This is a genomic window from Mycobacterium intracellulare ATCC 13950 (assembly GCF_000277125.1).
Lineage (GTDB): Bacteria > Actinomycetota > Actinomycetes > Mycobacteriales > Mycobacteriaceae > Mycobacterium > Mycobacterium intracellulare.
This window is the reverse complement of sequence record NC_016946.1, coordinates 509,262-732,742: the sequence shown is the minus strand read 5'-3', so window position 1 is coordinate 732,742 and position 223,481 is coordinate 509,262. Positions and strand designations below refer to the sequence as shown.

General features: G+C 67.1%; 229 protein-coding genes and 6 tRNA genes (2 of these 235 cut by a window edge). 113 read left to right on the top strand and 122 right to left on the bottom strand.

Going from position 1 to position 223,481, the window contains the following annotated elements; all coding sequences use genetic code 11:
• The 3 genes from OCU_RS28665 to OCU_RS28655 all read left to right on the top strand — a co-directional run.
• On the top strand, window positions 1-732 hold the 3' portion of the coding sequence (locus tag OCU_RS28665; protein WP_026071471.1) for an SDR family oxidoreductase. The gene continues 36 nt to the left of window position 1, outside the view; 732 of the gene's 768 nt are visible here — the last part of the coding sequence; its start codon lies beyond the left edge, outside the window; the stop codon is at window positions 730-732.
• Between the two features lie 20 nt (window positions 733-752).
• On the top strand, window positions 753-1,475 hold the full coding sequence (locus OCU_RS28660; protein ID WP_008253618.1) for an SDR family NAD(P)-dependent oxidoreductase: 723 nt from the start codon (window positions 753-755) through the stop codon (window positions 1,473-1,475).
• 152 nt (window positions 1,476-1,627) lie between these two features.
• Window positions 1,628-3,169, top strand: coding sequence for a multicopper oxidase family protein (locus tag OCU_RS28655; RefSeq protein WP_225331929.1), 1,542 nt, complete (start codon window positions 1,628-1,630; stop codon window positions 3,167-3,169).
• Between the two features lie 4 nt (window positions 3,170-3,173).
• On the opposite strand, the gene OCU_RS28650 is transcribed toward OCU_RS28655, so the two are convergent.
• Genes OCU_RS28650 through OCU_RS28615 form a run of 8 tightly spaced genes read right to left on the bottom strand, consistent with a single transcriptional unit; the run spans window position 3,174 to window position 12,331 of the window.
• Window positions 3,174-3,995: an alpha/beta fold hydrolase gene (locus OCU_RS28650; protein WP_014379149.1), complete on the bottom strand. Its 822-nt coding sequence runs from the start codon at window positions 3,993-3,995 to the stop codon at window positions 3,174-3,176.
• The gene (locus tag OCU_RS28645; RefSeq protein WP_038535020.1) at window positions 3,995-4,987 is read right to left on the bottom strand and encodes a cyclase family protein; all 993 of its coding nucleotides are present in this window, start codon (window positions 4,985-4,987) and stop codon (window positions 3,995-3,997) included. The genes OCU_RS28650 and OCU_RS28645 overlap by 1 nt, the downstream gene beginning before the upstream one ends.
• Window positions 4,975-5,802, bottom strand: coding sequence for a coniferyl-alcohol dehydrogenase (locus tag OCU_RS28640; protein ID WP_041787020.1), 828 nt, complete (start codon window positions 5,800-5,802; stop codon window positions 4,975-4,977). The genes OCU_RS28645 and OCU_RS28640 overlap by 13 nt, the downstream gene beginning before the upstream one ends.
• Before the next feature lie 33 nt (window positions 5,803-5,835).
• Entirely contained in the window at window positions 5,836-7,140 is a 1,305-nt protein-coding gene (locus OCU_RS28635; RefSeq protein WP_008253613.1) for an LLM class flavin-dependent oxidoreductase, read from the bottom strand.
• Between the two features lie 2 nt (window positions 7,141-7,142).
• Window positions 7,143-8,870, bottom strand: coding sequence for an FAD-binding protein (locus tag OCU_RS28630; protein WP_014379146.1), 1,728 nt, complete (start codon window positions 8,868-8,870; stop codon window positions 7,143-7,145).
• 8 nt (window positions 8,871-8,878) lie between these two features.
• A complete protein-coding gene (locus OCU_RS28625; protein ID WP_036458220.1) occupies window positions 8,879-9,796 on the bottom strand; it encodes a 3-carboxyethylcatechol 2,3-dioxygenase in 918 nt (305 codons plus the stop codon).
• Window positions 9,744-11,468, bottom strand: a complete 1,725-nt coding sequence (locus OCU_RS28620) for a bifunctional 3-(3-hydroxy-phenyl)propionate/3-hydroxycinnamic acid hydroxylase (RefSeq protein WP_008253610.1) — start codon at window positions 11,466-11,468, stop codon at window positions 9,744-9,746. Before OCU_RS28620 ends, OCU_RS28625 begins: the two co-directional genes overlap by 53 nt.
• Window positions 11,468-12,331, bottom strand: coding sequence for an alpha/beta fold hydrolase (locus tag OCU_RS28615; RefSeq protein ID WP_009954391.1), 864 nt, complete (start codon window positions 12,329-12,331; stop codon window positions 11,468-11,470). The genes OCU_RS28620 and OCU_RS28615 overlap by 1 nt, the downstream gene beginning before the upstream one ends.
• A gap of 126 nt (window positions 12,332-12,457) precedes the next feature.
• Between OCU_RS28615 and OCU_RS28610 the strand changes: the two genes are divergently transcribed.
• Together OCU_RS28610 and OCU_RS28605 are read left to right on the top strand one after the other, a co-directional pair.
• Entirely contained in the window at window positions 12,458-13,135 is a 678-nt protein-coding gene (locus tag OCU_RS28610) for an IclR family transcriptional regulator (protein WP_036458218.1), read from the top strand.
• Between the two features lie 26 nt (window positions 13,136-13,161).
• A complete protein-coding gene (locus OCU_RS28605; RefSeq protein ID WP_009954395.1) occupies window positions 13,162-14,778 on the top strand; it encodes an FAD-dependent oxidoreductase in 1,617 nt (538 codons plus the stop codon).
• Between the two features lie 72 nt (window positions 14,779-14,850).
• On the opposite strand, the gene OCU_RS50130 is transcribed toward OCU_RS28605, so the two are convergent.
• A complete protein-coding gene (locus OCU_RS50130) occupies window positions 14,851-15,606 on the bottom strand; it encodes a CTP synthase C-terminal region-related (seleno)protein (protein ID WP_014710968.1) in 756 nt (251 codons plus the stop codon).
• A 135-nt stretch (window positions 15,607-15,741) separates the two neighbouring features.
• Between OCU_RS50130 and OCU_RS28600 the strand changes: the two genes are divergently transcribed.
• Window positions 15,742-16,485: a class I SAM-dependent methyltransferase gene (locus tag OCU_RS28600; RefSeq protein ID WP_014379143.1), complete on the top strand. Its 744-nt coding sequence runs from the start codon at window positions 15,742-15,744 to the stop codon at window positions 16,483-16,485.
• Window positions 16,486-16,618: 133 nt separating this feature from the next.
• Here the strand turns inward: OCU_RS28600 and OCU_RS28595 are convergent, their stop codons facing one another.
• Complete coding sequence (locus OCU_RS28595) at window positions 16,619-17,839, bottom strand: sensor histidine kinase (protein ID WP_014379142.1); 1,221 nt, start codon at window positions 17,837-17,839, stop codon at window positions 16,619-16,621.
• 113 nt (window positions 17,840-17,952) lie between these two features.
• Between OCU_RS28595 and OCU_RS28590 the strand changes: the two genes are divergently transcribed.
• Window positions 17,953-18,606, top strand: a complete 654-nt coding sequence (locus OCU_RS28590) for a response regulator (protein WP_041787019.1) — start codon at window positions 17,953-17,955, stop codon at window positions 18,604-18,606.
• Here the strand turns inward: OCU_RS28590 and OCU_RS28585 are convergent.
• The 4 genes from OCU_RS28585 to OCU_RS28570 form a co-directional block, all read right to left on the bottom strand.
• Entirely contained in the window at window positions 18,599-19,495 is an 897-nt protein-coding gene (locus OCU_RS28585; protein WP_044059197.1) for a thiamine pyrophosphate-dependent enzyme, read from the bottom strand. The two genes, OCU_RS28590 and OCU_RS28585, sit on opposite strands and share 8 nt — an antisense overlap.
• A gap of 132 nt (window positions 19,496-19,627) precedes the next feature.
• Entirely contained in the window at window positions 19,628-20,515 is an 888-nt protein-coding gene (gene meaB, locus OCU_RS28580) for a methylmalonyl Co-A mutase-associated GTPase MeaB (RefSeq protein WP_008253597.1), read from the bottom strand.
• Window positions 20,516-20,522: 7 nt separating this feature from the next.
• Window positions 20,523-21,662 carry a thiolase family protein gene (locus OCU_RS28575; RefSeq protein ID WP_008253595.1) on the bottom strand — a complete coding sequence of 380 codons (1,140 nt, stop codon included), beginning with the start codon at window positions 21,660-21,662 and terminating at the stop codon, window positions 20,523-20,525.
• A 115-nt stretch (window positions 21,663-21,777) separates the two neighbouring features.
• Window positions 21,778-22,296: a phenolic acid decarboxylase gene (locus tag OCU_RS28570; RefSeq protein ID WP_008253587.1), complete on the bottom strand. Its 519-nt coding sequence runs from the start codon at window positions 22,294-22,296 to the stop codon at window positions 21,778-21,780.
• A 159-nt stretch (window positions 22,297-22,455) separates the two neighbouring features.
• On the opposite strand from OCU_RS28570, the gene OCU_RS28565 reads away from it, so the two are divergent.
• The gene (locus tag OCU_RS28565; protein WP_041787018.1) at window positions 22,456-23,322 is read left to right on the top strand and encodes a proline iminopeptidase-family hydrolase; all 867 of its coding nucleotides are present in this window, start codon (window positions 22,456-22,458) and stop codon (window positions 23,320-23,322) included.
• Between the two features lie 21 nt (window positions 23,323-23,343).
• Here OCU_RS28565 and OCU_RS28560 read toward each other — a convergent pair whose 3' ends face one another.
• From OCU_RS28560 to OCU_RS28545, 4 genes are all read right to left on the bottom strand, one after another.
• Window positions 23,344-24,114, bottom strand: coding sequence for an enoyl-CoA hydratase/isomerase family protein (locus OCU_RS28560; protein ID WP_008253578.1), 771 nt, complete (start codon window positions 24,112-24,114; stop codon window positions 23,344-23,346).
• A gap of 120 nt (window positions 24,115-24,234) precedes the next feature.
• Window positions 24,235-25,317 (bottom strand): acyl-CoA dehydrogenase family protein, encoded by a 1,083-nt coding sequence (locus OCU_RS28555; protein WP_009954403.1) that lies wholly within the window; start codon window positions 25,315-25,317, stop codon window positions 24,235-24,237.
• Window positions 25,304-26,209 (bottom strand): acyl-CoA dehydrogenase family protein, encoded by a 906-nt coding sequence (locus tag OCU_RS28550; protein ID WP_009954405.1) that lies wholly within the window; start codon window positions 26,207-26,209, stop codon window positions 25,304-25,306. The genes OCU_RS28555 and OCU_RS28550 overlap by 14 nt, the downstream gene beginning before the upstream one ends.
• Window positions 26,187-27,593: a class I adenylate-forming enzyme family protein gene (locus tag OCU_RS28545; protein WP_009954406.1), complete on the bottom strand. Its 1,407-nt coding sequence runs from the start codon at window positions 27,591-27,593 to the stop codon at window positions 26,187-26,189. Before OCU_RS28545 ends, OCU_RS28550 begins: the two co-directional genes overlap by 23 nt.
• 125 nt (window positions 27,594-27,718) lie before the next feature.
• Here OCU_RS28545 and OCU_RS28540 point away from each other — a divergent pair, with 125 nt between their 5' ends.
• From OCU_RS28540 to OCU_RS28530, 3 genes are read left to right on the top strand one after another with little or no spacing between them, the layout of a single operon-like run.
• Entirely contained in the window at window positions 27,719-28,057 is a 339-nt protein-coding gene (locus OCU_RS28540) for a 2Fe-2S iron-sulfur cluster-binding protein (protein WP_014379137.1), read from the top strand.
• Between the two features lie 18 nt (window positions 28,058-28,075).
• Window positions 28,076-28,390, top strand: a complete 315-nt coding sequence (locus tag OCU_RS28535; protein ID WP_009954407.1) for a DUF4286 family protein — start codon at window positions 28,076-28,078, stop codon at window positions 28,388-28,390.
• Window positions 28,391-28,426: 36 nt separating this feature from the next.
• Window positions 28,427-29,689 carry an amidohydrolase family protein gene (locus tag OCU_RS28530; RefSeq protein WP_009954408.1) on the top strand — a complete coding sequence of 421 codons (1,263 nt, stop codon included), beginning with the start codon at window positions 28,427-28,429 and terminating at the stop codon, window positions 29,687-29,689.
• Window positions 29,690-29,756: 67 nt separating this feature from the next.
• Here the strand turns inward: OCU_RS28530 and OCU_RS28525 are convergent, their stop codons facing one another.
• The 6 genes from OCU_RS28525 to OCU_RS28500 all read right to left on the bottom strand — a co-directional run bounded on the left by OCU_RS28525 (window position 29,757) and on the right by OCU_RS28500 (window position 34,884).
• On the bottom strand, window positions 29,757-30,182 hold the full coding sequence (locus OCU_RS28525; RefSeq protein WP_009954409.1) for a nuclear transport factor 2 family protein: 426 nt from the start codon (window positions 30,180-30,182) through the stop codon (window positions 29,757-29,759).
• Window positions 30,183-30,272: 90 nt separating this feature from the next.
• The gene (locus OCU_RS28520) at window positions 30,273-30,749 is read right to left on the bottom strand and encodes a hypothetical protein (protein WP_014379135.1); all 477 of its coding nucleotides are present in this window, start codon (window positions 30,747-30,749) and stop codon (window positions 30,273-30,275) included.
• A 141-nt stretch (window positions 30,750-30,890) separates the two neighbouring features.
• A complete protein-coding gene (locus tag OCU_RS28515; RefSeq protein ID WP_014379134.1) occupies window positions 30,891-31,934 on the bottom strand; it encodes a CaiB/BaiF CoA transferase family protein in 1,044 nt (347 codons plus the stop codon).
• Window positions 31,931-32,887: an LLM class F420-dependent oxidoreductase gene (locus OCU_RS28510; protein ID WP_041787017.1), complete on the bottom strand. Its 957-nt coding sequence runs from the start codon at window positions 32,885-32,887 to the stop codon at window positions 31,931-31,933. The genes OCU_RS28515 and OCU_RS28510 overlap by 4 nt, the downstream gene beginning before the upstream one ends.
• Window positions 32,872-33,306 carry a cobalamin B12-binding domain-containing protein gene (locus tag OCU_RS28505; protein WP_008253559.1) on the bottom strand — a complete coding sequence of 145 codons (435 nt, stop codon included), beginning with the start codon at window positions 33,304-33,306 and terminating at the stop codon, window positions 32,872-32,874. The genes OCU_RS28510 and OCU_RS28505 overlap by 16 nt, the downstream gene beginning before the upstream one ends.
• Entirely contained in the window at window positions 33,307-34,884 is a 1,578-nt protein-coding gene (locus tag OCU_RS28500) for a methylmalonyl-CoA mutase family protein (RefSeq protein ID WP_009954414.1), read from the bottom strand. It abuts the gene before it with no gap.
• A 69-nt stretch (window positions 34,885-34,953) separates the two neighbouring features.
• Here OCU_RS28500 and OCU_RS28495 point away from each other — a divergent pair, with 69 nt between their 5' ends.
• Window positions 34,954-35,778 (top strand): SDR family oxidoreductase, encoded by an 825-nt coding sequence (locus OCU_RS28495; RefSeq protein ID WP_014379132.1) that lies wholly within the window; start codon window positions 34,954-34,956, stop codon window positions 35,776-35,778.
• Window positions 35,779-35,782: 4 nt separating this feature from the next.
• On the opposite strand, the gene OCU_RS28490 is transcribed toward OCU_RS28495, so the two are convergent.
• Genes OCU_RS28490 through OCU_RS28480 form a run of 3 tightly spaced genes read right to left on the bottom strand, consistent with a single transcriptional unit; the run spans window position 35,783 to window position 38,302 of the window.
• A complete protein-coding gene (locus tag OCU_RS28490) occupies window positions 35,783-36,589 on the bottom strand; it encodes a methyltransferase domain-containing protein (RefSeq protein ID WP_014379131.1) in 807 nt (268 codons plus the stop codon).
• Between the two features lie 59 nt (window positions 36,590-36,648).
• Entirely contained in the window at window positions 36,649-37,356 is a 708-nt protein-coding gene (locus OCU_RS28485) for a M15 family metallopeptidase (protein ID WP_026071469.1), read from the bottom strand.
• 58 nt (window positions 37,357-37,414) lie between these two features.
• Window positions 37,415-38,302, bottom strand: a complete 888-nt coding sequence (locus tag OCU_RS28480) for a class I SAM-dependent methyltransferase (RefSeq protein WP_020188701.1) — start codon at window positions 38,300-38,302, stop codon at window positions 37,415-37,417.
• Window positions 38,303-38,417: 115 nt separating this feature from the next.
• Here OCU_RS28480 and pdxR point away from each other — a divergent pair, with 115 nt between their 5' ends.
• A complete protein-coding gene (gene pdxR / locus OCU_RS28475) occupies window positions 38,418-39,803 on the top strand; it encodes a MocR-like pyridoxine biosynthesis transcription factor PdxR (protein ID WP_014379128.1) in 1,386 nt (461 codons plus the stop codon).
• Here the strand turns inward: pdxR and OCU_RS28470 are convergent.
• Window positions 39,787-41,067, bottom strand: a complete 1,281-nt coding sequence (locus OCU_RS28470; RefSeq protein ID WP_008253531.1) for a cytochrome P450 — start codon at window positions 41,065-41,067, stop codon at window positions 39,787-39,789. The two genes, pdxR and OCU_RS28470, sit on opposite strands and share 17 nt — an antisense overlap.
• A gap of 40 nt (window positions 41,068-41,107) precedes the next feature.
• Window positions 41,108-41,308, bottom strand: a complete 201-nt coding sequence (locus OCU_RS28465; RefSeq protein WP_008253529.1) for a ferredoxin — start codon at window positions 41,306-41,308, stop codon at window positions 41,108-41,110.
• 186 nt (window positions 41,309-41,494) lie between these two features.
• On the opposite strand from OCU_RS28465, the gene OCU_RS28460 reads away from it, so the two are divergent.
• Window positions 41,495-42,049, top strand: coding sequence for a TetR/AcrR family transcriptional regulator (locus OCU_RS28460; protein ID WP_085976839.1), 555 nt, complete (start codon window positions 41,495-41,497; stop codon window positions 42,047-42,049).
• A gap of 160 nt (window positions 42,050-42,209) precedes the next feature.
• Window positions 42,210-43,049, top strand: a complete 840-nt coding sequence (locus tag OCU_RS28455) for a mycofactocin-coupled SDR family oxidoreductase (RefSeq protein ID WP_008253525.1) — start codon at window positions 42,210-42,212, stop codon at window positions 43,047-43,049.
• Window positions 43,050-43,184: 135 nt separating this feature from the next.
• On the opposite strand, the gene OCU_RS28450 is transcribed toward OCU_RS28455, so the two are convergent.
• Window positions 43,185-43,252: transfer RNA gene (locus OCU_RS28450), tRNA-Phe, on the bottom strand.
• Between the two features lie 173 nt (window positions 43,253-43,425).
• On the opposite strand from OCU_RS28450, the gene OCU_RS51860 reads away from it, so the two are divergent.
• Entirely contained in the window at window positions 43,426-44,895 is a 1,470-nt protein-coding gene (locus tag OCU_RS51860) for a rolling circle replication-associated protein (protein ID WP_014379125.1), read from the top strand.
• A 107-nt stretch (window positions 44,896-45,002) separates the two neighbouring features.
• Window positions 45,003-45,374 (top strand): hypothetical protein, encoded by a 372-nt coding sequence (locus OCU_RS51580; protein ID WP_044059196.1) that lies wholly within the window; start codon window positions 45,003-45,005, stop codon window positions 45,372-45,374.
• A 433-nt stretch (window positions 45,375-45,807) separates the two neighbouring features.
• On the opposite strand, the gene OCU_RS28440 is transcribed toward OCU_RS51580, so the two are convergent.
• Window positions 45,808-46,503, bottom strand: a complete 696-nt coding sequence (locus OCU_RS28440) for a TetR/AcrR family transcriptional regulator (RefSeq protein ID WP_014379124.1) — start codon at window positions 46,501-46,503, stop codon at window positions 45,808-45,810.
• Between the two features lie 790 nt (window positions 46,504-47,293).
• Between OCU_RS28440 and OCU_RS28435 the strand changes: the two genes are divergently transcribed.
• The 3 genes from OCU_RS28435 to OCU_RS28425 all read left to right on the top strand — a co-directional run bounded on the left by OCU_RS28435 (window position 47,294) and on the right by OCU_RS28425 (window position 52,090).
• On the top strand, window positions 47,294-50,371 hold the full coding sequence (locus OCU_RS28435) for an MMPL/RND family transporter (protein WP_014379122.1): 3,078 nt from the start codon (window positions 47,294-47,296) through the stop codon (window positions 50,369-50,371).
• A 72-nt stretch (window positions 50,372-50,443) separates the two neighbouring features.
• A complete protein-coding gene (locus tag OCU_RS28430; protein WP_041787016.1) occupies window positions 50,444-51,334 on the top strand; it encodes an alpha/beta fold hydrolase in 891 nt (296 codons plus the stop codon).
• 156 nt (window positions 51,335-51,490) lie between these two features.
• Window positions 51,491-52,090 (top strand): TetR family transcriptional regulator, encoded by a 600-nt coding sequence (locus tag OCU_RS28425; RefSeq protein WP_041787015.1) that lies wholly within the window; start codon window positions 51,491-51,493, stop codon window positions 52,088-52,090.
• A 68-nt stretch (window positions 52,091-52,158) separates the two neighbouring features.
• Here the strand turns inward: OCU_RS28425 and OCU_RS50120 are convergent, their stop codons facing one another.
• Window positions 52,159-52,587: an NUDIX hydrolase gene (locus tag OCU_RS50120; RefSeq protein WP_041787014.1), complete on the bottom strand. Its 429-nt coding sequence runs from the start codon at window positions 52,585-52,587 to the stop codon at window positions 52,159-52,161.
• A 78-nt stretch (window positions 52,588-52,665) separates the two neighbouring features.
• Here OCU_RS50120 and OCU_RS28415 point away from each other — a divergent pair, with 78 nt between their 5' ends.
• The 5 genes from OCU_RS28415 to OCU_RS28395 all read left to right on the top strand — a co-directional run bounded on the left by OCU_RS28415 (window position 52,666) and on the right by OCU_RS28395 (window position 56,724).
• Entirely contained in the window at window positions 52,666-53,460 is a 795-nt protein-coding gene (locus OCU_RS28415) for a GntR family transcriptional regulator (RefSeq protein ID WP_014379118.1), read from the top strand.
• A gap of 99 nt (window positions 53,461-53,559) precedes the next feature.
• Window positions 53,560-53,982, top strand: a complete 423-nt coding sequence (locus OCU_RS28410; protein ID WP_041787013.1) for a hypothetical protein — start codon at window positions 53,560-53,562, stop codon at window positions 53,980-53,982.
• Window positions 53,979-55,325, top strand: coding sequence for a hypothetical protein (locus OCU_RS28405; RefSeq protein WP_014379116.1), 1,347 nt, complete (start codon window positions 53,979-53,981; stop codon window positions 55,323-55,325). The genes OCU_RS28410 and OCU_RS28405 overlap by 4 nt, the downstream gene beginning before the upstream one ends.
• 10 nt (window positions 55,326-55,335) lie before the next feature.
• Window positions 55,336-55,566, top strand: a complete 231-nt coding sequence (locus OCU_RS51575; protein WP_041787012.1) for a helix-turn-helix transcriptional regulator — start codon at window positions 55,336-55,338, stop codon at window positions 55,564-55,566.
• Complete coding sequence (locus OCU_RS28395; protein ID WP_041787011.1) at window positions 55,567-56,724, top strand: tyrosine-type recombinase/integrase; 1,158 nt, start codon at window positions 55,567-55,569, stop codon at window positions 56,722-56,724. It begins immediately after the preceding gene.
• 32 nt (window positions 56,725-56,756) lie between these two features.
• On the opposite strand, the gene OCU_RS28390 is transcribed toward OCU_RS28395, so the two are convergent.
• The 3 genes from OCU_RS28390 to OCU_RS28380 form a co-directional block, all read right to left on the bottom strand.
• Window positions 56,757-56,833: transfer RNA gene (locus OCU_RS28390), tRNA-Phe, on the bottom strand.
• A 27-nt stretch (window positions 56,834-56,860) separates the two neighbouring features.
• A tRNA-Asp gene (locus OCU_RS28385) sits at window positions 56,861-56,937 on the bottom strand.
• 29 nt (window positions 56,938-56,966) lie between these two features.
• Window positions 56,967-57,039: transfer RNA gene (locus OCU_RS28380), tRNA-Glu, on the bottom strand.
• 124 nt (window positions 57,040-57,163) lie between these two features.
• Here OCU_RS28380 and OCU_RS28375 point away from each other — a divergent pair.
• Window positions 57,164-57,239: transfer RNA gene (locus OCU_RS28375), tRNA-Lys, on the top strand.
• A 39-nt stretch (window positions 57,240-57,278) separates the two neighbouring features.
• Here the strand turns inward: OCU_RS28375 and OCU_RS28370 are convergent.
• Window positions 57,279-58,178: a class I SAM-dependent methyltransferase gene (locus tag OCU_RS28370; protein WP_014379114.1), complete on the bottom strand. Its 900-nt coding sequence runs from the start codon at window positions 58,176-58,178 to the stop codon at window positions 57,279-57,281.
• 119 nt (window positions 58,179-58,297) lie between these two features.
• Here OCU_RS28370 and OCU_RS28365 point away from each other — a divergent pair, with 119 nt between their 5' ends.
• From OCU_RS28365 to OCU_RS50110, 3 genes are read left to right on the top strand one after another with little or no spacing between them, the layout of a single operon-like run.
• Window positions 58,298-58,798, top strand: a complete 501-nt coding sequence (locus tag OCU_RS28365) for a nucleoside deaminase (protein ID WP_014379113.1) — start codon at window positions 58,298-58,300, stop codon at window positions 58,796-58,798.
• Window positions 58,799-58,843: 45 nt separating this feature from the next.
• Entirely contained in the window at window positions 58,844-59,242 is a 399-nt protein-coding gene (locus OCU_RS28360) for an ArsR/SmtB family transcription factor (RefSeq protein ID WP_014379112.1), read from the top strand.
• A gap of 44 nt (window positions 59,243-59,286) precedes the next feature.
• Entirely contained in the window at window positions 59,287-59,490 is a 204-nt protein-coding gene (locus tag OCU_RS50110) for a hypothetical protein (protein ID WP_014379111.1), read from the top strand.
• A 79-nt stretch (window positions 59,491-59,569) separates the two neighbouring features.
• Here the strand turns inward: OCU_RS50110 and OCU_RS28350 are convergent, their stop codons facing one another.
• Window positions 59,570-60,622, bottom strand: coding sequence for an oxygenase MpaB family protein (locus tag OCU_RS28350; protein ID WP_036458188.1), 1,053 nt, complete (start codon window positions 60,620-60,622; stop codon window positions 59,570-59,572).
• Window positions 60,623-60,688: 66 nt separating this feature from the next.
• Here OCU_RS28350 and OCU_RS28345 point away from each other — a divergent pair, with 66 nt between their 5' ends.
• From OCU_RS28345 to phoU, 5 genes are all read left to right on the top strand, one after another.
• Window positions 60,689-61,303, top strand: coding sequence for a TetR/AcrR family transcriptional regulator (locus OCU_RS28345; protein WP_029384628.1), 615 nt, complete (start codon window positions 60,689-60,691; stop codon window positions 61,301-61,303).
• A gap of 154 nt (window positions 61,304-61,457) precedes the next feature.
• On the top strand, window positions 61,458-62,480 hold the full coding sequence (locus OCU_RS28340; protein ID WP_009954448.1) for an acyl-ACP desaturase: 1,023 nt from the start codon (window positions 61,458-61,460) through the stop codon (window positions 62,478-62,480).
• Between the two features lie 55 nt (window positions 62,481-62,535).
• On the top strand, window positions 62,536-63,621 hold the full coding sequence (gene dusB / locus OCU_RS28335; protein ID WP_231119628.1) for a tRNA dihydrouridine synthase DusB: 1,086 nt from the start codon (window positions 62,536-62,538) through the stop codon (window positions 63,619-63,621).
• A 209-nt stretch (window positions 63,622-63,830) separates the two neighbouring features.
• Window positions 63,831-65,966, top strand: coding sequence for an LCP family protein (locus OCU_RS28330; protein ID WP_014379106.1), 2,136 nt, complete (start codon window positions 63,831-63,833; stop codon window positions 65,964-65,966).
• 58 nt (window positions 65,967-66,024) lie between these two features.
• Window positions 66,025-66,693, top strand: a complete 669-nt coding sequence (gene phoU, locus OCU_RS28325) for a phosphate signaling complex protein PhoU (RefSeq protein WP_008263921.1) — start codon at window positions 66,025-66,027, stop codon at window positions 66,691-66,693.
• Here phoU and pstB read toward each other — a convergent pair.
• From pstB to OCU_RS28295, 6 genes are all read right to left on the bottom strand, one after another.
• Window positions 66,690-67,466: a phosphate ABC transporter ATP-binding protein PstB gene (gene pstB / locus OCU_RS28320; protein ID WP_008263919.1), complete on the bottom strand. Its 777-nt coding sequence runs from the start codon at window positions 67,464-67,466 to the stop codon at window positions 66,690-66,692. The two genes, phoU and pstB, sit on opposite strands and share 4 nt — an antisense overlap.
• A 12-nt stretch (window positions 67,467-67,478) precedes the next feature.
• Window positions 67,479-68,393, bottom strand: a complete 915-nt coding sequence (gene pstA / locus OCU_RS28315) for a phosphate ABC transporter permease PstA (protein ID WP_014379105.1) — start codon at window positions 68,391-68,393, stop codon at window positions 67,479-67,481.
• Window positions 68,390-69,433 (bottom strand): phosphate ABC transporter permease subunit PstC, encoded by a 1,044-nt coding sequence (gene pstC / locus OCU_RS28310; RefSeq protein ID WP_041784786.1) that lies wholly within the window; start codon window positions 69,431-69,433, stop codon window positions 68,390-68,392. The genes pstA and pstC overlap by 4 nt, the downstream gene beginning before the upstream one ends.
• Window positions 69,434-69,448: 15 nt before the next feature.
• Complete coding sequence (gene pstS / locus OCU_RS28305) at window positions 69,449-70,573, bottom strand: phosphate ABC transporter substrate-binding protein PstS (RefSeq protein ID WP_014383806.1); 1,125 nt, start codon at window positions 70,571-70,573, stop codon at window positions 69,449-69,451.
• Window positions 70,574-70,737: 164 nt separating this feature from the next.
• Window positions 70,738-71,667 carry a mycothiol synthase gene (gene mshD / locus OCU_RS28300; RefSeq protein WP_009955014.1) on the bottom strand — a complete coding sequence of 310 codons (930 nt, stop codon included), beginning with the start codon at window positions 71,665-71,667 and terminating at the stop codon, window positions 70,738-70,740.
• The gene (locus OCU_RS28295) at window positions 71,664-72,452 is read right to left on the bottom strand and encodes a winged helix-turn-helix transcriptional regulator (RefSeq protein WP_014379102.1); all 789 of its coding nucleotides are present in this window, start codon (window positions 72,450-72,452) and stop codon (window positions 71,664-71,666) included. The genes mshD and OCU_RS28295 overlap by 4 nt, the downstream gene beginning before the upstream one ends.
• A 169-nt stretch (window positions 72,453-72,621) precedes the next feature.
• On the opposite strand from OCU_RS28295, the gene lmeA reads away from it, so the two are divergent.
• From lmeA to OCU_RS28260, 6 genes are all read left to right on the top strand, one after another.
• Window positions 72,622-73,434 carry a mannan chain length control protein LmeA gene (lmeA, locus tag OCU_RS28290; protein WP_009955016.1) on the top strand — a complete coding sequence of 271 codons (813 nt, stop codon included), beginning with the start codon at window positions 72,622-72,624 and terminating at the stop codon, window positions 73,432-73,434.
• Window positions 73,435-73,483: 49 nt separating this feature from the next.
• Window positions 73,484-73,918 carry a thioredoxin family protein gene (locus tag OCU_RS28285; RefSeq protein WP_009955017.1) on the top strand — a complete coding sequence of 145 codons (435 nt, stop codon included), beginning with the start codon at window positions 73,484-73,486 and terminating at the stop codon, window positions 73,916-73,918.
• A gap of 224 nt (window positions 73,919-74,142) precedes the next feature.
• Complete coding sequence (locus OCU_RS28280; protein ID WP_009955018.1) at window positions 74,143-74,613, top strand: DUF4395 domain-containing protein; 471 nt, start codon at window positions 74,143-74,145, stop codon at window positions 74,611-74,613.
• Between the two features lie 37 nt (window positions 74,614-74,650).
• Window positions 74,651-75,484 (top strand): sulfurtransferase, encoded by an 834-nt coding sequence (locus OCU_RS28275; protein ID WP_008263910.1) that lies wholly within the window; start codon window positions 74,651-74,653, stop codon window positions 75,482-75,484.
• Between the two features lies 1 nt (window position 75,485).
• Window positions 75,486-75,788: a DUF1416 domain-containing protein gene (locus tag OCU_RS28270; RefSeq protein WP_008263909.1), complete on the top strand. Its 303-nt coding sequence runs from the start codon at window positions 75,486-75,488 to the stop codon at window positions 75,786-75,788.
• 355 nt (window positions 75,789-76,143) lie between these two features.
• Entirely contained in the window at window positions 76,144-76,800 is a 657-nt protein-coding gene (locus OCU_RS28260) for a heme-binding beta-barrel domain-containing protein (protein ID WP_008263908.1), read from the top strand.
• A 253-nt stretch (window positions 76,801-77,053) separates the two neighbouring features.
• Here the strand turns inward: OCU_RS28260 and OCU_RS28255 are convergent, their stop codons facing one another.
• The gene (locus OCU_RS28255; protein ID WP_014379101.1) at window positions 77,054-77,923 is read right to left on the bottom strand and encodes an aminodeoxychorismate lyase; all 870 of its coding nucleotides are present in this window, start codon (window positions 77,921-77,923) and stop codon (window positions 77,054-77,056) included.
• A gap of 142 nt (window positions 77,924-78,065) precedes the next feature.
• Between OCU_RS28255 and ygfZ the strand changes: the two genes are divergently transcribed.
• A complete protein-coding gene (gene ygfZ / locus OCU_RS28250) occupies window positions 78,066-79,160 on the top strand; it encodes a CAF17-like 4Fe-4S cluster assembly/insertion protein YgfZ (RefSeq protein WP_009955024.1) in 1,095 nt (364 codons plus the stop codon).
• Between the two features lie 146 nt (window positions 79,161-79,306).
• Window positions 79,307-79,492 carry a DUF3073 domain-containing protein gene (locus OCU_RS28245; protein WP_008263905.1) on the top strand — a complete coding sequence of 62 codons (186 nt, stop codon included), beginning with the start codon at window positions 79,307-79,309 and terminating at the stop codon, window positions 79,490-79,492.
• 67 nt (window positions 79,493-79,559) lie between these two features.
• Here OCU_RS28245 and purM read toward each other — a convergent pair whose 3' ends face one another.
• From purM to OCU_RS28230, 3 genes are all read right to left on the bottom strand, one after another.
• Window positions 79,560-80,654 carry a phosphoribosylformylglycinamidine cyclo-ligase gene (purM, locus tag OCU_RS28240; protein WP_009955025.1) on the bottom strand — a complete coding sequence of 365 codons (1,095 nt, stop codon included), beginning with the start codon at window positions 80,652-80,654 and terminating at the stop codon, window positions 79,560-79,562.
• 66 nt (window positions 80,655-80,720) lie between these two features.
• Complete coding sequence (purF, locus tag OCU_RS28235; RefSeq protein ID WP_008263903.1) at window positions 80,721-82,247, bottom strand: amidophosphoribosyltransferase; 1,527 nt, start codon at window positions 82,245-82,247, stop codon at window positions 80,721-80,723.
• 137 nt (window positions 82,248-82,384) lie between these two features.
• Window positions 82,385-82,774 carry a sterol carrier family protein gene (locus OCU_RS28230; protein WP_009955028.1) on the bottom strand — a complete coding sequence of 130 codons (390 nt, stop codon included), beginning with the start codon at window positions 82,772-82,774 and terminating at the stop codon, window positions 82,385-82,387.
• Between the two features lie 19 nt (window positions 82,775-82,793).
• Between OCU_RS28230 and OCU_RS28225 the strand changes: the two genes are divergently transcribed.
• Window positions 82,794-84,008 carry an MCE family protein gene (locus OCU_RS28225; protein ID WP_014379100.1) on the top strand — a complete coding sequence of 405 codons (1,215 nt, stop codon included), beginning with the start codon at window positions 82,794-82,796 and terminating at the stop codon, window positions 84,006-84,008.
• On the opposite strand, the gene OCU_RS28220 is transcribed toward OCU_RS28225, so the two are convergent.
• Both OCU_RS28220 and purL read right to left on the bottom strand, forming a co-directional pair.
• Entirely contained in the window at window positions 83,998-84,636 is a 639-nt protein-coding gene (locus OCU_RS28220) for an Rv0804 family intramembrane glutamic endopeptidase (protein ID WP_193375131.1), read from the bottom strand. The two genes, OCU_RS28225 and OCU_RS28220, sit on opposite strands and share 11 nt — an antisense overlap.
• Window positions 84,637-84,655: 19 nt before the next feature.
• On the bottom strand, window positions 84,656-86,977 hold the full coding sequence (purL, locus tag OCU_RS28215; protein ID WP_085977660.1) for a phosphoribosylformylglycinamidine synthase subunit PurL: 2,322 nt from the start codon (window positions 86,975-86,977) through the stop codon (window positions 84,656-84,658).
• Window positions 86,978-87,078: 101 nt separating this feature from the next.
• Between purL and OCU_RS28210 the strand changes: the two genes are divergently transcribed.
• Window positions 87,079-87,300 carry a hypothetical protein gene (locus OCU_RS28210; protein WP_008263898.1) on the top strand — a complete coding sequence of 74 codons (222 nt, stop codon included), beginning with the start codon at window positions 87,079-87,081 and terminating at the stop codon, window positions 87,298-87,300.
• On the opposite strand, the gene OCU_RS28205 is transcribed toward OCU_RS28210, so the two are convergent.
• Complete coding sequence (locus OCU_RS28205; protein ID WP_009951917.1) at window positions 87,297-88,370, bottom strand: phosphotransferase; 1,074 nt, start codon at window positions 88,368-88,370, stop codon at window positions 87,297-87,299. The genes OCU_RS28210 and OCU_RS28205 overlap by 4 nt on opposite strands.
• Window positions 88,371-88,520: 150 nt before the next feature.
• Here OCU_RS28205 and OCU_RS28200 point away from each other — a divergent pair, with 150 nt between their 5' ends.
• Window positions 88,521-89,135 carry a TetR/AcrR family transcriptional regulator gene (locus tag OCU_RS28200; RefSeq protein WP_009951918.1) on the top strand — a complete coding sequence of 205 codons (615 nt, stop codon included), beginning with the start codon at window positions 88,521-88,523 and terminating at the stop codon, window positions 89,133-89,135.
• Between the two features lie 4 nt (window positions 89,136-89,139).
• Here the strand turns inward: OCU_RS28200 and OCU_RS28195 are convergent, their stop codons facing one another.
• The gene (locus OCU_RS28195) at window positions 89,140-90,450 is read right to left on the bottom strand and encodes a M18 family aminopeptidase (RefSeq protein WP_029383871.1); all 1,311 of its coding nucleotides are present in this window, start codon (window positions 90,448-90,450) and stop codon (window positions 89,140-89,142) included.
• Between the two features lie 165 nt (window positions 90,451-90,615).
• Between OCU_RS28195 and OCU_RS28190 the strand changes: the two genes are divergently transcribed.
• Window positions 90,616-91,629: a Dyp-type peroxidase gene (locus OCU_RS28190; RefSeq protein WP_009951920.1), complete on the top strand. Its 1,014-nt coding sequence runs from the start codon at window positions 90,616-90,618 to the stop codon at window positions 91,627-91,629.
• Window positions 91,626-92,423 carry a family 1 encapsulin nanocompartment shell protein gene (locus OCU_RS28185; RefSeq protein WP_009951922.1) on the top strand — a complete coding sequence of 266 codons (798 nt, stop codon included), beginning with the start codon at window positions 91,626-91,628 and terminating at the stop codon, window positions 92,421-92,423. Before OCU_RS28190 ends, OCU_RS28185 begins: the two co-directional genes overlap by 4 nt.
• A 22-nt stretch (window positions 92,424-92,445) precedes the next feature.
• Here the strand turns inward: OCU_RS28185 and OCU_RS28180 are convergent, their stop codons facing one another.
• The gene (locus tag OCU_RS28180) at window positions 92,446-94,152 is read right to left on the bottom strand and encodes an MOSC and FAD-binding oxidoreductase domain-containing protein (RefSeq protein WP_014379097.1); all 1,707 of its coding nucleotides are present in this window, start codon (window positions 94,150-94,152) and stop codon (window positions 92,446-92,448) included.
• Window positions 94,153-94,389: 237 nt separating this feature from the next.
• Between OCU_RS28180 and OCU_RS28175 the strand changes: the two genes are divergently transcribed.
• The 10 genes from OCU_RS28175 (at window position 94,390) to OCU_RS28130 (ending at window position 103,058) form a co-directional block, all read left to right on the top strand.
• Window positions 94,390-95,259, top strand: a complete 870-nt coding sequence (locus tag OCU_RS28175; protein WP_014379096.1) for an alpha/beta fold hydrolase — start codon at window positions 94,390-94,392, stop codon at window positions 95,257-95,259.
• Between the two features lie 97 nt (window positions 95,260-95,356).
• Window positions 95,357-96,742, top strand: a complete 1,386-nt coding sequence (locus OCU_RS28170; protein WP_014379094.1) for a TetR/AcrR family transcriptional regulator — start codon at window positions 95,357-95,359, stop codon at window positions 96,740-96,742.
• Window positions 96,743-96,857: 115 nt separating this feature from the next.
• Window positions 96,858-97,904 (top strand): zinc-binding dehydrogenase, encoded by a 1,047-nt coding sequence (locus OCU_RS28165; protein WP_009951925.1) that lies wholly within the window; start codon window positions 96,858-96,860, stop codon window positions 97,902-97,904.
• Between the two features lie 54 nt (window positions 97,905-97,958).
• Window positions 97,959-98,840, top strand: coding sequence for a DUF427 domain-containing protein (locus OCU_RS28160; RefSeq protein ID WP_014379093.1), 882 nt, complete (start codon window positions 97,959-97,961; stop codon window positions 98,838-98,840).
• A 2-nt stretch (window positions 98,841-98,842) separates the two neighbouring features.
• Window positions 98,843-99,268, top strand: coding sequence for a VOC family protein (locus OCU_RS28155; RefSeq protein ID WP_009951927.1), 426 nt, complete (start codon window positions 98,843-98,845; stop codon window positions 99,266-99,268).
• Between the two features lie 60 nt (window positions 99,269-99,328).
• A complete protein-coding gene (locus OCU_RS28150) occupies window positions 99,329-99,871 on the top strand; it encodes a TMEM175 family protein (protein ID WP_009951929.1) in 543 nt (180 codons plus the stop codon).
• A 1-nt stretch (window position 99,872) separates the two neighbouring features.
• The gene (locus OCU_RS28145; protein WP_014379092.1) at window positions 99,873-100,580 is read left to right on the top strand and encodes a haloacid dehalogenase type II; all 708 of its coding nucleotides are present in this window, start codon (window positions 99,873-99,875) and stop codon (window positions 100,578-100,580) included.
• On the top strand, window positions 100,567-102,021 hold the full coding sequence (locus tag OCU_RS28140) for a dihydrolipoyl dehydrogenase family protein (protein ID WP_014379091.1): 1,455 nt from the start codon (window positions 100,567-100,569) through the stop codon (window positions 102,019-102,021). Before OCU_RS28145 ends, OCU_RS28140 begins: the two co-directional genes overlap by 14 nt.
• A 3-nt stretch (window positions 102,022-102,024) precedes the next feature.
• Window positions 102,025-102,492, top strand: coding sequence for a cupin domain-containing protein (locus OCU_RS28135; RefSeq protein ID WP_014379090.1), 468 nt, complete (start codon window positions 102,025-102,027; stop codon window positions 102,490-102,492).
• 98 nt (window positions 102,493-102,590) lie between these two features.
• A complete protein-coding gene (locus tag OCU_RS28130; protein WP_014379089.1) occupies window positions 102,591-103,058 on the top strand; it encodes a YbjN domain-containing protein in 468 nt (155 codons plus the stop codon).
• Window positions 103,059-103,070: 12 nt separating this feature from the next.
• On the opposite strand, the gene OCU_RS28125 is transcribed toward OCU_RS28130, so the two are convergent.
• Window positions 103,071-104,153 (bottom strand): NAD-dependent epimerase/dehydratase family protein, encoded by a 1,083-nt coding sequence (locus OCU_RS28125; RefSeq protein ID WP_014379088.1) that lies wholly within the window; start codon window positions 104,151-104,153, stop codon window positions 103,071-103,073.
• Window positions 104,154-104,300: 147 nt separating this feature from the next.
• Here OCU_RS28125 and OCU_RS28120 point away from each other — a divergent pair, with 147 nt between their 5' ends.
• Window positions 104,301-105,116: a lysophospholipid acyltransferase family protein gene (locus OCU_RS28120; RefSeq protein WP_009951935.1), complete on the top strand. Its 816-nt coding sequence runs from the start codon at window positions 104,301-104,303 to the stop codon at window positions 105,114-105,116.
• An 81-nt stretch (window positions 105,117-105,197) separates the two neighbouring features.
• Complete coding sequence (locus tag OCU_RS28115) at window positions 105,198-106,613, top strand: wax ester/triacylglycerol synthase family O-acyltransferase (RefSeq protein WP_014379087.1); 1,416 nt, start codon at window positions 105,198-105,200, stop codon at window positions 106,611-106,613.
• On the opposite strand, the gene purQ is transcribed toward OCU_RS28115, so the two are convergent.
• From purQ to OCU_RS28100, 3 genes are all read right to left on the bottom strand, one after another.
• Window positions 106,580-107,254, bottom strand: a complete 675-nt coding sequence (purQ, locus tag OCU_RS28110) for a phosphoribosylformylglycinamidine synthase subunit PurQ (RefSeq protein ID WP_009951937.1) — start codon at window positions 107,252-107,254, stop codon at window positions 106,580-106,582. The genes OCU_RS28115 and purQ overlap by 34 nt on opposite strands.
• Window positions 107,251-107,490: a phosphoribosylformylglycinamidine synthase subunit PurS gene (gene purS / locus OCU_RS28105; RefSeq protein WP_008263864.1), complete on the bottom strand. Its 240-nt coding sequence runs from the start codon at window positions 107,488-107,490 to the stop codon at window positions 107,251-107,253. Before purS ends, purQ begins: the two co-directional genes overlap by 4 nt.
• A gap of 61 nt (window positions 107,491-107,551) precedes the next feature.
• The gene (locus OCU_RS28100; RefSeq protein WP_193375130.1) at window positions 107,552-108,286 is read right to left on the bottom strand and encodes an ATPase; all 735 of its coding nucleotides are present in this window, start codon (window positions 108,284-108,286) and stop codon (window positions 107,552-107,554) included.
• Here OCU_RS28100 and OCU_RS28095 point away from each other — a divergent pair.
• On the top strand, window positions 108,263-108,901 hold the full coding sequence (locus OCU_RS28095) for an MBL fold metallo-hydrolase (protein ID WP_009951939.1): 639 nt from the start codon (window positions 108,263-108,265) through the stop codon (window positions 108,899-108,901). The two genes, OCU_RS28100 and OCU_RS28095, sit on opposite strands and share 24 nt — an antisense overlap.
• A gap of 9 nt (window positions 108,902-108,910) precedes the next feature.
• Here the strand turns inward: OCU_RS28095 and OCU_RS28090 are convergent, their stop codons facing one another.
• Window positions 108,911-110,578 (bottom strand): FAD-binding dehydrogenase, encoded by a 1,668-nt coding sequence (locus tag OCU_RS28090; protein ID WP_009951940.1) that lies wholly within the window; start codon window positions 110,576-110,578, stop codon window positions 108,911-108,913.
• A 47-nt stretch (window positions 110,579-110,625) separates the two neighbouring features.
• On the bottom strand, window positions 110,626-111,330 hold the full coding sequence (locus OCU_RS28085) for a DUF2334 domain-containing protein (RefSeq protein ID WP_008263856.1): 705 nt from the start codon (window positions 111,328-111,330) through the stop codon (window positions 110,626-110,628).
• 159 nt (window positions 111,331-111,489) lie between these two features.
• Between OCU_RS28085 and OCU_RS28080 the strand changes: the two genes are divergently transcribed.
• Together OCU_RS28080 and OCU_RS28075 are read left to right on the top strand one after the other, a co-directional pair.
• A complete protein-coding gene (locus tag OCU_RS28080; protein ID WP_225330805.1) occupies window positions 111,490-113,127 on the top strand; it encodes a DHA2 family efflux MFS transporter permease subunit in 1,638 nt (545 codons plus the stop codon).
• Between the two features lie 126 nt (window positions 113,128-113,253).
• Window positions 113,254-114,864 (top strand): DHA2 family efflux MFS transporter permease subunit, encoded by a 1,611-nt coding sequence (locus tag OCU_RS28075; protein ID WP_009951943.1) that lies wholly within the window; start codon window positions 113,254-113,256, stop codon window positions 114,862-114,864.
• A 24-nt stretch (window positions 114,865-114,888) separates the two neighbouring features.
• Here the strand turns inward: OCU_RS28075 and OCU_RS28070 are convergent, their stop codons facing one another.
• Together OCU_RS28070 and OCU_RS28065 are read right to left on the bottom strand one after the other, a co-directional pair.
• Window positions 114,889-117,027 (bottom strand): S9 family peptidase, encoded by a 2,139-nt coding sequence (locus OCU_RS28070; protein ID WP_009951944.1) that lies wholly within the window; start codon window positions 117,025-117,027, stop codon window positions 114,889-114,891.
• Entirely contained in the window at window positions 117,024-117,914 is an 891-nt protein-coding gene (locus OCU_RS28065) for a phosphoribosylaminoimidazolesuccinocarboxamide synthase (protein ID WP_014379083.1), read from the bottom strand. The genes OCU_RS28070 and OCU_RS28065 overlap by 4 nt, the downstream gene beginning before the upstream one ends.
• A 51-nt stretch (window positions 117,915-117,965) precedes the next feature.
• Between OCU_RS28065 and OCU_RS28060 the strand changes: the two genes are divergently transcribed.
• The gene (locus tag OCU_RS28060) at window positions 117,966-118,586 is read left to right on the top strand and encodes a hypothetical protein (protein WP_009951947.1); all 621 of its coding nucleotides are present in this window, start codon (window positions 117,966-117,968) and stop codon (window positions 118,584-118,586) included.
• Here the strand turns inward: OCU_RS28060 and OCU_RS28055 are convergent.
• From OCU_RS28055 to purB, 3 genes are read right to left on the bottom strand one after another with little or no spacing between them, the layout of a single operon-like run.
• The gene (locus tag OCU_RS28055; RefSeq protein ID WP_008263842.1) at window positions 118,551-119,573 is read right to left on the bottom strand and encodes a tellurite resistance/C4-dicarboxylate transporter family protein; all 1,023 of its coding nucleotides are present in this window, start codon (window positions 119,571-119,573) and stop codon (window positions 118,551-118,553) included. The genes OCU_RS28060 and OCU_RS28055 overlap by 36 nt on opposite strands.
• A complete protein-coding gene (locus OCU_RS28050; RefSeq protein ID WP_014379082.1) occupies window positions 119,570-120,817 on the bottom strand; it encodes a cytochrome P450 in 1,248 nt (415 codons plus the stop codon). The genes OCU_RS28055 and OCU_RS28050 overlap by 4 nt, the downstream gene beginning before the upstream one ends.
• Window positions 120,814-122,232 carry an adenylosuccinate lyase gene (gene purB, locus OCU_RS28045; protein WP_026071461.1) on the bottom strand — a complete coding sequence of 473 codons (1,419 nt, stop codon included), beginning with the start codon at window positions 122,230-122,232 and terminating at the stop codon, window positions 120,814-120,816. The genes OCU_RS28050 and purB overlap by 4 nt, the downstream gene beginning before the upstream one ends.
• Before the next feature lie 152 nt (window positions 122,233-122,384).
• Between purB and OCU_RS28040 the strand changes: the two genes are divergently transcribed.
• A complete protein-coding gene (locus tag OCU_RS28040; protein ID WP_014379080.1) occupies window positions 122,385-123,134 on the top strand; it encodes a DUF429 domain-containing protein in 750 nt (249 codons plus the stop codon).
• On the opposite strand, the gene OCU_RS28035 is transcribed toward OCU_RS28040, so the two are convergent.
• A complete protein-coding gene (locus OCU_RS28035) occupies window positions 123,113-123,730 on the bottom strand; it encodes a TetR/AcrR family transcriptional regulator (protein WP_008263833.1) in 618 nt (205 codons plus the stop codon). The two genes, OCU_RS28040 and OCU_RS28035, sit on opposite strands and share 22 nt — an antisense overlap.
• A gap of 73 nt (window positions 123,731-123,803) precedes the next feature.
• On the opposite strand from OCU_RS28035, the gene OCU_RS28030 reads away from it, so the two are divergent.
• Together OCU_RS28030 and OCU_RS28025 are read left to right on the top strand one after the other, a co-directional pair.
• Window positions 123,804-124,715, top strand: a complete 912-nt coding sequence (locus OCU_RS28030) for an alpha/beta hydrolase-fold protein (protein ID WP_014379079.1) — start codon at window positions 123,804-123,806, stop codon at window positions 124,713-124,715.
• Window positions 124,716-124,797: 82 nt separating this feature from the next.
• The gene (locus tag OCU_RS28025; RefSeq protein ID WP_014379078.1) at window positions 124,798-126,381 is read left to right on the top strand and encodes a gamma-glutamyltransferase family protein; all 1,584 of its coding nucleotides are present in this window, start codon (window positions 124,798-124,800) and stop codon (window positions 126,379-126,381) included.
• 6 nt (window positions 126,382-126,387) lie between these two features.
• Here the strand turns inward: OCU_RS28025 and purD are convergent, their stop codons facing one another.
• Both purD and OCU_RS28015 read right to left on the bottom strand, forming a co-directional pair.
• Window positions 126,388-127,656 (bottom strand): phosphoribosylamine--glycine ligase, encoded by a 1,269-nt coding sequence (purD, locus tag OCU_RS28020; RefSeq protein WP_014379077.1) that lies wholly within the window; start codon window positions 127,654-127,656, stop codon window positions 126,388-126,390.
• A gap of 50 nt (window positions 127,657-127,706) precedes the next feature.
• The gene (locus OCU_RS28015) at window positions 127,707-128,135 is read right to left on the bottom strand and encodes a MarR family winged helix-turn-helix transcriptional regulator (RefSeq protein ID WP_225331791.1); all 429 of its coding nucleotides are present in this window, start codon (window positions 128,133-128,135) and stop codon (window positions 127,707-127,709) included.
• A gap of 49 nt (window positions 128,136-128,184) precedes the next feature.
• Between OCU_RS28015 and OCU_RS28010 the strand changes: the two genes are divergently transcribed.
• A complete protein-coding gene (locus OCU_RS28010) occupies window positions 128,185-129,279 on the top strand; it encodes an aldo/keto reductase (protein ID WP_014379075.1) in 1,095 nt (364 codons plus the stop codon).
• Between the two features lie 10 nt (window positions 129,280-129,289).
• Here OCU_RS28010 and OCU_RS28005 read toward each other — a convergent pair whose 3' ends face one another.
• Genes OCU_RS28005 through OCU_RS27990 form a run of 4 tightly spaced genes read right to left on the bottom strand, consistent with a single transcriptional unit; the run spans window position 129,290 to window position 132,854 of the window.
• Entirely contained in the window at window positions 129,290-129,718 is a 429-nt protein-coding gene (locus tag OCU_RS28005) for a carboxymuconolactone decarboxylase family protein (protein WP_009951960.1), read from the bottom strand.
• Window positions 129,718-130,575, bottom strand: a complete 858-nt coding sequence (locus OCU_RS28000; protein WP_014379074.1) for an NAD(P)-dependent oxidoreductase — start codon at window positions 130,573-130,575, stop codon at window positions 129,718-129,720. Before OCU_RS28000 ends, OCU_RS28005 begins: the two co-directional genes overlap by 1 nt.
• A 44-nt stretch (window positions 130,576-130,619) precedes the next feature.
• On the bottom strand, window positions 130,620-131,369 hold the full coding sequence (locus tag OCU_RS27995) for an SDR family oxidoreductase (protein WP_009951963.1): 750 nt from the start codon (window positions 131,367-131,369) through the stop codon (window positions 130,620-130,622).
• 15 nt (window positions 131,370-131,384) lie between these two features.
• Complete coding sequence (locus OCU_RS27990) at window positions 131,385-132,854, bottom strand: aldehyde dehydrogenase (RefSeq protein WP_014379073.1); 1,470 nt, start codon at window positions 132,852-132,854, stop codon at window positions 131,385-131,387.
• 210 nt (window positions 132,855-133,064) lie between these two features.
• On the opposite strand from OCU_RS27990, the gene OCU_RS27985 reads away from it, so the two are divergent.
• The 9 genes from OCU_RS27985 to OCU_RS50870 all read left to right on the top strand — a co-directional run bounded on the left by OCU_RS27985 (window position 133,065) and on the right by OCU_RS50870 (window position 140,292).
• Window positions 133,065-133,703 (top strand): TetR/AcrR family transcriptional regulator, encoded by a 639-nt coding sequence (locus OCU_RS27985; RefSeq protein WP_009951967.1) that lies wholly within the window; start codon window positions 133,065-133,067, stop codon window positions 133,701-133,703.
• Between the two features lie 3 nt (window positions 133,704-133,706).
• Window positions 133,707-134,924 carry a cytochrome P450 gene (locus OCU_RS27980; protein WP_014379072.1) on the top strand — a complete coding sequence of 406 codons (1,218 nt, stop codon included), beginning with the start codon at window positions 133,707-133,709 and terminating at the stop codon, window positions 134,922-134,924.
• Window positions 134,925-135,752, top strand: a complete 828-nt coding sequence (locus OCU_RS27975; RefSeq protein ID WP_014379071.1) for an SDR family oxidoreductase — start codon at window positions 134,925-134,927, stop codon at window positions 135,750-135,752.
• 58 nt (window positions 135,753-135,810) lie between these two features.
• The gene (locus OCU_RS27970; protein ID WP_014379070.1) at window positions 135,811-137,163 is read left to right on the top strand and encodes a cytochrome P450; all 1,353 of its coding nucleotides are present in this window, start codon (window positions 135,811-135,813) and stop codon (window positions 137,161-137,163) included.
• Window positions 137,164-137,175: 12 nt separating this feature from the next.
• Complete coding sequence (locus OCU_RS27965; protein ID WP_008263814.1) at window positions 137,176-137,385, top strand: ferredoxin; 210 nt, start codon at window positions 137,176-137,178, stop codon at window positions 137,383-137,385.
• 2 nt (window positions 137,386-137,387) lie between these two features.
• Complete coding sequence (locus OCU_RS27960) at window positions 137,388-137,927, top strand: nuclear transport factor 2-like protein (RefSeq protein WP_008263812.1); 540 nt, start codon at window positions 137,388-137,390, stop codon at window positions 137,925-137,927.
• 200 nt (window positions 137,928-138,127) lie between these two features.
• Window positions 138,128-139,255 (top strand): NDMA-dependent alcohol dehydrogenase, encoded by a 1,128-nt coding sequence (locus OCU_RS27955; RefSeq protein WP_008263811.1) that lies wholly within the window; start codon window positions 138,128-138,130, stop codon window positions 139,253-139,255.
• Window positions 139,256-139,443: 188 nt separating this feature from the next.
• Window positions 139,444-139,881, top strand: a complete 438-nt coding sequence (locus OCU_RS50875; RefSeq protein ID WP_009951973.1) for a ketosteroid isomerase family protein — start codon at window positions 139,444-139,446, stop codon at window positions 139,879-139,881.
• Window positions 139,882-139,887: 6 nt separating this feature from the next.
• Window positions 139,888-140,292 carry an HIT family protein gene (locus OCU_RS50870; protein ID WP_009951974.1) on the top strand — a complete coding sequence of 135 codons (405 nt, stop codon included), beginning with the start codon at window positions 139,888-139,890 and terminating at the stop codon, window positions 140,290-140,292.
• Here OCU_RS50870 and OCU_RS27940 read toward each other — a convergent pair.
• Together OCU_RS27940 and phoP are read right to left on the bottom strand one after the other, a co-directional pair.
• Entirely contained in the window at window positions 140,280-141,722 is a 1,443-nt protein-coding gene (locus tag OCU_RS27940; RefSeq protein WP_014381773.1) for a sensor histidine kinase, read from the bottom strand. The genes OCU_RS50870 and OCU_RS27940 overlap by 13 nt on opposite strands.
• Window positions 141,723-141,762: 40 nt before the next feature.
• Window positions 141,763-142,482 carry a two-component system response regulator PhoP gene (gene phoP, locus OCU_RS27935; RefSeq protein ID WP_014379067.1) on the bottom strand — a complete coding sequence of 240 codons (720 nt, stop codon included), beginning with the start codon at window positions 142,480-142,482 and terminating at the stop codon, window positions 141,763-141,765.
• 158 nt (window positions 142,483-142,640) lie between these two features.
• On the opposite strand from phoP, the gene OCU_RS27930 reads away from it, so the two are divergent.
• Complete coding sequence (locus OCU_RS27930; RefSeq protein ID WP_008263798.1) at window positions 142,641-143,357, top strand: hypothetical protein; 717 nt, start codon at window positions 142,641-142,643, stop codon at window positions 143,355-143,357.
• 151 nt (window positions 143,358-143,508) lie between these two features.
• Here the strand turns inward: OCU_RS27930 and OCU_RS27925 are convergent.
• From OCU_RS27925 to OCU_RS27915, 3 genes are all read right to left on the bottom strand, one after another.
• Window positions 143,509-143,584 (bottom strand) — tRNA-Thr (locus tag OCU_RS27925).
• Between the two features lie 149 nt (window positions 143,585-143,733).
• The gene (locus OCU_RS27920; protein WP_009951978.1) at window positions 143,734-143,982 is read right to left on the bottom strand and encodes a hypothetical protein; all 249 of its coding nucleotides are present in this window, start codon (window positions 143,980-143,982) and stop codon (window positions 143,734-143,736) included.
• Between the two features lie 85 nt (window positions 143,983-144,067).
• A complete protein-coding gene (locus tag OCU_RS27915) occupies window positions 144,068-144,850 on the bottom strand; it encodes a DUF732 domain-containing protein (protein ID WP_014379066.1) in 783 nt (260 codons plus the stop codon).
• A 112-nt stretch (window positions 144,851-144,962) separates the two neighbouring features.
• Between OCU_RS27915 and OCU_RS27910 the strand changes: the two genes are divergently transcribed.
• Complete coding sequence (locus OCU_RS27910; RefSeq protein ID WP_193375129.1) at window positions 144,963-145,907, top strand: lytic transglycosylase domain-containing protein; 945 nt, start codon at window positions 144,963-144,965, stop codon at window positions 145,905-145,907.
• 7 nt (window positions 145,908-145,914) lie between these two features.
• Here the strand turns inward: OCU_RS27910 and OCU_RS27905 are convergent, their stop codons facing one another.
• The 4 genes from OCU_RS27905 to OCU_RS27890 form a co-directional block, all read right to left on the bottom strand.
• Window positions 145,915-146,955: an MAP_0585 family protein gene (locus tag OCU_RS27905; RefSeq protein WP_014379064.1), complete on the bottom strand. Its 1,041-nt coding sequence runs from the start codon at window positions 146,953-146,955 to the stop codon at window positions 145,915-145,917.
• Window positions 146,956-146,994: 39 nt separating this feature from the next.
• Window positions 146,995-147,465 carry a lipoprotein LpqH gene (locus OCU_RS27900; RefSeq protein ID WP_014379063.1) on the bottom strand — a complete coding sequence of 157 codons (471 nt, stop codon included), beginning with the start codon at window positions 147,463-147,465 and terminating at the stop codon, window positions 146,995-146,997.
• An 85-nt stretch (window positions 147,466-147,550) separates the two neighbouring features.
• A complete protein-coding gene (locus OCU_RS27895; protein ID WP_008263784.1) occupies window positions 147,551-148,219 on the bottom strand; it encodes a S1 family peptidase in 669 nt (222 codons plus the stop codon).
• 88 nt (window positions 148,220-148,307) lie between these two features.
• Window positions 148,308-149,183, bottom strand: coding sequence for an alpha/beta fold hydrolase (locus OCU_RS27890; protein ID WP_029385077.1), 876 nt, complete (start codon window positions 149,181-149,183; stop codon window positions 148,308-148,310).
• Between the two features lie 120 nt (window positions 149,184-149,303).
• Between OCU_RS27890 and OCU_RS27885 the strand changes: the two genes are divergently transcribed.
• Window positions 149,304-150,794, top strand: coding sequence for an amidase (locus OCU_RS27885; RefSeq protein WP_014379062.1), 1,491 nt, complete (start codon window positions 149,304-149,306; stop codon window positions 150,792-150,794).
• Here OCU_RS27885 and OCU_RS27880 read toward each other — a convergent pair.
• A complete protein-coding gene (locus OCU_RS27880) occupies window positions 150,791-150,988 on the bottom strand; it encodes a hypothetical protein (protein ID WP_014379061.1) in 198 nt (65 codons plus the stop codon). The two genes, OCU_RS27885 and OCU_RS27880, sit on opposite strands and share 4 nt — an antisense overlap.
• Window positions 150,989-151,367: 379 nt before the next feature.
• Between OCU_RS27880 and OCU_RS27875 the strand changes: the two genes are divergently transcribed.
• The 3 genes from OCU_RS27875 to OCU_RS27865 all read left to right on the top strand — a co-directional run bounded on the left by OCU_RS27875 (window position 151,368) and on the right by OCU_RS27865 (window position 153,908).
• Window positions 151,368-151,610 (top strand): hypothetical protein, encoded by a 243-nt coding sequence (locus tag OCU_RS27875; protein ID WP_009955870.1) that lies wholly within the window; start codon window positions 151,368-151,370, stop codon window positions 151,608-151,610.
• A gap of 17 nt (window positions 151,611-151,627) precedes the next feature.
• Window positions 151,628-152,008, top strand: coding sequence for a hypothetical protein (locus tag OCU_RS27870; RefSeq protein ID WP_014379060.1), 381 nt, complete (start codon window positions 151,628-151,630; stop codon window positions 152,006-152,008).
• 340 nt (window positions 152,009-152,348) lie between these two features.
• Complete coding sequence (locus OCU_RS27865) at window positions 152,349-153,908, top strand: LCP family protein (RefSeq protein WP_026071455.1); 1,560 nt, start codon at window positions 152,349-152,351, stop codon at window positions 153,906-153,908.
• A 4-nt stretch (window positions 153,909-153,912) separates the two neighbouring features.
• On the opposite strand, the gene OCU_RS27860 is transcribed toward OCU_RS27865, so the two are convergent.
• From OCU_RS27860 to OCU_RS27850, 3 genes are all read right to left on the bottom strand, one after another.
• A complete protein-coding gene (locus tag OCU_RS27860) occupies window positions 153,913-154,704 on the bottom strand; it encodes an SDR family NAD(P)-dependent oxidoreductase (protein WP_014379058.1) in 792 nt (263 codons plus the stop codon).
• Window positions 154,705-154,736: 32 nt separating this feature from the next.
• Window positions 154,737-155,576, bottom strand: a complete 840-nt coding sequence (locus tag OCU_RS27855) for an SDR family oxidoreductase (RefSeq protein WP_009955875.1) — start codon at window positions 155,574-155,576, stop codon at window positions 154,737-154,739.
• A gap of 102 nt (window positions 155,577-155,678) precedes the next feature.
• A complete protein-coding gene (locus OCU_RS27850; RefSeq protein ID WP_009955876.1) occupies window positions 155,679-156,614 on the bottom strand; it encodes an enoyl-CoA hydratase in 936 nt (311 codons plus the stop codon).
• A 233-nt stretch (window positions 156,615-156,847) separates the two neighbouring features.
• Here OCU_RS27850 and OCU_RS50865 point away from each other — a divergent pair, with 233 nt between their 5' ends.
• From OCU_RS50865 to OCU_RS27840, 3 genes are all read left to right on the top strand, one after another.
• Window positions 156,848-157,012, top strand: coding sequence for a hypothetical protein (locus OCU_RS50865; protein WP_008263763.1), 165 nt, complete (start codon window positions 156,848-156,850; stop codon window positions 157,010-157,012).
• On the top strand, window positions 157,013-158,494 hold the full coding sequence (locus OCU_RS27845) for an alpha,alpha-trehalose-phosphate synthase (UDP-forming) (protein ID WP_009955879.1): 1,482 nt from the start codon (window positions 157,013-157,015) through the stop codon (window positions 158,492-158,494).
• 86 nt (window positions 158,495-158,580) lie between these two features.
• On the top strand, window positions 158,581-159,159 hold the full coding sequence (locus OCU_RS27840) for a hypothetical protein (protein WP_008263759.1): 579 nt from the start codon (window positions 158,581-158,583) through the stop codon (window positions 159,157-159,159).
• Between the two features lies 1 nt (window position 159,160).
• On the opposite strand, the gene OCU_RS27835 is transcribed toward OCU_RS27840, so the two are convergent.
• From OCU_RS27835 to OCU_RS27780, 12 genes are all read right to left on the bottom strand, one after another.
• Window positions 159,161-159,652 (bottom strand): mammalian cell entry protein, encoded by a 492-nt coding sequence (locus OCU_RS27835; RefSeq protein ID WP_008263757.1) that lies wholly within the window; start codon window positions 159,650-159,652, stop codon window positions 159,161-159,163.
• On the bottom strand, window positions 159,652-160,359 hold the full coding sequence (locus OCU_RS27830; protein WP_026071454.1) for a hypothetical protein: 708 nt from the start codon (window positions 160,357-160,359) through the stop codon (window positions 159,652-159,654). Before OCU_RS27830 ends, OCU_RS27835 begins: the two co-directional genes overlap by 1 nt.
• Entirely contained in the window at window positions 160,359-162,080 is a 1,722-nt protein-coding gene (locus OCU_RS27825) for a virulence factor Mce family protein (protein WP_014379055.1), read from the bottom strand. Before OCU_RS27825 ends, OCU_RS27830 begins: the two co-directional genes overlap by 1 nt.
• Before the next feature lie 11 nt (window positions 162,081-162,091).
• Window positions 162,092-163,246, bottom strand: coding sequence for a virulence factor Mce family protein (locus OCU_RS27820; protein ID WP_009955884.1), 1,155 nt, complete (start codon window positions 163,244-163,246; stop codon window positions 162,092-162,094).
• A complete protein-coding gene (locus OCU_RS27815; protein WP_014379054.1) occupies window positions 163,243-164,682 on the bottom strand; it encodes a virulence factor Mce family protein in 1,440 nt (479 codons plus the stop codon). Before OCU_RS27815 ends, OCU_RS27820 begins: the two co-directional genes overlap by 4 nt.
• Window positions 164,679-165,743: a virulence factor Mce family protein gene (locus tag OCU_RS27810; RefSeq protein WP_014381763.1), complete on the bottom strand. Its 1,065-nt coding sequence runs from the start codon at window positions 165,741-165,743 to the stop codon at window positions 164,679-164,681. The genes OCU_RS27815 and OCU_RS27810 overlap by 4 nt, the downstream gene beginning before the upstream one ends.
• Window positions 165,733-166,788, bottom strand: coding sequence for a virulence factor Mce family protein (locus tag OCU_RS27805; RefSeq protein ID WP_008263746.1), 1,056 nt, complete (start codon window positions 166,786-166,788; stop codon window positions 165,733-165,735). The genes OCU_RS27810 and OCU_RS27805 overlap by 11 nt, the downstream gene beginning before the upstream one ends.
• A complete protein-coding gene (locus OCU_RS27800) occupies window positions 166,788-167,990 on the bottom strand; it encodes a virulence factor Mce family protein (RefSeq protein WP_008263744.1) in 1,203 nt (400 codons plus the stop codon). Before OCU_RS27800 ends, OCU_RS27805 begins: the two co-directional genes overlap by 1 nt.
• Window positions 167,991-168,009: 19 nt before the next feature.
• Window positions 168,010-168,852: an MlaE family ABC transporter permease gene (locus OCU_RS27795; RefSeq protein ID WP_014379051.1), complete on the bottom strand. Its 843-nt coding sequence runs from the start codon at window positions 168,850-168,852 to the stop codon at window positions 168,010-168,012.
• Window positions 168,853-168,871: 19 nt separating this feature from the next.
• Entirely contained in the window at window positions 168,872-169,636 is a 765-nt protein-coding gene (locus OCU_RS27790; protein WP_014379050.1) for an MlaE family ABC transporter permease, read from the bottom strand.
• A gap of 235 nt (window positions 169,637-169,871) precedes the next feature.
• Entirely contained in the window at window positions 169,872-170,786 is a 915-nt protein-coding gene (locus OCU_RS27785) for a 3-oxoacyl-ACP reductase (protein WP_009957037.1), read from the bottom strand.
• 44 nt (window positions 170,787-170,830) lie between these two features.
• Complete coding sequence (locus OCU_RS27780; RefSeq protein ID WP_003877155.1) at window positions 170,831-171,022, bottom strand: ferredoxin; 192 nt, start codon at window positions 171,020-171,022, stop codon at window positions 170,831-170,833.
• Between the two features lie 212 nt (window positions 171,023-171,234).
• Between OCU_RS27780 and OCU_RS27775 the strand changes: the two genes are divergently transcribed.
• From OCU_RS27775 to OCU_RS27760, 5 genes are all read left to right on the top strand, one after another.
• Entirely contained in the window at window positions 171,235-172,416 is a 1,182-nt protein-coding gene (locus OCU_RS27775) for an acyl-CoA dehydrogenase (RefSeq protein WP_008263734.1), read from the top strand.
• Window positions 172,417-172,445: 29 nt separating this feature from the next.
• Complete coding sequence (locus OCU_RS27770; protein ID WP_008263732.1) at window positions 172,446-173,543, top strand: acyl-CoA dehydrogenase family protein; 1,098 nt, start codon at window positions 172,446-172,448, stop codon at window positions 173,541-173,543.
• 5 nt (window positions 173,544-173,548) lie between these two features.
• Window positions 173,549-175,060, top strand: a complete 1,512-nt coding sequence (gene fadD17, locus OCU_RS27765; RefSeq protein WP_009957036.1) for a long-chain-fatty-acid--CoA ligase FadD17 — start codon at window positions 173,549-173,551, stop codon at window positions 175,058-175,060.
• 59 nt (window positions 175,061-175,119) lie between these two features.
• On the top strand, window positions 175,120-175,338 hold the full coding sequence (locus OCU_RS50085) for a hypothetical protein (protein ID WP_014379048.1): 219 nt from the start codon (window positions 175,120-175,122) through the stop codon (window positions 175,336-175,338).
• Window positions 175,339-175,429: 91 nt separating this feature from the next.
• On the top strand, window positions 175,430-176,143 hold the full coding sequence (locus OCU_RS27760) for a serine hydrolase (RefSeq protein ID WP_014379047.1): 714 nt from the start codon (window positions 175,430-175,432) through the stop codon (window positions 176,141-176,143).
• Here OCU_RS27760 and OCU_RS27755 read toward each other — a convergent pair.
• Genes OCU_RS27755 through OCU_RS27740 form a run of 4 tightly spaced genes read right to left on the bottom strand, consistent with a single transcriptional unit; the run spans window position 176,129 to window position 180,987 of the window.
• Window positions 176,129-177,679 carry an acetolactate synthase large subunit gene (locus tag OCU_RS27755; protein ID WP_014379046.1) on the bottom strand — a complete coding sequence of 517 codons (1,551 nt, stop codon included), beginning with the start codon at window positions 177,677-177,679 and terminating at the stop codon, window positions 176,129-176,131. The genes OCU_RS27760 and OCU_RS27755 overlap by 15 nt on opposite strands.
• Entirely contained in the window at window positions 177,676-178,500 is an 825-nt protein-coding gene (locus OCU_RS27750; RefSeq protein ID WP_014379045.1) for an amidohydrolase family protein, read from the bottom strand. Before OCU_RS27750 ends, OCU_RS27755 begins: the two co-directional genes overlap by 4 nt.
• Before the next feature lie 36 nt (window positions 178,501-178,536).
• A complete protein-coding gene (locus tag OCU_RS27745; RefSeq protein ID WP_014379044.1) occupies window positions 178,537-179,304 on the bottom strand; it encodes a fructosamine kinase family protein in 768 nt (255 codons plus the stop codon).
• A 30-nt stretch (window positions 179,305-179,334) separates the two neighbouring features.
• Window positions 179,335-180,987 carry an acyl-CoA synthetase gene (locus OCU_RS27740; RefSeq protein ID WP_008263720.1) on the bottom strand — a complete coding sequence of 551 codons (1,653 nt, stop codon included), beginning with the start codon at window positions 180,985-180,987 and terminating at the stop codon, window positions 179,335-179,337.
• A 142-nt stretch (window positions 180,988-181,129) separates the two neighbouring features.
• Here OCU_RS27740 and OCU_RS27735 point away from each other — a divergent pair, with 142 nt between their 5' ends.
• Both OCU_RS27735 and OCU_RS27730 read left to right on the top strand, forming a co-directional pair.
• Window positions 181,130-181,864, top strand: coding sequence for a crotonase/enoyl-CoA hydratase family protein (locus tag OCU_RS27735; protein ID WP_230493367.1), 735 nt, complete (start codon window positions 181,130-181,132; stop codon window positions 181,862-181,864).
• Between the two features lie 104 nt (window positions 181,865-181,968).
• Window positions 181,969-182,805, top strand: a complete 837-nt coding sequence (locus OCU_RS27730) for a DUF559 domain-containing protein (protein WP_014379042.1) — start codon at window positions 181,969-181,971, stop codon at window positions 182,803-182,805.
• Window positions 182,806-182,874: 69 nt separating this feature from the next.
• Here OCU_RS27730 and OCU_RS27725 read toward each other — a convergent pair whose 3' ends face one another.
• Window positions 182,875-184,098: a cytochrome P450 gene (locus OCU_RS27725; RefSeq protein ID WP_008263713.1), complete on the bottom strand. Its 1,224-nt coding sequence runs from the start codon at window positions 184,096-184,098 to the stop codon at window positions 182,875-182,877.
• Between the two features lie 42 nt (window positions 184,099-184,140).
• On the opposite strand from OCU_RS27725, the gene OCU_RS27720 reads away from it, so the two are divergent.
• Window positions 184,141-184,863 carry an acetoacetate decarboxylase family protein gene (locus tag OCU_RS27720; RefSeq protein ID WP_009956895.1) on the top strand — a complete coding sequence of 241 codons (723 nt, stop codon included), beginning with the start codon at window positions 184,141-184,143 and terminating at the stop codon, window positions 184,861-184,863.
• A 149-nt stretch (window positions 184,864-185,012) separates the two neighbouring features.
• On the opposite strand, the gene OCU_RS27715 is transcribed toward OCU_RS27720, so the two are convergent.
• A complete protein-coding gene (locus OCU_RS27715; protein ID WP_008263710.1) occupies window positions 185,013-186,044 on the bottom strand; it encodes an LLM class F420-dependent oxidoreductase in 1,032 nt (343 codons plus the stop codon).
• Between the two features lie 63 nt (window positions 186,045-186,107).
• Here OCU_RS27715 and OCU_RS27710 point away from each other — a divergent pair, with 63 nt between their 5' ends.
• The 4 genes from OCU_RS27710 to OCU_RS27695 are packed head-to-tail and all read left to right on the top strand — an operon-like array spanning window position 186,108 to window position 189,797.
• On the top strand, window positions 186,108-187,103 hold the full coding sequence (locus OCU_RS27710; RefSeq protein WP_008263702.1) for a Zn-ribbon domain-containing OB-fold protein: 996 nt from the start codon (window positions 186,108-186,110) through the stop codon (window positions 187,101-187,103).
• Window positions 187,104-187,118: 15 nt separating this feature from the next.
• Window positions 187,119-188,183 carry a thiolase domain-containing protein gene (locus OCU_RS27705; protein ID WP_008263700.1) on the top strand — a complete coding sequence of 355 codons (1,065 nt, stop codon included), beginning with the start codon at window positions 187,119-187,121 and terminating at the stop codon, window positions 188,181-188,183.
• The gene (locus OCU_RS27700; RefSeq protein ID WP_008263698.1) at window positions 188,183-189,382 is read left to right on the top strand and encodes a thiolase domain-containing protein; all 1,200 of its coding nucleotides are present in this window, start codon (window positions 188,183-188,185) and stop codon (window positions 189,380-189,382) included. The genes OCU_RS27705 and OCU_RS27700 overlap by 1 nt, the downstream gene beginning before the upstream one ends.
• 7 nt (window positions 189,383-189,389) lie before the next feature.
• A complete protein-coding gene (locus tag OCU_RS27695; protein WP_014379038.1) occupies window positions 189,390-189,797 on the top strand; it encodes a nuclear transport factor 2 family protein in 408 nt (135 codons plus the stop codon).
• Here OCU_RS27695 and OCU_RS27690 read toward each other — a convergent pair.
• Window positions 189,794-190,318 (bottom strand): gamma carbonic anhydrase family protein, encoded by a 525-nt coding sequence (locus tag OCU_RS27690; protein ID WP_014379037.1) that lies wholly within the window; start codon window positions 190,316-190,318, stop codon window positions 189,794-189,796. The genes OCU_RS27695 and OCU_RS27690 overlap by 4 nt on opposite strands.
• 115 nt (window positions 190,319-190,433) lie before the next feature.
• Between OCU_RS27690 and OCU_RS27685 the strand changes: the two genes are divergently transcribed.
• Together OCU_RS27685 and OCU_RS27680 are read left to right on the top strand one after the other, a co-directional pair.
• Window positions 190,434-191,591: a Rieske 2Fe-2S domain-containing protein gene (locus tag OCU_RS27685; RefSeq protein ID WP_008263691.1), complete on the top strand. Its 1,158-nt coding sequence runs from the start codon at window positions 190,434-190,436 to the stop codon at window positions 191,589-191,591.
• A 5-nt stretch (window positions 191,592-191,596) separates the two neighbouring features.
• Window positions 191,597-192,049, top strand: coding sequence for a hypothetical protein (locus tag OCU_RS27680; protein ID WP_014379036.1), 453 nt, complete (start codon window positions 191,597-191,599; stop codon window positions 192,047-192,049).
• Between the two features lie 194 nt (window positions 192,050-192,243).
• On the opposite strand, the gene OCU_RS27675 is transcribed toward OCU_RS27680, so the two are convergent.
• The 7 genes from OCU_RS27675 to OCU_RS27645 all read right to left on the bottom strand — a co-directional run bounded on the left by OCU_RS27675 (window position 192,244) and on the right by OCU_RS27645 (window position 198,585).
• Entirely contained in the window at window positions 192,244-193,389 is a 1,146-nt protein-coding gene (locus tag OCU_RS27675; RefSeq protein ID WP_014379035.1) for a sulfotransferase family protein, read from the bottom strand.
• A complete protein-coding gene (locus OCU_RS27670) occupies window positions 193,389-194,171 on the bottom strand; it encodes an SDR family oxidoreductase (protein ID WP_014379034.1) in 783 nt (260 codons plus the stop codon). Before OCU_RS27670 ends, OCU_RS27675 begins: the two co-directional genes overlap by 1 nt.
• Window positions 194,168-195,307 (bottom strand): hypothetical protein, encoded by a 1,140-nt coding sequence (locus tag OCU_RS27665; protein WP_009956901.1) that lies wholly within the window; start codon window positions 195,305-195,307, stop codon window positions 194,168-194,170. Before OCU_RS27665 ends, OCU_RS27670 begins: the two co-directional genes overlap by 4 nt.
• Window positions 195,308-195,395: 88 nt before the next feature.
• The gene (locus OCU_RS27660; protein ID WP_008263682.1) at window positions 195,396-195,698 is read right to left on the bottom strand and encodes a hypothetical protein; all 303 of its coding nucleotides are present in this window, start codon (window positions 195,696-195,698) and stop codon (window positions 195,396-195,398) included.
• Between the two features lie 62 nt (window positions 195,699-195,760).
• On the bottom strand, window positions 195,761-196,819 hold the full coding sequence (dmpG, locus tag OCU_RS27655) for a 4-hydroxy-2-oxovalerate aldolase (protein ID WP_014379032.1): 1,059 nt from the start codon (window positions 196,817-196,819) through the stop codon (window positions 195,761-195,763).
• Complete coding sequence (locus tag OCU_RS27650) at window positions 196,816-197,748, bottom strand: acetaldehyde dehydrogenase (acetylating) (RefSeq protein ID WP_014710858.1); 933 nt, start codon at window positions 197,746-197,748, stop codon at window positions 196,816-196,818. The genes dmpG and OCU_RS27650 overlap by 4 nt, the downstream gene beginning before the upstream one ends.
• Window positions 197,749-197,799: 51 nt before the next feature.
• The gene (locus OCU_RS27645; RefSeq protein WP_008263676.1) at window positions 197,800-198,585 is read right to left on the bottom strand and encodes a 2-keto-4-pentenoate hydratase; all 786 of its coding nucleotides are present in this window, start codon (window positions 198,583-198,585) and stop codon (window positions 197,800-197,802) included.
• Window positions 198,586-198,658: 73 nt separating this feature from the next.
• Here OCU_RS27645 and kstD point away from each other — a divergent pair, with 73 nt between their 5' ends.
• Window positions 198,659-200,350 (top strand): 3-oxosteroid 1-dehydrogenase, encoded by a 1,692-nt coding sequence (gene kstD, locus OCU_RS27640; protein ID WP_036390347.1) that lies wholly within the window; start codon window positions 198,659-198,661, stop codon window positions 200,348-200,350.
• Window positions 200,351-200,355: 5 nt separating this feature from the next.
• Entirely contained in the window at window positions 200,356-201,216 is an 861-nt protein-coding gene (locus tag OCU_RS27635) for a MaoC/PaaZ C-terminal domain-containing protein (protein WP_014379029.1), read from the top strand.
• Window positions 201,217-201,319: 103 nt separating this feature from the next.
• On the opposite strand, the gene OCU_RS27630 is transcribed toward OCU_RS27635, so the two are convergent.
• From OCU_RS27630 to OCU_RS27600, 7 genes are all read right to left on the bottom strand, one after another.
• Complete coding sequence (locus OCU_RS27630; RefSeq protein WP_014379028.1) at window positions 201,320-202,159, bottom strand: hypothetical protein; 840 nt, start codon at window positions 202,157-202,159, stop codon at window positions 201,320-201,322.
• A gap of 114 nt (window positions 202,160-202,273) precedes the next feature.
• Window positions 202,274-203,455, bottom strand: a complete 1,182-nt coding sequence (locus OCU_RS27625) for a lipid-transfer protein (protein WP_020188688.1) — start codon at window positions 203,453-203,455, stop codon at window positions 202,274-202,276.
• Complete coding sequence (locus tag OCU_RS27620; RefSeq protein ID WP_008263666.1) at window positions 203,456-203,857, bottom strand: MaoC family dehydratase; 402 nt, start codon at window positions 203,855-203,857, stop codon at window positions 203,456-203,458.
• On the bottom strand, window positions 203,854-204,816 hold the full coding sequence (locus OCU_RS27615) for a bifunctional MaoC family dehydratase N-terminal/OB-fold nucleic acid binding domain-containing protein (protein WP_014379025.1): 963 nt from the start codon (window positions 204,814-204,816) through the stop codon (window positions 203,854-203,856). The genes OCU_RS27620 and OCU_RS27615 overlap by 4 nt, the downstream gene beginning before the upstream one ends.
• On the bottom strand, window positions 204,813-205,976 hold the full coding sequence (gene fadE29 / locus OCU_RS27610) for an acyl-CoA dehydrogenase FadE29 (protein ID WP_009956911.1): 1,164 nt from the start codon (window positions 205,974-205,976) through the stop codon (window positions 204,813-204,815). The genes OCU_RS27615 and fadE29 overlap by 4 nt, the downstream gene beginning before the upstream one ends.
• Window positions 205,967-206,980, bottom strand: coding sequence for an acyl-CoA dehydrogenase family protein (locus OCU_RS27605; protein ID WP_026071452.1), 1,014 nt, complete (start codon window positions 206,978-206,980; stop codon window positions 205,967-205,969). The genes fadE29 and OCU_RS27605 overlap by 10 nt, the downstream gene beginning before the upstream one ends.
• Window positions 206,981-206,999: 19 nt before the next feature.
• A complete protein-coding gene (locus OCU_RS27600; protein WP_014379023.1) occupies window positions 207,000-208,250 on the bottom strand; it encodes a cytochrome P450 in 1,251 nt (416 codons plus the stop codon).
• Window positions 208,251-208,409: 159 nt separating this feature from the next.
• Between OCU_RS27600 and OCU_RS27595 the strand changes: the two genes are divergently transcribed.
• The 4 genes from OCU_RS27595 (at window position 208,410) to OCU_RS27580 (ending at window position 210,966) form a co-directional block, all read left to right on the top strand.
• Entirely contained in the window at window positions 208,410-209,573 is a 1,164-nt protein-coding gene (locus tag OCU_RS27595) for a steroid 3-ketoacyl-CoA thiolase (protein WP_014379022.1), read from the top strand.
• A 7-nt stretch (window positions 209,574-209,580) separates the two neighbouring features.
• Complete coding sequence (locus OCU_RS27590) at window positions 209,581-209,967, top strand: hypothetical protein (protein WP_009956914.1); 387 nt, start codon at window positions 209,581-209,583, stop codon at window positions 209,965-209,967.
• A gap of 76 nt (window positions 209,968-210,043) precedes the next feature.
• The gene (locus tag OCU_RS27585; RefSeq protein WP_014379021.1) at window positions 210,044-210,436 is read left to right on the top strand and encodes a nitroreductase family deazaflavin-dependent oxidoreductase; all 393 of its coding nucleotides are present in this window, start codon (window positions 210,044-210,046) and stop codon (window positions 210,434-210,436) included.
• A gap of 17 nt (window positions 210,437-210,453) precedes the next feature.
• Window positions 210,454-210,966: a nitroreductase family deazaflavin-dependent oxidoreductase gene (locus OCU_RS27580; protein WP_014379020.1), complete on the top strand. Its 513-nt coding sequence runs from the start codon at window positions 210,454-210,456 to the stop codon at window positions 210,964-210,966.
• Window positions 210,967-210,991: 25 nt separating this feature from the next.
• Here OCU_RS27580 and OCU_RS27575 read toward each other — a convergent pair whose 3' ends face one another.
• Window positions 210,992-211,897 (bottom strand): SDR family oxidoreductase, encoded by a 906-nt coding sequence (locus OCU_RS27575; RefSeq protein ID WP_008263643.1) that lies wholly within the window; start codon window positions 211,895-211,897, stop codon window positions 210,992-210,994.
• 14 nt (window positions 211,898-211,911) lie between these two features.
• A complete protein-coding gene (locus OCU_RS27570; RefSeq protein ID WP_162832313.1) occupies window positions 211,912-212,709 on the bottom strand; it encodes an SDR family oxidoreductase in 798 nt (265 codons plus the stop codon).
• A gap of 59 nt (window positions 212,710-212,768) precedes the next feature.
• Here OCU_RS27570 and echA20 point away from each other — a divergent pair, with 59 nt between their 5' ends.
• The 6 genes from echA20 (at window position 212,769) to OCU_RS27540 (ending at window position 217,728) form a co-directional block, all read left to right on the top strand.
• Window positions 212,769-213,527 carry a (7aS)-7a-methyl-1,5-dioxo-2,3,5,6,7,7a-hexahydro-1H-indene-carboxyl-CoA hydrolase gene (echA20, locus tag OCU_RS27565; RefSeq protein WP_014379018.1) on the top strand — a complete coding sequence of 253 codons (759 nt, stop codon included), beginning with the start codon at window positions 212,769-212,771 and terminating at the stop codon, window positions 213,525-213,527.
• Window positions 213,524-214,399: a cholesterol ring-cleaving hydrolase subunit IpdA gene (gene ipdA / locus OCU_RS27560; RefSeq protein WP_014379017.1), complete on the top strand. Its 876-nt coding sequence runs from the start codon at window positions 213,524-213,526 to the stop codon at window positions 214,397-214,399. The genes echA20 and ipdA overlap by 4 nt, the downstream gene beginning before the upstream one ends.
• 2 nt (window positions 214,400-214,401) lie before the next feature.
• Window positions 214,402-215,145, top strand: a complete 744-nt coding sequence (gene ipdB, locus OCU_RS27555; RefSeq protein ID WP_014379016.1) for a cholesterol ring-cleaving hydrolase subunit IpdB — start codon at window positions 214,402-214,404, stop codon at window positions 215,143-215,145.
• Window positions 215,146-215,209: 64 nt separating this feature from the next.
• On the top strand, window positions 215,210-216,283 hold the full coding sequence (gene ipdC, locus OCU_RS27550) for a (3aS,4S,5R,7aS)-5-hydroxy-7a-methyl-1-oxo-octahydro-1H-indene-4-carboxyl-CoA dehydrogenase (protein WP_008263630.1): 1,074 nt from the start codon (window positions 215,210-215,212) through the stop codon (window positions 216,281-216,283).
• A 60-nt stretch (window positions 216,284-216,343) separates the two neighbouring features.
• On the top strand, window positions 216,344-216,991 hold the full coding sequence (locus OCU_RS27545) for a SatD family protein (protein WP_014379015.1): 648 nt from the start codon (window positions 216,344-216,346) through the stop codon (window positions 216,989-216,991).
• The gene (locus tag OCU_RS27540; RefSeq protein WP_014379014.1) at window positions 216,988-217,728 is read left to right on the top strand and encodes a hypothetical protein; all 741 of its coding nucleotides are present in this window, start codon (window positions 216,988-216,990) and stop codon (window positions 217,726-217,728) included. The genes OCU_RS27545 and OCU_RS27540 overlap by 4 nt, the downstream gene beginning before the upstream one ends.
• 25 nt (window positions 217,729-217,753) lie before the next feature.
• On the opposite strand, the gene fadA6 is transcribed toward OCU_RS27540, so the two are convergent.
• Genes fadA6 through ipdE1 form a run of 4 tightly spaced genes read right to left on the bottom strand, consistent with a single transcriptional unit; the run spans window position 217,754 to window position 221,499 of the window.
• On the bottom strand, window positions 217,754-218,914 hold the full coding sequence (gene fadA6 / locus OCU_RS27535) for a steroid 3-ketoacyl-CoA thiolase FadA6 (RefSeq protein ID WP_009956925.1): 1,161 nt from the start codon (window positions 218,912-218,914) through the stop codon (window positions 217,754-217,756).
• A 1-nt stretch (window position 218,915) separates the two neighbouring features.
• Window positions 218,916-219,518 carry a TetR family transcriptional regulator KstR2 gene (kstR2, locus tag OCU_RS27530; RefSeq protein WP_008263620.1) on the bottom strand — a complete coding sequence of 201 codons (603 nt, stop codon included), beginning with the start codon at window positions 219,516-219,518 and terminating at the stop codon, window positions 218,916-218,918.
• Window positions 219,519-219,565: 47 nt separating this feature from the next.
• Window positions 219,566-220,354 (bottom strand): (5R,7aS)-5-hydroxy-7a-methyl-1-oxo-2,3,5,6,7,7a-hexahydro-1H-indene-carboxyl-CoA reductase, encoded by a 789-nt coding sequence (ipdF, locus tag OCU_RS27525; RefSeq protein ID WP_009956926.1) that lies wholly within the window; start codon window positions 220,352-220,354, stop codon window positions 219,566-219,568.
• Window positions 220,351-221,499, bottom strand: coding sequence for an acyl-CoA dehydrogenase IpdE1 (ipdE1, locus tag OCU_RS27520; RefSeq protein WP_008263616.1), 1,149 nt, complete (start codon window positions 221,497-221,499; stop codon window positions 220,351-220,353). The genes ipdF and ipdE1 overlap by 4 nt, the downstream gene beginning before the upstream one ends.
• Window positions 221,500-221,558: 59 nt before the next feature.
• On the opposite strand from ipdE1, the gene fadD3 reads away from it, so the two are divergent.
• Window positions 221,559-223,094, top strand: coding sequence for a 3-((3aS,4S,7aS)-7a-methyl-1,5-dioxo-octahydro-1H-inden-4-yl)propanoate--CoA ligase FadD3 (gene fadD3, locus OCU_RS27515; RefSeq protein ID WP_014379012.1), 1,536 nt, complete (start codon window positions 221,559-221,561; stop codon window positions 223,092-223,094).
• On the top strand, window positions 223,094-223,481 hold the 5' end (the start) of the coding sequence (locus tag OCU_RS27510; RefSeq protein ID WP_014379011.1) for an acyl-CoA dehydrogenase family protein. The gene runs 758 nt beyond the window's last position; only the first 388 of its 1,146 coding nucleotides appear in the window; its start codon is at window positions 223,094-223,096; its stop codon lies beyond the right edge, outside the window. The genes fadD3 and OCU_RS27510 overlap by 1 nt, the downstream gene beginning before the upstream one ends.

Genomic DNA, 223,481 nt, shown 5'->3' with positions numbered 1-223,481 from the left:
GGATCACAGGTTGTCACCCTGCTCACCGAGCAGGGACACGAAGCCGTCCCGGCGTCACCGAGCACGGGCGTCAACACCGTGACCGGTGAGGGGGTCGCCGAGGCCGTCGCCGGTGTCCAGGCGGTGGTGGACGTCTCCAACTCGCCGTCGTGGGCAGATGACGACGTGCTGAACTTCTTCACCACCTCCACCCGCAACCTCCTCGAGGCGGAGCGGGCCGCGGGCGTGCAGCACCACGTCGCGCTCTCGATCGTGGGAGCCGACCGCGCGGCCGCAAGCGGCTACATGCGGGCCAAGATCGCTCAGGAAAAGGTGATCGTGGAATCCGGAGCCCCCTACACCATCGTGCGGGCCACTCAGTTCTTCGAATTCGTTGCGGGCATTGCGGATTCGATGACCGAGGGTGACACGGTCCGGGCGCCGCATGGGGCGTTCCAGCCGATCGCCGCCGCGGATGTGGCCACGGCCGTCGCCCGCGCCGCGATCGGTGAGCCGGTCAACGGGGTGATCAACATCGCCGGACCCGAAAAGCAGGGCATGGACGACTTCATCCGGACCCGGTTCGCCGCGACCGGCGATGCCCGCCGCGTGGTGACCGACCCGGATGCGCAGTATTACGGCGCGGTCCTCGACGAGCGCATGATCGTTCCCGTCGAGGGCGAAGAAGTGACCATCTACCCCACCCGGTTCGGCGACTGGCTGGCCTCGCAGGCGCCCAGCAACGCCGAGTAACGGCTGGAGGAGGCGGTCCGATGGAGCTGATGGACCACACCGCGGTGATCACCGGCGGGACGGCGGGCATTGGACTGGAATCGGCTCGGCTGTTCGCCAGCGAAGGCGCCACCGTCATCGTCTCGGGCCGCGATCCGGCCAGGGGAGCGCACGCGGTGGAGGTCATCGGCCCGAAGGCACGGTTCATCCAGACCGACATGGCCGATATCGATTCGGTGAATTCGCTTGTGCAGCAGTGCGGTGAGGTCGACATCATCGTCAACAACGCCGGCAGCTTTCCGTCGGCATTGACGGTGGAGCAGGGGATGTCGGCGTTCGAGACGATGTTCGACACCAACGTGCGCGGCGCGTACTTCCTGGTTGCCGGCCTGGTCCCGGGAATGCTCAACCGCGGCCGCGGCAGCATCGTCAACATCACGACCATGGCCGCCTTCAAGGGAATTCCCGGTGCGTCGGGCTACAGCGCCTCCAAGGCCGCGGTGGAATCGCTCACCCGCACCTGGGCCGCCGAATTCGGAGGGGCCGGGGTGCGGGTGAACAGCGTGGCGCCGGGGCCCACCCGCACCCCCGGGGTGGCGGCGGAATGGGGCGACGTCAACGAGGAGCTCGGGCGGGCCCTGCCACTGGGGCGCACCGCCTTCCCGTCCGAGATCGCCGAAGCGGTGCTCTTCCTGAGCTCCCCTCGCTCCAGCTTCATCACCGGCTCGACCCTGCACGTCGACGGCGGCGGCGCCGCGGTTTGACCGCCGCGGCGGTCAACGTCGAGTTGTTGCGGACTTTTCGCCGGCGTTCGCTCTACGGTGGGTAGTTGCGCAACGACGAGGAGCATTCATTGCCCGGGCAACCCACCAGCGACGTAACCTTCGACCGAACCCGGCTCACCAGGCGCGGTTTCATGGCCGCGGGCATCGCCGGCGGGTTGGCGCTGACGGCGTGCAGCCAAACCAAACCCGAGCCGTCGGGCAGTGCCAGGATGGCCGCCGCCGTCGATGCGGCCGAGGCCGCCCGGCCGCACAGCGGCCGGACCGTCACCGCCACCCTGACGTCCCAGCCGGTGCAGATCGACCTGGGCGGACCGGTCGTCCGCACGCTGGCCTTCGGCGATTCCATCCCCGGTCCGGTGCTCCGCGCCAGCATCGGTGACCAAGTCGTGGTGACGGTGAAAAACCGGCTCGATCATCCGACGTCGGTGCATTGGCACGGTATCGCCGTGCGCAACGACATGGACGGCGCCGAGCCCGCCACGCCCAACATCGCGGCCGGCCACGACTTCACTTACCGGTTCTCCGTGCCCAACTCGGGCACCTACTGGGCACATCCGCACACCGGCCTGGACGAGGACACCGGGCTGTACCTGCCGGTCATCGTCGACGACCCGACCGAGGGCAATTACGACGCCGAATGGATTGTCGTCCTCGACGATTGGACCGACGGCGTCGGCAAGAGCCCCCAGCAGCTCTACGGCGATCTGAGCAACCCGAACAAGTCGCCCATGCCCGCCACATCCGAGACGACCCCGACCACCACGCCGGCGAGCGAAGCGAGTACGAGCGAGACCAGCCCGACGACTTCGACGAGCCCGGCGCCCGGCGGGCCCGGGCCCACGGCGGGAAGTGCCGGCAGCAGCGACCTCCTCGGTGGCGACGCCGGAGACATCACCTACCCCCACTACCTGATCAACGGCCGAATTCCCGCCTCCCCCATGACGTTCAACGCGAAGCCTGGCCAGCGGATTCGGATCCGCTTCATCAACGCCGCCTCCGACACCACCTTCCGGGTCGCGCTGGCCGGCCATTCGATGACGGTGACCCACACCGACGGCTACCCCGTGGTGCCCGCTGCGGTCGACGCCCTGCTCATCGGCATGGCCGAACGCTACGACGTCCTGGTGAGCGCCGCGGACGGTGTCTTCCCACTGGTCGCCGTCGCGGAGGGCAAAAACGCTCTGGCGCGGGCATTGCTGGCCACGGGGGCGGGCAGCGCGCCCGACCCGCAACTGCAGCCCGGCGAACTCACCAAGCGCGTGGGCACCGTCGAAATGTTCACCGCCACGACACCGGTCAACCTTGGGCGCCCCGACCCGAACCTCAATCTCCCGGTCGTGCTGGGCGGCAACATGATGCAGTACAACTGGACGATCAACGGGCAGCCCTTCGGCAAGACGAGCCCGCTGCGCGTGCAACAGGGCCAGCGGCCCACCATCACCTTCGACAACACCACGACGATGTATCACCCGATTCACCTGCACGGGCACACGTTCCAGGTGATCAAGCCCGACGGCAGCCCGGGCGCCCGCAAGGACACCGTCATCGTGCTGCCCAAACAGAAGCTCGCCGCCGTTCTCGTTGCCGATAACCCCGGCACGTGGCTGATGCACTGCCACAACACCTATCACCAGGTCGCCGGGATGGAGACGCGCCTGGACTACGTCTTCTGACGATTCAGAGGCTGCCCAAGAATTCGGTCAGCAACCGGTTGACCACCGACGATTGCTCGATCTGCGGGCAGTGCCCGGCGTCGTCGACCACCACCGAACGGGCTCCGTCGATCTGCTTGGCGATCTGGGCCGCCCAGCCGCTGGGCAGGAGCTTGTCGTCGCCGCCCTCGACGACAAGCGTTGGCACGCCGATGCGTTCGTAGGCCCGCGCGCTGGACGGGGCGGAGGACGGCGTGGCGCCGGGGCGGCGGAACCTGGCCGCGGCGATGGCCTCCCATGCCCCCGGCGCGGTGCTCGACTCGTGACGGCGCCGCACGTAGTCCTCGTCGTCGGCATAGGCGGGGTCGGAAAACAGGGCTTCGACGATGCGGCGCATGGCCGGCAACGTGGCGTCATAGTTCTGCAGCGCCTCGAAATGCTGGTTCTGCTGGATTTCGCCGCCGCCGCAGATGATCACCAGGCTCCGGACCGGCAACAGCGGCGTCTCCGACGTGCTGTCGGTGAGCAGATTGATGGCGCCCATCGAATTGCCGACGAAGTGCGCCGAGCCGACGCCGAGCAATTCGCAAAACCGGGCGACGTGCCGGATCCGCATGCCGCGCCCGTCGACGAAGTCGATCACCTTGGCCGAACTTCCGTACCCCAGCATGTCCGGGGCCAGCACGCAGTAGTGTGCGGCGAGCGCGGAAATGTTGCGTTCCCAACCGAGTTCGGCACTCGCGCCGAACTCACCGCCGTGCAGGAGCACCACCGGCTCGCCCTCGCCGGCTTCCAGGTAACCGGTGGAAAGGCCGTCCACCGACAAGGTTTTGCGCTGAACGTCCATCATTTGATCGCGATCGGGTTGACCGGCGATCCGACTGCCCCAACGACTCTCAGCGGCGGGGCGATGAGCTGGAATTCGTAGACGCCATCGGCTGCGCAGTCCTCGGCCAGCGCGGTGAGATCCCAGTACTCGCCGAACATCATTCCCATGTCGCGCAGGCAGAGCAGATGCAGGGGCAGGAACACGCCCTCTACTCCCGAGACCAGGTCCTCGACCTGGAGGTTGTCGGCCGCGACCGCGGCGACCTCGTAGTCGTGCAGCCACGAGGCGCAACTCCAGTCCAGTCCGGAGAAGGGTTCGGTCTTGTCCCCGGTCTGCGCGAACCTCGTCCACCAGCCGGTCCGGATCAGCACGATGTCACCGCGTTCGATCCGCACGCCCTGCGCGCGAGCGGCATCGTCTAATTCTTCGGGTGTGATCGGATTCCCCTGCTCGAGAAAGACTTCCGCATTCCGGTGGCGGACCATATCCAGCAGCACGCCTCGCGAAGTAATACCCTTGCCGTCGACCTTGTCGATTCCGCAATGCACGGCGCCCATGCTGGTCACCGAATCCGCTCGGAAGCCGTTGTAGAGCTGCTCGTCGTAGTAGACGTGCGACAGCGCGTCCCACTGACTTGCCGCCTGTAGCGGCATGATGATCAGGTCGTCGTTGAAGCGGAACGGATTGTCATCACCCAGGTAACTGCTGAGCTGTTGGGCTATTGGGTTGCTCGCCCACCCCGGTCCGTACCGGGCCAGCGTCTTCGCGTCTCCGCCATCGATGGTCATGATATGGACCGGGTTGTGCCGATATTCGAAGGCGCCCTGCGGTCCTGACGCACCGAAGTCCACGCCGAGTGGAAAGACCCTGCCGCGCCGGACCAGGCTTGCGGCCTGGGCGATCTTTTCCTCGGTGATGAAGTTCAGCGTGCCGAGCTCGTCATCGTCACCCCAGCGGCCCCAGTTGCTGACATCGCGCGCAGCCCGGCGAAAGTCGGTCACACTGGCCACGAAGCACGCCCTTCCTCGAGTTCACGAGCTATCGCGGCGCCCACGTTTCCGCCGTCTACCCACACAACCTGACCCGAAATATAACTGGCCGCACGGCTATTGAGGAAGAGCAGCACCGCCGCCTGCTCCGCCGGTTCGGACACGCGTCCCAGCGGCTTGGGGATGTCGTCGAGGAAGCCCTGCCCGTATGCCGTACGAAGCTGGTCCAGGATCGGTGTCTCGGTGACCCCCGGCCCGGTGCAGTTGATACGGATCCCCCTGCCGCCCAGCGGCGTGGCGCTGCGCATGGTGTACAGGATGATGGCTTCCTTGGACAGTTGGTAGCCGTTGCCCAGCGCTTCGCGATGTCGATCGCACCAGTCGATCCCCTCCTGCATGGTCGCCGTGTCGAGCAACGGCGCCACCTCGCGCAGGTGCTCACGATAGGCGGCCGCCGCGAGCGAGGACACGCTGACGATGGACGATCCCGCGGTCATCTTCGGGATGAGCGCCTCGGTGAGATGGCGTAACCCCAAGAAGTTGATCGTGACGATCAACGGCGGGTTGCCCACACCCGAGGAGACCCCGGCGATGTTGAACAGCGCGTCGACCGGCCCGTCGATGGATGCCACCGCGCGATCGATCGACGCGGGATCGGCCAGGTCGATCTCGTGGAAACCGCGGATCCCGAAGTCGGGCCGGCGCTTATCCAGCCCGACGACGTCGGCCCCCAGATCGGTGAGCTGACGCACCACGTATTCCCCGATGCCCGAGGCGCATCCGGTCACCACCGCCCGGCGGCCGTCGTAGCGCCACAGCTCGTCGATTGCTGCCAAGGCTCGCCCCGACATCCTGGTATTGCTCAGGCTCTACTTCTTCTGCTGGTCCTTCGCCCGCTGCGCCGCCTGCACCCGGCCTTCGTTGATCTCCGCCATGGCTTCGGGGATCTCGCTGGCGGTGAACTTACCGCCGCGGCCGGTGGGCAGTCCACCAAACGAGTAATCCTCATCAAACTGCGGTGCGGTCGATTTCGGCCGACGCGCCTCCACCTTTTCGATGACGGGCTCGAGCCGCTTCGCCTTTTCCGCCACGGCCTTCGCGTCGCGCTCGATGAATTCCGGGAGCACCTCCTTGCCCATCAACTCGATGGATTCCATGGTGCCCTCGTGGCTGCGCGGGTTCAGCAGCAGGATGATTTCGTCGACGCCGCTTTCTTCGTAGCCGCGCAGGAATTCGCGCACCGTGGCGGGGGACCCGATCGCGCCGCGGCCCGGCCCGTACGCCAGCGTCGGATCCTTGTCGACCTCTTCGAGATACCGCTGCCACACTCCGGTCCGCCCGGGTGTGTGCACCCCGGTCATGTAGTAGTGCATGATGCCGAACGAGAAGAACCCGCCGCCCTGCCCGAGCCGCTGCAGCGCCTGCTCGTCGGTCTTGGCCACCATCATCGACAGGTCACCGCCGATGGCGAGGATGTTCGGGTTGATCCGCGGGGTGACCGGGACGCCGTTCTCTTCGAACTCCTTGTAGTAGCCGTTGACCCGCTCGGTCAGCGGGCCGGGCCCGGTGTAGGCGAAACTCAAGGCGCCGATGGCCTTTTGGGCCGCCATCTGCACGCTGGCGGGGCGTGTGCAGGCGACCCAGACCGGCGGATGCGGCTTTTGCAGCGGCTTGGGCACGACGTTGCGCGCCGGCATCTGGACGTGCTCGCCGTGGAAGCCGGTGAACGGCTCCTCGATCATGCACCGGATCGAGACCTCGAGGGCCTCCTCCCACTGAGCGCGCTTGTCGGCGGGGTCGATGTTGAATCCGCCGAGTTCGCCGACCGACGACGATTCCCCGGTGCCGAACTCGACGCGGCCGTTGGAGAGCAGGTCGAGGGTGGCGATGCGTTCGGCGACCCGGGCGGGGTGGTTGACCACGGGCGGCAGGTGCATGATGCCGAAGCCGAGGCGAATGTTCTTGGTGCGCTGGCTGGCCGCGGCCAAGAAGATCTCCGGTGCCGTCGAGTGGCAGTACTCCTCGAGGAAGTGGTGTTCGGTGAGCCACACGGTGGAGAAGCCCGCCTTGTCGGCGGCCTCGACCTCGTCGAGGCAGTCCTGCATCATGATGTGCTCGTCGTCGGGCGCCCACGGCCGCGGCAGGGCGAATTCGTAGAACAGCGAGATTTTCATTGCTACCTCCTATGAGTATTAACGGCTCGATTGGCTGCTTGTGCCGCAACGTGTTTCGCCGCGACATAGCCGAAGGTCATCGCTGGGCCGATGGTCGCGCCAGCGCCGGCATAGCTGCGGCCCATCACCGGCGCAGAGGTGTTGCCCACCGCGTAGAGCCCGGGCACCACGCTGTCATCGGCCCGCAGGACGCGGGCGTGCTCGTCGGTGCGCAGGCCGCCGGAAGTCCCTAGGTCCCCGAGTACGATCCGGAACGCGTAGTACGGCGGATCGCCCAGCGGATGCAAGTTCGGGTTGGGCAACGTGTGATCGCCGTAGTAGTTGTCGTACACGCTGTCGCCGCGGTTGAAGTCGTCGTCGTGGCCGTTGCGTGCGAGTTCGTTGAAGCGCCCGGCGGTTTCGGCGAGCTGGACCGCGGGCACGCCGATCTTGGCCGCCATTTCTTCCCACGTCATGGCCTGCTTCACCACACCCGATTCCAGCCAGGCCGGAGGAATCTTGCGCCCGGTCGGTACGGGGGCGAATGGGATCTTCGGTATCGGCAGGTGTCCGCCGACGACGTAGCGGTTGAACGACCGGTGGTCGGTGATGAGCCAGCACGGGATGTGGGTGACGCCGGATCTCTGCCCCTCGATCATGGCGTGGCCGAAATCCATGTACGGGGCCGCTTCGTTGATGAACCGTTTGCCGGCGCCGTTGACGATGAACTGCGCGGGCATCATCCGTTCGTTGAGCATGAATTGCATGCGGCCGTCCGGCCATTGGATCGCAGGGAACCACCAGGCTTCGTCGAGCAGGTCCGTGGCGGCGCCGACCTTTTGCGCCGCGCGGATACCGTCGCCCATCGCCGCCGGGTTGCCGAAGCTCCAGTCCTGGTCCACCTCGGGCAGCAGCTCCTTGCGCCAGCCGAGGTCGTGGTCGAACCCACCCGACGCCAGGATCACACCCAGCCGCGCGCCGATCCGCTTTGACTTGCCGCCGGTTTCCACCACCGCGCCGGTCACCGCTCCGTCGGCGTCGGTGAGCAGCTCGACCATCGGGGAGTCCAGCCACAGCGGGATGCCGCGTTCCCTCAGCGCCAGCCGGAGCCGGGCCGCCAGTGACTGCCCGATCGCGGCCATCCGCTCGCCGAACACCCTGGCCCTCACCATCCTCGCGATCAGCTTGAGCAACACGGCTTTGCCGGCCCAGGATTGGCGGATCCTGTAAAAGGTGCGCAACTCCTTGGGGCCCAACCAGATTCCTCTGGGCGCCAGCGCCAGCGGCTGGAGCAGCCGCTGCTCGTCGTCGCCCAGCTTGCGCAGGTCGATGGGCGGCACGTTGATGGTGCTGCCGAGTTCGGAGCCGCCGGGGAGCTCGGGGTAGTAGTCGGCATACCCGGGCTTCCAGACGAATTCGAACCAGCCGGACAGCCGCTCCAGGAATTGGAGCATCTGCGGTGCCGTCTCGACGTATTGGCGAATGCGCGCCTCGCTGACCAGGCCGTCGGTGATCAGCTTGAGATACCCCACCACGCCCTCGGGCTCGGGCGCGTAGCCCTCCCGGCGCTGGGCGGGCGCGCCCGGAACCCAGATGCCGCCGCCGGACAACGCGGTCGAACCCCCGAAGTGCGAGGACTTTTCGACCACCAGGGTGTCGAGTCCGGAGGCCTCGGCGGTCAGGGCGGCCGTCATGCCTCCCCCGCCCGACCCGACGATGAGTACGTCGACAACGTGATCGAAATCGTCCACTGCGTCCGTCATTTCGGAAGTGCCGTTCTGATGGCGAAACCGGCGATCAGCTCGGGGGCGGGCTTGTAAAAGCGTCCCGTGGTTACGTAGGGTCCCGCGGCCTCCAGCGCCGCGAAAGCCGCTACCCAGGTGCGGATTTCCTGCGCGGAGCTGCCGCCCTCATGGGCCACGAACGCGTTCGACCACTGATCCAGTTCGCTGAGCCATCCGCCGTCGATGATCTCCAGGAATCGGTGGTCCCACGCCGGGTTGAGGGGTTGCAGGTCACTGTCGCCGGCGGCGAAGCTCTTGGCCGCATCGACGACGGCCGCCTGCCGGGCCTGGCGCTGCTCGGAGGTCATCGGTCGCCCGTGCACGATGCGCTCCAGCACGGGTGGGCCCGCGGTGGCCAGCGTCGGCACGGGCGGACTGTGGGAGAGCCCACCCGAGCCCAGCACCAGGACGCGCTTGTCCAGGGTGGCGAGATAGCCACCGACGGCGGCGCCGAGCGCTCGGCAACGGTGCATCGGGCCCAGCGGCACCCCGATCGCGTTGACGAAGATCGGGATCACGGGACGCGAGATGGCGTCGCCGAACAGCTTTTCGAGCGGCTGGACCGTGCCGTGATCCACGTCCATGCTGGCCGACACCGCGATGTCGACACCCGCGTCGAGGATGGCCCGTGCGCAGTCGCCGGCGAGGTCCTCCGGCACGTCCAGTGGGCCGGCGTGGGTGCCGTAGTCCCCGACTCCGGTGGCGCTCATGCCAATACAGAACGGCGGCATCACCTTGTAGAAGAACCCGTTGTAGTGATCCGGCGAAAAGGTGACGACGAGTTCGGGATCGAAATCCTCGACAAATCCTCGCGCCTCGGCGATCGCGCCCTCGATGTCGTCAAGCAGGTCCCGCGACGGCCCCGGAAGACTCAGGAGCGGGCTGTGCGACATACAGCACAGAGCCAGTGCCACTTTGCAAATCACCCCCTTGCGGCGTCAGGGTCAGCGCGTCAAGGAGCGCGGCGCTCAGGTCGGGAGTGCGCTGAGCGATGCAGGCGCCCGCGATGCATCGGTCGGGGCGCAGGAACAACACCGAATCGGAATGGGTGTCGAACCACGCTTTGAGGTCACCACGCCGATCGCCGACGATCACGACGTCGGGGTCATCGTGCCCGGTCCAGTGCAACTGCGTCACCGGCCGCAGCGCAAAGAAGCGCGCGCCCAGCGCTTTCCAGCTTGCGAAGGCGGCTTCGCCGAGGAGTGTGCGGGGGTTGTTGTTCCAGCACAGCACCGCGAACCAGGTGCCCAGCACGTCGTCGAGCAGCACGTCCTGCCGGTCTCGGGTGTCGACTCGCGGCTGGATGAACAGCGTCCCGACCGGCGAATCACTGCGGCCGGACTCGGCGTGCACGACGGCGCCGTGCTCGTAGCGCGGCATGGGCTTGAACCGCATTTCCAGCACATATCGCTTGAGCGACGGCACGATTGACGCCGACCGCACGAGCAGGTCGCGCGCGCCGGCCACCCGTCGGTTGGTCGGCGAGATCACGCGGCCCACCATGGTGGACAGGTCGATCATCGCGCGCGCATGCTTGCGGCGCTCCACGTCGTAGGTGTCCAGCAGCTTGTCGTCAGCGCGGCCGCTCACCACCGCCGCGAGCTTCCAGCCCAGGTTGGCGGCGTCGCGAATCCCGCTGTTGTAGCCCTGCCCCTGCCACACCGGCATCAAGTGCGCGGCGTCGCCGGCCAGCAGCAGCCGGCCCCGGCGGAAAGCGCCGGCGATCCGCGAGTGGTGCGTGTAGACGCGGCGCCGGATCACGTCGACCCGGTCGGGGTGGGGCACCATCCGGGCCAGCATCTGTTGCAGGAAGGCCGGGTCTTCCGCCTGTTCGTCGGTCTCGTCGGCGTGAATCATGAACTCGAAGCGGCGAATACCGTGGGCGATCGAGATCGAGGCGTACGGGCGCTCGGGGTCGGCGCCGACCTCGCTGTTGGGGTGCCCGAGCGGGTCGTTGGCGATGTCGACCACCAGCCACCGCGTCGAGGACGTCGTCCCGTCGAACGACACCCCCATCACGCGGCGGGTCATGCTGCGACCGCCGTCGCACCCGACGACGTACCGTGCCCGCAGTCTCGTTGTGTCGCCGTTGTTCTCGACGCCGCCGCCGAGCTCGACGGTGACCCCGTCGGCGTCTTCCCGGCAGCCCGCCATCGGGCTGCCCCACCGGACCTGGACGTGGTCGAATCGGTCCAGGCCGGCCAGCAGCTCGGCATCGACGAGCGGTTGCACGAACCCATTTCGCTTCGGCCAACCGAAACGCGCGTCGGGCGGGGCCATTTCGGCAAGCACGCGGCGCTTGGCGTCCATGAAGCGCAGGATCTGGTTGGGCACCGTGTGCGGCAGCACCCGGTCGGCAAGGCCGATCGACTGGAAGGTGCGCAGCGCCTCGTCGTCGAGACCGACCCCGCGCGGGTAGTCGATGAGGGTGTCCCGCTCTTCGACCACCACCGCGCGGATCCCTTGCAGGCCAAGGATGTTGGCCAGAGTCAGCCCGACCGGGCCCGCCCCGACGACGAGGACGTCGGTCTCGGTGTCAGGTGTCTCTTGCCCCGGAGTCGCCATCAGCGACCCAGCAGGAAATCGAGATGCAGGCGGTTGAAGGTCTTGGCGTCCTCGTACTGCGGCCAGTGACCGCATCCGGGCATCACCTCGAAGCGCGCGCCGGGGATCATCGACGCGATGCGCCGGCCTTCGCTGACGTCGGCGGTAGGGTCGTCGCTGGTCCACAGCACCAGCGTCGGGGCGATGATCGAGCCGTACTCGGCCGGACCGAGGATGTTGCGTGCCCGAATCTCGGGATCCTGCAACGCCATGATGTCGCGCATGGCGGAGACGAATCCCGGTTGGCGATAGACGCGTTGGCGGCTGGCGACCAGGTCGTCGTAGTCCTGGGACTTGTCGGCCATCAACCATTTGATCCGCGCCTGCACCGTTTCCCAGGTGGGGTCCTCGGCCGCCGCCATGGACAGGGTGATGATCCGCTGCATCACGGCGGGGTCGGCCTGCGAGCCGCCGGCGGTGTTGAGCACCAGGCGGTCGACCACGTCGGGGTGGTCGACGGCGGCGCGCGCGGCCACCCAGCCGCCCAGGGATTCGCCGCTGATGCACGCCCGATCGACACCGATGGTGCGCAGCACGGCCATCAGGTGCTCGACGTAGTGGTGGACCTCCAGTGGGTGGCCCGGCTTGTCGGTGTAACCGTGACCCAGCATGTCGATCGACCAGGTCCAGAAATGATCCGCATGGGCGGCCAGGTTGCGCACGTAGGCCTCGGCGTGACCGCCGGATCCGTGCAGCAGAACCAGCACCGGCTTGCCGGGGTCCCCGGCCCGCAGGTAGCGGGTCCGTATTCCTCCGGCGTCGAGGTAGCCCTGCTCAAACGCGACGCCCTGGAGATCGCTCCAGATGCTCTCGAACTCCGCCACGGTCCTGTCCGACCTCCAGATCGGGGAAATCTCGTTCTCGTTTTCGACGTACTTCGTGTGCTAATATCGCACACTAATGTGCGTTATATATAGAGCTTCGCTCTCGCTGGAAGGTCTGTCAAGGCTGTGACTGGTTCCGGTACCGGGTCGCAAACCCTGGCCAGGGGCCTCACCGCCCTGCAGATGGTGGCCGATTCCCCCGCCGGGCTCACCGTGCAGCAGCTCGCCGATCAGGTCGGGGTGCACCGCACGATCGCCTACCGGTTGCTGACGACGCTGGCGGAGTTTCGGCTGGTGGCCAAAGGTGAGGACGGGCGTTACCGCCCCGCGGCCGGTCTCGCCGTGCTGGGCGCGTCGTTCGACCGCAACGTGCGCCAGCTGAGTCTGCCGACGTTGCGCGCGCTGGCCGACGACCTCGGCACGACGGTGTCGTTGCTCATCGCCGAGGGCGACCAGCAGGTGGCGATCGCGGTCATCGTGCCCAGCCACGTCGCCTACCAGCTCTCCTTTCACGAGGGCAGTCGGTACCCGCTCGACCGCGGCGCCGCCGGGATCGCCTTGCTCGCGAGCATGCCACCGCGCCCGGGCGAGCGGGAGCTGGTGGCGCGGGCGCGCGAGCGCGGATGGGTGACGACCTACGGCGAGATCGAACCGAATACCTACGGGCTGGCCGTGGGGGTGCGCCGCCCGGCGCCGTCCCCACCGACGTGCATCAACCTCATCTCGCACCGAGAAGACGTGGTGATGCGCGGGAAAGACGCGGTCGTCAAAGCCGCCAAGGAGTTGTCGGAGCTACTGAGCTAGCCGTTGAGCTGAAGGGATAGCAGTCCATGTCATGGGACCACGAGGTCGACGTCGTCGTGCTCGGCAGTGGCGGCGCGGGGCTCACCGCCGCACTGACCGCGGTCGTGGCGGGCGCGTCGGTGGAGGTTTACGAAAAGGCCGCGACGGTCGGCGGGACCACCGCCGTGTCGGGCGGCATCGTGTGGATCCCCGCCCATAACCGTTCTCCCGACGGCGAATTGACGCCCGCCGACGCGTTGCAATACCTGCGCGCCCAGTCGCTCGGCTCGATGGACGACGAGCTGGTCGAGACGTTCGTGCGCACGGGTCCGGCGATGCTCGACTTCATCGAGGCGCACAGCGGCCTGCAGTTCGAGATCGCGACCGGCTTCCCCGACTATCGGCCGGAGTTGCCGGGCGGACGACCGACGGGCGGCCGATCGCTGAGCGCGGCCCCGTTCGATCTCGCGCAGCTGGGCGAATGGGCAACGCGGATCACGTCTTTCCCGGCCGACTGGTCCAACGTGGGTTTCGATGCCGAGACCAGGGCACGCCTGCACGCGGCGATCGACGAACGGACCGGCCACCTGTGTGTCGCCGGCACGGCGCTGATCGCGGGTCTGCTGAAGGGCCTGCTGGATGCCGGGGTGACCCCCCATACCAATGCGCGGGCCGAGGAACTCATTGCCGACGGTTCAGAGGTGACCGGGGTGCGCGTCGCCCTGCCGGAACGGACGATCAGAGTTCGCGCGCGACGCGGGGTCATCCTGGGCACCGGCGGCTTCGAGTGGGATCCGGCTCTGACACAAGCCTTTCTGCGCGGCCCCATGCACGGCGCGGTCTCTCCACCCAACGACACCGGCGACGGGCTGCGCATGGCCATGGCCCACGGGGCCGACCTGGCCAACATGGGCGAGGCGTGGTGGGTGCCGATCGTCCAGATCCCGGGCGACACCATCGAAGGCAAGCCACGCAGCCGCAGCGTGCGTCTGGAAAGAACGCGACCGCGCAGCATCATCGTCAATTCCGCGGGGCAGCGCTTCGTCAACGAAGCGTGCGACTACAACTCGATGGCCGGCGCGTTCCATTATCTGGATCCTCGCGGCGGGTACGTCAACGATCGCGGATGGATGGTGTTCGACTCGGTTCATCTGCAGCGCTACGGATTTCTTGGTGTGGAGCCGGGACAGCCCGTCCCGGATTGGTTCTGCGAGTCGGCGGACCTGGCCGAGTTGGCCGCCAAGACCGGCATCGACCCCGGCGGTTTGGCTCGCACCGTCGAGAGCTGGAACCGTCACGTGGCCGACGGGGAAGACCCCGACTTCGGGCGTGGTTCCAGCGCCTACGACGGCTACTGGGGTGACGACAGCGCGACGACGCAGGCCGGCAAGACGCTGGGACCGATCGACACCGCCCCGTACTACGCGGTGCCGGTGAGCATCGGTGCGATGGGCACCAAGGGTGGCCCGCGCACCGATCACGACGCCCGCGTCCTGCACGTCGGTGGCGAGCCGATACCGGGGCTTTTCGCCGCCGGCAACGCGATGGGCGGAGTGACCGGGCGAGCCTACGGGGGCGCGGGCGGAACACTGGGTCCGGCAATGGTTTTCGGCTACCGTGCGGGTCACGCGGCCGCGACCGGAAAGTCCGTCGACCTTAAATAGCGTTTTGGCGCCGAAAGTGGGCTCTAGGTACGAAAGCCGCCGCGGGTTCGTTCACAAGCCCCACGCTCGGCGTTACTGGGGGATCGCTCGTCGTAGCCCAGCTCGTCGCTGACCATGCTGCGCGGCGCGTTTACGGGCGGCCGCGGACAACAGTTGTGTCACGAGCGGATGAGGTTCCTCGACGGTGGAGCGACTCTGCGGAACGAACAACGTGGCGATGTAGTACGGGTGGTCCGCTAACTCCAGGACGCGAGCTTCCTCGTGGTCGTCGACTCCGGTGACGCGCAATCCGGCTGCTTCCAGCGCTGGTCGATAGGTTTCATTCAATCCGAAGTTGCAATAGTAATTTTCATAAATCCGTCGCTTCCCATAGCACTGCGCAGCCAGTGATCCAGGCTGGAGGTTGACCGGCATGGTTCGGCCCGCCAGGGAACACGTCAATGAAGAGATGAACAACACCGATCCGTACGGATCGTATTCGGCGTGCTCCGCATCTTTGAAGCCGAGGACATTGCGGGCAAATTCAAGAACGATGTGCTGGTATCCGCCACAGGTACCCAACGTTGGCACATGGTTTTCGCGCCCAAAACGTAAAGCAGCAAGGGCTCCGCGCAAACTGCGGTATGGACTACCGGGAGCACACCACAGCGCATCGGCGGCAACGATCGGCCGGAGGTCGGCTTCCAGCGATTCGGTTGCCAGCCATGTAATCGAGGCGTGCAGACCCAGCAATGTCGCTGAGTGGCTTATCGCCCTGTTGGTCGCGATATGAGGACCATAGGAACTGTCGAAGTCGCCAACCACCGTAATGCTTAACGGCTCGGTCATTGGGGCTCTTTCGTTCGAAGGCCCTCCCAGCGTGGCAGCTTGCCTCGCTACACACCAATCCTTTTTGGTACGAGATTCGAACGTAACTCACAATGATGCTGGCACAATTGGTCCGACCTGCGTCATTCTGAGCTGATGGTGGCCTACGACCGGATCGGTGCTACCTATCGCAGCACCCGCCGGCCCGACCCGCGGATCGCTTCGCAGGTGCGCGACGCGCTCGCCACGATGGGCACCGTCGTCAACGTCGGGGCGGGAACCGGTTCATACGAGCCGGGCCAGACCGTCGCCGCGATCGAGCCCAGCATGGTGATGATCGCCCAGCGCCCTCCCGGCTCGGCGCAGTGTGTCCAGGCCGTGGCGGAGGCATTGCCCCTGCGGGACAAGTGCGTTGACGCCGCAATGGCGTTGTTGACCGTGCATCATTGGGGCGATCTCTCCGCCGGGATCGCCGAGCTGCGCCGGGTCAGCCGCCACCGAATCGTGATATTCACCTGGGATCAAGCAGTGATCGACGACTTCTGGTTGCTGCGTGAGTATCTGCCCGACGCCGCTCGCATCAATAAGGCGCTGTACGTACCGATTGAACGACTGGTGGAGCTGCTGGGCGGCGCGCAGGTGCACACCGTACCGATACCGCATGACTGCACCGACGGATTCGGCGCCGCCTTTTGGCGCCGGCCCGAGGCCTACCTCGACGCCACCGTCCGCGCCGGCATCTCGATGCTGGCCTACGCCGATGAAGGCGCCTTGGCCGACGGGCTGGGCCGGCTCGCAGCCGACCTGCGCTCGAGACGATGGCAACGACGACACGCGGAACTCCTTGAACAACAACAGCTCGACGCCGGCTACCGCCTGCTCATCAGCGATTGCGGCTAAGGATCAATAGGGGAGCCTCGTCGGTGCTAGCGCCGGCGATAGCGCAAGCCAAACACACTTCATGCCAACCAAACTGGTGCCCGGGTGACTGGTGTGACCGACGAAGCGGGTCCACCGGACGGTGCGAGCGCCGTCAGTCCTTCAGCGGCACTTCGACGCAGACGTGCGTGCCCACCGGGACATCGAAAAAGACCGTTGCTCCCCCGGCGGCCTCCACCCTGGCGCGGTGTGACGCCAGGCCGATGTGCCCCTCCCCCAGGCGATGCGTGACGGTCTCGGGGCTGAACCCGACGCCGTCGTCGACCACATGCAAAACGCAGGTCCCATCGGTGATCCCGAGCCTGACCGACGCGTTGCGCGCCGCGGAATGTCGCACGACGTTGGACAGCAACTCACGCACCATCGCGAACACCACGGGATCGATGGCATTGCGCGCCGAATAGTCGATGTCCGTGGCGATCTCGATGCCCGAGCGCTCGGCGGTGAACTCCGCAAGCTGCTGGACCGCGGCGCCGAGCCCGACCTGCTCGAGAACCGCCGGATGGAGCTCAAACGTGGCCTGCCGCAGTCGTTCCGAGGCCTGCTGCAGTCCGGCCGATGCCCGCACGATGCGCTCATCGCCCGGGAATGCGGTATCCAGTTCGTCCAGCTCTTGGCGCACCGCCAGGATGTCTTGCAGCGGTCCGTCGTGAATGAACTCCGAGATCCGGCGCGCCGCCTCGTCCGAGGCGGTCATCGTCTGGGCAAGCAGTTCCTCCCGTAAGGCGCTCAGCCCGGCCACCGAGCGCGTATGCCGCTCCTCGATCCGCACCACCAGGAAGGCCGCGCAGCACAGGAACGCATAGAGCAGGAACCGAAATCCCGCCTCCGGCAATCGGACCGCGCTCGTCATCACCGGGTCTTGCAGCACGGCGATCGCGAACCCGAGCATGGAGAAGATGAGCACCACCGCCGCGCGGCGCGAAGAGACATCGAGCCCCAGCAGGACCGGCAACATGGCCATGATCAGCAGCGGGTAGACCCCGTCGGTGGACAGCAGCTGAAAGACCGTCAGTGCGACGATGTCGATGACGGTGAACGCGAACGGCTCCAGTCGCCCAATCGCGACCAATCGGCCCATCCCGATCCATCGCCGGAAAGGCGCGAAGGCCAACGCCGCGGCGCAGGCCGCGACGCAGGCGTACAGGACGATCAGCACGCTTTCTTGCGGCCACTCGTGCCGGTCGGTGCCGATGATCATGGCCGCGACCATCAGTCCCACGACACCGATCCGAAGCACCGAGCCGATTCGATACGAGCGCAATTGATGAATCGTGCGCACCCGTTCCAGTTCCGCGTCACCGGCCCCTGCCACCCGATCACCGTACTCATCGAGGCACGCCGCCTCGGGGCAAACTGAAAAATGACTCATCGGCCGACACAGAAAAGGCGAACGCCGTTGCTTGGCAAACCGCTACACTGTCGGCCATGGTTGGCGCGACTGCCCCCGAAACGGTGCGGGTGGTCGTCGCCGATGACCATCCGCTCTTTCGTGAGGGCGTGGTGCGCGCACTGTCGTCGAGCGGCTCGGTCAACGTCGTCGCCGAGGCGGAAGACGGCTCTGCGGCACTGGAATTGATCAAGGTGCACGAACCCGACGTCGCGCTGCTCGACTACCGGATGCCGGGCATGGACGGCGCGCAAGTGGCGGCGGCAGTGCGAACCCAGGGTTTGGCCACCCGAGTGTTGCTGATCTCGGCGCACGACGAGTCGGCGATCGTGTATCAGGCGCTGCAGCAGGGGGCCGCCGGGTTCGTGCTGAAGGACTCGACGCGCGGCGAGATCGTCAAAGCCGTCCTCGACTGCGCGCTGGGCCGCGACGTCGTGGCCCCCGCACTCGTCGGCGGCCTCGCCGCAGAAATCCGCCAGCGCGCGGAACCGTCGGCGCCCGTGCTGAGTGCGCGAGAGCGCGAGGTGCTCAACCGAATCGCGCGCGGTCAAAGCATCCCGACGATCGCGGGCGAGCTCTACGTGGCCCCGTCGACGGTCAAAACGCATGTGCAGCGCCTCTACGAGAAGCTCGGCGTCAGCGATCGCGCGGCCGCGGTCGCCGAGGCGATGCGACAAGGTCTGCTCAACTAGCCGCCGACCAGGGGTTTGGCGCCCGCTCAGCCTCGGCCCCCACCAACGCTTTTGCGGACGCGATCGCCTCGGCCACCAGGTGGCGGGCGCCGCGTTCCACCTCGTAGAGCCGGTCGGCGTCGACGCCCTCGGCAATCAGCTGCCGTCGCGCAAACACCAGCGGATCCATCGCCACGGGGTGATTGGTCCGGTAGGTGATCGCCTCGACGAGGGTGGGCCCACCGCCGGCACTCGCCCGTTGCACCGCTTCGGCGACCGAGGCGCTCACGGCGGCGACGTCCCTCCCGTCGACCGACAGCATGGGCATCCCGTCGGTCTCATAGGCGCGGCGGCGCGCATCGGGCCCGCCACGGATGTTCTCCACGACGAACACCACCGGCAGCCGCCAGGTCACGGCGATCTTTGCGGCCGTGGTGAATTCGACGGAGTGCGCGTCACGACCGCCGACGACACACAGCGTGACCTTGCCTTCGCCGGTCATCCGCTGCGCGTTGGCGTCGCCGAGGGCGAACAGGGTCGACTGCCCCAGAACGCTTTCGTTGGCCAGCGCTTGCTTCCAATCGGCAGCGCCGGTTTTGCGCGACGCGCCGCGGGCTTTGCCGATCGTCTCGGCGATGACCGGACCCAGTGGCAGGGCCAGGCCGACGTGCTGGGCGTGCCGGATATGCGGCGCGGTGGCATTGACGATGTCACCGGGGCGAAGCGCCGCAGCCGTGCCGACGGCCACCGCCTCTTGCCCGAATTCCATCCGCACGGCCTCGTCGACCAGGCCGTCGCCGCGTGCCTCTTCCAGCGCCATGTCGAGCAGCCGCAAGACCCACATCCGGCGATACGGCTCCAGCCGGTCGTCGTGCCCAGACACTGTCGGCAGCGCAGGTGTGTGAGTCATGTGCCGGACCTCCTCCGTCTCAAGCGATCTGCTCGACGCTCAACGTAGGACGGTCGCGCGCGGCATACCTCCGCCGATCGGTCCGCAAAGGTGATGAATGCCCGTTCCCCCGATTGGGGGACAAACGGGTCGTCAGTCCGCCTGAGGTGTGCGCGGCGCGAGCAGCCGGTCGGCCGCCGTGTAGGGGTCCTGATCGCCGTCGACGACGGCCTCGGCGAGCCGGTCGAGGTCAGGTTGGGTCCGCAGCCGGGTCTGGGCCAGCGACAGGATCTGTGCACGGGCGCGGGCCAGCCGGCGGGCGCGGCTGTCGGTGCGGCGGTGGTCCTCGATGACGCCCATGAGCTCGTCGATGCCCTCGCCCTTGGCGGCGATCAACGACACGATCGGGGCGCTGGTCTCGGCCCGAAGGTCTCGGACCGTCTGCTTGGCGCCGTCCCGGTCCGCCTTGTTGACCGCCACGATGTCGGCGACCTCCAGCACCCCGGCCTTGGCGGCCTGGACGGCGTCGCCCGCACCGGGATTGAGAATGACGACGGTCGGGTCGGCGACGGCGGCGATCTCGATCTCGGACTGCCCCACCCCGACGGTCTCGAGCAGGACGACGTCGTAGCCGATCGCCCCCACCAGGCGGATGGCCGCCGGAACCGCGGCCGCCAGCCCGCCGAGATGGCCCCGGGTCGCCACCGAGCGGATGAGGACGTCGGAGTCGTTGATATGCGCGGCCATTCGAATGCGATCCCCCAGGAGCGCGCCGCCGCTGAACGGGGACGACGGGTCCACGGCCAGCACCGCCACCCGGCAACCCCGCGCGCGGTAGGCGCCGACCAGGGCGGCGACCGTCGTCGACTTGCCCGCGCCCGGCGGCCCGGTGATGCCGATGACGGGCCCCACGCGCTCGGGCGCGGGGCCGATCGCCGCCAGGACCTCGTCGCGCTGCTCCCCCTCGACGAGGCTGAGCAGCCGTCCCGCCGCGCGGGGAGATCCGTTGCGCGCGCGGTCGATCAGCTCAGCGATGATCATGTACGCATTATGGAGCCGCGACCTCGATCACCGTCGCCGAGCCCATCCCGCCGCCGGCGCACATCGCCGCGACGCCGATCCCGCCGCCGCGGCGGCGCAATTCGTGCACCAGTGTGACGAGCATCCGGGCTCCGGTCGCCGCGACGGGATGCCCCAGCGAGCAGCCACTGCCGCTGACGTTGACCTTTTCGGGGTCAAGGTCGAGGAGCTTGATGGTGGCCACGCACATCGCCGCGAAGGCCTCGTTGATTTCAAACAGGTTCACGTCTGCGACCGAAAGGCCAGCGCGGCCAAGAGCTTTCGGGATCGCCTCGACCGGCGCCAAACCGGTGATCGCCGGGTCGACGCCGACCGACGCCCAGGACCGGATGGTGGCCAGCGCCGGCAGCCCGAGTCGGTCGCTGGCGATCGTCAACGCCGCGGCTCCGTCGTTGGCGCCGCAGGCGTTGCCCGCGGTGATGGAAAAGCCCTCGATTTCGGGGTGCAGCGGCTTGAGCGCGGCCAGCTTCTCCATGCTGGTGTCGCGTCGCGGGTGTTCGTCGACCGAGAACAACCCGTGTGGGGTGTCGATGGGGACGATCTCCTCTTTGAAGCGGCCTTCGTCGATGGCGGCGATGGCGTTGCGGTGCGAGCGCAGCGCCCAGGCGTCCATCTCCTCGCGGGTCACGCCGGCCTTGACGGCGGCGTTCCAGCCGACGGTGATCGACATGTCCATGTTGGGCGCGTCGGGGCGGTCCGGGTGGGTCGGCGGGAACCAGTCGACCCAGTCGCCGTCCACCTGCATCCGGGACCGCGGCGACGTGGATGCCGAGTTCACGCCGCCGGCGATGACGAGTTGGTCCATTCCCGCGCGCACGCTCGCCGCCGCGCTCTGCACGGCCGCCTGGCCCGCCGCGCAGTGGCGATTGTTGGCCAAGCCGGGCACCTGGGTCAGGCCCGCGGTGAGGGCCGCGTGGCGCGCCAGCACACCGCCGCCGTAGAGGCCTTCGCCCAGGATCACGTCGTCGACCTGCGCCGGGTCGAGATCCGCTGCCGCTTCGGTGACGACGTGGTGCGCCAGATCGAACGCGCTGGTGTCGCGCAGGGTCCCCTTGCGGGCCGTGCCGATGGGGGTGCGCAGGGCGGACACGATGACGGCTTCAGGCACGGGTCTTCTCCAGTTCGGCCGGTGGGTGCGCGGCGGTGAAAGCCACGCGCGCAATCACGAGAATACTATTCTCTCAACACGAGAGTACGCGTTGCAACAAGCGGCCGAAGACCGATCAGTTGGTGCGGTCGGACCATCCCGGCGGGAGGCGGTCGGGGCCGGTGTCGATGACGCTCTCGTCGTCGGTTCCGACGTATTCGAACAGGGTGATGTAGGCGAATTCGGGGACTTCGTAGATCGGGTAGGTCGGGCCTTGATCTCGGTAGGCCCGCATCTCATCAAGGTGTTCATTCTGGTAACAGACAGTGCGCTCGCCGTGCACGCGGATCCACTGGGGGAAGAAGATGACGCCGTGGATGCGCCGCTTGGACGGCAGAACGTTGACCGCCACACAGGTTCCGGTGGGTTCGGTCCAGGAGATCTTGAAACTGTCGTCGTCGAGCTGGACGAGGTTGACCTCCTGGCCCTTGACCCAGCGGCCACCGACATGCCCGGAGTGAATGCGGTAGTCGATTGTGGTGGCGTTCTTGACGTACATCTCGTACTGCCATCCGTTGGCGTAGGTGTAGATAAAGCGGTGCCCGACGATTCCCGAAAAGTCTTGCGGTGGAATCGGGTTTGCGACGCTGGTCATTGCCGTTCCTCCTGTGGGTCTCGGCCGTGCTGGCTGCCACGGTGATGATCCTGCCAGGGACGCCGCGCCGCTCATACAGCACAGCAGGCTTACACCGATGCGCCCGCCGGCGTGAGCGGTGGCCCTGCGGAAAGCGCGCAGGTCTGCGATGGTGGATAAATGGCTGAGGGAAGGATCACGGTCCCGGGCGGCGAAGTGTGGTTCGAACGGACCGGAGGCGGCACGGGTCTGCCGCTGCTCGTCATACACGGCGGCCCCGGCCTACCGCACGGCTACCTGCGGTCGCTGGGGCGCTTGGCCACGCAGCGCGAAGTCATCTTCTGGGATCAGCTGGGTTGCGGGAAATCCAAATGCCCGCCAAACCACAAGCTTTGGACGATGGATCGCTCGGTGGCCGAGGTGGACGCCGTGGTGCGGGCCCTGGGGCTGGATCGTTTCCATCTTTTCGGCAATTCCTGGGGTGGGATGTTGGCCCAGCAATACATGCTCGACGCGACCCCCTCGGGCGTCGCCAGCCTCACCATCTCGAACAGCATCGCGTCCATTCCGGAGTTCGCGAAGATGGTGGCGCGCTTGAAGTCCGAGCTGGATCCGGCCACCCAGGCGGCCATCGACCGGCATGAAGCCGCCGGCACCACCTATGCGCCCGAATACCAGGCCGCGATACGCACCTGGAACGAAACCTACCTGTGCCGGGTGCGACCCTGGCCACGTGAGCTCGAGGACGCGTTCAGAGGCATGGGTGCGGAAATCTTCGAGACGATGTTCGGCCCCAGCGATTTTCACATCGTCGGGACGATCCGGGATTGGGACGTGTTCGAGCGCCTGCCCGAAATCTCCTCGCCCACAATGCTGCTCGCGGGCCGCTACGACGAATGCGTGCCGGAACACATGTTTGCGATGCACCAGCGCATAGCGGGCTCCCGGTTCGAGCTGTTCGAGTCCAGCGCCCACATGCCGTTCATCGAAGAGCCGGACAAGTTCGACGCGGTGATGCGTGACTTCCTGCACCGCCACGACGCCTGAGGCCACCGCGGGCCGACAGCCTCAGTTTTTCTTGGCCGCGTTGAATTTCGCGACGTTGGCCCGGAAGTCCTCGGTGACAAAGGACTGGCTCTCGGCCGACAGCGCGTAGTCCAGGCTGGCCAGCACGGCGCGCTCCAGGTGGATGTTGAGCACCCGCTTGGTGCTCTCCACCGCCTGCTGGGGCAGTTCCAGAATCTTTTTCGCACAGGCGATCGCCTCCGAGACCGGGTCGGCCACCACGTGGTTGGCCAGTCCGAGTTCGACGGCGCGCGGCGCCTTGATGCGGGTTCCGGTCAGCGCGAACTCCTTGGCCAGCAGCAGGCTGATGTGCAGCGGCCAGGTCAGCGGGCCGCCGTCGGCGGCCACCAGGCCCACCTGCACGTGCGGGTCGGCCAGATAGGCGTCCTCGGCGATGTACACGATGTCGCTGAGCGCGACCAGGCTGCAGCCCAGCCCGACGGCGGGGCCATTGACGGCCGCCACCACGGGAATTCGGCACCGTGCCATGCCCAGCACGATCTCGCGCCCGTCCCGGATGGTTTTCGCGCGCAGCTCGGCGTCGTTCGCCAGCTCTTCCAGGTAGGTGAAATCGCCGCCGGCCGAGAATGCCCTGCCGGCGCCGGTGATGACCGCGGCGCGGGCGGTGGGGTCGTCGGTCAACCGCTGCCACAGCCGCGCGAGCCCGACGTGCAGGTTGTCGTTGACCGAGTTGAGCGACTCCGGCCGGTTGAGGGTGATGATGCGCAGCGCGCCGTCGGCCTGGACATCGATTTCGGTAGGCATGTCGTACACGTCAGACTCCTTCGATGATCGTGACCCGCTTCACCCGGGCTTCGCCCGCGTTCGCGATCACTCCTACTTCAACGGTCGTGACCCGCTTCACCCGGGCTTCGCCCGCGTTCGCGATCACTCCTACAATCCCAAGATTCGTGAGGCGATGATGTTCTTCTGTATTTGTGATGTCCCGCCCATGACGCTCTGCGCCCGGCTGTACAGGTAGGCGCTGAGCAGATCGGGATCACGCGTGCCCGCGACGGCCAGGGCGGCGTGCCCGACGGATTGTTCCACCCAGGTCATCAGCAGCTTGTCCAGCGAGCCTTCCGAGCCGTGCGAAACCCCGTCGAGCTGTTCGGACAACCGCCGCCGCACGTGATGGGTCAGCATGTCCGACTGGACCGCGGCCCACGCCAGCTCCTCGGGCACGTCACCGTCGTTCCGCGACAACAACTCTCGGACGAGCTTGCCGTAGCGGGCGGCGTATCCCAGTGTGGAGGGCTCGCGTTCGTGCCCGACGACGGTCATGGCCACCGCCCAGCCGTCCCCGGGAGCACCGACCATCCGGTCCGCCGGGACCGTGGCATCGTCGAAGAACACCTGGCCGAATTCGTTGGTCACGCCGTTGATCATCTGCAGCGGGCGCTGTTGCACGCCAGGCTGTTTCATCTCCAGGACGAACGCCGACAGGCCGCGGTGACGCTTGGCCGCGGGATCGGTGCGCGCGAGCAGCAGGCACCAGTCGGCCACGTCGGAATAGCTGGTCCAGATCTTGTGCCCGTTCACCACGTACTTGTCGCCCTCGAGGCGGGCGGTGGTGGTCAGCGAGGCCAGATCCGAACCGGCGCCCGGCTCGCTGAAGCCCTGGCACCACCGCTCGCTGCCGTTGATGATGCCGGGCAGGAAGCGCTTGCGCACCTCGTCGTTGGCGTGCTCGCCGATGCCGTACACCAGATAGCCGACGCTGGGTCGCGGCGGTGCGCCCGCGCGCACCAGCTCCTCGTCGACGATGACGTCGTAGACCGGCGCCAGGTCCTGCCCGCCCCACTCGCGGGGCCAGGACAGGCCGAAAAAGCCGTTGTCGTACAGGGCGCGATGCCAGTCGGCCATGCGCGCCCAATACTCGTCCCCGGTGTCGGAGAACTCCTTGGCGTGCGCCGAAAGCCAGGTGCGCAGCCGCTCCCGGAAGGCGGCCTCGTCGGGTGAGTCACGAAAGTCCAAGATCGATCTCCTTCAACGCGACCGGCCACAGCTCGGTCGAGGTCAGGGCGCGGCGCAGGTAGACGTGCGCCACGCATTCCCAGGTGTTGCCGATGCCGCCGTGCACCTGAATGGCCGTCTCACAGACGGTTCGGGTGGCGCGCGCGCAATAGACCTTGGCGATCTGGGCGGCCCGAATGGCTTCGGCGGGTGCCAACTCGTCGACGGCCCACGCGGCGTGGCGCAACACGCTGACCGAACCTTCAATCAGCGCAAGGCTTTCGGCCAGCAGATGCGCGATGGCTTGATACGACCCGATCTGCTTGCCGTATTGTTCGCGGATCTTGGCGTAGTCGCAGGCGACGGCGTGCGCGCCGCGCGCGACGCCGACCAGGTCTGCCGTCGTCGTGACCAGAGCCAGTGCCCGCCACTGCTCGGCAGCCTCAGGGGACACCTCGCCCAGCGCCACCGGCGAACCCACGATCGTCGCCTCGGCCCGCGTGAGGTCGACGCCATCGGTCAACGCCTTGACATCGACGGCCGAGACCGACCCGCCCGAGAGCGCTAACGCACGCCGCGCGCCGCGAGCGTCGATCACCCGATCGTCGACCGCGACCGTTGTCCCCGAGGCGTCTTCGCCGATGTGACGGGCGAGATCGTCGGCAAGCACCGGGCCGAGAAACGGCGTGTCAACCAGACGACGCCCCAATTCCTCTGCCACGATGGCCACTTCGACGCCGGAGGCCCCATCGGAGCGCAACGAGCGCCAGCCCGTGGACTCGATCTGCTTGTCCAGGCGCGTGATTCGGTTCTGGTCGTCGAGATCCTGGACCGTTGCCGGTCCCAGATCGTCGGCCAGCTTGGCGGCGGCGTCGCGTAATTGCTGTTGTTCAGTTGTCAGACGTACATCCATGGCGCTCCTTCAGCACTCGGCGCAGCACCTTGCCCGAGGGCAGGCGGGGAATTTCAGGCACAAACACCACTCGGCTCAGGTGTTTATAGGACGCCAACTTCTCGTCCACCAGGGCGGTCAGCTGGGACGCGTCGACGGGCGCGGACGTCGCGACCGCGGCGACGATCGCCTCGCCGTTGGTTCCGTCGGGAATCCCGAACACCGCACAGTCTTTCACCGCCGGATGATCGTGCAACACCGTCTCGATCTCGGCGGGGGCGACCTGGAAGCCGCGGACTTTGATCATCTCCTTGAGGCGGTCGGTGATCCGCAGCCAGCCGCCGGTGTCCAGCCACCCGACGTCTCCGGTCCGATACCAGCCATCCCGGATCGCCTCGCCGGTCGCTTCTGCCGGCAGGTAGCCGGCCATGAGCGACGCCGACCGGGCCTGAATCTCACCGACCTCACCGGGGCCGACCGGCTCGCCCGTCTCCAGCGAGACGACCCGCAGGTCCACACCGGGTACCGCGCGACCGACGGTGTCGAGTCGCGCGTCCTCGATCGGATTACAGGCGATGACAGGCAATTCCGTGGTCCCGTAGGCCGGAAGCCAGCTCACGCCGGTGCGCCGGGTCACGGTCTGCGCGACGTTGGCGTTGACCGGTGTGGCTCCCCACATGATGTAGCGCAGCGACGACAGGTCATAGGATTCCAGGCCAGGGTGCGAGGCGATGGCGAGCGCGATCGGCGCGACCGCCATTTCCACTGTGATGCGGTCACTTTCGATGTGGTGCAGCACCCGGTCGATGTCGAACCGGCGGTGCAGCCGCACGCAGGCGCCCGTCTCCCACGCGGTCAGCAGGTTCAGCAGCCCGAGGATGTGTGACGGTGGCGTGGCAACTTGGATCCGGTCATGGTGCGTCAGTTGCAGCGCGTGGCGCCAGTGCCGCACGGCCTCGTCCAGCGAGGCGTGGGTGTGGCGGACGGCCTTGGGCAGGCCGGTGGTGCCGGAGCTGAACACCAGCACCGCGTCGGCCTCAGCCGGCGGCGCAGGACCGGTGGCCGGGTCGGCCGGTGGGACGGGCTCGTCCAGGTGCAGCATCGGCATCAGGCCGGACAGCACGGGGTGGTCGCCGACGGCGTGCGCGGGACCCGTCAGCGCGAGCGCGTGGTCGACCTCGTCGCGTTTCCAGGCCGGGCTGATGAGGACGGCCGTGGCGGCCAGCCGCCAGATCGCGAGCACCACGGCCAGGAACTCCGGCCGGTTGGACGCCATGACCGCGACCCGCTGACCTGCTGTGACGCCGTCTTTGGCCAGGGCCGCGGACCATCCGTCGGCCAACGCGTGGAGTTCGGGCGCGCTGAATCGCCGTTCCTCGAACACGAGCGCCGCCGGCTCGGTCACGTCCCGTCCTTCCCTGACAGACCGGGCTGACCCGACATCCATACAAGTCTTGAGAAGATGCTATCGCTTCGTGAGAATAGTATTCTCTATACTGAAGAATGCAAGTACGGAAGGGGGCGGTCTACGTGACGGTCACCCGGATCATCGAGGAGACCCCACGGGTGACAGATCCGGCCACAAACGGCTCCGGCGCCGGAACCGTGACGATTCATCTCGACCGCAAAAAGGTCTCGGTGCCCAGGGTGCCGGGCGAGACGCTCCTGGAGACCGCGCGGCGCGCCGGGCTGGAGCCGCCGTTCAGTTGCGAGGCCGGCAACTGTGGGACGTGCATGGCCAAGCTCGAAGAGGGGCACGCCACCATGCGGGTCAACGACGCTCTCGAACCCGACGAGGTCGAAGAGGGCTACATTCTGACGTGCCAGGGCGTTCCGGATACGGACTCGATCACGGTGCGCTACGAGTAGCAGCCAGGAGAGATTGCGATGGCCAAGGGCATCATCCTCGTGGAAAGTCGGCCCAGCTCGCCCGAACGGGAAGACGAGTACAACACCTGGTACGACGAAGTGCACCTGGGTGAGCTGGTGGCGCTGGACGGATTCGTCTCGGCACGTCGACTGCGACCCGTCGACGGCGACGGCCCCTACATGGCCATCTACGAGATCGAAGGCGACGATCTGCAGGCAATCCTGGACAACATGATCGCCAACGGGCCGCAGCTGCACATGTCCGACGCCCTGCAGCTGGACCCGCCGCCGATTCCACGACTGCTCGAAACCACCACCGAGTGCAGCGGCTGACCGAGCTCGCGTCGCGCACACATGAGGAGCCCATTGATGAAGGCCGATGACCTGATCCTGGTGAGCATTGACGACCACGTGGTCGAACCGCCGGACATGTTCCTGCGCCACGTGCCCGCCAAGTACCGGGACGAGGCACCGATCGTCGTGACCGATGACAAGGGCGTCGACCAGTGGATGTACCAGGGCCGGCCACAGGGCGTGAGCGGACTCAACGCCGTGGTGTCGTGGCCTGCCGAGGAGTGGGGCCGCGACCCCGCCGGCTTCGCCGAGATGCGTCCGGGCGTCTACGACGTCCACGAGCGCGTCCGTGACATGAACCGCAACGGCATCCTCGCGTCGATGTGCTTCCCGACGTTCACCGGCTTTTCGGCCCGGCACCTCAACATGACGCGCGAGGACGTCACCTTAGTGATGGTGTCGGCCTACAACGACTGGCACATCGACGAATGGGCCGGCTCCTACCCGGACCGGTTCATCCCCATCGCGATCCTGCCGACCTGGACTCCGGAGGGCATGTGCGCCGAGATCCGTAGGGTCGCCGCGAAGGGATGCCGGGCGGTCACCATGCCGGAATTGCCGCATCTGGAAGGACTTCCGAGCTACCACGACGAGGACTACTGGGGGCCGGTGTTTCGCACGTTGTCCGAGGAGAACGTGGTGATGTGTCTGCACATCGGCACCGGCTTCGGGGCGATCAGCATGGCGCCCGACGCCCCGATCGACAACATGATCATTCTGGCCACCCAGGTCTCGGCGATGTGCGCCCAGGACCTGCTGTGGGGCCCGGCGATGCGCAACTACCCCGACCTGAAATTCGCCTTCTCCGAAGGCGGTATCGGCTGGATCCCCTTCTACCTCGACCGCAGCGACCGCCACTACACCAACCAGAAGTGGCTACGCCGCGACTTCGGCGACAAGCTGCCCAGCGACGTCTTCCGCGAGCATTCGCTGGCCTGCTATGTCACCGACAAGACGTCGCTGAAGCTGCGCCACGAAATCGGCATCGACATCATCGCCTGGGAGTGCGACTACCCGCACTCGGACTGCTTCTGGCCCGACGCGCCCGAACAGGTGCTGGCCGAACTGAACGCCGCCGGCGCCGACGACTCCGACATCAACAAGATCACCTGGGCCAACGCCTGCCGGTTCTTCGGCTGGGACCCGTTCGCCCGCACGCCCCGCGAGCAGGCGACCGTCAAGGCCCTGCGCGCCAAGGCAACCGACGTGGATGTGTCGATCCGGTCGCGCGCCGAATGGGCGCGGCGCTATCAGGAAAAGCAGCTGGCCACGTCCTGACGCCGAACGTCGACTTGTTGGGCGAAATCGGCGATTTTTGCGCCACAACTCGACGCTCGGGGCATCGTCAGCCCGTTGGCGGGTTGACGAACCACACGTTCTCCTCGCGCAGGCTGCGGCTGCGCCAACCGTCGTCGGTGCGCGTCAGCTCGTGGTGGTAGTAGCCGCCGCAGTAACTCAACTCCGCCATGCCCGGCAACTGCATGGGGTTGTAGAACATGGCGCGCACCGTCGCGGAATCGCCGTGCAGCGCCAGGATTTCCACGTTGGTGATGTAGTGCATCGACATCGGGATCGCGCCGAAGCCCTGCTCCAGCCATGCGGCCACCTCGTCGCGAGGGCCCGCCGCCGCGCCCGCCGACGAGTAGTCGATATGCGCGTCGTCGGTGAAGACCGAGCGGTACAGCTGCCAATCCTTGGCATCAACGGCCCGGGCGTATCTGTTGAGTAGCGCGGTGATTTCGAGTTCGTCGGCGACCCGCTGCAGATCCATCGTTGCACCTCATATCCCTTGGCGTCGAACGTCGACTTGTTGCGCGAAATCGGCGATTCTGGCGCCATAACTCGACGTTCGGCGGACGGACTAGCCTTGCGGCAGTTCCACTCCCTCAAAACTTTTGAGCATCTCGGCCGGCGGCGGCGTCATCTGGAGATAAACGTCTATGTGCCGGATCCGGTCATCATCGGTGAACTCATAGACGGTCAGCGAATTGACCACGCTACGGAATTCGCCCACCTCGCTCCGTTCCTCGAGTTCGAGAAACACGCGGCCGCCGGACTCGGTGATGTGCTTGAAAGAACACTCCCACTCCGACGATGTCGCCCAATTGGTGAGGAATTCGACATAGTCCGGCCACTTCATCACCTCTTTGAACGCACCGATTCGCTCGAATTCGCCCACGGCGACCAGCTCGGCCAGCGGTCTCCAACTGTCCGCCGAGAAGCCCGGTTTCTTCGCTTGGTCGACGAGGCGCTTCGTGGTGGCGCCGTATTGCAGCACCACGTGCGATCGGCCGGTGTACGAGTCGATAACATCCTCGACCGTTGGCAAGGCATTCACGCCCGCACCCCGGCCTTTCGCAGGTAACGTCGCAGGATCCCGATGCGCCCCATGAGAATTCCCCTTTCACCAGCGAGACGTAGCCAGCGCCTTTGCGTCCAACGTCGACTTGTTGCGCGAAAATGGCCGATCCTGGCGCAACTACTCGACGCTCGGCAGTTCCGGCGGTGGACGGTACTCGGGTTCGTAGCCGGAGACGTGAATCGGGCTGCCCACCAGACGGAAATCACCCGCTGTCACAATCACTTCCGGGGTGGCCTCGAGGGCCTCGGGGAGGGTCCTGACGGCCGCGGCCGGAACCCCGAGCGGGCGCAGCCGGCGTTCCCACCCGGCCGCGCTGTCGGTCGCCAGCATCGCCGTGACGACGGCGAGCACTTCGTCGCGGCGGGCTACCCGCTCGGCCATCGTCTCGAAACCACCGATGCCTGCCTCCGCGGCGAACGACTTCCAGAACCCGTCATGGGTGATGAACAGCGCCAGATGGCCATCCGCGGTCGGAAACAGCTGAGCCGGAACGTAATACGAGTGCGCCCCGTGGGGGCGCCGCTGCGGCTCCACCCCACTGTTGAGGTAGGCGGAGGCGTGGTAGTTGAGCTGCGACAGCATGACGTCGCGCAGCGACACGTCCACCTGCCCGCCGGTGCCGGAGATGATCTTGGCCAACAGCCCCAACGCCGCCGACATTCCGGTGGAGTTGTCGGCCGACGAGTAGCCGGGCAGCGCCGGCGGACCGTCGGGGTCACCGGTCAGCGCCGCGGTGCCGACGCCGGCCTGCACCACGTAGTCGAACGCGGGGTCGTCGCCGCCGTACAGGCCGAAGCCGGTGATCGCCACGCAGACGATCCGCTCGTTGTGCCCTCGCAGCTGCTCGTAGGTGAGCCCCAACCGGCGGATGGCCGACGGCTTCAAGTTCACCAGCAGCGCGTGGGATTCGCCGACCAGGTCGCCCAGGCGCTGTTGTCCCGCATCCGAATTCAAATCCAGGCAGATGCTGGACTTGTTCCGATTGAGGCTGGCGAAGTACGTGGCGCCGACGCTGCGGGAGATCTCGCCGCCGGCGGGCTCGATCTTGGTGACCTCGGCGCCGAGGTCGGCGAGCAGCATGGTGGCATACGGGCCGGCCAGCATGGTGCCGACCTCGAGGATGCGGATCCCCGCCAGTGGCCCGGTGTTGCTGGGAGTCAACGCAATTCCGCGGCGAGCGAGGCGATCATTTCGCGGGTACGACGCTTGGACGCGACCAGCTCGTCCCGGTTGTCACCGATGGGCAGCAGCCGCACCGAAAGATCGGTCACGCCGGCATCGGCGAATCGGCGCATCCTGGCCAGAATCTGTTCGGAGTCGCCGGCCGCGCACAGGTCGCCGACGTCGCGGGCATCGCCGCGGTCGAGCAGGCGCTGGTAGTTGGGCGACACCTCGGCCTCCCCCAGGATGCGGTTGGCCCGCTCCTTGGCCTCCTCGACTTGCGAAGGCGCACACAGGCATACCGGGATGCCCGCGACGATCCGCGGCGGGGGTCGCCCGGCATCGGCGGCGGCCTTGGTGATCTTCGGCGCGATGTGGTCACCGATCGCGCGCTCGTCGGCCATCCACAACACGGTGCCGTCGGCGAGTTCACCGGCGAGCTGCAGCATCACCGGTCCCAGCGCGGCGACCAGCACCGGCATCGGGGTATCGGCCCCGATCGCCAGCGGGTTGTGCACGGTGAACGAATCGTTCTCGACATCCACCGGCCCCGGCCCGGCGACGGCGGCGTTGAGCACCTGCAGGTAATCGCGGGTGTAGGCGGCCGGCTTCTCGTACGGCAGGCCGAGCATGTCCCGGATGATCCAGTGGTGCGACGGCCCGACACCGAGAGCCAGCCGTCCGCCTGCCACCGCGTGCGTCGAAAGCGCGTGGCGGGCAAGCGCGATCGGATGCTGGGCCTGCAGCGGCACCACCGCGGTGCCCAGTTCGATGCGCGAGCTGTGCGCGGCCATCAACGACACCATGGTCAGGCAGTCGAAGTCGTTGGGCACCTGCGGCATCCACGCGGTGTCCAGCCCCGCGGATTCAGCCCATTCGATATCGGAGGCCAGCTTGTGCACCTTGCGGGCCATGTCGCCACGCTCGGCACCGATCATTACTCCGACGCGCACTGTTCCTCTTTTTCTTCCGAAGCGGGCTCGGGGGTCCCGGTCAGCGCGCGGATGTCGCGCACCAGGTTGTCCAGCGGTGTCCCGGTGGGGAATACGGCCGCGGCCCCGGCGGAGAGCAGTTTGGGGACGTCGGCGTGCGGGATGGTCCCGCCGACGACGACCGAGATGTCGGCGGCGTCGGCGGCGCGCAGCGCCTCGACGGTGCGCGCGGTGAGCGCCAGGTGCGCACCGGACAGGATGCTCAGGCCGACCACGGCGACGTCTTCCTGCACCGCGATCGAGGCGATGTCCTCGATACGCTGGCGGATGCCGGTGTAGATGACCTCGAATCCGGCGTCACGCAGGGTGCGGGCGACGATCTTGGCGCCGCGGTCGTGCCCGTCCAGGCCGGGTTTGGCAACGAGAACGCGAACGGCCACTTAGAACACCACCGGCTGCTGGAACTCGCCCCACACTGCTTTGAGCGCGGAGACCATCTCCCCGACCGTGCAGTAGGCGTTGGCACAGTCGATCAACTTGTGCATCAGGTTGTCGTCTCCTTCGGCGGAACGCGACAGGGCGGCGAGGCTGGATTTCACTGCGGCCGAATCCCTTTCGGATTTTACCTTGGAGAGCCGCTTGAGCTGAAGATCACGCCCTTCGGCGTCGAGCTCATAGGTGACGACATCGTGTTCGGGTTCCTCGGTCACGAAGCGGTTGACGCCGACGACCGGGCGGTCGCCGGACTCGATGTCCTGGTGGATCTTGAATGCCTCGTCGGCGATCAGGCCCTGTAGGTAACCGTCCTCGATGGCATGGACCATTCCTCCGTGCCGCTCGAGGTCGGACATGATCTCGATGATGCGCTCCTCGGTCGCGTCGGTCAGCGCCTCCACGAAGTACGAGCCGCCCAGCGGGTCGGCCACACTGGCCACGCCGGTTTCGTGCGCGAGGATCTGCTGGGTGCGCAACGCCAGCGTGGTGGTCTCCTCGGTGGGCAGCGCGAATGGTTCGTCCCAGGCCGCCGTGAACATCGACTGGACGCCGCCCAATACGGCGGCCATGGCTTCGTAGGCCACCCGGACGATGTTGTTGTGGGCCTGCGGGGCATACAGCGACGCCCCGCCGCAGACGCAGCCGAAGCGGAACATCGCCGCCTTGTCCTTCGTCGCCCCGTAGCGCTCCCGCACGATCGTCGCCCAACGCCGCCGTCCCGCACGGTATTTGGCGATCTCTTCGAAGAAGTCCCCGTGGGTGTAGAAGAAGAACGAGATCTGTGGCGCGAACTGGTCGATCGTCATGCGGCCGCGTTCCACCACAGTGTCGCAGTAGGTGACGCCGTCGGCGAGGGTGAACGCCATCTCCTGCACGGCGTTGGCCCCGGCGTCGCGGAAATGCGCACCGGCGACCGAGATTGCGTTGAACCTGGGCACCTCGGCGGCGCAGAACTCGATGGTGTCCGCGATCAACCGCAAAGACGGCTCCGGCGGCCAGATCCAGGTCCCGCGCGAGGCGTACTCCTTGAGGATGTCGTTCTGGATGGTCCCGGTGAGCTTCGAGCGCGGGATGCCCTTTTTCTCGGCCGCGGCGACGTAGAAGGCCAGCAGGATCGCCGCCGTGCCGTTGATGGTCATGCTGGTGCTGAGCTTGTCCAGCGGGATGCCATCGAAGAGGATCTCGAAGTCGGCCAGGGTATCCACCGCGACGCCGACCCGGCCGACCTCCTCACCGAACTCGGGGTCGTCGGAGTCGTATCCGCACTGCGTCGGCAGGTCGAGCGCCACCGACAACCCGGTCCCGCCCTGATCCAGCAGGTAGCGGTACCGGCGATTGGACTCCTCGGCGGTGCCGAACCCCGAATATTGGCGGAAGGTCCACAGCTTGCCGCGGTAGCCCGACGCGAAGTTGCCGCGAGTGAAGGGAAACTCCCCGGGCTGGGGAGGCTCAGCGCCTCTATCCGCCGGCCCATATACGGGCTGCAGCGGGATGCCGGAGGGAGTGTGGGCCGTATTATCCATCGGTGAATAACGTACTTGCAAAAAAAGAGAATGCCAATACCACATGCTTGACCTGGTCAAAGGAGACGAATGGCTGACAACGTGCTCACCGATCGCACGGTGGTGATCTCCGGCGGGAGCCGCGGGATCGGACTCGCGATTGGCATCGCCGCCGCCAGGCAGGGCGCCAACGTGGTGCTGCTGGCCAAGACCGACACACCCCATCCGCGCCTGCCCGGGACGGTGCACACCGCGGCGGCCGACGTCGAGTCCGCCGGCGGCAAGGCGCTGGCCGTCGTGGGCGACGTGCGCCGCGAAGAGGACGTGCAGCGCGTGGTCGACGCGGCCGTGCAGCGGTTCGGCGGCATCGACATCTGCGTCAACAACGCCAGCGCCATCGCCACCGACCCGACGGCCGTGCTGTCGGCCAAGAAATACGACCTCATGCAGGAGATCAACCTGCGCGGCACGTTCCTGCTGACCAAGGCGTGCGTGCCCCACCTCCAGAAGTCGGCCAACCCGCACGTGCTGACCATCTCGCCACCGCTCAACATGAACCCCCGCTGGCTGGGCGCCCACCCGGCCTACACGCTGTCCAAGTACGGGATGACGCTGCTGTCGCTGGGCTGGGCGGCCGAGTTCGCGGACGACGGGATCGGCGTGAACTGCCTTTGGCCGGAGACCTACATCGCCACCGCGGCGGTCACCAACATGGCCGATGGCGACCGGCTGGCCGCGTCGTCGCGCAGCCCGGAGATCATGGGCGACGCCGCCGTCGAGATCGTCTCTCGACCCGCCCGGGAAGCCACGGGCCAGTGCCACATCGACGCCGAGGTGCTGCGATCGGCCGGGGTCGCGGATCTGTCCCGATACGGCGGCGGCGAGCAGCCGATCCCGGACCTATTCCTGGACTGAATACCTAAGCACGGCAGAGGATTTCGCCGTGCGGGATGGCAATCCAGCCGTCTTCCGCGCCGGCCCATTCTCGCCAGGCGGCGGAGATCTCCTCGAGCTGCGCCGGGGTGGCCAGCTCAAGGGTCACCAGGTCACTGGCCACGGTCGAATGAAGGATCCGCTCGGCCCACATGCCGCCCCACCATTCGCGCGTCTCGGGTGTGGCGTAGCACCACAGGCTGCCGGTGGGCGTGATGTCGTCGAATCCCGCCTGCTGTGCCCAGGACAGCAGCCGCCGGCCCGCGTCCGGCTCGCCCCGGTTGGCGCGGGCGACGCGTTGGTAGAGCTCGCGCCACAACTCGAGGGCGGGTAGCTGCGGGTACCAGATGAACCCCGCATAGTCGGCGTCGCGGACCGCCACGATGCCGCCCGGCGCGCACACTCGCCGCATCTCACGCAGGGCGCGCACCGGGTCGGCGACGTGCTGTAGCACCTGATGGGCGTGGACGACATCGAATGTGCCGTCGGCAAAGTCGAGGTCGTGCACGTCGGCGGTGCCGAAAGAGACGTTGGACAGGTTGCGTTGTCGGGCTTCGGTGCGGGCCACGCCCAGGACGTCGGCGACTTGGTCGACGGCGGTGACGGGTCCGGGTGCGACGCGCGCGGCGAGGTCAGCGGTGATGGTGCCGGGACCGCAGCCGACGTCCAGCACCGACTGGCCCGGTTTCAGGTGGGGCAGCAGGTAGGCCGCCGAGTCTTCGGCGGTGCGGCGGCGGTGGCTGCGCAGCACCGACTCGTGGTGGCCGTGCGTGTAACTGGCCCGGTCGTTCATCTCGCCAGCCTACGGCGATCAGCCACATGATGAAACAAGTGTCTCGGTATATGAGACCGCTAGTCGACGGGGACGTTGAGAATCGGGAGGTCGAGACCCGCGCCCGGACCGTCGAAATGCCACCATTCGCCCGAATACACCTTCAGGCCGCCATAGTTCATGGCGTTGCGCAGCGCGGCCCGATTCGCCGTCGCGTCGGCGCTGATGCCCTGCGTGTTGAACGCCGTTGCCCGAGAGGTGAAGTCGTCGAAGTCGGTGCCCATGTCGGCCAGGCACAGCCCACCCGCGTGTAGTCCCGACGTGCAGGGCTGTTGCGGCGTCGTGAACGTCACGTCGACCGAGCGTCCCGACTCATGGCTGCGCGCATATTGGCCAGGTCGTGCCACCCAGGCGGGGTTGGGGACCAGGCTGAACATCTTGACCTGGACGTCATGCGGCCGATAGCAGTCCCAGAAGACCAGGAGGTGGCCCTGCGGTCGCAGCGCGCCGGCCGCGGCGGCGAGCCCGGGGGCCATCGATTGGTGCACAAGGCATCTGGCGTCGGACGGATACAGCTGCGTGTGGGTGAAGTTGTTGGTCGTCGCGTAGCGCAGATCGAGCACGGCGTCGGGAACGACGGTGCGGACGTCGACGAAGCCGGCCGCCCGCGCGGCGTCGCTGACCGGCGGCACGTCGGGGCCCGCCGAGGCGCGAGGGGTGCCCCAGGCCTGGCCGCACCCCAGGATGAGTGCGAAAGCGGCCAGCCTGAGCACCCCTGCGCGACGCATTGGGCCATTGTCCCGGTTGATCGGTCCGCGTCGGGTTATCTGGCCCTCGGGGCGCGCCTCATTCGCGTTCTGCCGTCGCGACGGCGAGCCAGTCGTCGTCCGCGAGCCGGCTTGCGCGCGACGGGTCGTAGCGGCGCAACAGCGCGGGCACGGTCGCGTGGTCGCGCAGCTCGAATCCGTGCGCTGCCAATGTGGCGGTCAGGTCGGCCTCGGTGAAGTCGCTGCGATACGGTTCGCCGCGCCGGGCCACCATCCGGGTGATCCGGCCCGCGCTCTTCCACGGGGTGTCGGCGGTGACGACGCCCGCGGCGATGTGGTCCAGGACGAGGCGACTCCCCGGGGTGCAGAGGCCGGCGAGGTCGGCGAGGGTCGCGTCGATGGCGCCGCGGGTCAGGTAGGGAGTGACGCCGAGCCACACCACGAGGGCGGGCTGGTTGGGGTCGAAGCCGGCGGCCAGTAGTGCTTCGCGCAGCGCGTCCCGTTCCAAATCGCAGGCGACCCAATGGATTCGGCAGCTGTGCCGCGGCGCCAACAGCCGCTCGACGACCGGGCGCTTGTGCGCTTGAGTGGTTGGCGCGTCGACCTCGAAGATCGTCACCGGGGTCCCCGCGCGGCGAAGGCTGGTGGTGTCGAAGCCCGCGCCCAGCAGCACGAGTTGGCCGATCCCCGCGGCGATCGCAGCCTCACATGCGTCGTCGACGTAGCGCACCCGAAGCGCGATGTGGGCGTGCAGGCCTCCCCACAGGTGGTCAAATATCCGAAGAGCGGCGTCGGCGGCGCACCGATGAACCAACATGGCGCGCAATGCGGGGTGTTTGACGAAATGTCGGGAGTACGTGTCCTCCACGAGCCGCCGCCCCGGTGGCCGCAGCGTTTCCGCAGCGCGTTGAAACGCATTGACTTCGGCGGTCCAACTCGCCGCGCGATCGAGGCGCCGAGCGCCCACATCAACCATCGTCTCCCCTTTGCACCAAACACCCGGTGTTGACGCTATCCACCCCACCGGCCCATCGGTAAGGTCCAATTCGATGCCGAATTCGTGGACCAGTCGCGATACCGGAGTGGACCTGCACCTCGAACTTCCCCCGGGTCGGGGCCGGCGTGCGGCGCTCGAAGCCGCTCTGCGACAAGCCATCCGGGGTGGACGCCTCGCCGCGGGCGAGGCGCTGCCGTCCTCGCGTGCCCTCGCCACACAGCTCGGGCTTGCCCGCGGCACCGTCGTCGAGGTCTACACGCAACTGGCGGCCGAGGGATACCTCCGGACCCGTCCAGGCGCGGCCACCCAGGTGGCGGGCGGACCGCACGTTCAGGCACCGATCGAATCGATGCGGGTTACCCAGCGCTACGCGGCCGATTTTCGCCTCGGCCGCCCGGACCTCAGCATGTTCCCGCGCGCCGAATGGTTACGCGCGTTGCGCCGAGTCCTCGAGGCCACCCCCCACGCCGAACTGGGGCCGGCGGACCCGCGCGGGTCACCACGCTTGCGCGCGGCGCTGGCCAACTACCTGGGTCGAGTGCGGGGGGTGCTCACCACCGGCGAGCACATCGTCGTCTGCAGCGGGTTCACCCAGGGGCTCCGCCTGGTGTGCGAGGCGCTGGCCAACGGCGGAGCCCGGTCGATCGCGCTCGAGAATCCCTGCCTGCCCGACCATCGCGCGACGGTGGCGGCGAGCGGGCTCACCGTCGAGCCCCTCGACGTCGACCACGGGGGTGCGCGGCCCGAGGGATTCAATACGGCCGTCGCCGCGGCGGTGCTCACCCCGGCACACCAGGCTCCGCTCGGGGCGACGCTCGACGCCAACCGGCGCACCGAGTTCGCGCACATCGCCGCGACCCGGGGCGCGTATCTGATCGAGGACGACTACGACGGGGAATTTCGTTACGACCGGCACCCCGTGGGCGCGCTGCAGGGCCTGGCGCCCGAACACGTCGTCTACGCCGGCAGCGCCAGCAAGAGCCTGGCGCCCGGCCTCCGCCTCGGCTGGCTCGCGTTACCCGCCGCGTTGGTCGACGGGGTGGTCGAAGCCAAGCGCCGCGCCGATCGCGGAACCGACGTGCTCGCGCAGCTGACATTCGCGGAGTTGATCGAATCCGGAGCGCTCGACCGGCACATCCGGCGGATGCGGCGGCGTTACCGCAACCGCCGCGACGCCCTCGTCGTTACCCTCGGCCGCTGCGCCCCCGGGATGCCGGTGTTGGGCATCTCGGCCGGCCTGCACGCCGTTGTCGGGCTGCCCGAGGGCATTTCGGAGGCCGAGGTGTTGAGCGCGGCGCGCGGACGCGACATCGCCCTCACCGGGCTGACCCGGTTCTGGCACGGCACGGGCCGCCGCAGAGACGGAATCATCATCGGGTACGGGACACCGCCCGAACACGAATACACCACCGCCCTGGCCCGTTTGGGAGAGTTGATGTCCGCCGTCTCGGGCGTCAGTCGGCCGGGATGAAGTCGATGTGCAACTCCGTCAGGCCGCGCAGCAGGAACGTCGGCTCGTAGTGGTACTGACGGCCACTGGGCGATCCGTGCTTGGCCTCGCTGATCCTGAATTTGCGCGTGCGGTCCAGGAGGCGGTTGATGGTGATCTGTCCCTCCACCCGCGCCAGCGGCGCGCCCGCGCACGTGTGAATGCCGCGACCGAATGCGATGTGCTCGCGCACGTTCTTCCGATCGGGCCGGAACTCGTTGGGATTGTCGAACTTTCGCGGATCGCGGTTGGCCGCACCCAGACAGAGCATGAGGACGGTGCCAGCCGGGATGTGCACCCCGCCCAGGGTGGTGGTCTTCCGTGCCAGCCGGAAGTCCACCTTGGTGGGGCTCTGCATGCGCAGTGCCTCCTCGATGAACGTGCCGATCAAGCTTCGATCTGAACGCAGCCGCTCTTGCAGCTCGGGGTCGTCGCCGAGGACCTGCACCGCCGAGCTGAGCAGTTTGGTCACGGTCTCCTGCCCGGCCGCGAACAGGAACGTCGCCGGCCGGACGACCTCCAACAGCGGCGGGACCGAGCCGTCGGGGTACGTGGCGGTGGCCAGGCCGGTCAGCACGTCTTCGCGGGGTTGCCGTCGCCGGTCGGTGATGTAGGCGCTGAACAGGTCGTCGAGGTACTGCAATGGGTTGCTGCCCACCGGTTCGTGATCCAGCGCGCCCACTCGGGCGCCCGGCGCGTTGCCGGCCCCGAGATTGCGGCGGATCTCCGGGCGGTCCTCGTCGGGAACCCCGAGCAGATCGGCGATCGCCAGGGTGGCGAACGGCTTCGCGTACTCGCTGAGGAACTCGCAGTGGCCGTTGGCGATGAACTCGTCGAATTGCCGGTCGGCCAATTGCCAGATGTAGTCCTTGTTTTCCTGCAGACGGCGCGGGGTCAGCAGCCGGCCGAGTAGTGAGCGCGCCTTGTCGTGCTCGGGCGGGTCCATGACGACCATGTGCTCGAAGATCGGGAACTCGTGGCGATGCGCCTCGATCTGCTCACTGATGTCGTCGCCTTCCGGGGTGAACGGCAACGGCGGGAACGGACCACCGATCGCGTTGACCGCGGAAAACGAATCGACGTCTTTGAAGGCCGCCTGCACCTCCTGGTAGCCGGTGACGGCCACGACCCCGTAGTGCGGTTCGCGGAACACCGGTCCCTGGTTGCGCAGGTAATCCCAGTAGTCATAGGGGTCTTGCGCGACGTCGGCGTCGGTGAAGTAGTCGACGTTGGCGAGATCGGTCATGAGTCCAATTCCTTTTCCTGGCACCGGAAAGCGCAGTGCATCACGCTGATGTGTCGCCGGCGACGGCGCTGATGGCCTGGCGCGGACAGGCGGCCACGGCCGCCTCCACGCTGTGGCGCAACGCTTCAGCCGGTTGCTCGTCGCAGGTCGCGACGTCGTCACCCAGCTCGAAAACCTCGGGGGCAATCTCCACGCAGAGGGCATGCGCCTCACACAGGCGCGGATCCACCCGCACATGCATGCGAGCCGTCGTCACCGGCCCTCCAATCCCTTGTTTGCCGCTCCACAAACTGATCGATCGACCAAATTGTTAGGATGCGGTATGCCTACCACGGATCGCGCGGGCCGGTCAAGCAAAGCCGGCGCACCCAACCGCGCGGCGGCGCGCCAACCCAAGCGGAACCCCGACGCCGGCGCGCGCAGCAAGCTGATCGAGGCCACCGCCCGCATCATGCGCGAGGAAGGCTATGCCGCGGCCACCTCCCGGCGGGTCGCCGCCGAGGCCGGCGTCAAGCAGGCACTGGTCTATTACTACTTCCCCACGATGGACGACCTGTTCGTCGAGGTGCTGCGCGCCGGTGCCGAGACCGCGCTGACGCGCATGCGCGCCCTGCTATCCGAGGACGACCCGCTGCGAGCGCTGTGGGCGATGAACAGCGACACGGCGGTGACCGCACTCAACGCCGAGTTCATGGCATTGGCCAACCACCGCAAGGCAATTGGCGCCGAACTCAAGGCCTACGCCGAGCGCGTTCGTGACATCGAGACCGCGGCCGTCACCATGGTGCTACGCGCCAACGGAGTCGATCTCGAGGAATATCCCCCGGTCGCGATCTCGATGCTGATCGCGCAGGTGGCCCGCAGCCTGTGCAACGAGAGCGCCGTCGGCGTCACCCAGGGACACGACGAGCTGCGCGCGTTCGCCGAACGCCAGATGAGCCTGCTGACGGCGCCCGCGGCCGCGTCCACGCCCGGCCGCTAGCACCGGCCGGCGCCACCGCAGCGGCGACAGGACCGTTTCCGCATCCCGGCCACCGAGCGGGCGGTCGGGCACACGTCTGTTGACACTGCGCACGAATGATGCCAACCTTCCTGATCGATCGACAAAGAATTGTCGGGCCACGTCTAGGTGAGGTGCAGTCATGGGTGGAAGAGTTGAGGGCAAGGTCGCGTTCATCACCGGGGCGGCTCGCGGCCAGGGCCGCAGCCACGCGGTGCGCCTGGCGCAGGAAGGTGCCGACATCATCGCGGTCGACATCTGCACGCCGATCAGTAGCAGCAGCGAGATCCCGCCGTCGACGCCCGATGACCTGGCCGAGACGGCCGACCTCATCAAGGGCCTGAACCGCCGCATCGTGACCGCCGAGGTCGACGTTCGCGATTACGACGCGCTGAAAGCGGCGGTGGACAGCGGCGTCGAGCAGCTGGGCCGGTTGGACATCATCTGCGCCAACGCCGGAATCGGCAACGGCGGCCAGACTTTGGACAAAACCAGCGAAGATGACTGGCGCGACATGATCGACGTCAACCTTTCCGGCGTCTGGAAAACCGTCAAAGCCGGTGTGCCGCACCTGATTTCCCAGGGCCAGGGCGGCTCGATCATTCTGACCAGCTCGGTCGGCGGCCTCAAGGCCTACCCGCACACCGGTCACTACATCGCCGCCAAGCACGGCGTAGTCGGCCTGATGCGCACCTTCGCCGTCGAACTCGGCGAGCACTTCATTCGGGTGAACTCGGTGCACCCCACCAACGTGAACACGCCCATGTTCATGAACGAGGGGACGATGAAGCTGTTCCGGCCCGACCTGAAGAATCCCGGCCCGGATGACCTCAAGGTGGCCGCGCAGTTCATGCACGTGCTGCCGGTCGGCTGGGTCGAGCCGGTGGACATCAGCAACGCGGTGCTGTTCCTGGCTTCCGACGAATCGCGTTACATCACAGGTCTTCCGGTCACCGTCGATGCCGGGAGCATGCTCAAGTAAGGGCTTCGCCCATCAATGGCGGCCCAGCCCGCCGTGGTCGTCGACCGCCCGCCAGCAGCGCCCACGGGGCCTGCTGGCACTTGGCGACCGTCCATGCAGCCGACGGGTCAAACGATCGATTGGTGATCACCATCGTGGTGGCCAGGGGCGGGATCGAACCGCCGACCTTCCGCTTTTCAGGCGGACGGAATGGCCACTGGCCTGCGGTTTAACGTCGTTCATGCGTCAAATGCGGCGCGCTGAGCGCGTCTGACGCAGGCTGCCCGTCCGACGATCGGACACAAACCGGACACGGTGACAGCACTCCCGACAGGGACCCCTTCATCGCCCTTCACTCAGTGATGCGCGCCGAGGGCTCCCGGGGAGCAGATGCGCGATGCCCAGCATCACGAGGTCGACCGCCCGTCCAACGAGCACGACCGCGGAGCGACCCACTCTTCGGCCGGACACAAGCCGAACGGCCAGCCGGAACACGGACGGAGCCGCGGACGCCGGGAGGCCGCGAGTGCCCGAGGCCGCCAGGGCCGCAGGGCGCGAGAGCGGTAGCGGTCGGTCGGACGGCGGGAGCGGCGTAGGCCGTGTTCCGGCTGGGACCAACGGGCTTGTTATATGTGCCAAAAGTGTCCGCGATGCCGCCGAGGGCGGTGTTGATGCGCAGTTATCGGCGGCAGATGCCCTCGGACTGCGGTTCCCAAGGCCCGAGCTGGTGGCCTCGGCGGCAGCACTCTTTGAACCGGCGGGGCCGTGGGCGCGAGGGCGGGGCCGGCTGGGCGTAGAACCTGAGTCCGGCCGATTTCGGATCACGATCGGCCCCGGTGTAGTCCGACTCGGCTGGACCAACCCGGTGCGTCCGGAAAAGGCATCTGAGCGTGCAGTCAAACGACACCGCCTCGATGTGACGGCAGAGGTTGATCGCATTGAGGCCGGTCGCAACATTCCCGACTCGGCAGCCCGTGCGATCACCGAATGGTCTCGCAAGTCGCGCGCGGCAATGTGTCGCACCTTCGCCGAGCTCGACTACACGCCACTGGTGGAGTGCGACCGTGTCCCTGCAATGGTCACCTTGACCTACCCCGGCGACTGGGAATCTGTAGCACCTGATGGGGCTAGCGTAAAGCGGCATATGATGCTGTGGCGCAAACGTTTTCAACGGGAATGGGGTGAACCGGCCCGCTACATCTGGAAGCTGGAATTTCAACGCCGCGGCGCTCCGCACATTCACCTCTGGATGGCTCCGCCGCATGCGGTAGGCCGATCCGGCGTCAAATTCCGCGACTGGCTCTCGCGCGAATGGGCGGAGATCGTCGGCCATCCGGATCCCGAGCAGCGCGAGCGCCATTTGCTCGCTGGCACGGCCATCGATGTTCGCAACGGATTACGTGCGTGTGACCCGAAACGCCTGGCTATCTACTTCACCAAACACTCATCGCCAAACATCAACGGCGACAAGGAATATCAGCATATCGTGCCCAATTTGTGGCAGCAACCTGGGCGCGGACCCGGCCGATTCTGGGGTGTCTGCGGACTCAAGAAGGCCATTGCGGTTGTAGAGGTAGCTCAGGACGCATACCTGGCTGCGCGCCGGATCGTGCGACGCTGGTCACGTAGCCAAGCGATATACGGCAATCCCGGCAGCAGCTTCCCCACCGCCGTCGTGCCGCGCACGGCCACTCGCCTGGTCCCCCGCGTTGGTCAGTACACGGGCGTCGTGACCTTCCGGAGGGTGCGCCGACGACGAGCCTTCTGCAGCCAAGGAGGCCTCGCGGGCGGATACGCACTAGTGAATGACGGTCCGGCTTTTGCGTCCAACCTAGCTGCCGCAGTGTCGGGGGCGTCACCTAGATAAAGCAGCCGAACTCATCCATTGCCACAATGCGCACTCGGGTTCGTCACGTCATACATTCTTTATTCTGACCGTCGAAAACGCCGGTTTCGCGCCCTAAAATTTCGATCATGGTTACTCCTCCGGTCCTGCTCCGGACGTCATCACAACGCCCACCGGCCTGGCAACGCTGGGTGCTCAACGCGATGTACAACTTCGATCGATACACGATCGATGATTGGCTAGGTCTCATGAGAGATCATCTCCAGCGAACCGAGGGTGCCACCGCGATGCGGACCGCTCGCTACACCATTGATGTCATGCGCCACGTTAGGGCGCTCACGTCGGCGACCGCGAGCCTTGCTTCACACGGCGACCCGGCGGCCCGCTCTGAATTGGCCGACGCCGCTCTCGACTTGAAGAGCGCCCTCGATAGGCTTCATGAAGCGCGCGACCAGCTGCTAAAAGCCGCTGGCGCCGAACGTGTTACTGATGCTGACTGAGGCAATGAGTCTGCTCTTAAGCTGGCCACGAAAGACACGTGGGTCGCTGAGGGTGGATGTCCCCCAACGCCGGTGTGATGCGATGTGCATGACAGCATGATGTATCCCGGTGATTCGGTGCTGCTGCCTTCCGGCTTGTCCGATCGTGGCGAACGCGTGTTCCCGGTCCTGTGGTTGACATCGGGGTGAACACCTACCGTCACGCCGCACTTCGATCGGGTCGTTCACTTCTGTCTCGATGCGTCGCTGGCGCGGATAGCGTTTCGTGCCCTGCGGGCCCGCATACCGACTGGGAATCGACTTTTTGTCGGCGGCAACTGAATACTGACCACTGCGCGGCAAGCTGATCAGTTTTCGCTTGCCGTTGACACTTTTTAGTTGCGCAGTGTGCGCGAGCCCGATCCGGGCTATGCATCGTCGACCGTCTGCCGAGCTAGTTGCCGCCTTGATCGGAATGGCTTATGCCGGACGAGGATTTCCGGGCCGAGGGCCGCGAAGGGGGTGTGTCTGCCGGGCGGCGGTGCGCGGTGAGGAAATCGTCGACTATACGTTCACAATCTCGGCGATCGACTGCGCGCAGCCCGGTGAGTCGAGCGAACGCCACCGGGCCGACGAGTTGGCACAGGATCAGTTCTAGATCGAAGTCGTCGAGGCCGGCTCGGGCTTCAGGGCCTTCTAGGAGGCTGTTGAACGGTTGGCGGTAGTGGTCGATGATCCGTGTTCGGAGCGCGTTGCGATCGTAGGTTTCCTCTGTGCCGTCCGGTGTTGGCCCGAGCGCGACCCAGGCCAGCGTGGTGACGTGCAGCGGCGCTTCTTGAAAGAGGGTCGCCTGTCGGCTCAACAGCTCGATCAGTTGGTCGCGTAATGATCCCGTAGCAGGTGGTGGGGTGACCTGCGGTAGCAGCCGTTCAAATGTGGCGGCCAGCAGTTGGGTGGAGCTGGTGAAGTGCCGATACAGCGTGGTGCGTGCGACCTTGGAGGCTTTGGTGACCGCGTCGATGGTGACGGCTTCGATGCCACCGGCATTGAGGAGTTTAGTCGCCGCATCCAGCAATCGGGTCCGTGACCGAAGGCGGCGTGGGTCGACGTCGTCGTCTTCATCTACCGAGGTTTCGGCGTCACGCTCCACGTAGTCACCGTAAACCCCCCACGAACCTGGCCCGCAGCGAATTGCACCGGGGAAGCCATTCAATCCGTCGAACGATACTAGTAGTATCGTAGCGATACTATGAGTACACTTTGGCGGTGTAGGCCAAGCACCGAAGGAGGATTGGTGATCAGGCAACCGGTCGAGCGGTTCGGGACCCGGGGGAGTCGACGGTGCTGCCCCCAGTCGGCCGGCCGCGTGGCTATCGAAGGATCCAGCTTCTGCCTCGGCGCGGCGACCTCACGGACGAAAGACGTCAAATCCTGATGAATGTGCCGATTTCGCTGACGAAAACCCACCTCTGGAGGCGTGCGGTTCGGGATATCCGGCTGGCCAGTCGCGGTATTGCCAAGCGCACACACCAAGGACGCCCGGTCGACCAGGGCCGCGTTCGTCCACGTCACTATCCCCCTCGCACTTGCTCGTACCTGGACGACGATCTGATGAGTCGGGAAATGCACGATCATGTTCGCGATGAGCCGATCAGGCTGAGTTCCCGGCTGGCATTTCGCCTACGGCGTTCGTGAGCTTGTCAGCAGCCAGCGATGACCCATGCCCAACGTCAAATGATCTGCATACCAATGGATTACGTACTGACGTATCCGAGGTACGGAACCGGCGACAGGACATCGAGGTCGAGCGCCAGGGCCGATCGGTGCCGCCGCAGTGGAATGGGCACGCCTGTCGGTAGCAGTTTCACCGACACCATGAAAGGGTACCGGTAGTACTGTTGCGATACCGTTAGTTTCTTTCAACGTAGCGGAGACGGGGGATGGTAGATACCGGGTGGGTTTCGTCGGGCGTGGCGACCTTGAGTCGGCCGGTCCGGGAACAACTCCGCAAGGTCACCGCTGGTGAGGGCGTTTACAGCGACCGGCTTGCCCGCTTAGCGCGGTTCAGTATCCGGCACAAGGTTCTGGTCATCGCCGCGTGGGTGGTGGCTGCCGGCGTCTTAGCCGTGCTGTTCCCGCAATTGGAGATCGTCGTAAAGCAGCAGTCGGTGAATCTCATCCCTCCTGATGCGCCCTCGCTGCAAACCGTGGACCGGATGGGGATCGCATTCGGCGAGCAGGGATCCAAGACAACCGTCTTCGTCGCGGTAGAGGACCCGACGGGCCTGACTGCGCCGGTGCGTCAGCGTTACAACGCGATGGTTTCGCGGTTGCGTGCCGATTCCAAGCATGTGCGACTGGTTCAGGATCTGTTGGCCGACCCGGTTACTGCCGGTCAGGCGGTGAGCCAGGACGGCAAGGCATGGTATCTGCCGGTCGGGGTGGCGGGCACACTCGGCGATCCGAAGGCGGCAGAATCCGTCCAGGTGGTGCGCGCTATCGCCGCCCAGTCGTTTAACGGTACGTCCACGACGGTTCGCGTAACCGGCCCTCCCGCGACGTTCAGCGATCAAATTGATTCGGCTGAGCAGGATTTGATTGTCATTTCTGTGGTGACCGCGGGGCTGATTGCGCTGATTTTGCTGGTCATCTATAGGTCATTGTTTACCGCGTTGCTGCCACTGGTGGTTATCGGCGTCAGTCTTGGGGTAGGGCGCGGAGTGCTCTCGGGGCTGGGCGAAGCGGGGATGCCGGTGTCGCAATTCACCATCGCGTTCATGACGGCGATTCTGTTGGGCGCCGGCACCGATTATTCGGTGTTTTTGATCAGCCGGTATCACGAGCAACGCCGCCAGGGGGTCTCGCCCGACCTCGCGGTGATCAATGCGACCGCCACCATCGGGCGCGTAATCCTGGCCTCCGCGGCGACTGTGGCGTTTGCATTTTTGGCCATGGTGTTTGCAAAGCTGAGCGTTTTTGGCGCGCTGGGCCCAGCGTGTGCGATAGCCGTCTTCGTCGGAGTCGCGGCCACCGTGACGTTGTTCCCACCGGTGTTGGCGCTGGCCGCTAAACGCGGCATCGGCGAGCCCAAAGCCGACCGCACACGCCGCTACTGGAACTGGATCGCGGTGGCCGTAGTCCGCCGGCCCGGCCCATTGCTGGCCGCCAGCCTGGCTCTCGTGTTAGGGCTAGCTGCTGTGGCGCTGACCATGCGCATGAGCTATGACGACCGTCAAGGCCAGCCGGAAACGACCGCCAGCAACGAGGGTTATCATCTGCTGGACAGGCACTTTCGCAAAGATATCGTTATCACGCAGTTCATGGTCGTCGAATCACCGACCGATATGCGCACCGGTAAAAGCCTGGCCGACCTGGACGAAATGGCGTCTCGCGTGTCGCAATTGCCAGGTGTCACCAAAGTTTCCGGCGTCACCCGGCCTACCGGGGCGCGACTGGACCAGGCACAGCTTTCTTGGCAGAACGGCCAGATCGGCACCAAGATGGCCGATGCCGTCGCCAAAGGAGACGCCCACAAGACCGATCTCACCAAACTCACCGGTGGCGCCGACCAACTCGCGGGCGGCCTGGCGCAACTTGACACCACCCTGCGCACGGCGCTGACTCCGCTGACCGGGATCCTTACCCAAGCCCAGTCCAGCGGGCCACAATTTCAGCGCTTTCGCCAGCTGCTGCAGCAGCTTTCGGCTACCACACCGACCGTCGACCAAGCTATTCGAACCGGGCCCGGGCTACGCCAAGAAGCTCAACAAGCCCAACAAGCGATCGCCACCATCGACCCGCTGGTCGGTGCGCTCAACACCTCCCCCTGGTGTGCCACCACCCCCGAGTGTGCCCAGATCCGCGACCAGGTACGGATCTTGGTGACTTTGCGCGATGGCGGCTTTTTCAGCCAGCTCGCCGACCTCGGCGATTTGTACCAGCCCGATGCCAATAATGCAGGCGGCACCGTGGCAGACCTGCAGCGCACAGTCACTTCGCTGGACAAGGCCTTCGGAGCGCTTGGCGATCCCGCCGACATGGCCGGCAACATCGGCCGCCTTCAAAACGGCATCAGCCAGCTCGCGTCGGGAGCACAAGCCCTAGCCACCGGTGTGCACACCCTCGCCGACAGCAACATCGAAATGTTGTCCGGCATGAGTCAGATCGCCACCCAGCTACAGAATTCCGCGCGATCCAGCGCCGGTTCGGACAACTCCAGCGGCTTCTACCTTCCCGCTAACGCCTTCGAGAATCGCCAGTTCTCCGATGTGGCAAAGCACTTTCTATCCGCTGACGGCAAGACCGCGCGCTTCGCCATCGAATCTAGCTACAACCCCTACAGCAGCGAAGCGATGGATCTCGCGCAGAAGATCACGCACGTTGCCGATGCCGCACGCCCCAACACCTCGCTGGCTCACGCCCGGATATCGATGGCCGGCTTCCCCGCCGTCAATTCCGATATCCAGCGCCTCCTGTCGGCCGACTTTCACCTACTGGCCATCGCCACACTCGTCATCGTCGGGTTGACCCTCGTCGTTCTGCTACGTGCCGTGGTGGCCCCGCTCTACCTGCTCGGTACGGTCGTACTCAACTACGCAGCCGCACTGGGCATCGGCACACTGGTCTTCCAATACGGCCTGGGCAAGCAAATCGCTTGGCCCGTTCCGCTTTTGGCGTTCATCATCCTGGTCGCGGTGGGCGCCGACTACAACATGCTGCTGATCTCGCGGCTACGCGAGGAATCCGCTCACAACATTCGCGTCGGCGTGCTGCGCACGGTCGCGAACACCGGCTCAGTCATCACCTCGGCCGGGCTCATCTTCGCGGCCAGCATGTTCGGCCTTATGGTCGGGTCCGTCGCGATCATGCTCCAAGCCGGACTCATCATCGGCTGCGGCCTACTCCTGGACACCTTCGTGGTCCGCACCCTCACGGTTCCCGCGATCGCCACATTGCTCGGTGAGGCCAGCTGGTGGCCTCAACGGAAGCCCTTGGCCCCGCGCGCCAGAGCACGCTGACGATGACATGTCACCTGAGGGACAACGCAGCGTGACGGGCGTGGACCTTGCGCCCAAAGGGGCGCGGATTACATGACACTTACTCAGGAGCGCATCCACACGCGCGACGGCATCACTCTCGTGGCGGATTGCTACCGGCACCCCACGACTGGTCCCGTGGTGTTGCTCCTCCATGGCGGCGGCCAAAACCGCCACGCCTGGGCCACCACAGCTCGTCGCCTCCACGCCCATGGCTACACCGTCATCGCGTACGACACCCGCGGCCACGGCGACAGCGACTGGGACCCGAGCGGACAATACGACGTCGAAAAGTTCGTCGCCGATCTGCTCTCGGTTCGAGAACACGTCGGCACCGAGAGTCCCCCTGCCCTCGTTGGCGCGTCGCTGGGTGGGCTAACCATCCTGGCAACCCACCTGCTGGCCCCAGCCGGGCTGTGGGCAGCCGTTATTCTCGTCGACATCACCCCGAGGATGGAGTTCCACGGGGCCCGTCGCATCGTGTCGTTCATGGCCGCCCACCCCGACGGCTTCGGCACACTCACCGATGCCGCCGACATCATCGCCGAATACAACCCGCGCCGACCGCGACCCGAAAATCTCGACGGTCTGCACAAAGTTCTGCGCCAACGTAGCGACGGTCGATGGGTCTGGCGCTGGGACCCAGCCTTCATCAGCTCCAACTTCGATGTCCTGCAAGGCGAACTCATGACCGACACCGAGGAGTTCGAGGCGATCAGCGGGTTTCTCGCCGAAGGAGCACGTCGAATCACGGCCCCGACGCTGTTAGTGCGGGGCGCGCTTTCAGACGTCGTCTCCGAGGAAACGGTCAACGAATTCCTCGAACTCGTCCCGCACGCCGAAACAACTGACGTGACGGGCACAGGTCATATGGTTGCCGGCGACGACAACGACGCCTTCACCAGCGCTGTCACCGACTTCCTCGACCGCCGCGTATTTTTGTGAGACGGTCTTTTCCCGTGAAACCCGCGTCGCCTGCTGGGCCCCCAACACTGCGAGACCAGCAAGTGAACCCCCCTAGTACTGTTGGTTTCGCTACGCTACTGTTCGTACCATAACTCAGGAAGCATCTGGGAATGTCGGATTGACGAAGGCGATGTCATGCCCTCCGCAAATACTGGCTCGTTAAGGGACCGACGCCGTGCCGAGTTGCTCTCGCAGATCCAGGGCACCGCGCACCAACTTTTTGCCGAACGTGGATTTGCTGCTGTGACCACTGAGGACATCGCTGCCAGTGCCGGGATATCCATCAGTACTTACTTCCGTTACGCGCCTACGAAGGACGACCTTCTTGTCGCGCCGTTGCGGCAGGCGGTCGCCGAAATCGTTGGTGCCTACGGCGCTCAGCCGTCGGACCAATCGGCAGCCGAGGCGCTGATCGCGTTGTTTGCCGAAACCGCCTGGGACAAAACCAATCCGAACCCGCACTACTGGCAACGAGCCATACTGACCGCCCCCCACCTACTGAGCGAATCGGTACTGATCAGCGACAACGATGACCGCAAGCTCGTCGAACTCGTCGCCACAAGGATGGGCGTCGATGCGGCATCCGACATCCGTCCCTCGCTGCTGGTCCACACGGGTTTGGCCACCGCACAATTCATACTTCGGCGCTGGCTGAGCTCAGACACTGAAACGAAGCCACCGCTGCACGTTCAGTTGAAAGAAGCTTTGAGAGTCACGTTGGCTGGATTCGATTGAAAGTAGACCGCTTTGAACTCGGGGCATACGGTTGGCCGGCTAAACGCAATGTGGCCCCGTCACAGTCTCTACTCTGAAAGAACGTTGGCTCCATCGTGGGCACGCGAGTGCGGATATTCGTCGAATGCGTCCAGAACGCGCACGGCGAAAGCAGGGCTCATCTCAGACTGAACTTCTTCTTTCGCCATCCAACGGACTTCCCGGGCTTCGGCAGTCGGGTGCGTGTCGCCAGCGGCAGGACTGCAGCGGTAGACCAACGCGACAATCCCCTGCTTGAGGTTCTTGTAGACGCCGGTAAGACGTTGCACCGTGACCTTCAATCCAGTTTCCTCGAGGACTTCCCGCCGCACACCATCCTCGAAGGATTCGTCCAGTTCGAGTACGCCACCGGGGGCTTCCCAGTGGCCGTTGTCATCTCGCCGGATCACGAGAATGCGATCATCGCCACGTACGACGATGCCGGCGACACTGACTGAGTGTTTAGGAGTGGTTCCCATCGTTCGGTCTCCATTGTTCGATGCCGTCGGAGGTGACACGGGTTGACTGGCTTCCTAGACTAGTCGTCTAGACATGTAATGGAAGGCTCGCGGGTGCTGCAACTTGGACAAATCGATCGAGGCGATGACAAACCGCCATATCGGCAAATCGCGGGCATACTGCGAGAGGCGATCAGTTCCAATCGGCTCGCACCCGGGGAGCGACTGCCGTCCGAGGCGGAACTGATCGAACATTTCGGTGTAGCGCGCATGACTGTAAGACAAGCGGTGCAGGAGCTTCGTTCCGACGGATTGGTCATCTCACAACACGGCCGCGGGGTGTTCGTCCGCCCGGAACCTCGAATCCGCAGACTAGCGTCTGATCGATTCGCACGACAGCACCGCGCCGAGGGCAAGGCTGCATTTACCGTCGAGGCGGAGAAATCCGATTTCGCGCCGCAGGTGGACAACATCGTTGTGAGCCGAGAGAGGCCGAATTCGTTTGTGGCTGAGCGCCTTCGAGTTTCAGACGGCGATGACATTGTCGTGAGATCGAGGCGTTACCTGGCGAATGGGCGACCCGTCGAGACGGCCGTCTCGTACATTCCGGCGGCATTTGCCGAAGGCACGAGGATCGAGCAGCTGGATACCGGACCCGGTGGTATCTACGCGCGCTTAGAAGAGCACGGTCATGTGCTTGCTCGCTTCACTGAAGAAGTCGCCGCTCGGATGCCCACTCCTGAAGAACGGCGGCAGCTGGAGCTTGACTCAGGAGTTCCGGTGCTTACGGTGTTGCGAACCGCTTACGACACCGATGACGTGGCGGTGGAGGTCTGCGACACCGTGAAGGTGGCCTCCGCCTACCTGCTCGAATACGAGTTCCCGGCCCGCTGAGCGCAAAGTCTCACACGAATCACGCGTCGCCCGTTGCACTCCTCTAGACGACTATGTACCCTCAACTTGTCTAGAGCAGTTCTACGAAAGGTCGACAAAGTGTCTGTGCCGAAGTGGCTCAAGCTGTCCCACCAGCAGGTTTTCCCACACAAAGCGTTCGTGGTGTCAGATGTGACGCCGGTGATCGATTACGAGCGGTCAACGAAAGACAACAAGGTTCAGGCGACTGATCGAGAATCAGGCCTGCCGTTGTGGCAGGTGGAAGTCCTCGACGGTGATCCGGCCGCGAGCAAGCGGGCACGCACCCTGACCGTCAAGTTCGCAACGCCCAAGCAGCCTGTGTGCCCACAGAACACTGCCGGAATGCCTTTTACACCAGTGATTTTCGAAGAGTTGTGCGTGTTGCCGTACGTGGACCGTTCGAGCGAATCCGGCCGCATTGCGTGGTCGTTTCGGGCCTCGAGCATGACCGCGGACACTGGCAAGGCGGGGTCCTCAGCGGCAGACCGGGCGTCAGCATGAGTCCGTACGACCCCGTAGTACCTAGCGATCCGTATTCGATTCCAGATCCCGACGCCGGGACGGACCTCTTTGACCTCACGCACCTACTGACGGTCGGCGCCACATGGCTCACCGCGGTGACCGGCGTGGTCACCCTTTCGCTCGTCGTTTGGAGACTGCGTTCGCCCGCCACATTTGGGCGCTATGTCGCAACCCCTGCGCGGCGGATCCGATGGCTGCTATGGGCGTTGACCTCTTGGCCGCGAGTTGCCAAGGCCTGCGGGCTGTCGACTTCCGAGCGCGTCGCACGTACGGACTCGCAGGGCAAGACCACGACGAAGACAGTCTGGACCCACCCTCGCCTTCTCGGGGTGAGCATCTCCGATCACTGCCTGCACATGACCGTCCGCACACGAACGGGCCAGACAGTCGATGACCTCGAAAACGCGGTCCCCGCGATCCGCGACGCTGTCGGGGCACATTCCGCCCGTTCCACGGTGGTAGCACCCGGGACGGTTCGCATGGAATTTGTTATGCGACAACAGCTGTCGGCCATCAAGACTGCTAGACGGCCAGCCTGCACCGAGGCAACTGCCGTTAAGATTGGCCGACGGGAGAACGGCTCGGCTTGGATTCTCCGCGTCGCTGGCCTCCACACCCTCACTGTCGGGTGCTCAGGAGCGGGCAAGGGCTCCATTTTTTGGGGCATTGCAGGCGGCTTAGGCCCGGCCATCAGGTCAGGAACCGTGCGGCTTTTCGCCGTCGACCTCAAGTACGGGATCGAAGTGTCAGTCGGCTCCGCCCTATTCAGCAAGATCGCGACGACCGAGGTCGAGGCCGCGAGCCTGCTCAACAAGTTGGAGGAGCTGCTGGATTGCCGTGGCCGCAGGATGGCCGGCCAAGCGCGTTCGCACACACCGAGCACCGCCGAACCGCTCGTGGTGCTGCTCATCGATGAATTGGCGGGCTTGACCGCTTACATGACAGACGTCGCCCTCAAGAAGCAAGTTGCAGCCTCGCTCTCACGCATCCTGACAAAGGGCAGGGCCGTAGGCCTCGTGGCCACCGCCTTCATGCAGGACCCCCGCAAGGAGATTCTGCCCATGCGCGGGTTGTTCACCCAGACCGTTGCATTGCGGCTGCGTTCACGCGACGAAGTCGCGATGGTTCTGGGTGATGGCCTCGCTGATGCCGCACCCGCGCACCGCATCAACCCGAGTGAACCTGGGACCGGATACGTCATCGCAGAAGACGGATCAACGATGCGAGTACGTGCCGACTACTGGCCAGATTCGTTAATCCGTTCTGTTGCACAAGAATACGGGTTCAAGAGCCAAAGATCTACTGGTCCCGCAGAGAACTGAGGACAGCGGCATGGCAACTCTTGGCATCAACGCCACCACCAAGATAGCGACCTTTCCAGAGCTTCTGACAGCGGAACAGGTGGCGGAGCTGCTTGGCGTGTCCACTGCCACCGTGAGCCGATGGGGCGCGCTACGGGAACACGGCGCAGATGTGGGGCCGCCCTGCTACACGCTATCTGATCGCGTAAGACGTTGGGACGCAGCGGAAGTCCGCGCGTGGCTCAAGCAGGTGCACCGCTAAGTGGCCGGATCAGTACCGCGCGGCATCCGAAAGCGGACCAATTCAGCCGGCCAGGCGCGCTACCAAGTGCGCTACCTGGTGCGCGATCCAAACTCCCCGTCAGGATGGGTCGAGACATCATCGACGTTTGCCACCATGCGGGAAGCGCGCGCGTTCAAGGCGGATCGCGACGGCGAGTCGGCGATCGGCGCCCGACGATTCGACCCCAGACTTGGCCGCGCCAGCCTCTCCGCTATCTGGACGCAATACAGCGCGTCGAAGCAGCCGGCCGTTTCCCCCAAGACGTGGAGCGGCTACGTGCAGCATTGGGAACTGCGTATCAGCCCGCGCTTCGGCCATGTCCCGGTCGACGAGGTCAGCCGGAAGGATGTGCAGCAGTTCATCGGCGGCCTCACCGTGGGCCCGTGGGCCAGACTCGCCACGCTCCGGCTGCTGCGCTCGATTCTCGACATGGCTCGCGAGGACGGCCGAATTCACATCAACCCGGCCCAAGGTGTGTCATCCGGTCGGATGCCGGCGCGGGAACGTCACCGCTACCTCTCCGCTACGGAAGTCGCCGCCCTAGCAACCGCCTGCGGCGGCCAAGGCGACATCGTCACAATCCTGGCCTTTACCGGTCTGCGCTGGTCCGAACTCGTCGGCCTGCGCGTCGGCGACATCGACCTCAAAGCACGCCGCCTCTACGTCCGCCAAGCCGCCCCGGACGTGGAGGGCCGAATTATCGTCGGGCCACCGAAAACTCGCGCCGCCGTCCGAACCGTCCCACTCCCCCAAATCGTCATCGACGCGCTCGAGCCACGAATCGAAAACCGCTCACCTAAAGAACAAGCGATCACTTCACCAAACGGCGGCTTTCTCAGATCAAACAACTGGCGCAGACACACCCACTGGAACAAAGCCCTCAAGCAAACCGGCTTGGCGCCGTTGACGATCCACGACCTGCGCCACACCTACGCGAGCCTCGCCCGCAAATCCGGGGCCGACCTCCGCTACGTCCAGAAGACCATGGGGCACTCGACGCCGACTGTCACCGCCAACATCTACAGCGACCTCTACTCAGACGAACTCGACCACGTCGCTACGAATCTCGACCGGCTCAATGACGTCGCCAAAGACCAGGCGAACGGACAGGAACCGGACACACCGAAATATCCATAGAGTGCTGTCACCGCGTCCGTGCAGTTCAAGACTGGTGGCCAGGGGCGGGATCGAACCGCCGACCTTCCGCTTTTCAGGCGGACGCTCGTACCGACTGAGCTACCTGGCCGGAAGGCAGCGAGTGCCTCGCCGCGCTTGGCGACCCTGACGGGACTCGAACCCGCGACCTCCGCCGTGACAGGGCGGCGCGCTAACCAACTGCGCCACAGGGCCTTGCTGCTGCTCCGCGTCACCGCGTCGCGTACCCCCAACGGGATTCGAACCCGTGCTACCGCCGTGAAAGGGCGGCGTCCTAGGCCACTAGACGATGGGGGCCAGAACCGAATCACTCCGGGGTACTCGCAACGTGGTTTCGTTGGGAGCCACGTCAGCTTAGGTCACGGTGTGCCCAATCCTCAAACGAGCCGGGTTTTCGGTCCAAGTATCCTGAATCTTCGCGGCCCCTATAGCTCAGTTGGTAGAGCTACGGACTTTTAATCCGCAGGTCCTAGGTTCGAGTCCTAGTGGGGGCACCACATCGCGCATCGCGTGGGCCGTGCGCGACCGATGACCGCTCATCGCCCGAGCACAGCGCTGCAGTACGTCACGTCGGCGAAGGCCGCGGCGACGTCGTCGTCGGCGTAGACGAAACCGTTCGCCGCGTGCAGATCCGCGACCGTCGTCGACGACGTCTGCCAGCCGCGCTGGTTCAGGTGATCGACGATGTGGCTGCGCTGGCCGTGGTACACGAGGTCGTTGAAGTCGATCTCGAAGCCGAGTTCGCTCATCCGGTCGTGGTGAGCACGCCACCGCGGGTCGGCGAAAACCGCGGTGTCGGGCACGAATTCGAAAGCGAGACGACTGCCGGGGGCGCTCAGCGAGGTGACGTTGTCGAACAGCGCATCCTGAGCGTCGTCCGGCAGATAGACCACCAGGCCTTCGGCGCTCCACGCGGAGGGGGCCTGGGGATCGAATCCCGCGGCCCGCAGGGCCGAGGCCCAGTCGTCGCGCAGATCGATCGCGACGGTGCGCCGCTGCGCGGTCGGCTCGGCGCCCAGATCGCCCAGGGTCAGGGTCTTGAACTCGATGACCTCCGGCATGTCGACCTCATAGACGACGGTGCCGGCCGGCCAGGGCAGCCGGTAGGCGCGGGAATCCAGGCCCGACGCGAGGATCACCACCTGGCCGATGCCGCCGCGGGTGGCATCCAGAAAGAATTGGTCATAGAACCGGGTTCGGCAGGCCATTCCCTGCGCCATTCGCCGGGGATCGAACTCCGTGTTCCCGCCGGCCTCGATTTCGCCGTTCACCAGGCGGACGTAGACGTCGATGCCGACCGCCCGCACCAGCGGCGCGGCATAGGGGTCGTCGATCAACTTCGCCTCGGAGGACAGCGCCCGCTGGGCGGCCACCATGGTCGCCGTCGCCCCCACGCTTGTCGCCAGGTCCCAACGATCACGATCGGTGCGCGCCATGATGCCCCTTCAGTCGGCTCGGAAAAAGATAGATAATCTAGTTAACATCACGGACTCGGTGTGGCGGCCGACGGGGCTACTCTCCGACCTATCTGCTGCCGTCCCACTCCGGAGGACCCGTGACCGATTTCGCTCAACGAACGATCGAACTGGCTCGCCGCAACGTGGCCGAAGGCGGTCGGCCGTTCGCCACGGTGATCGTCCGGGGCGGCGAGGTGCTCGCCGAGAGCGCCAACCGGGTGGCCCAGACGAACGACCCCACCGCCCACGCCGAGATCCTCGCCATCCGCGAGGCCTGCGTGAAGCTGGGCACCGAGCACCTCGTCGATACCACTATCTACGTGCTGGCCCACCCGTGCCCGATGTGCCTGGGCTCGCTGTATTACTGCTCGCCCCGGCAGGTCGTGTTCCTGACCACGCGCGAAAGCTACGAGCAGTACTACGCCGATGACCGCAAGTACTTCGAGTTGTCCACGTTCTATGACGAATTCGCCAAGGACTGGGACCGGCGGCGCCTGCCGATGCGCTACGAGCCGCACGAGGGGGCGATAGAGGTCTACCGGCTGTGGAACGAGCACAACGGCGGCCGACGCCAGACGACGGTCGTCCCGCCGTCCTGAGCCGCCCCCTTGGCAAGTCCCGCCGACCTTCGCTAGTATTTGCGTATGCATGCAGGTAATAGCAAAGGGCGTCTTCCCGACGACCAGGCCGGCCTGGTGGTCGAGGTCTTCCGGATGCTGGCCGATGCCACCCGCGTGCAGGTGCTCTGGTCGTTGACCGACCAAGAGATGTCGGTCAACGAACTCGCCGAGCACGTGGGCAAGCCGGCGCCGTCGGTTTCCCAGCACCTCGCGAAGTTGCGGATGGCACGTCTGGTCCGCACCCGCCGGGAGGGCACGACGATCTTCTACAGCCTGGAGAACGACCACGTCCGCCAGCTCGTCATCGACGCCGTTTTCAACGCCGAGCACGCCGGACCCGGGGTCCCCGGCCACCACCGCGGCGACGACGGGCTAAAGGCGGTAGCCGAATCGTCGAACCGACACCGCAGCAGCGGCCGCTGAGTCGGCCGGAAGCACAAGGCATTTCACGCAAGGAGGCATCACCGATGAGCGAAGAGCACACCCACGACGCACCGCACGACCACGAGCATCGGCACGGCGACGTGACGCACGCACATGCACACACGTCCCACGAGCACGACCACGTGGAGCACGAACACTCCCACGCGCACGACGACGGGACCGAACACACCCATCGGCACGTGCACCAGGCCGGGCTGGAGGACGTTCACAGCCACGCCCACGCCTAGCGCGGACGACGACCGTACGGCTAGACCGAATTGCCGCACTCCTCCTCACCCCGCTTCGCGGGCTGCATCGTCGTACGGCTCAAGACACCATCGGACAGTAGTGCTTGGGGTCCCCGCGTTCGTCGATCGGCGGCAGATTGCGCGCCGGCGTTTGCACCAGCGGGGTATCGAGCGGAATTCGCCCGCTGGCGCGGTCCAACCCGGCACGCGCCCGCGGGTGCTTGCGGAATCTGCTTGGCACCAGGGCGAATACGAAACGAACCAGGTCGCCAAAACGCCGGTGCAACCACTCGTCGCGGCGCGACCACCGGTAGCCCATCAGCTCCCGCACCGGGGGGTCGTAGAGGCCGACGGTCAGCCAGACGAAGAACGGTGCCAGCAGTTTGCGCTGCAAGGCCCACAAGGGTTCCGGAATCCATTGCGCGAAAGGCGGTTTGGGCAACTCGCTGAGATCGAGCACGGCCCGTGCCGCCTCGTTGCTTTCCAGCACGTTGCGGCACATGTGGTCCCAGTAGGCCTGGAACTCCTCCCATGACTTCGGCACGGGACGCATGCTCATGCCGTACATGCGGTACCACTCGACATGTTCGTCGAACAGTTGACGCTTTTGCGCCTCGGTGATCCCACCGCAAAACCGTTCGGCCACGTGAATGGTGCCCATAAAGAAGGTGGAATGCGCCCAGTAGAAGACGTCGGGGTTCAGGGCGTGGTAGCGGCGGCCCTGGTCGTCGACGCCCTTGATGTCGGTGTGGTAGTCGCGGACTTCGGCGCCGGTCACCGGGGCGCGCTCACCGTCGAAGACGACCCCGCCGATGGGGTACAGCGAACGCAGCAGACGCGGCCACCGCTCGCGGAAGAAGGTGGAGTGGTCGAGCACCGCCGCGCCCAGTTGGGGGTGCATGTTCTGCATCGATCCGGCCCATGGGCCCTGCAGCATGCCCCGCCAGTCCCCGAAATAACGCCAGGTCAGGGAATCGGGTCCCAGCGGTGTTGGCGGCGCGTCGTAGCCCAGTGGCGATACGGGACAGCCGCCCGCGACACCGTTGGAGCCGTCGGCCGGCCCGCCAGACTGATCAGGGGCGCCGGTCGCGTCGCTGGTCAGGGGGTGCGATGCGGACGTATCTTGAGTCACTATTGGATTCCTGTAGGTATCTGAATTTTTGACTACAGCCGTTGTCATTTTCAGCTTAGGAGCGATGTGCAGACGGGTCAACGACGGGGCCGCTGGACCGGCGTCCCCTTGGAGAGTCGCCTCGCGCTTCGCCGTGACAATCTGATCAGCGCCGGGGTGCAGCTGCTCGGCGGTTCCGGGGGGCCGGCGCTGACCGTGCGCGCGGTGTGCCGCAAGGCCGCGCTGACCGAACGCTACTTCTACGAAAGCTTCGCCGACCGTGACGAATTCGTGCGCGCGGTCTATGACGACGTCTGCACGCGGGCAATGAACACCCTGACGTCGGCGACGACCCCGCGAGAGGCCGTCGAGCGGTTCGTCGAGCTGATGGTGGACGACCCGGTCCGCGGGCGCGTGCTGTTGCTGGCGCCGGCGGTGGAGCCGGTGCTGGTGCGGTCGGGCGCGGAGTGGATGCCCAATTTCATCGACCTGCTGCAGCGCAAGCTGTCCCGGATCGGCGATGCCGTGCTGCAGAAAATGATCGCCACCAGCCTGGTCGGTGGCCTGTCGAGCCTGTTCACCGCCTACCTGCACGGGCAACTCGGGGCGACCCGCAGACAGTTCATCGACTACTGCATCAACATGCTCTACATCACCGCGGCGCCGTACGTCCCCGCCGGAGAGCTCGGCAAGTCGCAGTAGCGGGTTTTCATTCGGGCCGGATCGGCAAGCCGTAAAACTGGGGGTTGATCGCGATGTCAAACCGTTATCGACCACGCCCGACGAGGAACTTGCTGCTACCGAAGTACACAGATATATTGACTGCTACCCATCGACACAGATAACTGGAGGCACTATGTCAGCCGAGCTGACAAACCTACAGCTGCTGCACGAACTCCAGCCGGTCGTCGAGAAGTACCTGAACCGGCACGAGAGCATGCACAAGAACTGGAACCCGCACGACTACATCCCGTGGTCGGACGGAAAGAACTTCTATGCGCTCGGTGGGCAGGACTGGGAGCCGGGACAATCCAAGCTCTCGGACGTCGCCCAGGTGGCGATGGTGCAGAACCTAATGACCGAGGACAACCTGCCGTCCTATCACCGCGAGATCGCGATGAACTTCAGCATGGACGGCCCCTGGGGCCAATGGGTCAACCGGTGGACCGCGGAGGAGAACCGGCACGGGATCGCGCTGCGCGACTACTTGGTGGTCACGCGCGCGGTCGACCCGTACGAATTGGAGAAGCTGCGCATCGAGGTGGTCAACCGCGGCTTCAGCCCCGGCCAGAACCACCAGGTTCGCGAAGACCTGTTCGCCGAGAGCCTGTTCGATTCGGTCACCTACGTGACCTTCCAGGAGTTGGCGACGCGGATCTCGCACCGCAACACCGGTAAGGCGTGCAACGACACGATCGCCGATCAGTTGTTGGCCAAGATCTCAGCCGACGAGAACCTGCACATGATCTTCTACCGCGACGTCACCGAGGCCGGGTTCGAGATCGCGCCCAATCAGGCGATGAAGTCGCTGCACAAGGTGTTGCGCAACTTCCAGATGCCCGGCTACCAGGTGCCCGAGTTCCGGCGCAAGGCCGTGATGATCGCCGTGGGCGGCGTGTACGACCCGCGCATCCACCTCGACGAGGTCGTCATGCCGGTGTTGAGGAAATGGCGCATCTTCGAGCGTGAGGACTTCTCGGGTGAGGCCGCCGCCTTGCGCGACGACCTGGGGGTGCTGATCAAGGAGCTGGAGCAGACCTGCGACAAGTTCGAGGTCTCCAAGCAGCGCCAGCTCGACCGGGAAGCCCGCACCGGCAAGAGGACCACAGCCGTCGAGCTGCATCGGACGGCGGGCACGCTGACCATGAGCCGGCGGTAACCAAGCGGTGCGCATCGGTTCCATCGCGCTCGCGAGCCCGGTGGTTCTGGCACCGATGGCTGGCGTCACCAACGTCGCCTTCCGGACGCTGTGCCGTGAGTTGGAGCGATCCAAGGTCGGCACCGTCAGCGGCCTCTACGTCTGCGAGATGGTGACGGCCCGCGCGCTCGTCGAGCGTCACCCGGTCACCATGCACATGACCACGTTCGCCCCCGACGAGTCGCCCCGGTCGCTGCAGCTCTACACCGTCGACCCCGCGACCACCTACGCGGCCGCCAAGATGATCGCCGACGAAGGCCTGGCCGATCACATCGACATGAATTTCGGCTGCCCGGTGCCCAAGGTGACCAAGCGCGGCGGCGGGTCGGCGCTGCCCTACAAGCGGCGGCTGTTCGGCCAGATCGTCGCCGCGGCCGTGCGCGCCACCGAGGGCACCCAGATACCGGTGACCGTCAAGTTCCGCATCGGCATAGACGACGAGCACCACACGCACCTCGACGCCGGACGTATCGCCGAAGCCGAGGGCGCCGCCGCGGTCGCGCTGCACGCCCGCACGGCGGCGCAACGCTACTCCGGCACCGCCGATTGGGACGAGATCGCCCGGCTGAAGCAGCATGTGCGCACGATCCCGGTGCTCGGCAACGGCGACATCTACGACGCCAGCGACGCCCTGACGATGATGGCCGCCACCGGATGCGACGGCGTGGTCATCGGCCGCGGCTGCCTGGGCCGCCCGTGGCTCTTCGCCGAGCTGTCGGCGGCTTTCACCGGCAGCCCTCCGCCCACACCACCGACGCTGGGCGAGGTCGCCGACATCGTCCGCCGGCACGGCCAGCTGCTGGCCGCGCACTTCGGCGAGGACAAGGGCATGCGCGACATCCGCAAGCACATCGCGTGGTACCTGCACGGCTTTCCCGCCGGCTCCGAGCTGCGCCGAGCGCTGGCAATGGTCAAGACGCTCGACGAGCTGGACCGCCTTCTCGACCGATTGGACGCCAACGTGCCCTTCCCGGACGAGGCGAGCGGGCCCCGGGGCCGGCAGGGTTCACCCGCCCGGGTCGTGCTCCCGGAAGGCTGGCTGGACGACCCCGACGACTGCACGGTGCCGGCCGGCGCCGACGTCATGCACTCCGGCGGCTGAGTCCACCGGCTCGAAATCGCTTCCGGACCGATAACTCAGTACGATGTGGGCTTTGTTGCATGCGCTTGGACGGCGGATGATTTTGTGCCGCCGCACGGGCGCGACGAAAACGGATGGCACGAGCCGTCGCGCCGACACGAGCGGCGCCGCGCTGCCACCACGCACGGACACGCTGACGTCTGCATCAGAGCTTCGGAGGCCGGTAGGACATGAGTGACGGCGAGCGCGACGCCACTCGTAACGGTCGGCATGCACCGGGCGAGGTTCACGCCCAACCGATCCCGACGGGCCCGTCGCCGAGCCTGGGCGCCGCTCCCTGGGAGCGATTCTTCGAACCGCCGCCCGACGACAACATCCATCGCTGGCAGCCCGAAACGGCCGTCGAGCCCGCCGCGCCGCAGGAAGTCGACGACACCGAGCACACCGGAAGCCACGCCGGGGGCGGGGTCAGCGTCGCCGATCTGATCGCCAAAATCGGTGCCCCCGACCGGCCCATCCACAGACGCGCGGCCCCGGAGGTCGAGCCTTCCGAGCCCGAATTCCCCGAGCCCGAATTCCCCGAACCCGAATTCTTCGAGCCCCGCCCCCAAGCCTTCCGGCCCGAGCCCGAACCGCCGCTCGAGCTGCAGAAAACACAGGTCATCGACGACCTCGCCTACTCGTTCGACGCGGTCTCCGAGCTTCGCGAGCTCATGGACGCCGACTACCCGAACGAGGACGAGCCCGACGAGCCGGCATCCGGCGCCGTCGACACCGCCGCCGAGGAGCCCAAACGCCGGCGCCCGATGCTGCTGGCCGGCCGCTCGGTGGCGGCGCTGGCCGCCGTGCTGGCGCTGGTGATGACCGGCGGGGCCTGGCAGTGGAGCACGTCGAAGAACGCCCGGCTCAACACGATCAACGCACTCGACCCGCACTCGGACGACATCCGCGACGCGAACGGGCAATACGGCGACGAAGACTTCTTGATCGTCGGCCTCGACTCGCGCGCCGGGGACAACGCCAACATGGGCGCCGGCGACACCGACGACGCCGACGGCGCCCGCTCGGACACCGTCATGCTGGTGAACATCCCGGCCAATCGCAAACGCGTGGTGGCGGTGTCGTTCCCGCGCGACCTGGCGATCACCCCGATGCAGTGCGAGGCCTGGGACCCCACCACCGGCAAGTACGGCCCGCTCTACGACGCGAAGACGCAGACGTGGGGACCGAAGATGGTCTACACCGAGACCAAACTGAACTCCGCGTTCGCCTTCGGCGGCCCGAAGTGTCTGGTGAAGGAAATCCAGAAGCTGTCCGGATTGAGCATCAACCGCTTCATCGCCGTCGACTTCTCCGGCTTCGCGAAAATGGTGGATGCCCTCGGCGGCGTCGAGGTGTGCTCGAGCACCCCGCTGCACGACTACGAGCTGGGCACCGTGCTCGAACACGGCGGGCGCCAGGTTCTCGACGGTTCCACCGCGCTGAATTACGTGCGGGCCCGCCAGGTCACCACGGAGATCAACGGGGACTACGGCCGCATCAAGCGCCAGCAGCTGTTCTTGTCGTCGCTGCTGAGGTCGTTGATCTCGGCGGACACGCTGCTTGACCTCAACAAGCTCAACAACGTCGTCAACATGTTCATCAGCGACACCGTCGTCGACAACGTGAAGTCCAAGGACCTGGTGCAGCTAGGTCAGTCGTTGCAGGGGATGGCGGCCGGCCACGTCACGTTCGTGACGGTGCCCACCGGCGTCACCGACCAGAACGGCGACGAGCCGCCGCGGATGTCCGACATGCGGGCGCTGTTCGACGCCATCATCAATGACGATCCGCTGCCGGAGGAAAACGACCAGAACGCAAAGAATTTGAGCGCCTCGTCCGGCTCGGGCACGACGGGCGCGTCGAAGGCCCCGACCACCAGGAAACCGTCCCCGACGCCGGAGGCCCAACACGAGCAGGTCACCACGACCTCGCCGAGCGGTGTGACCGTGCGGGTTTCCAACGCCACCACGCAGACCGGGCTGGCGGCGACCGCGACCACCCAGCTCAAGCGGGACGGCTTCAACGTGATGGCCCCCGACGATTATCCGAGTTCGGTGACCGCGACGACGGTGCTGTTCTCGCCCGGCAACGAAGAGGCCGCGGCCACCGTGGCGTCCTCGTTCGCCAACGCCAAGGTCCAGCGGGTGTCCGGCTACGGGCAGGTCGTGCAGGTGGTTCTCGGCCCGGACTTCAAGTCGGTCACCGCCCCCTCGCCGAGCGGCTCGCCGATGAGTTTGCAGATCGAACGCGGCTCGAGCAACGCGCCGGCCAAGCTCCCCGAGGACCTGACCGTCACCAACGCGGCCGACACCACCTGCGAATAAGCCGTTTTGACGGCGCTCCGCGACCTGTCTGGGACGCGGGGAACGTATCCTTGACGACATGCGAACCGCCTACCACGAGCAACTCTCGGAGTTATCCGAGCGGCTCGGCGAGATGTGCGGCTTGGCAGGAATCGCCATGGAGCGGGCCACCCAAGCCCTGCTGCAGGCCGACTTGGTGCTGGCCGAACAAGTGATCTCCGACCACGAAGCGATCGCCGCGATGAGCGCGCGCGCCGAGGAAAGCGCGTTTGTGCTGCTGGCATTGCAGGCGCCGGTGGCCGGTGATCTGCGGTCGATCGTGAGCGCCATTCAGATGGTGGCGGACATCGACCGCATGGGTGCGCTGGCGTTGCACGTCGCCAAGATCGCCCGACGGCGGCATCCCCAGCACGCCCTGCCCGAAGAGGTCAACGGCTACTTCGCCGAAATGGGCAGCATCGCAGTCGAATTGGGTAACAGCGCCCAAGAGGTGGTGTTGTCGCGCGACCCGGAGAAGGCGGCCCGGATCCGCGAAGAAGACGACGCGATGGACGATCTGCACCGGCACCTGTTCTCGGTGCTGATGGACCGGGAATGGAAGCACGGCGTGGCGGCGGCCGTCGACGTGACGTTGCTGGGCCGCTTCTACGAGCGTTTCGCCGACCACGCCGTCGAGGTGGCCAGGCGCGTCATTTTCCAGGCGACCGGCAGACTGCCCGAGGAAGAGGCGAAACCGCCGTCCAGCTAGCCGAAGCGGCCCGAGATGTAGTCCTCGGTCGCCTTTTGATTCGGGTTGGAAAAGATCTTCTCGGTGTCGTCGACCTCGATCAGCCGCCCCGGTTTCCCGACGGCTTCCAGGTTGAAAAACGCGGTGTAGTCGCTGACCCGGGCCGCCTGCTGCATGTTGTGGGTGACGATGACGATCGTGTAGTCCTGCTTCAGCTCGCTGATCAGCTCCTCGATGGCCATCGTCGAGATCGGGTCCAGCGCCGAGCACGGCTCGTCCATGAGCAGCACGTCGGGCTGCACGGCGATGGCCCTGGCGATGCACAGCCGCTGCTGCTGCCCGCCGGACAGACCACCACCGGGCCGGTCCAACCGATCCTTGACCTCGTCCCACAGGTTCGCGCCGCGCAGTGAGTATTCGGCCGTCTCATCGAGCACCTTGCGATTGCGCACCCCTTGCAGCTTCAGGCCGGCCACCACGTTGTCGCGAATTGACATGGCGGGGAACGGGTTCGGACGCTGGAACACCATCCCGATGGCCCGGCGCACACCGACCGGGTCGACACCGGCGCCGTAGATGTCCTCGTCGTCGAGCAGCACGCTGCCCTCGACGCGCCCGCCGGGCACCACCTCATGCATGCGGTTGAGGGTGCGCAGCACCGTCGTCTTGCCGCACCCCGACGGGCCGATGAACGCGGTGACACTGCGCGGCAACACCGTCAGCGTCACCTCCGCGACGGCGTGAAACGACCCGTAGTAGATGTTGACGCCCTTGAGGTCCAACCGTTTGGCCACTACTGCTCCTGCCTATGACTTTCTGGCGCCAAGGAATTTCGCTATCACTCGAGCCACGATATTGATCGCGGCGATCACCAGGATGAGGGTTAACGCGGCACCCCACAACCGATCCGTGGGGATGGGGTTGAGGCCCGCGCCGACCGACGTCTGGTTGTACATCATGCCTGGCAGCGTCCCCATGAAGTCGCTGAAGATGTTGAAGTTCATCGATTGCGCATAGCCGACGAGGATCAACAGCGGCGCCGTCTCCCCCATCACCCGTGCCATCGCCAGCAAGATCCCGGTGACGATGCCGGACAGCCCGGTGGGAATGACCACCCGGACGATGGTCTTCCACTTGGTGATGCCCAGGGCGTAGCTGGCCTCGCGCAGATCCACCGGAACCACCCGCAGCATTTCCTCGGTCGCCCGCACGATCACCGGCAGCATCAGCAACACCAGCGCCAGCGATACCGCGAACTCCGAGCGGGGCAGGCCCAGCGTGGCCACACACAACGCGTAGACGAACAACGCCGCCACGATCGAGGGCACCCCGCTCAGGATGTCCACCATGAACGAGGCCAACCGGCCCAGCGCAGTGCCGCCGCCGTATTCGACCAGATAGATCGCGACCATCAGACCGATCGGAATGGAGATGGCGGCGCACACCAATCCCTGCAGCACGGTGCCGACCAGCGCATGGTAGGCGCCGCCGCCGGTCACGAAGGCCGTCATCCCGGCTTGCGAGTGCGACCACCAGACGGTGGAGGTGATCGCCCTGACTCCCTTGACGGTCACCGACCACAGCACCATCACCAGCGGCGCCACGGCCACCAGCAATGCCAGCGAAACCAGTACGGTCGCAACACGATTCGCGGTACGGCGGCGCCGGGACAGCGGTGAGAACGTCCGCGACTTGAGCGGGCGGTCCAGCATCGACGTCATCGCGCGGCCTTTCGGCCGGCCCCGGCGACGGCGCCCCGGGCCAGGGCGTCGACGAGGAAGGTGAGCGCGAAGAGTGTCAGGCCCGCGGCGATGTAGGCGCCCGACTTGAACCGGTCGTCGAACTCGGCCGCGGCGCCCGCGATCTTGGTGGCGAAGGTGGAGCCGCCGTCGAACAGCGACCAGCCGAACGCCGACTGGGTGCCCCGCAAGATGATCAGCAGCGCGACCGTTTCGCCCAGCGCGCGACCCAGCCCCAGCATCCCGCCGCTGATGTAGCCGGACCGCCCGAACGGCAGGGTGACGGTCTTGACCACTTCCCATCGGGTGGCGCCCAGCGCCAGCGCGGCTTCGATCTGGTCCTGCGGTGTCTGGACGAAGACCTCGCGGGTGACGGCGGTGACGATCGGCAGGATCATCACCGCCAAGACGATGCCGCCGGTGAAGATGGTGCCGCCGCCGGCGGCCGACGCGTTGCCGTCGGCGAACAGAAAGCACCAGCCCATGGAACGGTTGAGCCAGGTGGCGATGGGCCGCAGTTGCGGCGCCAACACATAAAGGCCCCAGGCGCCGTAGATGATCGAGGGAACCGCGGCCAGCAGATCGACCGCGTAGGCCAGCGGCGTCGCCACGCGCCGCGGCGCGTACTGGGTGATGAAGAGGGCGACGCCCAGCGCGACGGGCATGGCCAAGGTCAACGCGAACAGCGACACGAACACGGTCACCGGCAACAGGCTGGCGATCCCGAAGTGCATCGCCGACGTGTCGGTGGTGACCCAGTTACCGCCGTAGCTGAAGAAGTTCTCGCGGTCGCGCTGCAACGCCGGTGCCGCGCGCCCGAGCAGGAAGACGGCGATCGCGGCGATCACGACGATGATCAGCACGCCCGAGGTCTGCGCGAGCCGCCGGAATATCCGGTCTCCCACATGTGGTCGGGCCTCGCCCCACGGGCTGGTGGGTGTCGTCGGCGACTCGGGAATGGACGTGGCGAGGACCGCGCCCGCGCCCGAGTCGATTGGGTTTGGCCCCGAAAACTCCGTCACTGCGATCTCACCTGGTCACTGCAGCGCATCGATGGCGGCGACCAGTCGTTCCTTGACCTTATCGGGCAGCGGAATGTAACCGGCCGAGGAAAGTTCGGCCTGCCCGCTGGTGGCGGCGATGGAGAGGAACGATTTGATTGCCCCGGCGGTCTCGGCGTCGTAGCCCTTGGAGCAGACGATCTCGTAGGTCACGAGCACCAGCGGATAGACGCCCGGCTCCTGCGAGCCGTACATGGCGTTGAGGTCGAGCAACAGGTCGTTTCCCTCGCCGAGGAATTTGGCCGCCTTGATGGCGTTTCCGGCCGTGTCGTTGGTGAGCGGGACCACCCCGCCGCGGGTGGCGATTTTGGCGTAGGACATGCGCGCCTGGTCGGCGAAGCCCTTCTGGACGTATCCGATGGCGCCCGGAATGGCCTGGACCGCCTGGATGACCCCGGACGACTTCGCCGCGCCCTCGCCGACGCCGCCCTGGAATTCCGTACCGACCCCTTTGGCCCAGCTCTGCGGGGCGGCGGCGGTCAGATACTTCTGCACGTTGTCGGTGGTTCCCGACGAGTCGGACCGGTAGATCGGCGTGATCCTGGTGTCGGGCAGGGCCACTCCCGGGTTGAGCCCGACCAGGATGGGGTCGTTCCACGTGGTGATCTTGCCGGTGAAAATTTTGGCCACCGCGTCACTGCTGACCACCAGGGCCGGATTCCCCGGCAGGTTGTAGGCGAGCGCGATCGGGCCGAACACCAGGGGCAGGTCCCACGCCGGGTTCCCGCCGCACCGGCTAGCGGCCGGACCGATCTGTTCGGCGACCAACGGAGAGTCGGCCCCCGCAAAGTCCACGTGCCCGGCGATGAACTGCTCGCGACCGGCGCCCGACCCGGTCGGGTTATAGGCCAGACCCTTGCCCGGGCAGTACTGGCCCCACACCTGGTTGAAGACGGTGATGGCGTTCGCTTGCGCGGTCGAGCCTTCCGCCGTCAGGTTGTTCTTGCCGCCACACCCCGCGGTGCCCGCGGGGGCGGTGACGCTGGGCGCCGCGGCTCCGGGACGGTTCTCGTCGCTGCCGCAGGCGGCCAGCGCCGCGACGCCGAGTGCCGTCGCCAGCGCCACCGCGGCCGCCGCCCTGCCCTGCCTGTCGAGCTTCACCGATCTCGCTTTCATGACACCGTTCAAGACGCATGTGGGCGCCGCTGGTAATCCCCTGCCAGGTTGCCCGTCGCGGCGAAAGTATGCGCCGCCCCGGCGCGCAGCAACGCCTCGGTAGCAAGGACCAGGTTAACGATCCGGCTCGATGCCCCGCGTACCCGCGGTCAGTTGGCCGCGGGTGTGACCGCGTATGCGGTGTCGACGCTGTAGGTGGTGAACCCCAAGCGCTGGTAGGTGCGCACGGCGGCGACGTTGTCCGACTCGACGTAGAGCATCACGGTGGGATCGGCGGTGTCGGCCAGGCGGCGGGCCAACCATTCGATGCCGACGGCGGTCAACGCCTGGCCCAGTCCGCGGCCCTGGGCCGACGGATCGACGCCCACGACGTACACCTCCCCCAAACCGGGCCGATCGAGGTGCACCTTCGTCCAGTGAAAACCCAGCAGCCTGCCGCCCTGATCGCCGGCGGAGTCATCGAACGCCAGAAACAAGCCGGCCGGGTCGAACCACGGTTCGTCGCGCCGCTCCGCCAGTTCGACCTCGGTCCAGCCGCCCTGCTCGGGGTGGTAGGCAAACGCGGCGTTGTTGACGCGCAGTAGCTCGGCGTCGTCGGCCGTGCCCGAATAGGTGCGGATCTGCACCCCCGGCACCGACGGCGCGGTGTCGGGGAGATCGCGCAGTGAGCGTCGCATCTGCATCAGTTCCCGCACGGGCGCCAGGCCCAACGCGGACGCGGTCGCGCGGGCGGGCTCGAGCGTGCCGTGCGCCCAAAACCGGTTGCTCGCACCCGTTTTGGCCAACGCCGCGCGAATCAGCGCGGCCCCGATCCCGCGCCGACGCGCCCGTGGGTGCACGACGAGTTCGGCCATGGCCGTCTCACCCTCGCGGGCCGGGCTGAGATTGAGATAACCGATGATTGCGCCGGCGTCGTCCGAGGTGATCCGCAGGTGCTCGGTGCGGTCATGTCCGAGTTCGCGCAGTACCTGCTCGCCGACGGGCGCCACCCCATCGAATTCCGTTGCAGCACCGACAAGTTCGCGCACGCCCCGCTGTTCGTCGTCGGTCAGCGTCCGGCGCCAGTCGGGCGGGATCACTGAGTGTGCAAGGGATCGACCAACGGATCTTTGACGTCCTCGGAGTCGGATTCCGCACCGGATTCGCCGCCATCCGTGCCGTCGGGGTCGGACGAGTCGGTCGCCGGAGCGCGGCCGCGGGCCGGGCGGACCGCCTTGTAACCCACGTTGCGGACCGTGCCGATCAACGCCTCGTGCTCGGAACCGAGTTTGGCCCGCAGCCGACGCACGTGCACATCGACGGTGCGGGTGCCGCCGAAGAAGTCGTACCCCCACACCTCATGCAGCAGCTGCGCCCGCGTGAATACCCGCCCGGCGTGCTGAGCCAGGTACTTGAGCAACTCGAATTCCTTGTAGGTGAGATCGAGCGGGCGGCCACGCAGCCGGGCGGTGTAGGTGCCTTCGTCGATCACCAACTCGCCCAGGCTCACCTTGCCGGCGCTTTCCTGGTCCGCGAGCCCGCCGCGGCGGCCGACCACCAGCCGCAGCCTCGCGTCGATCTCGGCCGGCCCGGTGGTGGGCAGCAGGATCTCGTCGAGACCCCAGTCCGCGCTGATGGCCACCAGCCCGCCTTCGCTCACCACCGCCAACACGGGAACCGACCGGCCGGCGGTGCTCAGCAGGCGGCACAGCCCACGCGCGGACGACAAATCGGTGCGCGCATCCACGATCACGGCGTCCGCCGTCCCGGCCTCGAGCAGCGAAGCTGGTTCCGGCGGCGCCGTCCGCACGGGATGCGGAAGCAGCGACAACGAGGGCAGGACCGGATCGGGATGCAGCTCCGAGGTCAGCAGTAAAAGCTCCAACTAGTCCCTCCAGCTCGGGGGAACGGCATCTCCCAAATTCACAACGCCATCACGCGTTAGTTACCAGGTCATCTAACGATAACGTGTTACCTGGTTTTTTCGCGTGGCGGACGAGCCACTGTGAGCCCCGCCACGGGCGATCCGGCCCCGCCGGGGGTTACGCCACAATATGCGGGTGCGCAAGGTGCTGATTGCCGTGACCGCGACCGCGATCCTGCTGGCCGTGGTCGCCCTCGGCGCGATCGGAGTCGACTACGGCACCAGCATCTATGCCGAATACCGGCTGTCGGCCAGCGTGCGCAAGGCGGCCAACCTGGGCAGCGACCCGTTCGTGGCCATCGTGGCGTTTCCCTTCATTCCGCAGGCCATGCGCGGCAACTACGACCAGGTGGAGATCAAGGCCAACGCCGTCGAACACGCGATGACCGGCAAAGCCACCCTCGAGGCCACGATGTACTCGGTGGATCTCGCGCGTGCGTCGTGGCTGATCACGCGCGACGCGAAGCTCGCGGTGCACAAGCTGGAAAGCCGCATCATCATCGACTCGACCCACCTGGGCCGCTACCTGGGCATCAGCGACCTGATGGTCGAGGCCCCGCCCAAGGAAACCAACACCTCGACCGGCGGCGTCACCGCGTCGGGCATCTCCGACAGCCACGGGCTGGTGTTCACCGGCACGCCCAAATCCTCCGGCTTCGATCACCGCGTCAGCGTCTCGGTCGACCTGTCCATCGCCCCCGACGACCCGGCGACGTTGGTCTTCACCCCCACCGGCGTGCTGACCGGGCCGGACACCGCCGACCAGACCGTCCCGGCCGACAAGCACTACGCGGTGCTGCACGCCTTCGCGGGCAGGCTTCCCGATCAGCGGCTTCCCTTCGGCGTCGCGCCCACCACCGAGGGCGCGCGCGGCTCCGACGTCATCATCGAGGGCATCACCTATGGAGTAACGGTGTCCCTCGATGGGTTTAAACGGTCATGACGCACGCTGACGATGCCGCCGAACGCGGCGATGGCCAGGGGTGGCGCGCATGATGACGGTGATCGTGGTGACCGTCGCCGCGCTCGCCGTCGCGACGCTGCTCGGCTGGCTGTTGACCCGCCGCTCCGGCAGCATCCGGGAAATCGATCCCGGGCCGGATCGCGACCCCGCCGCCGACGTCGCAGCCCTGGGACTTTCCCGCGGCGGCCCGACCGTCGTGCATTTCAGCGCCCCGTGGTGCGGGCCGTGCGACCGGGTGCGCCGGGTCGTCACCCAGGTCTGCGACGACCTGGGCGACCCGGGATCTCCGATAGCCCACGTCGAGGTCGACCTGGACGCCAATCCCGAGACCGCGCGCCGTTATTCGGTGCTGTCCCTGCCCACCACGTTGATCTTCGACATCGACGGGCGGCAGCGCTACCGGACCTCGGGAGTGCCCAGCGCCGCCGACCTGCGGTCCGCCCTGAAACCGCTGTTGGCTTGACCACGGTGTCATTGGGTAAGCTGACCGACGTGTTAGCCCGCCTCGAGCCCATGCTCACCAAGCGCCGCGCAGTTGCGCTGTGCCGCACCGCGGGCTGTTGTTGTTGCTGTTGCTGCTGAGTAGCCGCGCCTTCGCGTAGCACTCGGAGCGGGCCCGGATCCCGACCGTGGCACCTCTCCCATCGTCATTTCCGTCAGCAACAGGGGTATTCGAGGAGTAACACCTTGCCGAGCAGCAACACCGCCACGCAGCCCGACCTCGTCGACGTGCGTGGACCACGATTTGCCGCGTGGGTGACCACCGGGGTCTTGATCCTGACGCTGGTCGTGTCGGCGGTCAGCCCGGCCGCCGCGGCGGCGATCCTTGCCATCCAGGCCGTCATCTTCGCCATCGGCGCCGTCGCCGGGCCCCGCCAGCACCCCTACGGCCGGATATTCGCCGCCGTCGTCGCGCCCCGGCTGGACCCGGTGCAGGACCGCGAACCCGCCGCGCCGCTGAAGTTCGCCCAACTCGTCGGCCTGATCTTCGCCGTGCTGGGTACGGCCGGTTTCGCCGCCGGTGCCGTCCTGGTCGGCGTCATCGCCACCGCGGCCGCCCTGGCGGCCGCGTTCCTCAACGCGGCCTTCGGAATCTGCCTGGGCTGCCAGCTCTACCCACTGGTGGCCCGCTTGCGAGGCGGCGCGCGCCCCACCTGACCTGCTGTAACCAAAAGTGATCGAAAGGACCCACTCCATGGCACGCTCCGACGTCCTGGTCTCGACCGACTGGGCTGAGAGCAATCTCGACGCGTCCGGCGTCGTCTTTGTCGAAGTCGACGAGGACACCAGCGCTTACGACGCCGGTCACATCCCCGGCGCGATCAAGCTGGACTGGCGCTCCGATTTGCAGGACCCGGTCAAGCGCGACTTCGTCGACGCCCAGCAGTTCTCGAAACTGCTCAGCGAGCGCGGCATCTCCAATGACGACACCGTGATCCTCTACGGCGGCAACAACAACTGGTTCGCCGCCTACGCGTACTGGTACTTCAAGCTGTACGGCCACGAGAAGGTCAAGCTGCTCGACGGCGGCCGCAAGAAGTGGGAGCTCGACGGCCGCGCACTGTCCAGCGATACCGTCAGCAGGCCCGCGACGTCGTACACGGCGGCCGCACCGGACAACAGCATCCGGGCGTTCCGCGACGACGTCATCGCGGCCATCAACGTCAAGAACCTCGTCGACGTGCGTTCCCCCGACGAGTTTTCCGGCAAGATCCTGGCGCCCGCGCATTTGCCGCAGGAACAAAGCCAGCGGCCCGGCCACATCCCGGGCGCCATCAACGTGCCTTGGAGCAAGGCCGCCAACGAGGACGGCACCTTCAAGTCCGACGAGGAGCTGGCCGAGCTGTACGCCGCGGCCGGCCTGGACGGCGACAAAGAAACGATCGCCTACTGCCGCATCGGCGAGCGGTCGTCGCACACCTGGTTCGTTCTCTACGAATTGCTCGGGCACAGGAATGTCAAGAACTACGACGGCAGTTGGACGGAATACGGTTCCCTGGTGGGGGCCCCGATCGAGTTGGGAAGCTGATATGTGCTCTGCACCGAAGCAAGGACTGACGTTGCCCGCCAGCGTCGACCTGGAAAAGGAAACGGTGATCACCGGCCGCGTCGTGGACGGCGATGGCCAGGCAGTGGGTGGCGCGTTCGTCCGCTTGCTGGACTCGTCGGACGAGTTCACCGCCGAGGTGGTGGCCTCGGCCACCGGTGACTTCCGGTTCTTCGCCGCTCCCGGATCCTGGACGCTGCGCGCACTGTCGGCGGCCGGCAACGGGAACGCCGTCGTGACGCCGTCGGGCGCCGGCATCCACGAGGTCGACGTCAAGATCGCCTGATCGGCCAGCTGCCCGCGACTGTGCCGCGACGGGACGAATAGACTTGTCCCCGTGGTGCTGTTCTTCGAGATCATGCTGGTTGTGGCGGTCGTGGTGATTTCATGGTTCGCCCTCTACACCCTCTACCGGCTCATCACTGACGAGTCGTGACGCGCGCCGGCGACGATCCAGAGCGCAGCGATGGGGAGGAGCGGCGCACATGACCCCCGCCGGCGACGATCCAGAGCGCAGCGATGGGGAGGAGCGGCGCACATGACCCCCGCCGGCGACGATCCAGAGCGCAGCGATGGGGAGGAGCGGCGCACATGACCCCCGCCGGCGACGATCCAGAGCGCAGCGATGGGGAGGAGCGACCATGACCTCCGACGAACCGTTGAGTGCGGCTAGTTCCGGCGACCGGGCGGTGGCCGCCGCCGCTGAGCGCGCCAAGGTGACCGCCGGCCGCAACATCCCGTCCTTCGATGACCTGCCCCTACCCGCCGACACCGCCAACCTGCGCGAGGGCGCGAATCTCAATGACGCGCTGCTGGCGTTGCTGCCGCTGGTCGGCGTGTGGCGCGGCGAAGGCGAGGGCCGCGGCCACGACGGCGACTACCGGTTCGGCCAGCAGATCGTGGTCTCTCACGACGGCGGCGACTATCTCAACTGGGAATCGCGATCCTGGCGGCTGAGCGCGACGGGCGATTACCAGGAGCGCGACCTGCGTGAGACCGGTTTCTGGCGCTTCGTCAACGATCCCGACGACCCCAGCGAATCCCAGGCGATCGAGCTCCTGTTGGCCCATTCGGCGGGCTATGTCGAACTGTTCTACGGGCGCCCGCGCACCCAGTCGTCGTGGGAGCTGGTGACCGATGCGCTGGCCCGCAGCAGATCCGGCGTGCTGGTCGGCGGCGCCAAACGGCTCTACGGCATCGTCGAGGGCGGCGATCTGGCCTATGTCGAGGAGCGGGTCGACGCCGACGGCGGCCTGGTGCCGCATCTTTCGGCGCGGTTGTCCCGGTTCGCCGGCTAGCGGCTCGGTAGCGGCCGCCGGCATGGAGCGGCCCCCGAGCCGTATTCCAGGTCGGACAAAACCGGAAGCTCGGGGGCCGGGTGACTGCGGGGAATTCGCCAGCGCATCTGTATCGCCAGCTCTTCCGAGCCGATGCAGCTAGCGCGCAGCCACCTCACATGTCCATGAAGCTATCAATTTCTCGGACCACCTCCTTCCTTGTGTACGGCCGACCGTACCCGCGAATCCCAGAGGCGACAACAGGATTCAGCGCTCAGCGATCGCTGACGATGGCGGCGTCGACCAATTCGGCGAAGTCCGCCGCCATCGGCGACCGCGGCAGCGGCAATCCGTTGAGGGTATGCACCCGGGCGGCCAACGTCATGCTCGAGATCAGCCAAACACCTTGCGCAGCAACCAGATCCGCGACGCGCAGCGCCCGGTAGTCGCAGTCGTACCCCTTTGCCCGGGCCACCTCGAACAGGGCCTGCTGGGTGGTGCCGCGCAGAATCGGATACCACGGCGGGGGCGTCAGCAGGCACGGCGTGCCCTCGGGTGCATCGGAGTCGGTGGCGACCACCACGGTCGAGCGTGGGCCCTCCAGGATGTAACCGTCCGTGCTGACGAAGATGACGTCACCGGCATCCTGGCGGCCGGCGTGGCGCAGGGCGGCCATGTTCACCGCGTAGGACAGCGTCTTGGCGCCGGCCAGCAGCCACGGCATCGCGTCGACGCCCGTGGCGGGCAGGCCGCGATGGAGGGTGATGGCCGCCAGTCCGTCGCGTCGGACCGCGGTGACGCGTTCGGGAACGCCGTTGACCATGACGTAGGCCGTCGGCGTCGAACCGCCCTCCCGGCCACGGCTGTAGATCAGCCGCATCGCGCCTTCGTCCGCGGTGCCCGCGCACCACCGCCGCGTGGCCGCCTCGATCGCACTACGCCAGCGCGGCAGATCCGGGGCGGGCAGATCGGTCAGCACGGCCGACTGGGTCAGCCGCTGCAGATGCGATTCGATCAGACAGGCCCGGCCGTCGCGCACCAACAGCGTCTCGAAGACGCCGTCGCCGCGCACCGCCGCCAGGTCGTCGGCGTGCAACAGCGGCGCGTCCGGCGAATGGACTTCGCCGTCCAGCGTGACGATCACACCGTTCGGGCCAGCCATGGTGGAGAAGCCTATCGGCTCACCGCTCCCAGGCCGAATGTGAAGCCGGCCGCACAGTCGTCGACGAACGTGCGGCGAGCTGCACACTCGGTGGGCGCACACTCGGCGGCCGTAGAGTTGACGTGTGAGCCACCCCGTCCCCGCACCCGATTCCGGACCCGACGCCGGCGCCGTCTGGCATTACGGTGACCCGCTGGGCGAGCAACGCGCGGCCGAAACCGACGCGATCGTGGTCGACCGCTCCCACCGCGGTGTGCTCACCTTGACCGGTAACGACCGCCAGACGTGGTTGCACAGCATTTCGACGCAGCACGTCAGCAACCTGCCCGAGGGCGCCAGCACGCAGAATCTGAGCCTGGACGGTCAGGGCCGCGTCGAGGACCACTGGATCCAGACCGAGCTCGGGGGCACCACCTACCTCGACACCGAACCGTGGCGCGCCGCGCCGCTTTTGGAATACCTGCGCAAGATGGTGTTCTGGTCCGAGGTCACTCCGAGCGACGCCGATCTGGCCGTGCTCTCGTTGCTGGGCCCGCGGTTGGCCGACCAAACGATCCTCGACGCGCTCGGAGTGGATGCGCTGCCCGCCGAGCTGTCCGCGGTTCCCCTCGACGGCGGGTTCGTGCGACGGATGCCCGGCACGCCGGCCGGGTCGGTCGAACTGGACCTGGTGGTTCCGCGCGGCGACGCCGGTGACTGGCGAAACCGGTTGTCGCAGGCCGGGGTGCGGCCCGGCGGCGTGTGGGCCTACGAAGCCCACCGGGTCGCGGCAGTGCGGCCACGGCTCGGCGTCGACACCGATGAACGCACGATCCCGCACGAGGTTGGTTGGATCGGCGGCCCCGGCGAGGGCGCCGTTCATCTGGACAAAGGCTGTTACCGCGGGCAAGAGACCGTCGCGCGGGTGCACAACCTGGGCAGGCCACCCCGGATGCTGGTGTTGCTGCACCTGGACGGCTCGGTGGAACGGCCGTCAACGGGCGACCCGGTGCTGGCCGGTGGACGTGCCGTCGGCCGCCTCGGCACCGTGGTCGATCACGTCGACCTCGGACCGATCGCGCTGGCGCTGCTCAAGCGCGGATTGCCCGCCGAGACGGAATTGGCGACCGGTCCGGAGGCCGCGGTCGCCGCCGTGATCGACGTCGATTCCCTGCCTCCCACCGAACAGATCGGCGCCGGGCGACTGGCCGTTGAACGGTTGCGGGGCGGTGCGGGATAATGAACGGTAACGTCCGCCACAGCGAGCAGGGGGCACCGACGCCCACTGGCGGGGCACGGTAAACTGTTGGCAGGACAATACGACACCAGGAGATCGGAGCCGCCTACTCGTTAGGCCGCTCCGTTATTGCGCGAGGGGGTTCCCCCATGGGCCGCGGCCGGGCTAAGGCAAAGCAGACCAAGGTTGCTCGAGAACTCAAATACAGTTCTCCGCAGACCGACTTCCAGCGGCTTCAGCAAGAGCTGTCCGGGACTGGCTCCGACGAGCCCACGGAACTGGACACCGACGGCGCCGACGGATCCTGGGACGACCAGGACAGCTGGCGGCGCTAGAACCAACGCCTCGGCGCCGATGCCTCGAGCACCGGCGCCGCATCAGTTCAGCTGAAGTCCGGGGCCCTCAGAATCTCGGGTGCTGACCGACGAGCTTGGCCCGCGGGCCCGCCTTTCCACCTTTGCCGACCGTGCCCAACACCCAGCAATCCAGGTGCCGTGCGGTCAGGATGGCCAACGCGCGGTCGGTGTCTTCCGGGGCCACGACGGCGATCATGCCGACGCCCATGTTGAACGTCTTCTCCATCTCTTCGCGTGTCACCCGGCCGCGCTGAGCGATCATGGCGAACACCGGCGCGGGCGTCCAGGTGCCGCGGTCCATTTCGGCGACCAGCCCGTGCGGGATGACGCGCGCCAGGTTTCCGGCCAGTCCACCGCCGGTGACGTGGCAGAAGGTGCGGACGTGGGTTTCGGCACACAGCGCGAGACAGTCCTTGGCGTAGATGCGCGTGGGCTCGAGCAGCTCTTCCCCCAGGGTGCGGCCGAACTCTTCGACGTAGCCTTCGAGGTTCATCCGGTCGATCTCGAGGAGCACCGTGCGGGCCAGCGAATACCCGTTGGAGTGCAGGCCCGATGATCCCATCGCGATGATGACGTCGCCGGGTTTGACCCGATCGGGCCCCAGCACGTCGTCGGCCTCGACGACACCGATGCCGGTGGCCGAGATGTCGTAGTGGTCCGGTTCCATCAGGCCGGGGTGTTCGGCCGTCTCGCCGCCGAGCAACGCGCAGCCGGCCCGCACGCACCCTTCGGCGATGCCACTGACGATGGCGCTCAACCGTTCCGGCACGGTGCGGCCGACGGCGATGTAGTCCTGCAGGAACAGCGGCTCCGCGCCGCACACCACGAGGTCGTCGACCACCATCGCCACCAGGTCCAGCCCGACGGTGTCGTGCTTGTCCATCGCCTGGGCGACCGCCAGCTTGGTTCCGACGCCATCGGTGGAGGCCGCGAGCAACGGCTCGCGGTAGTCGCCGCGTAACGCGAACAGGCCGGCGAATCCGCCCAAGCCGCCCCGCACCTCGGGTCGCGTGGCTTTCGTCGCCAGCGGCTTGAACAGTTCGACGGCGCGATCGCCGGCTTCGATATCCACCCCGGCCGACGCGTAGGTGATGCCCTGACTGCCTGCGTGGCGCGCGGGGCTCTTTCCGGGATCCGTCATCGCGATAAAGGCTACCGGGCGGCGCTGACCGCCGGTATCAAACGTCGGCGAAGGAGCGCAACCGAGTCAGTGCACCACCGGCACTTCGCCGGCCGCGAGATCGTCGAGCCCGGCACCGCGCGCGGCGTTGGCGAGCATGTGCTCGATGACGTTCTTGCCCAGCGCGGTCTCCTCGGGCAGCTCGATCGGATACTGGCCGTCGAAGCAGGCGGTGCACAACCGCGAGGCCGGCTGTTCGGAGGCCGCGACCAGGCCGCGCAGCGAGATATAGCCCAGCGAGTCGGCACCGATGGCGTGTCGCACCGCCTCGAGCATCTCCTTTTTGTCTTCGACCGCGTTCGCGATCAATTCGGCCGGCGACGGGAAGTCGATGCCGTAGAAGCATGGCCACTTGACCGGGGGCGACGCGATGCGCACGTGCACCTCGACGGCGCCGGCCTCGCGCAGCATCCGCAACAGCGCGCGCTGGGTGTTGCCGCGCACAATGGAGTCGTCGACGACGATGAGCCGCTTGCCGCGGATCACCTCGCGAAGCGGGTTGAGCTTCAGCCGGATACCGAGTTGGCGGATGGTCTGGGACGGCTGGATGAAGGTGCGCCCGACGTAGGCGTTCTTCATCAGGCCCTGCCCGTAGGGGATGCCCGACTCCTGCGCGTAGCCGACGGCCGCCGGGGTGCCCGACTCGGGCACGCCGATCACCAGGTCGGCCTCCACGGGGCGTTCACGGGCCAACCGGCGGCCGATTTCCACCCGGGTCGCGTGCACGGACCGGCCGGCGATCGTGCTGTCGGGCCGGGCCAGGTACACGTACTCGAAGACGCAGCCCTTGGGGGTGGGGTTGGCGAAACGCGTGGAGCGGACGCCGTCGGCGTCGATCGCCAGCAATTCACCCGGCTCGATGTCGCGCACGAACGAGGCGCCGACGATGTCGAGCGCGGCCGTTTCGGAGGCCACCACCCAGCCGCGGTCCAGCCGTCCGAGCGAAAGGGGCCGCACCCCATGCGGATCGCGGCACGCGTACAGGGTGTTCTCGTCCATGAAGGTCAAACAGAACGCGCCGCGCACGGTCGGCAGCAGGTCCAGCGCCGCCTGCTCCAACGTGGAGTCGGCGGCGCCGTGGGCCAGCAGCGCGCCCAGGATGTCGGAGTCCGTCGTCGCCGGGGCCGGGGCGCGTTTGGCGATCAGGCCCTCATCGCGGGCGCGGGCGGCGAGTTCGGCGGTGTTGACCAGATTCCCGTTGTGCCCCAACGCAACCCCGGTGCCGGCCGCGGTGTTGCGGAACACCGGCTGGGCGTTCTCCCAGGTGGTGTCGCCAGTGGTGGAGTACCGGCAGTGCCCGATGGCGACGTGACCCGGCATGGCGCCCAGCGTCTGCTCGTCGAACACCTGGCTGACCAAACCCAAGTCCTTGAAGACCAGCACCTGCGACCCGTCGGCGACGGCGATACCGGCGGCTTCCTGCCCGCGATGCTGCAGCGCGTACAAGCCGTAATAGGTGAGTTTGGCGACGTCCTCGCCCGGGGCCCAGACCCCGAATACGCCGCATTCCTCACGGGGTGCGTTGAAGTCCTCGTCGGGCTCTTGGGCGGTCACGATTCGGCGGCTCCCCGGGGAACGGTTGGTGACGCTAGGGAGTCTACGGGCACCGGGGCCGAGCCGCCGAATCCACCAGGCGTGTTGAGCGACAAAATACCCGCACCAGACCCTAAAGGTGCAGTTCAGGGTTGTATTCAGCCCACATCGAACAACGGCAGGCAGTGGTCAATCTCACCGGCTCGGGAGCCGGAAAGACGCAGCGTACCGGTGCCCTTCGCCTCGGCGAACGACAACTTGCCGGTGGCCAGCAGCAGCCAGGTCCGCGGATCGGTCTCCACCACATTCGGCGGAGTGCCGCGGGTGTGCGTGGGGCCGGCGACGCATTGCACCGCCGCGAACGGCGGGATCCGCAGCTCCACGCTTCGTCCCGGCGCCACCGCGGCCAGGGTGCGGGCGGTGAGCCGCACGGCCGCCGCCAATTCGTCACGGCTCGGTGCCGGAGTGGTTTCGTCAGCCAACCATTGCGCCACGGCCAACACGGCCTGCCGGGTCTTGGCCGGATCGGCCTTGTCGCGCGGCGCCATACCCTAGGGTCTCAAAACCATGGAGCCCCGTCGCTTGCGGGAGCGGCCACCGTACAAGACCGTCGGCCTGGTGACGATCGTGGTCATGGCGCTGATCGTGTTGCTGCTGTATGGGCAGTTCCGGGGCGACCTCACGCCCATTACGCAATTGACGATGGTGGCCCCGCGGGCGGGGCTGGTGATGGACCCCGGGTCCAAGGTCACCTACAACGGGGTCCAGATCGGCCGCGTGTCGAGCCTTTCGGAGGTCACCCATCGCGGCAAGCCGGCCGCGAAAGTGGTGCTGGACATCACCCCGAAGTACGTCAAGCGGATTCCGGCCAACGTCGCCGCCGACATCAAAGCGACCACGGTGTTCGGCAACAAGTACGTTGCGCTCAGCGCGCCGAATCACCCTGCGGCGCATTCGATCACGCCATCCATCGTGATCGATGCGACTTCGGTGACAACCGAGTTCAACACCTTGTTCGAAACGGTCACCTCGATCGCCGAGAAGGTCGACCCGGTCAAAGTGAACCTGACGCTCAGCGCGGCCGCGCAGGCGTTGACCGGACTGGGTGAAAACCTCGGCCGGTCGCTGATCGATGGCAACGCCATCCTCGACGACGTGAACCCCCGGATGCCGGCGCTGCGCACCGACATTGCGCAGCTGGCGGCCCTCGGCGACACTTATGCGCACGCCTCCCCCGACCTATGGGACGCGCTGGACCACGCGGTGACCGCCGCGCGCACGCTCAACCGCCAGCAACGCGATCTGGATCAAGCGCTGCTGGCGGCCGCGGGATTGGGCAACGCCGGCGCGGATGTTCTCGGCCACGCGGGGCCGTACTTCGCGCGCGGTGCCGCGGATTTGGTGGGAAGCAGCCAGCTGCTCGACGAGTACAGCCCCGAAATCTATTGCACCATCCACAATTTCGACGAAGTCGCGCCCAGGGTCCACAACGCGCTCGGCGACAACGGGTACTCGCTGGGCGCCCACGCCTCGGGCGCTATCGCCGGTGCACCCAATCCGTACATCTGGCCGGAGAACCTGCCCCGAACCAACGCCCGCGGCGGACCGGGCGGGATACCGGGGTGCTGGCAGAAGATCACGCGAGAACTGTGGCCCGCCCCGTTCCTGGTCATGGACACCGGCGCGAGCATGGCTCCCTACAACCACTTCGAGGTCGGTTCACCCCTCGCGGTCGACTTCGTGTGGGGCCGCCAACTGGGTGACTACACCATCAACCCCTGACGGCGCCCCGAGACCTCGCGGCCAACACCGCGATGGCGCCGGCCTCGTTGATGGCAAGGTGGGCCAGCATCGGTGCGGCGAGGCTGCCGGTGCGATCGGCCAGCCAACCGAACAGCCAACCGCCGATGCCGGTGACCAGCACGGTGGCCGCCACGGGCTCACCGGTCGCGCGGGCATCGGGGATGTGCGAGAGGCCGAAAGCGATGGCTTGCAGCACCCTTCCGCCGCGTCTGCCGAACGCCGCGGAGCCGGCGGTGGCCAGCGCCGCGCGGAAGGCGGACTCCTCGGACCACACCGTGCCCACGGGTATCCGCACCAGCAGCCAGTCCGGCGCGGAGGCGGGCGGTTCCCGGACGGCCATCGATTGGCGCACCGGTGGCAGGCGGGTGGTCGCGGCCACCGTGCTCGCCGCCGAGAACGCGACCGCCGACCCCAGCCGCAGCCCGGCCCACAACCGTGGCGGCCCCAGGCCCAGCGGGGCCCGCGTCACCAGCACCAGCGCGCCCCCCAGGCCGGCCTGCAGCGCCGCCCGCCACCGGGCCGGCAGCCGCGGGCCGGCGAAGCTCCAACCGACCAGGGCGGCGGCCAAAGACAGGGCGTAAGCTTGACGAGAACGCCTGGCAGGCATCAGGATTCGATGCCGGCGCTCATCCGAAGAGCCGCGGCAGCACCGACTCGGAGGTCTCGCGCAGTTCGGCGAGGGAAACCGTGAACAGTCCCTGGACCTCCACCTCGTCGGAGGCCTGGTCGACGACGCCGATGCGCACCGCCGGCAGACCGCGCGCCTCGCACATCGAACGGAACCGGCTCTCCTCGGTGCGCGGCACTGCCACCAGCACGCGGCCGGCCGACTCGGAGAACAACTGCACGAACGGATCGGCACCCTCGGGAAGCACGATGCGACAACCGGTTTCACCGGCCAGGGCGGCCTCGACGACGGCTTGTGCGAGGCCGCCTTCGGACAGGTCGTGCGCCGCGGACACCAGGCCGTCGCGCGACGCCGAGCGCAACACCTCGGCCAGCAGCCTTTCGCGGTCCAGGTCGACCTTGGGCGGTAACCCACCGAGGTGATCGGCGGTCACCTGCGCCCACACCGATCCGTCGAACTCGTCGCGCGTATCGCCCAGCAGCATTAGCGTTTCGCCCGGCTCGGTGCCCAGGCCGGTGGGGATGCGGCGACCGACGTCGTCGATGACGCCGAGGACCCCGACCACCGGGGTGGGCAGGATCGCCGTCGACCCGGTCTGGTTGTAGAAGCTGACGTTGCCGCCGGTGACCGGAATCCCCAGGGCCGCACAGCCTTCGGCCAGGCCCCGCACCGCCTGGGAGAACTGCCACATCACGCCGGGGTCTTCGGGCGACCCGAAGTTGAGGCAGTTGGTCACCGCGACCGGGGTGGCGCCGGTGACGGAGACGTTGCGGTAGGCCTCGGCCAGGGCGAGTTGGGCGCCGGCGTAGGGATCCAGCTTGGTGTAGCGGCCGGACGCGTCGGTCGACAGCGCGATACCGCGGCCGGTGACCTCGTCGACGCGGAGCATGCCACCATCGGCGTGCTCGGCCAGCACGGTGTTGCCCCGCACGTACCGGTCGTACTGCTCGGTGATGAACGCGCGGCTGCACAGATGCGGGCTGCCCAGCAGGGCAAGCAAAGTCGCGCGCAGCTCGTCGCCGGTGGCGGGCCGCGGCAGCCGCGTCGAGGCGTCGGCGTTCAGGGCGTCCTGGGTGTCGGGGCGAGCGACCGGACGCTGGTAGACGGGGCCCTCGTGGGCGACCGTGCGCGGCGGCACGTCGACCACGGTCTGACCGTGCCAGGTGATCCGCAGCCGGTCGCCGTCGGTCACCTCGCCGATCACGGTGGCCAGCACGTCCCACTTGCGGCATACCGCCAGGAAGGCGTCGACGTTCTCCGGGGTGACCACCGCACACATCCGCTCCTGGGACTCGCTGCACAGGATCTCCGCGGGCGTCATGCCGGTGGTGCGCAGCGGCACGTTCTCGAGCTGGATCGCCATGCCACCGTCGCCAGCCGACGCTAATTCCGAAGTGGCACAGGATAATCCGGCACCACCCAGGTCCTGTATGCCGACCACCAGGTGCCCGGCATACAGCTCGAGGCAGCACTCGATGAGCACCTTCTCCATGAACGGGTCGCCCACCTGGACCGACGGCAGTTTCTTGCGCGAGTTCTCGGCGTCGAAGGTGTCCGACGCCAGCACCGACACGCCGCCGATGCCGTCCAGCCCCGTGCGCGCCCCGAACAGGATGATCTTGTTGCCGGCGCCGGAGGCGAACGCCAGATGGAGGTCCTCCTGCCGCAACACACCGACGCACATGGCGTTCACCAACGGGTTGCCGGCGTAGCACGCGTCGAAGACGGTCTCACCGCCGATGTTGGGCAGACCCAACGAGTTGCCGTAGCCGCCGATGCCGCGGACCACGCCGTCGACCACGCGGCGGGTGTCCGGCGCGTCGGCCGCGCCGAACCGAAGCTGGTCCATCACCGCGACCGGCCGCGCGCCCATCGCCATGATGTCGCGGACGATGCCGCCGACACCGGTGGCCGCGCCCTGGTACGGCTCGACGTAGGAGGGATGGTTGTGCGATTCCACCTTGAAGGTGACTGCCCAGCCGTCGCCGATGTCGACGACGCCCGCGTTCTCGCCGATTCCGGCCAGCATGCCGGCGCGCATCTCGTCGGTGGTGGTCTCGCCGAAGTAGCGCAGGTGCACCTTGGACGACTTGTACGAGCAGTGCTCGCTCCACATCACCGAGTACATCGCCAGTTCGGTGTCGGTGGGGCGACGCCCCAGGATCTCGCGAATGCGCTGGTATTCGTCGTCTTTGAGGCCCAGCTCACCGAACGGCTGCGGCTCGTCGGGGGTGGAGGCGGCGTGCTCGACGGTGTCGATCGCGTGGGTGCGCGCACTCGTCCCGGAGACAGTCACGGGACACAGTCTAGGGCTGGACATCGGCAAGGCGCTCTCGCCGCCTACCGGGCGCGACGAACGTTTGCACCTGTAGTCGGCGGGTAGCCGCACAGTGTCCGAAGATCAATCAACCGGAGTACGAAATGACAGTTGAAACCGGACACATCACCGGCACCAAAGACAAGAACTACAACCTGATTTGGTACACCGAGAAGTGCCTCGACAACGCGTTGCGGTTAGAGACCTACATCCAGGACGCCGAGCGCGCCGGGGACAAGGACGTGGCCGAGTTGTTCCGCAAGGCGCAATCAGACAGCCGCAAGGGCGCCGAGATGGCGGAACAGCTGCTGGCCAAGCGCCTCTAGCCGGCGATCTCGGCCAGCGCCGCGGCCGTATCCAGGTCGGCGTAGGCGAACGAATACCGTTGGGCCAGCGCGAGCGCGATGTCGGGGCGCTGCCAGAGCTCCCCGGCGCTGGCGGTGCACAGCCACAGGGTCAGCCCGTGCGCCACCGAGGCCCGGTACCGCAGCCAGACCTCATCGGGGCTCGGCATCTCCGCTTTCGGCAGGCCGAGCGCACCGCGGTACTCCTCGAGGAGATCGCGCTCGCTGCGGCGGCGATCCTCGACGGTCAGGGCGCCCTGCAGGAAGTAGCCCAGGTCGAGTGACCAGTTGCCGCGCCGGGCCACCTGCCAGTCGAGGAACCCCACCTCGTCGCTGGGCAGCAGATAGGTGTTGCCGATGTGCGGATCGCCGTGCAGCAGGGTCTGCGGCGACGCGGTCAGCGTTCTGATGTAGGGCTTCCAGATCGATTCGATCAGCGCGTCGATGGTCAGCGAGGTCACCTGCTCGGGGGCGTCCGGGCCGAGGCGTTCCAGCGCGGCCGGCAGCGGCGCCATTTCCATGCCGTCCCAGGGCAGGAACGGCTCGAGCCAATCGAGCGCCGGCTCGGTCAGAACCCGTTGGCCCCAGTACCGTCCGTGCATGCGGGCCAGGCCGCGCACGCCGGTGGCGACCTGCTCGACGGTCATCGGCCTGGTGGCGTCGCGGGGATCGGCGCCGCGCGCGGTGAGGTCTTCCATGACCATCACGAAGTCGTAGGCGTCCTCGTCGATCAACGCGGTGTAGACGCGGGGGTGCTCGAGGGGCAGATCGACCCCGCAGGTGAACAGCCGCGGCTCGTGAAACATGCCGCTGGTCATGCGGATCAGTTCCTTGTGGTCGGGGTCGGCGGCCTTGACGAACACCGACGCCGGTCCGCTGCCGTTGCGGTAGGTCACCCCCAGGCGGGCGCGCCGGTTGGTGCCGTCGTCGCGAACCTCCACGGTGACCGTGTCCACCTCGACGCCGGGATGCGCGGCGGCCAGCGCCGCAGACATCCACTGCGGCGAGATGTCATCCCAGGTCGTGGGCACCGACAACGCGGGGGCATTCATGGGTGGACTCCTTCGTCACGGATCACCGGCATAGAAACGACACGTATCGTTTCCTACACTTGTCCCGGTGAAGGTAACCCGAGCGCACGCCCGCCCGCCAGTCCCGAATCGGTTCGCCCCCGCAACCGGGCGCACCTAGGCTCGGCCCACATGTCAGACGAGCGGGCCGGCCGGCCCCGCGACACCCGGCTGCATCACGCGATCCTCGATGCCACCCGCGAACTCCTGACCACCGGCGGCTACGCCGAGTTGTCGATGGAAAGCATCGCGGCGCGCGCCGGCGTGGGGAAGAAGACCCTCTACCGGCGCTGGCCATCGAAAGCCCCGCTCGTCGCCGAGGCCGTCCTGGAGGCGTACGGCGGAACCGGATCATTTCCCGTCGCCGAGACCGGGGACCTGCGCGCCGACCTACAGGCGTGGCTGCGCGAGCACGCCGACTTCCTGGCGCGGCCGTCGAACGCCGCGTTGGTGCGGGCGCTCATCGCCGCGGCGGCCGCCCGCCCGGCCGATGGCGACGATCTCTACCAGCAGCTCAGCGCGCCCCAGCTGGACGGGTTGACGACGCGACTTCGCCGGGCCGTCCGGGACGAGGAACTGAGCGCCGCCGCCGACCTCGACGCGATCGCCGAGGCGCTGATCGGCACCATGCTGTTTCGCGCGTTAACCCACGGGGGCGCAACCGATTTCGCTGCGGAGGGACCGCGAACTTTCGATGGGCTGCTCGACGCGATCCTGCACGGCGCGGCCACGACCAAGCCCGATTAGGCCGTCAGGCCGGCGACAAGAACGCGTGCATCGCCGCCGAATAGGCGGCCACGTCGTGCGCGCCCATCAGCTCGCGGGCGGAGTGCATCGCCAACTGCGCGGCGCCGACGTCGACGGTCGGGATGCCGGTGCGCGCAGAGGTCAACGGCCCGATCGTCGATCCGCACGGCAGGTCGGCCCGGTGCTCGTAGCGCTGCAACGGCACCCCGGCCTGCCGACAGGCCAGCGCGAAGGCCGCGGCGGTGCGGCCGTCGGTGGCGTAGCGCAGGTTCGGGTGCACCTTGAGCACCGGCCCCGCGTTGACGGCGATCGGGTGGCCGGGCTCGTGCCGCTCCGGGTAATTGGGGTGGGTGGCATGCGCCATGTCCGCGGAGGCCAGCAGCGACGCGGGCAGCCGGCGCAGGTAGTCCTCCCGGGTGCCGCCCGCCGCCAGCACAATTCGTTCCAGGACGGTGCCCAACAAGTCCGATTGCGCGCCGTGGTCCGAGGACGAGCCGACCTCCTCGTGATCAAAGAGCACCAACACCGGCAGGTAGCCCGCGCCCTGCTCCCATGCCAGCAGCGCTTCCAGTCCCGCGTAGCAGCTGGCCTGGTTGTCCAGCCGGGGCGCGCTCAGCAGGTCCGCGATCCCGTTGTCCGAGGCGCCGATCACCGTCGAGGGAGTCAGGTCGTGCGTCATCAGGTCTGCGGCCAGCACGTCGGTGGGCGCCACTTCGGCGCGCTCGGCGACATAATCGACGAAGGACCGCGCCGTCTCGCCGACGCCCCACACCGCGTTGAGGTGTCGCTGTGGGTCCAGCGTCAGCGACTTGCGATCCTCGGCCAGGTGGATGGCCAGCTGCGGCACGCGAAGGATCGGCTCGTCGATCCGGATCAGGCGGTGCGCGATCCCGGTGCTTTGATCCTTCGCCCGCACCGACAGGCGCCCGCTGATTCCCAGATCGCGGTCCAGCCAGGAGTTGAGCCACGCGCCCCCGTACGGCTCGAGCGCCACCACCCGCCAGCCGGCGACCACCCGATCGGGGTGCTGCTTGACCCTGAGGTTGGGGCTGTCGGTGTGCGCTCCGACGATCCGGAACGGCCCATCGGCTCCCGCCGAATTCCAGGCGACCAGCGAACCCGCCCGCACCGTGAAGTAGCGCCCGGGCACCGACGGCCAGCGTTGGGCCTCGCTCAGTTCGGTGTACCCGGCGGCGTTCAGCCGGGCGGCCACCGTGGCGCAGACGTGAAACGGCGACGGCGACGCGTCGATGAACTCGCAGAGTCCTTGTGCGCTCGCCGAGGACTTCGTCTGGTTTCGAGGCCCGCCGGACATGTTGACATCATGGCTGTCCGAGCCCGCGGCGTTCACGCTAGGGTCGATTGCGCGCTCCTTGCTCGCGCCGCTTCCGGCGCTCACCGTCGCCACGCTAGGGTCGATTGCGCGCTCCTTGCTCGCGCCGCTTCCGGCGCTCACCGTCGCCACGCTAGGGTCACCAGAGTGCCCCCCGTCCAGCCGCAACCCGTCCTCGCGCCGCTGACGCCCGCGGCGATCTTCCTCGTGGTGACCATCGACGACGGTGGAGAGGCAACCGTCCACGACGCGCTGCAGGACGTATCCGGACTGGTGCGCGCGATCGGTTTCCGCGAGCCGCAGAAGCGGTTGTCGGCGATCGCCTCGATCGGCTCGGACGCCTGGGACCGCTTGTTTTCCGGGCCGCGTCCCGCCGAACTGCACCGGTTCATCGAACTGAACGGCCCGCGTCACAACGCTCCCGCCACGCCCGGGGACCTGTTGTTCCACATCCGGGCCGAGAGTCTGGACGTCTGTTTCGAACTGGCCGACCGGATCTTGAAATCGATGGCCGGCGGGGTCACCGTCGTCGACGAGGTGCACGGCTTCCGGTATTTCGACAACCGCGACTTGCTCGGGTTCGTCGACGGCACCGAGAACCCGGACGGCCCACTTGCCGTCAGCGCCACCGCGATCGGCGACGAGGACCCCGACTTCGCCGGCTCCTGCTATGTGCACGTCCAGAAATACGTGCACGACATGTCCGCGTGGAACGCGATCTCGGTCACCGAACAGGAGCGAGTGATCGGCCGCACCAAGCTCGAGGACATCGAACTCGACGACGACGTCAAGCCGGATGACTCCCACATCGCCCTCAACGTCATCACCGACGACGACGGCACCGAACTGAAAATCGTCCGGCACAACATGCCATTCGGCGAGCTCGGCAAGGGCGAGTACGGCACGTACTTCATCGGCTATTCGCGCACACCGCGAGTCACCGAACAGATGCTGCGCAACATGTTCCTCGGCGACCCGCCCGGCAACACCGACCGCATCCTCGACTTCTCCACCGCCATCACCGGCGGGTTGTTCTTCTCCCCCACCGTCGACTTTCTCGATGATCCCCCGCCCCTGCCCGCAACGCCGGCGGCGGCGGAAACGTCTGTTGCACAGGACGGCTCACTTTCGATCGGCAGCCTGAAAGGAACCACTTCATGAACAACCTCTACCGCGACCTGGCACCGGTCACCGAAGCCGCCTGGAAAGAAATCGAATTGGAGGCGACCCGGACATTCAAGCGCCACATCGCCGGGCGCCGGGTCGTCGACGTCAGCGAGCCCGGCGGTCCCGTCGCCGCCGCCGTCAGCACCGGACGGCTGGCCAACGTGGCGTCACCCACCGAGGGCGTGGAGGCGCACCTGCGTGAGAGCAAACCGCTTGTGCGGCTTCGCGTTCCGTTCACCCTGTCGCGCTACGAGATCGACAACGTCGAGCGCGGCGCCAACGACTCCGACTGGGACCCGGTCAAGGCGGCGGCGAAGAAGCTCGCGTTCGTGGAAGACCGGGCGATCTTCGAGGGCTATGCCGCGGCGTCGATCGAAGGCATCCGTTCCGCCAGCTCCAACAAGACGCTGACGCTGCCGGCGGACCCCAGCGAGATTCCCGACGTCATCACCCAGGCGATCTCCGAGCTCCGCCTGGCCGGCGTCGACGGCCCGTACTCGGTACTGCTGTCCGCCGACGTCTACACGAAGGTCAGCGAGACGACCCAACATGGATATCCGATCCTCGAACACATCGACCGGCTGGTTCCCGGAGACATCATCTGGGCCCCGGCCATCGACGGCGCCTTCGTGCTGACCACCCGCGGCGGCGATTTCGACCTGCAGCTCGGGACCGACGTCACGATCGGCTACACCAGCCACGACGCGGACACCGTGCAGCTGTATCTGCAGGAGACGCTCACCTTCCTGTGCTACACGGCGGAGGCATCCGTCCCGCTGACCGCGTAGCAACACACCCCTCGCTCTGTCGCTAAAGGTCAAGCACCACATCGGTTTCGGGAGCCGCCGAGCAGATCAGCACAGACCCGTCGGCCGGTGGCTCCAGCGGCCGCTGGACGTAGGTGGTCGTCCCGGCGACGACCCCGGTGACGCACACATGACAGACGCCGCTCCGGCAGGAGAAGCGGGTGGGCACATCGCAGGCTTCGGCGAGCCCGAGGATGCTGCCGTAGTCCGGCGACCAGTGGGCCGTCAACCCGCTGCGCGCGAACGTGATCGACGGCCCCGTGCCCGGCGGCCCGGCGGGCTGATGGGGCGGCCTGTGCGGTCCCGTTTCGACGACGCCGGGGTTGATCGCGGGCAGCGCACCAAATAGTTCGCTGTGGATCAACGCGGGGTCGAATCCGATGCCGACCAGGTATTCGCGGATGTCCGCCATGAATTGCGTTGGCCCGCAGAGGTAAACGACGCCATCGGTCGGCAATCCCAATCCCGCGATGGCATCACGGTTCAGCCGTCCCTGCGTTTCGGAGTAAAAAACCTGCTGACGGGCGTGAGGCAACGACTCGATCAGCGTTGCGACTTCCGCGGCAAAGGGCTGGGTTTGGCGATTGCGAGCGGCGTGCACCCACCAGATGTCTCGCTCGCTGCCCGCCCCCGCGAGTGCATGCAACATCGCCAGCACCGGCGTCGCCCCGATTCCGGCGGAAAAGAGCACGACGGGGCGCCGGTCCTCGGTGAGGCAGAAGTCGCCGCGCGGGGCGGCCGCCGTTATCACCATCCCCGGCCGGATGTGGGTGTGCAGCCAGCCGCTGACCAGTCCGTGATCCTCCCGCTTGACGCTGATGCGGTAGTACCCGGCCGACGGATCGCCCGACAGGGAATAGCTGCGCAACGGCGCCGGCTCACCGGCCCCGGGAATCTTCACCGTGAGGTACTGACCCGGTAGCGCGGGCGGCAGCGGGTCGGAGTCGTCGGCCTGCAGCCGAATCGAGAGCACTTGCGGGCTCTCCCGACGCGTCTCGACAACCCGTAGGTTTCGGAACCCCTTCCATCCGGGTTCGACCGGGATGGGCGAGGCCGCGGCCGCACCATCGGGTGCGGCCAGCATGTCACGAAAAGACTGCTGCCATCCCGGGCTCAGCCCCGGAACATCGACGGCCTCGCGCAGCCGCTCGACGTTGCGGTCCGGCAGGTAGAGCAACGCGTCGACCTCGGCGACGCTGAGCCGGTGGCGGCCGCGGCGGGTCCGCACGATGTCGTCCCCGGCCCGCACCCGGCCTTCGGTGATGACCCGGAAATAGAAACCCGGACGGTGCTGGGAGACAAGCAGATTGGGCATGTCGGGCTCGTCGAGGCGAAGACCGACCCGAAAGCACGTGACTCGCGGTTGAGTGACCTCGAATTCGGCGTCGCCGATGCGATAACGGTCACCGATGCACACCTCGTTGTCGGCGAGCCCGGTGACGGTGAAGTTTTCGCCGAAATGCCCGGGCCGCAGGTCGGTGCGGCCCAGGTACGTCTTCCAAAAGTCGTAGGACTCGCTCTGGTACACCATCACGGCCCGTTGTTCCCCGCCATGGCCGGCGAGGTCACCCTGCCCGTCGCCGTCGACGTTGAGTCGACGCACCATGACCGGCCCCTGCACCGGGGTCTTCCAGATGCCGGTGTAGACCGTTTTGTCTCGCCATCGGACGTTCTTGGGCATACCCACGTTCACCGAAACAAGCTTGCCCACCGTGTCACCTCGAACCGGCTCGCCATGGCACCAGTCACCCCCAACTGGGATGGTTGGCCCAGAATATGGCAGCGCGATCCGCACGGCAACACTTCGGCCGCACGGGGCTGTTGCCCGGTTCCGTTTTGGTGCATACTGGGTCATACAACCCAAAAATACGTCGAGCTGGTCTGTCGATGTCTACCGAACGCGGTCGCGGCGCTCGCGTGCGAAAAGCGTTGGCTGAGGAGGAATGTCATGCCGGCTGTTCATCATCGATACGCCACGGTCGACGGCCACCGACTCTTCTACCGGGAAGCCGGCGACCCGAGGGCTCCCACGGCGCTGTTGCTGCACGGGTTTCCCACCAGCTCCTACATGTTTCGCGGTCTGATACCGGCCCTGGCGGACCGCTACCACGTCATCGCGCCGGACCATCTCGGATTCGGGCTGTCCGACGCGCCGCCCGTCGAGGAGTTCGATTACACCTTCGACGCGCTGACCGACCTCACGGCGGGCCTGTTGCGAACCCTCGGCGTCGACAGGTACGCCATGTACGTCCAGGACTACGGCGCGCCGATCGGCTGGCGGCTGGCGCTGCGCGACCCGTCGGCGATCACCGCGATCATCACCCAGAACGGCAACGGGTATGACGCGGGATTCGTCGAGAGCTTCTGGAAGGTCGTACAGGCCTACCAGCGTGAGCCCACCGCGGACACCGAGGCCCCGGTGCGCCAGTTCCTCACGCTGGACGCCACCCGGTGGCAGTACGTGACCGGCGTGGCCGACGAGACCCTGGTCGATCCCGAGTCGTGGCATCACGACTACGCGCTGCTCTCCCGGCCCGGCAATGACTTGGTGCAGCTCAAGCTGTTTCGCGACTATGCCACCAACGCGCCCCTGTATCCGCGCTTACACGAGTACTTCCGGGCCAGCCGGGTGCCGTTGCTGGCGGTCTGGGGTCGCGGCGACGAAATTTTCGGACCGGCCGGGGCCGAGGCCTTCGCCGACGACCTGCCCGACGCCGAGATCCACCTGCTCGACGGCGGGCACTTTCTGTTGGAGTCCGCGCTCGATGACGTCATTCCCCTGATCCGGAACTTCCTCGCCAAGCAGCTCGGGGCGTGACGCCCGGCCGCCGGGCGCGCGGCAACCGACCGTGACGATCCCGCCGTCTGGGTTGGAGATCCCATAAACGGGGGCACCCACGGGTTAGCCTGACGCGATGGCCCATCCCGATGTTCGTGACGAACAACGGTTGACCGCCAAGGGGCGTGCCACCCGCGACCGAATCGTGCAAGCGGCGGCGCAGTTGATCGTCACCGACGGCCTGTCCGCGGCCAACATGGAGAACGTGCGGCGCGCCGCCTCGGTCAGCGGCTCGCAGCTCGCCCACTACTTCGCCGACAAGGGCGCGCTGATTCGCGCGGTGATCCGACGCCAAATCGGCGTCGTCTTGGACTTTCACCGCCAACCCACGCTTCGAGGCCTGAGTACGTTCGACGACTTCGAAAAATGGATCGAGATGAACATGCGCTACCTGCGGCGCATCGGATACGTCGGCACCCCCACCTATCACGCGCTGGCCGGCCAGCTCGCCAAGTCGGACGATGCCACGCGCGACGCGTTGGCGGCCGGCTACCGCCGGTGGATCGATTTGGTGGAGAAGGCAATCCAGCGGATGAAAGACGACGGGCTGCTGGTTGCGGATGCCGACCCACGGCAGCTGGCGTTGGTGATCATCACCGCGCATCAAGGAGGCGGAATCTTGGCCTTCACCTACCAAGAGGAATGGCCGCACGCCGATGCGATTCGTTTCGCGGTGAACTACTTGCGGATGTTCGCCACCGACAGTGCCGAACGGATTCCGCGGCGGCCCCCGCGCCGGGCGCGGAGCCGCCGCCCGCGCAAAGCCGGCGGATCCGTCCGCGCCCAAGGCCACCAGGTGACTGAACATCCCTCGCCGCGGTACACCCACAAGGGTCTGGCGACCCGCGCGCGCATCATCGAGGCCGCGGCCCGGCTGATGTTCGAGCGCGGCGTCGCCAACACCAGCATCGACCAGGTGCGGCGCGCCGCCGAAGTCGGCGGATCCCAGATCTCCCACTACTTCCACGACAAGCGCGACCTGACCCGGCACGTCGTCGACGTACGCCGAAACAATGTGCGGGACTTCCACACTCAAGCGAAGTTCGCCGCGCTCGACAGCCTCGATGCGCTGCAGGCGTGGGCCGATGCCTGCGTCTCCGACATCGATCCGGTGTACCGGGTCGGAGGCTGCGTCTATGGGTCCTTGGCGGGCGAGCTGATCGAGGCCGACGACGAAATCCACGACGACCTGGCCGCCGGATACGACCAATGGATCGAACTGTTCCGCACGGGCCTGCAGGCGATGTGTGACCGTGGCGACCTGCGCCCCGACGCCGATCCGCGCCACCTGGCGGTGCCACTGGTTGCCGCGCACCAGGGTGGCGCACTGCTCACGCACGCCACCGGCGATCCGCAGCCACTGCGGGCCGCCGTCACCGCCGCCGTCGACTATGTGCGTTCGTTCGCGGTTTCGCCGCGCAAGGGCGGACCCCGCGCGCCTCGCGGTCAGCGCAACTCCTGACCGCCCGCCCTGGACATGGCGGAAACGTTCGAACATAATACTGGGTCAGTTGGCCCATTATTGTGCGGCAGGCACCGGCGTATCGCGCTGCCAACGATGTCGAAAGAGGCAGTCCATGTCCGTCACGGATTCACCAGAGCTGCCCACCGCACCGGCCGTCGTGCGCGAGCGCCCCGGCGGGGAAACCATGCGGGCGATCATCCTGAAGGGATTCGGCGGGCTGGACAACCTGGTTTACGACGACCTCCCCAAGCCGCTGCCGAAAGACGGCGAAGTCGTCATTGCGGTGAAGGGCTTCGGGATCAACCACGCCGAGATGCACATGCGTCGGGGCGAGTGGGCCGAGGCCGCGGAGGTGAGCGGCATCGAATGCGTCGGCATCGTGGACTCGTGCCCGGGCGGTGAGTTCCCGGTCGGCGCCAAGGTGGCCGCGCTGATGGGTGGCCTCGGCCGAACCATCAACGGCAGCTATGCGCAATACACGCGCGTGCGCGCGGCCAACGTCGCCCTCATCGACTCCGAGCTGTCGTGGGCGGCGTTGGCGGCATTGCCCGAAACGTTCGCGGTGGCCTGGACATGCCTCTTCCGCAATCTGGATCTGAAGGCCGGGCAGACACTGGTATTACGCGGGGCCACGTCGTCCCTGGGGCAGGCCGCACTCAAGATGGCGGTGGCCGCCGGCGCACGAGTCATCGCGACCGCGCGCAGCAGGGGACGCTTCGCGATGCTCGAGCAATTGGGCGCGTCGCGAATCGAGCTGGAGCGGCGCGACCTGGCAGGCCACCTTCCCGAGAGCGGCCGGATCGACGCCGTCCTCGATCTCGTCGGCAACAGCACCATCCTCGACTCCCTGGACATGCTGCGCCGCGGCGGCACGGCCTGCCTGGCCGGTTGGCTGGGCGGGCTGGAGCCCATCGGGGATTTCAACCCGCTGTTGCGCATGGCATCCGGTGTGAACTGGAACTTCTTCGGCAGCTTCGTCTTTGGCACGCCTGGCTTCCCGCTGTCCGACGTCCCGCTGGGGGACATCGCCGGACAGGTCGCCGACGGCACGCTGGAGGCGAAACCGTCTCGGGTCTTCTCCTTCGACCAGATTCATGAGGCGCACCGGCTGATGGAGGCCGGAGAGGCCGGCGGCAAGATGGTCGTCGTGCTGGAGTGACGTGTTGTCGAAACACCGTGGCACGCGGGGGATTCAGGAAAGGTAGGTGTCCACATGGGACTGGCATGGCAGCAGGGCCCGCTGGCAACCGGGTCGATCGGGCACTTCCTCACCGAGCAGCCGATGCCGTCGCGGCTGCTCTTTGCCGAGCCGTTGCGCCGTCGGATGCGGGTGCGCTTCGCGGAACGGTGGATCGCCGACAGCGAGGACGTGCTCCTGTTACACGAGCCCGGCCGTTACCCGGTGGCCTACTTTCCGTCAGGGGATATCGAAGTGGGGACGTTGACCGCCGAGGATCGGGTGACGCAGCACCGCGACCTCGGCGACACGCAGTGGTTCACCGTCAAGGCACCGGGGCGGGAGGCCGCCCACAGCGCCTGGGAACATACCGGTCTGCCCGCGCATGCGACGGTCCTGCAGGGCCGGGTGGCTTTTGCCTGGCGCGCCATGGATGCCTTCTATGAAGAAGAGGAACGGATCGTCGGGCACGCCGCGGACGCTTACCACCGCATCGACATCCGTTCCACGGCACGGCATCTCGTCGTCCGCGATGGAGAGCGCGTGATCGCCGAGACTCACCGACCCGTGGCCCTGTATGAATCCGGCTTCGCGCCCAGATGGTACGTCGAGCGCGACGATATCGACGAGTCCGCCCTCAAACCCGTTGCTATCCAGACCTTTTGCCCATACAAAGGAATCTGCTCGTACTATGACATCGGCGGCCACCAGCACGCAGCGTGGTCTTACGTCGATGCGTGGACCGAAGTGTCGCGCGTCCGCAACCTGGTGTCCTTCGAACCGGACAAAATCAATGTGTACCTCGACGGCAAGCAACTTCGGCTGGAACCAGGCCAAACCGTCATCCCGCACGGTGTCGACCGCGGGTTGGACACCGACGAGGTCTTAGGAAGGAATCCGGTAAGGGGCACGTCATGAGGATGTCCATCGAAGTCGTCATCCTGCCCGTCGCCGATCCCGACCGGTCACTACGGTTTTACCGCGACCAGGTCGGCTTCGCCCTCGATGTCGATTACGCGCCCGCGCCCGGGTTCCGGGTCATCCAATTGACGCCCGAGGGATCGCACGCCTCAATCCAATTCGGCGTGGGATTGACCGACGCGCCGGCCGGCTCGGTGCGGGGCCTATACCTCGTGGTCCCGGACATCGAAGCCTGCCGCGCCGAGTTGATCGGTCGCGGCGTAACCGTCGGCGAGATCCGCCACAAGGACACCGACGGCGGCTGGAGAGGCGGGTTCCTCCCGGGTACCGACCCCGATCGCGGTGACTACGCGAGCTTCGCCGACTTTCGCGATCCCGACGGGAACGCCTGGGTCTTGCAGGAACGAAACCACCAGCGGGGTTGAGGAGGCGTCGTGGCCGCGCGGAAAACGAGTCCAGACCGGGTGGGCGCATTCTCAGACGGAGTGTTTGCGGTCCTCATCACGATCCTCGTCCTCGAGCTCAAGCCGCCGAAGTCCTACACCTTCAACGCGTTATTACCGGAATGGCCCACCGGACTGAGCTATGTGGTCAGCTACGTGTTCATCGCCATCGTCTGGGTGAATCACCACCACCTGTTCGGCTACGCGCAAGTGGCGACGCCACGATTGGTGTGGTCGAACTTTGCGCACTTGTTCTCGGTGTCGCTGATTCCGATCACCACCGAGTGGATCGCCGACAGCAGGCTGGCCGCCGCACCGGTGGTTCTGTATGCCTCGGTGTTCGTGCTCGTCAACATCACCTACTTGGCGCTGTGCCAGGAAGTGGTCGATCGGCCCGCCCACGAGGACCTCACCCAGCGAGTGCGCCGACTGCTACGCATGCGGTCGTTCATCACGATCGGCGTCTTCGCGGCGGCGGCAGTCGTCGCATTGTGGTGGCCGGCCGTCGGAATGGTATTGATTTGCATGTGTCTGGCGGGGTATCTGCGGCCGGATGTGCCCAACGTTAAAAAGGTCGAGCCCTAGCATGACGACACCCTCCGTCCTCGTTTTCGATGTCAACGAGACGCTGATCGACATCGAGTCCCTCGCACCGCTTTTCGCGGACTTGTTCGGCGACGAACGCGTGCTGCGCGAGTGGTTCGGTCAGCTCATTCAGTACTCGATGACCATCACACTGGCCGGCAAGTACGTGCCGTTCCCCGTTCTCGCTCAGGCGGTGCTGCGCATGCTGGGTGACGTCCACCGGGTGGACGTCACCGATGACCACCTCGATCGCCTGACGACCGGGTTGCTCACCATGCCGGCACACCCCGATGCCGCCGAGGGCCTCGCCACATTGCGCGACAACGGTTTTCGGTTGGTAACCCTGACGAACTCCCCACCCAACCCGGACGGCCCGACGGCGCTACAGAATTCGGGGCTGGCCGGCTTTTTCGAGCGCCAACTGAGCGTCGATGCCCGCCGCGCCTTCAAACCGTCGCCCGCCGTCTATCGGTACGTGTGCGACGAGCTCCGTGTGACACCCGGTGATTGCATGATGGTGGCCGCACACGTGTGGGACACCCTCGGCGCGCAGAGCGTCGGGTTCAGTGCGGCTCTGATCACCCGGCGCGGCAACGCGCCGTTACCGGTCCGCAGCCTGCCGCAGCCGAACATCGTCGCCGGCAACCTTCGCGAGCTGGCCGAGCGCCTAACCCAAACCGAAGGGATCGCCAAGAGTGGCAATAGCTAGCGAACGAGACTTCGACGTCATCGTGCTCGGCGCCGGACCGATCGGGCAGAACGCCGCCGAACGCGCCCGCGCCGCGGGCCTGCGCGTCGCCATTATCGAACGCGAACTCGTCGGGGGCGAGTGCTCCTACTGGGCGTGCGTGCCCAGTAAAGCGTTGCTGCGTCCCGTCATTGCCCTCGCCGACGCGCGACGCGTCGACGGTGCTCGGGAAGCGATCACCGGATCCATCAGCGCCGACGGTGTCTTCGGCCGCCGCAACCGGTATGTGACCGACTGGGATGACAGCGGCCAGGCCGATTGGGTGAGCGGAATCGGCGCGACGTTGGTACGCGGTCATGGAAGGTTGGACGGCCCCCGGCGAGTCGTCGTCACCACCGGCGACGAGCGTGTCGGGCTCACCGCGCGGCATGCGGTGGTCGTGTGCACCGGAAGCCGTCCCGCCCTGCCCGATTTGCCCGGAATGGCAGAGGCCAAGCCGTGGACCAACCGGCGCGCCACCGACAGCAGCGCGGTCCCGGAGCGGCTGGCCGTCGTGGGCGCCGGCGGCGTGGGTGTCGAAATGGCTACGGCCTGGCAGGGATTGGGCTCCCAAGTGACGCTCCTGTCGCGGGGGTCGAGGTTGTTACCCCGCATGGAACCGTTCGTGGGCGAGCTGATCGCCCGCGGGCTCAGCGACGCCGGCGTCGATGTGCGGGTAGGTGTCACGGTGCGCGCGCTGCGGCGCCAGGACGACACGAGCGTGGTCCTCGAATTGGACGATGGCAGCGAGCTGACCGTGACTGAGGTGCTGTTCGCCACCGGTCGGGCACCGCTGACCGACGATATCGGCTTGGACACAGTGGGATTGGAGCCGGGCAGCTGGCTCGAGGTGGACGACACCTGCCTCGTGCGCGGCGCGGTCGAGGACGGCTGGCTCTACGCCGCCGGCGACGTCAACCACCGCGCCCTGCTCACGCATCAAGGCAAGTATCAGGGCCGCATCGCCGGCGCGGCCATCGGAGCACGCGCAACCGGAAGACCGTTGGACACCAGCGCGTGGGGTGCACACGCGACCACCGCAGACCACTACGCGGTGCCACAAGCCTTCTTCACCGATCCCGAAGCGGCCGCGGTCGGACTGACAAGCCAACAAGCCCGGGACGCCGGCTACCGGGTCCGAGCCGTCGATATCGAGATCGGGGACGTGGTGATGGGGGCGAAACTCTACGCCGACGGTTATACCGGCCGCGCACGAATGGTGGTCGACCAGGAGAGCGGGCGGCTGCTGGGCGTCACCATGGTCGGCCCCGGCGTGACCGAGCTGTTGCACTCGGCGACCATCGCCGTCGCCGGCCACGTGACCGTCGACCGCTTGTGGCACGCCGTGCCGTGCTTCCCGACGATCAGCGAGCTGTGGCTGAGATTGCTCGAAGCGTATCGGGATGGCCGGGACGATAATTGACCCATGGCCACCTCCGACGGATTCCATCCCGACTTCGACGACACGGCCGCACCGGTCGCCCGCAACCGAGTGCGCCACATCAAGGCGTCCGAGATCAGCTCGGACACCACACAGTCGGAGGGGCTGCGGCGCTTCGCCGCCCTATCGGGCGCGTCGGTCGGAGCGGAAAAGCTCTGGATGGGTGAGACGCACGCGTCGCCGAAATCCGCCTCGGACAACCATCACCACGGTGACTCGGAGACCGCGATCTATGTGCGAAGCGGCCACCCGGAGTTCGTGTTTCACGACGGCACCCAAGAGGTACGTATTGCCACCGAACCCGGTGACTACGTCTTCATTCCGCCGTATCTTCCGCACCGGGAAGAAAACCCCGACCCCGATACCGCGGCCGAGGTCGTGATCGCCCGCAGCACCCAGGAAGCGATCGTGATCAATCTTCCCGCCCTGTATCCGCTCGACGGGCCTCGATAAACGGGCAGCGGGCCACTCAGCGAATTCTCAACAGATTCTTCGGCGCCACATCGCTTGGCTCCCAGCGTCCGCAAAGTCGCCGGCGACACGATACGTCTATGACGAACGAGCAGATGTGCGCGAACCTTGTCGAACGCTATTTGCGCACCCGCGGACGGCAATACTTTCGCGGGCACCGCGACGGCGAACACTTCTTCGTCACCGGCGCTCCGCGACGGCTGCACGTTCATTTCGAGATCTCGCCCGCGCACGACGACGTGTTGATCATCCGGGTCACTCCCGGGTGCTACTTTCCGGCCGTCGACCGCCCCTGGCTGACGCACTTCGCCGACACGTGGAACCGCCAGGACCGCCACGTCACCGCGATCGTGCACGGCTCATGCGATCCGCAGCGCATCGGCGTGGTGGCCCGCAAGTCGCAATGGATCCGAAGCAAAGTGTCCTTCGCCGAATTCGCGTCCCTCGTCGACCTGACGATCGCGGACGCCACCGAGCTCTTCGAGGAGCTGGACCCCGCCGCCGGCCTGCCGTCCGCCGAGCGGTCCTTGCTGCGTCACGCCGGCTGACGCACGCCCGGTCTAGGGGCCGCTCGCGGCACCCGGGGCATCGGGGCGCGGCTCACCCAGCTTCGCCCGGATGGCACCCCACGGATCGGCGTAGCGTCCGGGCGTATCCCGGTAGGCCGCACGGCTTTTGAGAAACCGCCGCGCCAGCGGCGAGATCAACCGCATCGGGTAGCGCCGCCACCCCGCCGTCGCGCGCATCTCGTCGAGCATGTCCGGCCACGAGTGGTGCTGGAATTGCAGGACTTGTTGGGAGCGAGCGGTATCCATCCAGTCGGTGACGAACCAGCCGTCGTCGCTGTCGGGATCACCCGGACGTCCCCCGGGCAGGACGTCGACGAGACCCCGGGCGGCGGCCAGCGCCTTGCCGACCTCGCCCTGCCGAATCCGGTGCGACTCGTCGCCGGCGATCAGCAGGGTCTCACCGACGACGTCGGCCGTGGTCGCCGCGGCGAACGCACGGGCGACGTCACGCACATCGACGGTGTGGATGCGCCCGTCCGCCGGCAGGGCGCTTTCGAAGAACAGTGCGTCAACGCTGAACGGCATGGCCTCCGGGTCGACGCTTATCACCCCGCCCAGGCGCAAGATCACCCATTCGAGGTTCGAGGACCGGATGTGCTGTTCCGCTTCGGCTTTGTGCGCGCCGTAGAGATCAGCCGGGTTCATCGGGGAATCGGCGCGCAACAGCTCGGCGCTGCGGTGCGGGTTACGCGCCCCGTACACGGCGTTGCTCGACGCCTGGATGAACCGCACCGGGTGCGGCCGGGCCTGCGCGGCGCGCAGCAGCGTGAGGGTCGCGTCGACGTTGACGCGGCGCCCGAGGGCGGGACTGCGGTAGATCCCGGGCGGGATCACCGCGGCCAGGTGGACGATGGCGGTGGGTGAGGTCGCGGCGAGCAGGCGGTCGACATGGCCCGGGTCGGTCAGATCGGCCCAGTGCGCCTCGACGCCGTCGGGCAGCGTCCTCGCCGCCTTGCGCTGGGTGGGGGTGCCCAGATCCGTCGCGACCACGCGGTGGCCGTCGGCGACCAGCCGACGCACCGTTTGTGAGCCGACGAGCCCGAAACCCCCGGTGACAAGAACCTTCTCGGACATGATCCCCCAGCGCCGGGTCGCCCCCAGCAAACGAATATGACATTCTCCAAATTCGAAAGTATCATATGTCATCCATGGCCTGAGGTTTGAGACCGGCGTCACACCGGCAACCAATAGCAAATGGCACGATCACGACAGCGGGGAGCCATGAAGGGCAGCGGTGCGGGCGCGGCGGACAATCACGAGACCGCCAAATGGGATCCGGCCTTCACCGAACGGGTCGCCAACGCGCTCGGGCCGGCCATCAAACGGTATTACCGGGCCGAGGTGCGAAACATCGACAACGTCCCGCCGTCCGGTGGGGCGCTGGTGGTCTCCAACCACTCCGGCGGCATGCTGACACCGGACGTGTTGATCTTTTCCCCGGCCTTCTACGAAAGGTTCGGCTACGACCGCCCCGTCTACACGCTCGGCCATTACGGGATCTTCATGGGGCCCTTGGACGGCTGGCTGCGCCGCCTCGGGGTGATCGAGGCCAGCCGCGAAAACGCCGCCGCCGCCCTGCATTCGGGCGCGGTGGTGCTGGTGTTTCCCGGCGGCGACTACGACTCGTACCGCCCGACGTTCAGCGCCAACACCATCGACTTCAACGGGCGCACCGGCTACGTGCGAACGGCGATCGAAGCCGGCGTGCCGATCGTGCCGACAGTGTCGATCGGCGCCCAGGAGACCCAGCTGTTTTTGACCCGGGGCAACTGGCTGGCCCGCAAGCTGGGGCTAACGAAGGCCCGCATGGACATCCTGCCGGTCAGCGTCGGGTTCCCGTTCGGGCTCAGCGTGATCTTCCCGCCCAACCTGCCGCTGCCGGCAAAGGTCGTCACCGAGGTGCTCGAGCCGATCGACGTCACCGCGCGCTTCGGTGAGGACCCCGACATCGACGAGGTCGACGCCCATGTCCGCGCCGTCATGGAGGACGCGCTGAAGCGGTTGGCCGAGCAGCGCCGGTTTCCGATCCTCGGCTGAGGATGCCGCCAATCCGCGCCGGCGGCCGGCGCCCTGCGGCATAGTTGTTGGCCTGGTCGCGTCGGCAGGGCGAGGTGACGTGTGAAAAGACTCAACGGCATGGACGCCATGCTGCTCTACAGCGAGACGCCCAACCTGCACACGCACACGCTGAAGGTGGCGATCATCGACCCGGCCGACTGCGACGGCGAGTTCGGGTTCGACGCGTTCCGCCGCCACGTGCGCCGGCGGCTTCACCTGCTGGAACCGTTGCGCTACAAGCTCGTTGACATCCCGTGGCACCTGCATCACCCGATGTGGCAGGAAAACTGTGAGGTCGACCTGGACTATCACCTCCGTCGCGTCCGGGTGCCCGCGCCGGGCGGGCGGCGAGAGCTCGATCGGGTCATCGGCGAGGTGGCGTCGACCCCGTTGGACCGCACCCGGCCGCTGTGGGAATTTCACTTCGCCGAGGGACTGGCCGACGGCCGGTTCGCCTTGATCGGCAAGGTGCACCACGCGTTGGCCGACGGTGTCGCGTCGGTCAACCTCCTGGCGCGCGCGATGGATCTGCGGGACGGGCTCACCGACGAGCGCGACAACGACGAAGCCGGTGTCACGGTTTCCGATGCCGACCTGCTGCGCGCCGCCGCGCGCGACCACGTCCGGCAACTCGCGCAACTGCCACGGCTGCTCAAAGACGCGGCCGTGGGGCTGATGCGGGTGCGGCGTCGCTCCCGCGAGCGCGGAGACCACCCCGATCTCGCCGATGCTTTTGACGCGCCCCCGACGTTTCTCAACCATGTGGTCTCACCCCGGCGCTGGTTCGCCAGCACGTCGTTACCGCTGCCGCAGGCCAAGGCGACGGCAAAAGCGTTGGGCATCACCATGACCGATCTGGTGCTGGCGACGGCGGCCGGCGGGTTGCGAACGCTCTTGCTGGCCTACGACGGCGCGGCCGACCGCCCGATCATCGCGTCGGTGCCGACCGCCACCGACAAGTCGGACCGGATCACCGGCAACGAGATCAGCGGGCTGATGATTTCGCTGCCGGTGCATGTCGACGACCCGATCGAACGGGCCCGGCTGATCTCGGTGGCCACCCGGATCGCCAAGGAAGACCACGAGATCCTCGGCCCGCAGCTGTACGGGAAGATGATGGCCTACCTGCCGACCGCCTTCGCCCCGGCGGCATTTCGCTGGCTGGGTCTGCGCGACATGCCCAACAAGCTGATGAACGTCGCCGTATCCAGCGTGGTCGGACCGCGCGAACGGGGCCACTTCGGCGGCGCGGCCGTCAGCGAGATCTATTCCACGGGTGTGCTCTCGCCCGGCGCCCCGGTCAACATCACCGTGTGGAGCTACGTCGACCGGCTCGGCGTCGCGGTGCTGACCGACGATCAGACGTTCGACGACGCGCATGAGGCGACGGACGCCATCAGCGCGGCCTTCGACGAATTATGCTGTGCCGCAGGCATTTCCGATCAGCCGGCGAGGACCCCGTCCAGCACCGAGTAGAACAGGCCCAAGCCGTCGTCGGAGGGCCCGGTCAGCGCCTCGATGGCATGCTCGGGATGCGGCATCAGGCCCACCACGCGGCCGTCGGCGGAGCTGACGCCGGCGATGTCATGTTGCGAACCGTTGGCGTTCTCGTGGTACCGGAACACCACCCGCCCGTCGCCCTCGAGCTCCTCGAGCACCTCGGCGGGCGCCACGTAGCGGCCCTCGCCGGACTTCAGCGGCACCAGCAGATCGGCGTCCGGTTCGAAACGCGACGTCCACGCCGTCGACGTCGACGCCACCCGCAGCCACACGTCACGGCAGATGAAATGCAAACCCACGTTGCGGGTCAGGGCACCGGGCAGCAGGCCGGCCTCGCAGAGCACTTGAAAACCGTTGCAGATACCCAAGACCGGCATCCCGCGCCGCGCGGCGTCCACCACTTCGGTCATAACCGGGGCAAACCTGGCGATCGCCCCCGCCCGCAGGTAGTCACCGTAGGAGAAGCCGCCCGGAACCACCACGGCGTCGACGCTTTTCAAATCGGCGTCGGCGTGCCACAGGTTGACCGGCTCCGCGCCGACGCGCCGGGCCGCCCGGGCGGCGTCCACGTCGTCGAGCGTGCCGGGAAACGTGATGATCCCGATGCGTGCGGTCACGTCGTCTCCCGGCTGATCGTCCAGTCCTCGATCACGGTGTTCGCCAACAGCGATTCGGCGATCTCGGCGAGCGCCGAGTCGTCCACGCTGTCGTCCACTTCGAGCTCAAACCTCTTGCCCTGCCGGACATCTGATATCCCCGGGTGACCGAGGCGGCCCAGCGCGCCGACGATCGCCTGACCCTGCGGGTCCAGAATCTCCGCTTTGGGCATCACGCTCACGATCACCCGGGCCACCGGCGCTCCTCCTCAGTTGGCGTTTCGCCGCCAACTCTACCGGCGAAACCGCAGCTCGCCCTCACGGGCACGAGGCAATGTAGGCTTCACACAGCGGCGCGCCCATGGCGCCCAGCACCGGGTCGTCGGCCATCGCCGGCCAGGGCGCCTGCGGCGGGGACGTCGACCAGAGCGTGACCTCGCTGACCGTGCTGCTGGCCGGGTGGGCGAAAAGGTAGGTGTGCATCACCACCGGGCCGCTGATCACGGCGGCCATGCGGTTGGTGTCGTCGCTGGTCAACGACGGCGATTGCTGCGGCGCACGCTGCTGGCAACTCCGCAACGCGGCGACGGCGCGACGGAACGCCTCGGCCGCGATCTCGCCACCGCGGGCCGTATCACCGCGCCAATGCAGGATTTGGGCCTGCAACTGCCACTGACCGTCCGGATGCTGCACCGTCGAACGGGCGGAGACCGCCGAGTCGCGGGGGTCCCGAGCGGTGGCCGGCGTGGCGCACAGCTCCTCGAACCGAAACCGGGGGCCGGGCGCCGAGCCCGTCGTCTGGACCGCCTGACCGGCGAGCGCGGGCCAGTGGTACACCGCGTCCAGCGGCACGGCACGCTGATCGATCCACGCGGTGTTGGGGATCCGGTCGCACATGGCGGGGCAGGTCTCGGGCTCACCGTGCGCAGGGATGACGACGACCAGCGCGACCGCGAGGGCGCCGGCGACCAGCATCGTGGCCAGGATCACGCGCAGCGGCAGCTTGTCCATCAAGGCACAATCGTAGATATGCAACTGACGCATTTCGGTCATTCGTGCCTACTCGCCGAGTTCGACCAGACACGCGTGCTGTTTGATCCCGGTACCTTCGCCCACGGTTTCGAGGGAATCACCGGCTTAACCGCCATCTTGATCACTCATCAGCACCCCGACCACGTCGACGGGAAACGGTTGCCGGCACTGCTCGAGGGTAACCCGGATGTCGCGCTGTATGCCGACCCACAGACCGCCGCGCAACTCGGCGCGCCCTGCCGCGAGGTACACGTCGGCGACGAACTGCAGATCGGTGAGCTGACCGTGCGGGCCTTGGGGGGAAAGCACGCCGTCATCCACCCGGAAATCCCTGTGATCGAGAACATTTCGTTTCTCATCGGCGACGGCGAGCATCCCGCCCGGTTGATGCATCCCGGCGACGCTCTGTTCGTGCCCGACGAGCCGGTGGACGTTTTGGCCACCCCGGCGGCGGCCCCGTGGATGAAGGTTTCGGAAGCGGTCGATTACCTTCGCGCGGTGGCACCAGCGCGCGCCGTCCCCATCCACCAGGGGATCATCGCCCCCGATGCGCGTGGCATCTACTACGGCCGGCTCACCGAGATGACCAGCACCGACTTCCAGGTGCTGCCCGAAGAGGACGCCGTCACCTTCTAGCGCGAGCAGCTAGGTGATGTCGTCGGCGGCGCCGCGGCCGGCGGCGCGGCCCGAGAAGATGCACCCACCCAGGAATGTGCCCTCCAGCGCGCGGTAGCCGTGCACGCCCCCGCCGCCGAAGCCCGCCGCCTCGCCGGCGGCGTACAGCCCGCTCAGCGGAGTGCCGTCGGAGGTCAACACCCGTGCGGCAAGATCGGTTTCGATGCCGCCCAGCGTCTTTCGCGTCAAGATGTGCAGCTTGACCGCGATCATCGGCCCGGCCTTCGGATCGGTCAACCGGTGCGGCGCCACGACCCGGCCCAGCCGGTCGCCCAGATAGCCGCGGGCCGCACGGATCGCGGTGATCTGGCCGTCCTTGCTGAACCTGTTGGCGACCTCCCGGTCCCGCGCGGTGACCTCGGCCTCCACCGTGGCGTAGTCCAGCGGTTGCACGTCGGGCAGCTTGTTCATCGCGGACACCAGGTCCCGCAACGAATCCGCGCTGACGAAGTCCACGCCACGATCGACGAACGCCTGCACGGGCCCCGGCGGTCCGGAGCGTGCCCGGTTCCGCAGCAGCTCGCGCACGCTCTGCCCGGTCAGATCGGGATTCTGTTCCTGCCCGGAAAGCGCGAATTCCTTCTCAATGATCTTGGCGTTCAACACAAACCACGTGTAGTCGAACCCGGATCGGGTGATGTACTCGAGCGTGCCAAGTGTGTCGAAACCGGGATACAGGGGAACCGGCAACCGCTTGCCGTTCGCATCCAGCCACAGCGACGACGGGCCCGGGATGATGCGAATTCCGTGCAGCGGCCAGATCGGGTCGTAGTTGGTGATGCCCTCGGTGTAGTGCCACATCCGGTCCGGGTTGATCACCCGCGCGCCGGCCTTCTGCGTGATGCCGATCATCCGGCCGTCGACGTGTGCCGGCACGCCGCTGAGCAATTGCTCGGGCACGCGGCCCATCCGCTTCGGCCAATTCTTGCGCACCAGCTCGTGGTTCCCCCCGATGCCACCACTCGTCACGATCACCGCAGCGGCTCGGAACTCGAACTCCCCGACGGCCTTTCGTGACGAGGCGACGCCGCGCGGCGCGGTTGAGGACTCCAGCACCGTCCCCCGGACGCCCGTCACCGCGTCATTCTCGACGATCAACTCGTCGACCTGATGGCGGTGCGCGAAGCGCACCGTGGAGCGGTCGCGCAGTTGACGGGCGAAGATCTCGACCAGCGCGGGCCCGGTGCCCCAGGTGATGTGGAAGCGCGGAACCGAATTGCCGTGCCCCTGCGCGTCATACCCGCCGCGCTCGGCCCACCCCACCAAAGGGAAAAGCTTGAGCCCGCGGGCGCGCAGCCAGCTGCGCTTCTCCCCCGCGGCGAAATCGACGTAGGCATGGGCCCATTGGCGCGGCCAGTAGTCCTCGGGCCGGTCGAACGCCGCCGTACCCAGCCAGTCCTGCAGCGCGAGCTCGTGGCTGTCGCGGATGCCCAACCGGCGCTGCTCGGGGCTGTCGACGAAGAACAGACCGCCGAAGGACCAGAACGCCTGCCCGCCCAGGTTGGCGCTGTTCTCCTGGTCGAGGATCAGCACCCGCAGGCCGCGATCCACCAGTTCGCAGGCGGCGACCAGGCCGGACAGCCCCGCCCCGACGACGATGGCATCAGCGCCGAACCCGGCAACCGAAGAAACGCTCATGTCGGTCCAGGGTAGTGCCCCGGACAGCAGGTCAGGCAGTCGATTCGTCAGGCGGCGTCGAGCAAGGCCTTGTCACGACGCCAGCGATACACCGTCGGTGTGCAGTCGTGCATCAACGCCAGGTCGACCGCGTCCAGCATCGCCTGCAGCGGTCCGGGTTTGCGGAGATGCCGCGCGGCGACCGCCACCCGCACGATGCCGCCGCGCCGGGCGATCCGCTCGGCGGACAGCACGACCGTGCGACACCACCACGGCTCGGCGAGAACACCCTCGCCGATGCCGAGAACCCGCGCCCGCACGGTGGTGTGCCGCACCAGGTCGGTGATCCCATGCAAATCGGCCAGCATCCGAAAACCGTTGCCCGGCAATGCTTTGACGACACCGGGCGAAACCACGCAGCCGGGAGCCGCGAACAGCCGCGTGCGTAAACCGAGGTGCTCGAGGACCCGGTCGGCGGCCATCAAGCGCAGATTGGCCTCATGCGCCCGCAAAATCGCGAACTCACCGCGGCGCTTCCTGGTGAGGGCATCGTCGTAGCCGTGCAACACGATCGCGTCGCCACCGGCGCGGCGGGCGGTCAGCCAGTCAACGGTTTTCGGGTCGCTGTCGAGTCGGTAGCCGCCGGACAGGCGGGGAGCCACCAGCAGCGAAACCGGTACCTCACGGGCATCCATTTGCGCGCAGAACGCCTCGACGTCGGGCAGGGTGCGTTCCCCGATCCCCGAGACCGAAACGATCAATTTTCCAGACACACCAGCAGTTTGCCGACCGCAAGTGTCGGAACGGTGAAGGACACGCAGACAGCAGGCGTATATGCGCTCACCCAAAAGCGATAACTGGGTTCGGCGACCGGAATTTCAGGGGCGGTCCAGCAAACGGCCACCGGCGCCGGCGGACACGATCTGTTCGATATGCTAAGCAACGCCATGGACGAGGCCTCCTACGCAGCGGCCGGAGCGCCGCTGCCCCATGCCCCCGCGGGGCAGCCGGGCGCCGACACACGGGAGTATCCCGACAAGTTGGACGCCGAGCTGTTGCGGATCTCCGGCGTGTGCATCTTGGCCACGGTCATGGCGATCCTGGATGTCACGGTGGTCAGCGTCGCGCAACGCACCTTCATCGACCAGTTCGCGTCCTCGCAGGCGGTCGTGGCCTGGACGATGACGGGCTACACGCTCGCCCTGGCGACAGTGATCCCGATAACCGGGTGGGCCGCCGACCGGTTCGGCACCAAGCGGCTGTTCATAGGCTCCGTGCTGGCATTCATGCTCGGATCACTGCTGTGCGCGATTGCCGCAAACATCTTGCAGCTCATCATCTTTCGGGTGGTTCAGGGTGTCGGCGGCGGCATGCTGCTGCCGTTGGGGTTCATGATCTTGACCCGTGAGGCCGGCCCCGCCCGGCTCGGGCGCCTGATGTCGATCCTGAGCATCCCGATGCTGCTCGCCCCGATCGGCGGCCCGATCCTGGGCGGCTGGCTGATCGACACCTCGAGCTGGCGATGGATCTTCCTGATCAACGTGCCGATCGGACTGCTCACCATTGTTCTCGCGGCGATCGTGTTCCCCCGCGACCATCCGGTCCGGTCGGAAACGTTCGACGCCGTCGGCGTGCTGCTGCTCTCCCCCGGCCTGGCCATGTTCCTGTTCGCGGTGTCGTCCGTCCCGGGCCGCGGCACCGTGGCCGACCGCCATGTGGTGATCCCGGCGACGATCGGACTGGCATTGATCGCGGGGTTCGTCGCGCACGCCTGGCACCGGGCGGATCATCCGTTGATCGATCTGCGGCTCTTCCGCAATCCGGTGCTGACCCACGCCAATGTGACGATGCTGGTATTCGCGACCGCCTTTTTCGGCGCCGGCCTGCTGCTTCCGAGCTACTTCCAGCAGGTGCTGCACCAAACGCCGATGCAGGCGGGCGTGCACCTGATCCCGCAGGGGCTCGGCGCCATGCTGACCATGCGGCTGACCGGGCCGCTGGTGGACAGGCAAGGGCCGGGCAAAATCGTGCTGGTCGGGATTGTGCTGATCACGGCCGGGCTGGGGGCCTTCGCGTTCGGGGTGGCCAAGCAGGCGCACTATCTACCTGTGCTGCTGGTGGCGCTGGCGGTCACGGGCCTGGGCATGGGCTGCACGATGATGCCGTTGTCGGTCGCGGCCGTGCAGGCGCTGGCACCGCATCAAATCGCCCGGGGAACCACCTTGATGAGCGTCAACCACCAGGTGGGCGGCTCGATGGGGACCGCGCTGATGTCGATGATCCTGACCAATCAGTTCAATCGGAGCCAAAATATCGTCGCGGCAAACAAGGTTGCTGCCCTGCATCAGCGTGCGACCGTCGACGGGGTGCCGGTGGACCAATCCGCAATCCCCCGGCAGGCCCTTGTCCCGGGCTTTTGGGGGAATGTGGTGCATGATCTTTCCCACGCGTATACCGCGGTATTCGTGATTGCCGTCGTGCTGGTGGTTTGCACGATCATTCCGGCGTCCTTTTTGCCGAAAAAGCCGGCAAGCGAAACTGCCGGCGAACAACGCATTCGCGTCCTGTAGCCCGCGAAAAGCCGATTTTTTCGCTTTAAACTGCCGTCCGCGCCGCCTCTGCGCGGCAGGAATTACACGCGTGGTAATAGCGGCGAATACGAGTAAAAACGCCTCAGCACGGCTAGCCGGGTGGATATGCTCAGCGGCGCCATGGAGAACACCCGTTCCGCATCTTTCACCGTTCCGTTGCCCATCGAGCCGGGTCCGTCGCGGCACCCAGACGAGTACCCGGACAAGCTCGACGCAGCGCTGTTCCGGATCGCCGGAGTCTGTGGCCTGGCCTGCATCATGGCCGTCCTGGACAGCACCGTCGTCGCCGTCGCGCAACGCACCTTCATCGATCAGTTCGGGTCCACTCAGGCGGTCGTCTCGTGGACCATCGCCGGCTACATGCTCGCGTTTGCGACCGTGATCCCGATCACCGGATGGGCGGCGGATCGGTTCGGCACCAAGCGACTTTTCATGGGTTCGGTCCTGATCTTCACGCTGGGGTCGCTGCTGTGCGCGGTGGCACCGAACATCTTGCTGCTGATTTTGTTCCGGGTGGTGCAAGGGGTGGGCGGCGGCATGCTGCTGCCGCTCAGCTTCGTCATCTTGACGCGTGAGGCCGGGCCCAAACGGGTCGGCCGCCTCATGGCGGTGGGGGGAATCCCGATCCTCCTCGGCCCCATCGGGGGGCCCATCCTGGGGGGTTGGCTGATCGGTGCGTATGGCTGGAAGTGGATCTTCCTGATCAACCTGCCGATCGGGCTGACCGCGTTCGCGCTGGCCGCGATCATGTTCGCGAAGGATCGCTCGGCCCCCTCGGAGGCCCTCGACATCACCGGTGCGCTGTTGCTCTCCCCCGGGGTGGCGATCTTCCTGTGCGGGGTGTGCTCCATTCCGGGTCGGCACACGATCACCGACCCTTACGTGCTGGGGCCGGCGCTGCTCGGCCTGGCATTGATCGGCGCGTTCATCGTGCATGCGTGGCATCGCACCGATCACCCCCTGATCGACCTGCGGCTGTTCCGCAACCCCGTGGTCACGGAGGTCAACGTGACGATGCTGGTGTTCGGGGCCGCCTCAGTCGGCGTAGGGCTGCTGATCCCGAGCTACTTCCAGATCGTCAGCCACGAGACGCCGATGCAGTCCGGGCTGCACATGCTGCCGATCGGAATCGGGGCCGTATTGACGATGCCGATCGGCGGGGCCTTCATGGACAAGCACGGTCCCGGCAACATCGTGCTGATCGGCCTGCCCCTGATGGCAGCGGGTCTGGGCGTGTTCACCTACGGCGTCGCCACGCAGGCCGAATACTCGCCGGTCTTGGTGTCCGGGCTCGCGATCATGGGCCTGGGTGCCGGCTTGACCACCACGCCGCTTTCCGCGGCGCTCATGCAGGCGCTTACCCCGCGTCAGGTGGCCCGCGGGACGACGTTGATCAGCGTGAATCAGCAAGTGGGCGGGTCGATCGGGGCCGCGCTCATGGCGGTGATCCTGACCAATCAGTTCAATCGCAACGAAGCCCTGATGGCGGCGAACGAGATGGCCGGGGTGCGCCCGCCCGCCGGCAAGCGAAGCATTGACCCGTCGGCCCTTCCCGGGCAGACGATGACGCCCGATCTGGCCAGCCACGTGTCGCACCACCTGGCGCACGCCTATACGACGGTGTTCGTGCTGGCGGTCGTGCTGGTGGCGTTCACCGTCGTCCCGGCATCCTTCCTGCCCAGGAGGCTGGCGACCCCGCCCGTCGGCGACGACTAGCGCCCGGCTCGGCTGATCCTCGAGCTAGCCGTCCCGGCCGCCGCCATAACGGTCGCCGTCGGCGGTGGCCAGCAGCCACGCATACTGGAACGCGGTTTCCTCCCAACCCTTGTAGCGACCGCTGACGCCGCCATGCCCGGCATTCATCTGGGTCTTCAGCAGGACCGGGCTGCCGTTCGCGTTGAGGTGTCGCAGGGCCGCGACCCATTTTGCGGGTTCCACGTAGTAGACCCGCGTGTCGTTGAGCGAGGTCATCGCCAGGATCGCCGGATACGGCTTTGCCTCGACGTTCTCATACGGGGAATAGGACTTCATGTAGGAGTAGACGTCCTTGTCCGCCAACGGGTTTCCCCATTCGTCCCACTCGGTGACGGTCAGCGGCAAGGAGGGATCCAAAATGGTGGTCAGCGGGTCGACGAACGGTACCTGCGCGAGGATTCCGGCAAAGAGTTCCGGCGCCAGGTTGGCCACCGCCCCCATCAACAGTCCGCCGGCACTGCCCCCCAACGCCACCAGCCGGCGCGGGCGGGTTACTCCGGAATCCACCAAATGCCTTGCCACCGCGACGAAGTCGGTGAAGGTGTTCTTCTTCTCCAAGAGCTTGCCGTGCTCATACCACAGCCGGCCCATCTCGCCGCCGCCGCGGACGTGGGCGATCGCGAACACCATTCCCCGATCCAACAGCGACAACCGGGCGATGGAGAAACTCGGATCGGTGCAGATCTCGTAGGCTCCGTAGCCGTAAACCAGCGCGGGCGCTGGGAATTCGATTCCTGAGCGGTGCACGACCGAGACCGGGATCCGGGCGCCGTCCTCGGCGACCGCCCAGTCGCGCCGTTCGACGTAATCGTCCGGGCGATAATCGCCGAGTACGGGTTGCTCGCGCAGCAGGGTGCGTTCGCCGGTGACGAAGTCGATGTCGTAGACCCGTGCCGGAATGACCAGAGACCCCGCCCGGATCCGCAGCTTGGGCGCGCCCCAATTCGGGTTGCCGGCCAGGCCGGCCGACATCAGTTCGGAATCGAACGAAACCTCTTCGGGCTCCGCGTATGTGCCGTCGGAGTTGACGCGCCACAGCGCGAGCCGCGGCAGCGCCTCACGCCGGTAGCTGACCACGAGATGGCCGGCGAAGGCGTCCACCCCGTCGAGTCGGACATCGTCGCGGTGCGGGATCAGCGTGCGCTGCTGGGTGGGATCGCTGACCGGCGCCTCGGTCAGCGTGAAGTTGACCGCGTCGTCGTTATGCAGGATCAAGAACCGGTCCTGCCCGCCCACCACCGCATGTTCGACCGAATACTCGACGCCTTCGCGGCGCGGCAGCACGACGGTGAACTGCGCCTGCGGATCGGTGGCGTCGGCGTAGCGGAATTCGGAGGTGATCGAGGAACCGGAGGCGATGAAGACGTAGGCCTCACTTCTGGTGAGTCCCACGCCGAGCCAAAACTTCTCGTCGGCTTCGTGGTACACCAGCTCCGATTCCGCACCGGAGCCCACCCGATACCGCCACACCTTGTCGGGGCGATGGGCCGCGTCCAGGGTGAGGTAGTACACGGTGCGGTTGTCCGCGGCCCAGGTCGCACCCGCGCCGATGTCGGCGATCTCGTCCGGATACAGCTCGCCGGTGCGTAAATCCTTGAACCGCAACGTATAGCGTTCATCGCCGAGGGTGTCGACGGAGTACGCCAGCAGGTTTCCGTCGAGGCTGACGGTTGCGGCGCCCAGGGAGAAAAATTCGTGACCCTCGGCTTCGACGTTCGAATCGAGCAAGATTTGTTCGCCGGGAATGTCGGTGTTCTCGTCCAGGGTCGGCGGGTTCCAGTCGTCGGGATCACTTACCGGGCAACGGCACTGGACGCGATACTGCTTGCCTTCGAACGTGCGGGCGTAGTACCACCACTGGCCCTGCCGCGTCGGTACCGACAGGTCGGTTTCCTTGGTACGCGCCTTGATCTCGTCGAAGATCTGTTGCCGCAACGGTTCGAGGTGGGCGGTCATCTGGTCGACGTAGCTGTTTTCCGCCTCGAGGTAGGCGATCACGTCGGGGTTCGTCTTCTCGCGCAGCCACTCATAGGGGTCGATGAAGACGTCACCGTGGTGCTCGCGCCGGCTGTCCACCCGCTTGGCGACGGGTGGCACGGGACCGGCAAGGTGCGACTCGCTCATGCGGCGGGGCCGATCCAGTCGCCGAAGCTCAGGCCGGAAATGCGTTCGTAGGCCTCGATATAGCGGCCACGGGTCGCCTCGATGATGTCGTCCGGGAGCGGCGGCGCGGGTAGCGTGCCGTGGCGGTCCCACCCGGAGTCGGGGCTGGTGAGCCAGTTGCGGACGAACTGTTTGTCGAAACTGTTCTGGACCACGCCGACCTGGTACTCGTCGGCCGGCCAGTACCGTGACGAATCCGGGGTGAAGATCTCGTCGGCCAGTAGCAGGTTGCCGTCGCGGTCGGTGCCGAACTCGAACTTGGTGTCCGCGATGATGATTCCTTTCCTCAGCGCATGGTCGGCGGCCTGAACGTAGATCTGCAACGTGCGGTCGCGCAGTTGGTTGGCGCGCACCCCGCCCACCATCTCGATCACGCGGGCGAACGAGACGTTCTCGTCGTGGTCCCCCAACGCGGCCTTGGTCGCCGGGGTGAACAGCGGTTCGGCGAACCGGCTGGCTTCGACCAGTCCCGGAGGCAAGGTGATGCCGCAGACCTTGCCGGTCGCCTGGTAGTCCAGGAGCCCCGAGCCGGTCAGGTAACCGCGCGCCACGCATTCGACCGGAAGCATGTCCAGCCGCCGCACCACCAGGGCCCGGCCCAGCACCTCGTCGGGGATGCGCGGGTCATCCGGCGGCCCGGCCAAATGATTGGGGGCGTCCACGAGACCGAAGAAGAAGACGCTCATCGCCGTCAGGATGCGGCCCTTGTCCGGGATAGTGCTGTCCAGGACGAAGTCGTACGCCGAGATGCGGTCGGTGGCGACCAATAGGAGGTGTTCGTCGTCGACGCGATACAGCTCACGGACCTTGCCGCTGGCCAGATGCTGGTAGTCGGACAGTGCGGGCATCCGGTCAGCCTATCGGGCACCTGACGACGCGGCTTGTGCTGGGATCGGGCTATGACACCGCGGTTTCTGCCCTACTCCACCAGGCCCGGCCGGCTGGCCGCCCAGCTGTTCAGCGACTTCGCCGTCGTCGTGTGGACGGCGCTGTGGCTCCTCGTCGCCCTGGCGGTTTACGACGCCATCGCGACCATCGCCGACGCGGGCCGCCAGGTCGAGAGCGGCGCGGACGGCATCGCCGGCAACCTCGCGTCCGCCGGCCACGGCGCCCAGCACATCCCGGTGGTGGGCGACACGGTCAGCAAGCCGCTCAACTCCGCCAGCCAGGCCGCGCTGGACATCGCGGGTGCGGGCCACGACCTGGACACCGCGGCGAGCTGGCTCGCGGTGCTGCTGGCGATGGCGGTCGTCGCGCTCCCGATCCTCGTCGCGGTGATCCCGTGGTTGTTTCTGCGGGTTCGCTTCTTTCGGCGCAAGCTGACGGTGACCGCGTTGGCCGCAACCCCGGCCGGTGCGCAGTTGCTCGCGCTGCGCGCGTTGACCAACCGCCCACCACGCAAGTTGATCGCGGTCAGCGCGGACCCGGTCGGCGGGTGGCGCCGTGAGGACCCGGTCACCATCGGGGCCCTGGCCGCGCTTGAATTACGCTCGGCGGGTATCGCGATCCGCGGGGCTTAGCAGCAGCGCCCGCGACAACAGGAGCAGCCCCGCGGCGACCACAATCAACCAGGCCGCCAACGCGTCCCAGAAGAACACCAGCGAGACGGTGAGCAGCGATCGCTGACCGATCTCGATCGCCATGGCGAAGCTGGCCGCCGAATACATGCCCAGCGGGAACACGAACGCCCACCACACGCCGGCAAACCGCAGCATGTTCGGATACCGCCGAATGCGGTGCAGCGCGAAGTAGATCAGCGGCGGTATCCACAGGGTGGCCGTCACCCAGGTCACGATGGTGACCACGCGCACCGGGCCGGCCAGCCAGGCGGGGGCCACGGCGTGGATGTTATCGCCGGCCAGCGTCGCAATCGCCATGCCGCCCATCAGGATCCAGGTGTCCGGTTCGAAGCCGTCGCGGTCCTGTCGTTCGTTGACCACGCGCCACAGGGTCAGCCAGGTCATCAGGCCGTAGATGCACAGCGCCGCCACCCACGCGGCCACGGCCACCGCGAGCCACCAGTGATGACCGGTGTGACGGGCCGCCCGGGCGATCACGATCGCCAAACCCGATGTTCCGACGCTGCCCAGCTGCCAGGCGCCGTGGGCGCGGTCGCGCAGCGCGGACCAGCGGTGCGCCAACATGTTTCGCGCGCTGAGCAGGATCAGCACCAGCCACGACGCCAGCCCGACGGCACCGAGCACCCGCGCCACCCACACATTCGACGACAGGCGCGTGTCGATCACCGCGCAGGCGGCGACGAAGGTGATCATCCGCAGCGTGACGTCGGGATCGGTCAGATCCCAGCGCAGCTTGTGTCCGGTGGCGCAACCCTTCGCGACGACGAGGGCAACCAGGAGGACCAGACCCAAAGTGGCGATGACACCCATCGTGTCGCTGATCAACCGGTACCCGTGATTTTTCGCACCGATCGACAAGATGCCGGTCGCCATCACCGCAGCGAACACATCGGGTGAGGGCTCGATATCGGCGAACCGGATCGTCACTGGTCTTCGCGTAGCTCCACGACGAGGTGCCGGATGCCGGTATGCCGGTTGCTGCGGGCCCATTCGACCGGCCGGACCACCTGCACGGCACCGAACCGGGAGAGCAACTCCTCGAACAGCACCCGCAGTTCCAGCCGGGCCAGGTTGGCGCCCAGGCAGTAGTGCACGCCCTGACCGAATCCCAGGTGCGGGTTGGGTTTCCGGGCGATATCGAATGTGTCGGCGTGGTCGAACACGCTGGCGTCGCGATTCGCCGAACCCTCCCAGATCTGTATTTTCTGTCCGGCCTCGATCGGCCGGCCGCCCAGCGTGACGTCGCGGGTGGCGGTGCGCCGCTTCGACGGCGAGGGTGAGGTCCACCGCACCATCTCCTCCACGGCGGTGGGCAGCGCACCGAGATCCTCACGCAGGGAACGTAATTGCGACGGATGGTTGGCCAGCGCCAGCAGCCCGCCCGCGACCGCGTTGCGGGTGGTCTCCGCGCCGGCGCTGAACAGCAGGCTGAAGAACAGGTACAGCTCGAGGTCGGAAAGGGCCGACGCATCCGAATCGTCGAGCATCGCGTTCGCCACGACCGACAACATGTCATCGGTCGGGTTCTCACGCTTGGACGCGATCAATTGCCGGCCGTAGTCGTACATGCGCGACCCGGCCTCTTCCACCGACAGCTGCGAGAGCGACGCTTTGCGCGAACCGCCGAAATCGAACTGCGGCTCGATCGCGTCGAACAGCCAATGCCGTTCGGATTCAGGGACTCCCAGCAGGATGCAGATCATCTGCATCGGTAGCTCGGCGGCGATGTCGACCAGGAAGTCGAACGGCTCGCCCGGCACCACGGCGTCGAGCAGCCGGCGCGCCCTGGTCCGCAGATCGTCTTCCACTAAACGGATCATCCGCGGCGTCAGCCCGGAACTGACCAGTCGCCGGATTTGCGAATGCCGGGGGTCGTCCATCATGTTGAGCACCTGCCCGGCGATCGCCAGGTCCTGTAACAGCGTGCCGCCGTAGGGCCGTTCGCCCCCGGTGACCGACGAGTACGTCACCGGATCCTTGAGAACCTCAAGCGTTTCCGCGTAGGTGGCGACCGACCAGAAGCCCTCGTTGTCCGGGGTGTTGTCGGTCGGTGGGTGCCAGTACACCGGCGCCTCGCGGCGATGGATGGCGAACAGGTCGTGCGGGAACCCGTCGGCGAAGTTGTCGAGATCGGTGAAATCGATCTCCGCGAGTGCGCCGGCCAGGGTCACAGGATCGCACCCGGGGCGTACTTGGCGGCGTCCGGGTAGCGGCTCACCAGCGCGTCCACCAGGGCCGCCACCTCGTCCACCTGGTCACCGGCCGCGCCCGTGAACGCCTTCTTGTCCGCCAGCGCGGCGTCCAGGGCCGCCCGGTCCAACGGCAGCCGGTCGTCGGCGGCCAGCCGATCCAGCAGATCGGGCTCGGCCCCGCGTTCCCGCATGGCCAGCGCCGTCGCGACCGCGTGTTCGCGGATCACGTGATGCGCGGCCTCGCGGCCCATGCCGGCACGCACCGCGGCGATCAACACCTTGGTGGTGGCCAGGAAGGGCAGGTAGCGGTCCAGCTCGCGAGCGATCACCGCCGGATAGGCGCCGAACTCGTCGAGCACCGTCAGGAAGGTCTCGATCTGCCCGTCGATGGCAAAAAAGCTGTCCGGCAATGCCACTCGGCGCACCACGGAGCAGAAGACGTCGCCCTCGTTCCACTGCGCACCCGCCAGCTCGGCGGCCATCGACGCGTACCCGCGCAACACCACCTGCAGGCCGTTGACCCGTTCGCAGCTGCGGGTGTTCATCTTGTGCGGCATCGCCGACGAGCCGACCTGGCCCGGCGCGAACCCCTCGGTGACCAGCTCGTGGCCGGCCATCAGCCGAATGGTGTGCGCCATCGACGACGCTCCCGCGCCCAGCTGCACCAGCGCCGAAATCACGTCATGGTCCAGCGACCTCGGATACACCTGCCCGACGCTGGTCAAAACCGTTGTGAAACCCAAGAATTGGGCGATGCGCCGCTCGAGTTCGGCGAGCTTGGCCGCGTCGCCGTCCAGCAGGTCGAGCATGTCCTGCGACGTGCCCATCGGTCCCTTGATGCCACGCAGCGGATAACGGTCGATCAACTCGCGCAGCCTGGTCAACGCGATCAGCGTCTCCTGGGCCGCCGACGCGAATCGCTTGCCGAGCGTCGTGGCCTGGGCGGCGACATTGTGGCTGCGCCCGGCCATCACCAGGTCGCGATAGGCGACGGCCCGCTCGGCGAGCCGCGCCGCGACCGCAACCCCGTGCGCGAAGACGAGCTCCAGCGACCGCCGGATCTGCAGCTGCTCCACGTTCTCGGTCAGGTCGCGGCTGGTCATGCCTTTGTGCACATGCTCGTGACCGGCCAGCGCGTTGAATTCCTCGATGCGGGCCTTGACGTCGTGGCGCAGGACGCGTTCACGGTCCGCGATCGACGACAGGTCGACGTCCTCGAGCACCCGCTCGTAGTCGGCGATCGCGTCGGGGGGCACCGCGACGCCCAGCTCCGCCTGCGCGCGCAGCACCGCGAGCCACAGCCGCCGCTCCGCGACGATCTTGGCCTCCGGCGACCAGATCGCGACCATCTCGGCGCTGGCGTACCGGGTGGCCAGCACATTCGGAATGCTCACTTGGTCCTCACGAACACACAGCTTACGGTCGTCGCGCCCGGGTCTTCTCACACCGGGCGTAACGTGGCGGCGAAAAATCGGGCCGAAAATCGCCGTGGCGTTACATTCGATGCCGCCATACCCTCGTTGCGTCGCGGTCATACCCTGTGCGGATGTACTTCGCCGGTGTCGACCTCGCCTGGGCGGGTCGCAACCCGAGCGGCGTCGCCGTCGTCGACTCCGACGGCGATTTGGTGAGCGTGGGCGCGGCCCGCGACGACGACGAGATCCTGGCCGCGTTGCGGCCCTACGTGCGGGGCGATTGCGTCGTCGCCTTCGACGCGCCTCTGGTGGTGAACAACCCGACCGGCCAGCGTCCGGCCGAGACCGCGCTCAACCGCGACTTCCGCAGGTTCGAGGCCGGCACCCACCCCTGCAACACCGGAAAGCCCGAATTCGCCAACGGCCCGCGCGGCGGACGCCTGGCCGCGGCGCTCGGCCTCGACCTGGATCCTCGGTCACCGGTCGGCCGTCGCGCCGTCGAGGTCTACCCGCATGCGGCGACAGTCGCGCTGTTCGGGTTGGAGCGAACCCTGAAGTACAAGGCCAAGCCGGGCCGTAGCGTCGACCGGCTCAAGTCCGAGCTTCTGGTACTGATGGACGGGCTCGAACGGCTCGCGCAGGCCCCGATCCCGCTGCGCGTCGCCGCGCACGAGGGCTGGGTCGCGTTGCGGGCGGCGGTGGCCGCCGCGCACCGCAAATGCGAGCTGCGCCGCGCCGAGGATCCGGTCGACGCGGTCGTCTGTGCCTACGTGGCGTTGTACGCGCAGCGCCGCCCGGCCGGGATGACGATCTACGGCGACGTTGACAGCGGATGCATCGTGACGCCGTCGCTGCCGGGTCAGATCTGCACGGGGCGCTGATCGATGGGGGCGAGCACCTCGATGAGATCGACCACCGCGCCCTGCGCCGCCGCGCGCGGATCCCGGCCCTCGACCAGGGCCGACACCACACACCCGTCGACCGCGCAGATCAGCGTGCACACCAGTTCGATATGCACGGAGCGGCCCGAGCGCTCGATGGCCTCCGCAACGGCCTCGGCGCGCTGACGCAGGCTGCGTCGCATGGTTTCCTGCAACGCGGGCAGGCGAGTGCACGCGATGTGTCGCTCGTAGCGCGAGATCAGCTGCTCGGTGAGTCCCGGGCCGGACACGTCCCCGACGAGCAGGTCCGCCAGCACCTCGGCGATGGTCTCCGGCCCGCGGCGCCGCCGGGACAACGCGGTGACCCGCGAGCGAAGCTGCGCCACCTCGATCATCGCGATGTGCTCGACCGCGCGTGCGATCAGATCGTCGAGGGAGGAGAAGTAATAGGTGGTCGACGCCAACGGCAATCCGGCCCGCCCGGCGACCGCCCGATGGCGCACCGCTTCGAACCCGCCCTCGGCGAGCAGCTCGGCGGCGGCGCTGATGAGCGCGTACCGTCGACGTTCTCCTTTCGGAGTAACCGCTGCAGTCACGAGTAGCCATCGTGCCAGCCAAAGTGGTACTGCATTGCCATTTCGGCCAAACGGCCCGCCGAACGAACATGGCATGATGGCCCGCATGCCCGACTTGAGCCGCCGCGCCGTGCTCGGTCTCGGCGCCGGTGCGGCCCTCGGCGCCGTCGGCGCGTACGGACTCGACATCCTGTTACAGCCACGCACATCTCATGCCACGCCGGTGTCGACGGCCGGCACCCAGGTGCCTTTGGCGCCGAGCCCGCCTAGCGATCCGGCTCCCCCGGCGGCGGCCGCGCCCACCATGGTGACCGGTTCCTTCGTCTCCGCCGCGCGTGGCGGCGTGAACACGAATTGGGCCATCGCGCGTCCGCCGGGCCAGACGAAGCCGCTGCGACCCGTGATCGCGCTGCACGGCAAGGGCAGTGACGCGTCCACCGTGATGGCGGGCGGCGTCGAACACGGTCTGGCGCAGGCCGTCGACGCCGGACTACCGCCGTTCGCGGTGGTCGCCGTCGACGGCGGCGGCAGCTATTGGCACAAACGGTCTTCCGGCGAGGACAGCGGCGCCATGGTGCTCGACGAGCTCATCCCGATGCTGGGCAACCAGAATCTGGACACCTCACGGGTGGCGTTCCTGGGCTGGTCGATGGGCGGCTACGGCGCATTGCTGCTGGGCGGTCGGTTGGGACCGGGCCGCACCGCGGCGATCTGCGCGGTGAGCCCCGCACTGTGGATGTCGTCAGGCGCGGCCGCACCCGGCGCTTTCGACGGCCCCGACGACTTCGCCGCGAACTCGGTGTTCGGCATGCCCGCCCTGGCCTCGATCCCCATTCGGATCGATTGCGGCGACAGCGATCCGTTTTACAGCGCGACAAAGCAGTTCATCGCGCAACTGCCCAATCCGCCGGCCGGTGGCTTCTCACCCGGTGGGCACGACGGGGGATTCTGGAGCTCGCAGTTGCCCGCCGAGCTGACCTGGATGGCACCGCTGCTGACGGCGTGAGGGGTCTGCGCCGCCGCCCCGCGGGCGTAACGCCACGGCGAAGCATCGCGTCCGAAATCGCCATGGCGTTACGCTCGCGGAGATGAGCGCACCGTTCGACTGGAACCTCCCCTACGCCTGGCCCCGCAAGCCCGTCGTGGCGGAAAATGTTGTGTGCACATCGCAACCGCTCGCCGCCCAGGCTGGCCTGCGGATGCTCGCCGAGGGCGGCAGCGCGGTCGACGCGGCCATAGCCACCGCCATCACGCTGACGATCGTGGAGCCGGTTTCCAACGGCATCGGCTCGGACGCCTTTGCCATCGTGTGGGATGGCAAGCAATTGCACGGGCTGAACGCATCGGGCCGCTCCCCGGCGGGCTGGACTCCGGAATACTTTGGCGGAGAAGCCGTTCCCCTCTTCGGGTGGAATTCGGTGACCGTGCCGGGCGCGGTGTCGGCGTGGACCGAACTGCACTCCAAGTTTGGCAAGCTGCCGTTCGAGCGGCTCTTCGAGCCCGCGATCTCCTACGGCCGCAACGGCTTTCTGGTTTCGCCGACGGTGGCCGAGCAGTGGGCGGCCCAGGTGCCGCTCTTCGAGAGGCAGCCGGGTTTCGCCGAGGCGTTTCTGCCGGGCGGGCGGGCGCCGAAACCCGGCGAGCGATTCAGCCTGCCCGATCACGCGGCCACACTCGAGGCGATCGCCGCCAGCCGCGGCGAGGCGTTCTACCGCGGGGTGCTGGCCGCCAAACTCGAGGCGCACGCGTCGGCCCACGGCGGTGTCATGCGGGGTAGCGACCTCGCGGCGCACCGCGCCGACTGGGTGGGCACTGTCGACGGCGGCTACCGCGGATACACCGTGCACGAGATTCCGCCCAACGGGCAGGGGATCGTCGCGCTGATCGCCCTGGGCATCCTGGAGCGCTTCGACATGGCGTCGCTGCCACCGGATTCCGCCGACAGCGTGCACCTGCAGATCGAAGCGGTGAAGCTCGCGTTCGCCGACGTCCAGGCGTATGTCGCCGACATCGAGCACATGCCGCTGCGGCCCGAACACCTGTTGGACACGGACTACCTGGCGCAGCGCGCCGCGCTGATCGACCGCGCGAGGGCGAAGCCGGCCTCCGCGGGCGCCCCGACGGGCGGAACCGTCTACCTGACCGCGGCCGACGCCGCGGGGATGATGGTGTCGATGATCCAGTCGAACTACATGGGATTCGGTTCCGGCGTGGTGGTGCCCGGCACCGGCATCTCGCTGCAAAACCGGGGCGCGAATTTCCTTGCGACGAAAGGCCATCCGAACGTCGTGGGCCCGAACAAGCGCCCCTTCCACACCATCATTCCGGCCTTCGTGACCAAGGATGGGGCCCCGGTGATGAGCTTCGGGGTGATGGGCGGAATGATGCAGCCGCAGGGACATGTGCAGGTGATGGTGCGCATCGCCGACCACGGGCAGAACCCGCAGGCGGCGTGTGACGGCCCGCGGTTCCGGTGGGTGGAGGGGACGCAGGTCAGCTGCGAAAAGGGTTTCCCCGCTGCGACGCTCGACGAATTGCGCCGGCGCGGGCACGACCTGGTCGCCGTCGACGACTACAACCAATTCGGCAGCTGCCAGGCGATCTGGCGGCTCGACGGCGGCTATTTCGCTGCCAGCGATCCGCGCCGCGACGGACAGGCGGTCGCCTTCTAACGCCTTTTAGACGCGGATCTGGCCTTCGGCCGCCAGCTGGGCGATGTCGTTGCGGAAATGACTGCCCGGCAGTCGAATCGAACGTAGGACGTCATACGCGTGATCTCGCGCTGCCGAGAGGTCGGCGCCGGTTCCCACCACCGACAGCACGCGGCCACCCGAGGAGACGATTTCGCCGTCCTCGCGTCGCGCGGTTCCGGCGTGCAGCACCCCGTCGGCCTCGGAGCCGACGATGACGTCGCCCACCCGAGGACGCCCGGGATAGTTCTCCGCCGCGAGCACCACCGTCACCGCGGCACCGTCGTGCCAGCGCAGCTCGCCGAACTCCGTCAACGTGCCGCTGCCCGCCGCGTACAGGAGCTGGCCGAGTGGCGATTCCAGCAGTGCCAGCACCGCTTGGGTCTCGGGATCGCCGAAGCGGCAGTTGAATTCAACCACCGCGGGCCCGTTTGCGGTGATCGCGAGCCCGGCATACAGCAATCCGCTGAACGGGCAGCCACGCGCAACCATCTCGGCCGCAACGGGTTCGACGATGTTGCCGACGATGTCGCGATAGACCTCGTCGGGAAGCCACGGGACCGGCGCGTAGGCGCCCATGCCGCCGGTGTTGGGTCCGCTGTCGCCGTCGCCGACGCGCTTGAAGTCCTGCGCCGGCAGCAGCGGCACCACGGTCGCGCCGTCGACGACGCAGAACAGCGACACCTCGGGACCGTCCAGATACGACTCCAGCAGCACCGGGTGGCCGGCTTCGAGCAGCCCGGCGGCGTGCGCTCGCGCCGCACCGCGATCCGCGGTCACCACCACTCCCTTGCCGGCGGCGAGGCGGTCGTCCTTCACCACCCACGCCGCATCGCCGGCCGGCGGACCAAAGCGGTCCAGGGCGGCGTCCAAAAGTGCGGGGCTGTCGACGATTTCGGTGGCCGCGGTGCGCACGCCGGCCGAGGCCATGACCTCTTTGGCGAACGCCTTGGAGCCTTCGATGCGGGCGGCGTCCTTGCCGGGGCCGAAGCAGACGATGCCGGCCGACCGCAGCGCGTCGGCCACCCCGAGGACCAGCGGCACCTCGGGACCGATGACCACCAGGTCGGCGCGCACCGCTCGGGCCAGGGCGACGACATCCTCCGCCGAGGTGACGTCGACGTCGTGCTGCTCGGCCAGCCGGGCGGTGCCGGCGTTGCCCGGGGCGATGGCCAGCCCCGTGACCTGCGGGTCTTTGCGCAGCGCCAGCAGCAGCGCATGCTCACGGGCACCGGAACCGATCACCAGGACGCGCACGACACGTCAGACTAGCCGGGCCAACCTGCTCACGCCCACAGTCCCCACGCTCAGAGGATTTTCTCGAGCAGGCTCCTGAGGTCGTTGCGCTGGGCGACGGTGAGCCGCCCGAGGCGCTTGTCGAACTCGTCGGAAAGCAGCTTCAGGCCGTCCCTGGCGGCCCGGCGCCCGGTCGTCGTGAGCTGCAGCCGGTGCCGGCGCAAATCGGACGGGTCGATCTCGCGGCGCACGAACCCCGCGGCCTCGAGCCGTTTCAGGTAGAGCGTCACCGTCGCCTTGGGCATGCTCAGGGTCGCGGCCAGCTCGGCCGGATAGGGATGCTCGTCGATCTCGGCGAGCAGGAAAAGCTCCTTGGATTCGAGGCCCAGCGCGCAGATGTCCGCCTCGGCGCACGAGATGACCGACAGCAGCACCCGATAGTTCAGCGACCAGATCTTGGCCGCATCCACTGCAGACGACTTGCCAGATCGTTCAGACATAAACTAGTTTTGTTATGAACAACCTCATGGTCGAACAATCTACCAGGAAGTGGGCAACATGCCGCTGGATCAATACGTGACACTCGGACGCTCCGGTTTGCGCGTCAGCCCCCTTTGCCTGGGCGCGATGACCTTTGGCGAAGACCTCGGCTGGGGCAGCAGTGTCGAGGAGTCACAACAGATCATCGACCGCTACATCGAACTCGGCGGCAATTTCATCGACACCGCCAACTTCTACACCCGAAGCCATTCCGAGAAGATCATCGGTGACCACGTCGGGCGCCACCCCGCCCGCCGCGATCGGTTGACGATCGCCACCAAGTTCAGCGGCAACCTGTATCCGGGTGATCCCAACGGCGGCGGCTCGGGCCGCAAATCACTGATCAGCGCCTGCGAAAATTCGTTGCGTCGCTTGCAAACCGACTACATCGATTTGTACTGGCTGCACATCTGGGACGCCAACACCCCGATCGAGGAGACCATGGCGGCACTCGACGACCTCGTGCGTGCCGGCAAGGTGCGCTACATCGGGGTTTCGGACACCCCGGCGTGGAAGATCGCCGAAGCCAACCTCCTCGCGCGCTTCCGCGGCTGGTCGGCGTTCATCGGGCTGCAGGTCGAGTACTCGCTGCTGGAGCGCACCATCGAACAGGAACTCGTGCCGATGGCGTCCGAATTCGGCCTCGGCATCACGCCGTGGTCGCCGTTGAAGGGCGGCGTACTCAGCGGCAAGTACACCCGCGCCAACAGCGGCCGGCACGACGCCGACCGCGGCGCCATGGTGGATGCCTTTCTCAACGAGAAGACCTACGCCGTCATCGATGAACTCGAGGTCATCGCGAGAGCGCACGAGACGAATGTCGCCAGCGTGGCGCTGGCCTGGGTCCGCGCGCAGCGTGCCGTCTCGTCCGTCATCATCGGCGCGCGGCGGCTCTCCCAGCTCGAGGACAACGTCCGGGCCGCCGACGTGAACCTGGGCGCCAACGAGCTGGCTCGGCTGGACGCGTTGACCAAACCGAGGCTCGGTTTCCCGCACAACATGCTGGAGCTGGCGCCGGGCATCATCAACGGCGGAACGACGATCAACGGGGTCTCCGCGCCGATCTCCGAATACGTGATGCCCGAAGGCGTTCAGCCGTACTGAGATTGACCGATCACTCGCCCGAGTGCATCTTCAGCGCGGCATCCACGTTGGCCTTCTTGTCCTCGCCGCCCCCCTTCGCCGCCGCCTTCTTGCGCTTGGCCACCACGGCGTCGACCGCGCCATTGAGGGCCGAACCCAGCGGGAAGCCGAGGTAGTGGGTGAGGAAGACGGCCATCTCCTTCAGTTCGGTCTCGGAGAGTTCGCCGTTGAGGAGCGCGGCGTTGATCTGGATCTCGGCCAGGTCGCGGTTCCCGATCGCGGTCACGGCCGTCAGCGTCATGATGCGCTTGTCGCGCATCGACAATCCCGGCCGCGTCCAGATGCTGCCGAACAGGTGATCGACGGTCAGGTCGAAGTACGCGTCGCCTTCGACGTTGGGCATCTCCCAGCCGTAGACCTCGTTCATCTTCGCGAGACCCTTGCTGCGCAGCTCGTCCATTACGCCTCTTTCTTCGTGTGTGGCACCCCGAGGCCGGCGGCCAATCGCTCGTAGGCCAACTGCGCGAGCGGTAGATCGACCGACACCGACTCGCCGAGGGCCAATGCCAGGCTCAGATCCTTCTCCCCCAGCCCCCGGGTGTGCAGGAACGGCTGGTACAGGAAGTTGTCCGGCTCGAGGTCTTTCATGTCCTCACGCACCATGATCGCCCCAGGGCCACCGGTGAGAGCGTCGGTATGACGCACCACCCGTCCGAGCGCCTGCAGATCCAGCCCGGCCGCCTCGGCGAGTTTCATGGCCTCGCACGCGGCGGCATACGAGGTGAACGTCAACATGTTGCGGGCCAACTTCATTCGGGTACCCGCACCCGGCTCACCGGCGTGGATGACCACGGCCGCCCAGTGTTTGAACGCCGGCTTGATCCGCTCGTACACCTCGCGGTCGGCGCCCACCATGGTGGCGAGCTCACCCTTCGCGGCGGCGGCCGCGCCGCCGCTGACCGGGGCGTCGACGATGTGGATGCCCCGCTCTTTGAGATCGCGGGCCAGGTCGACGGCCGTGGTGTCGCTGATCGTCGAGTGGATGGCGATGACCGTCCCGGGCTCGGCGTGCGCGGCCAGCTCGCCGACCACCTCGCGAACCTGGGCGTCGTTGAGCACGGTGATGTGGATGATGTCGGCGGCCGCGACGTCGGCGACGCTGTCGGCCAGGCGGGCGCCCTTTTCGGCCAGTGGGGTCATCGCATCGGTCCGAATGTCGAAAACCGTTACCCCGCCCGGCCATTCGGTCATCTTCGTGGCCATCGGAGCGCCCATATTGCCCAGCCCGATATAGCCCAGCTTGAGCGCTTCAGTCATGCGCCACTCCTCCTCATCGCTTCGCTCTGCATCGTCGCCGGCGGCTATGACCGGATTATCTGTCCGCCGTCGACATTGAAGATCTGCCCGGTGATCCACGACGCCTCGTCGGACAGCAGGAACAGGCACATGCCGACCAGGTCCGCCGGCGTGCCCATTCGCGACAGCGGCAGGCCCTTGACGATGTCGGCGACGATCTCTTGAGGGGTGGTGGTCCGGTTGGCCTCGGTGTCGATGGGGCCGGGCGCGATCGCGTTGATCCGGATCTTCTGGCCGCCCAGCTCGCGGGACAGTTGCTGCGTCAGGCCGTTGAGGCCGACCTTGGCCAGGCCGTAGTAGTTCGAGTACAGCCAGGCAGCGGTGGACGACTGGTTGACGATCGCCCCACCGCCGCGCTTGGCCATCTTCTTGTACACCGCACGCGTGCACCACAACGCCCCGTCGAGGTTCACGCTCATGAACTTCTTGTAGTACTCCGGGTCGATGGTGAGCAAGAAGTCCAACTTCATGCCCCCGAAGATGGCGGCGTTGTTGACCAGGTAGTCGATGCCGCCGAATTCGGCCAGCGTGCGGTCGGCCATCGCCTTGGCCGACGCCGGATCGGACACGTCGACCGGAACGCTGATCGCGGTTCCGCCGTCGGCCACGATCTGCTTGGCGACCGACTCGGCCGCCTCGGCGTTGATGTCGGCGACCACCACCGCGGCACCCTCGCGCGCCAGGGCCTCGGCGTAGGCCTGCCCGATGCCGCCCCCGGACCCGGTGACGATGCCGACCTTGTTCTCGAATCGCATGCTCTTGAGGCTCCTCTAGTTAATCGCTGTCGCAATGGTTTTGGTTTCCAGGTACTCCTCGAAACCGGCCAGGCCCATCTCGCGTCCGTTTCCGGACTGCTTGTAACCGCCGAAGGGCGCGTCGGCCGAGTACCACACGCCGCCGTTGACATTGATCGTGCCCGCGCGGACGCGCGCGGCGACCCGGGCCGCCCGGTCGGGGTCAGCGCCGAACACGGTGCCCGATAGGCCGTATGGCGAGTCGTTGGCGATGCGGACGGCGTCGTCGTCGCCGTCGTGCGGGATCACCGTCAGGACCGGGCCGAAGATCTCCTCGCGCGCGCAGCGCGCGTCGTTGCCCAGCCCCGCGATCACCGTGGGCTCGATGAAGAAGCCGACTTCGCGGTCGGCCGGCCGGCCGCCTCCGCAGGCGAACGTCCCGCCCTCGGCGATCGCCGAGTCGAGGTAGCCCTGTATCCGGTCACGCTGGCGCGCCGAAATCACTGGCCCGCAGATGGTTCCGGGGTCGGTGGGGTCGCCGGCCTTGATGCCGCCCATCGTCGCGGCCGCGACGGAGACGGCCTCGTCGTACTTCGCCCGCGGCACCACCAGCCGGGTGGTGATCGCGCAGCCTTGCCCCGCGTGCATGCACACCGAGAACGCGGCCACGCCCACCGCGCCGCCGAGGTCGGCGTCGTCGAGGACGATGAACGCCGACTTGCCGCCCAGCTCGAGGAAGACCTTCTTGATGGTCGCCGCGCCGTCGGCCATCACGCTGCGCCCGGTCGCCGTCGACCCGGTGAACGAAATCATGTCCACCCGTGGGTCTTTCGATAGCAACGCGCCGACACCGTGGTCGTCCGAGGTGACGATGTTGATGACGCCGGGCGGAAAGTCGGTGTGCTCGGCGATGAGTTCCCCCAGCACGGCGGCGCACCAGGGGGTGTCGGGTGCCGGCTTGAGGACGACGCTGTTTCCGGCGGCCAGGGCGGGCCCGATCTTGGCGAGGTTGATCTGGTGCGGAAAGTTCCACGGGGTGATGGCGCCGACGACGCCGACGGCCTCACGCGCGATGGTGCGCCTGGTGGGGATGCCCATCGGCGACGCCTCGCCGAGATCCTGGTTGTACTCGTAGGATTCGGCGGTGTCCGCGGCGAACGCCAGGTCGTTGACCGGGACTTCGAGCTGGGCGATGCTGGTGAGCATTCGCGGCGCCCCGACTTCCGCGATGGTCAGGTCGCGCAGCTCTTCGAGGTGCTGCTTCATCGCCTCGCGCAGTTGCCGCACGCAGCGCACCCGCAATTCGGTGTTGCGCGACCAGTCCGTCTCATCGAAGGCTCGCCGCGCGGCATCGATCGCGCGGTCCATGTCGGCGGCGTCGGCGTTGGCCGCGACCCCGAGCACTTCCTCGGTCGCCGGGTTGACCGTGGCAAAGGTGCCGGCGCTCCCGGCCGACATCTTGCCGTCGATGAAGAGTTCGCTCACGCCGCCGGCCAGCAAGGCCATGTCCCGCTCCTGTCTGTGCGCGGTCAACCCGGCACGCCAATCTAGTGGACAGTTGTCCGATATCGTCCGATCGAACCATAGTCTCCTGGCCAGCGGCGGTGCAAGGGCGGATCCCGTTCGGCTGGAATACTCGCCCCAAAACCGCAGATTAACCACAATGTTTCCCGGACGGACTTGCTTCGCGCCGACACCATCCACTAGCTTGGACATGTGTCCAGCGATGCACTGGCGATCACCTCCGACGCCGACCGTCAGACCGGCCAGACGCCGCGCAACCGGCGTCAAGAGGAGACCTTCCGGAAAGTATTGGCCGCCGGCATCGAAACGTTGCGCGAAAAGTCCTACGCCGACCTGACCGTGCGCGCGGTGGCGGCCCGCGCCAAGGTGGCGCCCGCCACCGCCTACACCTACTTCTCGTCGAAGAATCACCTGATCGCCGAGGTCTACCTGGACCTGGTGCGGCAGGTCCCCTACTTCACCGACGTCAACGACCCGATGCCCAGCAGGGTGGAACAGGTGCTGCGCCATCTGGCCCTGGTGGTCGCCGACGAGCCCGAAGTCAGCGCCGCCTGCACGACGGCCTTGCTCAGCGGCGGGGCGGACCCCGCGGTGCGCGCCGCCCGCGACCGCATCGGCGTGGAGATCCACCGCAGGATCACATCCGCGATGGGCCCCAACGCCGATCCCACGACCGTGTCCGCACTGGAGATGTCCTTTTTCGGCGCGCTGGTCCAGGGCGGCAGTGGCGAATTCAGCTACCGCGAGATCGCCGACCGGCTGGCCTACGTGGTCCGGCTGATCCTGACCGGCGCCAAAGACACCAGCCCAGAGACAGAGGCAGGAACCTAAGCGATGACCGTCCACGTTGGCGACCACGAGCTGGTCCTCGATCCGTACGATTACGACTTCCACGAGGATCCGTACCCGTACTACAAGCGTCTTCGCGACGACGCCCCGCTGTATCGCAATGAAGAACTGAAGTTCTGGGCGCTGTCCCGGCACCAAGACGTGCTGCAGGGATTCCGCAACAGCACCACGCTGTCCAACAAGTACGGCGTCTCGCTGGATCCGGCGTCGCGCGGCCCGCACGCCAGTAAGACGATGAGCTTTCTCGCGATGGACGATCCGGCCCACCTGCGGCTGCGCACGCTGGTCTCAAAAGGCTTCACCCCGCGCCGGATTCGCGAACTCGAACCCCGGGTCACCGAGATCGCCACGCAGCACCTCGACACGATGCTGGCCAAGGCGGAGAACGGCACCGTCGACTATGTCGACGAGTTCGCCGGCAAGCTGCCCATGGACGTCATCTCCGAGTTGATGGGTGTGCCCGAGCCGGACCGAGACCAGGTCCGCGCCTGGGCCGACGGGGTGATGCACCGCGACGAGGGCGTCACCGACGTGCCGCCCGAGGCCGTCGAGGCCTCCCTCAACCTCATCGTCTACTACCAACAGATGGTGGCCGAGCGGCGCGAGCAATTGACGGACGATCTGACGTCGGCGCTGCTGGAAGCCGAGATCGACGGCGACCGGCTCACCGACGACGAGGTGCTCGGCTTCATGTTCCTGATGGTGATCGCGGGAAACGAGACCACCACCAAACTGCTTGCCAACGCCGCCTTTTGGGGTCATAAGAACCCCGATCAGCTGACTCCGGTCTACGACGATCTGTCCCGGGTGCCGCTGTGGGTCGAGGAGACCCTGCGCTACGACACCTCCAGCCAGATCCTGGCCCGCACCGTGTCCGGCGAGCTCACCCTCTACGACACCACCATTCCCGACGGCGACGTCCTGTTGCTGTTGCCCGGTTCGGGCCATCGTGACGAGCGGGTCTTCGACCACCCTGACGACTATGTGATCGGGCGCGAAATCGGGCCCAAGCTATTGAGTTTCGGTAGCGGCGCACACTTCTGCCTGGGCGCGCATCTGGCGCGGATGGAAGCCCGGGTGGCGCTCACCGAGTTGTTCAAGCGAATCCGCGGCTATGAAGTGGACGAGGCCAACGCCGTCCGCGTCCACTCCAGCAATGTCCGCGGATTCGCCCACCTACCAATGAGCGTGGAGGTCCGCTGAATGCCCCGCTTTGAGCCCCTGCCCGAACGCCGGCCCGCCATCGTGGCCGGCGCGTCCTCCGGCATCGGGGAGGCCGCCGCCATCGACCTCGCGGCGCACGGCTTCCCGGTCGCCCTGGGCGCACGCCGGGTCGAGAAGCTCGACGACATCGTCGGCAAGATCAACGCCGACGGCGGCGAGGCGGTCGGGTTTCACCTCGATGTGACCGATCCAAATTCGGTGAAATCCTTTGTGGCCCAGTCGGTCGACGCGCTCGGCGACATCGAGGTGCTGGTGGCCGGGGCGGGCGACACGTACTTCGGCAAGCTCGCCGAGATCACCACCGACGAATTCGAGTCCCAGCTGCAGATCCACCTCGTCGGCGCCAACCGGCTGGCCGCCGCGGTGCTGCCGGGCATGCTGGAGCGCCAGCGGGGCGACCTGATCTTCGTCGGTTCCGATGTCGCCCTGCGCCAGCGGCCGCACATGGGGGCCTACGGCGCGGCCAAGGCCGCGCTCGTGGCGATGGTCACCAACTTCCAGATGGAGCTCGAGGGCACGGGCGTGCGGGCCTCGATCGTGCATCCCGGCCCGACGAAGACGTCGATGGGGTGGAGCCTGCCCGCCGAGAAGATCGGTCCCGCACTGGAAGATTGGGCCAAGTGGGGGCAGGCCCGCCACGACTACTTCCTGCGGGCGTCCGATCTCGCGCGGGCGATTACGTTCGTCGCGGAGACGCCGCGGGGCGGCTTCGTCGCCAACATGGAGCTCCAGCCCGAGGCGCCGTTAGCAGACAACAAAGATCGCCAGAAGCTCGCACTCGGCGAAGAGGGGATGCCAGGACAATGACGACCACTTCGCGAATCGACGATGCGGCGCGCATCGCGCGCCGAGGAGGAGTGAGCAGATGACCACCGCGATCGTGCCCCGGGTTTCCGGCGGTGAAGAGGAGCACGGCCACCTCGAGGAATTCCGCACCGACCCAATCGGTTTGATGAAACGCGTCCGTGACGAGTGCGGCGACGTCGGCTGGTTCCAGCTGGCCGGAAAGCACGTCATCCTGTTGTCGGGCGCGGGCGCCAACGAGTTCTTCTTCCGCTCCGCCGACGAAGACCTGGATCAGGCCGAGGCCTACCCCTTCATGACGCCGATCTTCGGTAAGGGCGTGGTGTTCGACGCCAGCCCCGAGCGGCGCAAGGAGATGCTGCACAACTCGGCGCTGCGCGGCGAGCAGATGAAGGGCCACGCCAGCACCATCGAGGGCGAAGTCAAGAAGATGATCGCCGACTGGGGCGACGAGGGCGAGATCGAGCTCCTCGACTTCTTCGCCGAGCTGACGATCTACACCTCGACGGCCTGCCTGATCGGTTTGAAGTTCCGCGAGCAGCTCGACCACCGGTTCGCCGAGTACTACCACGAGCTGGAACGCGGCACCGACCCGCTGTGCTACGTCGATCCGTACCTGCCGATCGACAGCTTCCGGCGCCGCGACGAGGCCCGCGTCAAACTCGTTGCGGTGGTTCAGGAGATCATGGACCAGCGGCTGGCCAACCCGCCGAAGGACAAGGCCGATCGCGACATGCTCGACGTGCTGGTGTCGATCAAGGACGAGGACGGCAATCTGCGGTTCTCCGCCGACGAGGTCACCGGCATGTTCATCTCGCTGATGTTCGCCGGGCACCACACGAGTTCGGGGACCTCGGCCTGGACGTTGATCGAGCTGATCCGCCATCCCGAGGTGTACGCCGAGGTGCTGGCCGAGCTCGAGGAGCTCTACGCCGACGGCCAGGAGGTGAGTTTCCATGCGCTGCGCTCGATTCCGAAGCTGGACAACGTGGTCAAGGAGACGCTGCGGCTGCACCCACCGCTGATCATCCTGATGCGGGTGGCCAAGGGCGAGTTCGAGGTCGAGGGCTTCCCGATACACAACGGCGACTACGTCGCGGCGTCCCCGGCGATCTCCAACCGGATTCCCGAGGACTTCCCCGACCCCGACGCGTTTCGGCCCGACCGCTACAACAAGCCCGAGCAGGCCGACATCGTCAACCGGTGGACCTGGATTCCGTTCGGTGCGGGTCGCCACCGCTGCGTGGGCGCCGCGTTCGCCCAGATGCAGATCAAGGCGATCTTCTCGGTGCTGTTGCGCGAGTACGACTTCGAGATGGCGCAACCGGCGGACAGCTATCACAACGATCACTCGAAGATGGTCGTGCAGCTCGCCCGGCCGGCCAAGGTCCGCTACCGCAAGCGCAACGCGTAAGGAGTAAGTCCGATGGGCGGATTCCGAATCGAAGCCGATCTGGATTTGTGTCAGGGCCACGCCATGTGCGAACTGGAGGCGCCCGACTACTTCCAGGTGCCCAAGCGGGGCAAGGTCGAGATCCTTGACCCCGAGCCCCCCGAAGACGCCCGCGACGAAGTCGAACGCGCGGTCGAGATGTGCCCAACACAAGCACTACTCATCAAAGAGAAAGAAGATTGACAGTGGCGTCACGCGAAGAGCTCGAGGCATGGGTCGACCGCTGGCTGCAAGCCAACAAGGACTGCGAAAAGGCCGGTGACTGGCGGCCATTGGCGGACTTCTATACCAAAGACGCGACCTACGGGTGGAACATCGGCCCCAAAGAAGACGTGATGTGCGTCGGCGTCGACGAGATCCGCGACATCGCTTTGGGTTTGGAGATGGAAGGCCTGGAGAACTGGGTGTATGAGTACCAGAAGGTGCTCATCGACGAGAAGCAGGGCGAGATCGTCGGCTTCTGGAAGCAGATCGTCAACAAGGCCGACGGCACCCAGGGCGAGATCTACGGCATCGGCGGCAGCTGGTTCCGGCTCAACGACGACCTGTTGATCGAGTGGCAGCGCGACTTCTTCGACTTCGGACACGTCGCGTACATGTACGGCAAGCTCATCGAGTCCGGCGACCTGAGCGAGGGCATGCAGCGGCGCATCGAACGCAGCATCGCGGGCGAGAAGCTGCCCGGCTACTACCCGCTCGGCGAAGCACCGGTCCCCATCTGGTGACCGAAGCAATGCCGGCAACCCGCTGCGCCCCGGCTACGCCGGGCTTGCGATCGCCGCGGGGAGCCAACCAAGCATTTGATTTGTTGCACGCGCTATGCTGACGCGACGAGGGTGCCTGTGGCATCCGTCACCTAGCTGGCCGGCATGAAGGGCCGGTCAGCGCTGATCAATTCCAAAGGCGAAATGGGGTCAGGACCATCGTGAAGACAAAAGGCGCACTGATCTGGGAGTTCAACCAGCCCTGGTCCATCGAGGAAATCGAGATCGGCGACCCGCAAGCGCATGAGGTCAAGATCCAGATGGAAGCGGCGGGCATGTGCCACTCCGACCATCACCTGGTCACCGGGGGTATCCCGATGGCCGGTTTCCCGGTGCTGGGCGGTCACGAGGGCGCCGGCATCGTCACCGAGGTCGGGCCGGGCGTGGAAGACATCGCGCCGGGTGACCACGTGGTGCTGTCGTTCATCCCGTCCTGCGGGCAGTGTCCGACCTGTCAGGCCGGCATGCGCAACCTCTGCGACCTGGGAGCCGGCCTGCTGGGCGGCGCCGCGGTGTCCGACGGGACCTTCCGCATCCAGGCCCGCGGCCAGAACGTCTTCCCCATGACGCTGCTGGGAACGTTCTCCCCCTACATGGTCGTGCACCGCAGCTCGGTGGTGAAGATCGACCCGTCGGTCCCGTTCGAGGTCGCCGCGCTGGTCGGCTGCGGTGTCACCACCGGCTACGGGTCGTCGGTCCGCACCGCTGACATCCGGCCGGGCCAAGACGTCGCCATCGTCGGCGTCGGCGGGGTCGGCATGGCCGCGCTGCAGGGCGCGGTCAACGCGGGCGCGCGCTACATCTTCGCGATCGACCCGGTGGAGTGGAAGCGCGACCAGGCGCTGAAGTTCGGTGCCACCCACGTCTACCCCGACATCATGGCCGCGATGGCCGGCATGGCCGAGGTCACCTACGGCCTGATGGCCCACAAGGTCGTCGTCACCGTGGGCGAGCTGCAGGGCGCCGACGTCGACAACTACCTCAACATCACCCAAAAGGGCGGGACCTGCGTGCTGACCGCCATCGGCAGCCTGCTGGACACCAACGTCAACCTCAACCTGGCGATGCTGACCCTGATGCAGAAGAACCTGCAGGGCACCATCTTCGGTGGCGGCAACCCGCAGTACGACATCCCGCAGCTGCTGTCGATGTACAAGGCCGGCAAGCTGAACCTGGACGACATGATCACCCGCCAATACCGGCTCGAGCAGATCAACGACGGCTACCAGGACATGCTGGACGGCAAGAACATTCGCGGAGTCATCCGCTACACCGACGCCGACCGGTAAAACCACCCGTCATCAGCCGCGTCTGCTGTGACCGGCTTTCCGCCACCTCATGGCGCCGGGGCGAACCGGCGCCATGGCGGTGTGCTGTCGAGCTCCCTCCTTGTGCCACAACGCAATCGGCTCACGGACGCCCATCGGGTTGACTCGTTCCGAGGCACCGGGTGCGCAAACTAGTGACAGGAGAAGAAATGACCGAAGCCGCAGCCGCGCAAGAATCCCAGGCATCCCCGGCCCTGGCCGCGTCGCAGTCCTCGTGGCGGTGCGTGCAGGCGCACGACCGGGCGGGCTGGTTGGCGCTGATGTCCGATGACGTCGTCATCGAGGACCCGATCGGCAAGTCCGTCACCAACCCCGACGGCACCGGTGTCCGTGGCAAGGAGGCCGTCGGCGCGTTCTTCGACACCAACATCGCGGCCAATCAGCTCTCCATCACCTGCGAGGAGACCTTCCCGTCGAGCTCCCCCGACGAGATCGCCCACATCTTGGTGCTCAACAGCAAATTCGAGGGCGGCCTGACCAGTTCGGTGCGCGGGGTGTTCACCTACAAGGTCAACGACGCCGGGTTGATCACCAACATGCGCGGCTACTGGAACCTGGAGATGATGCAGTTCGGCAAGGAGGAGTGAGTGCCCATGGCGTCGATCTTCACCAAGATCATCAACCGCGAACTGCCCGGCCGCTTTGTCTATGAGGACGACGACGTCGTGGCGTTCCTGACGATCGAGCCGATGACCCAGGGACACACCCTCGTCGTGCCGCGCGAAGAGATCGACAATTGGCAGGACGTCGACGGCGCGGCCTTCGCCCGGGTGATGGCCGTGAGCCAGTTGATCGGCAAGGCCGTCTGCAAGGCCTTCAGGACCGAACGGTCGGGCCTGATCATCGCCGGACTGGAGGTGCCGCACCTGCATGTGCACGTCTTCCCCACCCGCAGCCTCAGCGACTTCGGCTTCGCCAACGTGGACCGCAACCCTTCACCGGAATCGCTGGACGAGGCCCAGGCCAAGATCAAGGCGGCCCTGGCTCAGTTGGCGTGAACCGCGTGCTGCGCGTGGACGTCACTGATGCGCGGCAACGTCACCCGGAAGCAGCAGCCCTCGCCCGGCGCCGTGGTCACGCTGACGACACCGCCGTGCGCCCGCACCAGCGACTCCACGATGGATAGGCCCAGGCCGGTCCCGCCGCTCGCGCGCGCCCGCGACGAGTCGGTGCGATAGAAACGCTCGAACACCCGCGACGCGTCCTGCTCGCTCATGCCGGGGCCCTTGTCCGCCACTTCGAGGACCGCGTCGTCGCCGTCGGTGCCGACCCGCACCGTCACGTCGGCGCTTTCCGGGGTGTGCTGCAAGGCGTTGGCGATCAGATTGCTCAGCACCTGCCGGATGCGCGCTTCGTCGCCGAGCACCTCCGGCGTGCCGGGGCCGTCGAGGACCTTCATGGTGATGGTTCGCCCCGGATCGATCGCCTGCGCGTCGTGCACGGCGTCGCTGGCCAGCGCCAGCAGGTCCACCCGGTTGTGCTCGAGCGGTCGTTGCACGTCGAGGCGGGCCAGCAGCAGCAGGTCGTCCACCAGCAGACCCATCCGGGAGGCCTCGCTCTCGATCCGCGACAACAACATGGCGACGTCGCGGGCGGCGCCTTGGCGATACAGTTCGGCGAAACCGCGGATGGTGGTCAGCGGGGTGCGCAGCTCGTGGCTGGCGTCGGTGATGAAGCGGCGCATCCGGTCCTCGGAGCCGCGGGCCTTCTCGGCCGAGGACTCCGAGGACGCCAGCGCTTGCTGAATCTGCGCCAGCATTCCGTTGAGGGCGAGCGAGAGCCGGCCCACCTCGGTGCGCGGATCCCGTTCTGGGACACGGCGATCCAACTGGCCGGACGCGATGGCCGCGGCCGTTCGTTCGACTTCGGCCAACGGCCGCAGGCTGCGCTGGACGACGGCGAAGCTGGCGATCCCGACCAGGACCAGCACCCCCACCCCGATGGCGACCTGCAGCCAGACCAGTGAGCGGAGAGTGTGCTGGAGGTCGGACAGGTCGATCGCGACGGTCGTCAAACCCTGTGGCCCGCGCACCGATACAGCCCGCCAATGGATGTTCGAGCCATTCACCGAGGGCAGCGTCGTCGGGTTGGGACCCACGTCGTTGTTGGCCGGGAGCGCCGGTTCGGCGTTGCGGTCGTTGATGGCGGTGAAGGGGATGCCGTCCGTGCCGACGCCGCGCACGTAGAACTTCGACGGTGGCCGGCCCGGGTCGGGGCCCTCGTACGGCGGCGGTGACTGACGACGCGGGGCCAGCGCCCAGCTGTGGGATGCGTCGAGCAGCGTCTGGTCGATGCGGCTGATCTGACTGTGCCGCAGGATCGACGTCACCGCGACACCGGAAACGGCCAGGCCGCACGCGACCAGCAACAAGGTGGCGGCGACGAGCCCTATTCGGAGCGGCAATCCGCGTCGAGGCTGAGTGACCATCTACCCAATTCTTCGCTACCGTTGACGACCGCGCACGCGCTCAGCGCGGTTCCCGCAACACATAACCCACGCCGCGCAGCGTGTGCAGCAGGCGCTTCTCGCCGGTGTCGATTTTGCGCCGCAGGTACGACACGTAGGACTCGACGACGTTCACGTCGCCCCCGAAGTCGTAGCGCCATACGTGGTCGAGGATCTTCGGTTTGCTCAACACCGTGCCCGCGTTGATCACGAAGTAACGCAGCAGCGTGAATTCGGTCGGCGACAGCGACACGGGCTGACCGGCCTTCCACACCTCGTGCGTTTCTTCGTCGAGTTCGATATCGGCGAAAGTCAGTCGGGCGCTGCGTGGTTCGGCCCCGCCCTTGCCGGCGCGCCGCAGGATGACCCGCAACCGCGCGACGACCTCTTCGAGGCTGAACGGCTTCGTCACATAGTCGTCGCCCCCCAGCGTCAGGCCGGCGATCTTGTCCTGCAAGGAATCCCGCGCCGTCAAAAACAGCGCGGGGGCGTCGATGCCGTCGGCCCGCAACCGTCGCAACACCCCGAACCCGTCCATGCCGGGCATCATCACGTCGAGGATGACGGCATCGGGACGGGCTTCGCGCGCCCGGTCCAGCGCCTGGGCGCCATTGGTTGCCGTGTAGACCTCGAAGCCCTGGAACTTCAAGCTGACCGAGAGCAGTTCGACGATGTTGGCCTCGTCGTCGACCACGAGGACGCGGGCCTCCGGTTTGGTGTCGCTGGGAGTTTGCGATGTCATCAGGTGCTGCTGTCCCTTACTTGAAGTTACCTATGGAAAAATTGTGTGATTCCTGAAAGCTCAGTGTCAACCGTCTGTTAGTAGTCTGCCAGGCATCGGCGCGTTGCCTTGAGACGGATCGGCCTTTTCGCAGGCCGCGCCGTGCATAGACTCGAAGAATGAACCTCGCCAAAAGCATCGTGTCGGCGGCGACCGCTCCCGCGCGGGTCGGTCTGGCCGCGGCGGATGCGGGTCTGGGCGTGGCAAGCGCGGCCGTTGGCGTGGCGAAGCGGGCTTTGGGCGAGAACGGGTCCGCCGGCACCAACCCGATGACGTCGATGCTGGGTCTCGACGACGCGCTCGTGCGCGCCAACCGGCTGGCCAGGCTGCTCGACGACGACGCCCCGCTGGGTCGGGCGGTGGCCCCGGACGGGCCGCTCGATCGGTTGCTCCGCCCGGGTGGGGTCGTCGACATGCTGACCTCGGAGGGCGGCCTGCTCGACCGGCTGACCGCCGAGGGCGGCGCCTTGCAGCGCACGCTGCAGCCGGGCGGGCTTGCCGATCAGCTGGTCGCCGAGGACGGATTGATCGAACGCCTGCTGGCCGAGGACGGGCTGGCCGACCGCCTGCTCAGCGAAGGCGGCCTGGTCGACAAGCTGACCGCCAAACACGGGCCGCTGGACCAGCTCGCCGACGTCGCCGACACCCTGGCGCGGCTCACCCCGGGGATGGAGGCGCTCGAGCCCGCCATCGCCACCCTGCAAGACGCCGTCATCGCGCTCACCATGGTGGTCAACCCGCTGAGCAACATCGCGGATCGGATCCCGCTGCCGGGGCGCCGGCGGCCCTCGTCACGGGCGGTGCGCTCGGCGCGCGTGATCGACACCGACCAGTGACCGGTTAGGCCTTTACGCCGTAAGTGTCGGCGGTGTGATTGTTGGCATGCGTTGGTGCAGAACACCTTTCGCCGACGGCCGTCGAAATCGACTCCGCACCTGCGACAAACCGTGGACATAAGGCGACGCTATCGGTGAGTACCGACAGGAATGGAGCCGCGTGAGAGACTCGAACTCTCGACATCCGCTTTACAAGAGCGACGCTCTACCAACTGAGCTAACGCGGCCTGGGTGGCTCGACAAGCCACGACGATTCTACGGCAGGGGTGATGCCGTCCGAGCTACGCGTCGACTCGAGCCGGCGGAGGTGCGGGTGTAGGGCGGGAGCCCGCGAAACGGAGCGCTTTGGTAAGCGCTCAATCCTGCGTTGGCGCGCTCAACACGCCCTGCCATCGCCGTGGTCGTCGTCCTCCTCGTCGCCCCAGTAGGCCCATTCGGGAAGCGGCGTGTTGGGCATGGCGCCCAAAGCGGATGCCTCATACCCGGGTTGACCACCGGGTCCCTTCCACCGCGGATCCAGTCTGTTCGCGCGTGAACGTCTGACCCCGCGGGTGATCACAGCGACGGTGCCTCCGACGACGAAGGCGATCAGGGCGACTTTCAGTACCAGAAATAGCAGGGTCACGGTTGCATGCGCTCCACGCCGCGTTGAGGTAACACCCTGCAGGGCAACGGGTCTCGATCCGACGCGGGATGGCGTCCCGTCCGGATCACGGGTGGCCCGGAAGGTTGTCCAGATCTCCCTGGATGTCCCGCAGTTTTCCTTCGATGGCCTGCAAATCGGAGAGGGCATCCTGATAGGACGGCTGCATCTCGTTTGAGGCAGAGGGTAGGGACTGGGGGCAGTACGCGACGATGGCGCCCGCGGTGACATGGGTGCTTTGATCGGCGTCCCAGATCGACGATCGCTGCACGAACCCGACCGCGTCGGAAAAGTTGTGTTGGTGCGCCAGGAAGTCGCAGACGGCGTGCCCCTGGGCCATCACGTAATCCTGGCTGGGAATCGGCACGCCTTCGTGCTTCAACGCGGCGATGAACGCCGTGTCGGCTACGCCAATCCGCGGGGCGGGTGCGGGGGGAGCCATGCGAGCGGGTGGCGACGCGACCGGTCGACTGGGTGACGACGCGGCCGGCGGCGGGGCTTCCGTCGGCTGCGCCGATGAATCCTGGTGGCGGACGGCGAATATGGCGATCGCGGCGGCGGCGATCGCCACCAGTGACAGCGGCAACGCCGCCACCAGGCCCAGCCGGCGCAGCACGCCGCTGGGCCTCAGGAGCGTGACCGTGTCGTGCCGGGGCCGGGCGGCGGCGACCGCCGGGGTTTCGGGGGCGCTGGGCGCGTTCACGAGCGTCGCCCCGGTGCTGTGGGCCAGGAGCTCGTCGAGCAGTTCGTCGACCTCTTGGGACGACGGCTGGCCACCCTGCTCGCGGATCGATCGTCGCCCAAGGGCGATGCGCCGCAGTTCTGAGTCGATCGTCTCGCGGTCGCGCATATCAACCAGTTTGAGCCTTCATCGGCATTGATGTCACGCGCTCGGATGCGACAGACTCGCTGTGAGGCGAACCAGCCGGAGCCGTGGGGGATCGAGGCGATGGACGGATGTGATGACTGTGGGCCGTAACCGACGCGCCGCGCCGCTCGTCCTCGCCGCGATCATGGTCGCGTTCGCCGGTTGTTCGGCGTCGCATCCCAAAAATGCCTCCCCGGCGGCCACGACGACGTCCGCCACCGCGGCGCCGACCCGGGTGGTGCCCGTGGATTCCGGGATGCCCGGCGGCGCGCAGCCGCTGCTGGCGGCGGATCCCGTGCAGCTGGCCGACGACCTCGTCGCCGACGAGCGCGCCCTGCGCGACCCGGGGACCGCGGAGCCGGCGCTGACGGCGGCGGCACACCGCGAGCAGGCGGCCTACCGGGCCATCGCACGCCATCCCGAATGGGACGCGACGACGCGCCCGCGCATCCCGGCAGAGCTGGCCGAGGTGTACGACCGCAACGTCGACGCCCGTCGGCAACTCATCGCGCTGACCCCGGTGCGAGACACCCTGCCGGCGTGGCGCATCGAGCCGCCGGCCCCGGCCGACGAGCTGCTCAGCGACTACCACCAGGCGGAGTCCGAATCCGGCGTCGGCTGGAACTACCTGGCCGCAATCAACTTCATCGAGACCCGTTTCGGCAGCATCGTGGGCGCGAGCACCGCCGGGGCACAGGGCCCCATGCAGTTCTTGCCGTCGACGTTCGCCGGTTACGGACAGGGCGGCGATATCCACTCCCCGCGCGACAGCATCCTGGCGGCGGGCCGCTACCTGGCCGCCAACGGCTTTGCCAACGATCGGGATCGCGCCATCTACGGCTACAACCACGCCGGCGAATACGTGCGCGCGGTCGACCAATACGCGGCGCTGATCGCGGCCGATCCGGCCACGTTCACCGCGTACTACCGGTGGGACGTCTATTGCCGCACCACCGCGGGCGACGTCGTGCTGCCCATCGGCTACGACGCGTCGTCACCGATCCCGGCCGCGGACTACGTGGCGGCCCACCCGCAGTAATACGCGCTCAGTACAGGGGCACCCAGACACCGAAGAACCAGTAACCCCAACCGCCGTACTGCCAGTTGAAGACCGGGACGACGGTAAAGGTGTTGTAGTTGAACGGTCCGAAGTCCGCCCGGGCCACCAGCACGTCACGCGGCGGTCCGGCCCACGGCCGGTTCCACCCACCCGGAGGCGGCGGACCGTTCCAGCCCCCGGGGGGCGGCGGGCCCACCCAGTGCGGCGGCGGGTGGCCCGGGGCCGGGCCGTCGTTCCAGCCGTAGTTGTGCGGGCGCGGCGGCGGGGGTGCCCCGTGGCCCACGACGCTGAAGCCGGTGTCGAGACCCACCGGCCCGCCGATCTCGGCGTTGCCGCTGGCATACACCCCGCGCGGCGGAATGTACGGCGGGTGCGGCGGCTGCGTGCTCGGGGGGTTGAGCGAGGCGTACCGCTGCCGCTCGTTCCCCGGCGGATTCTGCGTGTTCGCCGGGGCGTTGGTCTGCCCGCCCTGCGGCGGGTTCTGACCGGGCTCATTTGGCGGGGTGTTCTGCCTCGGCTGCGGCGGGTATTGACCGCGCTCATTCGGCTGCGGGGCGTTCTGCCCGCCCTGCGGCGGGCCGTTCTGCCCGCCCTGTGCCGGCGGGCCGTTCTGGCCGCCCTGCGCCGGCGGGCCGTTCTGGCCACCCTGCGCCGGCGGACCGTTCTGGCCACCCTGCGCCGGCGGACCATTCTGGCCACCCTGCGCCGGCGGACCATTCTGCCCACCTTGCGCCGGCGGACCGTTCTGCCCACCTTGCGCCGGCGGACCGTTCTGGCCACCCTGCGGCGGGGTGTTCCCCCCGCCCTGCTGACCGCCGTGGCCGCCGGGCTGTCCACCCGGGCCGCCCGGCGCGCCGGGGTTGCCGCCCCCGCCGCCGCCACCACCACCACCGCCGCCACCGCCGTGGCAGCCCGGGCAGGGCGGAGGCGGGTCAAGTGGCGCGGAGTAGGCCGTCCCGGCGTTCAGGGTGGCCATGGAGATGCTCAGGCCGGCGGCCACCGCGGCAGCGCCGACGACACGTTTCATAGACATAGCTGCGTTCCCCTCGGGTGTCGATGGCCTGCGCTACGGGCAGGTGACGTCCAACTCGAATGACTTGGTTACCTGCTGCGGTTGCTGCGGGTTGCTCATGTCGACACCCGTAGCGGTGCCCTTGATCGCCCACGTCTTGCCGTTGACCGCGGCCCCGGCACTGCCGCCCTGGTTGGGCGCGGCGTCGGAGAAACCGAGCGCGACCCCGTTGACGGTGCCCAGCCCGACCGAATGGACCAGGGGCGGATTGCCATTGCTGACCACGGCGCCGAGCCCGGCGGTGGGGTCGCCGATGCCGATGTTGGTGTTGTCCCCCGCGGCGGTGCAGGTGACCTGCCCGCTGACGTTCTGGTTCTGGCCGTCGACGATCACCAGCGGACCTGCCGCACCCGCCGGCGAAGACGAGCCGGACGGCGACGTACCGGACTTGTTGCTCGAACACCCCGCGCCGGCCGCGATCACCAGGGCCACACCGGCAACGCCGGCTACGATCCCACGCTTCACTACTGCTTCCCCTTCGTGTCGCCGGTTCCGCTGCTTCACCATGGCGTCGGTACCCGGTACGTCAGAATTGCAAACGCTACGACACTCACGGGAGAACACGCAGGCCCCACCTGTCCAGCAGCGGATTGATCAGCATGAAATAGGTCGTGTAGTCGTCACCGTCGGGCGAGGACATCAACAGACCGACGGCGCTCACGGTGCCGTCGGGGTTCATCACGAAGCCGGGACTGCCGCTGTCGCCGTCCAGGCTGAACACGCTTGCTTCGACCACGTCACCGTCGATGCCTTTGATGGCGCCGCACGTCTCACCCGTCACCGCACCGATCTTGCAGAACGGCATACCGGGTTGAATCTGCGCGTGGCTCAACACATCCCGAACCTGATACCTGCCGGCTATGTCGCCCACCGGCATGCCGATGCTCGGCTCGAGGCGGATGATCGCGGCGTCCCGCTTGGCCCCTTCATGCTCGCTGGCCGAGATCTTGCCGAGCGGAGCATCGTTGCCGTACGTCCACTCCGCGCCATCGTGCGAGTCGCAATGCCCGCTGGTCATCAGGTAGTAGCTGCCGTCGGCGCCCTGTGCCGCGAAACCCGCTGTGCACCTGCCGGATTCATGATCGACTCCCATGCCCGGTGCCGGGGGCGGCGACGGCAGGGCCGGCGGCGGCGCCGCCGCAGCGGTTTTCGCCAGCGTCGTCGCGGCCACCAGCACGGCCCCAACGAGTCCCAGCCCCCGCAACCACGGCATGTTCACGCCGTCCCCCTCCGTTTGTGCCGGGCAGATAGTAACAGCGCCACTCGCCTCGAATGCGCTGGCGGCCAGCCGGTTCCGCGCGGCCGGTTCATCCGGCGTCGACGTGCCGGGCAAGGAAGTCCAGCACGGCGCCAGCGAAGATGTCGTTGCGATCACCGGCGACCATGTGTCCCGCGCCGCGGACATCGGTGAATTCGACTTGGGGAAAACGCGCCAGGAATTCGTCGGCGCGCTCCTGGCTGACGAGGTCGCTCATCTGCCCGCGCACCAGGAGCATCGGCACCCCGCCGCGCAGGATCGCCTCCACGGCCGCGTGCATCCGATCGGGGTCGGTGACCTCGAACGGCGGGAATGCCGCTGTGCCGCTGATGAATTGCGGATCCCAGTGCCAATACCAGCGGTCGCCGCGGCGACGCAGGTTGGTGGTCAGGCCGTCCAGATCGGTCGGTCGCGGCCGATGCGGGTTGTACTCGGCGATCGCGTCGGCGACTTCGTCCAGTGAGCCGAACCCCGATTCCACCCGCTCGGCCATGAAGGCATGGATCCGGTTCGCCCCGGACTGGTCCATGTTCGGGACAATGTCGACCAACACGACCGCGCTCGCGATGCCCGGGGACAGCTCCCCGGCGAGCAGCATCGATGTGAACCCGCCCAGCGAGGCACCGACCAGCACCGGTCGCGGAGGCAGCGTGCGCAGCACCTCTTGGACGTCGCCGGCGAAACTGACGACGCGATAGTCGCCGTCGTCCGACCAGTCCGATTCGCCGTGGCCGCGCAGGTCGACGGTGACGGCCTGCCACCCCCGCGCGGCGACCGCGGCAGCGGCCTTGCCCCACGAACGGCGCGTCTGACCGCCGCCATGCAGGAACACCACCGCGCGCGCATGAGGATCCCCGAGTCGGTCGGCGACGATCTGGACCCCACCGGGACCCCGGATCGTAAACGGTTCAGCTGCCGTGGGCACCAGGTGATACTAAGGCGCCCGCTACCGGCGCCCGCGTTCGCTTGACGCCAATGGCGTGCAGCGGCGTCAATTTAGAGGGCGGGCGGCGCCGCAGCGACGGACCGAAGCGAAGGAGAAGGCATGCATCTCGACGAGTACATGTCGCTGGATGCGACCTCCTTGGCCGAGCTGGTCGAGCGCAAGCAGGTCACCCTGGCCGAACTGCTCACGTTGGCACGACAACGAGCGGACGCGGTGAACCCGCACTTGAACGCCATCGTCCGTCGCCTCGACACTGTCGCCGACGCCCGGGCCGCCGATCCGAGCCTGAAGGGCCCGTTCGCCGGTGTTCCCTTCCTGCTCAAAGACCTGGGCCAGGAGTACCGCGGCTTTCCCACGTCGTGCGGATCGCGCTCGCTGGCCAATGAGGTAGCCGACCGGCACGCGTTGATCACGCAGCGGTTTCTGGACGCGGGCCTGGTGATTTTCGGGATGACCAATACGCCCGAATTCGGCGCCAAGGGTGTCACGGAACCCGACTATTGGGGCCCGGCCCGCAACCCGTGGAACATCCGGCACACACCAGGCGGCTCGTCGGGCGGATCCGGTGCGGCGGTGGCCGCCGGCATCGTTCCGGCCGCCGGGGCCAACGACGGTGGCGGGTCGATCCGAATCCCCGCCGCCTGCAACGGACTCGTCGGCCTCAAGCCCAGCCGGGGCTTGGCTCCCTACGGCCCGCAGACCGGCGAGATGCTGTTGGGGATGGCGACCCAGGGGGTGGTGTCGCGCACCGTGCGCGACAGTGCCGCGCTCTACGACGCGATCGTCGGGCACCACCCGGGTTCCGCTTACCGAGTTGCGTTGCCCGACAAGCCATTCAGCGAGCTCGTAAAGCGTCGTCCGGAGCGGTTGAAAATCGGGTACTCGGCGCGCTCGGCGATCAACCCGCGGCCCAGCGCCGAGGCCGTCGCCGCGGTCGAGAAGACGGCGGTGCTTCTGGGCGAATTGGGCCATCAGGTCGACGAGGTCGCGCCGCCGTACGATGACGCCGCGTTGGGCCGTGACTTCCTGACCATCTGGTTCGCACAGCTTCACCACCAGGTCGCCGACATCAAGCGGCGAACCGGCGCCCGCGACAGCGACTTTGAGGCCGACACGTTGGCCGTCAGCGAACTCGGCCGATCCGGTGGTGTCCTGGCGGTCATGTCCGCGCTGGAAAACAGGAACAACTACATCCAGTCCCTGACCGAGTTTCACGGCGCCTACGACTACTTCCTGACCCCCACTCTGGCGACCCCGCCCCTGGAGGTGGGTGCCACCGCGACGTCGGCGGTGTTGCAGCGCGCGGCCCGAGTGATCAGCAGGCTACGCGCGGGAAAACTCATGGGGCTCAGCGGAATTCTCGACGACCTCATCCAGGAGAGCCTGGGCTGGGTGCCCTACACGCAGCTGGCCAACCTCACCGGGCGCCCGGCGATCAGCGTCCCACTGCATTGGACGCAGAACGGCCTTCCGCTCGGTGTTCAGTTCGTGGGGAAGCTGGGCGCCGACGGCGAGCTCCTCCAGTTGGCCGCCCAACTCGAAGAGGCGAACCCGTGGGCTCACCGATACCCGGCCCCGGGCACGAATTAGCCGCCGCCGCCAGAGGTTTCAGCTGGCGGCTCGGTGCCCTGCTGGCCGCGCTGACCCCGCCACAACCCGGCAAACCGACGGGCGATGTCACCCAGCCGGCCCCCCGCATGTTGGGAAGCTTTGATGCGGCCCAAGGTTTCCCGGCCTTCCTTCGCGTAGTCCTTGACCGATTCGTCGCCTTCCTCGGCGCGCATGTCTGTCCTCCGATCCTGCTCGGTCGCGTTTGTCATTCCGGAGTTTGACGCTCGGGCGGTTCCGATGGCGTCAAGCGCTCCGGCGGTTCGGTCGGCGTGAGCCGTTCGGGCGGTTCGGTGGGCGTGAGCCGCTCCGGCGTCTCGCCCGGTGTCCCCGGCTCGGGTGGCTCTGAATCGCCTGGCCGCTTCGCCGAAGGCGGCCTGAGGTCCGTATCGCCCATGCTCAGTCCTTCGATCGGCTCAAACCCCGCGTACCCGCCGCACCGGGACCTCCAAACGCCGCCGGGCTGGAAAAACGCCCCGCGGCGCACCGGGTGCCGGGGGCGGCCCGGCCGCTTACACTCCAACCGTGGTAGGTCTGGCGCAAACGAGGTCGGCAGTGAAGAAAGTCCCGCTCGGCATCGGAATCGCCGTCGTCGTGTTGCTCGCCGTCTTCGCGATACCGATCAAGCAACGGTGCGGGGCGCCGGGCTACCCGTGCGCGTCGACGCTGGACAACGAGGGCAACACCCACTACTACTACGAGGTCGAACCGGCGGGCGTCTACCTCGCTGAAATCGTCACGGGCACCAACATCACGCTCTTTTACTCCGCGGGCGAGGACCTGGTCAAAGCCCGATAGCACTGCAGGGAGACGACATGCGCATCGGCGCAACTGCCCGGATCACGGCGGCCGTCGGGGTGCTCGCAGCGTCCGTGCTGCACCCGAACGCGCCGGCACTCGCCGCCGTGGGCCAACGCCCCTGTAGCGCAAATGCGTTGTGCGCCAACGCCCCCGCGGCCGACGGCGGTGACCAGGCCGCCGCCGAGCGTGCGATCATCGACGGCTACGTCAAGAAGCAGGTCGGATGCACGCCGACCATGCCGCCCCACCCGGTGTCGATCGCGTGGGATCCGCCGGGCTTCACGCCGGGGGTCGGCGGATCTGGCCTCATCCACGATGCCAACCCGGCGCTGGGCGGCCAATACCGCGCCGACTACGTCGACGGTCGATGGCGCATCGAGTACCTGTACTGCTGACGGCGACGGTTTGCTGCCGGTCCCGGGCCGTCGATGCGGTGCCCGATATCCGTGCGGTAACAAGTTCGGCTCGATCCGTCTCGCGCTCGAGACCGGGTGGGGGTCATCCGGGGCGCACGCCGGCACCGCCCGACCAAAACAGGCAGGTAGATCGGCGATCGCGACCGCGAATCGCGCCGAGCGGGCCCGCTGATTCCGGTGACGGCGGCCGCCGGCGGGCGCTCTCGATTGGGGCCTTCACAGCTGGCTAACGCATACTTGTCACCATGCTCGAAGCGACATCGCCGCTAACCGCCGTTGCGGGGCCCGGTGATGCGCTGGGTGTGGGCAGAGGTTTGTGATGGCCCGCTCGGGCGGCGCCCATCGCCGTCATCGAGCCGTCCGTCAGCCCTCTCGATTCCGCAAAGGGCTGACGCGCACCCTCGGCGCGCTGGTTTCCGTGGCGGCCGTCGGGCTAACCGGCGCCGGGTACTACGTGGCGCACGGCGCGCTGGGCGGCATCACCGTTTCCAACGCCCTGCAGCCCGACGATCCGCGGTCCAGCGGCGACAACATGAACATCCTGCTGATCGGCCTGGACTCGCGCAAAGATCAGGACGGCAACGACCTGCCGTATTCGATCCTCAAGCACCTGCACGCGGGTGATTCCGACGACGGCGGCTACAACACCAACACGCTGATCCTCGTGCACGTCAGCGCCGACAACAAAGTGGTCGCGTTCTCGATCCCGCGCGACGACTGGGTGCCGTTCACCGGGGTCCCGGGATACAACCACATCAAGATCAAAGAGGCCTACGGGCTGACCAAGCAGTACGTCGCGCAAAAGCTGGCCAACCAGGGGACGAGCAGTCAGAAGGAGCTCGAGACCAAGGGCCGCGAGGCCGGGCGGGCGGCGACCCTGCGCGCGGTGCGCAGCCTGACCGGGGTGCCGATCGACTATTTTGCCGAGGTCAACCTGGCCGGTTTCTACGATCTGGCGCAGACGCTGGGTGGCGTCGAGGTGTGCCTGAACCACGCCGTCTACGACTCGTATTCCGGCGCCGACTTCCCGGCCGGGCGCCAGCGACTGGACGCGTCCGAGGCGCTGTCGTTCGTCCGGCAGCGGCACGGCCTGGAGAACGGCGACCTGGACCGCACCCATCGGCAGCAGGCGTTCATCTCGTCGGTCATGCAGGAGCTGCAGGCCGCGGGCACCTTCACCAACATCGACAAGCTCAAGAACCTGATGGCGGTGGCGCGCAAGGACGTGGTGCTCTCCTCCGGCTGGAATGACGACATGATCCAACGGCTCGGCGGGCTCGCCGGGGGCAACCTGGAATTCCGGACGCTACCGGTGGTGCGCTACGACAACATCGATGGCCAGGACGTCAACATCGTCGACCCGGCCGCGATCAAGGCCGAGGTGGCGTCGGCGATCGGCACCGACGCACCGACCACCGCGCCCACCACCACGGCCGTCAAGCCCGATCCGTCCACCGTCGTCGACGTGGTCAACTCGGGCAGCATGAGCGGGCTTGCCACCGAGGTATCACGCGCGCTGAAGAAGAAGGGCTACACCCCCGGCCAGGTCCGCGACCGCGAGTCCGGCGAGCCGACCACCAGCTCGATCGCGTACGGCGCCGGCGCGCAGAGCGATGCGCGCAACCTGGCCACCATGCTGGGCCTCGACGCTCCCAGCCAGCCCAGCCCCGGCGTCCAGCCCGGCCACATCCGGGTGACGGTGGACACCAACTTCTCGATTCCCACACCGGACGAGACCCAGATGGACGACGTCACGAGCACCAGCACCACCACGTCGACCAAGGCCAAGACCTACTACTACAACGGCACCACCACGACGTACCCGACGCCCGATCAGGGGAAGCCGATCGACGGCGGCGGCGTGCCCTGCGTCAACTAGGCCATCAGCTGTGCGTGCCGCCGTCCATGCGGATCTCGGTGCCCGTGATCCAGGCGCCGTCGTCGGATACCAGCATGGCGACCACCCCGGCGACCGCTTCGGGTCCGGCCATTCCCGTGCCGCTGGACTCCGTCGTGGTCGGCAGGACCGGCATGAGCCGCGAGAACAGCGCCCAGTCGGCGTCCTGCGGGATGTATCCGCCGGTGGCATCGGTGATCCCGGACTTGATGCTGCCCGGCGCGACGCACGCCGCGCGCAGGCCCTTCTTGGCGTATTCCAGCGCCAGCGAGTGGGTGAAGGCCTGGATGCCGCCCTTGCTCGCGGCGTAGGCGGCCATGTAGGGATGGGCGAACGAGGCCGACGTGGAGCTGAAGTTCACGATCGCGCTGCGCGGGTTCGCCAACAAGGCCGGCAGCGCCTCGCGCACCACCAGAAACGTTCCGGTCAGGTTGACGCCGACGATTCGGTTCCAGAGTTCGAGGGTGGTGTCGTGAGTGTGCGCGGCCCGCAGGATGCCCGCCGCGTTGACCACCGAGTCAAGCCCACCCAGCCGCTCGACGGCCAGGCGCACCCCGTCGACCACCGAATCCTCGCTGCCGACATCCATCGGCACGGTGCTCAGCCGGTCGGCGGTGCCGGTCTCTTGCGCCCGCGCACGCGTGGTGTCCAGGCCCTCAGCCGCGATGTCGGAGGCCGCGACGGCGGCGCCCTCGTCGAGCAGGCGCAGCGCGGTCGCCTGCCCGATCCCCGACGCGGCGCCGGTCACCAGGATCCGCTTGCCCTCGAGACGCTTCATCGCTTCTCCCGTTCACTAGGCGCGGCGACGGGTCAGGGTGCCACCACCCCGCGCAGCGCTTCCTCGCCGTACATCTGCACCATCATCGACGAGTAATCCGGGCCGCGGCGCAGAATGTGTCCCCCGTCGACGTTGATGCACTGGCCGGTGATCCATGCCGCCGCGTCGCTGAGCAGGAACATGGCCAGGTTGGCCACGTCCTCGACCTCACCCACCCGCGGCAGCGGGGTGCACAGCGCGTAGTCGCCGCTGATCTCGGGTGACTGGATCACGCTCGCGTCGACCAGATCGGTGCGGATCAGGCCCGGCCGGATGCTGTTGACCCGCACCCAGGACGGGCCGAGTTCGTCGGCGGCCAGCATCATCATGTGGTCGATCGCCGACTTGGTGACCCCGTACGGCCCGAACCACCGGTGGGTGTTGCTGGCCGCGATCGATGAGATCCCGATGAACGAGCCGCCCCCGCCGCGGACAAGCTCGCGCCCCACGTGCTTGAGCACGTACATGGTGCCGTTGACGTTGAGGTCGACGGTGTTTCGCCACGCCTCCGAGTCGGTGTGGGTGATCGGCCCCACCGTCAACGAGCCACCCGCGCAATGCACCGCGCCGTGCAGCCGGCCGTGCCAGGCCGTCGCGGCGTCGACCGCCCGGGCCACCTCGTCCTCGTTCGTGACGTCGGCGGGCTCATAACGAATCGAGCCCTCGCCGGGCAGGGCTTCGATCTCCTTGACGGCCCCGGCGAGTCGATCGGCGTTGCGGCCGACGATCATGACCGAGGCGCCCGCCGCGACCAGCCCGGCGGCCACGCCTTTGCCGATCCCGCTACCCCCGCCGGTGATCAGGTATGTCCGGTCTTGGAAAGAAAGCTGCACGCGAGGCCCTTTCAAACTGGAACAGGTTCTAGCTATAGAAGCATGTGCCCTCGGGGGGAATATCGCTACCCCCGGTCTCGTTAGGTCCTCGGCTGCGCGGCGCTACGGCGTATCGCGGCGCGCCACCTTCGTCGGCTTCGCGTCCCGCCAATCCTCGACGTGCGGAGGCTGGCCGACCGGCCACCGGTTCTCGTTGAACGCCGCCCAATGGGCATGCCCCAGCAGGTGCACGTGGAAGGCGTGCCGCAGCGCCTCGGTGTAACCCATCGCGTCGGAGGCGGCGTTGACCGAATCCTTGATGAGCAGCGACGCCATCGTGGGCCGCTCGGCGATGCGTCGCGCGAATTCGAGTGTCTTTTCCTCTAATTCGTCGACAGCGAAGACCTTGGACACCATGCCCAGCCGGTGCGCCTCGTCCGCGTCGATCGAATCACCGGTCAGCAGCAGCTCTTTAGCCTTACGCGGACCGAATTCCCAAGGGTGAGCGTAATATTCGACACCCGGCATGCCCAACCGGACCGCGACGACGTCGCTGAACTTCGCGTTGTCGGCGGCGACGATCAGGTCGCAGGCCCAGATCAACATCAGACCGGCCGAGATCGCGTTGCCCTGCACCTGAGCGATCGTGATCTTGCGCAAATCGCGCCAGCGGCAGGTGTTTTCGAAAAAGTAGTGCCATTCCTGGTGGTACAGCTTCTCCATGATCGGCTCGAGCGTGGCCCCGCGCGAGCGGAAGCTCGGATGCTGCCCGGGCCCCGGTGCGCGCTCGGCCAGTGCCTGCTCGGAACCCAGGTCGTGTCCGGCGGAAAAGTTCCTGCCGCGCGCCGCCAGGATCACCACGCGAACGGTGTCGTCGGCCTCGGCGCGGCCGAAGGCCTCGTCGAGCTGGACCAGCAGGCCGCGGCTTTGCGCATTGTGGGCCTCGGGCCGGTTGAGCCAGATCCGCGCGATGCGGCCCTCGTCGAGGGTTTCGTAGGCCACGAGCTCCGGGGTGTTGGCGTCGGCCGCCCCGGTGTCGGCTTGCTCGGAGACTGTCATTCCGCCCACCTCGTTCGTCGTTGATTTGGCCTTGTTTACAGATTACGGCCAGTGTGTAACCGGGCCGCGCCGGGGGGACGCGCCGCGAGCCCTTGATCGGCGGCACGCCCCGGCCGGTCGTGTCTTCGCGAGCGGCGCGGCGAGTCCCTGCAAACCAGCCATAAATGCGCCCGACGCCCGTTAGCTGGTGAGACGGGCTGCGGCCGATCACGCGCGTCGCCTACAGTTAAGTCATGCCTACGAAATCTGATCCTGGCGAAATCGGCGACGTCGAGCCGGTGGCGGACAGCACTGCGAGCCAGGCCAGGCGGGTCGTCGCGGCGTACGCCAACGACGCCGACGAATGCCGGGTCTTCCTGTCCATGCTGGGTATTGGGCCGGCGAAACTCGACGCGTAAATGGCTCCCGGGGGAGGGCGAGGCTCCAAGGCGGCCAAATTCGGGGATTCCGACTTCGTCGTCGTCGCCAACCGGTTGCCGGTAGATCGGGAGCTGCTTCCCGACGGCAGCACGGCGTGGAAGCGCAGCCCCGGGGGACTGGTCACCGCCCTGGAGCCGCTACTGCGCCGTCGGCGCGGCGCGTGGGTCGGCTGGCCCGGTGTGGTCGACGAGGACGTCGACCACGAAGACGAGCCGATCGTCCAGGAGGACCTGGAACTGCGGCCGGTCAAGCTGAGCGCGGACGACGTCGCCGAGTACTACGAGGGCTTCTCGAACGCCACGCTGTGGCCGCTGTATCACGACGTGATCGTCAAGCCGCTGTACCACCGCGAATGGTGGGACCGCTACGTCGTCGTCAACCGCCGCTTCGCCGAAGCCACCTCGCGTGTCGCCGCGCGGGGCGCGACCGTATGGGTGCAGGACTATCAGCTGCAACTGGTCCCGGCGATGCTGCGCGAGATGCGGCCTGATCTGACCATCGGTTTCTTCCTGCACATCCCCTTCCCGCCGGTGGAGCTGTTCATGCAGATGCCGTGGCGGACCGAGATCGTCGAGGGCCTGCTGGGCGCCGACCTCGTCGGATTCCACCTGCCCGGCGGCGCGCAGAATTTCCTGTTCCTTTCCCGGCGGCTGATCGGTGCCAACACCACGCGCGGGGCGGTCGGGGTGCGGTCGCGGTACGGCGAGGTGGAGCTGGAATCCCGCGTCGTCCGGGTGGGCGCCTTCCCCATCTCCATCGATTCCAGTGCGCTCGACCAAACGGCCCGGCACCGCGATATCAGGCGCCGCGCCAAGGAGATTCGGGCCGAGCTCGGCAACCCCCGCAAGGTGCTGCTCGGGGTCGACCGGCTCGACTACACCAAGGGCATCGACGTTCGGCTGAAAGCCTTTTCGGAGCTGCTCGCCGAGGGTCGCGCCAAACGCGACGACACGGTGCTGATCCAGCTGGCGACGCCGAGCCGCGAGCGGGTGGACAGTTACCAGCAGCTGCGTAACGACATCGAACGCCAGGTCGGCCACATCAACGGCGAATACGGCGAAGTCGGGCATCCGATGGTGCACTACCTGCATCGGCCGGTCCCGCGCGACGAACTCATCGCGTTCTTCGTGGCCGCCGACGTCATGCTGGTCACCCCGCTGCGCGACGGGATGAACCTGGTAGCCAAGGAGTACGTCGCCTGCCGCAGCGATCTCGGCGGCGCGCTCGTGCTGTCCGAATTCACCGGCGCCGCCGCCGAACTGCGCCAGGCGTACCTGGTCAACCCGCACGACCTCGAAGGGGTCAAGGACGCCATCGAGGCCGCCCTCAACCAGCCCGTCGAGGAAGGACGGCGGCGCATGCGGTCGCTGCGCCGCCAGGTGCTCGCCCACGACGTCGATCGCTGGGCACGGTCATTCCTCGATGCGCTCGCCGAGGCGCGGCCCCATGACGCCGATTAGCGCGGATGCCCCGGGGACCCATGGTGTTGGCGCGCCAACGCTGTGATACTCGGGTGCAGCGTCGCACGCGAAGGAGAAAGAGTCACATGAAGCTCCGTCACGGACTGGCCGCGGGTGCCGCCGTCTTCACGGCTGTCGCAACGGGAATCGCGCTGCAATCCGGCGAACCGGCCAAGGCGCTCGGGCCGCCGGCGGACGGCACCTACGCCTACAACGAGGCGGGCGTCTCCGGGGTTACCTGGACCATCTCCGCACTGTGTGACCAGCCGTCCGGGACCCGGAACATGAACGACTATTCCGACCCGATCGTCTTCGCGATGAACTGCGCGCTGAACATCGTGAGCTCTACGAACGAGCAGATCAGCGCCGCCGACAAGCTGCAGAACTTTAGCGGCCGGGCTCGCATGTCCAGCATGCTGTGGACGTTCAAGGTGCAAAAGGACAACGGCGTGGCCTGCCCGGGCGGGGGCACCGCGCCGTCCACCGAAACCTTCGCGTTCAGCGACGAAACGATGAGCGGCACCCACACCACGCTGCACGGGCCGGTATGCGGGCTGCAGCCGGAGATGAAGAAGCAACCCTTTTCGCTGGCGATGACCGGACCGCCGCCCAGCCCGATCGAGCGTTACCCGTTGTACTGCAACGGCATTGCGATGTGCTACTGAGCTAGATCGGCGTGATGTAGGCGATCAGCCACTGCTTGCCGATCTTTTTGAAGTCGACCCGCAATCGGCTGCCGTCATACAGCGGCTGCCGCGACTTGTCGGTGACCGTCCGGTTCATGTAGACCATCACCGACGCCGAATTCCGTTGGGCGGACATGACTCCCACGCCCACGACGTTGGCCTGCACCACCACTTCGCGCTTCTTGGCTTCGGGAATGATCTGGGTGTTGGCGCTCTTCTGGAACTCCGCACGATAGTCGGGGGTCAGTAGCGGGTACGCCGCCGACAGGCTGCGTTCGACCGTTTGGTAGTCGTAGGCGAAAACCTCGGGGATTTCCTTGGCCGCCAAACCGGGCAGCACGGCACGCGCCGCCTGCTCACCGCGAACCTCGACCCGATCCCAATACATCCAGCCGGCCGCCGCGGACAACCCGACGAACGCCACGGCCAGAAGGTAACCCGCGACGATGAGCAGCCAACGCCGCCATCGCATCAATTACCCCCGTCTGGATACTTCAGGTCGTAGCCGCTCATGCGTCCGGAGTCGTCTTCGTGCACGATGACGCGCAACCGGTAGGGCATGGACGGCTTGTTGACGCCGTCGATGTCGGCGACGGTGACGCGCACCGACACCAACACGGACGCGTTATCGGTAACGGCGTCAATGCCTTCCAGCGCGGCGCCGTTGACGACGGCTTCCGATGTCGCGTTGGTGGAGCGGAACAGGCCCTTGAGATTCTCGACATTGTTGTTTGCGCTGAGCATCCCGCGCAACGGACCGCTGGTCCCGTTGACGAACCGGTTGACGCTCTCGTCGATGTTGTCCTGCTTGTAGCTGAACATGTTGACGACCGTCTGCGTCGCGGTGTCGACGAAGCGTTGGTCGCGCGCCTGCGCCGCGGCGGCGTGGCGGTGCTGGACGGCCAGGAGGGCCACGCACCCGGCCAACGCCCCCACCGCCACCAGTGCCGCCGCGAAGGAGATCCACGCCACCAGGGCGCGGTGCGGCTGGCGCCGCGGTGGCGGCTTGATCGACCGGAGGCTCCTGACGGGTTTCGCCGACGGCTTCGGCGCGACCGACACCTCCGCCTGGACCGTGACGTCCTGCGTCGACTCGCTCTTGGCAGGACCCGCCGCGCGCGAGGCTTTACGACGAGCGCGCGGCTTGGTTGTCTGTTCGTCTGTTATGGCAGCGTCCATTACAGAGGCCTTGGATCAAGCATGAGGTCCACCCAATTCTCGGCGCCGGAGGTTCCGGTGGCGCCGGCGGCGAAGATACCAGTGCCTCCTGCCGGATCGACAAACGCGCCGGTCTTCTCGTCATAGGTGGCATACGCCGGCCCGCTGGCCTGCGGCTGCCCGCCGGGCGGCGGGCCCCACGGCTTCTCCGGTCCGGGGCCCGGCGGCGGCGGGTTGATCCCCAGCGGCGGCGCCGGCGGGGGCAGCCACTTCGGATACGGAAGCTGCGGCGGCACCGGCGGCACCCCCGGCGGCTGCCACGACGTGAACGGCGGCGGCGGCCCGTTGTCGTTGGGCGGCGGCGGGGCGAAGGCCGGCTGGTGCGGCGCCGGACCGGGTCCAGGGACCACACCCGGCGGGGGCGGCCCGACCATCGGAGTGCCCGGATCTGGGTCGGCGTCCGGCGGGACGTACGGGAAGTGGTTGGGCGGCAACACGTTCAGCCCGTTGGTCATCGGGGTGTCGTAGGGCACCGGCGGGCCGCGCCACGGGTTGCGACCGATCGGCACGTAGCCCTTCGGGTCGCGGCAGAGCTGAATCGTGGGGGCGCGCTTCCCGGGGAACTCCTGGCACGGGTAGTTACGCGCGCCGCGCACGGTGCTGGGATCGTTCTGCGCGGTCTTGCAGTACATGTCCCTCGGAAGCTCGCGCACCGTCTCGTCGGCCGGGGTGCGCATCAGCGGCGGCGGCAGGAAGCCGACGGCGCACGGCGGCGGGTCGTTGAGGTCGAGCTTGAAGTCCAGCTTGGCGCCCTCGTCTTGCGGCCCGCCGCCCGCGGCGGTGGTGATGGCCGCGAACAACGCCGGCAACACGACGAGCAGCTGTTCGATCGACTTGTTGTAGATCACGCCCACCCGGCCGAGGTTGGCCAGGCTGGCGGCCAGGGTCGGGAAGTTGGGGCGGATGCCCGAGAACGCGGTGCTGGCCTCGTCGGTCGCGCCGGGGGCCGTGGCCAGGGTGTCGCGGAGCTGGGGGTCGGCCTGACGGACCTCGGAGGTGAACCGCGCCAGCCCATCCGAGAGCGACTTGATGTCGCCACCGGCGCGGATCTGGGCCTGCAGGAACGGGCCGGCCTGATCGATCAGCTGCGAGACCTGCGGATAGTTGGCGTTCGCCTCGTCCACCAGCAGCCGGGCCGACTCGAACAGCCGGGCGAGCTCGGGGCCTGACCCGTTGGCCGCAATGAACGTCTCGTGCAGCAGTTCACGCAACCGGGTGTCACCCAGGCTGTTGACCAGTGTCTCCGCCCGCTTCAACAGATCGGCGACGTCCTGGCCGATCCGGGTGTTCTGCCGCTCGATGCGGGCACCGTTGGTCAGCTTGCTCGACGCGGGCGAGCTCGGGGGCACCAGGTCGATGTACTGCTCGCCGACCGCCGACACACTCTTGACGGTGGCGGTGACGTTCGACGGGATGGCCGTCTCGCTGTTCAGCCGCATCTGGGCGATGACGCCGTTGGGGCTCAGCCCGACCGACTCGACGCGGCCGACGGCAACGCCGCGGTAGGTGACGTTGGCGTTCTTGTACAGGCCGCCGCCGGCAACGAAATCGGCGCTCACACCGTAGGTTCCGATGCCGAAGGTCGCGGGCAGCCGCAGGTAGAAGATCGCCATCACAGTCAGGGTGATCGCCGTGATCACGGCGAAGATCGCCAGCTGGATCCTGGTCAGTCTGTCATGCATGTGCGCCCGCCCTACTGTCCCGAAGCCGTGCCGGGCGGAATCTTGAACGGATCCGCGGCCTGTCCGGACAGGTTGGCCAATTCGCCGGTCAAGAAGTCCGGCGGGTTGAGGATCTCGTCCATGTGAGCCATGTTCGGGTCGAAATAGGCCGTCGTGAAGAACGTTTCACCGAGCCGGCGCAGGGTGAGGTCGAAGGTGGTGAACACGTTGAGATAGTCACCCCGCACCGCCTGCTTGATCCCGAAGTTGGGGAACGGAAACGTCAGCAACAGCTGTAGTGAGGTGACGAAATTCTTTCGGTTGTCGTTGAGGGTCTTCACGACCGAGTACAGGTCCTTCATGTCGGCGGCGAAGTCCACCTTGGTCTTGGCCAGCACGTGCGAGGTGACGTTGGCCAGTTTGTGCAGCGCGCCGAAGGCCTCCACGATGTGGTCGCGGTTCTTGTTGAGCACGCGAATCGCCTCGGGCAGCGTGTCCAGCGCCCGGCCCAGGTTGTCCTTGTCGCGCGCCAGTGCTCCCGAGAAGCGGTTCAATCCGTCGACCGCGTCGATGATGTCGTTGACCTGGCGGTTGAGCCCCGAGGTCAATTCCGCCAGCCGGGGGATCAGGTCGACGAACTGGTCCTGCCGGCCCGCGACGGCCCGATAGGTCTCGTCGGTGATCTCTTCCAGCGCACCGACATTGCCCTTGTTCACCACAACGCCGAGCGCCGAGAGCACCTCTTCGGTGGTGGGATAGCGGCCGGTGTTGGCCTCCGTGATCTTCGACCCGTCGGTCAGCCGGCCCACGGCCGGCTTGTTCTTCGGCCGGGCCAGGTCGATGTGCATCGAACCCAGCAGCGACGTCTGGGCGACGGTCGCGGTCGAGTTGGCGGGCAGGACGACGTTTTTGTTCAGCGCCAATTTGACTGCCGCATAGAACGATCCGTCGGCGCGCTGTTCGGCCGCGATGCCGGCAACGCTTCCGACGGTGACGTCGTCGACCATGACGGGCGAGTTTTGCGGCAGCGTCGCCACGTCGGGCAGCTCGACGGTCACCGAGTAGGCGCCGCTGCCGTGGCCGGCGGTGCCCGGCATCGCCAACGAGTTCAGGCCGTTGAATTGGCAACCGGCCAGCAGCACGCTGCCCGCGGCCAATCCGCTGGCGCGCAACCACATTCGGTTCATCCGCCACCGCCCAAGCCGGCCGCGGGCCCGTTGGGCGCGGGTTGGGCCGGAGCTGGTCCCGGCCGCGGCCCGAACGCGCTTCCGGGAGCGGGACCGGGGGCGGGAGCGGCGCCGGCCGGCGCGGGGCCGGGCCCCGGACCGGCCTGCGGGGCCGGCGGGACGAGCAGCGCCTGCAGATCCGCCGGGTTCTGCGTGGCCGGCGTCTGGGCGCCCTTGGCCGGCACCCACGTCAGCTCCGGAACCGGGGTCGCCGCCTTGGCCTGAGTCTGCGGGGTGTCGTAGATGATCTGCCCCTTGTACGCCGTGATCGTGTTGAGCGGGTGGAACATCAGCGGCGGGTAGTTCACGGTGAGCCGGCGCAGCACCGGACCCAGCCGCTCACGACAGAGCTCGGCACGCTTGAAGTAGTCCGGCGCCCTGGGCCCGGCCGCGGTCTCGAAGGATCCCCCACAGATGAACTGCACGGGGTTGGCGAATTCCGGTATCGACAGCAGACCGTTGAGCGTGCCCTGCGCGGGATCGTAGATGTTGTAGAAGTTGGCGATACCCGGGCCCGCCACGTGCAGCACCTGCTCGATGTCGTCGCTCTCGTCGCTCAGTGTCTTCGCGAGATCGTTGAGGTTGTTGACCGTGTCGACGATGGTCGAGTTGTGTTCGTGGAGAAACCCACGGATGTCCGACAGCGCCGTGTTGAGGGTCCCCAGGGTGTTGTCGAGATGGCGCGAGCTGTCGGCGAGCACCTGCGACACCGAGGCGACGCTATCGGCGAATTGGACGATCTGTTCGTTACTGGACGACAGGGCGTTGACCACGACCTGCAGGTTTTTGACCGTGCCGAAGATGTCGCCGCGCGAATCCCCAAGTCGCCCAGCGGCTTGCGAGAGCTCGCGCAAGGCGCTGTGGAACGACTGGCCCTTGCCGTCGAAGGTGTCGGCGGCCTGGTTGATCGCCGCGCCCAACGGGCCCTGCAGCGACCCGGCCGTCGGGCCGAGCTGGACCGCCAGCTTGGTCAGCGACTCTTTGACCTCGTCCCACTCCACCGGGACCGCGGTGCGGTCAGGGCCGATGCTGGCGCCGTCGGCCATCTCCGGCCCACCGGTATAGGCCGGCGTCAACTGGATGAACCTGGCCGCCACCAGGTTTGGCGACATGATGATGGCCTTGGCGTCCTTGGGGACCTTCACGTCCTTGGACACCGACATGGTGATCTTGACGTCGGAGGGCCGCGGCTCGATCGTGTCGATGGTGCCGACCGGGACACCCAGGATGCGCACCTGGTCGCCGGGATACAACCCGACCGCCGATGCGAAGTGGCCGACGATCTTGCGGTTATTCCCTTGCGACGACAGCACATACACGCCGCCCACCAGCACCGCGACCAGCGCGATGATGGTGGCGTAGCGCAGCCCCCTGCTGCGGATGATCCGCTGCATCATGGTGACTTCGGCCTGATGATCCAGCGTTCCTGAATCAACCCGCGCAGGTAGTCGGCCAGGCTGGCCGGCATCTTGCCGGGCTGATAGAAGAAGTCGAACATCGTCGCGAGCAGCGGCGCCGGGATGACGCCGTAGACGTTCACGTTGAAGCCGGGACCCGAACCGACCACCTCGCCCAACTCGGTGGCGTAGGTGGGCAGCCGCTTGAGGGCCTCGGTGATGTAGTCGCGGCGCTCGTTGAGGTTGGACAGCACATCGTTGAGCTTGTTGAGCGCGGGCCCGAATTCCCTGCGGTTGTCGGCGACGAAGCCGGAAATCTGCGCCGAGAGCTCCTGGATGCCCGAGATCAGCTGACCCAGCGCGCGGTGGCGTTCGTCGAGCGCGGCGAACAACTCGTTACCGTCGTCGACCAGCTTGTTGACCTGCTCGGCGCGCTGTGACAACACGCCGGTGACCGACTTCGCGTGCGCCAGTAGGCTTTGCAACGCCTCGTCGCGTCGGTCCAGGGTGCGAGACAGCGACGTCACGCCGTCCAGCGCACCGCGCAGCTCGGGGGTGGCGTCGTGCAGCGTGTCGGTCAACACGTTCAGCGCCTTTTCGAACTGCGGCTTGTTCAGGTTGCTGGCATTGGAACCCAAGTCCTCGAGCGCGCCGGCCAACGTGTACGGCGTCGTGGTGCGACTGAGCGGGATGGTGGTTGCCTTGCCGCCACCGGCCGGGGTCACCGAGATGGAGCGCTCACCGAGGATGGTGTCGGTGCGGATCGCGGCCAGCGACTGGTCGCCGACGGCGACGTGGCGGTCGACGCTGAAGCTGATCTTGGCGCTGTCGCCGGCCAGACCCACGGAGGTCACCTTGCCGACTTTGAAACCCGAGACGTAAACGGCATTGCCGGGATTGATTCCACCCGCGTCGCTGAAGTAGGCGTCGTAGATCTTGCCCTGCGGCCAGAACGGTAACCCGGAATACCCGAATGCGATGAGCACGACGCAGACCACGAGCACCACGCCGAAGATGCCGGTGCGCAGCGGATCGCGCTCATGTGTTGCGTTACTTGGCAAAAGCGCACCTCCCCTTGCTGGGATCCACCTGGCCACCAAGCGGCAGGAGGATGTCGCCACCGGCGGGGCCGTTGATCTTGATCGTCACGGAGCAGAAATAGATGTTGAAGAACGACCCGTAAGCGCCGAGGGCCGCCAACCGCAGATAGTCCTCGCCCAGCTGTTCGATGTCGTTGTTCACCTCGGCCTTGCGGTTGTCCAGCTCGGTGGCCAGCGGACGGGTGTTTTCCAGAACGCCTTGCAGCGGGCGGCGCGAATTCTTCAGCAGCTGGGTCAAATCCGTCGTCGTGGAGGCCAGCGGGGGGATGGCACCCGCGATGTCGTCCTTGTGTTCGGCCAGCCCGGTGATCAGTTGTTGCAACTGGTCCACGCTTGTCGAAAACTGCGCGCTGCGTTGGTCCACGGTCGTCAGCACCGTGTTGAGGTTGTTGATCACGTCGCCGATGAGCTGGTCGCGCTGGCCCAGCGCCGAGGAGAACGCGCTCGTGTCGGCCAGCACGTTCGACAACGCGCCGCCCTGGCCCTGCAGCAGCTGGATGACCGCGCTGCTGATGGTGTTGACCTTGTCGGCGTCGAGGCCTTTGAGGACCGGCCGCAGCCCGCCCAGCAGCGCGTCGAGATCCAGTGCGGGCTGGGTGTGTTGGCTGTTGATCGTCGCGCCGGCGGGGAGTTTTCGCAGCTCTCCAGGGCCGGACGTGATCTCCAGATATCGGTCACCGACGAGGTTTTCGTAGCGGATCACCGCGCGCGTCGACGAGTAGAGCGTGTAGCGCTTGTCGACCCCGAACTTCACGTCGATGGTGTTGTCGCGATTGAGCTTGATGTCCGACACCGCACCGACCGGCACCCCGGCGATGCGCACCTTTTGACCGGCCTTCAACCGCGAGACGTCGGTAAACGTTGCGTGGTAGGTGCTTTCGGGTCCGAACCGGAAGTCGCCGAACACCACCACCAGCCCGGCCGACACCAGCAGCATGGCCACGGCGAAGATGCTGACCTTGATCATCATCTCGCGGTGCGACGGCATGCCCGAACTGTCCGGCATCAGAAATCGTCCCGTTCCGCGAAGGCGCCGTGGAACAAGAACTGCAGCGTCGAGGGCGCGTCGAACTGCAGCTCGGTGAACGGCTCGTACGGGATGTTGGCGTTGTCGGTGACCAGGAACGGCGCCCGGTAGAACGAGCCGCCGGTCTGCTTGGTCGGGATGTCGGGCAGCCCACGGCAATTCGGGCCGCCGGAGGCGTTCACGATCGGCAACGACTCCGGGTACGTGTACGACGGCGCGCCCAGCACGAAGCTCGACGACGTGAACAGGCCGGCCTTGCGGACGCCGAGCAGCGGGGCGAATTCCTTGATGCCGCGCTCGATTCCGGCGAACAGGCAGCCGAATTCCGGTGAGTAGTCGGCGGCCACCTTGAGCGGGGCCCGCAGCCGGTTGATGGCGTCGATGAAGTCCTGCTCGGCCGGCGCCAACGTGTCATAGGCGTTGTTCGACAGGCCGATGGTGGCCAACAGGGTCTTGTCGAGATTCTTCTGCTGGTCCACGACGGTCTTGTTGATCGTCGGCAGGTTGTCGAAGACGGTGTTCAGATTGGGGGCGGAGTCGGCGTAGACGTTCGCCACGACCGCGGTCTTGCGGAGGTCTTCCTGCAAGGCGGGCAGCTTCGGATTCGCTTGGCGCGTCAGCGTATTCAGTCCCGAAAGGATGCCGCCCAGGTCATCGCCGTGGCCACGCAGGCCTTCGGCGAACGCGCTCAACGTCCCGTTGAGTTCGACGGGGTCGACCTTGTGCAACAGGTCGATCAGCGACTGGAACAAGGTGTTGACTTCGAGCTGCACCGACGAGGCCGCGACGTGCGCGTCCGGACGCAGCGAGGTCGGCGACGGCGTTTGCGGCGGAATGAATTCCACCGCCTTCGCACCGAAGATGGTGTTACCCGCGATGTGCACCGCCGCGTTGGACGGGATGAAATGCATGTCGTCGCTGTTGATGCCCAGCGTCAGGCGCGCCTGGTCGCCGGAATAGTCGATGGTCTCGACCTTGCCGATCTGGATGCCCCGGTATTTGACCTTGGCGCCCTTCTCCATCACCAGCCCCGCCCGGGGCGCCGACACGGTGACGGTGTCGATCGACGCGAAGGCGGCCGTGTAGGAAAGGTAAGTCAGCACAGCGAAAGCCACCATGAGGCCGGCCAGCACTGCTGCTGCCAGCCGGACGGTCGTGCGTCGCGCGCCTGTTTCTGCCATGTCCTTTTAAGCGGTCCTCTTAGCCGGAGAGGTTGAAGTTACCGGACGCCCCATACACAGCGAGCGAGATGAACAAAGTGATGACGACCACGACGATCAACGACGTCCGCACCGCCTGGCCGACTGCGATGCCGACGCCGACGGGACCACCGCTGGCGTTGTAGCCGTAATAGGTGTGCACCAACATGACCGCGATGGACATCACGATCGCCTGCAGGAACGACCACAACAGGTCCGACGGGATCAGGAACGTATTGAAGTAGTGGTCGTAGAGGCCTTTTGACTGCCCGTTGATGTACACCGTGGTGAAGCGGGCGGCGAAGAACGCGGCCAGCACGGACAGCGAGTACAGCGGGATGATCGCGATCAGGCCGGCGATCAGGCGGGTCGACACCAGGTAGGACACCGAGTGCACCGCCATGCACTCGACGGCGTCGATCTCCTCGGACACCCGCATGGCGCCCAATTGGGCGGTGGCGCCGGCGCCGATGGTGGCCGCCAGCGCGATGCCGGCGATCACCGGGGCGACCACCCGGACGTTCAGGAAGGCCGACAGGAATCCCGTCAGCGCCTCGATGCCGATGTTGCCCAGCGACGAATACCCTTGCACGGCAATGACACCGCCGGAGGCCAGGGTCAAAAACGCCGCGACACCGACCGTGCCGCCGATCATCACGAGAGCCCCCGCGCCCATGGTCATCTCGGCGATCAGCCGGACCGTCTCCTTGCGGTATCGGGTGAGCGCGTTGGGGACGTAGCGCACGGTCTGCCCGCAGAACAACGCCTGCTCGCCGAAGTCGTCGACCGGCTCCTGCAGCCGCGAGAAGAGGCGACGAAACCGCAGTGTGGCGTCGTAACTCATCGCGTGCTCACCCGTCTCATCACTTCGCCGAAATTCGCACGCCGATGGCGGTCATCACCACGTTGATCACGAACAGACAGATGAAGGCGTAGACCACGGTTTCGTTGACCGCGTTGCCGACGCCCTTGGGCCCGCCCTTGACAGTCAGGCCGCGGTAACAGCCCACCATCCCGGCCATCACACCGAACAGCAGCGCCTTGACTTCGGCGAGTACCAGCTCGCGCAGTCCGGTCAGCACGGTCAAGCCGTTGATGAACGCGCCTGGGTTGACGCCCTGCAGGAAGACGGAGAACACATAGCCACCGGAAAGCCCGATGGCGCATACCAAGCCGTTGAGCAGCAGCGCCACCACCGTGGACGCCAGCACACGGGGGACCACCAGCCGCTGGATCGGGTCGATGCCGAGCACGCGCATCGCGTCGATCTCCTCGCGGATGGTGCGCGCGCCCAGGTCGGCGCAGATCGCGGTGGCGCCGGCACCGGCGACGACGAGCACGGTCACCACCGGACCCAGCTGGGTGATGGTGCCGAACGCCGTCCCGGCGCCGGACAGGTCGGCGGCGCCGATCTCGCGCAGCAGGATGTTGAGGGTGAAGGCCACCAGCACCGTGAAGGGGATGGACACCAGCAGCGTCGGGACCAGCGACACGCGGGCGATCATCCACGTCTGATCGAGAAACTCGCCAAACTGGAACGGCCGGCGAAAAGCTGCCCGGCCGGTGTCCATCATCATTTCGAAGAATCCGCCGACGGCGCGGGCGGGAACGGCAAGTTGCTCCCTCAACTCGGTGTCCCCCCTCGGCTGGTCTCGGCGAAGTCTATGGCTGGCCTTTGCGTTGTCTACGGTCGCATGGGGCTCGGTGTGAGCCGGATCATATTAACTCAGAACAAGTTCACCATGTCAATGAACAGCATTTCTTATCCCAACCGTTAATTCGCCAGGTCAGACGCACTTGTCACGTGTCAAACTGACACACGTTCTACCTGCCGATTCCCCCCGATCGACTAGCCCCAAATGGCTATTGATCCATCAGTGCGCTCGCCGAAAAATTGTGCTCAGGATCACGTCCAGCAAAGTATTCCTGCAGCGTCGCACTCAGCTGTGCAGGGTCCCAAGCGGCGCCGTCGGCGCTGAATTTGCGCTCGACCGTCGGGGCAGCGACCAGTGTCACCTGCGGACCGTAGACGATGAACACCTGGCCGTTGACTTCCGCAGCCGCCGGCGAGGACAGGAACTTGACCAGATTGACGACGTGCTCTGGCGACAGCGGATCGACCCCGCCGGCCTCCACCTCCGGTGCATCGCCGAACACGTCGGCCGTCATCGCCGTGCGCGCGCGGGGGCAGATGGCGTTGGCGCACACGCCGTAGCGGCCGAGCGCCCGCGCGGCGGTCAGAGTGAGCGAGATGATGCCCGCCTTGGCGGCGCCGTAGTTCGCCTGCCCGACGGGGCCGACCAGGCCGGCCTCCGATGCGGTGTTGACGATCCGGCCGAAGACCTTGCCGTCCGCCTCCTTGGCCTTGGAGCGCCAGTAGGTGGCGGCGTTGCGGGTCAGCAGGAAATGGCCGCGCAGGTGCACGGCGATGACCTGGTCCCACTCCTCGTCGGACATGTTGAACAGCATCCGGTCGCGCGTGATGCCGGCGTTGTTGACCACGATGTCGAGCCCACCCAGCCCGTCGGCCTGGGCGACCAATTCGTCGGCGGTGGAGCGTTCGCTGATGTCGCCCGCCACGGCAACGGCCTTCGAACCGGAGGAGTTGATCTCGTCGATGACGTCGGAGGCGTCCAACGCGGCGGCGATGTCGTTGACGACGACGGTCGCTCCGAGGCGTGCCAGGCCGAGCGCCTCGGCCCGTCCCAGGCCCGCGGCCGCACCGGTGACCACCGCGACCTTTCCGGAGAGATCGGTCGCGTTCGTGCTGCTAGTCAATTTATGAATACCTCTAGTTTCGGGTTGCGCGCTCTAGGCTCGGATCAGTCGCCGCGGGACAGCGCGGCGCGCGGGCATTCGGCGATCGCCTGCTCGGCCAACTGCTCCTGATCGGCGGGAATCGGGTCGAGCTTCACCACGGCGTAATCCTCGTCGTCGAGGTCGAAGATATCGGGGGCAATTCCCAAGCACACTGCGTTACCTTCGCACCGGTCACGGTCCACGATCACCCGCACAGCACCCTCCTTGAACCTGGCCTTCACCGCAGGACTCGCCTCATCAGTATGTAGGTCCACCATAAGACCCCGACACCGCTGGGGAAACGGTCGCTGGATTCCCAGACTAGAACGTGTTACAACCGGGAAGACGAATGGGTAGCCGTTGGTCGAGCTGCAGCCTGTGACGCGGGTTGTATTCGGAAACGTCGTTGACTTGAAGGACGGCTGAAATGCGCATCAGTTACACCCCTGAGCAAGAAGAGCTGCGTCGCGAGCTGCGGTCGTACTTCACCAACCTGATGACCCCGGAGCGTCGCGAGGCGCTGACCTCCTCGGGGGGCGGCGAGGTCGGTACCGGCACGGCGTATCGCGACACCGTCGCGCAGATGGGCAAAGACGGGTGGCTCACCCTGAACTGGCCCAAGGAGTACGGCGGCCAGGACCGCTCGCCGATGGACTCGCTGATCTTCACCGACGAGGCCGCCATCGCCGGCGTGCCGGTGCCGTTCCTGACGATCAACAGCGTCGCGCCGACCATCATGGCGTTCGGCACCGAGGAACAGAAGAAGTTCTTCCTGCCCAAGATCGCCGCGGGCGAGCTGCACTTCTCGATCGGCTACTCCGAGCCCGGCGCCGGCACCGACCTCGCCAACCTGCGCACGACCGCGGTGCGCGACGGCGACGACTACGTCATCAACGGCCAGAAGATGTGGACCAGCCTGATCGCCTACGCCGACTGGGTGTGGTTGGCGGTGCGCACCAACCCCGACGCCAAGAAGCACCGCGGGATTTCGATGCTGACCGTGCCGACCACCGCGGAGGGTTTCTCCTGGACCCCGGTGCACACGATGGCCGGTGTGGACACCAGCGCCACCTATTACTCCGACGTCCGCGTCCCGGTGACCAACCTGATCGGCGAGGAGAACGGCGGCTGGAAGCTGGTGACCAACCAGCTCAACCACGAGCGCGTCGCCCTGGTGTCGCCGCAACCGATCTTCTTGGCCCTGCGCGAGGTTCGCGAATGGGCGCAGAACACCAAGGACGACGGGGGCGCCCGGCTCATCGACTCGGAGTGGGTGCAGCTCAACCTGGCCCGGGTGCACGCCAAGGCCGAGGTCCTCAAGCTGATCAACTGGGAGCTGGCCTCGGCGGCGAGTGAAGACCTGTCGCCCGCCGACGCGTCGGCGGCCAAGGTCTACGGCACCGAGCTGGCCACCGAGGCCTACCGGCTGCTGATGGAGGTGCTGGGTACCGCGGCGACGGTGCGCCAGAATTCGCCGGGCTCGTTGCTGCGGGGCCGGGTCGAGCGGATGCACCGGGCCTGCCTGATCCTGACCTTCGGCGGCGGCACCAACGAAGTTCAGCGCGACATCATCGGCATGGTCGCCCTCGGTCTGCCCCGCAACCGCTGAGCCGCTACGTAATAGAAGGACGGACGTTCATGGATTTCACGACAACCGAAGCGGCGAACGACCTCGGCAACCTGGTCGACACGATCGTGGACTCGGTGTGCACCCCCGAACACCAGCGCGAGCTGGACGGGCTCGATCAACGGTTCGATCGCGACCTGTGGCGAAAGCTGATCGACGCCGGCATCCTGTCCAGCGCGTCGGCGTCATCGCTGGGCGGCGACGGTTTCGGCGCGCTCGAGCAGATCGCGATCCTGGTCGCGCTGGGCCATCAGCTGGCCGCGGTGCCCTACCTGGAGTCGGTGGTGCTGGGCGCCGGGGCGCTGGCCCGGTTCGGCTCCGAAGAGCTGCAGCAGAACTGGGGCGTGCCGGCGGTCAACGGCGAGAAGACCCTGAGCATCGCGCTCGACGGCGAGATGGGCGAGGGCCCGGTGCAGGCGCTAAGCGCCGGCGCCGGTTACCGGCTGACCGGCACGCGCACCCAGGTCGGTTTCGGCCCGGTGGCCGACGCGTTCCTGGTCCCCGCCGAAACGGATGCCGGCACGGCGGTTTTCCTGGTTGCCGCCGACGATCCCGGCGTCACGGTGACGGCCCTGCAGACCACCGGCCTGGGCAGCGTCGGGCACCTCGCACTGGACGGCACCGAGGTGGACGGCGGCCGCAGGGTCGGCGGCGCCGAGGTGGCGACCTGGCTCGGCACGCTGGGCACGTTGGGCCGCAGCGCTTTCCAGCTCGGGGTGCTCGAGCGTGGCCTGCAGATGACCGCCGAATACGCGCGCGAACGTGAGCAGTTCGACCGGCCGATCGGCAGCTTCCAGGCGGTCTCGCAGCGGCTGGCCGACGGCTACATCGACGTCAAGGGGTTGCGGCTGACGCTCACCCAGGCGGCCTGGCGAGTCTCCGAGGACATTCCGGCGGAGATCGACGTCGCCAGCGCGGCGTTTTGGGCCGCCGACGCCGGTCACCGGGTGGCGCACACCATCGTGCACGTGCACGGCGGCGTCGGCGTCGACACCGATCACCCCGCGCACCGATACTTCCTGGCCGCCAAGGAGATCGAGTTCGCGCTGGGCGGTGCCACCGGGCAGCTGCGCCGCATCGGGCGCGAGCTGGCGGAGACGCCCGCCTAGGCGAAATGGAGCTCACCGACGACCTGACGGTCACCAAGCTGCTGGCGCCGCTGACCGAGATCGACGACCGGGGTATCTACTTCGAGGACTCGTTCACCAGCTGGCGCGATCACCTGCAGCAGGGTGCCGCGATCGCCGCGGCGCTGCGTGAGCGGCTCGACCCCACCCGGCCACCCCACGTCGGAGTGCTGCTGGAGAACACGCCCTTCTTCTCGGCGATGCTGGTCGCGGCGGGAATGTCGGGGATCGTGCCGGTCGGGCTCAACCCGGTGCGCCGCGGCGAGGCGCTGCAGCGCGACATCGCCCGGGCCGACTGCCAATTGGTGCTCGCCGACTCCAAATCGTCTGAGACGCTGGGTGATATCGAGCACCTGAACGCCGACTCCGTCGCGTGGGCCGACGAACTGGCCGCGCACCGCGACGCCCCGATCGTTTTTCAGGACGCCGCGCCGGCGGATCTGTTCATGTTGATCTTCACGTCGGGTACCAGCGGCGAGCCCAAGGCGGTCAAGTGCAGCCACGGCAAGGTCGCGATCGCGGGCGTGACGATGTCGCAGCGCTTCGGCCTCGGCCCCGACGACGTCTGCTACGTGTCGATGCCGCTGTTTCATTCCAACGCGGTGCTGGTCGGCTGGGCGGTGGCGGCGGCGTGTGCGGGCTCAATGGCCTTGCGGCGCAAGTTCTCCGCCTCGAACTTCATTGTCGACGTCCGCCGCTACGGCGCCACGTACGCGAACTACGTCGGCAAGCCGTTGTCGTATGTACTGGCCACGCCCGAGCGGCCCGACGATGCGGACAACCCGCTGCGCGCGGTGTACGGCAACGAGGGCGTTCCCGATGACATCGAGCGCTTCGCCCGCCGATTCGGGTGTGTCGTGCAGGACGGGTTCGGTTCCACCGAGGGCGGCGTGGCCATCGCGCGCACCCCGGACACACCGCCGGGTTCATTGGGCCCCCTCCCGCCGGGCATCGACATCGTCGATCCCGACACCGGCGCGTCATGCCCACCGGGCGTGGTCGGCGAACTGGTGAACGTCGCCGGGCCGGGCCGTTTCGAGGGTTATTACAACGACGACGCCGCCGAGGCCGAGCGGATGGCCGGCGGGGTCTACCACAGCGGCGATCTGGCCTACCGTGACGACGCCGGTTATGCGTATTTCGCTGGGCGGCTGGGTGATTGGATGCGCGTCGACGGCGAAAACCTCGGCGCCGCGCCGATTGAGCGGGTGTTGCTGCGCCACCCCGACCTGACCGAGGTCGCGGTGTACCCGGTGCCCGACGCGATCGTCGGCGACCAAGTCATGGCCGCGGTGGTGATGGCGCCGGGCACCGAGTTCGACGACGAGAAGTTCCGCGCCTTCTTGGCCGAGCAACCGGACTTGGGACCCAAGCAATGGCCGTCGTACGTACGGGTCAGCACCGAACTCCCGCGCACGGTGACCTTCAAGGTGCTCAAGCGGCAACTGGCCGCTCAGGGCGTCGACTGCGGCGATCCGGTCTGGAAGATCCACCGCTAGGGCCCCGGGACGGGCGTTATCGCGGGATGTGGGCGTCCAGGCAGTAAACTCAGCGCTCGATGAAAATCCGCGAAATGATCGCCCGCTCGGTCCTGGTCGGGTCGCTGGCTGGGGCCGCGCTCGGGCTGGGTGCCGGTGTCGCCGCGGCGGACCCGCCCCCGCCGCCTCCCCTGCCACCGCCACCCCCGCCGCTGGTGTGGTCGCCGCCGACGCCGGACCCCGAACCGTGGGAAGCTCCTCCCCCGCCGGAGGAGGGCGCGCCGCTACCGCCGCGCTGAACATGCCGCAACGACAAGGAGACGCGATGGTTGATGCGCCGGTCCCCCGTCCCGGCGCCGCGGTCATTCGCGCCGATAGCGGAACCGGCGCATGACGGCTCGGCCTCTCGAGCTCGCGCTGGAAGCCAGCTTCGAACAGCTTTCCGCCGCGGCGCCGGCGAACGTCGGCATCGCGATCGCCCGGCCGGACCGGACATTTTCGCTGGGGAGCTGGTGGTCGGGTGTGGCGTGGTCGACGATCAAAGTGCCCCTGGCGGTGGCGGCGCTGCGCAACGATTGGCTGGGTGCCCGCGATTTTGCCGTGAAGGCCATCACCGAATCCGACAATCGCGCATCCGAGCAGTTGTGGTCGCAGTTGGGCGAGCCGGCCGACGCGGCACGGCAGGTTCAGGCGGTGGTGGCCGAGGGCGGTGACACCGCGACGGTGGTCGAATCGCGCCGACTTCGCCGTGGTTTCACCGCTTTCGGCCAAACCCAGTGGAGCCTGCAGCGCCAGGCGCGGTTCGCCGCGGAGCTGCCGACCATCCCCGACGCCGCCGAGGTGATCGACCTGATGCAACGACTCAGCAGCGGTGACCGATGGGGGCTGGCCGCCAAAGGGATTGCCGCGAAAGGGGGTTGGGGGCCCGGAGTGCACGGCGAGTACCTGGTACGGCAATTCGGGATCGTCCCCACGCCGTCCGGGCAGTGGGGTGTGGCACTGGCGGCGGACGCGCGCGACGGCGCGTTCGAGACCGGCGTCGACGTGGTCAATACGATGACGGACTGGTTGCTGAGCCGGCTGCCGACCCTAGCCCGTTATTGACGGCACCACGGCGTCGATCAGGTGCGGTCCGGCTTCTAAGAACGCGGCGCGCAGCGCGTCGGCGAACTCCTCAGCGGTGGTGACGCGCCGGGCCGGCACCCCCATGCCCTCGCTGATTTTGACGAAATCCATTGTGGGATCGGCTAAGTCGAGCAAGGACAGTGCTTCGGGCCCGGGCGCCGAGCCGGCGCCGACCCGTTGCAGCTCGATGCGCAGGATGTCGTAGGCCCGGTTGTTGTACAGCACGGTGGTGACGTTGAGGTTCTCCCGCGCCTGGGTCCACAACCCCGCAATGGTGTACATGGCGGAGCCGTCGGATTCCAGGCACAGCACCGGGCGATCCGGGGCGGCGATCGCCGCACCGACCGCCGCGGGAATGCCGTAGCCGATCGCCCCGCCGGTCAGGGTCAGCCAGTCGTGCGCCGGCGCCCCGGCGGTGGCCTGGGCGAGCAGCAGGCCGGAGGTGTTCGACTCGTCGACCACGATCGCCCGTTCCGGCAGCAGCGCCCCGATCACGTCGGCCGCCGACGCGGACGTCAGTGCGCCGGTCGGCAGCGTGGGACGCGACGCGGCCGCCACCGGCGCCACCGTTCCCGGCGCCACCTGATCCGCCAAGGCGGTCAACGCATCCGCCGCGCCGCTGTCTTCGGCGAGCACGTGCACCTCGCAACCGGCGGGCACCAGGTCGCTGGGCGTGCCGGGGTAGGCGAAGAACGACACCGGCGACTTGGCGCCGGCCAGCACCAGATGTTTGGCGCCGTCCAGCTGGGCCGTGGCGGCCTCGGCGAAGTACGCCAGCCGGTCGATGGCGGGGATCCCGGCGCCGCGCTCCAGCCGGCTGGGGAAGGTCTCGCACAGCACCCGCGCGCCGGTGGCCGCGGCGATCCGGGTGGCCGCGGCCAGGCCGGCGTGGCGGGTGGCGTCGCCGCCGACCATGATCACCGTCGGTTCCCCGGAGCCGAGCACCTCGGCCACCTCCGGGGCCAGCAACGGGTCGGCGCCCGCCGGCTGTGCGTCCAGGTTTGAGAACAGCTGGGCGCCGTCGGACCAGGACACGTCGGCGGGCAGGATCAGCGTCGAGATCTGCGAACCCCACCGGCTGGCCGCGATGCCCTCGACGGCGTCGGCCGAGACCTGGGAGGCGTCGCCCGTTCGGCGCACCCAACCCGAGACGGTGCCGGCGAGGGCGTCGATGTCGGATTCCAGTGGGGCGTCGTACTTTTTGTGATAGGTGGCGTGGTCACCGACGACCACCACCATCGGGACCCGGGCGCGGCGCGCGTTGTGCAGATTGGCCAGGCCGTTGCCCAATCCGGGGCCCAGGTGCAGCAGCACGGCCGCGGGGCGATCGGCGATGCGGGCATAACCGTCGGCCGCGCCGGTGGCGACCCCCTCGAACAAGGCCAGCACGCCGCGCATCCGCGGGACACTGTCCAGGGCCGCGACGAAGTGCATCTCCGACGTGCCGGGGTTGGCGAAACACACGTCGACGCCGCCGTCGACCAGGGTGTTGATCAGGGCCTGGGCGCCATTCACGTGATTGCCTCCAGTCGAAACAGTCGTTCGGCGTTGCCGCGCAAGAAGTCTCGGCGGGCCTCGTCGGACAGCTCGAGGTCGTCCAGCCCCGCCAACGCGTGCTCGTGGCCGATCATCGGGTAATTGGTGCCGAACAACACCTTCCGTTGTCCGGTACGGGTTTTCATGAACCTGATGAGTTCTTCGGGCAGGCGCGCGATCGTGTACGCCGAGGTGTCGATGTAGACGTTTTCGTGCTTGCGGGCCACCGCGACCATCTCCTCGGTCCACGGGTAGCCGACGTGGCCGCAGACGATCACCAGTTCCGGGAAGTCGAGGGCGACCTGGTCGATGTAGGGAATCGGCCGCCCGGTCTCCGAGGGGCGCAGCGGGCCGGTGTGGCCGACCTGGGTGCAAAACGGCACGCCGGATTCGACGCACTGGGCGAACAGCGGATAGTAGCGGCGATCGGTGGGCGGGGCGTTCCACAGCCACGGCACCACCCGCAGGCCGACGAATCCTTCTGCGACGCGCCGTCTCAACTCCCGGACCGCTTCCATCGGGCGGTCGAGGTCGACGGTGGCGAGCCCGGCGAACCGGTCCGGGTGCGCGGCAATCCATTGCGCCACCTCGTCGTTGGAGACGAGGTCTTGGCCGTTCGGGCCGCGCCAGGCGCTGAGTATGCCCAGTTGCACGCCGGCGGCATCCATCGACGCCAGCGTCGCCTCGATCGGGATCTCGGTGTCGGGGGTCGACCCGCCCGTCCAGCGGCGCAGGGACGCCAGCATGTCGCTGCGCAGGAACCGCTGCGTCGGGTGTTGCATCCAGACGTCGATCGTCATCGGGATCGACAGTAGCCCGGCCGCCGCGGGCGGTGCTCAGGCGGCCAGCGCGGCGCGGGCGGCGGCGTGGGTCTGCCGCGCGTACCCGCCGCCGAACAGCACGACATGGGCGAGCAGCGGGAAGAGCTGGTGCAGTCCGACGCGGTCGCGCCAGCCGGGTCGCAGCGGCCGCACCCGCCGGTAACCGTCGATGACGGCGTCGAGATGCGGGCAGCCGAACAGCGCGAGCATCGCCAGGTCGGTCTCGCGTTGACCGCCGTGCGCGGCCGGGTCGATCAGCACCACCCCGGCGGGCGTCCACATCACGTTGCCGCTCCACAGGTCGCCGTGCAGGCGGGCCGGCGGGTCGTCGTCGTCGAAATCACCCGCACGGCAACGCGCCGCGACGGCGTCGACGACCTCGCGGGTCGACGAGTCGAGCCGCGCGGCGGCGAGTTCGGCCATCGGGGCCAGCCGCTCCTGCGCGTAGAACTCGCCCCAGCGTCGGTGCGGTCGCAGCGACATCGGCAGGGGCTGCGACAGGGGTCCGAAGAAGCCGGGCCCGTCCCACCCGTCGGGGCCGGCGCCAAAGCCGGCGGCGCCGGCGTCGTGCGTGGCGGCGAGTCGGGCACCGAACTCACGCGCCGCCTCGGGGGTCGGGTTCACCGAGTCGAGGCGGCGCAGCGTCAGGCTCGTCATCGTGACGGAGACGACTTGCGCGCAGGGCACGCCGCCGTCGGCGCCGGAAAGCCATTGCAGGCCAGCGGCTTCCGCGGCGAAGAACCGGGCGGGCGCGTCCGGGTTGTGCTTGACGAAGTCGGTCACGCCTCGCGCGGTCCTAGCGCTTGGAGCGCGTCATGCAGTTACGTGAGCGGCGTGCACGTCGTCGGCCGGGCGCGCCTCGGTCTGCTCCTTGGCCCAGCGATAGTCGGGCTTGCCGGCGGGCGAGCGCTTGACCTCGTCGACCAGCCACAGGCTGCGCGGCACTTTGTATCCCGCGATCTCGGAACGCACGAAGGCGTCCAGCTCCGACAGCGGGGGCCGCGTTCCCGGCCGCGGCTGGACGACGGCCGCGACGTGCTGGCCGTAGCGGGCGTCGGGCACACCGACCACCAGGGCGTCGAAGACGTCGGGGTGCCCCTTGAGCGCGGCCTCGACCTCCTCGGGGTAGATCTTCTCGCCGCCGCTGTTGATCGACACCGAGCCGCGGCCCAGCATCGTGACGGTGCCGTCCTCCTCGACCGTCGCGTAGTCGCCGGGGATGGCGTAGCGCACGCCGTTGATGGTCTTGAACGTCTCGGCGGTCTTCTTCTCGTCCTTGTAGTAGCCGACGGGAATGTTGCCCTTCTTCGCGATGAAGCCGCGCACGCCGGAGCCGGGCTTGACCTCGTTGCCGTCCTCGTCGAGGACGACGGTGCGGTGGTCGATCGTCACGCGTGGGCCGCCGCTGTGCGGCGCGTCCTTGGCGACGACGCTGGTGCCGCCGAATCCGGTTTCCGACGATCCGATCGAGTCGGTGATGACCCGGTTGGGCAGCAGCTCGAGGAACTTCTCCTTGATGCTCGGCGAGAACAGCGCCGCGGTGGAGGCGAGCAAAAACAGGGACGACAGGTCGTACTCGTTACCCTTCTCCTGGTGCGCCAGCAGCGCGTCCAGCAGCGGCCGCGCCATCGCGTCGCCGGTGAAGAACAGCAGGTTCACCTTGTGCTCGTGAATCGTGCGCCAGACCTCGTCGGCGTTGAATTCCGGTGCCAGCACCGTGGTTTGACCCGAGAAGATCGACATCCAGGTCGCCGACTGGGTGGCGCCGTGGATCATCGGCGGAATCGGGTGGCGGACCATCGGCGGATTGGCCGCGGCGGCCTTGGCCAGGTCGTACTCGTCCTTGACGAATTCGCCTGTGGCGAAGTCGGTTCCGCCGAACAGCACCCGGTAGATGTCCTCGTGGCGCCACATCACGCCCTTCGGGAATCCGGTGGTGCCGCCCGTGTAGAGCAGGTAGATGTCGTCGGCGCTGCGCGGGCCGAAGTCGCGCTCGGGTGAGCTCTGGGCGATCGCGGAGTAGAACTCGACGCCGCCGTAGCGCTGGTAGTCGTTGTCGCTGCCGTCCTCGACGACCAGGATCGTCTTGACGTTGGGAGTCTCGGGCAGCACGTTGGCCACCCGGTCGGAGTACTGGCGCTCGTGGACCAGCGCGACCATGTCGGAGTTGTCGAACAGGTAGCGCAGCTCGCCCTCGACGTAGCGGTAGTTGACGTTCACCAGGATGGCGCCCGCCTTGACGATGCCGAGCATCGCGATGACGATCTCGATGCGGTTTCGGCAGTAAAGGCCCACCTTGTCGTCCTTTTTCACCCCCTGCTCGAGCAGGTAGTGAGCAAGGCGGTTGGCCTTCTCCTCCAGTTGGGCGTAGGTCAACTTCTCGTCGCCGCAGATCAGGGCGACACGCTCGGGCACAGCGTCGATGGCGTGCTCTGCTAGATCGGCAATATTCAAGGCCACGGCCACCAAATTAGAACGTGTTACATTTCGAGGCAAGCTCGTGTCCATTGTCGAGGGAAAGGCGGTAACCGTGACCGAGGCGCCAGCAAACGAGGAAACCGGTCCTGACGCGCTCGTGGAACAGCGTGGTCACACCCTCATCGTGACCATGAACCGGCCGCACCGCCGCAACGCCCTGAGCACGGAAATGATGGAAATCATGGTCCAGGCCTGGGACCGCGTCGACAACGATCCCGACATCCGCTGCTGCATCCTGACCGGTGCCGGTGGCTACTTCTGCGCGGGCATGGACCTCAAGGCCGCGACCCAGAAGCCGCCGGGTGAGTCATTCAAGGACGGCAGCTACGACCCGTCGCGGATCGACGCGCTCCTCAAGGGCCGCCGGCTCAAAAAGCCGCTGATCGCCGCCGTCGAGGGCCCGGCCATCGCCGGGGGTACGGAGATCCTGCAGGGCACCGACATCCGGGTGGCCGGCGAGAGCGCCAAATTCGGCATCTCCGAGGCCAAGTGGAGCCTGTACCCGATGGGCGGGTCCGCGGTGCGACTGGTGCGCCAGATTCCTTACACCGTGGCGTGCGACCTGCTGCTGACCGGACGGCACATCACCGCCGCCGAGGCCAAGGACATGGGCCTGATCGGCCACGTCGTTCCCGACGGGCAGGCGCTGACCAAGGCCCTCGAAATCGCCGAGGTCATCGAGAACAACGGACCGCTGGCCGTCCAGGCGATCCTCAAGACGATCCGCGAGACCGAGGGGATGCACGAGGAAGAGGCCTTCAAGCCCGATACCGCAAACGGGATACCGGTGTTCCTGTCCGAGGACTCCAAGGAGGGCCCCCGGGCGTTCGCCGAGAAGCGCAAGCCCAACTTCCAAAACCGCTAGGTCCCCTCTCCGCCGAACGTGACGTCACGGCGACTTTTCGGCCGATTTTTCGCCCTGACGTCACGCTCGGCGTCGCTGTCAGTCCTTGACGCCACACTGCTTGCGTGCGCGAACCCTTCATCGCCAGCGAGGCGCTCGCAGCCGGCGCCCTCACCCGGTACCGGCTGCGGAGCCGGTTCGTCGCGTTGCACCCCGACGCCTACGTGGACCCCGCCACGGAACTGACCGCCACAAGACGCGCATGCGCCGCGTGGCTGTGGTCGCGGCGGCGGGGCATCGTCGCAGGGCGCTCCGCCTCGGCACTGCATGGGGCCAAATGGGTCGACCACCGGGCGCCCGCGCAGTTGGTCTATCAACACCGCCGCCCGCCGGCCGGTATCAACACGTGGTCGGATTCGCTGTCCGAGGACGAGATACAAACGATCGCCGGCCTACGGGTGACGACCCCCGCGCGGACGGCTCTCGACCTCACCTGCCGCTATCCCGTCGATCGGGCGGTCGCAGCCATCGACGCGCTCGCGCGCGCAACCGATCTCAAGGTGAGCGAGGTCGGCTCACTCGGCGAGCGTTACCGAGGCCGACGGGGCATCGCGCGTGCGCGCGTCGCGCTGCCGCTTGTCGACAAGGGCGCCGAATCTCCCCGCGAGACATGGCTGCGGCTGCTGCTGATCCGCGCGGGTTTCCCGCGGCCGCAGACTCAAATACCGGTTTATGACTACGGCGCTCTGATCGCCTGTCTCGATATGGGTTGGCAGGACATCAAATTGGCCGTCGAGTACGAAGGCGACCATCACCGCGCCGATCAGCGGCAATTCAACAAGGACATTCGACGCGCGGAGACCCTGGCGGAGATTGGTTGGACGGTCGTTCGCGTCACGATCGAAGACACACCGGGCGGCGTCATCGCCAGGGTGGCAGCGGCGTGGGCGCGCCGAACGTGATCTCAGGGCGGGAAATCAAACGAAATCTCGCCATGTGTGCACGCTCGGCGAAAGAAGGCTCTAACGCGATCAACCCAGCAGCGGCGCGCTCGGCGTGAACACCACCGGCATGGCCTCCAGGCCACTGACGAAGTTCGCCGGTCGCAGCGGCAGGGTCGAGTCGTCGTCGGCCAGCCTGAGGTCCGGCAGTCGCTTGAGCACCCGCTCGGTCATCATCGACAGCTCGAGGCGGGCCAGCTGGTTGCCCAGGCAGAAATGCGTTCCGAAGCCGAAAGCCATGTGGCTGTTCGGGTTTCGCCGGATGTCGAAGCTGTCCGGATCCTCGAACACCGACTCGTCGAAGTTACCCGACTCGAACAGCAGCATGATCTTCTCGCCCTCGCGCAGGGAGGTGCCGTGGAATTCGGTGTCGGCGGTCAGGGTTCTGCACATGTTCTTGACCGGCGACGTCCAGCGCAGCATCTCCTCGATCGCACCCGGAAGCAACGAAGGGTCGCGCACCAGGGCATCCCACTGATCGCGGTGGCGCACCAGCTGTTCGGTCCCCCCGCTCAACGTGTGCCTGGTGGTCTCGTCGCCGCCGATGAGGATGAGCAGTGTCTCCATGACGATCTCGTCGTCGGACATCCGCTGCCCCTCCACCTCGGCGTTCACCAGGATGGAGAACAGGTCGTCGGTGGGTTCGGCGCGCCGCTTGGTGATGATGCTCGTGGTGAATTCGGTGTACGCCGCGAATGCGGCCATCACCGCCTGGGCCGTTTCCGACGTCGGGTCGATGTGCGAACTCAGCCCGCAGACCAGATCGTCGGACCACTTCAACAGCATGCTGCGTTCGGTGGGCAGCACGCCCAGCATGTCGCCGATCACCGCCATCGGCAGCGGGGCGGCGATATCGCGGACGAAGTCACACTCGCCGCGCTCACACACGGCATCGATGAGGGTGTCGCACAGCTTCGCGATCGACGGCTCCTTCTCCTTGACCCGCTTGCGGGTGAAGCCCGCGTTGACGAGCTTGCGCCGCAACAGATGTGCGGGATCGTCCATGTCGATCATGTAGGGCATGCCGGGCTGGTCGGGACGGATGCCGCCGGTGCTGGAGAACAGCTCCGGATTGCGTTCGGCGTCCAGGATGGCCTGATAGGTGGTCGCGCCGGCCAGCCCGTTGCGATCGCGAAACACCGGCTGGTTGGCGCGCATCCAGCGATAGGCCTCACGCGAGGTGTGACGATCGGCGTAGAAATTGCCGTCGGTCAGGTCAATGTTCGAGATTGCTTCCGGGATGGTCGAAGTCATCTACAGCCTCCAAGTGTTGACGAACGGATTACAGTAACCGGCATGGCTGAGTCACAACACATCGTTGCGGGGACAGTCCTCACCATGCCGGTGCGGATACGTAAAGCGGACGTGCACACCGCGATGTTTTCGGTGGATGCGCAAGCGGCCCAACGCCTTATCGACTACAGCGGTCTGAAAGTCTGCCAGCACCGCCCGGGCCGGGCGGTGGTCAACCTGATGCTGGCCCGCTACATCGACGGCGACCTGGGGCAGTACCACGAATTCGGCACCTGCGTGATGGTCAATCCCCCCGGCTCGACGGCAAGCGGCTGGCGAGCGCTGGGCGACGCGGCCGCGTTCATCCACCACCTGCCGGTCGACCAGAGCTTCACCCTGGAGGCGGGACGGTCCATCTGGGGCTTCCCGAAGATCATGGCCGACTTCACCGTTCGCGAGCAGGGCCGGTTCGGATTCGACGTCAGCGCCGACGGCGCGCACATCGCGGGCATCGACTTCGCCCGGGCATTGCCGGTGCCATCGGTGTTCACCTCGCGTCCGCAGGTCCTCAAGACCTACACCTACGCCGACGGCACAACCCGGGAGGTGCCCTGGGAGATGCGGGTGCGCGGGCTGCGCGGTCAGCTCGGCGGCGCGACGCTGCGACTCGGCGATCACGCCTACGCCAAGGAGCTGGCGTCGCTGGGCCTGCCGAAGCGGGCGATGATCTCTGGATCCGTCGGCCACGTCGAGATGACATTCGGCGACGCCCACCCGCTCGGCTGACCGGCCGGACCGGTGTCGATTGCCCGGCTCCGCCTCATCGCGCTGCGCGCTCGGCATCGTCGTCGGGCGTGTCATCCGGACAATCTAGAACGCGTTCTCAGCCGCTGGCAAGAAAAGTAGAACGTGTTCTAGTCCGTGGTGGGCACGGGTCAGATCAGGCTCGCCAGCTCGCGGACCTGCTCTGTACTGCGCCCGGACACCACCATCATGGTCACGCCGGCGGCCTCCCAGGCCTTGATCTGCTTACGCACGTAGTCGATGTCGCCGACGATCGCGGCGTCGTCGATCACCTCGTCCGGGATGATCTCGGCGGCCTTGTCCTTCTGGTTGCTGCGGAACAGCTTCGTCACGTCGTCGACCACCTCGGCGTAACCCATCCGGCGGTAGACGTCGGCGTGGAAGTTGGTGTCCTCGGCGCCCATGCCGCCCATGTAGAGCGCGATATAGGGCTTCATGGCCGCGAACGCGGCGCTGCGGTCCTCGGTGATGACGATGTTGGCCGTCGCGCAGATCTCGAAGTCCTCGCGGCTGCGGCGCGCGCCCGGGCGGGCGAACCCCTCGTCCAGCCACTCGTTGTAGGTATCGGCCATGCGCGGCGTGTAGAAGATCGGCAGCCAGCCGTCGCAGATCTCGGCGGCCAGCGCGACGTTCTTTGGCCCCTCGGCGCCCAGCATGATCGGGATGTCGGCCCGCAGCGGATGGGTGATCGGCTTGAGCGGCTTACCCAGACCCGTTGCGCGCTCGCCCGTCAGCGGCAGCGGGTAGTGCGGACCGGCGCTGGTCACCGGCGCCTCCCGCGCCCACACCTGCCGGACGATGTCGATGTATTCCCGGGTGCGGGCCAGCGGCTTGGGGAACGACTGGCCATACCAGCCCTCGACCACCTGCGGCCCCGAGACGCCGAGGCCGAGCACGTGCCGGCCGCCGGACAGGTGGTCCAGCGTCAGAGCCGCCATCGCGCAGGCCGTCGGGGTCCGCGCGGACAGCTGAACCACCGAGGTGCCCAGCCGCACCCGGGACGTCGACGAACCCAACCAGGCCAGCGGCGTGTAGGCGTCGGATCCCCACGCCTCGGCGGTGAAGACGGCGTCGTAGCCGGCCTCCTCTGCCGCGGCGACGAGCTCACCGTGGTTCTGCGGCGGCTGCGCGCCCCAATATCCCAGCTGCAGTCCCAGCTTCATCGTCGTCACCCTTCCGCAGACCCGATGTTGAATCCGTTCTTAGAACCTGTTCTACTCGATGGCGTGACAGCCAGCTCGAGTAGCCCGCCCCTGATGGATCACCCTGAGCCACCGCTCTCCGCGCCACTGACGTTGGCCTTCGACTACACCCGTTCGGTCGGCCCCACGCTGAGCAAGTTCTTCACCGCACTGCGTGACCGCCACGTCCTCGGGGTGCGCGGGTCGGATGGCCGGGTGCACGTGCCGCCGCCGGAATATGACCCGGTCACCTACGAGCCGCTGGGCGAGATGGTACCGGTATCCAGCGTCGGCACCGTCGTCTCGTGGACCTGGCAGCCCGAACCGATCGAGGGCCAGCCGCTCGACCGGCCGTTCGCCTGGGCGCTGATCAAGCTCGACGGCGCCGACACCCCGCTGATCCATGCGGTGGATGCGGGCGAGCCCAAGGCCATCAAGACCGGCTCCCGCGTGCACGTGCACTGGGTGGACGAACCGGTGGGCGCCATCACCGACATCGCCTATTTCGAGCTGGGGGAGGAAGCCGAAGCCGTCGCGGAGCAGTCGGACGGCGACAAGGACCCCGTGACCATGATCGTCACGCCCGTCTCGCTGACCATCCAGCACAGCGCCTCGCACGAGGAGAGCGCCTACCTGCGGGCCATCGCCCAGGGCAAGCTGCTGGGCGCGAAGACGGGCGAGAACGGCAAGGTGTACTTCCCGCCCCACGGCGCCGACCCGGCGACCGGCCAGCCGACCACCGACTTCGTCGAGCTGCCGGACAAGGGCACCGTGACGACGTTCGCGATCATCAACATCCCGTTCCAGGGCCAGCGCATCAAGCCGCCCTACGTGGCCGCCTATGTGCTGCTCGATGGGGCCGACATCCCGTTCCTGCATCTCGTCGCCGACATCGACGCGCACGAGGTACGGATGGGCATGCGCGTGGAAGCGGTGTGGAAACCCCGCGAGGAGTGGGGTTTTGGCATCGACAACATCGAGTACTTCCGGCCGACCGGGGAACCCGACGCCGACTACGACACCTACAAGCACCACCTGTAAAGGGCTTACCTACCTATGAGCGCTCGCAACGTTGCGGTCGTCGGCTTCGCCCACGCACCACACGTCCGCCGCACCGACGGCACCACCAACGGCGTCGAGATGTTGATACCGTGCTTCGCCCAGCTCTACGAGGAGCTGGGCATCGAGCGGACCGACATCGGCTTCTGGTGCTCCGGATCGTCCGATTACCTTGCCGGACGGGCCTTTTCGTTCATCTCGGCGATCGACTCCATCGGCGCCGTTCCGCCGATCAACGAATCGCACGTCGAGATGGACGCGGCCTGGGCCCTCTACGAGGCCTACATCAAGCTGTTGACCGGTGAGGTCGACACCGCGCTGGTGTACGGCTTCGGCAAGTCCTCGGCCGGGGTCCTGCGCCAGATCCTGTCGCGGCAGACCGACCCTTACACCGTCGCGCCGTTGTGGCCCGATTCGATCTCGATGGCCGGGCTGCAGGCCCGCATCGGGCTCGACAGCGGCAAGTGGACCGAGGAGCAGATGGCGCGCGTGGCCTTCGACTCCTTCGCGAACGCGCGGCGGGTGGACAAGGTCGAGGGGTCGATCAGCGTGGCCGAACTGCTCGAACGGCCGTTTTTCGCCGACCCGCTGCGGCGCCACGACATCGCGCCGATCACCGACGGCGCCGCGGCGATCGTGCTCGCTGCCGGCGACCGGGCACGCGAACTGCGCGAAAACCCCGCCTGGATCACGGGAATCGAGCACCGCATCGAGACCCCGTCGCTGGGCGCGCGCGACCTCACCGAATCCCCGTCGACCAAGGCCGCGGCCCACGTGGCCACCGGCGGCAGGACCGACAACCTGGACGTGGCGGAGATCTGCGCGCCCTTCACCCACCAGCACCTGATCATCGAGGAAGCCATCCGGATACCGGGACCGACCAAGGTCAATCCGTCCGGTGGCGCGCTGGCTGCCAATCCCATGTTCGTCGCCGGCCTCGAGCGCATCGGCTTTGCAGCACAACACATCTGGAATGGTTCAGCTGAGCGGGTGCTCGCGCACGCCACCAGCGGGCCTGCGCTACAACAGAACCTGGTCGCGGTCATGGAAGGGAAGAACTAATGGCCGGTGCAGGGCCAAACATCGCTGCGGTACTGGGTACCGGACAGACGAAGTACGTCGCCAAGCGCCAGGACGTTTCGATGAACGGCCTGGTGCGCGAGGCGATCGATCGGGCGCTGGCCGACTCGGGTTGCACGTTCGACGACATCGATGCCGTCGTGGTCGGCAAGGCGCCGGACTTCTTCGAGGGCGTCATGATGCCCGAGCTGTTCATGGCCGACGCCATGGGCGCCACGGGCAAGCCGCTGATCCGGGTGCACACCGCGGGATCGGTCGGTGGCTCCACCGGCGTGGTTGCCGCCAGTCTGGTGCAGTCCGGCAAGTACCGGCGCGTGCTGGCGATGGCCTGGGAGAAGCAGTCGGAGTCAAACGCCATGTGGGCGTTGTCAATCCCGATTCCCTTCATCAAGCCGGTGGGCGCCGGCGCGGGCGGCTACTTCGCCCCGCACGTGCGCTCGTACATCCGTCGCTCCGGGGCGCCCACCAACATCGGTGCCATCGTCGCGGTCAAGGACCGGCTCAACGGCGCCCGCAACCCCCTGGCGCACCTGCACCAGCCCGACATCACCGTGGAGAAGGTGATGGCGTCGCCGATGCTGTGGGACCCGATCCGCTACGACGAGACCTGCCCGTCCTCCGACGGCGCGGCGGCGGTCGTGATCGGCAACGAGGAGGCCGCCGAAGCCCGTCTGGCGCAGGGCAATCCGGTGGCATGGATCCACGCCACGGCGCTGCGCACCGAACCGCTGCAGTTCTCCGGGCGCGACCAGGTGAGCCCGCAGGCCGGCCGCGACGCGGCCGCCGCGCTGTGGAAGGCCGCCGGCATCACGAGCCCCATCGACGAGATCGACGCCGCGGAGATCTACGTGCCGTTCTCCTGGTTCGAGCCGATGTGGTTGGAAAACCTCGGGTTTGCGCCCGAGGGCGAAGGCTGGAAGCTCACCGAAGCGGGCGAGACCAAGATCGGCGGCCGGCTACCGGTGAACCCGTCGGGCGGCGTGCTGTCGTCGAACCCGATCGGCGCCTCGGGCCTGATCCGCTTCGCCGAGGCGGCGATCCAGGTCATGGGCAAGGGCGGCGACCACCAGGTGCCCAACGCGCGAAAGGCGTTGGGACACGCCTACGGCGGCGGCTCGCAGTACTACTCCATGTGGGTGGTCGGCGCCGACAAGCCGACGCCCCAAAAAGTCGACGCGTGAGCGCGCGATGAGTGAGCATCCCGCGCACGAGGCCGGCCGCCGCTCCCGCGAGGCGGTGGCGGCCCGGGACAAGGATGCCTGGCTGGCGGTGTTCGCCGACGACGCCATCGTCGAGGACCCGATCGGCCCCTCCGCGTTCGACCCCGAGGGCAAAGGGCATCGGGGCCGTGACGCGATTTCGGCCTTCTGGGACAAGGCGATCGCCCCGACCACCAAGATCGAGTTCGTTTTCCGCGATACCTATCAGTGCGGCAACGAGGAAGCCAACGTCGGGCACATCCTCATCACGACGGGCGAATACCAGACGACCGCCGAGGGCGTGTTCACCTATAAGGCCAACGACGAGGGTAAGCTGGTGGCCCTGCGCGCCTATTGGGAGATGGACCGCGCGGCGGCCAACACCCGCAAGGTCTAGATCGGCTCCAGCCCGGCCAGATGCCGCTGGGCGAGGTCGCGGTAGGCCTGCGGATTGAGCTTGAGCCACATCTCGGCGCCGGTGCCGGCCACCGGGCCCTTGATTTGAGCCGGGGCGCCGACCGCGACGATCCCGGCCGGGATCTGGGTGCCGGCGGTGACCAGCGAGTGCGCGGCGACCAGGCTGCGCGCCCCGATCACCGCCCCGTCCAAAACGGTGGCGTGGTTGGCGATCAACGCCTCCGGTCCCACGTGCGCCCCGTGGACGACGCACAGATGCGCGACCGTCGCGCCCGGACCGATGTCCACCGGGATGCCGGGAGGCGCGTGCAGCACGGACCCGTCTTGCACATTGGCGCCCTCCCGCACCACGATGGGCCCGTAGTCGCCGCGCAGCACGGCGTTGAACCAGATCGAGGCCCCCGCCTCCACGACGACGTCACCGATCAAAGTGGCGGTCGGGGCGACGAAAGCGGTGGGATCGACCCGTGGTGCGCGGCCCTCGAATGCAAACAGCGGCATCGTCTACGTATACCCCAACACGCATATGTCCCAGCCAGGCTCGCCGTCGTTGCGCGCCCCCGCCGCAAAACTGTAACGTGTTCTAGTTAGAGGGCTATTAGTTGGAGGTGGACAGGTGAGTACCGACACCAAGGCGGTCGGCATCCGGGAGATCGATCCCGGCGCCTTGCCGACCAGGTACGCCCGCGGCTGGCACTGCCTGGGCGTCGCAAAGGACTTCCAGGACGGTAAGCCGCATTCGATCGAGGCTTTCGGCACCAAGCTGGTGGTCTTCGCCGACTCCCACGGGGACATCAAGGTCCTCGACGGCTATTGCCGGCACATGGGCGGTGATCTGTCGGAGGGCACCATCAAGGGCGACGAGGTGGCCTGCCCCTTCCACGACTGGCGCTGGGGCGGCGACGGCCGCTGCAAGCTGGTGCCGTACGCCAAGCGCACGCCCAAGACGGCGCGCACCCGGTCGTGGACGACCGACGTCCGCGGCGGCCTGCTGTTCGTCTGGCACGACCACGAAAACAATCCGCCGGACCCCGCCGTGCGGATCCCGGAGATCCCGGAGGCCCACAGCGACGAGTGGACCGATTGGCGGTGGAACAGCATCCTCATCGAGGGGTCCAACTGCCGCGACATCATCGACAACGTCACCGACATGGCGCACTTCTTCTACATCCATTTCGGGTTGCCGACGTACTTCAAGAACGTCTTCGAGGGACACATCGCCTCGCAGTACCTGCACAACGTGGGCCGGCCCGACGTGAACGACCTCGGCACGTCTTACGGTGAGGCGCACCTGGATTCCGAGGCGTCCTACTTCGGGCCCTCGTTCATGATCAACTGGTTGCACAACAGCTACGGCGGCTACAAGGCCGAGTCGATCCTGATCAACTGCCACTACCCGGTGACCCAGAACTCGTTCGTGCTGCAGTGGGGTGTCATCGTCGAAAAGCCCAAGGGCATGGACGAAAAGATGACCGACAAGCTGTCGAAGGTGTTCACCGAGGGCGTCAGCAAGGGCTTTTTGCAGGACGTCGAGATCTGGAAGCACAAGACCCGCATCGACAATCCGCTGCTGGTCGAAGAGGACGGCGCCGTCTACCAGCTACGCCGCTGGTATCAGCAGTTCTATGTCGACGTCGCCGACATCGAGCCGGAAATGGTGGAACGCTTCGAGATCGAGGTCGACACCACCCGCGCCAACGAGTACTGGAATTCCGAGGTCTCCGAGAACCTCAAGGCCAAGGAATCCGAGGACGTTCCGGCCGAGCAGCACTAGGCATCATGGCCGACGATCAGCCGCAGGTACCTGACGTCGATCGGCTCGCGCGGTCGATGTTGCAGCTGCACGGCGATCATCACGACCACGAGGAGAAGCCGGCCGGCAACGGCGGGGGGTCCCGATCGTGGTCGAAGTCAAGGGATTTCGCCAACGATCCCCAGCGCGCGGCCGCCGTGGCCGAGGCCAGCCGCGCTGACCGCGAGCGCTATCTCAACTCGGGTCTGTTGCCGGTGGACTGCCGTTTCTGCCACGTCCGCGTCACGGTGCGCAGGCTCGGGCCGGGACACACTGCGGTGCAATGGAATACCGAGGCCTGGCAGCGTTGCGCGCACTTCACCGAGGTGCGCGAGTCCGGCGGCGACACCGCGCGCACCCGGTCCTGCCCCAAACTGAGCGACAGCATCGAGCATGCGGTCGCCGAGGGGTACCTCGAAGACGAGCCAGACGAGCACTGAGCGACGGTCGCGGTTCGTCATAGCCCATCGGAACCGAGCCGGCGCCCGGAAGCCATGGGCGTCGTGCCCACCTCCGAGCGACAACCGGCAGGGGGCGCGGATGGATTGGCGCGGATGGATTCGCGGCTTTGTCGCTCGGAGGTGGGCAAAAGGCGCGTCCATCGGACCGGAAACTCCTGTGGCGCCTGTGATTTCTACAGCCCCGCGAACCGCTCCTTGACCGTCTCGACGCTCAGGCCGTAGTCGGCCAGCGAGTACGAGTGCTTGGGCGCCCGCGCGCCGGACTGGCTGTCGGCGTGGGTCTTTTCCATGGCCGCCTTGGCCTCTTCGGTCAACGTCATCCCGAAGTGCCGGTAGATGTCGGCCACCGTGCCCATCGGGTCGGCGATCAGCTCCTTGTAGTCCACGTCGTAGAACTGCGACGGGCTGTATTTGGCCCGCGCGGTGTTGAACCGCTCCAGGCCCCGCGACCACGTTTCCATTGCGTCAGCGCCGATCTGGGCGCCGGTGAACGACGTCGACCATCCCTCGGCGGTGTGCTGCGCCAGCGAGCACATCGAGGCCATGATCGTCTCGACCGGACGATGGGTCTGGATCACCAACGCGTCGGGATAGGTCGCCATCAGCGCGTCCAGCGCGAACAGGTGGCTGGGATTCTTCAGCACCCACCGCTTGTCGGCGTCGTTGAGTCCGATCAGCTGAAGGTTGCGGCGGTGCCGCTGATACGACGGCGTCCAGTCCTGCCGCGAGAGCCACTGCGAGTAGGTGGGCAGGTGCGCCAGCGTCTCGTAGGACGCCGAATGCAGCGACTGCCGCAGCAGCTGCCAGCACTCCTCCAGCTCGTACGCCGCCATGAAATGCAGACCGGTGTAGTCCGGGTTTTCGGCATGATGCTTCTCGAACTGCGCGTTCAGTTGGCTGTAATACGGGTTGGAATCCCAGGTTTCACGAGGCGGGCGCGGCTGCGGGAATTCGGCCAACCACAGATGCAGGCCCTGGTGCGCGGGATCGGCGCCCAGCAGCCGATGCAAGGCGGTGGTGCCGGTGCGCACCAGTCCCGTGACGAAGATCGGCCGCTCGATGACGACGTCCGCGTGCTGCGGGTATTGCTTCCACGCCGCTTCGGACAGCAGCCTGGCCACCAGCGCACCGCGCAAAAAGAACCGATTCATCTTGCTGCCCAACGGCGTCAAGTCGGCGTCGCGGCGGTAGGAGTCGAGCAGCACTTCCAGCGCTTCGAGGTAGTTGTCGTCGTTGCTGCCGAAATCGTCCAGCCCGATCATCTTGCTGGCCGACGCCCTCAGGTCGTCAACGGTGCCGACGTCGGTACGCTCAGCCATCAGGTGTGGTACTCCCCGCAATTGACGTCGAGGGTCTGCCCGGTGATGCCACTGGACAGGTCGCTCGCCATGAACAAGATCGCCGAGGCCACCTCGTCCTCGGTCGGCAGCCGCTTCAGGTCGGAGCCCGCGGCGGTGGCCTGGTAGATCTGCTCGGCCGTGGTGCCGTACTTGCCGGCCTGGTGGTTGAAGTAGCCCTGCAGCGTCTCGCCCCAGATATAGCCGGGTGCAACGGAATTGACCCGGATTCCCTGCTCGCCCAGCTCGGTGGCCAGCGAATGAGACATGGACAGCAGCGCGGACTTGGCCATCTTATACGCGCCGTACTTCGCCTGCGAGTGCCGCAGCACCATGGAGTTGACGTTGACGATCGAGCCCTTCGACTCGGCCAGCGCCGGCGTGAATCCCTGGATGAGCCGCAGGGCGCCCAGCGCACTGAGTTCGATCGCGTCGCGGATGTGCTGAAAGCTGGTGCCCGAGAAAGGCTTCAGCGACGGTACGCGGAACGCGTTGTTGATCAACACGTCGACCTTGCCGTAGGCCTCCAAGGTGGCATCGACCAGGTTGCTCACCTGGTCGTCCTCGGTGATGTCGGTGCGCACCGTGGTCGCCCGGCCTCCGAGGTCGGCGATCTGTTTGGCGACGTCGTCCAGGCGTTCCGGCGTGCGGGCGGCCAGCACCAGGTCGGCGCCTTCCCGCGTGCATCGGTGCGCCAGCGTCGTGCCCAGACCCGGGCCGACGCCGCTGATCACCACCACCTTGCCGTCGAGCAACTTCGTCATCCCAACATCCTTGCCTGAATCTGCTGGTGGCGCAGCGCAATCCGCGCACGCCAGTCGTCCTCGGAAATCTTGTTGTGCTCGAAATACGGCAGCGCCGCCGGCACGGCGTCGATGTCGACCAGCTCTACGGTGGGGCCGTCGACGTCGGTGAGTTGTCGCGACACCCGCTGCCAGCGGAACTGCAAGATGCCCTTCCGATGCCCGAGGGTCTCCACCCAGTTGGTCACGCCGGGGTTCTGGTCGGCGACGACGATGCGCACCTTGCCGTCCGGATCCGCTTGCGCCTGAGTGTTGTTCAGCGAGGTCTGGTGGTTGATGTAGTCCAGCGAGATGTACCACAGGCTGCCCAGCTGGAAGCCCAGGTAGGGGGCGTCGGTGACCGGGATGTTGATCACCAGCGCCTGGTCGGGCCGCAGCTCGTAGTGCCCCACCGACGAGTACTGGGTCGCCAGGCCGCCCGGCGTCAACCGTGGCGCGACCATCGTGTTGACCGGGATGTTGAAATAGAACCACTGCGGGAACTGCAGCCACGTCTTCACCCGGTTAACCAGCTGCTTTCCCGCTGTGGCAAAACGCTTTTCGATGGTTTCGCGACTCAGCGGCGGCGGCGCGGTGCCCGCGGTGTCCAGCCGGGAGATGGCCAGCGTGCCGCGCTGCGCGGCCCAGTCGCCGTACACCTCGCGGATGACCAGCTGTCCGGGGTCGGTCGGCCGAAACCGCCATTCGAAGCTGCCGTCGGGGGCGATCTGTAGCTCCCGGTCGTCGAACGCGGCCTGGCTGACGGGCACGTTGTCGTCGGTGTACTCGCCGCCGAGCAGCTGGAAGCTCAGGTCGGTGGTGGTGCCGCGCCTGCCGGTGACGACGTAATCGTGGTTGGCGTGCACCCGGGTGCCGAAGTACAGCGTGTCGGGGTTGTCCAGGCCCATCTTGGTGAACGGCCCGGTCCCCGACTGCAGAAAGGGGTGGTCGCGGTCGTAGTCGAAGGCCAGATGCGTGCAGGCCGCGATACAGCCGGCCAGATATTGGAGCCCTTCGAGCAAGTCGGCTTCGGACTCGATGTGCGGCGCGGCGGCCACCAGCTCCTCGGCCTCAGCGATCGCGTGGGTGAGCGGGCCGGAAAAGGAAGTTACGGACACGCCTAGACGCTAGAACGTGTTCTACTTTTTCGTCAATGGCGAACATTCCCGCGCGTCGGCTGCGGGGTTGCACGACGATGCGGGTTCGCTAGGGCGGGCACGCGTGGGACAGCTGAATCAGGTGCTGGCGTACGTCGGGATGCCGGTTCAGGTAGTCGATCACGCTGCCGTTGCCCCCCTCGCCCTTTGACTTGTCGATCAGCTGCTGATGGAGGTCGGGGTGCCGCTGCAGGTACGAGTCGATGGAACTGCCCACGTCCTGATTGCACCCGGGATCCGCGCTGGCCACTGGCAGCGCGATCATCGTCGCGGCGGTCGCGGTCAGTAACCCCCCGGCGAGCAGGCCGAAGAGTCCGCGGCCACGAGTACCGACTGTCTTGGATGTGCTCATGCCCACCAGGCTACGCGCGCTACCTTTGCGTAGCCTGTGCGCGCCCTGGGTGAAGCGGCAGGTCAGCGCGCGGCGGCGGCGCTGCTTTCTCGCTCGCGTTTGATCTCCAGCGCGATGTCGATCAGTTGGTCCTCCTGGCCGCCGATGAGCTTGCGCTGGCCGGCCCGGTGCAACAGCTCATGCGGCGGGACGCCATAGCGCTCACCCTGGCGGATGGCGTGCTTGAGGAAGCTGGAGTACACGCCGGAGTAGCCCATGATCAGGGCGTTGCGGTCGAGCAGGCACTCGGCGGGCATGGCGGGGGCGACGACCTCTTCGGCGGCGTCGGCGATGTCGAAGAAGTCGATGCCGGTCTTGACGCCGATCTTGTCGAACACCCCGATCAGGGCTTCGACGGGGGCGTTGCCCGCCCCAGCCCCGAAGCGGCGGCACGAGCCGTCGATCTGCTTGGCGCCGGCGCGCACGGCCTCGACGCTGTTTGCCACCCCGAGTCCGAGGTTTTCGTGCCCGTGGAAGCCGACCTGGGCGTCGTCACCGAGTTCGGCGACGAGCGCGGCGACGCGGTCGCGCACGCCCTCGAGGACCAGCGCCCCGGCCGAGTCGACCACGTAGACGCACTGGCAGCCCGCGTCGGCCATGATGCGGGCCTGGGCGGCCAGCTTCTCGGGGGTGATGGTGTGGCTCATCATCAAGAAGCCGACGGTTTCCAGTCCGAGTTCGCGGGCCAGGCCGAAGTGCTGGATCGAGACGTCGGCCTCGGTGCAGTGCGTGGCGATCCGGCAGATCTCCCCGCCGTTGTTCTGGGCCTCTTTGATGTCTTCCTTGGTGCCCACGCCGGGCAGCATCAAGAAGGCGATCTTGGCCTCTTTGGCGGTCTCGGCGGCGAGCTTGATCAGCTCCTGCTCGGGCGTCTTGGAGAACCCGTAGTTGAAGCTCGAGCCGCCCAGTCCGTCGCCGTGGGTGACCTCGATGACGGGCACACCCGCGGCGTCCAAGGCGGCCACGATCGCACCGACCTCGTCCTTGGTGAACTGGTGGCGCTTGTGGTGTGAGCCGTCGCGCAGCGACGTGTCCGTCATCCGCACGTCCCAGACCGGGTTGAAGAAGATGTCGGTAGTCATGATTGCGCTCCTCCGGCCGTCGCGGTCAAGGATTCCTTGGCGATCTCCTCGCCGACCTTGGTCGCCGCGGCGGTCATGATGTCCAGGTTGCCCGCATAGGGGGGCAGGTAATCGCCGGCCCCCTCGACCTCGACGAACGTGGTGACCAGCGCCTGGCCGCCAGAGTTGATCGACGGGTCGTCGAACTGCGGGTCGTTGAGCAGCCGGTAGCCGGGAACGTAGGTCTGCACCTCGGCCACCACGTCGTGGATGGACTTGGCGATCGCGTCGCGGTCGGCGTCCTCGGGAATGGCGCAAAAGATGGTGTCGCGCATGATCATCGGCGGATCGGCGGGGTTCAAGATGATGATCGCCTTGCCGCGCTTGGCGCCACCGATGGTCTCCACGCCCTTGCTGGTGGTCTTGGTGAACTCGTCGATGTTGGCCCGGGTTCCCGGCCCCGCCGACAGCGAGGCGACCGAGGCGACGATCTCGGCGTACGGCACCCCACCGAGGTCGGCGACGGCGCGCGACACCGCGTACACGATCGGGATGGTGGCCTGCCCGCCGCAGGTGATCATGTTGACGTTGGGCGCATCCAGGTGCTGGCGCAGGTTGGCCGGCGGGATCACCGCGGGACCCACCGCGGCGGGCGTCAGGTCGACGGCCCGGATGCCGGCGGCCTCGTACTTGGGCGCGGCGTCGCGATGCACATAGGCGCTGGTCGCCTCGAACACCAGATCGGGCTTGTCCGACTGCGCCAGCAACCAGTCCACGCCCTCGTGGGTGGTCTCCAAACCCAGCTTGCGGGCCCGCGCCAGGCCCTCGCTTTCGGGGTCGATGCCGACCATCCAGCGCGGCTCCAGCCAGTCCGACCGCAACAACTTGTAAAGCAGGTCAGTGCTGATGTTGCCCGACCCGACAATGGCCACACTCGCCTTAGACGGCATGATGCCCCTTTTCGAACTGCTGAGATTTAAGTTAGTCGATTTAATTCGAGCCTATTCGAACGATAAACGCACCGAACCGAGGCCCGCGAAGTCGGCGACGAACTCGTCGCCCGGGTGCGCGTCGATGGCTCGCGTGCACGATCCGGGCAGCACCACGTCGCCCTTGCGCAACCGCACACCGAACCCGTCGACCTTGCGCGCCAGCCACGCCACCGCGGTGACGGGGTTGCCCAGCACCGCGTCGGTGCGGCCCTCCGCGACGACCTCGCCGTTGCAGCGCAGCACCGCGTCGATCCCCTTGACGTCGATGTCGCGGGGGGAAACCCGGGCCTCGCCGAGCACGAAACCGGCCGACGACGCGTTGTCGGCGATGGTGTCGCACAGCTCGATCTTCCAGTCGGTGATCCGGGTGTCGATCAACTCGATGGACGGGACCAAGGCCTCGGTCGCCGCCAGCACGTCGTCCTCGGTGCAACCGGCTCCCGGCAGGTCGGCGTTCAATATGAAGCCGACCTCGACCTCCACCCGCGGATACAGGTAGCGGTTCGCCTTGACGGGGGTGTCTTCGAACAACTGCATCTCGTCGAGCAAATGCCCGTAGTCCGGCTCGTCGACGCCCATCATCTGCTGGATGGCTTTCGACGACAGCCCCACCTTGTGGCCCAGCACCCGCGCCCCCTCGGCGACCCGCTGCCGGATATTGATCAGCTGGATCTCGTAGGCATCGACGACGTCGATGTCCGGGTAGGCCGCGGTCAGCGGGGCGATCGGCTCACCGCTCCGCTCGGCCTGCGCCAAGTCCGCAGCCAGCTCGTCGCGGGTAGCAACACTGAGCATTTTTCTACGTCTCCTCGTACGGTCGACCCGGGCCAGTAGCGGCCGCCCTGGGCAATTCTATAACGTGTTCTACATGTCAGCGCAGGAGTACGACGTCGTCGTGGTCGGGAGCGGCGGGGCCGGCATGGTGGCCGCCCTTACCGCCGCTCACCGGGGTCTTTCCACCATAGTCATCGAAAAGGCCCCTCACTTCGGCGGCTCGACCGCGCGGTCGGGCGGCGGCGTTTGGATCCCGAATAACGAAGTGCTCAAGCGTGACGGGGTCAAGGACACCGCCGAGGCGGCCCGCACCTATCTGCACGGGATCGTCGGCAGCGTCGTCGAACCCGAACGCATCGACACCTACCTCGAGCGCGGGCCCGAGATGTTGTCGTTCGTGCTCAAGCACACACCGCTGAAGATGTGCTGGGTGCCGCGGTATTCCGACTACTACCCCGAGTCGCCCGGCGGGCGCGCCGAAGGCCGGTCGATCGAGCCGAAGCCGTTCGATGCCCGCAAGCTCGGCGCCGACGAGTCCGGCCTGGAGCCCGCGTACGGCAAAGTGCCGCTCAACGTTGTGGTGATGCAACAGGATTACGTGCGGTTGAACCAACTGAAGCGTCACCCGCGCGGCGTGCTGCGCAGCCTGAAGGTCGGCGCGCGCACGATGTGGGCCAAGGCGACCGGCAAGAACCTCGTCGGCATGGGACGGGCGCTGATCGGACCGCTGCGGATCGGCTTGCAACGCGCCGGCGTTCCGGTGGTGCTCAACACCGCGCTGACCGACCTGTACGTCGAAGACGGCGTCGTGCGCGGGGTCTATGTGCGCGGCGCCGCTGATGCCGAATCGGGTGAGCCCAGGCTGATCCGGGCCCGACGCGGGGTGATCCTGGCGTCGGGAGGGTTCGAGCACAACGAACAAATGCGGGTGAAATACCAGCGCGCCCCGATCACCACCGAATGGACGGTGGGCGCGGTGGCGAACACCGGCGACGGCATCGTCGCCGCCGAAAAGTTGGGCGCCGGACTGGAATTGATGGAAGACGCCTGGTGGGGCCCGACCGTCCCGCTGGTCGGCGCGCCGTGGTTCGCGCTGTCGGAGCGCAACTCGCCGGGATCGATCATCGTCAACATGTCCGGCAAGCGATTCATGAACGAGTCGATGCCCTACGTCGAGGCCTGCCACCACATGTACGGCGGCGAATATGGCCAGGGACCCGGGCCGGGCGAGAACATCCCCGCATGGCTGGTCTTCGACCAGCAGTACCGCGACCGCTACATCTTTGCGGGATTGCAGCCCGGACAACGCATTCCGCGCAAGTGGCTGGAGTCGGGCGTCATCATCACGGCCGACACGCTCGCGGAGCTGGCCCAGAAGGCCGGCCTTCCGGTGAACGAATTCACCGCCACCGTGAAACGTTTCAACGGTTTCGCGCGCTCCGGCGTCGACGCGGACTTCCACCGCGGCGAGAGCGCCTACGACAGGTACTACGGCGACCCGACCAACAAGCCGAACCCCAACCTCGGCGAGATCAGCCACGCGCCGTACTACGCCGCCAAGATGGTGCCCGGCGACCTGGGCACCAAGGGCGGCATCCGGACCGATGTCCACGGGCGGGCGCTGCGCGACGACGGCAGTATCATCGAAGGCCTTTACGCCGCGGGCAATGTCAGCGCGCCGGTGATGGGCCACACGTACCCCGGTCCGGGTGGCACCATCGGCCCGGCCATGACGTTCGGCTACCTGGCGGCATTGCACATTGCCGGCGGAGCCGGGGAAAGGTAACCGCGATGCCCATCGACGTAGACGTCGCGCTGAACGCCGAGCTGGATCCCATCGAATTCTCTTGGGCCAGCAGCGATGTGCAGCTCTACCACCTCGGGCTCGGCGCGGGCGCCGACCCGATGGATCCGCGCGAGCTGCGCTACCTAGTCGACGACACCCCGCAGGTGCTGCCCACGTTCGGCAACGTGGCCGCCACGTTCCACGCCACGAAGCCGCCGACCGTGCAGTTCCCGGGCATCGACATCGAGCTGAGCAAGGTGCTGCACGCCAGCGAGCGGGTCGAGGTGCCCGGGCCGCTGCCGCCGTCGGGCTCGGCCAAGGCCGTCACCCGGTTCACCGACATCTGGGACAAGGGCAAGGCCGCGGTGATCTGGAGCGAGACGACGGTGACCGCGCCCGACGGCACGCTGTTGTGGACGCAACGGCGGTCCATCTTCGCCCGCGGCGAAGGCGGCTTCGGCGGTGAGCGCGGCCCGTCGGGGGGCGACGCCGCACCGGAGCGGGCCCCCGACCTGGAGGTCGACGTGCCGATCCTGCCGCAGCAGGCGCTGCTCTACCGGCTGTGTGGCGACCGCAACCCGCTCCACTCCGATCCCGAATTCGCCGCTGCCGCAGGCTTTTCGCAGCCCATCCTGCACGGGCTGTGCACGTACGGCATGACCTGCAAGGCGATCACCGACGCGCTGCTCGACGGTGACACCGCCGCGGTGGCCGCCTACGGTGCGCGTTTCGCCGGGGTGGCATTCCCCGGCGAAACGCTCAAGGTCGGCATCTGGAAGGAGGGCGGCCGCTTTTTGGCCAGCGTCGTCGCGCCCTCGCGCGACAACGCCGTCGTGCTCTCCGGGGTCGAACTCATCCCGGCCTAGCGGCTTCCGGCGCGCTTCCTCCCTTGCTTTGCGGCGAGCGCCCGGCTAGCTGGGCTTGAGCGTGACGCCACAGTCAGTTTCGACGTCGAGCGTGACTCTGCTGTCACGCTCGACAAGCAAGTGCGTCACGCACCCTGCGGACAATGTCGGCGGGCCGATCACCCGCTATTACCCGGACTACGATCCACCCGCAACGGCGTAGTCTTTCGTGTCGCGCGATATCCCAGGCGTATTGGGAGTGATCGCTCCGGTGCTGGTCTCCGTCGTACTCCACAGCAACCTTGACGTCGTCCCAACCCATGTCCAGGAAGGCAAACGTACTGCCACATTCATCGACCACCGGGATCTGGGTCTGTGGCCGAGGCAACCCGGCGCGCACCAATACCAGCCGCAGCCACGTCTCTTTCGGTGACTGGGCACCCGCGTCGACCAGCTCGAGCGACGCGCGTGCACCTTCGATCCCGCGTCGTCCGCGATATCGCGCAGCTAGCAACTCAGCATCAGCCATCTTCACGTCGGTCACCCGTGCCAGCGCGTCGATAGCGGCGACTGCCGTGGTGAGTGGATACCAACAGGCGAGGTCCACAGCCGTGCGTGCCGGAGTCGTCACTGCGACTCCGTCGATCCAGACGAACTCGTCGCCTTCGAGCCGATCGCCCCACGTCGTCAAACCTGGCGGGGGGTGGCGGTTGTCATGAATGATGTCGACCGGCCGGGCAGCGTCGACCCAGTTGCTGCCGTGCAGACTCGCAGCCGAAAAGCCCGCAAGGACACCACGACGCCGCGACCACAGCCAGGCTGCCCGCGACCGCATCACGTGCGTCAACTCGGTGCCTTCAGTCACATAGACATCGGGGAAGACGCGCGTGTATTTGCGGCGTAGCTGGCTATGCGAGGCCACGCCAGCCGCTACGGCCTCACTGCCGATGAACGGTTCTCCCATGGCGGGAGTGTGCCATCGCCCACTGACACCGTCTCGAACGTGACAGAGCAGTCACGCTCGGGCTCGAGCGTGACTGTCGTGTCACGCTCGGCGGAAAAGGCGGGGGAAGGAGACCTAGCCGAGGATGAGGCCCGAGGTGGGCACGCCCGTACCCGCGGTGACGAGCACGTGCTCGACGTCGGGCACCGGATTCACCGAGGTGCCCCGCAGCTGCCGCACACCCTCGGCGATGCCGTTCATGCCGTGGATGTAGGCCTCGCCGAGTTGGCCACCATGGGTGTTGATGGGCAGCCGGCCGCCGATCTCGATCGCCCCGTCGGCGATGAAGTCCTTGGCCTCTCCGCGACCGCAGAATCCCAACTCCTCCAACTGAATCAGCGTGAACGGAGTGAAGTGGTCATACAGCACGGCGGTCTGGATATCGCTCGGTTTGAGCCCCGACTGCGCCCACAACTGCTGACCGACGACCCCCATCTCCGGCAGGCCGAGCTCGGGCCGGTAGTAGCTGACCATCGTGTACTGGTCGGGGCTGGAGCCCTGCGCCGCCGCCTCGATGATCGCCGGCCGCTGCTTGAGGTCCTTTGCCCGCTCGGGCGACGTCACCACGATCGCCACCGCCCCGTCGGTCTCCTGGCAGCAGTCCAGCAGCCGCAGCGGCTCGGCGATCCACCGCGAATTCTGGTGATCCTCAATGGTTATCGGCTTCTCGTAGAAATAGGCCTTCGGATTCTTGGCCGCGTGCTTGCGGTCGGCCACCGAGATCGCGCCGAAGTCCCGGCTGGTCGCCCCGGACAGGTGCATGTAGCGCTGGGCGATCATCGCGACCTGTGCGGCGGGCGTGGACAGCCCGTGCGGGTAGGAGAACGAGTTGTCCGCCGCCGTCGAATCAGCCTGCACGCCGGCGTTTCCCACCAATCGGGTCTGCACCTGACCGAACCGCATGCCGGATCGCTCGTTGAACGCCCGGTACGCGACGACGACGTCGGCCACGCCGGTGGCCACGGCGAGCGCCGCCTGCTGAACGGTCGCGCAGGCGGCGCCGCCGCCGTAACCGATCTGCGAGAAGAACTTCAGATCACCGATGCCGACCGCGCGTGCCACAGCGGTCTCGTTGTTGGTGTCCATCGTGAAGGTGGTCAACCCGTCGACATCGGACGGGCTCAGCCCGGCGTCGTCCAGGGCATCCAGGACCGCCTCGGCGGCCAACCGCAGCTCGCTGCGGCCGGAGTCCTTGGAGAAGTCGGTAGCGCCGATCCCGGCGATCGCGGCTCGGCCGTTCAATAAGCCCGCTGACATCTATGCGCCCCCGATCGTCAGCGTCACGTTCGCGATGACGTGATCGCCAAGGCTGTTGCGTCCGAACACCTTCAGCGTGATCAGGCCGTCGTCGACCGCCGTCACCTCACCGGAGAACGTCACGGTGTCGTAGGCGTACCACGGCACACCCAGGCGTAGGCCGATCGACTTGATCAGCGCAGTCGGACCTGCCCAGTCGGTGACGTAGCGCTGCACCAGCCCGGTGTCGGTGAGGATGTTGACGAAGATGTCCTTGGAACCCTTGGCCTGCGCCAGGTCCCGATCGTGGTGCACGTCCTGAAAGTCCCTGGTGGCCAAGGCCGTCGAGATGATGAACGTCGGCGTGCCATGCAGCTTGAGTTCGGGCAGGGTGGTGCCCACTTCGACAACGGGTGCGCTCATGCTTCGTCTCCCATGGGCTCCCAGGCGTAGAGGCTCCACTCGGGCCCGGATTCACCGGCCGGGAAGTCGATATAGGTTGCGCGGACCGGCATTCCGATCTTGACCTCGGCGTGGTCGACGTTGCGCAGCTCGCCGAGCATCCGGACGCCCTCTTCCAGTTCGACCAGTGCGATCACGAACGGCAGCGTGCGCCCGGGCACCTTCGGTGCGTGGTGCACCACGTAGCTGAACACCGTGCCGCGGCCGCTGGCGACCGCGAAATCGATCGGCTCGGCCTTGTTTTGCCACACCGCGGGCACCGGCGGGTGCTGCAGGGTGCCGTCGGGGAGGCGCTGGATACGCAGCTCGTGCGCCGCCACACCCTCCCAGAAGAAGGCGGTGTCGCGTGAGACCGCCGGACGCATCATGGCGTCGGCGTCCAGGTCCTGAGGGACCGATGCGGTCGCGCCGGAATCCTCGTGGGGCCTGAATTTCAGGATTCGCCAGGCCATCTCGGCGACATCCTCGTCGCCGACCCGCCACGTGATGTGCTGGTTGATGAACCAGCCCTCGCCGAGCCCGGTCTGCTTGGGGCCGACCACGTCGCGCATCTCGGACACGACGGTGACCTGCTCGCCGGGACGCAGATACCGGTGGTAGGTCTGCTCGCAGTTGGTGGCGACCACGCCGATGTAGCCGGCCTCGTCGAACAGCTGCATGATCGGGCCCATGGGGTCGTCGGTCGGGCGTTCCCCGCCCAGGCCGAACATCGTCCACACCTGAATCATGGCCGGCGGGGCGACAATTCCGGGATGACCGGCGGCCCTGGCCGCGGCCTCGTCGACGTAGATCGGGTTGCGGTCGCCCAGCGCCTCGACCCAGTTGTTGATCGTCGGCTGGTTCACCGGATCCCGGGCCTCGCGCGGTGCAGCGACGACGGTGGCGGTGATCTCCGCAACCGCTTCCTTGATATCGGTCATCGAGGCACCCTCGGCACTTTGAGTCCGGCCGCGGCGATCATCTCGCGCATCACCTCGTTCACGCCGCCCCCGAAGGTGATGACCAGGTTGCGCTTGGTCTGGGAGTCCAGCCAGTTGAGCAGGTCGGCGGTGTCCGAGTCGGCGGGGTTACCGTACTTGCCGACGATTTCCTCGGCGAGCCGGCCGATGTACTGAATCTTCTCGGTACCAAAGACTTTGGTCGACGCCGCGTCGGCGACGTTGATGTCCTCCCCGGCGGCGGCCACCTGCCAGTTGAGCAGCTCGTTGATCCGCCACATCGCGTGAATCTCGCCGAGCGCGCGCTTGACGTCGGCGTGGTCGATCGGGGTGACCCCGTCACTTCCCGGCTTGGACGCCCAGGCGTGGACCCGGTCGTAGATGCCCGCGGTACGCCCGGCCGGGCCGAGCATGACGCGTTCGTTGTTGAGCTGGGTGGTGATCAGCCGCCACCCGCCGTTCTCCTCGCCGACCAGCATGTCGGCGGGCACCCGCACATCGTTGTAATACGTGGCGTTGGTGTGGTGGGCGCCGTCGGACAGGATGATCGGCGTCCAGGAGTAACCGGGATCCTTGGTGTCGACGATCAGGATCGAAATGCCCTTGTGTTTCACGGCTTCGGGGTCCGTGCGGCAGGCCAGCCAGATGTAGTCGGCGTCGTGGGCTCCGGTGGTGAAGACCTTCTGCCCGTTGACGATGTACTCGTCGCCGTGACGCACGGCGGTGGTCCGCAGCGAGGCCAGGTCCGTACCGGCCTCGGGCTCGGTGTAGCCGATCGCGAAGTGCACCTCGCCGGCCAGGATCGCCGGCAGGAACTTCTTCTTCTGCATCTCGCTGCCGAACTGCTGCAGGGTCGGACCGACCGTCTGCAGCGTGACCGCGGGCAGCGGCACGTCGGCGCGATGCGCCTCGTTGACGAAGATCGACTGCTCGATCGGGCCGAAACCCAAGCCGCCGAACTCCTTTGGCCACCCGACGCCGAGCTTGCCGTCCTGGCCCATCCGGCGGATCACCGCGCGGTAGGCCTCGTTGTGACGGTCCTGCTCCATCGCCTTCATCTCGTCGGACGAGATCAGGTTCGAGAAGTATTCCCGCAATTCCGCCTGCAGCTGGCGCTGCTCCGGGGTCAGGTCTATGAACATTGCGCTCCCACCAGATCGAGACGATGAGAAGGACCGCCCAGCAACCGGGTCAGGTCCTTGATCGTGGAGTAGTACCGGTGCATCGGATAGGTGATGTCCATGCCCATGCCGCCGTGCAGGTGATGGCAGAGCTGCATCACCGGCGGCGCCTGTGAGGTGACCCAATACCCCAGGACATCGAGGTCGTCGTCGGCATCCCGCCCCTCCGACAGCCGCCACACGACCGATTTCGCCACCAAATCGATGGTGCGCGAGGCGATGTAGACCTCGGCGAGCTGTGCGGCCACGGTCTGGAAGGTCGACAGCGGCTTGCCGAATTGCTTGCGGTTGGCCACGTAGTCGGCGGTCAGCCGCAGCGCCCCGGCCACCAGCCCGTCGGCGTAGGCGCCGATGGAAGCCAGCACCAGCTGGTTGACGCGCTGCGCGGTGGCGCCGGCCAAGACGTCGGCGTCCTCGACGGCGACATCGGTGAACGTGACCGTGTACTCGTCGGAGTCGTTCGAGGTCGGCGTCTGGACCACCTCGACGCCGCCGGCCTTCGGCGACACCACGACCACCGCGCTGTCGGCGGTGACGATCATCCAATCCGCTTGTCCGGCATAGCCGACGCCGACCTTGGTGCCCGACAGCCGGCCGCCCGCGAACGTGGTCGACGGCCGGTCCGGCAACGCGGCGCCGGGCTCGTTGAGCGCCGCGGTCAGCACGCCGCCCTTGGCGACGCCCGCCAAAAACCGGTCCTGCTGGTCCTCGGAAGCCAGGTCAACCAGGGGGAGCACACCGAAACCCAGGGTGGCCAGGGCCGGCGTGATCGCGCCGTGGCGACCGATCTCCGTCAGCACGGTGGCGACCTCGGGCAATCCCACCCCGTCACCGCCGAGGCGCTCGGGCACCGGCAGCGCCGTCACGCCGCCGTTGACCAAAGCCTCCCAACTCAATTCGCGCTCGAACACCGACGTCACGACGTCGGCGACCGCCTGTTGTGTCGCGGTGAGATCGAAATCCATCGTGGCTTCGGCCGCCATATCAGTGCGCCACCGGGCACTTGCCGGTGTAGTCGACCTGCCAGTGCTTGATGCCGTTGAGCCACCCCGACCGCAGCCGCTCGGGCGCGGAGATCGGCTTGAGGTCCGGCATGTGGTCGGCCACGGCGTTGAACATCAGGCTGATCGTCATCCGGGCCAGGTTGGCGCCGATGCAGTAGTGGGCACCGGTGCCGCCAAAGCCCACGTGCGGGTTGGGGTTTCGCATGATGTTGAAGCTGTGCGGGTCCTCGAAGACCTCTTCGTCGAAGTTGGCCGAGCGGTAGAACATCACGACCCGCTGGCCCTTCTTGATCTGCACACCGGACAGCTCGTAGTCCTCCAGCGCGGTCCGCTGGAACGCCGTGACCGGCGTTGCCCACCGGACGATTTCGTCGGGCGCGGTGTCCGGGCGCTCCTTCTTGAACAACTCCCACTGGTCGGGGTTGTCCGCGAACGCGATCATGCCGTGCGTGATCGAGTTCCGGGTGGTTTCGTTGCCCGCGACGGCCAGCATGACCACGAAGAACCCGAATTCGTCGTCGGAGAGCTTCTCGCCGTCGATGTCGGCCTGGATCAGCTGGGTGACGATGTCGTCGCCGGGGTTCTTGGCGCGCTCCTCGGCCATCTTCATCGCGTACATGATCAGCTCGGCCGAGGACATCGCGGGATCGATGTGCGCGTACTCGGGGTCTTCGTTGCCGGTCATCTCGTTGGACCAGCGGAAGATCTTGTCCCGATCCTCCTGCGGAACACCCAGCAGACCCGCGATGGCCTGCAGCGGCAGCTCACAGGAGACCTGCTCGACGAAGTCGCCGGAGCCCGACGAGGCCGCCGTCTTCGCGATGTTTTGCGCGCGGGCGTCCAACTCGTCGCGCAGCCGTCCGATGGCCCGCGGGGTGAAGCCGCGCGAGATGATCTTGCGCAGCCGCGTGTGGTGCGGGGCGTCCATGTTGAGCATGACGTTGCGCTGCAGGTCGATCTGCTCGCGCGTCATCTCCTGCGGCCACACCGGGATGGCGCAGTCCTGCTGAGACGAGAAGATGTCACTGCGCACAGAGATCTCCTTGACGTCCTTGTGCTTGGTGATGGCCCAATAGCCTTTGTCGCCAAAACCGCCCGTGCCGCCCGGGACGTCTACCCAGAAGATCGGCTCGGACTTGCGCACTTCGGCCAACTCCGCGACCGGGAGGCCTTTGACACTGACGTCCGGATCGAGAAAATCAAACCCGGGCGGAAGATTCGGACTGGGCACGCTACTTCTCCTAACTACAGTCCTCGATGACTTGCGATCCCAGGACACTAGTTGTCCTAGTGATGCTCTGGTGCCAGTAAAACATGCCTCCACCGCAGACAAAAGGCGGCGACGCATCCTCGCTTGTCATAGTAATGAAACGTGTTCTAGCCTGGCGTCATGGGTAACCCGGTAATCGTCGAAGCCACTCGCAGCCCGATCGGCAAGCGCAATGGATGGTTGTCAGGGCTGCACGCCACCGAGCTGTTGGGTGCGGTGCAGAAGGCGCTGGTCGAGAAGGCAGGCATCGACGCCGGCGACGTCGAACAGGTCATCGGCGGCTGCGTCACGCAGTACGGCGAACAGTCCAACAACATCAGCCGGGTCAGCTGGCTGGTGGCCGGTCTGCCCGAGCACGTCGGCGCCATGACCGTGGACTGCCAGTGCGGCAGCGGCCAGCAGGCCAACGGCCTGGTCGCCGGGCTGATCGCCGCCGGCGCCATCGACATCGGTATCGCGTGTGGCATCGAGGCCATGAGCCGCGTCGGCCTCGGCGCCAACGCGGGCCCCGACCGCAGCATCCTGCGGCCCGCGTCGTGGGACATCGACCTGCCCGACCAGTTCACCGCCGCCGAGCGGATCGCCAAGCGGCGCGGCATCTCCCGCGAGGAGATCGACGAGTTCGGCTTCAACTCGCAGGTCAGGGCCAAGCAGGCCTGGGACGAGGGCCGCTTCGACCGTGAGATCTCCCCGATCGAGGCCCCGGCGCTCGACGAGAACAAGCAGCCGACGTCGGAGCGCGTCACCATCTCCCGCGACCAGGGCCTGCGCGAGACGACCCTGTCGGGTCTGAGCGCGCTGAAGCCGGTCCTCGAAGGCGGGATCCACACGGCGGGAACGTCGTCGCAGATCTCCGACGGCGCGGCGGCCGTGCTGTGGATGGACGAGGACAAGGCCAAGGCTTTGGGCCTGCGGCCGCGCGCCCGCATCGTCAGCCAGGCGCTGGTCGGCGCCGAGCCCTACTACCACCTCGACGGACCGGTGCAGTCGACGGCCAAGGTGCTGGAGAAGGCCGGCATGAAGATGGGGGACATCGACCTCGTCGAGATCAACGAGGCGTTCGCCTCGGTGGTGTTGTCCTGGGCGCGGGTGCACGAGCCGGACATGGCCAGGGTCAACGTCAACGGCGGCGCCATCGCGCTCGGCCACCCGGTCGGGTCGACCGGCAGCCGGCTGATCACCACCGCGCTGCACGAATTGGAGCGCACCGACCAGACCACCGCATTGATCACGATGTGCGCGGGCGGCGCCCTGTCCACCGGCACCATCATCGAGCGCATCTAGTTCCCCCTTGCTCGTCTCCGAAGAGAGCCGCATCGCCGCGGCGCAGTCCTATATCGACGCGCTGGTCAGCCATGACGGCGACACCGTCCCGTTCGCGGCCGGCTGCACCCGCATCGAGCAGGGCATCAAGAACGGGTTCTCCGGAAATCACCTGCGGCGCAGCCTGAATCGCGGGCCGCAGTATCGGTTGCTGGCGCACACGACGACGCCGGAGTACCGCATCGACGGCGACGACGTGCACGCCGCGTACCAGGTGCTGACCAAGGCGGCGTTGGGCGGGCGTCGGCTCGCGGCGCACGTCACCGAGACCTTCGTCATTCCGGCCGAAAGCGCAAGCGGGAAAGCCGAAATCCACCACATCAAGGTTCGCTTCCACCCCTTCATCCAGCGTTAGGGACGTCGAGGAACATCATGCCGAAACCGAAGCACGCGCACTGAACTCACCCTGGGTCGCCTTCATCATCAAGTGGATGGCCAAGGGCAACGCATGGATATACCGACGCAGCAATGGAAAATTCGGCGGCACTTTCCAGAAGGCCCCCGTCGCGCTGCTCACCACGACGGGACGCAAGACCGGCGAACCGCGGGTGAGCCCGCTGCTTTACCTGCGCGAGGGCGATCGGGTGGTACTGGTCGCATCGAAGGGCGGCAGCGACAAGCACCCGCTGTGGTACCTCAACCTCAAGGCCAATCCCAAAGTGTCCGTGCAGATCAAGGACGAGGTGCTTCACCTGCAGGCCCGCGACGCCACCGAGGCGGAACGGGCCGAGTACTGGCCGAAGTTGGACGCCATGTATCCCTCGTTCGACGATTACCGGTCCTGGACCGATCGGGTGATCCCGGTCGTCATCTGCGACCCCTAGAGTTTCAAATCGCCCGGATGGGGAACCATCCTGGGTCCGACCGTCGCTGGATCCGCAACTCGCGCCCGATTGCGCTGCTGCTCAAGTACTTCGCGCGCCTGCACATCTGGGTGTACCGCCGAACCAACGGCAGGCTCGGCGCGAAACTGCTGCGATTCCCGGCGGCGCTGCTGACCACGACCGGACGCAAGTCCAACCGGCCGCGGACCACCGCGACGCTCTACCTGCGCGACGGTGAACGGGTGATTTTGCCCGCGTCGTTCGGCGGCCGCGACGAAGACCCGGTGTGGTATCTGAACCTTCGGGAGAATCCCGAGGTGCGGGTGCAGATCCGGGCCCAGCGCCTGGAATTGATCGCGCGCGACGCGACCGACGCCGAGCGCGAACGCTATTGGCCGCCGCTGATGCGGATGTACCCGCCCTACCGCAAGTACCGCGAAGCCGCCGACCGGGTCATCCCGCTCGTGGTGTGCGAACCCCCTCGGCGAGCGTGCACCGACGGCGAAGAATCGGCGAAATCATCGCCGTGAGTGCACGTTCGGCGCGGGCGCCGCGTCAGGCGCCGTAAACCGGGACCGGCGGGCGCGCCTTGGCGAGCAGGTCGGCGACGACGCGTCCCAGCTCCGCGGGATCCCACCGCGCCCCCTTGTCGATCTCCGGCCCGTGCGCCCAGCCCTCGGCGACGCGTATCTTGCCGCCCTCGACCTCGAACACCTTGCCGGTGACGTCGCGCGATTCGGCGCTACCCAGCCAAACCACCAGGGGGGAAATGTTTTCCGGGGCCATCGCGTCGAAATCCTGATCCTGGGTGGACATCATCTCGGCGAAGACGGTCTCGGTCATGCGGGTGCGCGCCGAGGGAGCGATGGCGTTGACGGTGACGCCGTAGCGGCCCATCTCGGCCGCGCCGACGAGCGTCATCGCCGCGATGCCCGCCTTGGCGGCGCTGTAGTTGCCCTGCCCGACACTGCCCTGCAGGCCGGCGCCCGAGCTCGTGTTGATGATCCGCGCGTCAACGGTTTTGCCCTCTTTGGACAACCCACGCCAATACGACGCGGCGTGCCGCATCGTGGCGAAGTGGCCCTTGAGGTGCACGGCGACGACGGCGTCGAACTCCTCCTCGCTGGTGTTGGCCATCATCCTGTCGCGCACGATGCCGGCGTTGTTCACCAAAACGTCCAGGCCGCCGAATGTTTCGACGGCGGTCCGAATCAGTTCGGCAGCCTGGTCCCAGTCGGCGACGTTGGAACCATTGGCGACGGCTTCGCCCCCGGCGGCGATGATCTCGTCGACCACCCCCTGGGCGGCGCTGCCGCCGCCCGCCGGTGAACCGTCCAGGCCCACCCCGATGTCGTTGACCACCACCCGCGCACCCTCGGCGGCGAAGGCCAGCGCGTGCGCGCGACCGATACCCCCGCCGGCTCCGGTGACGATGACGACGCGGCCGTCAACCACTCCCATAGTTGTTTTCTCCTCTACTTGATCGCGTTCGCGTTCGTGGTGGCCAGGTAGTGCGGGGGCTCGCCGCCGCCGTGCACCTCTAGCGAGGCGCCGCTGATGTAGGAGGCCGCGTCCGAGGCCAGAAACGCCGCGGCCCAGCCGATGTCGTCCGGTTTGGCCAGCCGGCCGAGCGGCACGTTCTTCGAGATCGCGGCGATCGATTCTGCGTCGCCGTAGAACAGTTCCGATTGTTCGGTCTCCACCATGCCGACCACACAGGCGTTGACCCGGACCTTGGGTCCCCATTCCACGGCCAAGGTCTGGGTGAGGCTCTCCAGCCCCGCCTTGGCCGCCCCGTACGCGCCGGTACCCGGGGAGGGTCGACGCCCCGACAGGCTGCAGATGTTGATGATCGACCCGCCGCGCGGCTGGGCTTGCATCTTGTCGTTCGCGTGCTGCGAAACAGACAGCGCGCCAATGAGATTGAGCTCGATGATCTTGCGGTTGAACTTGGCGCTGGACTCCGCGGTCAGCACGTAGGGCGATCCCCCGGCGTTGTTGACGACGACATCGAGGCCCCCGTGCCGGTCCGCGACGGTGTCGATCAATTCACTGACCGCGTCGTCATCGCGGACGTCGCAGGAGTGGAACTCATAGGGCGATCCCTCGACCGGCCGTCGCGCGCAGGTGACGACGGTGGCGCCCTGCGCGGCGAAAACCGCGCTAATTCCGGCGCCCACCCCGCGAACGCCGCCGGTGACGAGAACCACCCGCCCGGCCAGCCCCAAGTTCATGGCTTCTGCAAACGGGGGGCATGCTTCGGCGCGAGTCACTGTGCTAGCGTACCAAGCAAGTGCTTGCTTAGGTAGTTACCCCACAAGGAAGTGGCACCTTGACCATCACATCCACAACCACCGAACCGGGCATCGTCGCGGTTACCGTCGACTACCCGCCCGTCAACGCCATCCCGTCGCGCGGCTGGTTCGAACTGGCCGACGCCGTCACCGCGGCCGGCCAGGACCCGCAAACCCACGTCGTCATCCTGCGGGCCGAGGGCCGCGGCTTCAACGCCGGGGTCGACATCAAGGAGATGCAGCGCACCGAGGGATTCACCGCGCTGATCGACGCCAACCGCGGCTGCTTCGCCGCGTTCCGCGCCGTCTATGAGTGCGCGGTGCCCGTCGTCGCGGCCGTGAACGGATTCTGCGTCGGCGGCGGCATCGGCCTGGTCGGCAACTCCGACGTCATCGTCGCCTCCGAGGACGCGACCTTCGGGCTCCCCGAGGTGGAGCGCGGCGCGCTCGGCGCGGCCACCCACCTGTCCCGGCTGGTGCCCCAGCACCTGATGCGACGGCTGTTCTTCACCGCCGCCACCGTCGACGCCGCCACCCTGCACCACTTCGGTTCGGTGCACGAGATCGTGCCGCGGGATCAGCTGGACGAGGCCGCATTGCGGGTCGCGCGCGACATCGCCGCCAAGGACACCCGGGTCATCCGGGCGGCCAAGGAGGCACTGAACCTCATCGACGTGCAACGCGTCAACTCGAGTTACCGGATGGAGCAAGGCTTTACGTTCGAGCTCAATCTCGCCGGGGTAGCCGACGAGCACCGCGACGCGTTCGCCGGCACGACGAAGGGCAAGGACGCGTGAGCGACAAGAGAACCACCCTCGACGAGGCCGTCGCGCAGGTGCGCAGCGGCATGACCATCGGCATCGGCGGATGGGGATCTCGGCGCAAGCCAATGGCATTCGTGCGCGCCCTGCTGCGCACCGATGTCACCGACCTGACCGTGGTCACCTACGGCGGGCCCGACCTGGGGCTGCTGTGCTCGGCCGGCAAGGTGAAGCGCGTCTACTACGGGTTCGTCTCGCTGGACTCCCCGCCGTTCTACGACCCGTGGTTCGCCAAGGCCCGGGCGGCCGGGGCGATCGAGGCCCGCGAAATGGACGAGGGCATGCTGCGCTGCGGGTTACAGGCCGCCGCGCAACGCCTGCCGTTCCTGCCGATCCGGGCCGGGCTGGGCAGTTCGGTGCCCGACTTCTGGGAGGGTGAACTGCAGACCGTCACTTCGCCGTACCCCACGGACGGCGGCCACGAAACGCTGATCGCCATGCCCGCGCTGCGCCTGGACGCCGCATTCGTCCACCTCAACCTCGGCGACAGCCGGGGCAACGCCGCCTACACCGGGATCGACCCCTACTTCGACGATCTGTTCCTGATGGCCGCCGACAGGCGCCACCTGTCGGTCGAGCGCATCGTATCCACCGACGAACTGATCAAGGCGGTGCCGCCGCAGGCGCTGCTGGTCAACCGGATGATGGTCGACAGCGTCGTGGAGGCGCCCAACGGTGCCCACTTCACCACCGCCGCACCGGATTACGGGCGCGACGAGAAGTTCCAGCGGCACTACGCCGAGGCGGCGTCGACCGACGAGGGCTGGCAGAAGTTCACCCAGACCTACCTGTCGGGCACCGAAGACGACTACCAGGCGGCGGTTCGCGCATTCGCAGAGGAGGCCTGAAAGTGAGCAGCACCCGCGCCGAAGTGTGCGCAGTCGCCTGTGCCGAATTGTTCAGGGACGCGGGCGAGATCATGGTCAGCCCGATGACCAACATGGCCTCCGTCGGGGCGCGGCTAGCCCGCTTGACCTTCTCCCCCGATATCTTGCTGACCGACGGCGAGGCCCAACTGCTGGCCGACACCCCGGCGCTCGGCGCGACCGGTACCGTCGAGGGCTGGATGCCGTTCGGCCGGGTGTTCGAGACGCTGGCCTGGGGGCGCCGCCACGTGGTGATGGGCGCCAATCAGGTTGACCGGTTTGGCAATCAGAACATCTCGGCGTTCGGCCCGTTGCAGCAACCCAAACGCCAGATGTTCGGCGTGCGCGGCGCCCCGGGCAACGCCATCAACCACGCGACCAGCTATTGGGTGGGCAACCATTCCAAGCGGGTGTTCAGCGAGAAGGTGGACGTGGTCTGCGGGATCGGTTGGGACAACGTCGATGCCGACAATCCGGCGTTTCGGTTCGCCAACACCTACCGGGTCGTGTCGAACCTCGGCGTCTTCGACTTCGGCGGGCCCGACCGGACCATGCGGGCGCTGAGCCTGCACCCAGGGGTCTCGCCGGACGAGGTCCGCGAGGCCACCTCGTTCGAGATCCATGGGCTCGAGGACGCCGAGGAGACCCGGCTGCCCACCGCGGACGAACTGCGCCTCATCCGCGAAACGATCGATCCGAAGTCGTTGCGCGACCGAGAGATACGTTGATGGTTACGCCGCCTCCTCCTCCCTTTTTCCCATCGCACCGCTCCGTTTATCGTCGGCGGTGGGTATGACCAGGTTGCGCACGCCGCTGACCGAGCTGGTCGGTGTCGAGCACCCGGTGGTGCAAACCGGGATGGGCTGGGTGGCCGGGGCGCGCCTGGTGTCGGCCACCGCGAACGCGGGCGGGCTGGGCATTTTGGCGTCGGCCACCATGACGCTGGACGAATTGGCGACGGCCATCGCCAAGGTCAAGGCCGCCACGGACAAGCCGTTCGGCGTGAACATCCGCGCCGACGCGGCCGATGCCGGCGACCGGGTCGATCTGATGATCCGCGAAGGCGTCAAGGTGGCGTCCTTTGCCCTGGCGCCCAAGCAGGAGCTCATCGCCCGGCTCAAAGAGGCCGGCGCGGTGGTGATTCCGTCGATCGGCGCGGCCAAGCACGCCCGCAAGGTCGCCGGGTGGGGTGCGGACGCGATGATCGTGCAGGGCGGCGAGGGTGGCGGGCACACCGGTCCCGTCGCCACCACGCTGCTGCTGCCCTCGGTGCTGGACGCCGTGCGAGGCACCGGCATTCCCGTCATCGCCGCGGGCGGATTCTTCGACGGGCGCGGGTTGGCGGCCGCCCTGAGCTACGGCGCCGCCGGTGTCGCGATGGGCACGCGTTTCCTGCTGACCTCGGATTCGACCGTGCCCGACGCGGTCAAGCGGCGCTACCTGGAGGCGGCGCTGGACGGCACCGTCGTCACCACCCGCGTCGACGGCATGCCGCACCGGGTCCTGCGCACCGGCCTGGTCGAGAAGCTGGAAAACGGTTCGCCGGTGCGGGGTCTGACCGCCGCGGTGCGCAACGCGGCCAAGTTCAAGCACATGTCACGGATGACGTGGCGGTCGATGATCAGCGACGGCCTGGCGATGCGGCACGGCAAGGAGCTGACCTGGTCGCAGGTCGTCATGGCGGCCAACACCCCGATGCTGTTGAAAGCCGGTCTGGTGGACGGCAATACGGAGGCCGGGGTGCTGGCCTCCGGGCAGGTGGCGGGCATCCTCGAGGATCTGCCGTCGTGCGCCGAGCTGATCGATTCGATCGTGCGGGACGCCATCGAGCACCTGCGGGCGGCATCCGCCCTGGTGCACGAGTAGCCACGCGCCGCTTGTGAAGCTATTTGCTGAATCTTGATGTAATTAAGCTATACTCTTCAAATGGATCGGATGAAGCCACAGCCTTCATCTCGCGCGACGCTGATCGGTGATGTCGTCGGTTCCCGGCATGCCACCGATCGCCCCGGGTTGCACCGCGCCCTGTCCGCGGCTCTGCGGGAAGTGGGCGACGGCGCGATCGACCCGCCCGCCTTCACCGTCGGCGACGAGTTCCAGGGCAGCTACCCCACCGTCGGGGCCGCCATCGACGCGGCATTGACCGTCCGCCTGCTGCTCGCCCCGGACATCGACGTCCGTTTCGGCATCGGATGGGGCGCGGTCACCATCCTCGATGCCGACGCGGGAATTCAGGACGGGCCCGGTTGGTGGAGCGCACGGGCGGCCATCCAGCAGACCGCAGAGGCCCAGCGGCAACCCGGCTTCGCGTTGGTACGCACGACGTTCCGGGCGGACGGTGACACACGCACCGACGCCGCGGCGGTCAACGCGGCGCTGATTTGTCGGGACCATCTGCTTGGATCGCTCGACGAAAGATCGTTGCGGATCGTGAGGGGCTTGATGACGGGCCGAACCAAAAAGGAGCTCGCCGCGGACGAGGGCATCAGTCCATCCGCGGTGTCTCAGCGCGCGAGCCGCGATGGTTTGGATCTGATTGTCCTTGCCAGCCACTATCTTCGGAGTCTGCCGTGAGCGCCGTCGCGGTATTCCTCACGGCGCTCGCAGTCGCCGATCTCGGTCGGCGAGCGCTCCGCACGGTATGGCCGTCGCTCGTGATCGGGCCGGTCGTGGTGGTGGCGTGCGCCGCAGCGGGAGCCCTCTGGCATGCCGGCGACATCCCCTTGCTGGTGCTGGCCGCCGCGGCGGTAGTGGCCTGGGAATGGCTGTGCGCGCGAAGCGAACACAGCGGTAGCCGGCAAGGCGCGGCCCTGGCGGTGTTCGGCGCCGCGCTCGCACTGCTGATGCTGCTGTCCGGGTGGTCGTCGCCGACCAACGGCGCGATCGCTCGATGGTCGTCCTGGGTGCACCTGCCGCTCACCCACGTCACGCCCACCCGGCTGCTGATGATCGTCGGCGTCGTCCTGGCCCAGTTCGCCACCGCAAATCAGTTGGTGCGCTTGGTTCTTGCCTCGGTGGGCGCGATGCGCCCGGAAGGTCAGCCGCAGCCGTCGGACCGGCTCAAGGGCGGCAGACTGCTGGGACCGATGGAACGCCTGCTGATCCTGAGCCTCGGGGTCGGCGGGCAGTTCGCCGCGGCGAGCGCCGTCGTCGCCGCCAAGGGGATCATCCGCTTCCCGGAATTGAACGCGCAGAAGGGCGGTAACGGCGACGTCGGCATCGACGAGGTGACCGAGTACTTCCTTGTCGGTAGCTTCACCAGTTGGCTGCTCGCCCTGGGCGGCATCGGGCTCGTTCTGGCGACCCCGTAGCCGAGCGGCGAGAAGGCCGAGCGAGCTACAGCCGCTCGATGATGGTGACGTTGGCGGTGCCCCCGCCCTCACACATCGTCTGCAGGCCGTAGCGGCCGCCGGTGCGCTCGAGCTCGTTGAGCATGGTGGTGAACAGCTTGGCGCCGGTGGCGCCCAGCGGATGTCCGAGCGCGATCGCCCCGCCGTTGGGGTTGACCTTCTCCGGGTCCGCCTTGACTTCCTTGAGCCAGGCCAAGACCACCGGGGCGAACGCCTCGTTGATCTCGACGGTGTCGATGTCGTCGATCGACAGCCCGGTCTTGTCCAGCGCGTAGCGGGTCGCCGGAATCGGCCCGGTCAGCATGAAGACCGGGTCGGCCGCGCGTGCGCTGATGTGGTGGATGCGGGCCCGCGGAGTCAGGTTGTGCTCCTTGACGGCCCGCTCGGACGCCAGCAGCACCGCGCTGGCCCCGTCGGAGATCTGGCTGGCCATGGCCGCCGTCAGCCGGCCGCCCTCGACCAGAGGCTTGAGGCCGGCCATCTTCTCCAGCGACGATTCGCGCGGGCCCTCGTCGACCCGGAACGGCCCGGATTCGGTTTCCACGGTGATGATTTCGTTGTCGAAGTGGCCGCCCCGGATCGCCGCGAACGCGCGCTCGTGACTGGTCAGCGCGTATCGCTCCATCTCTTCGCGCGACAGGTTCCACTTCTCGGCGATCAGCTCCGAGCCGCGAAACTGCGAGATCTCCTGGTCGCCGTAGCGATGCAGCCACTGCTTGGACTCGTTGGTCGGGGAGGTGAAGCCGAACTGCTCGCCGACGGTCATGGCCGACGAGATCGGGATCTGGCTCATGTTCTGCACGCCCCCGGCGGCGATGAGGTCGGCGGTGCCGGACATAATCGCCTGTGCGCCAAAGGAAATGGCCTGCTGACTGGAGCCGCACTGGCGGTCGACGGTAACGCCGGGCACCTCTTCGGGGTAGCCCGCGGCCAGCCAGGAGAGGCGCGCGATGTTGCCGGCCTGCGCCCCGATGGCATCGACGCAGCCGGCGATCACGTCGTCGACTGCGGCGGGGTCGACGTCGACCCGGTCGAGCAGTCCGCGCCATCCCAGCGCACCCAGGTCGACCGGATGCACTCCGGCCAGCGATCCGCCGCGCTTGCCGACCGCGGTACGCACGGCGTCGATGACGTAGGCCTCTGGCATTTCAGACTCCTTCTTTGGTGATCCCGCCAAGAACGATGGCGAGGTATTGCTGACCCACCTGCTGCGCGGTGAGCGGACCGCCGGGCTGATACCAGCGCACCGACACCCACGTGGTGTCACGGATGAAGCGGTAGACAAGGTCGACGTCGAGATCGGGACGGAAGTAGCCCTCGTCGACGCCCTGATGGAGCAGCTCGAGCCACATCTTGCGCTGTTGCCGGTTCATGTCCTCGATGTAGGAGAACCGGGGCTGTGACAACAGCCGCTGGGCTTCGTCCTGGTAGATGACGACCTGCGCGTGCCGGTGCTCGATCGCCTCGAACGACGCCATGAACAGCCCCTTGAGCCGCTCCAGCGGGTTGGCCTCGCCGTCCACGATCTCGCGGTACCGGGCGAACAACCAGTCCAGGAAGCTGCGCAAGAGCTCGTCGACCATCTCCTCTTTGGACGAGAAGTGGTGGTACAGGCTGCCCGACAGGATGCCGGCGCTGTCGGCGATGTCGCGCACCGTGGTGGCGCGCAGCCCGCGCTCGGCGAACATGGTCGCGGCAAGCTCCAGCAACTCGTCTCGCCGGCTGTTGGCCTGACCGGTCACTCGGTCCACCCGACCAGAGTATCAACCAAGCGCTTGCTTGGCCAGCGGGCCGGCTCTCACGGGTGCTGACTGGATACCGAGATGACCTCGCCGGTCAGGTAGCTGGAGTAGTCGCTGGCGAGGAAGGCGATGGTGGCCGCGACCTCCCACGGCTCGGCGGCGCGGCCGAAGGCCTCGCCCGCCGACAGCCGGTCGAGCAGATCGGCCGACGACGTCTTCTCCAGAAACTTGTGCCGCGCGATGCTCGGCGACACCGCGTTGATCCGTACCCCATACTCGGCGGCTTCGATTGCGCTGCATCGGGTCAGGGCCATCACGCCGGCCTTGGCGGCCGCGTAGTGCGACTGCGAGTGCTGGGCCCGCCAGCCCAGGACGCTGGCGTTGTTGACTATGACGCCGCCGTGTGGTGCCTCGCGGAAGTAGCGCAGCGCCGCGCGCGTGGCACGCAGCACCGACGTCAACGTCACGTTGAGGACGCGATCCCATTCCTCGTCGGTCATGTCGACGACCGGCGTCTGTCCGCCGAGCCCGGCGTTGTTGACCAGCACGTCGATCCGGCCCATCCGAGCGGTGGTCGACGCGATGAGGGCGTCGACTTGAGCGGTCGAGGTCACGTCGCAGACCACGTGCTCGACGCGGCCCTGCCCCAGCGCGGCGAGCTGCTCGGCCGTCTCCCCCAGGCGCCGTTCGTGGTGGTCGGAGATCACCACGTCGGCACCCTCGGCCAACGCCCGCCGCGCGGTCGCCGCGCCGATCCCGGTGCCGGCGGCGGCCGTCACGACCACCACCTTGCCCTGCAGAAGTCCATGTCCGGCAATCTCTTTGGGAGCTTCGGACAGACTCATCCCTTAACCTCTCGGGGTAGGCCGAGCACCCGCTCGGCGATGATGTTGCGCTGGATCTCGTTGGACCCGCCGTAGATGGTGTCGGCGCGGCTGAACAGGAACAGCCGCTGCCACTCGTCGAACTCGCCGTCGGCCAGGGTCAGGCCCGGCTTGCCGACGACGTCCATCGCCAGCTCGCCCAGATCGCGATGCCAGTTGGCCCACAACAGCTTCGACACGTTGTCCTGGCCCGGCTGCTCGACGTCCATCGTGGCCAGCGCGTACGAACGCATGGCCCGCAGGCCCGTCCACGCCCGGGTCAGCCGCTCGCGGATGAACGGGTCGTCAGCCGCGCCGGTCCGCTGGGCGAGCTCGGCGAGGTTGGAAAGCTCACGGGCGTAACGGATTTGTTGCCCGAGCGTCGAGACGCCGCGCTCGAACGTCAGCGTGCCCATCGCGACCCGCCAGCCGTCACCGGGCTCGCCGACCACCAGGTTGGCCTCGGTGCGGGCGTCGTCGAAGAACACCTCGTTGAATTCCGAGTCGCCGGTCAGCTGGATGATCGGCCGCACTTCCACGCCCGGCTGGTCCAGCGGCACCAGCAGATACGACAACCCAGCGTGCCGCTTGGAGCCCTTCTCGGTGCGCGCGACCACGAAGCACCACTGCGCCCAATGCGCCAGCGACGTCCAGACCTTCTGGCCGTTGATCACCCAGTGGTCGCCGTCGAGTTCGGCGGTGGTCGCCACGTTGGCCAGGTCGCTGCCGGCGCCGGGTTCCGAATAGCCCTGGCACCACAGCTCGGTGACATCGAGGATCTTGGGCAGGAAACGCTGCTGCTGCTCGGGTGTCCCGAACGCGATCAGCGTCGGCCCCAGCAGCTCCTCGCCGAAGTGGTTGACCTTGTCCGGGGCGTCGGCGCGGGCGTACTCCTCGTAGAACGCCACCCGGTGCGCGGTGGACAGGCCGCGGCCGCCGTGTTCGACCGGCCAGCCCAGGCAGGTCAGTCCGGCCTTGGCGAGATGCTGGTTCCAGGCCCGGCGTTCCTCGAAGGCCTCGTGCTCGCGGCCGGGGCCCCCGAGACCCTTGAGAGCTGCGAATTCACCGACCAGATTGTCGGCGAGCCAAGAGCGGACCTCGGCCCGGAACTCCTCGACGTCCTGCATGCCTTGTAGGCTAACCTACCAAGCACTTGCTTTGTTAGGCCGCCGTAGGAGAAGCGCCGATGACCACCGATCCCCGCACCGTGCCCGCGGCGCTGGATCGTTTCGCGCGCCAACTCCCCGATCACGACGCGTTGGTCACCGAGGACCGGTCGTTCACCGCCGCGGCGTTGCGCGACGAGGTGCACCGGGCGGCGGCGGCGCTGATCGCGCTGGGCGTGCAGCCCGGCGACCGGGTGGCGATCTGGTCCCCCAACACCTGGCATTGGGTGGTGGCCTGCCTGGCGATCCACCACGCCGGCGCCGCGATGGTCCCGCTGAACACCCGCTACACCGCCGCGGAGGCCGGTGACATCCTGGCCCGCGTCGAGGCGCCGGTGCTGTTCGGCATGGGCGAGTTCCTGGGCAACGACCGCGTCGCCGACCTGGATCGGGCGGCGCTGCCCGCGCTGCGGCACATCGTGCGGATACCGATCGATGCCGCGGATGGCACCTGGGACGAATTCATCGCCGGCGGCGCCGATCTCGACGCGGTGGCCGCCCGGGCCGCGGCGGTCACACCCGACGACGTCAGCGACATCCTGTTCACGTCGGGCACCACCGGCCGCAGCAAGGGCGTGCTGTGCGCGCACCGGCAGTCGCTGTCGGCCTCGGCGTCGTGGGCCGCCAACGGCAAGATCACCGCCGACGACCGCTACCTGTGCATCAACCCGTTCTTTCACAACTTCGGCTACAAGGCCGGCATCCTGGCGTGCCTGCAGACCGGCGCGACGCTGATCCCCCACCTCACCTTCGACCCGCTGCGCGCGCTGCGGGCGATCGAGCAACACCGCATCACCGTATTGCCCGGTCCGCCAACGATTTACCAGACCCTGCTCGATCATCCGGCTCGTGGCGATTACGACCTGAGCTCGCTGCGCTTCGCGGTGACGGGGGCGGCCACCGTGCCGGTCGTGTTGGTCGAGCGCATGCAGTCCGAACTCGACATCGACATCGTGCTGACGGCTTACGGCCTCACCGAGGCCAACGGCATGGGAACCATGTGCCGCGCCGACGACGACGCGGTCACCGTCGCCACCACCTGCGGGCGCCCGTTCGCCGACTTCGAATTACGCATCGACGCCGGGGAATCCGGCGAATCGGGAGAGGTGTTGCTGCGTGGGCCCAACGTGATGCTGGGCTACCTCGACGACCCGGCGGCCACCGCCGCCGCCATCGATGCCGACGGTTGGCTGCACACCGGTGACATCGGTGTGCTGGACGCGGCCGGCAACCTGCGCATCACCGACCGGCTCAAGGACATGTACATCTGCGGGGGATTCAACGTGTACCCCGCCGAGATCGAGCAGGTGCTGGCCCGGCTCGACGGTGTGGCCGATGCGGCGGTGATCGGGGTTCCCGACGAGCGACTCGGCGAAGTCGGCCGGGCGTTTCTGGTCACCCGCCCGGGGGCACAACTCGACGAACATTCTGTGATCGCATACACCCGTGAGCATTTGGCGAACTTCAAGACACCGAGGTCGGTGCGGTTCGTCGACGCGTTGCCGCGCAATGCCGGCGGCAAGGTGCTCAAACCACAACTGCGAGAGCTGGACTGATGGATCTGGATCTAGACGACGACACCTTGGCTTTCCAGGCCGAGGTCCGGGAATTCTTGTCGGCCAATGCCCAGTCGATCCCGACGAAGTCATACGACAACGCCGAAGGCTTTGAGCAGCACCGGCATTGGGACCGGGTGCTGTTCGACTCCGGGCTTTCGGTGATCACCTGGCCGAAGCGCTACGGCGGCCGCGACGCGCCGCTGCTGCACTGGGTGGTGTTCGAAGAGGAGTACTTCCGTGCCGGGGCGCCCGGCCGGGCCAGCGCCAACGGCACCTCGATGCTGGCCCCGACGCTGTTTGCGCACGGCACCGAAGAGCAGCGCGACCGGATCCTGCCCAAAATGGCCAGCGGCGAGGAGATCTGGGCGCAGGCGTGGTCCGAGC

Excerpts from the sequence above, each read along its gene's own strand:
- OCU_RS28070 (WP_009951944.1), bottom strand. The coding sequence starts at position 117,027 with ATGAGCGAGTCGCACCTTGCCGGTCCCGTGCCACCCGTCGCCAAGCGG.
- OCU_RS28130 (WP_014379089.1), top strand. The coding sequence starts at position 102,591 with ATGACGAACGAGCAGATGTGCGCGAACCTTGTCGAACGCTATTTGCGC.
- OCU_RS28530 (WP_009954408.1), top strand. The coding sequence starts at position 28,427 with ATGAAGGCCGATGACCTGATCCTGGTGAGCATTGACGACCACGTGGTC.
- OCU_RS28015 (WP_225331791.1), bottom strand. The coding sequence starts at position 128,135 with ATGTCTGAACGATCTGGCAAGTCGTCTGCAGTGGATGCGGCCAAGATC.
- OCU_RS50875 (WP_009951973.1), top strand. The coding sequence starts at position 139,444 with ATGACCGAAGCCGCAGCCGCGCAAGAATCCCAGGCATCCCCGGCCCTG.
- OCU_RS28490 (WP_014379131.1), bottom strand. The coding sequence starts at position 36,589 with ATGAACGACCGGGCCAGTTACACGCACGGCCACCACGAGTCGGTGCTG.
- OCU_RS50120 (WP_041787014.1), bottom strand. The coding sequence starts at position 52,587 with ATGGGAACCACTCCTAAACACTCAGTCAGTGTCGCCGGCATCGTCGTA.
- OCU_RS27715 (WP_008263710.1), bottom strand. The coding sequence starts at position 186,044 with ATGAAGCTGGGACTGCAGCTGGGATATTGGGGCGCGCAGCCGCCGCAG.
- OCU_RS51580 (WP_044059196.1), top strand. The coding sequence starts at position 45,003 with ATGGTTACTCCTCCGGTCCTGCTCCGGACGTCATCACAACGCCCACCG.
- ipdE1 (WP_008263616.1), bottom strand. The coding sequence starts at position 221,499 with ATGCAGGACGTCGAGGAGTTCCGGGCCGAGGTCCGCTCTTGGCTCGCC.
- OCU_RS51575 (WP_041787012.1), top strand. The coding sequence starts at position 55,336 with ATGGCAACTCTTGGCATCAACGCCACCACCAAGATAGCGACCTTTCCA.
- OCU_RS27995 (WP_009951963.1), bottom strand. The coding sequence starts at position 131,369 with ATGCGATTCGAGAACAAGGTCGGCATCGTCACCGGGTCCGGGGGCGGC.
- OCU_RS28435 (WP_014379122.1), top strand. The coding sequence starts at position 47,294 with ATGGTAGATACCGGGTGGGTTTCGTCGGGCGTGGCGACCTTGAGTCGG.
- OCU_RS27760 (WP_014379047.1), top strand. The coding sequence starts at position 175,430 with ATGACGGCTCGGCCTCTCGAGCTCGCGCTGGAAGCCAGCTTCGAACAG.
- OCU_RS28465 (WP_008253529.1), bottom strand. The coding sequence starts at position 41,308 with ATGCATGTGCGGGTGGATCCGCGCCTGTGTGAGGCGCATGCCCTCTGC.
- OCU_RS28360 (WP_014379112.1), top strand. The coding sequence starts at position 58,844 with ATGCATGCAGGTAATAGCAAAGGGCGTCTTCCCGACGACCAGGCCGGC.
- ipdC (WP_008263630.1), top strand. The coding sequence starts at position 215,210 with ATGACCAGGTTGCGCACGCCGCTGACCGAGCTGGTCGGTGTCGAGCAC.
- purL (WP_085977660.1), bottom strand. The coding sequence starts at position 86,977 with ATGTCCAGCCCTAGACTGTGTCCCGTGACTGTCTCCGGGACGAGTGCG.
- OCU_RS28405 (WP_014379116.1), top strand. The coding sequence starts at position 53,979 with ATGAGTCCGTACGACCCCGTAGTACCTAGCGATCCGTATTCGATTCCA.
- OCU_RS28185 (WP_009951922.1), top strand. The coding sequence starts at position 91,626 with ATGAACAACCTCTACCGCGACCTGGCACCGGTCACCGAAGCCGCCTGG.
- OCU_RS28330 (WP_014379106.1), top strand. The coding sequence starts at position 63,831 with ATGAGTGACGGCGAGCGCGACGCCACTCGTAACGGTCGGCATGCACCG.
- OCU_RS27650 (WP_014710858.1), bottom strand. The coding sequence starts at position 197,748 with ATGCCGTCTAAGGCGAGTGTGGCCATTGTCGGGTCGGGCAACATCAGC.
- OCU_RS28075 (WP_009951943.1), top strand. The coding sequence starts at position 113,254 with ATGCTCAGCGGCGCCATGGAGAACACCCGTTCCGCATCTTTCACCGTT.
- OCU_RS27965 (WP_008263814.1), top strand. The coding sequence starts at position 137,176 with ATGGGCGGATTCCGAATCGAAGCCGATCTGGATTTGTGTCAGGGCCAC.
- OCU_RS27690 (WP_014379037.1), bottom strand. The coding sequence starts at position 190,318 with ATGCCGCTGTTTGCATTCGAGGGCCGCGCACCACGGGTCGATCCCACC.
- OCU_RS28590 (WP_041787019.1), top strand. The coding sequence starts at position 17,953 with ATGGTTGGCGCGACTGCCCCCGAAACGGTGCGGGTGGTCGTCGCCGAT.
- OCU_RS27865 (WP_026071455.1), top strand. The coding sequence starts at position 152,349 with ATGGCCCGCTCGGGCGGCGCCCATCGCCGTCATCGAGCCGTCCGTCAG.
- OCU_RS28100 (WP_193375130.1), bottom strand. The coding sequence starts at position 108,286 with ATGACCGAAATGCGTCAGTTGCATATCTACGATTGTGCCTTGATGGAC.
- OCU_RS27815 (WP_014379054.1), bottom strand. The coding sequence starts at position 164,682 with ATGATGCAGCGGATCATCCGCAGCAGGGGGCTGCGCTACGCCACCATC.
- OCU_RS28040 (WP_014379080.1), top strand. The coding sequence starts at position 122,385 with ATGTACTTCGCCGGTGTCGACCTCGCCTGGGCGGGTCGCAACCCGAGC.
- ipdF (WP_009956926.1), bottom strand. The coding sequence starts at position 220,354 with ATGAGTCTGTCCGAAGCTCCCAAAGAGATTGCCGGACATGGACTTCTG.
- OCU_RS27735 (WP_230493367.1), top strand. The coding sequence starts at position 181,130 with ATGAACCGGCCGCACCGCCGCAACGCCCTGAGCACGGAAATGATGGAA.
- OCU_RS50085 (WP_014379048.1), top strand. The coding sequence starts at position 175,120 with ATGAAAATCCGCGAAATGATCGCCCGCTCGGTCCTGGTCGGGTCGCTG.
- OCU_RS27880 (WP_014379061.1), bottom strand. The coding sequence starts at position 150,988 with ATGCGCGCCGAGGAAGGCGACGAATCGGTCAAGGACTACGCGAAGGAA.
- OCU_RS28650 (WP_014379149.1), bottom strand. The coding sequence starts at position 3,995 with ATGGACGTTCAGCGCAAAACCTTGTCGGTGGACGGCCTTTCCACCGGT.
- OCU_RS28625 (WP_036458220.1), bottom strand. The coding sequence starts at position 9,796 with ATGTCGCACAGCCCGCTCCTGAGTCTTCCGGGGCCGTCGCGGGACCTG.
- OCU_RS27630 (WP_014379028.1), bottom strand. The coding sequence starts at position 202,159 with ATGGGAGAACCGTTCATCGGCAGTGAGGCCGTAGCGGCTGGCGTGGCC.
- purM (WP_009955025.1), bottom strand. The coding sequence starts at position 80,654 with ATGACGGATCCCGGAAAGAGCCCCGCGCGCCACGCAGGCAGTCAGGGC.
- OCU_RS27750 (WP_014379045.1), bottom strand. The coding sequence starts at position 178,500 with ATGACGATCGACGTCTGGATGCAACACCCGACGCAGCGGTTCCTGCGC.
- OCU_RS27825 (WP_014379055.1), bottom strand. The coding sequence starts at position 162,080 with ATGCATGACAGACTGACCAGGATCCAGCTGGCGATCTTCGCCGTGATC.
- OCU_RS27980 (WP_014379072.1), top strand. The coding sequence starts at position 133,707 with ATGACCGTCCACGTTGGCGACCACGAGCTGGTCCTCGATCCGTACGAT.
- OCU_RS28470 (WP_008253531.1), bottom strand. The coding sequence starts at position 41,067 with ATGACCGATCTCGCCAACGTCGACTACTTCACCGACGCCGACGTCGCG.
- OCU_RS28660 (WP_008253618.1), top strand. The coding sequence starts at position 753 with ATGGAGCTGATGGACCACACCGCGGTGATCACCGGCGGGACGGCGGGC.
- OCU_RS27770 (WP_008263732.1), top strand. The coding sequence starts at position 172,446 with ATGGATTTCACGACAACCGAAGCGGCGAACGACCTCGGCAACCTGGTC.
- OCU_RS28260 (WP_008263908.1), top strand. The coding sequence starts at position 76,144 with ATGACCTCCGACGAACCGTTGAGTGCGGCTAGTTCCGGCGACCGGGCG.
- meaB (WP_008253597.1), bottom strand. The coding sequence starts at position 20,515 with ATGATCATCGCTGAGCTGATCGACCGCGCGCGCAACGGATCTCCCCGC.
- OCU_RS28005 (WP_009951960.1), bottom strand. The coding sequence starts at position 129,718 with ATGGACGAGCTGCGCAGCAAGGGTCTCGCGAAGATGAACGAGGTCTAC.
- lmeA (WP_009955016.1), top strand. The coding sequence starts at position 72,622 with ATGCGGGTGCGCAAGGTGCTGATTGCCGTGACCGCGACCGCGATCCTG.
- OCU_RS27795 (WP_014379051.1), bottom strand. The coding sequence starts at position 168,852 with ATGAGTTACGACGCCACACTGCGGTTTCGTCGCCTCTTCTCGCGGCTG.
- OCU_RS50865 (WP_008263763.1), top strand. The coding sequence starts at position 156,848 with ATGCCTACGAAATCTGATCCTGGCGAAATCGGCGACGTCGAGCCGGTG.
- OCU_RS50130 (WP_014710968.1), bottom strand. The coding sequence starts at position 15,606 with ATGACCGAGCCGTTAAGCATTACGGTGGTTGGCGACTTCGACAGTTCC.
- OCU_RS28160 (WP_014379093.1), top strand. The coding sequence starts at position 97,959 with ATGGGACTGGCATGGCAGCAGGGCCCGCTGGCAACCGGGTCGATCGGG.
- OCU_RS28200 (WP_009951918.1), top strand. The coding sequence starts at position 88,521 with ATGTCAGACGAGCGGGCCGGCCGGCCCCGCGACACCCGGCTGCATCAC.
- OCU_RS28285 (WP_009955017.1), top strand. The coding sequence starts at position 73,484 with ATGATGACGGTGATCGTGGTGACCGTCGCCGCGCTCGCCGTCGCGACG.
- OCU_RS28370 (WP_014379114.1), bottom strand. The coding sequence starts at position 58,178 with ATGGCGCGCACCGATCGTGATCGTTGGGACCTGGCGACAAGCGTGGGG.
- OCU_RS28585 (WP_044059197.1), bottom strand. The coding sequence starts at position 19,495 with ATGACTCACACACCTGCGCTGCCGACAGTGTCTGGGCACGACGACCGG.
- OCU_RS27975 (WP_014379071.1), top strand. The coding sequence starts at position 134,925 with ATGCCCCGCTTTGAGCCCCTGCCCGAACGCCGGCCCGCCATCGTGGCC.
- OCU_RS28340 (WP_009954448.1), top strand. The coding sequence starts at position 61,458 with ATGTCAGCCGAGCTGACAAACCTACAGCTGCTGCACGAACTCCAGCCG.
- OCU_RS27720 (WP_009956895.1), top strand. The coding sequence starts at position 184,141 with ATGGCTGAGTCACAACACATCGTTGCGGGGACAGTCCTCACCATGCCG.
- OCU_RS28025 (WP_014379078.1), top strand. The coding sequence starts at position 124,798 with ATGAGCGCACCGTTCGACTGGAACCTCCCCTACGCCTGGCCCCGCAAG.
- OCU_RS27870 (WP_014379060.1), top strand. The coding sequence starts at position 151,628 with ATGCGCATCGGCGCAACTGCCCGGATCACGGCGGCCGTCGGGGTGCTC.
- OCU_RS28080 (WP_225330805.1), top strand. The coding sequence starts at position 111,490 with ATGCTAAGCAACGCCATGGACGAGGCCTCCTACGCAGCGGCCGGAGCG.
- OCU_RS28170 (WP_014379094.1), top strand. The coding sequence starts at position 95,357 with ATGGCCCATCCCGATGTTCGTGACGAACAACGGTTGACCGCCAAGGGG.
- OCU_RS28455 (WP_008253525.1), top strand. The coding sequence starts at position 42,210 with ATGGGTGGAAGAGTTGAGGGCAAGGTCGCGTTCATCACCGGGGCGGCT.
- OCU_RS28525 (WP_009954409.1), bottom strand. The coding sequence starts at position 30,182 with ATGGATCTGCAGCGGGTCGCCGACGAACTCGAAATCACCGCGCTACTC.
- OCU_RS28500 (WP_009954414.1), bottom strand. The coding sequence starts at position 34,884 with ATGGATAATACGGCCCACACTCCCTCCGGCATCCCGCTGCAGCCCGTA.
- OCU_RS27660 (WP_008263682.1), bottom strand. The coding sequence starts at position 195,698 with ATGAGCACATCCAAGACAGTCGGTACTCGTGGCCGCGGACTCTTCGGC.
- OCU_RS28090 (WP_009951940.1), bottom strand. The coding sequence starts at position 110,578 with ATGAGCGTTTCTTCGGTTGCCGGGTTCGGCGCTGATGCCATCGTCGTC.
- OCU_RS27585 (WP_014379021.1), top strand. The coding sequence starts at position 210,044 with ATGGCCAAGGGCAACGCATGGATATACCGACGCAGCAATGGAAAATTC.
- OCU_RS27675 (WP_014379035.1), bottom strand. The coding sequence starts at position 193,389 with ATGGCTGAGCGTACCGACGTCGGCACCGTTGACGACCTGAGGGCGTCG.
- OCU_RS28210 (WP_008263898.1), top strand. The coding sequence starts at position 87,079 with ATGACAGTTGAAACCGGACACATCACCGGCACCAAAGACAAGAACTAC.
- OCU_RS27680 (WP_014379036.1), top strand. The coding sequence starts at position 191,597 with ATGGCCGACGATCAGCCGCAGGTACCTGACGTCGATCGGCTCGCGCGG.
- OCU_RS28230 (WP_009955028.1), bottom strand. The coding sequence starts at position 82,774 with ATGGCGCCGCGCGACAAGGCCGATCCGGCCAAGACCCGGCAGGCCGTG.
- OCU_RS28245 (WP_008263905.1), top strand. The coding sequence starts at position 79,307 with ATGGGCCGCGGCCGGGCTAAGGCAAAGCAGACCAAGGTTGCTCGAGAA.
- OCU_RS28125 (WP_014379088.1), bottom strand. The coding sequence starts at position 104,153 with ATGTCCGAGAAGGTTCTTGTCACCGGGGGTTTCGGGCTCGTCGGCTCA.
- kstD (WP_036390347.1), top strand. The coding sequence starts at position 198,659 with ATGTCAGCGCAGGAGTACGACGTCGTCGTGGTCGGGAGCGGCGGGGCC.
- OCU_RS28145 (WP_014379092.1), top strand. The coding sequence starts at position 99,873 with ATGACGACACCCTCCGTCCTCGTTTTCGATGTCAACGAGACGCTGATC.
- OCU_RS51860 (WP_014379125.1), top strand. The coding sequence starts at position 43,426 with ATGCCCAGCATCACGAGGTCGACCGCCCGTCCAACGAGCACGACCGCG.
- OCU_RS27670 (WP_014379034.1), bottom strand. The coding sequence starts at position 194,171 with ATGACGAAGTTGCTCGACGGCAAGGTGGTGGTGATCAGCGGCGTCGGC.
- OCU_RS27615 (WP_014379025.1), bottom strand. The coding sequence starts at position 204,816 with ATGACCGATATCAAGGAAGCGGTTGCGGAGATCACCGCCACCGTCGTC.
- OCU_RS28065 (WP_014379083.1), bottom strand. The coding sequence starts at position 117,914 with ATGCCCGCACTGTCCGACTACCAGCATCTGGCCAGCGGCAAGGTCCGT.
- OCU_RS27725 (WP_008263713.1), bottom strand. The coding sequence starts at position 184,098 with ATGACTTCGACCATCCCGGAAGCAATCTCGAACATTGACCTGACCGAC.
- OCU_RS28000 (WP_014379074.1), bottom strand. The coding sequence starts at position 130,575 with ATGACTGAAGCGCTCAAGCTGGGCTATATCGGGCTGGGCAATATGGGC.
- OCU_RS28425 (WP_041787015.1), top strand. The coding sequence starts at position 51,491 with ATGCCCTCCGCAAATACTGGCTCGTTAAGGGACCGACGCCGTGCCGAG.
- OCU_RS27605 (WP_026071452.1), bottom strand. The coding sequence starts at position 206,980 with ATGGATTTCGATCTCACCGCGACACAACAGGCGGTCGCCGACGTCGTG.
- OCU_RS28620 (WP_008253610.1), bottom strand. The coding sequence starts at position 11,468 with ATGGCGACTCCGGGGCAAGAGACACCTGACACCGAGACCGACGTCCTC.
- OCU_RS28550 (WP_009954405.1), bottom strand. The coding sequence starts at position 26,209 with ATGGATGTACGTCTGACAACTGAACAACAGCAATTACGCGACGCCGCC.
- OCU_RS28095 (WP_009951939.1), top strand. The coding sequence starts at position 108,263 with ATGCAACTGACGCATTTCGGTCATTCGTGCCTACTCGCCGAGTTCGAC.
- OCU_RS27635 (WP_014379029.1), top strand. The coding sequence starts at position 200,356 with ATGCCCATCGACGTAGACGTCGCGCTGAACGCCGAGCTGGATCCCATC.
- fadA6 (WP_009956925.1), bottom strand. The coding sequence starts at position 218,914 with ATGCCAGAGGCCTACGTCATCGACGCCGTGCGTACCGCGGTCGGCAAG.
- OCU_RS27800 (WP_008263744.1), bottom strand. The coding sequence starts at position 167,990 with ATGGCAGAAACAGGCGCGCGACGCACGACCGTCCGGCTGGCAGCAGCA.
- dmpG (WP_014379032.1), bottom strand. The coding sequence starts at position 196,819 with ATGACTACCGACATCTTCTTCAACCCGGTCTGGGACGTGCGGATGACG.
- OCU_RS28175 (WP_014379096.1), top strand. The coding sequence starts at position 94,390 with ATGCCGGCTGTTCATCATCGATACGCCACGGTCGACGGCCACCGACTC.
- fadD3 (WP_014379012.1), top strand. The coding sequence starts at position 221,559 with ATGACCACCGATCCCCGCACCGTGCCCGCGGCGCTGGATCGTTTCGCG.
- OCU_RS28030 (WP_014379079.1), top strand. The coding sequence starts at position 123,804 with ATGATGGCCCGCATGCCCGACTTGAGCCGCCGCGCCGTGCTCGGTCTC.
- OCU_RS50870 (WP_009951974.1), top strand. The coding sequence starts at position 139,888 with ATGGCGTCGATCTTCACCAAGATCATCAACCGCGAACTGCCCGGCCGC.
- OCU_RS28535 (WP_009954407.1), top strand. The coding sequence starts at position 28,076 with ATGGCCAAGGGCATCATCCTCGTGGAAAGTCGGCCCAGCTCGCCCGAA.
- OCU_RS27700 (WP_008263698.1), top strand. The coding sequence starts at position 188,183 with ATGGCCGGTGCAGGGCCAAACATCGCTGCGGTACTGGGTACCGGACAG.
- OCU_RS27625 (WP_020188688.1), bottom strand. The coding sequence starts at position 203,455 with ATGTCAGCGGGCTTATTGAACGGCCGAGCCGCGATCGCCGGGATCGGC.
- OCU_RS28635 (WP_008253613.1), bottom strand. The coding sequence starts at position 7,140 with ATGAAAATCTCGCTGTTCTACGAATTCGCCCTGCCGCGGCCGTGGGCG.
- dusB (WP_231119628.1), top strand. The coding sequence starts at position 62,536 with ATGGCTGGCGTCACCAACGTCGCCTTCCGGACGCTGTGCCGTGAGTTG.
- OCU_RS27850 (WP_009955876.1), bottom strand. The coding sequence starts at position 156,614 with ATGACAGTCTCCGAGCAAGCCGACACCGGGGCGGCCGACGCCAACACC.
- OCU_RS28570 (WP_008253587.1), bottom strand. The coding sequence starts at position 22,296 with ATGACCAGCGTCGCAAACCCGATTCCACCGCAAGACTTTTCGGGAATC.
- OCU_RS27845 (WP_009955879.1), top strand. The coding sequence starts at position 157,013 with ATGGCTCCCGGGGGAGGGCGAGGCTCCAAGGCGGCCAAATTCGGGGAT.
- fadE29 (WP_009956911.1), bottom strand. The coding sequence starts at position 205,976 with ATGTTCATAGACCTGACCCCGGAGCAGCGCCAGCTGCAGGCGGAATTG.
- OCU_RS27580 (WP_014379020.1), top strand. The coding sequence starts at position 210,454 with ATGGGGAACCATCCTGGGTCCGACCGTCGCTGGATCCGCAACTCGCGC.
- phoU (WP_008263921.1), top strand. The coding sequence starts at position 66,025 with ATGCGAACCGCCTACCACGAGCAACTCTCGGAGTTATCCGAGCGGCTC.
- OCU_RS27575 (WP_008263643.1), bottom strand. The coding sequence starts at position 211,897 with ATGGGAGTGGTTGACGGCCGCGTCGTCATCGTCACCGGAGCCGGCGGG.
- OCU_RS27820 (WP_009955884.1), bottom strand. The coding sequence starts at position 163,246 with ATGAACCGAATGTGGTTGCGCGCCAGCGGATTGGCCGCGGGCAGCGTG.
- OCU_RS27905 (WP_014379064.1), bottom strand. The coding sequence starts at position 146,955 with ATGAAACGTGTCGTCGGCGCTGCCGCGGTGGCCGCCGGCCTGAGCATC.
- OCU_RS27705 (WP_008263700.1), top strand. The coding sequence starts at position 187,119 with ATGAGCGCTCGCAACGTTGCGGTCGTCGGCTTCGCCCACGCACCACAC.
- OCU_RS28275 (WP_008263910.1), top strand. The coding sequence starts at position 74,651 with ATGGCACGCTCCGACGTCCTGGTCTCGACCGACTGGGCTGAGAGCAAT.
- OCU_RS28225 (WP_014379100.1), top strand. The coding sequence starts at position 82,794 with ATGGAGCCCCGTCGCTTGCGGGAGCGGCCACCGTACAAGACCGTCGGC.
- OCU_RS27595 (WP_014379022.1), top strand. The coding sequence starts at position 208,410 with ATGGGTAACCCGGTAATCGTCGAAGCCACTCGCAGCCCGATCGGCAAG.
- OCU_RS28485 (WP_026071469.1), bottom strand. The coding sequence starts at position 37,356 with ATGCGTCGCGCAGGGGTGCTCAGGCTGGCCGCTTTCGCACTCATCCTG.
- pstA (WP_014379105.1), bottom strand. The coding sequence starts at position 68,393 with ATGACGTCGATGCTGGACCGCCCGCTCAAGTCGCGGACGTTCTCACCG.
- OCU_RS50110 (WP_014379111.1), top strand. The coding sequence starts at position 59,287 with ATGAGCGAAGAGCACACCCACGACGCACCGCACGACCACGAGCATCGG.
- OCU_RS27940 (WP_014381773.1), bottom strand. The coding sequence starts at position 141,722 with ATGGTCACTCAGCCTCGACGCGGATTGCCGCTCCGAATAGGGCTCGTC.
- OCU_RS28155 (WP_009951927.1), top strand. The coding sequence starts at position 98,843 with ATGTCCATCGAAGTCGTCATCCTGCCCGTCGCCGATCCCGACCGGTCA.
- phoP (WP_014379067.1), bottom strand. The coding sequence starts at position 142,482 with ATGACATCGCAAACTCCCAGCGACACCAAACCGGAGGCCCGCGTCCTC.
- OCU_RS27620 (WP_008263666.1), bottom strand. The coding sequence starts at position 203,857 with ATGAGCGCACCCGTTGTCGAAGTGGGCACCACCCTGCCCGAACTCAAG.
- OCU_RS28600 (WP_014379143.1), top strand. The coding sequence starts at position 15,742 with ATGGTGGCCTACGACCGGATCGGTGCTACCTATCGCAGCACCCGCCGG.
- OCU_RS27545 (WP_014379015.1), top strand. The coding sequence starts at position 216,344 with ATGGATCGGATGAAGCCACAGCCTTCATCTCGCGCGACGCTGATCGGT.
- OCU_RS27645 (WP_008263676.1), bottom strand. The coding sequence starts at position 198,585 with ATGCTCAGTGTTGCTACCCGCGACGAGCTGGCTGCGGACTTGGCGCAG.
- OCU_RS27915 (WP_014379066.1), bottom strand. The coding sequence starts at position 144,850 with ATGCGCGACCGCGAGACGATCGACTCAGAACTGCGGCGCATCGCCCTT.
- OCU_RS28120 (WP_009951935.1), top strand. The coding sequence starts at position 104,301 with ATGAAGGGCAGCGGTGCGGGCGCGGCGGACAATCACGAGACCGCCAAA.
- OCU_RS28565 (WP_041787018.1), top strand. The coding sequence starts at position 22,456 with ATGGCTGAGGGAAGGATCACGGTCCCGGGCGGCGAAGTGTGGTTCGAA.
- OCU_RS27775 (WP_008263734.1), top strand. The coding sequence starts at position 171,235 with ATGCGCATCAGTTACACCCCTGAGCAAGAAGAGCTGCGTCGCGAGCTG.
- OCU_RS28205 (WP_009951917.1), bottom strand. The coding sequence starts at position 88,370 with ATGAATGCCCCCGCGTTGTCGGTGCCCACGACCTGGGATGACATCTCG.
- OCU_RS28220 (WP_193375131.1), bottom strand. The coding sequence starts at position 84,636 with ATGCCTGCCAGGCGTTCTCGTCAAGCTTACGCCCTGTCTTTGGCCGCC.
- OCU_RS27910 (WP_193375129.1), top strand. The coding sequence starts at position 144,963 with ATGACTGTGGGCCGTAACCGACGCGCCGCGCCGCTCGTCCTCGCCGCG.
- OCU_RS28270 (WP_008263909.1), top strand. The coding sequence starts at position 75,486 with ATGTGCTCTGCACCGAAGCAAGGACTGACGTTGCCCGCCAGCGTCGAC.
- OCU_RS27990 (WP_014379073.1), bottom strand. The coding sequence starts at position 132,854 with ATGGCCTTGCTGGCCGGCGGCGTGAGCGAACTCTTCATCGACGGCAAG.
- OCU_RS28195 (WP_029383871.1), bottom strand. The coding sequence starts at position 90,450 with ATGTCCGGCGGGCCTCGAAACCAGACGAAGTCCTCGGCGAGCGCACAA.
- OCU_RS28655 (WP_225331929.1), top strand. The coding sequence starts at position 1,628 with ATGGCCGCGGGCATCGCCGGCGGGTTGGCGCTGACGGCGTGCAGCCAA.
- OCU_RS28135 (WP_014379090.1), top strand. The coding sequence starts at position 102,025 with ATGGCCACCTCCGACGGATTCCATCCCGACTTCGACGACACGGCCGCA.
- OCU_RS27695 (WP_014379038.1), top strand. The coding sequence starts at position 189,390 with ATGAGTGAGCATCCCGCGCACGAGGCCGGCCGCCGCTCCCGCGAGGCG.
- OCU_RS28060 (WP_009951947.1), top strand. The coding sequence starts at position 117,966 with ATGACACCGCGGTTTCTGCCCTACTCCACCAGGCCCGGCCGGCTGGCC.
- OCU_RS27970 (WP_014379070.1), top strand. The coding sequence starts at position 135,811 with ATGACCACCGCGATCGTGCCCCGGGTTTCCGGCGGTGAAGAGGAGCAC.
- OCU_RS28605 (WP_009954395.1), top strand. The coding sequence starts at position 13,162 with ATGTCATGGGACCACGAGGTCGACGTCGTCGTGCTCGGCAGTGGCGGC.
- OCU_RS27805 (WP_008263746.1), bottom strand. The coding sequence starts at position 166,788 with ATGCCGGACAGTTCGGGCATGCCGTCGCACCGCGAGATGATGATCAAG.
- OCU_RS27840 (WP_008263759.1), top strand. The coding sequence starts at position 158,581 with ATGAAGCTCCGTCACGGACTGGCCGCGGGTGCCGCCGTCTTCACGGCT.
- OCU_RS27885 (WP_014379062.1), top strand. The coding sequence starts at position 149,304 with ATGCATCTCGACGAGTACATGTCGCTGGATGCGACCTCCTTGGCCGAG.
- OCU_RS27830 (WP_026071454.1), bottom strand. The coding sequence starts at position 160,359 with ATGGACGCTGCCATAACAGACGAACAGACAACCAAGCCGCGCGCTCGT.
- OCU_RS28415 (WP_014379118.1), top strand. The coding sequence starts at position 52,666 with ATGGAAGGCTCGCGGGTGCTGCAACTTGGACAAATCGATCGAGGCGAT.
- OCU_RS28495 (WP_014379132.1), top strand. The coding sequence starts at position 34,954 with ATGGCTGACAACGTGCTCACCGATCGCACGGTGGTGATCTCCGGCGGG.
- OCU_RS27835 (WP_008263757.1), bottom strand. The coding sequence starts at position 159,652 with ATGCGATGGCGGCGTTGGCTGCTCATCGTCGCGGGTTACCTTCTGGCC.
- OCU_RS27930 (WP_008263798.1), top strand. The coding sequence starts at position 142,641 with ATGAACCTCGCCAAAAGCATCGTGTCGGCGGCGACCGCTCCCGCGCGG.
- OCU_RS27860 (WP_014379058.1), bottom strand. The coding sequence starts at position 154,704 with ATGAAGCGTCTCGAGGGCAAGCGGATCCTGGTGACCGGCGCCGCGTCG.
- fadD17 (WP_009957036.1), top strand. The coding sequence starts at position 173,549 with ATGGAGCTCACCGACGACCTGACGGTCACCAAGCTGCTGGCGCCGCTG.
- OCU_RS28165 (WP_009951925.1), top strand. The coding sequence starts at position 96,858 with ATGTCCGTCACGGATTCACCAGAGCTGCCCACCGCACCGGCCGTCGTG.
- OCU_RS28430 (WP_041787016.1), top strand. The coding sequence starts at position 50,444 with ATGACACTTACTCAGGAGCGCATCCACACGCGCGACGGCATCACTCTC.